The 227,082-nt window shown below is 70.4% G+C and carries 223 protein-coding genes, 4 tRNA genes and 2 pseudogenes (1 of these 229 only partly in view); 168 read left to right on the top strand and 61 right to left on the bottom strand.

The annotated features are described in order from the left end of the window. A protein-coding gene (locus tag AYO52_RS10920; protein WP_082923952.1) for a sulfite exporter TauE/SafE family protein crosses the window boundary here: on the bottom strand, positions 1–891 show its 5' portion. The gene continues 51 nt to the left of window position 1, outside the view; only the first 891 of its 942 coding nucleotides appear in the window; it begins with the start codon at positions 889–891; its stop codon lies off the left edge, out of view. Between the two features lie 250 nt (positions 892–1,141). Between AYO52_RS10920 and AYO52_RS10915 the strand changes: the two genes are divergently transcribed. Next, complete coding sequence (locus AYO52_RS10915; RefSeq protein ID WP_067716955.1) at positions 1,142–1,357, top strand: hypothetical protein; 216 nt, start codon at positions 1,142–1,144, stop codon at positions 1,355–1,357. Positions 1,358–1,400: 43 nt separating this feature from the next. Then, the gene (locus tag AYO52_RS10910; RefSeq protein WP_067716952.1) at positions 1,401–2,228 is read left to right on the top strand and encodes a 3'(2'),5'-bisphosphate nucleotidase CysQ; all 828 of its coding nucleotides are present in this window, start codon (positions 1,401–1,403) and stop codon (positions 2,226–2,228) included. A gap of 52 nt (positions 2,229–2,280) precedes the next feature. On the opposite strand, the gene AYO52_RS10905 is transcribed toward AYO52_RS10910, so the two are convergent. Together AYO52_RS10905 and AYO52_RS10900 are read right to left on the bottom strand one after the other, a co-directional pair. Next, positions 2,281–3,405, bottom strand: coding sequence for an NAD-dependent epimerase/dehydratase family protein (locus tag AYO52_RS10905; protein ID WP_082923946.1), 1,125 nt, complete (start codon positions 3,403–3,405; stop codon positions 2,281–2,283). Between the two features lie 211 nt (positions 3,406–3,616). Next, the gene (locus tag AYO52_RS10900) at positions 3,617–4,012 is read right to left on the bottom strand and encodes a hypothetical protein (protein WP_067716950.1); all 396 of its coding nucleotides are present in this window, start codon (positions 4,010–4,012) and stop codon (positions 3,617–3,619) included. 168 nt (positions 4,013–4,180) lie between these two features. Here AYO52_RS10900 and AYO52_RS10895 point away from each other — a divergent pair, with 168 nt between their 5' ends. From AYO52_RS10895 to AYO52_RS10865, 7 genes are all read left to right on the top strand, one after another. Further along, positions 4,181–5,254 carry a YihY/virulence factor BrkB family protein gene (locus tag AYO52_RS10895; protein WP_067716947.1) on the top strand — a complete coding sequence of 358 codons (1,074 nt, stop codon included), beginning with the start codon at positions 4,181–4,183 and terminating at the stop codon, positions 5,252–5,254. Between the two features lie 78 nt (positions 5,255–5,332). Beyond that, positions 5,333–6,406, top strand: coding sequence for a YihY/virulence factor BrkB family protein (locus tag AYO52_RS10890; protein ID WP_067716944.1), 1,074 nt, complete (start codon positions 5,333–5,335; stop codon positions 6,404–6,406). A gap of 28 nt (positions 6,407–6,434) precedes the next feature. Beyond that, on the top strand, positions 6,435–7,346 hold the full coding sequence (locus tag AYO52_RS10885) for a hypothetical protein (protein WP_156523585.1): 912 nt from the start codon (positions 6,435–6,437) through the stop codon (positions 7,344–7,346). A 22-nt stretch (positions 7,347–7,368) separates the two neighbouring features. Continuing rightward, on the top strand, positions 7,369–8,421 hold the full coding sequence (gene rfbB, locus AYO52_RS10880) for a dTDP-glucose 4,6-dehydratase (protein WP_067716939.1): 1,053 nt from the start codon (positions 7,369–7,371) through the stop codon (positions 8,419–8,421). Beyond that, complete coding sequence (gene rfbA, locus AYO52_RS10875) at positions 8,418–9,299, top strand: glucose-1-phosphate thymidylyltransferase RfbA (RefSeq protein WP_067716936.1); 882 nt, start codon at positions 8,418–8,420, stop codon at positions 9,297–9,299. Before rfbB ends, rfbA begins: the two co-directional genes overlap by 4 nt. Next, complete coding sequence (gene rfbD / locus AYO52_RS10870; protein WP_172812144.1) at positions 9,296–10,282, top strand: dTDP-4-dehydrorhamnose reductase; 987 nt, start codon at positions 9,296–9,298, stop codon at positions 10,280–10,282. The genes rfbA and rfbD overlap by 4 nt, the downstream gene beginning before the upstream one ends. Then, positions 10,279–10,842, top strand: coding sequence for a YdcF family protein (locus AYO52_RS10865; RefSeq protein WP_067716934.1), 564 nt, complete (start codon positions 10,279–10,281; stop codon positions 10,840–10,842). The genes rfbD and AYO52_RS10865 overlap by 4 nt, the downstream gene beginning before the upstream one ends. Positions 10,843–10,878: 36 nt before the next feature. Here AYO52_RS10865 and AYO52_RS10860 read toward each other — a convergent pair whose 3' ends face one another. Further along, positions 10,879–11,706: an oxygenase MpaB family protein gene (locus AYO52_RS10860; RefSeq protein WP_067716932.1), complete on the bottom strand. Its 828-nt coding sequence runs from the start codon at positions 11,704–11,706 to the stop codon at positions 10,879–10,881. 247 nt (positions 11,707–11,953) lie between these two features. Between AYO52_RS10860 and AYO52_RS10855 the strand changes: the two genes are divergently transcribed. The 6 genes from AYO52_RS10855 (at position 11,954) to AYO52_RS10835 (ending at position 15,749) form a co-directional block, all read left to right on the top strand. After that, positions 11,954–12,760, top strand: a complete 807-nt coding sequence (locus AYO52_RS10855; protein ID WP_082923945.1) for an SDR family oxidoreductase — start codon at positions 11,954–11,956, stop codon at positions 12,758–12,760. Between the two features lie 20 nt (positions 12,761–12,780). Next, positions 12,781–13,332, top strand: coding sequence for an LpqN/LpqT family lipoprotein (locus tag AYO52_RS10850; RefSeq protein ID WP_067716929.1), 552 nt, complete (start codon positions 12,781–12,783; stop codon positions 13,330–13,332). A gap of 64 nt (positions 13,333–13,396) precedes the next feature. Continuing rightward, the gene (rfbC, locus tag AYO52_RS10845; RefSeq protein WP_067716927.1) at positions 13,397–14,056 is read left to right on the top strand and encodes a dTDP-4-dehydrorhamnose 3,5-epimerase; all 660 of its coding nucleotides are present in this window, start codon (positions 13,397–13,399) and stop codon (positions 14,054–14,056) included. Between the two features lie 55 nt (positions 14,057–14,111). Continuing rightward, positions 14,112–14,246, top strand: coding sequence for a hypothetical protein (locus AYO52_RS19145; RefSeq protein ID WP_256385633.1), 135 nt, complete (start codon positions 14,112–14,114; stop codon positions 14,244–14,246). A gap of 174 nt (positions 14,247–14,420) precedes the next feature. After that, positions 14,421–15,197, top strand: coding sequence for an enoyl-CoA hydratase (locus AYO52_RS10840; RefSeq protein WP_067716924.1), 777 nt, complete (start codon positions 14,421–14,423; stop codon positions 15,195–15,197). A 27-nt stretch (positions 15,198–15,224) separates the two neighbouring features. Beyond that, complete coding sequence (locus tag AYO52_RS10835) at positions 15,225–15,749, top strand: protein-tyrosine-phosphatase (protein ID WP_067716922.1); 525 nt, start codon at positions 15,225–15,227, stop codon at positions 15,747–15,749. A 72-nt stretch (positions 15,750–15,821) separates the two neighbouring features. Here the strand turns inward: AYO52_RS10835 and AYO52_RS18580 are convergent, their stop codons facing one another. Next, positions 15,822–15,983 (bottom strand): hypothetical protein, encoded by a 162-nt coding sequence (locus AYO52_RS18580; protein ID WP_167457827.1) that lies wholly within the window; start codon positions 15,981–15,983, stop codon positions 15,822–15,824. Between the two features lie 39 nt (positions 15,984–16,022). Between AYO52_RS18580 and AYO52_RS10830 the strand changes: the two genes are divergently transcribed. Next, positions 16,023–16,373, top strand: coding sequence for a DUF4229 domain-containing protein (locus tag AYO52_RS10830; protein WP_082923944.1), 351 nt, complete (start codon positions 16,023–16,025; stop codon positions 16,371–16,373). Between the two features lie 58 nt (positions 16,374–16,431). Here the strand turns inward: AYO52_RS10830 and AYO52_RS10825 are convergent, their stop codons facing one another. The 3 genes from AYO52_RS10825 to AYO52_RS10815 all read right to left on the bottom strand — a co-directional run bounded on the left by AYO52_RS10825 (position 16,432) and on the right by AYO52_RS10815 (position 20,774). Then, the gene (locus AYO52_RS10825) at positions 16,432–17,328 is read right to left on the bottom strand and encodes a hypothetical protein (RefSeq protein ID WP_067716916.1); all 897 of its coding nucleotides are present in this window, start codon (positions 17,326–17,328) and stop codon (positions 16,432–16,434) included. A 93-nt stretch (positions 17,329–17,421) separates the two neighbouring features. Next, positions 17,422–20,022 (bottom strand): ABC transporter permease, encoded by a 2,601-nt coding sequence (locus tag AYO52_RS10820; protein WP_067716913.1) that lies wholly within the window; start codon positions 20,020–20,022, stop codon positions 17,422–17,424. Continuing rightward, on the bottom strand, positions 20,019–20,774 hold the full coding sequence (locus AYO52_RS10815) for an ABC transporter ATP-binding protein (RefSeq protein ID WP_067716910.1): 756 nt from the start codon (positions 20,772–20,774) through the stop codon (positions 20,019–20,021). The genes AYO52_RS10820 and AYO52_RS10815 overlap by 4 nt, the downstream gene beginning before the upstream one ends. A 174-nt stretch (positions 20,775–20,948) precedes the next feature. Here AYO52_RS10815 and AYO52_RS10810 point away from each other — a divergent pair, with 174 nt between their 5' ends. The 4 genes from AYO52_RS10810 (at position 20,949) to AYO52_RS18715 (ending at position 25,411) form a co-directional block, all read left to right on the top strand. Continuing rightward, positions 20,949–21,995 (top strand): hypothetical protein, encoded by a 1,047-nt coding sequence (locus tag AYO52_RS10810; protein ID WP_067716907.1) that lies wholly within the window; start codon positions 20,949–20,951, stop codon positions 21,993–21,995. 135 nt (positions 21,996–22,130) lie between these two features. Next, on the top strand, positions 22,131–22,985 hold the full coding sequence (locus tag AYO52_RS10805; protein ID WP_067716905.1) for a hypothetical protein: 855 nt from the start codon (positions 22,131–22,133) through the stop codon (positions 22,983–22,985). A 287-nt stretch (positions 22,986–23,272) separates the two neighbouring features. Continuing rightward, positions 23,273–24,625, top strand: coding sequence for a hypothetical protein (locus AYO52_RS10800; RefSeq protein ID WP_067716902.1), 1,353 nt, complete (start codon positions 23,273–23,275; stop codon positions 24,623–24,625). A 150-nt stretch (positions 24,626–24,775) separates the two neighbouring features. Further along, the gene (locus AYO52_RS18715; RefSeq protein ID WP_067716899.1) at positions 24,776–25,411 is read left to right on the top strand and encodes a hypothetical protein; all 636 of its coding nucleotides are present in this window, start codon (positions 24,776–24,778) and stop codon (positions 25,409–25,411) included. Positions 25,412–25,586: 175 nt separating this feature from the next. Here the strand turns inward: AYO52_RS18715 and AYO52_RS10790 are convergent, their stop codons facing one another. After that, complete coding sequence (locus tag AYO52_RS10790; protein WP_253702082.1) at positions 25,587–26,546, bottom strand: 1,4-dihydroxy-2-naphthoate polyprenyltransferase; 960 nt, start codon at positions 26,544–26,546, stop codon at positions 25,587–25,589. After that, entirely contained in the window at positions 26,543–27,811 is a 1,269-nt protein-coding gene (locus tag AYO52_RS10785; RefSeq protein ID WP_067716896.1) for an AMP-binding protein, read from the bottom strand. Before AYO52_RS10785 ends, AYO52_RS10790 begins: the two co-directional genes overlap by 4 nt. Positions 27,812–28,263: 452 nt before the next feature. On the opposite strand from AYO52_RS10785, the gene AYO52_RS10780 reads away from it, so the two are divergent. Continuing rightward, positions 28,264–28,932 carry a RadC family protein gene (locus tag AYO52_RS10780; RefSeq protein WP_067716893.1) on the top strand — a complete coding sequence of 223 codons (669 nt, stop codon included), beginning with the start codon at positions 28,264–28,266 and terminating at the stop codon, positions 28,930–28,932. On the opposite strand, the gene AYO52_RS17755 is transcribed toward AYO52_RS10780, so the two are convergent. The 6 genes from AYO52_RS17755 to AYO52_RS10755 form a co-directional block, all read right to left on the bottom strand. After that, positions 28,916–30,070, bottom strand: coding sequence for a restriction endonuclease subunit S (locus tag AYO52_RS17755; RefSeq protein WP_082923941.1), 1,155 nt, complete (start codon positions 30,068–30,070; stop codon positions 28,916–28,918). The two genes, AYO52_RS10780 and AYO52_RS17755, sit on opposite strands and share 17 nt — an antisense overlap. After that, a complete protein-coding gene (locus AYO52_RS10775) occupies positions 30,067–31,557 on the bottom strand; it encodes an N-6 DNA methylase (RefSeq protein ID WP_067716891.1) in 1,491 nt (496 codons plus the stop codon). Before AYO52_RS10775 ends, AYO52_RS17755 begins: the two co-directional genes overlap by 4 nt. Then, positions 31,554–32,414 carry a nucleotidyl transferase AbiEii/AbiGii toxin family protein gene (locus AYO52_RS10770; protein WP_067716888.1) on the bottom strand — a complete coding sequence of 287 codons (861 nt, stop codon included), beginning with the start codon at positions 32,412–32,414 and terminating at the stop codon, positions 31,554–31,556. The genes AYO52_RS10775 and AYO52_RS10770 overlap by 4 nt, the downstream gene beginning before the upstream one ends. Then, positions 32,407–33,006, bottom strand: coding sequence for a type IV toxin-antitoxin system AbiEi family antitoxin domain-containing protein (locus tag AYO52_RS10765; RefSeq protein WP_067716886.1), 600 nt, complete (start codon positions 33,004–33,006; stop codon positions 32,407–32,409). Before AYO52_RS10765 ends, AYO52_RS10770 begins: the two co-directional genes overlap by 8 nt. An 84-nt stretch (positions 33,007–33,090) precedes the next feature. After that, positions 33,091–35,523 (bottom strand): EcoAI/FtnUII family type I restriction enzme subunit R, encoded by a 2,433-nt coding sequence (gene hsdR / locus AYO52_RS10760; protein ID WP_067716883.1) that lies wholly within the window; start codon positions 35,521–35,523, stop codon positions 33,091–33,093. Between the two features lie 36 nt (positions 35,524–35,559). Beyond that, on the bottom strand, positions 35,560–36,546 hold the full coding sequence (locus AYO52_RS10755; RefSeq protein ID WP_067716881.1) for a 1,4-dihydroxy-2-naphthoyl-CoA synthase: 987 nt from the start codon (positions 36,544–36,546) through the stop codon (positions 35,560–35,562). A gap of 23 nt (positions 36,547–36,569) precedes the next feature. Between AYO52_RS10755 and AYO52_RS10750 the strand changes: the two genes are divergently transcribed. Beyond that, positions 36,570–37,664 carry an o-succinylbenzoate synthase gene (locus AYO52_RS10750; protein ID WP_067716878.1) on the top strand — a complete coding sequence of 365 codons (1,095 nt, stop codon included), beginning with the start codon at positions 36,570–36,572 and terminating at the stop codon, positions 37,662–37,664. A gap of 339 nt (positions 37,665–38,003) precedes the next feature. Here the strand turns inward: AYO52_RS10750 and AYO52_RS10745 are convergent, their stop codons facing one another. Both AYO52_RS10745 and AYO52_RS10740 read right to left on the bottom strand, forming a co-directional pair. Then, on the bottom strand, positions 38,004–38,960 hold the full coding sequence (locus AYO52_RS10745) for a type IV toxin-antitoxin system AbiEi family antitoxin (RefSeq protein ID WP_067716876.1): 957 nt from the start codon (positions 38,958–38,960) through the stop codon (positions 38,004–38,006). A 413-nt stretch (positions 38,961–39,373) separates the two neighbouring features. Next, complete coding sequence (locus AYO52_RS10740) at positions 39,374–39,964, bottom strand: flavin reductase family protein (RefSeq protein WP_067716873.1); 591 nt, start codon at positions 39,962–39,964, stop codon at positions 39,374–39,376. Positions 39,965–40,123: 159 nt separating this feature from the next. On the opposite strand from AYO52_RS10740, the gene AYO52_RS10735 reads away from it, so the two are divergent. Then, entirely contained in the window at positions 40,124–41,614 is a 1,491-nt protein-coding gene (locus tag AYO52_RS10735; protein ID WP_253702080.1) for a WS/DGAT domain-containing protein, read from the top strand. A 101-nt stretch (positions 41,615–41,715) separates the two neighbouring features. Here the strand turns inward: AYO52_RS10735 and AYO52_RS10730 are convergent, their stop codons facing one another. Then, a complete protein-coding gene (locus AYO52_RS10730; RefSeq protein WP_067716870.1) occupies positions 41,716–42,333 on the bottom strand; it encodes a DUF664 domain-containing protein in 618 nt (205 codons plus the stop codon). 80 nt (positions 42,334–42,413) lie between these two features. Continuing rightward, complete coding sequence (locus AYO52_RS10725; protein ID WP_067717037.1) at positions 42,414–42,971, bottom strand: DinB family protein; 558 nt, start codon at positions 42,969–42,971, stop codon at positions 42,414–42,416. A gap of 107 nt (positions 42,972–43,078) precedes the next feature. Between AYO52_RS10725 and AYO52_RS10720 the strand changes: the two genes are divergently transcribed. The 5 genes from AYO52_RS10720 to AYO52_RS10700 are packed head-to-tail and all read left to right on the top strand — an operon-like array spanning position 43,079 to position 48,412. After that, positions 43,079–44,077: a YafY family protein gene (locus AYO52_RS10720; protein ID WP_067716867.1), complete on the top strand. Its 999-nt coding sequence runs from the start codon at positions 43,079–43,081 to the stop codon at positions 44,075–44,077. 11 nt (positions 44,078–44,088) lie between these two features. Further along, on the top strand, positions 44,089–45,840 hold the full coding sequence (gene menD, locus AYO52_RS10715; protein ID WP_067716864.1) for a 2-succinyl-5-enolpyruvyl-6-hydroxy-3-cyclohexene-1-carboxylic-acid synthase: 1,752 nt from the start codon (positions 44,089–44,091) through the stop codon (positions 45,838–45,840). After that, positions 45,837–46,322, top strand: coding sequence for a DUF3592 domain-containing protein (locus AYO52_RS10710; protein ID WP_082923939.1), 486 nt, complete (start codon positions 45,837–45,839; stop codon positions 46,320–46,322). Before menD ends, AYO52_RS10710 begins: the two co-directional genes overlap by 4 nt. Before the next feature lie 37 nt (positions 46,323–46,359). After that, entirely contained in the window at positions 46,360–47,685 is a 1,326-nt protein-coding gene (locus tag AYO52_RS10705; protein ID WP_082923951.1) for a glycosyltransferase family 1 protein, read from the top strand. Between the two features lie 37 nt (positions 47,686–47,722). Then, entirely contained in the window at positions 47,723–48,412 is a 690-nt protein-coding gene (locus AYO52_RS10700; protein WP_067716862.1) for a demethylmenaquinone methyltransferase, read from the top strand. A gap of 227 nt (positions 48,413–48,639) precedes the next feature. Here the strand turns inward: AYO52_RS10700 and AYO52_RS10695 are convergent, their stop codons facing one another. Then, the gene (locus AYO52_RS10695; RefSeq protein WP_067716859.1) at positions 48,640–49,959 is read right to left on the bottom strand and encodes a geranylgeranyl reductase family protein; all 1,320 of its coding nucleotides are present in this window, start codon (positions 49,957–49,959) and stop codon (positions 48,640–48,642) included. Between the two features lie 136 nt (positions 49,960–50,095). Between AYO52_RS10695 and AYO52_RS10690 the strand changes: the two genes are divergently transcribed. Continuing rightward, positions 50,096–51,142, top strand: a complete 1,047-nt coding sequence (locus tag AYO52_RS10690; RefSeq protein WP_067716856.1) for a polyprenyl synthetase family protein — start codon at positions 50,096–50,098, stop codon at positions 51,140–51,142. Positions 51,143–51,373: 231 nt separating this feature from the next. Here AYO52_RS10690 and AYO52_RS10685 read toward each other — a convergent pair whose 3' ends face one another. The 4 genes from AYO52_RS10685 to AYO52_RS10670 form a co-directional block, all read right to left on the bottom strand. Beyond that, the gene (locus AYO52_RS10685; protein ID WP_067717030.1) at positions 51,374–52,504 is read right to left on the bottom strand and encodes an ABC transporter ATP-binding protein; all 1,131 of its coding nucleotides are present in this window, start codon (positions 52,502–52,504) and stop codon (positions 51,374–51,376) included. A gap of 79 nt (positions 52,505–52,583) precedes the next feature. Further along, a complete protein-coding gene (locus AYO52_RS10680; RefSeq protein ID WP_067716854.1) occupies positions 52,584–53,378 on the bottom strand; it encodes an ABC transporter permease in 795 nt (264 codons plus the stop codon). Further along, on the bottom strand, positions 53,375–54,157 hold the full coding sequence (gene modA, locus AYO52_RS10675) for a molybdate ABC transporter substrate-binding protein (protein ID WP_253702077.1): 783 nt from the start codon (positions 54,155–54,157) through the stop codon (positions 53,375–53,377). Before modA ends, AYO52_RS10680 begins: the two co-directional genes overlap by 4 nt. Positions 54,158–54,167: 10 nt before the next feature. Further along, positions 54,168–54,662 (bottom strand): YajQ family cyclic di-GMP-binding protein, encoded by a 495-nt coding sequence (locus AYO52_RS10670; protein ID WP_067716850.1) that lies wholly within the window; start codon positions 54,660–54,662, stop codon positions 54,168–54,170. A 170-nt stretch (positions 54,663–54,832) separates the two neighbouring features. Here AYO52_RS10670 and AYO52_RS10665 point away from each other — a divergent pair. The 6 genes from AYO52_RS10665 (at position 54,833) to AYO52_RS10640 (ending at position 60,422) form a co-directional block, all read left to right on the top strand. After that, positions 54,833–54,914 (top strand) — tRNA-Tyr (locus tag AYO52_RS10665). Between the two features lie 199 nt (positions 54,915–55,113). After that, entirely contained in the window at positions 55,114–56,148 is a 1,035-nt protein-coding gene (locus tag AYO52_RS10660; RefSeq protein WP_253702075.1) for a polyprenyl synthetase family protein, read from the top strand. Continuing rightward, positions 56,145–57,005: a squalene/phytoene synthase family protein gene (locus tag AYO52_RS10655; protein ID WP_067716843.1), complete on the top strand. Its 861-nt coding sequence runs from the start codon at positions 56,145–56,147 to the stop codon at positions 57,003–57,005. Before AYO52_RS10660 ends, AYO52_RS10655 begins: the two co-directional genes overlap by 4 nt. Continuing rightward, entirely contained in the window at positions 57,002–58,675 is a 1,674-nt protein-coding gene (gene crtI / locus AYO52_RS10650; RefSeq protein ID WP_067716840.1) for a phytoene desaturase family protein, read from the top strand. Before AYO52_RS10655 ends, crtI begins: the two co-directional genes overlap by 4 nt. Beyond that, a complete protein-coding gene (locus AYO52_RS10645; RefSeq protein WP_253702072.1) occupies positions 58,672–59,124 on the top strand; it encodes a lycopene cyclase domain-containing protein in 453 nt (150 codons plus the stop codon). The genes crtI and AYO52_RS10645 overlap by 4 nt, the downstream gene beginning before the upstream one ends. Then, a complete protein-coding gene (locus tag AYO52_RS10640) occupies positions 59,121–60,422 on the top strand; it encodes a prenyltransferase (RefSeq protein WP_371517616.1) in 1,302 nt (433 codons plus the stop codon). The genes AYO52_RS10645 and AYO52_RS10640 overlap by 4 nt, the downstream gene beginning before the upstream one ends. Before the next feature lie 42 nt (positions 60,423–60,464). Here the strand turns inward: AYO52_RS10640 and AYO52_RS10635 are convergent, their stop codons facing one another. Beyond that, positions 60,465–61,199: a glycosyltransferase family 2 protein gene (locus AYO52_RS10635; RefSeq protein WP_067716838.1), complete on the bottom strand. Its 735-nt coding sequence runs from the start codon at positions 61,197–61,199 to the stop codon at positions 60,465–60,467. Positions 61,200–61,330: 131 nt separating this feature from the next. Here AYO52_RS10635 and AYO52_RS10630 point away from each other — a divergent pair. Further along, positions 61,331–61,403, top strand: a tRNA-Thr gene (locus AYO52_RS10630). 42 nt (positions 61,404–61,445) lie between these two features. Continuing rightward, positions 61,446–61,519 (top strand) — tRNA-Met (locus AYO52_RS10625). A 76-nt stretch (positions 61,520–61,595) separates the two neighbouring features. Here the strand turns inward: AYO52_RS10625 and AYO52_RS10620 are convergent. From AYO52_RS10620 to AYO52_RS10595, 6 genes are all read right to left on the bottom strand, one after another. Then, on the bottom strand, positions 61,596–63,521 hold the full coding sequence (locus tag AYO52_RS10620) for a cation-translocating P-type ATPase (RefSeq protein WP_227022234.1): 1,926 nt from the start codon (positions 63,519–63,521) through the stop codon (positions 61,596–61,598). Between the two features lie 48 nt (positions 63,522–63,569). Then, the gene (locus AYO52_RS10615; RefSeq protein ID WP_067716832.1) at positions 63,570–63,806 is read right to left on the bottom strand and encodes a heavy-metal-associated domain-containing protein; all 237 of its coding nucleotides are present in this window, start codon (positions 63,804–63,806) and stop codon (positions 63,570–63,572) included. Positions 63,807–63,942: 136 nt separating this feature from the next. Continuing rightward, on the bottom strand, positions 63,943–64,683 hold the full coding sequence (locus AYO52_RS10610; protein ID WP_082923936.1) for a Crp/Fnr family transcriptional regulator: 741 nt from the start codon (positions 64,681–64,683) through the stop codon (positions 63,943–63,945). Between the two features lie 12 nt (positions 64,684–64,695). Next, a complete protein-coding gene (locus tag AYO52_RS10605) occupies positions 64,696–64,959 on the bottom strand; it encodes a hypothetical protein (protein ID WP_067716829.1) in 264 nt (87 codons plus the stop codon). Position 64,960: 1 nt separating this feature from the next. Next, entirely contained in the window at positions 64,961–66,481 is a 1,521-nt protein-coding gene (locus AYO52_RS10600) for a molybdopterin-dependent oxidoreductase (protein WP_067716827.1), read from the bottom strand. 6 nt (positions 66,482–66,487) lie between these two features. Continuing rightward, complete coding sequence (locus AYO52_RS10595; RefSeq protein ID WP_067716824.1) at positions 66,488–68,161, bottom strand: acetolactate synthase; 1,674 nt, start codon at positions 68,159–68,161, stop codon at positions 66,488–66,490. A gap of 181 nt (positions 68,162–68,342) precedes the next feature. Between AYO52_RS10595 and hadA the strand changes: the two genes are divergently transcribed. The 9 genes from hadA to AYO52_RS10550 all read left to right on the top strand — a co-directional run bounded on the left by hadA (position 68,343) and on the right by AYO52_RS10550 (position 74,654). Further along, positions 68,343–68,741: a (3R)-hydroxyacyl-ACP dehydratase subunit HadA gene (gene hadA / locus AYO52_RS10590; protein WP_067716821.1), complete on the top strand. Its 399-nt coding sequence runs from the start codon at positions 68,343–68,345 to the stop codon at positions 68,739–68,741. Then, entirely contained in the window at positions 68,738–69,220 is a 483-nt protein-coding gene (locus tag AYO52_RS10585; RefSeq protein WP_082923935.1) for a MaoC/PaaZ C-terminal domain-containing protein, read from the top strand. Before hadA ends, AYO52_RS10585 begins: the two co-directional genes overlap by 4 nt. Positions 69,221–69,384: 164 nt before the next feature. Further along, a tRNA-Trp gene (locus AYO52_RS10580) sits at positions 69,385–69,457 on the top strand. A gap of 36 nt (positions 69,458–69,493) precedes the next feature. Further along, a complete protein-coding gene (secE, locus tag AYO52_RS10575) occupies positions 69,494–69,835 on the top strand; it encodes a preprotein translocase subunit SecE (protein ID WP_082923934.1) in 342 nt (113 codons plus the stop codon). Between the two features lie 63 nt (positions 69,836–69,898). Further along, entirely contained in the window at positions 69,899–70,885 is a 987-nt protein-coding gene (gene nusG / locus AYO52_RS10570; RefSeq protein WP_156523583.1) for a transcription termination/antitermination protein NusG, read from the top strand. 247 nt (positions 70,886–71,132) lie between these two features. Then, entirely contained in the window at positions 71,133–71,567 is a 435-nt protein-coding gene (rplK, locus tag AYO52_RS10565) for a 50S ribosomal protein L11 (protein WP_007631783.1), read from the top strand. Between the two features lie 91 nt (positions 71,568–71,658). Then, positions 71,659–72,387: a 50S ribosomal protein L1 gene (gene rplA / locus AYO52_RS10560; RefSeq protein ID WP_007631785.1), complete on the top strand. Its 729-nt coding sequence runs from the start codon at positions 71,659–71,661 to the stop codon at positions 72,385–72,387. Positions 72,388–72,852: 465 nt separating this feature from the next. Further along, positions 72,853–73,632, top strand: a complete 780-nt coding sequence (locus AYO52_RS10555; RefSeq protein ID WP_007631787.1) for an MCE family protein — start codon at positions 72,853–72,855, stop codon at positions 73,630–73,632. After that, complete coding sequence (locus AYO52_RS10550) at positions 73,629–74,654, top strand: MCE family protein (RefSeq protein ID WP_067716814.1); 1,026 nt, start codon at positions 73,629–73,631, stop codon at positions 74,652–74,654. The genes AYO52_RS10555 and AYO52_RS10550 overlap by 4 nt, the downstream gene beginning before the upstream one ends. On the opposite strand, the gene AYO52_RS18300 is transcribed toward AYO52_RS10550, so the two are convergent. Next, positions 74,625–75,182, bottom strand: coding sequence for a hypothetical protein (locus AYO52_RS18300; protein WP_063971826.1), 558 nt, complete (start codon positions 75,180–75,182; stop codon positions 74,625–74,627). The genes AYO52_RS10550 and AYO52_RS18300 overlap by 30 nt on opposite strands. Continuing rightward, positions 75,154–75,546 (bottom strand): hypothetical protein, encoded by a 393-nt coding sequence (locus AYO52_RS10540; RefSeq protein WP_132063038.1) that lies wholly within the window; start codon positions 75,544–75,546, stop codon positions 75,154–75,156. The genes AYO52_RS18300 and AYO52_RS10540 overlap by 29 nt, the downstream gene beginning before the upstream one ends. 221 nt (positions 75,547–75,767) lie before the next feature. Here AYO52_RS10540 and AYO52_RS10535 point away from each other — a divergent pair, with 221 nt between their 5' ends. Beyond that, the gene (locus AYO52_RS10535) at positions 75,768–76,127 is read left to right on the top strand and encodes a hypothetical protein (protein ID WP_132063036.1); all 360 of its coding nucleotides are present in this window, start codon (positions 75,768–75,770) and stop codon (positions 76,125–76,127) included. A 39-nt stretch (positions 76,128–76,166) separates the two neighbouring features. After that, the gene (locus AYO52_RS10530; protein ID WP_007631800.1) at positions 76,167–76,757 is read left to right on the top strand and encodes a TetR/AcrR family transcriptional regulator; all 591 of its coding nucleotides are present in this window, start codon (positions 76,167–76,169) and stop codon (positions 76,755–76,757) included. A 28-nt stretch (positions 76,758–76,785) separates the two neighbouring features. Here AYO52_RS10530 and AYO52_RS10525 read toward each other — a convergent pair whose 3' ends face one another. After that, positions 76,786–77,772, bottom strand: coding sequence for a diacylglycerol kinase family protein (locus tag AYO52_RS10525; RefSeq protein ID WP_067716811.1), 987 nt, complete (start codon positions 77,770–77,772; stop codon positions 76,786–76,788). A 345-nt stretch (positions 77,773–78,117) separates the two neighbouring features. On the opposite strand from AYO52_RS10525, the gene rplJ reads away from it, so the two are divergent. From rplJ to AYO52_RS10410, 23 genes are all read left to right on the top strand, one after another. Beyond that, positions 78,118–78,630 (top strand): 50S ribosomal protein L10, encoded by a 513-nt coding sequence (rplJ, locus tag AYO52_RS10520; RefSeq protein ID WP_007631803.1) that lies wholly within the window; start codon positions 78,118–78,120, stop codon positions 78,628–78,630. 56 nt (positions 78,631–78,686) lie between these two features. After that, positions 78,687–79,073 carry a 50S ribosomal protein L7/L12 gene (gene rplL / locus AYO52_RS10515; protein ID WP_007631805.1) on the top strand — a complete coding sequence of 129 codons (387 nt, stop codon included), beginning with the start codon at positions 78,687–78,689 and terminating at the stop codon, positions 79,071–79,073. A gap of 215 nt (positions 79,074–79,288) precedes the next feature. Beyond that, a complete protein-coding gene (locus AYO52_RS10510; RefSeq protein WP_067716808.1) occupies positions 79,289–80,389 on the top strand; it encodes an ABC transporter ATP-binding protein in 1,101 nt (366 codons plus the stop codon). A 68-nt stretch (positions 80,390–80,457) separates the two neighbouring features. Continuing rightward, positions 80,458–81,246, top strand: a complete 789-nt coding sequence (locus AYO52_RS10505; RefSeq protein WP_067716806.1) for an ABC transporter permease — start codon at positions 80,458–80,460, stop codon at positions 81,244–81,246. Further along, positions 81,246–82,103: an ABC transporter permease gene (locus tag AYO52_RS10500; RefSeq protein WP_067716803.1), complete on the top strand. Its 858-nt coding sequence runs from the start codon at positions 81,246–81,248 to the stop codon at positions 82,101–82,103. Before AYO52_RS10505 ends, AYO52_RS10500 begins: the two co-directional genes overlap by 1 nt. Further along, entirely contained in the window at positions 82,100–83,536 is a 1,437-nt protein-coding gene (locus AYO52_RS10495; protein ID WP_007631816.1) for an MCE family protein, read from the top strand. Before AYO52_RS10500 ends, AYO52_RS10495 begins: the two co-directional genes overlap by 4 nt. After that, a complete protein-coding gene (locus tag AYO52_RS10490; protein WP_007631817.1) occupies positions 83,533–84,624 on the top strand; it encodes an MCE family protein in 1,092 nt (363 codons plus the stop codon). Before AYO52_RS10495 ends, AYO52_RS10490 begins: the two co-directional genes overlap by 4 nt. Beyond that, entirely contained in the window at positions 84,621–85,643 is a 1,023-nt protein-coding gene (locus AYO52_RS10485) for an MCE family protein (RefSeq protein ID WP_007631819.1), read from the top strand. The genes AYO52_RS10490 and AYO52_RS10485 overlap by 4 nt, the downstream gene beginning before the upstream one ends. Then, positions 85,643–86,872 (top strand): MCE family protein, encoded by a 1,230-nt coding sequence (locus AYO52_RS10480; RefSeq protein ID WP_007631821.1) that lies wholly within the window; start codon positions 85,643–85,645, stop codon positions 86,870–86,872. Before AYO52_RS10485 ends, AYO52_RS10480 begins: the two co-directional genes overlap by 1 nt. Next, on the top strand, positions 86,869–88,125 hold the full coding sequence (locus AYO52_RS10475; RefSeq protein ID WP_007631823.1) for an MCE family protein: 1,257 nt from the start codon (positions 86,869–86,871) through the stop codon (positions 88,123–88,125). Before AYO52_RS10480 ends, AYO52_RS10475 begins: the two co-directional genes overlap by 4 nt. Further along, positions 88,122–89,366, top strand: coding sequence for an MCE family protein (locus AYO52_RS10470; protein WP_007631825.1), 1,245 nt, complete (start codon positions 88,122–88,124; stop codon positions 89,364–89,366). Before AYO52_RS10475 ends, AYO52_RS10470 begins: the two co-directional genes overlap by 4 nt. A gap of 53 nt (positions 89,367–89,419) precedes the next feature. Further along, on the top strand, positions 89,420–90,082 hold the full coding sequence (locus AYO52_RS10465; protein WP_100086332.1) for a hypothetical protein: 663 nt from the start codon (positions 89,420–89,422) through the stop codon (positions 90,080–90,082). A 19-nt stretch (positions 90,083–90,101) separates the two neighbouring features. Beyond that, entirely contained in the window at positions 90,102–90,746 is a 645-nt protein-coding gene (locus tag AYO52_RS10460; protein WP_067716801.1) for a hypothetical protein, read from the top strand. A 435-nt stretch (positions 90,747–91,181) separates the two neighbouring features. Next, on the top strand, positions 91,182–94,688 hold the full coding sequence (locus AYO52_RS10455) for a DNA-directed RNA polymerase subunit beta (protein ID WP_067716798.1): 3,507 nt from the start codon (positions 91,182–91,184) through the stop codon (positions 94,686–94,688). A gap of 123 nt (positions 94,689–94,811) precedes the next feature. Next, positions 94,812–98,771, top strand: coding sequence for a DNA-directed RNA polymerase subunit beta' (locus tag AYO52_RS10450; RefSeq protein WP_067716795.1), 3,960 nt, complete (start codon positions 94,812–94,814; stop codon positions 98,769–98,771). A gap of 201 nt (positions 98,772–98,972) precedes the next feature. Next, positions 98,973–100,346 carry a glycosyltransferase family 4 protein gene (locus tag AYO52_RS10445; protein WP_067716793.1) on the top strand — a complete coding sequence of 458 codons (1,374 nt, stop codon included), beginning with the start codon at positions 98,973–98,975 and terminating at the stop codon, positions 100,344–100,346. Then, complete coding sequence (locus tag AYO52_RS10440; protein WP_067716790.1) at positions 100,340–101,059, top strand: class I SAM-dependent methyltransferase; 720 nt, start codon at positions 100,340–100,342, stop codon at positions 101,057–101,059. The genes AYO52_RS10445 and AYO52_RS10440 overlap by 7 nt, the downstream gene beginning before the upstream one ends. 6 nt (positions 101,060–101,065) lie before the next feature. Beyond that, positions 101,066–102,196 (top strand): prenyltransferase, encoded by a 1,131-nt coding sequence (locus tag AYO52_RS10435; RefSeq protein WP_067716788.1) that lies wholly within the window; start codon positions 101,066–101,068, stop codon positions 102,194–102,196. Positions 102,197–102,275: 79 nt separating this feature from the next. Next, positions 102,276–103,133 (top strand): LLM class F420-dependent oxidoreductase, encoded by an 858-nt coding sequence (locus AYO52_RS10430; RefSeq protein ID WP_067716785.1) that lies wholly within the window; start codon positions 102,276–102,278, stop codon positions 103,131–103,133. 59 nt (positions 103,134–103,192) lie between these two features. Next, positions 103,193–104,086: an SDR family NAD(P)-dependent oxidoreductase gene (locus AYO52_RS10425; RefSeq protein WP_067716782.1), complete on the top strand. Its 894-nt coding sequence runs from the start codon at positions 103,193–103,195 to the stop codon at positions 104,084–104,086. Beyond that, positions 104,083–105,129 carry a pirin family protein gene (locus AYO52_RS10420; protein WP_067716780.1) on the top strand — a complete coding sequence of 349 codons (1,047 nt, stop codon included), beginning with the start codon at positions 104,083–104,085 and terminating at the stop codon, positions 105,127–105,129. Before AYO52_RS10425 ends, AYO52_RS10420 begins: the two co-directional genes overlap by 4 nt. Before the next feature lie 13 nt (positions 105,130–105,142). Next, positions 105,143–105,496: a GNAT family N-acetyltransferase gene (locus AYO52_RS10415; protein ID WP_067716777.1), complete on the top strand. Its 354-nt coding sequence runs from the start codon at positions 105,143–105,145 to the stop codon at positions 105,494–105,496. Between the two features lies 1 nt (position 105,497). Continuing rightward, positions 105,498–105,953, top strand: a complete 456-nt coding sequence (locus tag AYO52_RS10410) for a carboxymuconolactone decarboxylase family protein (protein ID WP_067716774.1) — start codon at positions 105,498–105,500, stop codon at positions 105,951–105,953. Positions 105,954–106,036: 83 nt separating this feature from the next. On the opposite strand, the pseudogene AYO52_RS10405 reads toward AYO52_RS10410, so the two are convergent. Further along, positions 106,037–106,231 (bottom strand): annotated as a pseudogene (locus tag AYO52_RS10405) (YccF domain-containing protein); the annotation flags it as partial. Between the two features lie 46 nt (positions 106,232–106,277). On the opposite strand from AYO52_RS10405, the gene AYO52_RS10400 reads away from it, so the two are divergent. Both AYO52_RS10400 and AYO52_RS10395 read left to right on the top strand, forming a co-directional pair. After that, a complete protein-coding gene (locus tag AYO52_RS10400) occupies positions 106,278–107,684 on the top strand; it encodes a sigma 54-interacting transcriptional regulator (protein WP_082923932.1) in 1,407 nt (468 codons plus the stop codon). Positions 107,685–107,728: 44 nt separating this feature from the next. Next, a complete protein-coding gene (locus AYO52_RS10395) occupies positions 107,729–109,747 on the top strand; it encodes a VWA domain-containing protein (protein ID WP_067716769.1) in 2,019 nt (672 codons plus the stop codon). A gap of 156 nt (positions 109,748–109,903) precedes the next feature. On the opposite strand, the gene AYO52_RS10390 is transcribed toward AYO52_RS10395, so the two are convergent. The 5 genes from AYO52_RS10390 to AYO52_RS10370 all read right to left on the bottom strand — a co-directional run bounded on the left by AYO52_RS10390 (position 109,904) and on the right by AYO52_RS10370 (position 114,428). Beyond that, the gene (locus AYO52_RS10390; RefSeq protein WP_067716767.1) at positions 109,904–110,563 is read right to left on the bottom strand and encodes a class I SAM-dependent methyltransferase; all 660 of its coding nucleotides are present in this window, start codon (positions 110,561–110,563) and stop codon (positions 109,904–109,906) included. Positions 110,564–110,587: 24 nt separating this feature from the next. Further along, on the bottom strand, positions 110,588–110,986 hold the full coding sequence (locus AYO52_RS10385) for a carboxymuconolactone decarboxylase family protein (RefSeq protein WP_253702067.1): 399 nt from the start codon (positions 110,984–110,986) through the stop codon (positions 110,588–110,590). Beyond that, a complete protein-coding gene (locus AYO52_RS10380) occupies positions 110,983–112,047 on the bottom strand; it encodes an NAD(P)-dependent oxidoreductase (protein WP_067716765.1) in 1,065 nt (354 codons plus the stop codon). The genes AYO52_RS10385 and AYO52_RS10380 overlap by 4 nt, the downstream gene beginning before the upstream one ends. After that, positions 112,044–112,796 carry an SDR family oxidoreductase gene (locus AYO52_RS10375; protein WP_067716762.1) on the bottom strand — a complete coding sequence of 251 codons (753 nt, stop codon included), beginning with the start codon at positions 112,794–112,796 and terminating at the stop codon, positions 112,044–112,046. Before AYO52_RS10375 ends, AYO52_RS10380 begins: the two co-directional genes overlap by 4 nt. Positions 112,797–112,952: 156 nt before the next feature. Continuing rightward, a complete protein-coding gene (locus AYO52_RS10370) occupies positions 112,953–114,428 on the bottom strand; it encodes an aldehyde dehydrogenase (protein WP_067716759.1) in 1,476 nt (491 codons plus the stop codon). 121 nt (positions 114,429–114,549) lie between these two features. Here AYO52_RS10370 and AYO52_RS10365 point away from each other — a divergent pair, with 121 nt between their 5' ends. The 6 genes from AYO52_RS10365 to AYO52_RS10340 all read left to right on the top strand — a co-directional run bounded on the left by AYO52_RS10365 (position 114,550) and on the right by AYO52_RS10340 (position 119,358). Continuing rightward, positions 114,550–115,122, top strand: a complete 573-nt coding sequence (locus AYO52_RS10365) for a TetR/AcrR family transcriptional regulator (protein ID WP_067716757.1) — start codon at positions 114,550–114,552, stop codon at positions 115,120–115,122. Positions 115,123–115,130: 8 nt separating this feature from the next. Beyond that, a complete protein-coding gene (locus AYO52_RS10360; protein WP_067717010.1) occupies positions 115,131–116,345 on the top strand; it encodes a cytochrome P450 in 1,215 nt (404 codons plus the stop codon). Continuing rightward, entirely contained in the window at positions 116,345–117,139 is a 795-nt protein-coding gene (locus AYO52_RS10355) for an SDR family oxidoreductase (protein WP_067716754.1), read from the top strand. The genes AYO52_RS10360 and AYO52_RS10355 overlap by 1 nt, the downstream gene beginning before the upstream one ends. A gap of 92 nt (positions 117,140–117,231) precedes the next feature. Further along, a complete protein-coding gene (locus tag AYO52_RS10350) occupies positions 117,232–118,530 on the top strand; it encodes a cytochrome P450 (RefSeq protein ID WP_172812147.1) in 1,299 nt (432 codons plus the stop codon). Next, complete coding sequence (locus AYO52_RS10345; protein ID WP_371517603.1) at positions 118,530–118,781, top strand: ferredoxin; 252 nt, start codon at positions 118,530–118,532, stop codon at positions 118,779–118,781. The genes AYO52_RS10350 and AYO52_RS10345 overlap by 1 nt, the downstream gene beginning before the upstream one ends. Before the next feature lies 1 nt (position 118,782). Beyond that, a complete protein-coding gene (locus tag AYO52_RS10340) occupies positions 118,783–119,358 on the top strand; it encodes a nuclear transport factor 2 family protein (RefSeq protein ID WP_067716750.1) in 576 nt (191 codons plus the stop codon). Positions 119,359–119,484: 126 nt separating this feature from the next. Here AYO52_RS10340 and AYO52_RS18905 read toward each other — a convergent pair. Beyond that, positions 119,485–119,577: pseudogene (locus tag AYO52_RS18905) on the bottom strand (IS5/IS1182 family transposase); the annotation flags it as partial. Here AYO52_RS18905 and AYO52_RS10335 point away from each other — a divergent pair. From AYO52_RS10335 to AYO52_RS10325, 3 genes are read left to right on the top strand one after another with little or no spacing between them, the layout of a single operon-like run. Further along, complete coding sequence (locus tag AYO52_RS10335) at positions 119,565–120,638, top strand: hypothetical protein (protein ID WP_240341249.1); 1,074 nt, start codon at positions 119,565–119,567, stop codon at positions 120,636–120,638. The pseudogene AYO52_RS18905 and the gene AYO52_RS10335 overlap by 13 nt on opposite strands. 58 nt (positions 120,639–120,696) lie before the next feature. Then, positions 120,697–122,337: an AMP-binding protein gene (locus AYO52_RS10330; RefSeq protein ID WP_067716745.1), complete on the top strand. Its 1,641-nt coding sequence runs from the start codon at positions 120,697–120,699 to the stop codon at positions 122,335–122,337. After that, entirely contained in the window at positions 122,334–123,209 is an 876-nt protein-coding gene (locus tag AYO52_RS10325; protein WP_067716743.1) for an SDR family NAD(P)-dependent oxidoreductase, read from the top strand. The genes AYO52_RS10330 and AYO52_RS10325 overlap by 4 nt, the downstream gene beginning before the upstream one ends. Before the next feature lie 64 nt (positions 123,210–123,273). Here the strand turns inward: AYO52_RS10325 and AYO52_RS10320 are convergent, their stop codons facing one another. Then, positions 123,274–125,010 carry an AMP-binding protein gene (locus AYO52_RS10320; protein WP_067716741.1) on the bottom strand — a complete coding sequence of 579 codons (1,737 nt, stop codon included), beginning with the start codon at positions 125,008–125,010 and terminating at the stop codon, positions 123,274–123,276. 208 nt (positions 125,011–125,218) lie between these two features. Between AYO52_RS10320 and AYO52_RS10315 the strand changes: the two genes are divergently transcribed. From AYO52_RS10315 to AYO52_RS10295, 5 genes are all read left to right on the top strand, one after another. Further along, complete coding sequence (locus tag AYO52_RS10315; protein ID WP_067716738.1) at positions 125,219–126,745, top strand: CoA-acylating methylmalonate-semialdehyde dehydrogenase; 1,527 nt, start codon at positions 125,219–125,221, stop codon at positions 126,743–126,745. 27 nt (positions 126,746–126,772) lie between these two features. Further along, complete coding sequence (locus AYO52_RS10310; RefSeq protein WP_067716735.1) at positions 126,773–127,936, top strand: acyl-CoA dehydrogenase family protein; 1,164 nt, start codon at positions 126,773–126,775, stop codon at positions 127,934–127,936. 14 nt (positions 127,937–127,950) lie between these two features. After that, positions 127,951–128,835, top strand: coding sequence for a 3-hydroxyisobutyrate dehydrogenase (gene mmsB, locus AYO52_RS10305; protein ID WP_067717005.1), 885 nt, complete (start codon positions 127,951–127,953; stop codon positions 128,833–128,835). Positions 128,836–128,860: 25 nt separating this feature from the next. Next, positions 128,861–129,724 carry a LuxR C-terminal-related transcriptional regulator gene (locus tag AYO52_RS10300; protein WP_067716732.1) on the top strand — a complete coding sequence of 288 codons (864 nt, stop codon included), beginning with the start codon at positions 128,861–128,863 and terminating at the stop codon, positions 129,722–129,724. 1,237 nt (positions 129,725–130,961) lie between these two features. Beyond that, positions 130,962–132,437 (top strand): MFS transporter, encoded by a 1,476-nt coding sequence (locus AYO52_RS10295; RefSeq protein ID WP_067716731.1) that lies wholly within the window; start codon positions 130,962–130,964, stop codon positions 132,435–132,437. A 177-nt stretch (positions 132,438–132,614) separates the two neighbouring features. Here the strand turns inward: AYO52_RS10295 and AYO52_RS10290 are convergent, their stop codons facing one another. Beyond that, on the bottom strand, positions 132,615–133,121 hold the full coding sequence (locus AYO52_RS10290; RefSeq protein ID WP_067716728.1) for a MarR family winged helix-turn-helix transcriptional regulator: 507 nt from the start codon (positions 133,119–133,121) through the stop codon (positions 132,615–132,617). 72 nt (positions 133,122–133,193) lie between these two features. On the opposite strand from AYO52_RS10290, the gene AYO52_RS10285 reads away from it, so the two are divergent. From AYO52_RS10285 to AYO52_RS10275, 3 genes are all read left to right on the top strand, one after another. Next, positions 133,194–133,625, top strand: a complete 432-nt coding sequence (locus AYO52_RS10285; RefSeq protein ID WP_067716725.1) for a hypothetical protein — start codon at positions 133,194–133,196, stop codon at positions 133,623–133,625. A gap of 152 nt (positions 133,626–133,777) precedes the next feature. Further along, a complete protein-coding gene (locus AYO52_RS10280; protein WP_067716723.1) occupies positions 133,778–135,328 on the top strand; it encodes a succinate CoA transferase in 1,551 nt (516 codons plus the stop codon). Positions 135,329–135,364: 36 nt separating this feature from the next. Further along, positions 135,365–136,774, top strand: a complete 1,410-nt coding sequence (locus AYO52_RS10275; protein ID WP_067716721.1) for an acyclic terpene utilization AtuA family protein — start codon at positions 135,365–135,367, stop codon at positions 136,772–136,774. Between the two features lie 10 nt (positions 136,775–136,784). On the opposite strand, the gene AYO52_RS10270 is transcribed toward AYO52_RS10275, so the two are convergent. Next, positions 136,785–138,392 carry a class I adenylate-forming enzyme family protein gene (locus tag AYO52_RS10270; RefSeq protein ID WP_082923931.1) on the bottom strand — a complete coding sequence of 536 codons (1,608 nt, stop codon included), beginning with the start codon at positions 138,390–138,392 and terminating at the stop codon, positions 136,785–136,787. 135 nt (positions 138,393–138,527) lie between these two features. On the opposite strand from AYO52_RS10270, the gene AYO52_RS10265 reads away from it, so the two are divergent. The 13 genes from AYO52_RS10265 (at position 138,528) to tuf (ending at position 154,605) form a co-directional block, all read left to right on the top strand. After that, on the top strand, positions 138,528–139,346 hold the full coding sequence (locus AYO52_RS10265; RefSeq protein WP_067716716.1) for a TIGR03084 family metal-binding protein: 819 nt from the start codon (positions 138,528–138,530) through the stop codon (positions 139,344–139,346). Beyond that, a complete protein-coding gene (locus AYO52_RS10260; protein WP_067716712.1) occupies positions 139,343–141,166 on the top strand; it encodes an acyclic terpene utilization AtuA family protein in 1,824 nt (607 codons plus the stop codon). Before AYO52_RS10265 ends, AYO52_RS10260 begins: the two co-directional genes overlap by 4 nt. After that, entirely contained in the window at positions 141,163–142,365 is a 1,203-nt protein-coding gene (locus AYO52_RS10255; protein ID WP_082923930.1) for an acyl-CoA dehydrogenase family protein, read from the top strand. The genes AYO52_RS10260 and AYO52_RS10255 overlap by 4 nt, the downstream gene beginning before the upstream one ends. Then, a complete protein-coding gene (locus tag AYO52_RS10250) occupies positions 142,362–143,960 on the top strand; it encodes an acyl-CoA carboxylase subunit beta (protein WP_067716709.1) in 1,599 nt (532 codons plus the stop codon). Before AYO52_RS10255 ends, AYO52_RS10250 begins: the two co-directional genes overlap by 4 nt. Positions 143,961–143,971: 11 nt before the next feature. Next, a complete protein-coding gene (locus tag AYO52_RS10245; protein WP_067716706.1) occupies positions 143,972–146,029 on the top strand; it encodes a biotin carboxylase N-terminal domain-containing protein in 2,058 nt (685 codons plus the stop codon). Between the two features lie 5 nt (positions 146,030–146,034). Then, complete coding sequence (locus AYO52_RS10240; RefSeq protein WP_067716704.1) at positions 146,035–147,216, top strand: acyl-CoA dehydrogenase family protein; 1,182 nt, start codon at positions 146,035–146,037, stop codon at positions 147,214–147,216. Positions 147,217–147,226: 10 nt separating this feature from the next. Then, complete coding sequence (locus tag AYO52_RS10235; protein ID WP_067717000.1) at positions 147,227–148,030, top strand: enoyl-CoA hydratase family protein; 804 nt, start codon at positions 147,227–147,229, stop codon at positions 148,028–148,030. A gap of 65 nt (positions 148,031–148,095) precedes the next feature. Then, positions 148,096–149,229: an NDMA-dependent alcohol dehydrogenase gene (locus tag AYO52_RS10230; RefSeq protein WP_067716701.1), complete on the top strand. Its 1,134-nt coding sequence runs from the start codon at positions 148,096–148,098 to the stop codon at positions 149,227–149,229. 11 nt (positions 149,230–149,240) lie between these two features. Then, complete coding sequence (locus AYO52_RS10225) at positions 149,241–149,891, top strand: TetR/AcrR family transcriptional regulator (RefSeq protein ID WP_067716699.1); 651 nt, start codon at positions 149,241–149,243, stop codon at positions 149,889–149,891. Between the two features lie 199 nt (positions 149,892–150,090). Then, a complete protein-coding gene (gene rpsL / locus AYO52_RS10220) occupies positions 150,091–150,462 on the top strand; it encodes a 30S ribosomal protein S12 (protein WP_010541164.1) in 372 nt (123 codons plus the stop codon). After that, positions 150,462–150,932: a 30S ribosomal protein S7 gene (gene rpsG / locus AYO52_RS10215; protein WP_067716696.1), complete on the top strand. Its 471-nt coding sequence runs from the start codon at positions 150,462–150,464 to the stop codon at positions 150,930–150,932. Before rpsL ends, rpsG begins: the two co-directional genes overlap by 1 nt. 195 nt (positions 150,933–151,127) lie before the next feature. Then, positions 151,128–153,239: an elongation factor G gene (fusA, locus tag AYO52_RS10210; RefSeq protein ID WP_067716694.1), complete on the top strand. Its 2,112-nt coding sequence runs from the start codon at positions 151,128–151,130 to the stop codon at positions 153,237–153,239. Positions 153,240–153,414: 175 nt separating this feature from the next. Continuing rightward, complete coding sequence (gene tuf, locus AYO52_RS10205) at positions 153,415–154,605, top strand: elongation factor Tu (RefSeq protein ID WP_067716691.1); 1,191 nt, start codon at positions 153,415–153,417, stop codon at positions 154,603–154,605. 179 nt (positions 154,606–154,784) lie between these two features. Here the strand turns inward: tuf and AYO52_RS10200 are convergent, their stop codons facing one another. Next, positions 154,785–155,057 carry a hypothetical protein gene (locus AYO52_RS10200; protein WP_067716688.1) on the bottom strand — a complete coding sequence of 91 codons (273 nt, stop codon included), beginning with the start codon at positions 155,055–155,057 and terminating at the stop codon, positions 154,785–154,787. Between the two features lie 552 nt (positions 155,058–155,609). Here AYO52_RS10200 and rpsJ point away from each other — a divergent pair. The 31 genes from rpsJ to rplQ all read left to right on the top strand — a co-directional run bounded on the left by rpsJ (position 155,610) and on the right by rplQ (position 175,004). Continuing rightward, positions 155,610–155,915: a 30S ribosomal protein S10 gene (gene rpsJ, locus AYO52_RS10195; RefSeq protein ID WP_003938093.1), complete on the top strand. Its 306-nt coding sequence runs from the start codon at positions 155,610–155,612 to the stop codon at positions 155,913–155,915. A 52-nt stretch (positions 155,916–155,967) separates the two neighbouring features. Next, positions 155,968–156,633, top strand: a complete 666-nt coding sequence (gene rplC / locus AYO52_RS10190; RefSeq protein ID WP_067716684.1) for a 50S ribosomal protein L3 — start codon at positions 155,968–155,970, stop codon at positions 156,631–156,633. Beyond that, positions 156,630–157,319, top strand: a complete 690-nt coding sequence (rplD, locus tag AYO52_RS10185) for a 50S ribosomal protein L4 (protein ID WP_067716681.1) — start codon at positions 156,630–156,632, stop codon at positions 157,317–157,319. The genes rplC and rplD overlap by 4 nt, the downstream gene beginning before the upstream one ends. Beyond that, positions 157,316–157,618, top strand: coding sequence for a 50S ribosomal protein L23 (rplW, locus tag AYO52_RS10180; RefSeq protein WP_067716678.1), 303 nt, complete (start codon positions 157,316–157,318; stop codon positions 157,616–157,618). Before rplD ends, rplW begins: the two co-directional genes overlap by 4 nt. 31 nt (positions 157,619–157,649) lie before the next feature. Next, complete coding sequence (gene rplB / locus AYO52_RS10175; RefSeq protein WP_067716676.1) at positions 157,650–158,486, top strand: 50S ribosomal protein L2; 837 nt, start codon at positions 157,650–157,652, stop codon at positions 158,484–158,486. A gap of 14 nt (positions 158,487–158,500) precedes the next feature. After that, entirely contained in the window at positions 158,501–158,782 is a 282-nt protein-coding gene (rpsS, locus tag AYO52_RS10170) for a 30S ribosomal protein S19 (protein WP_007628126.1), read from the top strand. Beyond that, a complete protein-coding gene (gene rplV, locus AYO52_RS10165) occupies positions 158,779–159,216 on the top strand; it encodes a 50S ribosomal protein L22 (protein ID WP_067716673.1) in 438 nt (145 codons plus the stop codon). The genes rpsS and rplV overlap by 4 nt, the downstream gene beginning before the upstream one ends. Further along, positions 159,217–160,050, top strand: coding sequence for a 30S ribosomal protein S3 (rpsC, locus tag AYO52_RS10160; RefSeq protein WP_067716670.1), 834 nt, complete (start codon positions 159,217–159,219; stop codon positions 160,048–160,050). A gap of 2 nt (positions 160,051–160,052) precedes the next feature. Beyond that, a complete protein-coding gene (rplP, locus tag AYO52_RS10155) occupies positions 160,053–160,469 on the top strand; it encodes a 50S ribosomal protein L16 (RefSeq protein WP_010541175.1) in 417 nt (138 codons plus the stop codon). Next, positions 160,469–160,699 carry a 50S ribosomal protein L29 gene (gene rpmC, locus AYO52_RS10150; RefSeq protein ID WP_017838199.1) on the top strand — a complete coding sequence of 77 codons (231 nt, stop codon included), beginning with the start codon at positions 160,469–160,471 and terminating at the stop codon, positions 160,697–160,699. Before rplP ends, rpmC begins: the two co-directional genes overlap by 1 nt. Further along, positions 160,696–160,992 (top strand): 30S ribosomal protein S17, encoded by a 297-nt coding sequence (rpsQ, locus tag AYO52_RS10145; RefSeq protein WP_172812145.1) that lies wholly within the window; start codon positions 160,696–160,698, stop codon positions 160,990–160,992. The genes rpmC and rpsQ overlap by 4 nt, the downstream gene beginning before the upstream one ends. Positions 160,993–161,518: 526 nt before the next feature. Then, entirely contained in the window at positions 161,519–162,574 is a 1,056-nt protein-coding gene (locus AYO52_RS10140) for an alpha/beta hydrolase family protein (RefSeq protein WP_253702065.1), read from the top strand. A 143-nt stretch (positions 162,575–162,717) separates the two neighbouring features. Then, on the top strand, positions 162,718–163,086 hold the full coding sequence (rplN, locus tag AYO52_RS10135; RefSeq protein WP_007628112.1) for a 50S ribosomal protein L14: 369 nt from the start codon (positions 162,718–162,720) through the stop codon (positions 163,084–163,086). 1 nt (position 163,087) lies between these two features. Then, the gene (rplX, locus tag AYO52_RS10130; protein WP_007628110.1) at positions 163,088–163,402 is read left to right on the top strand and encodes a 50S ribosomal protein L24; all 315 of its coding nucleotides are present in this window, start codon (positions 163,088–163,090) and stop codon (positions 163,400–163,402) included. Positions 163,403–163,404: 2 nt separating this feature from the next. After that, positions 163,405–163,977: a 50S ribosomal protein L5 gene (gene rplE, locus AYO52_RS10125; protein ID WP_067716660.1), complete on the top strand. Its 573-nt coding sequence runs from the start codon at positions 163,405–163,407 to the stop codon at positions 163,975–163,977. A gap of 273 nt (positions 163,978–164,250) precedes the next feature. Continuing rightward, on the top strand, positions 164,251–164,649 hold the full coding sequence (rpsH, locus tag AYO52_RS10120; RefSeq protein WP_067716657.1) for a 30S ribosomal protein S8: 399 nt from the start codon (positions 164,251–164,253) through the stop codon (positions 164,647–164,649). A 12-nt stretch (positions 164,650–164,661) separates the two neighbouring features. Beyond that, positions 164,662–165,198, top strand: coding sequence for a 50S ribosomal protein L6 (gene rplF / locus AYO52_RS10115; RefSeq protein WP_067716654.1), 537 nt, complete (start codon positions 164,662–164,664; stop codon positions 165,196–165,198). Positions 165,199–165,200: 2 nt separating this feature from the next. Next, positions 165,201–165,596: a 50S ribosomal protein L18 gene (gene rplR / locus AYO52_RS10110; RefSeq protein WP_067716997.1), complete on the top strand. Its 396-nt coding sequence runs from the start codon at positions 165,201–165,203 to the stop codon at positions 165,594–165,596. A 43-nt stretch (positions 165,597–165,639) separates the two neighbouring features. After that, positions 165,640–166,296, top strand: coding sequence for a 30S ribosomal protein S5 (rpsE, locus tag AYO52_RS10105; protein WP_067716652.1), 657 nt, complete (start codon positions 165,640–165,642; stop codon positions 166,294–166,296). Positions 166,297–166,298: 2 nt separating this feature from the next. Next, positions 166,299–166,481, top strand: coding sequence for a 50S ribosomal protein L30 (gene rpmD / locus AYO52_RS10100; RefSeq protein WP_067716649.1), 183 nt, complete (start codon positions 166,299–166,301; stop codon positions 166,479–166,481). A gap of 2 nt (positions 166,482–166,483) precedes the next feature. Next, positions 166,484–166,933, top strand: a complete 450-nt coding sequence (gene rplO / locus AYO52_RS10095; protein ID WP_067716646.1) for a 50S ribosomal protein L15 — start codon at positions 166,484–166,486, stop codon at positions 166,931–166,933. Positions 166,934–167,139: 206 nt separating this feature from the next. Then, positions 167,140–168,462 carry a preprotein translocase subunit SecY gene (gene secY / locus AYO52_RS10090; protein WP_067716644.1) on the top strand — a complete coding sequence of 441 codons (1,323 nt, stop codon included), beginning with the start codon at positions 167,140–167,142 and terminating at the stop codon, positions 168,460–168,462. Positions 168,463–168,510: 48 nt separating this feature from the next. Further along, positions 168,511–169,056 carry an adenylate kinase gene (locus AYO52_RS10085; protein WP_067716641.1) on the top strand — a complete coding sequence of 182 codons (546 nt, stop codon included), beginning with the start codon at positions 168,511–168,513 and terminating at the stop codon, positions 169,054–169,056. An 8-nt stretch (positions 169,057–169,064) separates the two neighbouring features. Further along, positions 169,065–169,868 carry a type I methionyl aminopeptidase gene (gene map, locus AYO52_RS10080; protein WP_067716639.1) on the top strand — a complete coding sequence of 268 codons (804 nt, stop codon included), beginning with the start codon at positions 169,065–169,067 and terminating at the stop codon, positions 169,866–169,868. A gap of 119 nt (positions 169,869–169,987) precedes the next feature. Further along, a complete protein-coding gene (locus tag AYO52_RS10075; protein WP_067716636.1) occupies positions 169,988–171,268 on the top strand; it encodes a lipase family protein in 1,281 nt (426 codons plus the stop codon). 171 nt (positions 171,269–171,439) lie between these two features. Next, the gene (gene infA / locus AYO52_RS10070; RefSeq protein WP_005140011.1) at positions 171,440–171,661 is read left to right on the top strand and encodes a translation initiation factor IF-1; all 222 of its coding nucleotides are present in this window, start codon (positions 171,440–171,442) and stop codon (positions 171,659–171,661) included. Positions 171,662–171,828: 167 nt separating this feature from the next. Continuing rightward, on the top strand, positions 171,829–172,197 hold the full coding sequence (gene rpsM, locus AYO52_RS10065; protein WP_067716635.1) for a 30S ribosomal protein S13: 369 nt from the start codon (positions 171,829–171,831) through the stop codon (positions 172,195–172,197). Continuing rightward, the gene (rpsK, locus tag AYO52_RS10060; protein WP_067716633.1) at positions 172,197–172,604 is read left to right on the top strand and encodes a 30S ribosomal protein S11; all 408 of its coding nucleotides are present in this window, start codon (positions 172,197–172,199) and stop codon (positions 172,602–172,604) included. Before rpsM ends, rpsK begins: the two co-directional genes overlap by 1 nt. A 22-nt stretch (positions 172,605–172,626) precedes the next feature. Beyond that, positions 172,627–173,232, top strand: coding sequence for a 30S ribosomal protein S4 (rpsD, locus tag AYO52_RS10055; RefSeq protein WP_067716630.1), 606 nt, complete (start codon positions 172,627–172,629; stop codon positions 173,230–173,232). A 106-nt stretch (positions 173,233–173,338) separates the two neighbouring features. Further along, positions 173,339–174,373, top strand: a complete 1,035-nt coding sequence (locus AYO52_RS10050) for a DNA-directed RNA polymerase subunit alpha (protein WP_067716627.1) — start codon at positions 173,339–173,341, stop codon at positions 174,371–174,373. 34 nt (positions 174,374–174,407) lie between these two features. After that, complete coding sequence (gene rplQ / locus AYO52_RS10045; protein ID WP_067716624.1) at positions 174,408–175,004, top strand: 50S ribosomal protein L17; 597 nt, start codon at positions 174,408–174,410, stop codon at positions 175,002–175,004. Between the two features lie 126 nt (positions 175,005–175,130). Here rplQ and AYO52_RS10040 read toward each other — a convergent pair whose 3' ends face one another. Then, entirely contained in the window at positions 175,131–176,063 is a 933-nt protein-coding gene (locus AYO52_RS10040) for an SGNH/GDSL hydrolase family protein (RefSeq protein ID WP_067716622.1), read from the bottom strand. Between the two features lie 77 nt (positions 176,064–176,140). On the opposite strand from AYO52_RS10040, the gene truA reads away from it, so the two are divergent. Next, a complete protein-coding gene (gene truA, locus AYO52_RS10035; RefSeq protein WP_067716619.1) occupies positions 176,141–177,079 on the top strand; it encodes a tRNA pseudouridine(38-40) synthase TruA in 939 nt (312 codons plus the stop codon). On the opposite strand, the gene AYO52_RS10030 is transcribed toward truA, so the two are convergent. Both AYO52_RS10030 and AYO52_RS10025 read right to left on the bottom strand, forming a co-directional pair. Further along, positions 177,076–177,795 carry a CPBP family intramembrane glutamic endopeptidase gene (locus AYO52_RS10030; protein ID WP_253702062.1) on the bottom strand — a complete coding sequence of 240 codons (720 nt, stop codon included), beginning with the start codon at positions 177,793–177,795 and terminating at the stop codon, positions 177,076–177,078. The genes truA and AYO52_RS10030 overlap by 4 nt on opposite strands. Beyond that, a complete protein-coding gene (locus tag AYO52_RS10025) occupies positions 177,792–178,952 on the bottom strand; it encodes an NAD(P)H-binding protein (protein WP_082923928.1) in 1,161 nt (386 codons plus the stop codon). Before AYO52_RS10025 ends, AYO52_RS10030 begins: the two co-directional genes overlap by 4 nt. Positions 178,953–179,080: 128 nt before the next feature. Here AYO52_RS10025 and AYO52_RS10020 point away from each other — a divergent pair, with 128 nt between their 5' ends. Beyond that, a complete protein-coding gene (locus tag AYO52_RS10020; protein ID WP_253702059.1) occupies positions 179,081–180,202 on the top strand; it encodes a DUF695 domain-containing protein in 1,122 nt (373 codons plus the stop codon). Here the strand turns inward: AYO52_RS10020 and AYO52_RS10015 are convergent. Beyond that, positions 180,156–181,820 (bottom strand): type VII secretion protein EccE, encoded by a 1,665-nt coding sequence (locus tag AYO52_RS10015; RefSeq protein WP_067716612.1) that lies wholly within the window; start codon positions 181,818–181,820, stop codon positions 180,156–180,158. The genes AYO52_RS10020 and AYO52_RS10015 overlap by 47 nt on opposite strands. 148 nt (positions 181,821–181,968) lie before the next feature. Here AYO52_RS10015 and eccB point away from each other — a divergent pair, with 148 nt between their 5' ends. Then, entirely contained in the window at positions 181,969–183,411 is a 1,443-nt protein-coding gene (eccB, locus tag AYO52_RS10010; RefSeq protein ID WP_067716609.1) for a type VII secretion protein EccB, read from the top strand. 9 nt (positions 183,412–183,420) lie between these two features. On the opposite strand, the gene mycP is transcribed toward eccB, so the two are convergent. Both mycP and eccD read right to left on the bottom strand, forming a co-directional pair. Further along, positions 183,421–184,851 (bottom strand): type VII secretion-associated serine protease mycosin, encoded by a 1,431-nt coding sequence (gene mycP, locus AYO52_RS10005; RefSeq protein ID WP_082923927.1) that lies wholly within the window; start codon positions 184,849–184,851, stop codon positions 183,421–183,423. Then, a complete protein-coding gene (eccD, locus tag AYO52_RS10000; RefSeq protein WP_067716606.1) occupies positions 184,848–186,365 on the bottom strand; it encodes a type VII secretion integral membrane protein EccD in 1,518 nt (505 codons plus the stop codon). The genes mycP and eccD overlap by 4 nt, the downstream gene beginning before the upstream one ends. 187 nt (positions 186,366–186,552) lie before the next feature. On the opposite strand from eccD, the gene eccCa reads away from it, so the two are divergent. The 5 genes from eccCa (at position 186,553) to AYO52_RS09975 (ending at position 193,785) form a co-directional block, all read left to right on the top strand. Further along, positions 186,553–190,632, top strand: a complete 4,080-nt coding sequence (gene eccCa, locus AYO52_RS09995) for a type VII secretion protein EccCa (protein WP_067716989.1) — start codon at positions 186,553–186,555, stop codon at positions 190,630–190,632. Then, a complete protein-coding gene (locus AYO52_RS09990) occupies positions 190,629–191,450 on the top strand; it encodes a hypothetical protein (protein ID WP_067716604.1) in 822 nt (273 codons plus the stop codon). The genes eccCa and AYO52_RS09990 overlap by 4 nt, the downstream gene beginning before the upstream one ends. A gap of 153 nt (positions 191,451–191,603) precedes the next feature. Continuing rightward, entirely contained in the window at positions 191,604–191,924 is a 321-nt protein-coding gene (locus AYO52_RS09985) for a WXG100 family type VII secretion target (RefSeq protein WP_067716986.1), read from the top strand. A 43-nt stretch (positions 191,925–191,967) separates the two neighbouring features. Next, complete coding sequence (locus tag AYO52_RS09980) at positions 191,968–192,261, top strand: WXG100 family type VII secretion target (protein WP_067716601.1); 294 nt, start codon at positions 191,968–191,970, stop codon at positions 192,259–192,261. A gap of 165 nt (positions 192,262–192,426) precedes the next feature. Beyond that, a complete protein-coding gene (locus AYO52_RS09975) occupies positions 192,427–193,785 on the top strand; it encodes an NAD-dependent succinate-semialdehyde dehydrogenase (protein ID WP_067716599.1) in 1,359 nt (452 codons plus the stop codon). Between the two features lie 84 nt (positions 193,786–193,869). On the opposite strand, the gene AYO52_RS09970 is transcribed toward AYO52_RS09975, so the two are convergent. After that, positions 193,870–194,691, bottom strand: coding sequence for a CoA ester lyase (locus AYO52_RS09970; protein WP_082923926.1), 822 nt, complete (start codon positions 194,689–194,691; stop codon positions 193,870–193,872). Between the two features lie 109 nt (positions 194,692–194,800). Continuing rightward, entirely contained in the window at positions 194,801–195,196 is a 396-nt protein-coding gene (locus AYO52_RS09965; protein WP_067716593.1) for a VOC family protein, read from the bottom strand. 133 nt (positions 195,197–195,329) lie between these two features. On the opposite strand from AYO52_RS09965, the gene AYO52_RS09960 reads away from it, so the two are divergent. Both AYO52_RS09960 and AYO52_RS09955 read left to right on the top strand, forming a co-directional pair. After that, positions 195,330–196,322 carry an ATP-binding cassette domain-containing protein gene (locus tag AYO52_RS09960; RefSeq protein ID WP_067716591.1) on the top strand — a complete coding sequence of 331 codons (993 nt, stop codon included), beginning with the start codon at positions 195,330–195,332 and terminating at the stop codon, positions 196,320–196,322. Beyond that, positions 196,319–197,185, top strand: coding sequence for an ABC transporter permease (locus AYO52_RS09955; RefSeq protein WP_067716588.1), 867 nt, complete (start codon positions 196,319–196,321; stop codon positions 197,183–197,185). The genes AYO52_RS09960 and AYO52_RS09955 overlap by 4 nt, the downstream gene beginning before the upstream one ends. Positions 197,186–197,236: 51 nt before the next feature. On the opposite strand, the gene AYO52_RS09950 is transcribed toward AYO52_RS09955, so the two are convergent. Together AYO52_RS09950 and mftR are read right to left on the bottom strand one after the other, a co-directional pair. Beyond that, on the bottom strand, positions 197,237–197,749 hold the full coding sequence (locus AYO52_RS09950) for a hotdog fold domain-containing protein (RefSeq protein ID WP_067716585.1): 513 nt from the start codon (positions 197,747–197,749) through the stop codon (positions 197,237–197,239). A 26-nt stretch (positions 197,750–197,775) separates the two neighbouring features. Beyond that, the gene (mftR, locus tag AYO52_RS09945; RefSeq protein WP_067716583.1) at positions 197,776–198,414 is read right to left on the bottom strand and encodes a mycofactocin system transcriptional regulator; all 639 of its coding nucleotides are present in this window, start codon (positions 198,412–198,414) and stop codon (positions 197,776–197,778) included. Between the two features lie 113 nt (positions 198,415–198,527). On the opposite strand from mftR, the gene mftA reads away from it, so the two are divergent. The 14 genes from mftA to AYO52_RS09875 all read left to right on the top strand — a co-directional run bounded on the left by mftA (position 198,528) and on the right by AYO52_RS09875 (position 210,218). After that, a complete protein-coding gene (mftA, locus tag AYO52_RS18295; protein ID WP_067716580.1) occupies positions 198,528–198,614 on the top strand; it encodes a mycofactocin precursor MftA in 87 nt (28 codons plus the stop codon). Between the two features lies 1 nt (position 198,615). Continuing rightward, on the top strand, positions 198,616–198,942 hold the full coding sequence (gene mftB / locus AYO52_RS09935) for a mycofactocin biosynthesis chaperone MftB (RefSeq protein ID WP_067716578.1): 327 nt from the start codon (positions 198,616–198,618) through the stop codon (positions 198,940–198,942). Beyond that, positions 198,939–200,168 (top strand): mycofactocin radical SAM maturase, encoded by a 1,230-nt coding sequence (gene mftC, locus AYO52_RS09930; RefSeq protein ID WP_067716575.1) that lies wholly within the window; start codon positions 198,939–198,941, stop codon positions 200,166–200,168. The genes mftB and mftC overlap by 4 nt, the downstream gene beginning before the upstream one ends. An 83-nt stretch (positions 200,169–200,251) precedes the next feature. Continuing rightward, positions 200,252–201,475, top strand: a complete 1,224-nt coding sequence (mftD, locus tag AYO52_RS09925; RefSeq protein WP_067716572.1) for a pre-mycofactocin synthase MftD — start codon at positions 200,252–200,254, stop codon at positions 201,473–201,475. 34 nt (positions 201,476–201,509) lie between these two features. Continuing rightward, positions 201,510–202,325: a mycofactocin-coupled SDR family oxidoreductase gene (locus AYO52_RS09920; RefSeq protein WP_067716570.1), complete on the top strand. Its 816-nt coding sequence runs from the start codon at positions 201,510–201,512 to the stop codon at positions 202,323–202,325. 6 nt (positions 202,326–202,331) lie between these two features. Next, positions 202,332–203,021: a mycofactocin biosynthesis peptidyl-dipeptidase MftE gene (gene mftE / locus AYO52_RS09915; RefSeq protein ID WP_007633256.1), complete on the top strand. Its 690-nt coding sequence runs from the start codon at positions 202,332–202,334 to the stop codon at positions 203,019–203,021. After that, positions 203,018–204,505 carry a mycofactocin biosynthesis glycosyltransferase MftF gene (gene mftF, locus AYO52_RS09910; protein ID WP_067716567.1) on the top strand — a complete coding sequence of 496 codons (1,488 nt, stop codon included), beginning with the start codon at positions 203,018–203,020 and terminating at the stop codon, positions 204,503–204,505. Before mftE ends, mftF begins: the two co-directional genes overlap by 4 nt. Continuing rightward, positions 204,502–205,788, top strand: coding sequence for a mycofactocin system GMC family oxidoreductase MftG (gene mftG / locus AYO52_RS09905; RefSeq protein ID WP_245847280.1), 1,287 nt, complete (start codon positions 204,502–204,504; stop codon positions 205,786–205,788). Before mftF ends, mftG begins: the two co-directional genes overlap by 4 nt. Before the next feature lie 57 nt (positions 205,789–205,845). After that, a complete protein-coding gene (locus AYO52_RS09900) occupies positions 205,846–206,775 on the top strand; it encodes an alpha/beta fold hydrolase (RefSeq protein WP_050797185.1) in 930 nt (309 codons plus the stop codon). A 181-nt stretch (positions 206,776–206,956) separates the two neighbouring features. After that, a complete protein-coding gene (gene trxA, locus AYO52_RS09895) occupies positions 206,957–207,340 on the top strand; it encodes a thioredoxin (protein ID WP_007631129.1) in 384 nt (127 codons plus the stop codon). Between the two features lie 159 nt (positions 207,341–207,499). Continuing rightward, positions 207,500–208,621, top strand: coding sequence for an NDMA-dependent alcohol dehydrogenase (locus tag AYO52_RS09890; protein ID WP_007631130.1), 1,122 nt, complete (start codon positions 207,500–207,502; stop codon positions 208,619–208,621). A gap of 143 nt (positions 208,622–208,764) precedes the next feature. Beyond that, entirely contained in the window at positions 208,765–209,091 is a 327-nt protein-coding gene (locus tag AYO52_RS09885) for a metal-sensitive transcriptional regulator (RefSeq protein ID WP_235027768.1), read from the top strand. A gap of 88 nt (positions 209,092–209,179) precedes the next feature. Then, positions 209,180–209,566, top strand: a complete 387-nt coding sequence (locus AYO52_RS09880) for a DUF302 domain-containing protein (RefSeq protein WP_007631133.1) — start codon at positions 209,180–209,182, stop codon at positions 209,564–209,566. Positions 209,567–209,579: 13 nt separating this feature from the next. After that, entirely contained in the window at positions 209,580–210,218 is a 639-nt protein-coding gene (locus tag AYO52_RS09875) for a DUF1707 domain-containing protein (RefSeq protein ID WP_067716564.1), read from the top strand. Here the strand turns inward: AYO52_RS09875 and AYO52_RS09870 are convergent. The 3 genes from AYO52_RS09870 to AYO52_RS09860 are packed head-to-tail and all read right to left on the bottom strand — an operon-like array spanning position 210,215 to position 212,326. Then, positions 210,215–210,730, bottom strand: coding sequence for a dihydrofolate reductase (locus tag AYO52_RS09870; protein ID WP_007631135.1), 516 nt, complete (start codon positions 210,728–210,730; stop codon positions 210,215–210,217). The genes AYO52_RS09875 and AYO52_RS09870 overlap by 4 nt on opposite strands. A gap of 17 nt (positions 210,731–210,747) precedes the next feature. Then, a complete protein-coding gene (locus tag AYO52_RS09865) occupies positions 210,748–211,548 on the bottom strand; it encodes a thymidylate synthase (RefSeq protein WP_067716561.1) in 801 nt (266 codons plus the stop codon). 28 nt (positions 211,549–211,576) lie between these two features. After that, on the bottom strand, positions 211,577–212,326 hold the full coding sequence (locus AYO52_RS09860; protein ID WP_007631142.1) for a 3'(2'),5'-bisphosphate nucleotidase CysQ: 750 nt from the start codon (positions 212,324–212,326) through the stop codon (positions 211,577–211,579). Between the two features lie 66 nt (positions 212,327–212,392). Between AYO52_RS09860 and AYO52_RS09855 the strand changes: the two genes are divergently transcribed. From AYO52_RS09855 to AYO52_RS09840, 4 genes are all read left to right on the top strand, one after another. Next, positions 212,393–217,177 (top strand): ATP-dependent helicase, encoded by a 4,785-nt coding sequence (locus tag AYO52_RS09855; RefSeq protein ID WP_067716981.1) that lies wholly within the window; start codon positions 212,393–212,395, stop codon positions 217,175–217,177. Between the two features lie 106 nt (positions 217,178–217,283). Next, a complete protein-coding gene (locus AYO52_RS09850; RefSeq protein ID WP_067716558.1) occupies positions 217,284–218,195 on the top strand; it encodes a cation diffusion facilitator family transporter in 912 nt (303 codons plus the stop codon). A 3-nt stretch (positions 218,196–218,198) separates the two neighbouring features. Then, positions 218,199–219,074, top strand: coding sequence for a DNA-formamidopyrimidine glycosylase family protein (locus AYO52_RS09845; RefSeq protein WP_043566437.1), 876 nt, complete (start codon positions 218,199–218,201; stop codon positions 219,072–219,074). Then, entirely contained in the window at positions 219,071–219,826 is a 756-nt protein-coding gene (locus AYO52_RS09840; RefSeq protein WP_007627562.1) for an SDR family oxidoreductase, read from the top strand. Before AYO52_RS09845 ends, AYO52_RS09840 begins: the two co-directional genes overlap by 4 nt. 143 nt (positions 219,827–219,969) lie before the next feature. Here the strand turns inward: AYO52_RS09840 and AYO52_RS09835 are convergent, their stop codons facing one another. Next, positions 219,970–220,311, bottom strand: a complete 342-nt coding sequence (locus AYO52_RS09835; protein ID WP_007627564.1) for a DUF4873 domain-containing protein — start codon at positions 220,309–220,311, stop codon at positions 219,970–219,972. A 133-nt stretch (positions 220,312–220,444) separates the two neighbouring features. Between AYO52_RS09835 and AYO52_RS09830 the strand changes: the two genes are divergently transcribed. From AYO52_RS09830 to AYO52_RS09805, 6 genes are all read left to right on the top strand, one after another. Beyond that, positions 220,445–221,413 (top strand): diiron oxygenase, encoded by a 969-nt coding sequence (locus tag AYO52_RS09830; RefSeq protein ID WP_067716556.1) that lies wholly within the window; start codon positions 220,445–220,447, stop codon positions 221,411–221,413. Between the two features lie 161 nt (positions 221,414–221,574). Beyond that, the gene (locus AYO52_RS09825; protein WP_067716553.1) at positions 221,575–223,113 is read left to right on the top strand and encodes an NAD(P)/FAD-dependent oxidoreductase; all 1,539 of its coding nucleotides are present in this window, start codon (positions 221,575–221,577) and stop codon (positions 223,111–223,113) included. Positions 223,114–223,153: 40 nt separating this feature from the next. Continuing rightward, positions 223,154–224,023 (top strand): SDR family oxidoreductase, encoded by an 870-nt coding sequence (locus AYO52_RS09820; protein ID WP_067716550.1) that lies wholly within the window; start codon positions 223,154–223,156, stop codon positions 224,021–224,023. Continuing rightward, on the top strand, positions 224,020–225,090 hold the full coding sequence (locus tag AYO52_RS09815) for a ferredoxin--NADP reductase (protein WP_007627570.1): 1,071 nt from the start codon (positions 224,020–224,022) through the stop codon (positions 225,088–225,090). The genes AYO52_RS09820 and AYO52_RS09815 overlap by 4 nt, the downstream gene beginning before the upstream one ends. After that, positions 225,080–225,997: an alpha/beta fold hydrolase gene (locus AYO52_RS09810; RefSeq protein WP_007627572.1), complete on the top strand. Its 918-nt coding sequence runs from the start codon at positions 225,080–225,082 to the stop codon at positions 225,995–225,997. Before AYO52_RS09815 ends, AYO52_RS09810 begins: the two co-directional genes overlap by 11 nt. An 84-nt stretch (positions 225,998–226,081) precedes the next feature. After that, positions 226,082–226,834, top strand: coding sequence for a TetR/AcrR family transcriptional regulator (locus AYO52_RS09805; protein ID WP_043566441.1), 753 nt, complete (start codon positions 226,082–226,084; stop codon positions 226,832–226,834). On the opposite strand, the gene AYO52_RS19275 is transcribed toward AYO52_RS09805, so the two are convergent. Further along, a partial coding sequence (locus tag AYO52_RS19275; protein WP_371517574.1) for a transposase occupies positions 226,778–227,082 on the bottom strand: 305 nt, incomplete at its 5' end. The two genes, AYO52_RS09805 and AYO52_RS19275, sit on opposite strands and share 57 nt — an antisense overlap.

Below are 227,082 nucleotides of genomic sequence, written 5' to 3'. Positions count from 1 at the left end.
CGGGTCGATGCCGGCCTCGTCGTCGTCGCCGCCGGAGGCCCTCCGCTCGGCGAGCGCGGCCCACGTGACCAGGCCGATCCACACGGTGACCAGGGACAGCAGGATCGGGGTGGTCGCCGACGCGGGAACCTCGGCCCACACCAGCAGGGTGCGGGAGTTGGTGACGACGATCAGGCCGCCGGCCGCCGTGCCGAGCACCCGGGCGGGCAGGTGCTTGACGAGCCACGCCGCGAGCGGTGCGACGAGCACACCTCCCACCAGCAGCGCCAGCGCGTAACCCCAGTTGATGCCGGCGGCGCCCAGGCCCACGAGGAAGCCGAGCGATCCGCCGACGGCCACGACGAACTCGGAGGTGTCGATGGAGCCCACGACCTTGCGCGGCTCGACCCGGCCCGAGGACAGCAGCGAGGTGGTGCCGACCGGGCCCCAGCCACCGCCGCCGAGGGAGTCGAGGGTGCCGCCGACCAGTCCGAGCGGGACGAGGAACCCGGTGCGGACCCGCCCGCGGAACTCGGGGCGACGGCCGCCGAGTGCGAGGAACCGGTACAGGACGTACAGGCCCAGGCTGAGCAGGATCGCCCCCACGACGGGCTTGGCGACGTCGGCGGGGAGGCTGGACAGCAGGGTGGCACCGGCGAACGCCCCGATCGCGCCCGGCACCGCGAGGATGCGCACGATCCGCCAGTCGACGTTGCCGAGTCGGTGGTGGGAGACGCCGGAGGCGAGGGTGGTGCCGATCTCCGCGAAGTGCACGGACGCCGATGCGGCGGCGGGCGCGATACCGGCCGCGACCAGCAGCGTCGTGGACGTGACGCCGTAGGCCATGCCCAGAGACCCGTCGATGAGTTGGGCGATGGCGCCGACGACGCCGAGCACGATGAGTGTCTTCACGAGCATCCCTAGAATAGTGAATCGATTAAGTCGATCAGTACAGTAGACATAAGGAAGGGGCACTGTCTAGACCGACCTGTCCAGTGAGGGCCGGGTGCGATTCGATCGCCCGTCCAGGACGGGATCGGGCATCGCTGAGGTGGGGCGCCGGGCGCAGTGATGTTTTCGTTGTCCAGTAGTAAAAATTTATGACACAATAGCGATCTATGTGCCGGCGGGAGGTTGGCGCAGTTTCTCCCGGGGGGGAACGATGAACGAGGTCGGACAGCGGCAGTGCTACGTCGAGGAGACGGCCGACGGCGCGGTCTGGGGCTGTCACCGCTGCGACGCCCGCAGCGGTGTCCTGCCGTCCCGGGGCGCGGCCCGGGTCGCGGCCGACGCGCACCGGTGTCCGGACGAGCCCGCCCGCGTCGTCCGCCAGTACGGGAGTGGCCGGCGCCGGGGGCTGCGGTCGCGCCGTCGGTAGGCGTCCCGCGCCGCGCCCGGAGTGCGCCTCCTAGGCTGGGGGCATGACCGCCGCCACACGTACCCCGGACCAGCAACTCGCCGTCGACCTCGCCATCGAGGCCGGGAGACTGCTGGTGGACCTGCGCTCCTCCGGCCCCACCGGACGGGAGCTCGGCGACATCGGCGACCGCCGCGCCAACACGCTGCTCCTCGAACGGCTCGCCGCCGCGCGCCCGGACGACGCGGTCCTGTCGGAGGAGTCCTCCGACGATCTCGCCCGGGTGGACGCCGACCGCGTGTGGATCATCGACCCCGTCGACGGCACCCGCGAGTACGGCCTCGGCGACCGGCCGGACTGGGCCGTCCACGTCGCCCTGTGGGAGCGCGCGGGGGACCCGGCGTTGTCGCGACTCACCGCCGCGGCGGTCGGGCTCCCGGCGCTCGGAGTGGTGTCGGGGGTCGACGACGACGAGGTCTACGCCGCACCCGTGGGCAACGGCGGGGTCGACGGGGGTGGCCTTCTTCCCCCGCGAACGGGCTCCCGACCGCGGATCGTCCTCTCGGCCTCCCGTCCGCCTCGATTCGCGGATGCGGTCGCCGAGGCGGTGGGCGGGGATCTCGTGCCGCTGGGGTCGGCCGGGGCCAAGACGGCGGCCGTCGTCCGCGGTGAGGCGGACGCCTACATCCACGCCGGCGGGCAATACCAGTGGGACTCCGCGGCGCCGGCCGGGGTGGCGTTGGCCCGTGGGTTCGTCGCGGTGCGGATCGACGGCACCCCGCTGGAGTACAACGTGTCCGACACCTACCTGCCGGACCTCGTCGTGTGCCGCGCCGACCTGGCGGACGCGATCCTCGGTGCGATCGCGGACGAGGGCGCCGCGAACCGCTAGTCACGACGCGGCGGGCCTGTGCTGACGGTCGTCAACGGCGGGCCCGCGTCTGTCAGGGGAGGTGCCTGACGTCGACGGGGCCGCCGCGGCGCAGTGAGGCCAGCGCATCCCGCAGGGTCCGCGGGCGCAGGGGCGGGGACGTCCCGGCCCGTCCGGCGGCGATGGCGTCGACGATCTCGCGCAGGGCCTCGTCGGCCGCGACCGTGGGGTGCCAGCCGAGCTCCGCGCGGGCCCGGGTGGTGTGCATGAGTGGGACGCCGAACGCGAGGTCCACCCAGCCGATGCTGAGCGGCTGGAGGTGGAGCAGCCAGCTGACGTGCACCAACCTCCGCAGGATCCCGAACGGGAGCCCGACCGGAACGGCCCCGAGCTCGCGGGCGATCATGTCGCGCGTGACGGGCGGTTCGGCCGCGATGTTGAACGCGCCCTGCGCGCCGGTCGTGGCCGCGGCGGCGAGTGCCGAGGCCATGTCGTCGCCGTGGACCAGGGGGACGGTGAGGCGACGGTCCACGGGCAGGACCGGCAGGGCCCGGATCAGCCGGGCCGGTGCGAAGGCGGGGCTGAAGTAGCGCACCAGGCCCGAGGCGGCCTCGCCGTGCACGATGAACGCGGCCCGCATGCGGGCGATCGTCGGGGTTCCCGGATGTTCGCGCTCATGCTGGTCGAGCAGGTGCTCGGCGGCGGTCCTGTGGTGGTTGTAGGCGGCGGTCGGAACGCCACCCAGCTCGGCGCCCTCACTGACGCGGGTGTCCACGGACACCCCGGGGCCGCCGTCGGACACCGGGGCGTAGGCGCCCACGGAGGACTGGTGCACGAGATGCGGCACTCCCGCCAGACGGCAGGCGGTGACGACCGCGGCGGTCCCCCCGACGCCCAGTCGGCGGTGGTGGTCGACGTCGCGGGTCGGTTGGAAGCCCCAGGCCAGGTGGATCACCGCGTCCGCGCCGCGGAAGACCTCCACCAGGTCCTCCGCGCGGGCGTACGACAGGTCCACCCGATGCCACCGCGCGCCGTCGTAGGGCGGCGTGGCCGGGGGGATCCGGCGGCACAGTCCCACCACGTCGTGCCCGTCGGAGAGCAGACGCCGCACGAGCGGGGTGCCGACGTTGCCGCTGGCACCGGTGACGACTACCCGCATCCGGCGGGCCGGGGTATCGGATTCCGGGTTCTGCGTCATCGCACCATGGTCGGCGACCCGCGTGGGCCGCGCATCCGGTCCGGGGTGTGTGGCAGGTGTCCGCGCGTGTGCCGGGAACGCGCGTGTGTCGGGAACGCGAGCGGCCCGGCCCCGCGTGCTGCGGGACCGGGCCGTCGCGCCGGCAGGGCCGGGTGCCGTAGCGCCGGCAGGGCCGGGCGCCGTGGGGGCTCGTGCCCGCCGGCGGGGGAGGCTACCGGTCGGTGACCAGTGCGCCGGCGATGGCGGCCATGAACGCGTCCTTGGCCAGGGACATGCCCTCCTGGCTGGGGCGGATGCCGTCGGCCTCGGTCATGGTGGGGTTGCGGAAGTACATCGCGAGCAGGCCGGCGGAGAAGACGCCGAGGGCGGCGCCGGCGATCTGGCGGGGCACGACCGGGGTGAGGAGGGCGGCGCCGATGCCGATCTCGGAGTAGGCGACGAACTTGCCGAAGGAATCGGGATCCAGGTTGTTCACGGCGGGCACTCCCGTCGCGGCGAAGCCCTGTAGACCCTGGGCGGCCTCGGTCGGCATGCCGCGCTTGCTCAGGCCGGAGTTGAGGACGAAGGCCCCGGTGACTCCACGGAGGATGGCGTTGGACAGACTCACTGTGTTTCTCCCTCTGGTGCGGTGACGGTCGACGAAAACGAAGTTGTTGATACGACACTTTGGTGACGTGACATCAAAGAGGGTAACGCACAGAGCGGCGTCCGTAATCCCGCGGGGGGACGGCCGGGCCGGATGCGGGGGAGGCCCGGTGGTGGAAAGGTGCTTGGTATGAGTACGAGCAGCCGCGACATCACCGACAAGCCCCACACAGATGCCGACCCCGACACCGGCAAGCCCGAGTCGCCCACCAAGCTCACCGGCGGAGCCTGGAAAGTCGGCCTCAAACGCGCCGCAGGGGAGTTCTCCAAGGACAACTGCACCGACCTCGCGGCGTCGCTCACCTACTTCGCCGTTCTCTCGTTGTTCCCGGCGCTTCTCGCCGTGGTCTCGCTGCTCGGTGTGTTCGGCCAGGGGCAGGCCACGGTCGACGCAGTGATGGGCCTCGTCGAGGGTTCGGTACCGGAGCAGACCCTCAACGAACTCCGCGGGCCGATCGAGGGACTGGTCAACACTCCGGCCGCCGGGATCGCCCTGATCACCGGTATTCTCGGCGCGCTCTGGACGGCCTCCGGATACGTGGGCGCCTTCGGTCGCGCCATGAACCGCATCTACGAGGTCGAGGAGGGGCGCCCCTTCTGGAAGCTCAAGCCGCTGATGATCCTTCTCACCGCCGTGCTGCTGATCCTGGTCGCCCTGGCCGGCGTGATGTTGGTCGTCAGCGGGCCGATCGCCGAGTGGGTGGGGGATCTCATCGGTCTCGGCTCGACGGCGGTCACCGTCTGGGGCATCGCCAAGTGGCCGGCGCTGGTCCTCGTCGTCGTCGTCATCCTGGCGGTCCTCTACGGGTTCGCCCCCAACGTGAAGCAGCCCAAGTTCCGCTGGATCTCGCTCGGCGCGGTGGTCGCGCTGGTGGTGTGGGGCCTCGCGACCGTCGGCTTCTTCTTTTACGTGACCAACTTCGGCAGCTACAACGCGACCTACGGTTCGCTGGCCGGCGTCATCGTCTTTCTGCTCTGGCTGTGGATCACCAACAACGCCTTCCTGTTCGGTGCCGAGGTGGACGCCGAGATGGAGCGCGCCCGTGAGCTCCAGGCGGGCATGCACGCCGAGGAGACCATCCAGCTCCCGCCGCGCGACACCACCGCCAGCGACAAGGCGGCCGAGAAGCAGCAGAAGGCCATCGACGAGGCTGCAGACGTCCGACGCGAGGCCCAGGTCGACCAGGCCCGCCACCGCGACTGACCCCCGCCCGGCCCCGACGGATCAGCCAGTGGGCGCGGCGTCCGCCCCATGCCCCGCCCGGGAGGTCACAATCAGTGCATGAGCACTTCTGGCGGGCCCGTCGCGATTGGTCGCAGACGGTTGCGCACCGTCGGGATGGTATTCACGCGGTCGGTGTCGGAGTTCCTGCGTGATCGGGGACCCGACCTCGCCGGGTCGCTGACCTTCTACGGGGTGCTCTCGCTGTTCCCGGCGATCCTGGTCGTGGTCTCACTTCTGGGCGTGTTCGGTCAGGGTGACCGGACTGTCGACGCGGTCATGGGCATGCTCTCGGACGTCGCCCCGCCGGAGATCCTGGACCCGGTGCGCGGACCGATAGAGACGCTGGTGACCACGCCTGCCGCCGGGACCGCGCTGATCGTCGGCACGGTGGTGGCGTTGGCGTCGGCCTCGCGGTACGTCTGGGCGCTCGGTCGCGCGATCAACGCGGTCTTCGGGGTGGAGGAGGGGCGTCCGCTGTGGCGGCTGTTGCCCGCCGGGGTCCTGCTGACCGCCCTGCTCATCCTCCTGGTGGCGGTCGGCGGGCTGGCGCTGGTGTTCACCGGGCCGGTGGCGGAGACGGTAGGCGGCTGGATCGGACTGGGGGACACGGCGCTGGCGGCGTGGGAGATCGCCAAATGGCCGGCGGGGCTGGTCTCGGCGATCCTCGCATTGGCGATTCTCTACCGGTTCGCACCGAACGTCACGGGACGCAAGATCCACTGGGTGTCGCTCGGGGCGGTGGCGGCCCTGGCGATCATCGGAGGGGCCACGGCGGGGTTCGGCTATTTCGTCTCCCGGTTCGGCAACTTCAATGAGGTGTACGGGCCGCTCGCCGGGGTGATCGTGTTCCTGCTGTGGTTGTGGCTGGTCAACATGGCGGTGGTGTACGGCGCCCGCCTGGACGCGGAGGTACTGCGGGTGCGGCAGTTGCGCGCCGGGATCCCCGCGGAGGAGGCGGTCCGGGTGACCCCGCGCGACAACTCGGCCTTTGAGGCGCACAACCGACGCCGCGCCAAGATGCTCGCCGCGTACCGCGAGCTGCGGCGTGAGGACACCGACTCCCGAACCGTAGACGCCGAGCCCGCCGACACCGAGCCCGCCGACACCGAGCCCGCCGACGCGCAGAAGTAGCGCGCGGGAGGGAGGTAGGGTGCCGGCAGTGTCTGATCGAGACAGAGACCCCGGACCGAGACCCGCAGAGGGCGTGCCGGAGGGCCCCGCCTCCGGCACGCGACCGGAGATCTGGCGGCTGGACCACCCGCAGTACGGCAGGCTCGAGTTCGCTGTCGGCCGACCCGACGACGTGCACGCGGTCGACCCCGGTTACCCCCTCCGGCGCAAACCCGAGGGGGAGACGGCAGGGCCCTCGCCACTGCAGAGCCCTGCCTGCGCGCTCCTGAGGGACGGGGCGACCGTGGCCAGGGCGCGGCAGATCAGTGACACGAAGCTCTCGCTCGATGCGGACCCGCCCGAGCCGGGCGAGCACAGCACCGCGATCCCGACCCGGACGGGTCCGCGGGTGCAGGTACGGACCAGCATCATGGACACCGCCGTGCGGCAGGTGGTCTTCCGCGAGGGCAGGGACGTCGTCCACTTCGATCCGCCGCCGGGGTCGGCGGCCGAGGCGAGGCAGGACGCGATCGCGGCCTCGCCGTGGAAGCGCGTGGCTTATCCCGTCGCGGCCGGGCTGGGCAGATCCGGGTGGGCGATCGCCGTGCTCGTGCTGCTTCCGCTGATCGGCCGGGTCCTCGAACCGGTCGTCGAGTGGATCCTCGAGCGGCTCCCGGACATCGACATCCCGTGGCCGGACATCTCCCTGCCGAGCATTCCGTGGCCCGACATCTCCCTGCCGTCGATCTCGTTGCCCGAGGTCACGGTGCCGGGGTGGGTCGAGTTCATGCTTGAGTACAGCAAGGTGTGGGTGCCGCTCGTGGCGGGCGTCGTGATCGCGGTGCTGGCGGTGAGGCACTCGCGGCGGTCGAGGGCGATCAAGCGACGGTGGGAGGCGGGCAGGCACGAGGACCCGGCAGGCGACGACCCGGCAAGCTACGAGCCCTCGGGCGACGACTGAGCCGGGCGGTAGGGTTGAACCCATGCGCCTCGTCGTCACCGGGGGAGCCGGGTTCATCGGCGCCAACTTCGTCCACACCGCGGTCCGCGAGTACCCGGACGCCCACGTCACGGTGCTGGATTCCATGACGTACGCCGCCAACCGCGCCAACCTGAAGGGGTTGCCCGACGAGCGGGTGGAGTTGGTCGAGGCGGACTGCGCGGACCCGGCGGTCACCGACCGGCTGGTCGCCGAGCTGACGGGGCCGGACGACGCCGTCCTGCACTTCGCCGCGGAGAGCCACAACGACAATTCGCTGGCCACCCCCTGGCCCTTCCTGCACTCCAACATCGTCGGCACCTACGCCGTACTCGAGGCGTGCCGGCGGCACGACGCGCGCCTGCATCACGTGTCGACGGACGAGGTGTACGGTGACCTGCAGCTCGATGATCCGGCCAAGTTCACCCCGGACACGGCGTACAACCCGTCGAGCCCGTACTCGGCCACCAAGGCCGGGGCCGACATGCTCGTGCGCGCGTGGGTCCGCAGTTTCGGGGTGCGGGCCACCATCAGCAACTGCTCGAACAACTACGGGCCGTTCCAACACGTCGAGAAATTCATCCCGCGTCAGATCACCAACATCCTGGACGGTCGCCGGCCCCGCCTCTACGGCAGTGGGGCCAATGTGAGGGATTGGATCCATGTCGACGACCACAACGCGGCGGTCCTGCGCATCCTGGCCGCGGGCGAGCCGGGCCGGACGTACCTCATCGGCGCGGACGGCGAACATTCGAACCTGCAGGTGATGCAGATGATCTGCGACCTCATGGGGGTCGCCGGCAGCGACGGGGGAAACGGGGCCGGCACCGGGGGGGATCCCGGTTTCGATCACGTCACCGACCGGCCGGGCCACGACCTGCGGTATGCCATCGACGCCACCGCCACCCGCGAGGAACTGGGCTGGGAGCCGCGGCACACCGACCTGCGCGAGGGCCTGCAGCAGACGATCGAGTGGTACGCCGCCCACCGCGACTGGTGGGAGCCGGTCAAGGAGCGCGTCGAGGCGAAGTACGCGCGGACGGAGACGGTGCTGTGAAGGGCATCGTCCTGGCCGGCGGCAGCGGCACCCGGTTGAGCCCGCTCACCCTGGCGACGAGCAAGCAGTTGATGCCAGTCTACGACAAGCCGATGATCTACTACCCGCTGTCCACGCTCATGCTGGCGGGGATCCGGGAGATCCTCGTCATCACGACCCCCCAGGACGCTCCGCAGTTCCGCCGGCTGCTGGGCGACGGCAGCCAGTTCGGCATCGCCCTGAGCTATGTGGAGCAGGCGGCGCCGGAGGGGCTGGCGCAGGCGTTCGTGCTGGGTGCCGAGCACATCGGCGACGAGTCGGTGGCGTTGATCCTGGGCGACAACATTTTCTACGGACCGGGCATGGGCACGCAGCTGCGGCGCTTCGTCGAGCCCGAGGGTGGCGCCGTGTTCGCCTACCGCGTCTCCAATCCGAGCGAGTACGGGGTGATCGACTTCGACGCCGACGGCCGCGCGATCAGCCTGGAGGAGAAGCCAGAGGACCCGTCCTCCGATTTCGCCGTCCCCGGCCTCTACTTCTATAGCGCCGACGTGGTGGACGTGGCGCGCGGGCTCGGCAGGTCCGCGCGCGGCGAGTACGAAATCACCGACATCAACCGGCACTACCTGCGCGAGGGCCGACTGCAGGTGGAGGTGCTGCCACGGGGCACGGCGTGGCTGGACACGGGTACGCACGCCTCCTTACTCGACGCGGGCAACTACGTCCGCACGATCGAGGACCGGCAGGGCCTGAAGATCGGCTGCCCGGAGGAGGTGGCATGGCGGATGGGATATATCGACGACGACGAGCTCACCGTCCACGCCCACGACCTGCGCAAATCGGGGTACGGCCTGTACCTTCTGGACATTCTGCGCCGCGAGAAGGGGCGCAGCCTGTGACCGCCGGCCGGTGGCCGCGGATCCTCGCGACGGGCGGTCGCGGACAGCTCGGGCACTACCTGGACAGGCAATCGAGGCGTCAGCTCGGCGGTGGCGCGGTCGCGGTGGGCCGCGACGAGCTCGACCTCACCGACCCGGCCTCGATCGCCTCCGCCCTGGACCGTCACGCACCGGAGGTCGTGATCAACGCGGCCGCGTACACCGACGTCGATGGCGCGGAGGCCGACGAGGTCACCGCGCACGCGGTCAACGCCGACGGCGTGGAATCGCTGGCCGTGGCGTGCCGCGACCGCGGGATCCGGCTGGTCCACATCAGCACCGACTACGTCTTCTCGGGCGAGGTCCCCGGCGGGGGAGACCCGGCCACCGCTCCGGCGCTCGAGCCGCACGACCCGACCGCGCCGGTGACCGCGTACGGGCGCACCAAACTCGCGGGGGAACGGGCGGCGCTGGCGGTGTACCCCGAGACGACGATCGTCCGCACCGCGTGGGTGTACACCGGCCCCGTGCGCCACGGGCAGGGGCTGCGCGGCTCGGACTTCGTCGACACCATGGTCCGCCTCGAGCGCGAGCGGGACACCCTCTCGGTGGTGGACGACCAGTGGGGTTCGCCCACCTACACGGCGCCGCTGGCCGATCAACTGCTCGGCCTCGTCGGCGGGGAGGCCTGGGGCGAGTTCGACGCGCGGGGCCTGACCCTGCACCTGGCAGGGGGAGGCCGCGCGACGTGGTTCGACCTCGCCCGGGCGGTGTTCACGTGGTTCGGCGCGGATCCCGAACGGGTGCGACCCTGCACCACCGAGGAGTACCCACGCCCGGCCCCGAGGCCGGCCTTCTCCGTGCTCTCCGATGCCTCGTGGCGTGCCGTCGGGCTGGAGCCGATGGACGACTGGACGCAGGATCTCGTCCGCGCGATCGCCCACGAGGGCTGGATCGCCCAGCGACAGCGGGAGCGGGGCAGCCTCCCCGGGCCCGGGTCGTGAACCGGACCCGCCGCACAGTGCTCGCGGCCGGGAGCGCCGCGGTGGCGGCCGCCGCCGTCGCCGCGCTCGCCCTCACCGCGTGGGGCGCGTTCCTGCTGCAGCCGCGCGCCGACGAGCCCGTCCGCGCCGACGCCGTGGTGATGCTCGCCGGCGCCGACGACGGTCGCCACCTGTACGCCCGGGACCTCGTGGAGGCCGGGTACGCCGACACGCTGCTCGTGAGCAACCCCGGCGGCAACTCCGAGACGGTGGCCCGGCGACTGTGCACCGGAATCGCGCGACCCTCGGGCGCAGAAGTTGTGTGCTTCTCGCCCGACCCGCGCACCACCTGGGGCGAGGCGCAGGCGGTCGCCTCGATCGCGCGGGCGCGCGGGTGGGACCGGATCCTGGTGGTGACCAACCGGCCCCACACCCTCCGGGCGGGGACATGGATGCGCAGCGCCACCGGGCTGGACGTGCGGATGGTGCCCGTCGAGCGGCTCGACCGCGGGATGCTGCCGGTTCATCTGGTGTGGGAGGCCGCCGGATGGATCAAGGGCCGCGTCAACGGCCACTGGTGACCCCGGGCGGCCGGGGTGTTCCGCGCGAGGCGGGGCTCAGGCGGTCCGGGCCCGCATCGCCGACGGGGCCGCGATGGGCGCCCGGGTCGTGAGCCGCGGCGAGGACAGGCCCTGGTGCGCTCTGGTGATCCTCCCGAACACGGCCGCGCGGTCCATCGGACGGTGCGGGAGATCCAGCGCGCGGCGCACCTCCGACGGCACCAGGCTCGCCGCGGCGTCCACGACCGTCGTGCACGACCGGTGCGCGATCACCGAATTCTCCGTGACCCCGGGGCAGGCGCGGGCGTCCTCCCTGAGCTTCCTCGCGGCGCGGCGACCGGCATCGGTGGGCCGGGCGCGGCCGCGGGACCTGCGCAGGAGCTGCTCGAGTTCGCGGACGGTCGAGGGGAAACTGCGGGCACCGTGGAGCCGCGCGAGGCCCGCCCACTGGTAGACGTACCGGTCGGATTCGGCGGGGGACAGGGGACGCCCCGAGAAGCGCTGGAAGGCGACGAGCAGGGCCCACGTCATGGCGGCCTGCGACCACTCGATCAGCCCGGGGTCGGAGCCGTAGAAGTAGTCGCCGTACTCGGTGGTGCCGGAGAACGAATTGTGGTCACGGCGGGCGTGCTCGATGGTCACCATGGCGTCGTCGACCGTGCCGAACGTCGAGATCTCCACGAGGTCGTGCAGGTAGTCGTCCATCGTCCACGGCTCGGCGTCCGCACCGCACGCGACCATCACGGCGGAGTAGGCGGGGTCGGCGGCGAGCATGAGCAGACCGGTCGTGATGCCGATCGGGGTGGACACGTCGCCGTGGACCCGCCAGATGGGATCGCTCGCCGTGAACCACCGCGGGCCCGGGATATCGAGGATCGAGCACACGGGTGAGTCCGCGCCAGCGCGTGGAATTAGTGGTGACATGCACACCCCGGGGTAGTGGAGCCGCCCGAGGGGGCGGCCGGATGGGACCTGTGACGAACTCTAGCGCCCGGCGGCGCCGTAGTGAAGGAAAGCCGGAGGGTCCGCTGAGGAGATGCCGTGAGGCCCCGGCGCGGCCTGGCACACCGACATGGCCTCTAGGCTGGGCGACGCACGCCAGACGCATTCCGACACTCGCAAGGAGACGGCTGTGACCGCTACCCCCCTGCCCGCCCCCCGGACCGGCCCCGTCGTCCCGGACCGCTTCGCCGGCCGCACCGCGCTCGTCACCGGCGCGAGCCGCGGGATCGGCCTGGGCATCGCCCGTCGCCTGCTCGCGGAAGGCGCGTCGGTGGTCATCACGGCGCGCGGCCAGGAGGGGCTCGACGACGCCGTCGCCGATCTCGGCACACCGGAGCGGGTGCTGGCGGTGGCGGGCAAGAGCGACGACGAGGACCACCAGCGTGAGGTCGTGGCCCGGGCCGAAGAGTCGTTCGGGCCCATCGACCTGCTGGTCAACAACACCGGGATCAACCCGGCATTCGGCCGCACGGTGGACATCGACCTCGCCGCGGCCCGCAAGATCACTGAGGTCAACGCCCTCGGCACCCTGTCCTGGACGCAGAAGGTCTACCACTCGGGCCTCGGCGAGCGCGGCGGCGCTGTCGTCAACATCGCCTCCATCGCCGGCCTGGCACCGTCGCCGGGGATCGGCTGGTACGGCGCCACCAAGGCGTTGGTCATGCGGCTGACCCAGGAGCTCGCCGTAGAGGTCGGACCCGCCGTGCGCGTCAACGCCGTCGCCCCGGGCGTGGTCAAGACCAGGTTCGCCGAGGCGCTGTATTCCGGCCGCGAGGAGGCCATGTCCGCGGCGCTGCCGGCCGGGCGACTGGGGGTGCCCGACGACATCGCCGGTCCCGTGGCTTTCCTGCTGTCCGATGACGCGCACTGGATGACCGGGCAGACCCTCGTCGTCGACGGTGGCGCGCACATCGTCGGCGCGGGACTACAGGGCTGACGGGGCGCGGGGACCCGGACATGACCTCTATCCAGGAGTACTGCGCGTCGACCGGTCGCATTCTCGAGGCGAGCCCACCGATGGCCGTGGCCGCACAGCCGCTGACCTGGGTGGACAGCCCGCCGTGGCAGCGCATCGAATCGCCCGAGCCGTCCGCGGTGATCTACGTGGACCCGGGTGCGCACCGTGACGGGTTCTCACCCAACGCGGTGGCCACCTGCGCCCGTGTCGCGCCCGCGATGGACACCGAGCAGGCGGTCGAGATGATCGTCGCCACCGCCGACGCACTGCCCGACTGGACACTGCTCGAGCAGGTCGCCGGTGAAGGGGACGAGTCCGCCGGCGCCGTCCGCAGCGTCTACCGCTACCTGCGGGGCATGTACACGGCCGAGCCGGGCCGGATGGCGACCTCGAGTCTGATCGTGGGATGGAGCGACGATGAGGCCACCTACATCTTCCAGTTCGTCGTCACCGGCTGGGACGAGGACGCCTCCGTCCACGACGACGCCATGGGCTGCCTGCTGATCGGCGAGTGGACGGCAGCGCAGATCGTGGACGCCATGCGCGGCTAGGGTGGTCGTCACCCGGGCGCCGGGGGCGACCGGGATCGATAGACAACGGGAAGGCGGGACCGGAGTGCAGCTACGCGAGCTCAGCGTGTCGGGGGCGTGGGAGATCACCCCCCGGCAGATCTCTGACGACCGCGGGGTGTTCCACGAGGCGTTCACCCACGAGACCTTCCGTCGGATGACCGGCCACCGTTTCGATCTCGCGCAGGTCAACGTGTCGGTCTCGGGGGAGGGGGTCCTGCGCGGCCTGCACTTCGCCGAGGTCCCGCCCGGTCAGGCCAAGTACGTGCTGTGCCCGTCCGGCACGGTGTTCGACGTGGTCGTGGACGTCCGCGTGGGCTCGCCGACCTTCGGTGAGTGGGCCGGGGTCATCCTGGACTCCGTTGAGCAGCGGGCGATCTACATCCCCGAGGGCGTGGCGCACGGCTTCCTGACCCTCGAGCCGCAATCCACGGTGATGTACTTCTGTTCGGAGGGCTGGCGGCCCGGGGCCGAGCACGTCATCGACGCCTTCGATCCCAAGATCGCGATCGACTGGCCCGGATCGGCCCTCGACGGCACCTCGATCGAGCACGTCATGAGCGAGCGCGACCGCGACGCCCCGAGCCTGCTCGACGTCGCCGCCGCGGGCCGGCTCCCGCAGTGGGAGGAGTGCCGGGCCCACGTCGAACGACTGCGTGAGGCCACACCCAGGGTCGACGCCGAGTGGCGGCCGGACGAGAACTGACATACCCTTACGGGTATACCCCCTAGGGTATGACGTCGGATCTGAGGAGATTCTTATGTGTTACCCGGTCACCTGCCCCGTCTGCGGCAAGACCACGTGGGACGGCTGCGGTCAGCATGTCGACCAGGTCAAGGACACCGTCCCCGCCGAGCAGTGGTGCGACGGCACGCACGAGGCCGCCGCGAACTGACCCGGTCCGGTCCGGTCCGAGCCGGGCCCGGCCCGGGGCCCGGGGTGACCAGAGGGGAGCGCCACGCCCCTCGCCACGCCCCGGTGGGGGCGCCCCGGCCCCGTCCCGGCCCGTCGACCGGCGCCGCGGGGTAGAACCAGGGGAGGCTAGCCCCTCATCCCCTCCGGAGGCCCCATGAGCACCCCCTTCGTCCTCGTCGAGCGCAGCGGCCCGATCGCCCGCGTCACACTCGATCGGCCCGAGCGTCGCAACCCGCTCTCCCTGCAGATGATGCGGGAGGCGACGGCGGCGATCCGCGACCTCGGTGACGATCCGGACTGTGGGGTCGTCGTGCTCACCGGGTCCGGCCCCGCGCTGTCCGCCGGGCACGAGATCAGTGAAATGGTCGACCGCACCCTCACGCAGGAGCGCGAGGTCTTCACCACGTGCGTGCAGCTCATGGAGACCATCCAGGCGATCCGGCAGCCGGTCATCGCCGAGGTGCAGGGCCACGCGATCGCCGCCGGCTGCCAACTCGTCGCCACCTGCGATCTGGCCGTGGCGGTCGACACCGCGCGTTTCGGCACCCCGGGCGTGAAGATCGGCCTGTTCTGCTCGACCCCCATGGTGGCGGTCTCCCGTTCCATCGGACGCAAGCGGGCCATGCAGATGCTGCTGACCGGCGAGACGATCGACGCGGCCACCGCGGTGGACTGGGGTCTGATCAACGAGGCGGTGCCCGCCGATCACCTGCGTTCCCGCGTGGACGAGCTGGCACTGCAGATCGCCGACGCGAGCCCCCTGACCCTGGAGATCGGCAAGCAGGCCTTCTACCGGCAGATCGATCTGCCCCAGGACGAGGCGTACCGCGAGATGGCCGAGACGATGGCCACCAACGCCGTCACCTGCGACGCCCAGGAGGGCATGTCCGCATTCCTCGAGAAGCGCGCCCCGCAGTGGCGCGGGGAGTGAGGCGTAGCGCGCACTAGGATCGTCGCCATGGCGATCTCGGTGATGACGGTCTGTACGGGCAACATGTGTCGGTCGCCGCTGGCCGAGCGTCTGTTGGCCGCGCGCGCCGCGGCGGCCGGACTCGACGTGGCGGTCGACTCCGCGGGGACGCGGGCGGCCAATGGCGTGGAGATCCATCGCGAGAGCCTGCGGGTGCTGCGGGGGTACGGGGGGGACGGGGCCGGTTTCGCGTCGCGACTGCTCACCGCACGTCTGCTGACCGGACGCGACCTCGTCCTCACCGCGACCCGGTCACACCGGGATGCCGTACAGGAACTGGCGCCGTTGCTGTGGAAGAAGACCTACACGATCCTGGAGGCCGCCCGGCTCGCCGACTCCGACGAGTCCGTCACTCTCGCGGGCCTGTCGCGGGCGAGGTTGGGCATCGACACCGACGATCCCGCGCTCGACGTGGAGGACCCGATCGGACGGGAGCCCGAGGTGTTCGACCGCACGGGGGCGCAGATCAGCGACGCCGTGGACTCCATCGTCCGCCTGCTGTCACGCAGCTGACCCGGCCGGCGATACCTGGCAGGGCAGAGCTGCATCGGGCAGGGCTGCGCTCGGACCCGTGCGCAGCCGACGTCAGGGGTCCAGCGGTTTGCGACGGTCCAGATCCCGTAGGAAATCAGGGTCGTCGTCCGGGGCGATCACCCGTGGGGGAGCCGGCCGTGACCCGGGCCCGAAGGCCCGCCACAGCAGGATCGCCACGGTCACCACTCCGATGAGTGCGAACAGCCAGATCACTCGAACCTCCTTCCCACCACGATACGTATCCTGGGGACCATGAGCGAGCGAGACGAGACAACACACCCCGCGGAGGGGACGGCCAGCCCGGCGGCCACACCGGAGGGGTCCGCGCCCGGAGCGCGACTGGCCCGCAACATGGTCGTCTACACCGTCGTCCGACTCCTGCTGGTGGTGGCGTTGACGCTGCTCATCATCGGGATCGGCAGCCTGGCCGGTGTGCAGGTCCCGGTGCTCGTCGCCGCGATCATCTCCGTGTTGATCGCGTTGCCCCTGTCGATGGTGCTGTTCAGTCGGATGCGCGCGCAGATCAACTCCGATATCGCGGCGGTCGACGCCAGACGTCGGGAGAAGCGCGAGGACCTACGCCGTCGGATGAACGAGGCCTGACTTCCGGCACCCGGCCGGGCGTCACGTCCGTCCGGTCGGGTAACTCGCCTCTGCGGGGTCAGCTCTGCGGGCCGCCAGGCCAGAACGAGCCGGGCCAGCGGAACGCGGGAACCCCCACTGACGTCCCCGACTCGGCGGGGGTCTCCGATCCCGACGGGCCGACTGAACCCGACGGGCCGACCGAACCTGACGGGGCGGCGGACATCACGGATGTGAGCGGGCCCGGCTGCGGTTCCGGCGGTGCCTCGGTGACGGTGGGCACCGTCGTCGGCTCGGACGACCCGGTCCGGGTGGGGGTGGTGTCGCCGGGCTCCGAGGTTCCGGGAGTGCTGGTTCCGGGAGTGCTGGTTCCGGGCGTGGTCGGATCCGTCGCGCCCGGCTCGGTGCTGCCCGGCTCGGTCGTCGGTGGCGTCGTGGGCGAGGTGGGCGAGGTCCCGTCGGTGGGGGTCGCCGGTGTGTCGGGATCGTCAGTGTCGGGATCCTCGGTGCCCGGCTCATCCGAATTCGTGGTCGTCTCCTCGTCGCCGAGGAGCTCCTGATCATCCTCGAATCCGATATCGGTCCGTGGCTGGGCGGGCGTCCATTGTTCACCCGTCGTCTCGACGGGCGCGGTCTCGCTGGGAGGCGCGTAGGTCCCGGCCTCCTCGTCGGGGACGTACAGCGCCCCGGGGGCGGGCTGGACCCCGATGTAGTACCGGCTCAGGCAGTGATCGGTGACGTTCTGCGACCCGTCGGTGAAGATGGTCAGGCCGGGTGTCCCGCCGTCGGCCTCGGTCGCACAGCGCGCGATGAACTTCCCGGGCTGCTCGTCGCGCTCGGTGGTGGTGGTCGGCGATGCGACCTCCGTAGCGGACGCGGAGCGCGGCGCCTCGGAGAGCACCTGTGGCTCCGGCTGCGCGCAGGACGCGGCCACCAGCGCTGTTGCGCCGGCGACGAGGAGCACCCGAGTTCTCATAACGATAGTGTCTCAGTTCTGTCAAAGGATGGCTACCGGACGGACGGGGTGGATTCTTTCTCACCCTGAAGGGCGGGCGGGAAGCGCGAGAATCTAGCCCGTCCCGACCCGGGATCGGACCGCCCCGACGGAGGCGACGCCGGCGGCGAGGACAGCCGCGAGGACGCCCCCGAACCCCACCTTCACCAGATCGGCCACGGGTACACCATCGTTACCGACCCCACCGAGGTCACTGAAGATGCCTCCCGCGCCGGAACCGGTCCCCGTGAGCGCGGCCGCCCCGGCCATGCCGAAGGCCGCCCCCAGCAGCACGCCGAGGGCTGCGGCGCAGGCGGCCACCAACGCGGTCTCGAGGACAAGCATGAGCCACACGCCGAGGCGGGTGACCCCGACACCTCTGAGCAGGGTGATCTCCCGGGTCCGTTCCCGGACCGCCAGCGTGAGCGTGTTGACGACCCCCACCAGGGCCAGTGCGACCGCCACCGCCAGCAACAACGAGCTGGAGGTGAGGACGGTCCGGACAGAGGTGGCGATCTGCTCGCGGGAGGCGAAGCTCTCGGTGACGGCCGCATCGGGCGCGGCGTCCACGACGGCGGAACGCACGCCCTGCAGTGCCGACTCGAGTTGCTGACCGGCCAGGGAGTCATCCATGCGCAGCCAGACCTCGGTGCGTGGGACGAACTGGGTGGGCACCTCCACGCCCTCCGGCCACGGGGACCCGTCGGGCAACTGCGCCACGGGCCAGGCGGGCACGCTCCCGGGCGCGGCCAGGGCCCACTGATCGCTCGTCCGACGCACGACCAGGTCGCGACCGTCGTCGTCGGAGAAGAAGGTGAACCGGACGGTCTCGCCGTCGCGGGCACCGGCGGCCACGGGGGAGGACTCCGGGAGCACGATCTCCCCGGGCCCGGGCAATACGACGTCGCGGCGCATCACGTCGCCGACCCGCTCCGGGTCGGCGACCCTGAGGACCGTGCGCTTTCCCCCGGGGCCCTCCGCGTACATGTCGGTCACGACCAGGGACTCGTCCACGCCCGGGAGCTCCGCCAGCGTCCCCGGCAGCGCCTCGGGCAGGGTCTCACCGCCCGGTGCGGTGATGGCGATGTCCAGCGGGACGCGGTCGACGAGTCTGGCCTGGATCGCCGGTCCGAGCAGGGCGATGCCGGTCACCATCGTCGCGGTGAGCGTCACGCCCACCAGAACGGCCGCGGAAGTCGCGGCGGTGCGGCGCGGACTGCGGGCGATGTTCCGTGCGCCGAGCAGACCCACCGGGCCGAGCAGCACTCCCACCACGCTGCCGAGCGCCCCGAGCAGGGTGGGCAGGGCACCGGCGACCACGGCCAGGATCCCCAGGAACGCGAGAACGCCCCACGCGCCGGCCTCGACGACGGCCCCCGCCTCGACGGCCGCCGACATCGAGTGCCAGCCGAAGGCGCCCACCACGGCACCCACCGCGACCATAGCCAGCCGCCGCCACCACGGGTCGGGCCGTACATCGGCCGGGCGCAGCGCCTCCAGCGGGCTGCCGGAGGTGGCGCGCCACAGGGGCGGGAGAGCGGTGACGAGGGTGACGCCCACGCCCACCGCGGCGGCGAGCAGATAGGCGGATCCGGGGACGCTGACCTCCTGCAGGGGAATCGTCACGCCGAGTCGGGGGGCCTCCCGGGCCGCGAGTGAGACCGCGAACCGACCCAACGCCAACCCCGCGGCGGTCGCCACGGCGCCGACGACCAGGGCTTCGGCCATCCCGGACAGTCGCAACTGCAGCCGCGAGGCACCCAGGCAGCGCAGCAGCGCGGTCTCCCGGACGCGCGCGGCGAACACCACCGCGAAGGTCGTGCCGATGACCAGGGCGGCCACCGCGACGGCCAGCACGGTGAAGGCCAGCAGGGCGCGCGTGTAGACGTCTCGACTGCCGATGAAGGATTCCGCGAGGGCGTTTGCCTCGGCCGCGCCGGTGGACACCTCGACGCCGGACGTGCCCGGGATCGGGTCCAGTCGCTGCTCGATCTCCGCCGCCAGCGCCGCGTCTGGCACCGTGCCGTCGCCGGCCACGCGGACATCGCCGCCGGCCCCGTTCGGCGCCCACTGTTGTACCTGGGCGTCGACGGTGTAGAGCGGGAACGCCGAGTTCATGTCCGGTTGCCCTGACAGGTCGAACAACCCGACCACCGTGACGACGGCGGGATCGCCGTCGGCTCTCGGCAGCACCTCGAACGTGGCGCCGAGAGGAAGGTCCGCGTCACTGCGGATCGCGACTTCTCCGGGCACCTCAGGGAGCCGCCCGTCGGCCAGCGGTTGCCAGCGCAGACCGTCGTCGGTGGCGAGTGCCGTCGTCGTCGTCACCTGTTGGGCGCGTCCCTCGACGCGGACCCGCACGTAGGTCCGCGCGTCCACGGTGACGGCCCGTACCCCCGGGGTGGTGGCGATGGCCTCCAGACCGAGCCGCTGGGCCTCCGCCACCTCCTCGCGCGCGGCATCGGTGCCGGCGGAGGTGCGGTCACCGAGGTTCTGCACGAGCACGGCGGTGTCCGCGTACCGCATCCCGAAGGTCGCGTCGGCGCTGGCGGTCATCGTGCGCAGCACGCCCACGGATGCCAGGACGAAGCCGACGGCCACGGCGATCGCCAGGATGGTGCCCAGGTAGCGGCCCGCGTGCGCGCGGAGCTGACCCAGGACCAGGTGGGGGCTCACGCGGTGGCCGGCCGGCTGCCGGTGAGTGCGCGCATGGCGGTGTGGACCGCCTCGGGGGTGGGGGAGGGGACCTCGTCGGCGATCCGGCCGTCCGCCAGCACCACCACGGTGTCGGTGTGGGCGGCGGCGTGCGCGTCGTGGGTGACCATGACGACGGTCTGGCCGGCCTCGCGGACACACGCGCCGAGCAGTCCCAGCACCGACTCGCCGGACTCGGAGTCGAGGTTGCCGGTCGGCTCGTCGGCGAACACCACGTCCGGGCGCGGCAAGAGGGCGCGGGCGATGGCCACCCGCTGCTGCTGGCCGCCGGACAGCTCGTGCGGACGTCGCTTCAGGAGGTCGCCGATCCCGAGCTCGCCGACCAGCGAGTCGAGGCGCGACCGGTCCGGGCGGCGGAACGCCATGCGTACGGGGAGCGCGATGTTCTCGCGCACCGAGAGCGCCGGTACGAGGTTGAAGGACTGGAACACGAAGCCCACCCGGGTGCGGCGCAGCCGGGTGCGTCCCGCGTCACCCAGTCGGGTGATCTCCGTCGACCCGATCGACACCGTGCCGTGGTCGGGCGTGTCCAGGCCGGCCAGGCAATGCATGAGGGTGGACTTGCCGCTGCCGGACGGGCCCATGACCGCGGTCCAGCGCCCCTTGTCGATCGCCACGTCCACGCCGTCCAGTGCGCGTACCTTCACCCGCCCGTGGGAATAGGTCTTGCGCAGGCCGTGGGCCCGGATCGCGATCTCGGGGGGTGGGGTCACGTGGGTCCTTCCGTCGCGGCGTGGCGTCCGGAGGTGAGTGTAGGGACCCCGGTTGTGGAGACCCGGTCGGACACGGCGCCGCACCTGTGGCCCATGTGACTGATGTGACGTATGGTACCTGTGTGACTGGGCCGGACCCGGTCGTGCCCAGCTCCCGGACGACAAGGTGACCTCATGTTCCAGCGACGCTCGCACCGCACCGCCCCCCGTTCCCGTTCCCTCGCCCTCGGTGGCGCCCTCGCCGCGCTCGCCGTGGTCGGCGGTGGCACCGTCGCGGCGATGGGAGCGCCCACCGCCGTCGACGCCGACGACATCCAGCTGACCCAGAACGCGACCGGCCAGGCCGGTGCGCAGGAGCTCCCGCTCGGTACGGCCGTCCATCTCGACCTCGAGCCCGTCGTCGCCCAGGCCGCCGGCGGCGCCATCCCGCCCGGGACGACGGTGCAGGTCACCGGCCTGCCCGACGGCCTGACGCAGAACGGCTGGGTCATCTCCGGAACGCCGACCCGCGCGGGCGAGTACGAGGTGCTCGTCACCGTCTCCAACTCGGGGATCTCGCAGTCGGAGAAGGTCGCCATCACCGTCACCGACGGCGCGGCTGCCCCGTCGGAGGATGAGGAGACGACCACGGGCCCGGCCACCACGAGCCCGGCGGCCACCACGGCGACCACCACAGACGAGACCACGACGACCGCCAGGCAGTCCGACCCCACGCTCTCGGCGGTCCCCGGTGATCCGACCGCCGAGGACGACACCCTCGCCGGCGATGAGGGTGACGGAACGGGCGCCGGCGACGGTGAGACGACCGGCGACGACGACGAGGTCGGCGCCACCCCGGATCTGTGCGCGGTCGTCGGGGACGGGCAGATGGACGGTGCCTCGCTGGCCCAGCTGGTGCCGCTGGTGACCGGTGGCGACGATGCCGAATCGGCCGGACTCGTGATGGTTCTGCTCAACACGGTCGTCAACCTGCTCCCGTCCGTGCTCGGCGAGGGCGGCTCGGTCGAGAGCCTCGGCTCGGTGGGTCAGATCCTCTGCTCGATCTCCCCGTCGCTGCTCGGCGGCCTGACCGGTGGAGAGACCGCCACGGGCGGGGCGACGACCACTGCGGGCGGCGATGCCACCACGGGCGGGGCGACGACCGGTGCGGCTGTTCCGGGCGACGGCCCCGCCGCGCTGCTGGGTCTGCTCACGACCGGCGCGGGCAGCCTCGGGCAGTGACCTTCCCCGCGCCCCCGGGCAATGTCCCCACGGGGCGCGGGTCGGGGCGATAGAGTCCCCCTGTCGACCTCAGGCGGCCCGGTGGGGCGCAGTGGCTCGATTACCTCCGTCGCCGTCGAAGAGGGTCCATCACACATGTTCACCCGCAAGGTCGTCACCGCCTCCGCCGCCGCACTCACGCTGGTCGCCCTGTCCGTCCCCGTCGTCAACGCGCAGGACGATGACGCCCTCCCCGGTGAGGCCGCGTCCGGCAGCATCTCGCTCGGCAGCCTCGAGGGGGGCGACCCCGACGCGGCCAGCCTCGCCGGAGGGTCCGGGGGCGCCTCGGGCGACGCCTCCGGCGAGGACGGAACCGACGGCGAGGGTGCCGACGCGGGCTCACTCGGCGGCGGTTCGCTGGGCAGCCTCGAGTCCGGCAGCCTCGAGTCCGGCAGCCTCGACTCCGGCAGCCTCGACTCCGGCAGCGGGGACGACACGAGCGTCGGCGACCTGGTGCCCGAGACCGACGCGGCCTGCGAGCTGCCCGCCCTGGGCGGTTCGGTCGCCAAGTTCTCCCCGCTGCTGGGGATCGACGGCGTCCCCACCGGCGTCATGGATCTGATCACCTCGGCGCTGGATTCCTTCCCGAACCTGCTCGACGTGGTCGCGGGGGAGGGGCGCGGGTCGGCGCTGGTCGGCGAGGCCGGCTCGCTCAGCGAGGGCCTGTGCACGCTGGTCTTCGGCGGCGAGATGGTCCCGCCGCCGGTCACGGTGATCGTCGACGGTGACGGCAATCCTGTCAGCACGGTCACCGGCACGGCCACCGCCAGCTCCACCACGTCCTCCCCGGCCACCACCACGACCTCCGCCGACGAGGCCGGAACCGGAACTTCGATCGCCGCCTCCGACGACGCGAGCACCGACGGTGCGAACCGGGACGGTGTCGACTCGGACGACGCGGATGCCGGTGAGGCGGCGCTCGCGACCTCCGTCCCGGTCCCCGGCTCCTGACCCCGCCTCTCGGTCTCCTGCGGCCCGGCCCCGACACGGGGGCCGGGCCGCCGTGATTTTCCCGCGGCCGTCTCCCTGCGGCGCTGCGCATGCCGAAGCGGTGAGCGCGGATCCGCGCGCGCGAATATACCCAGGGGGTGTGTTACTGGTGTGACTTACGAGAACCGAGTGAATTATGTGACAGAAGTAGACAGTCGGTGTGCATGTGGTTAGAGTGGCACTCGTAATGGTCTGCCCTCCCGTTCCGCGGAGTGAGCGATCTGAACCCCTCCGGAAGGAACCAGCCGATGCGTGCTCGCCTCGCCCGTCCTCGTCGTATCGTCCGGGGTCGCCTTGCCGCCCCCGTCGCAGCCGCAGCAGCGGTCGCGCTCGTGGGCGGAATGGTCATCGCCGCTCCCGATGCGCCCACCGTCCGTGACGACATCCAGACCGTCGCCGTGGCCGCCCCCTCGTTCGACGCCGGGGCGGAGTTCTCCTTCAACGCAGGAGCGCTCGTCCAGGCCACTCAGTCGGCCGGGTTCGTCGTCGAGGACGTCACCGGACTTCCGGAAGGGCTGGAGTATGACGGCAACGGCCGCATCTCGGGCGCGGTGACCACTCCGGGCGTGTACACCATTCAGGTGACCGGTCGGGGCATGGGCGGACTAGTCACGATTCCCGTCACCCTGACGATCAACAACGCCAATGGTTCCGCGCCGGCCGGCGCCTCGGGCGAGGGGACGGCCGCAGTCGAGGGCAGCCTGGGCGGCGAGGCGCAGGCCGGTGGCCAGATCACCACGGGCTCCGACGGCACGGACGCGATCCTCGGCGCCGTGGCGGGCATCGTCTCCTCCCTCGGCGGCGACGCCGGTTCCGTTGCCGAGCTCGCCGCAGGCTCGACGGGTCAGGGCGGAGTCACCCCCGAGAACCCGGACGCCCCGGATGCGCCGACCGGCCCGCTCGGCAGCGCGGCCAACGGTGGGCTCGGCCTCGGCAGCCTGTCGAACGGCGCACCGGAGACCCCGGACGTGCCGGACGCCGACGGTCCCGGAACCGACGCCCCGGCCAACGGCTCGCTCGGCACCCCGGGCTCCACCGCCACCGGGGAGGCGACCGGCGATGCCACCGGCGGCCTGGACACCCAGAGCCTGGGCCCGCTGGCCCCGCTCGGTTCCCTGATCGACTCGGGCGCCCAGACCGGCTCGACCACCGACGGCGACACCGAGACGACCGGCTCGACGATCCCCGGTTCCACCACCACCGGCGGAACCCAGACCGGCGCCGAGATCGTCACCGGTGGGGACCTGACCGGCGGCGGCGAGATCACCGTCCCGGGTTCGTCCTTCCCCGCGGACACCGGTTCCCTCGGGGCGCTGGCCCCCGGGCTGGCGCTGACGGGCGCCGCCCTCCTCGGCATCGCCGGCCTCAGCCTCGCGCTGGGCGGCGGCTCCTCGATCCCGGGCTCCACCGCGATCCTGCCTGCCCTGCCGGGTTCGACCACCACGGGCGGCACCACCACCGGCGGATCGAGCGACACCGGCAACGGTGGCTCCTCCGGGTCGGTCGCCCCGACCGTGGCCGCTGGTGCGCCGACTGTCGCCGCCGGCGCCCCGAACAGGGTCCAGGCCCCCGGGCCGACGGTCGCCAACGGTCGCGGCTGATCTACAGGCTCCCGGCGGCCGGGTAGGTCGCCGGTGACCACCTCCACCCCGGGGTCGTCTCACTTCGTGAGATGGCCCCGGGGTGTGGTGCATTCCTGGGTTACCGTGGGGCGGTCGTGATCTCGCGGCGGTAACCACCGAAAGGCGTGTATGCATATCTCCCGTCCTGTCGTCGCCTCCTCCCTCGCACTCGCCGCCATGGCCGCGGTCGGGGTCGCGTCCGGCCAGGCGGAGGCGCCCGACCACGCGCCCCTGGTCGTCGAGGCCACCGACGTGGCACCCGCGGCCCTGCCGTCCCTGACGCTGCGCGTCGGCGAGTACATGGAGCGGCGGGTCAGCGACTACGTCACTCCGCCCCCCGGCGCCTCGATCCAGTTCCGAGGCCTGCCGCCCGGGCTGTCCTACGATCCGGCCACCACCGCGATCAGGGGCACCCCCACCGTCGCGGGCGTGTACGAGCCCGTGGCGACCGCCTTCATCTTCGGCGTCCCGGTACGCACCGAGACGACCACGGTCACCGTCACCGGCGGTGCGGGCGGGACCACCGGCGGTACCGGTGGCGGCGGCGCCCCGGCACCGCGTCCCGCGCAGGCCCCGGCCCCGGCTCCGGCACCCGTGGCCGCGCCGGTGGCCCCTCCGGCGCCCGGCACGATCACCATCGCCGACATCGACACGCTGCCGGTGCCCGAGCAGGTCAAGGACGCCCTCCGCGGTGCCGCCCTGGCCCTCAACAACGGGATCCAGTCCGCCTGGAACGCCGTGCCCGAGGGCTCACTCGGCAAGTAGCCACCCGGCGCTCAGCACATTCGGCACTCAGTACATCCGGCAGGTAGTCCGCACGTACATCGACGGCGGCCGGTCCCCGAGGTGGGGGCCGGCCGCCGTCGTCTGTACCGCGCCGGGCGCGGGGGGCTCGTCGCCGGGCCTCCGCGGACCGCCGGGGTGAACGCGCACCGCCGTGTCACAGCGAGGCGATCACGAACCCGGCGCTGACCAGCACGCTCCACGCGAGCATTGCCATCCCGGCCATCGTCAGCGCGGGGATGAGTCCGGCACCCGTCGCCCGTGCGCGCACCGGCGCGTTGGCCTTCCACGCCACCGGCAACGACAGCAGCCCCAGCAGCGCCCAGGGCGTCGCCGGGATCAGTGCGAGCGTCGCCAAGAGCGGCACCAGCAGTTCCAGGACCGCGTGCAGGCCGCGGGTCCGCGAGTCGCCCAGGCGCACGGCCAGCGTGATCTTGCCGGACTCGGTGTCCGAGGGGATGTCCCGCAGGTTGTTGGTGAGGTTCACCGCGCAGGAGAAGCTCCCCACCGCCACGGCCGCCACCACCGCGTACCAGGTGACCGACCCGAGCTGCGTGAACTGCGTACCGATCACGGCGACCAGGCCGAAGAACACGAACACCGCGACCTCGCCGAAACCGCGGTAGCCGTACGGGGACCTGCCGCCCGTGTAGAACCAGGCCGCCAGGATGCAGGCCACCCCGACCAGGATCAGCCACGGTGCCGACGTCGCACTGAGCACCAGCCCGGCGAGTCCGCCCAGTCCGAGGAACCCGAACGCGGCGCGCTTGACCGTCGTCGGCCGGGCCAGTCCCGAGCCCACCAGTCGCAGCGGGCCCACGCGGTCGTCGTCGGTGCCGCGGATGCCGTCCGAGTAGTCGTTGGCGTAGTTGACGCCCACGATGAACGACCACGCCACCACGAGCGCCAGGATCGCCTGCCACCACACCAACCCGCCCGCGAGCGCCGCGGCCGCCGAGCCGACGAGCACTGGGGCGAACGCGTTGGGCCAGGTGCGGGGGCGGGCGCCCTCGAGCCAGTGGGAGAACGTGGCGCCCCCGGGCTCGGTGGTGGCGGCGTCGGCGTCGCTGGCGGGAGGGGTCTCGCGGTGGATGACGGGATCGGTCTCGCGGCTCATGCCCCGATTGTCCCATCGAGGAAGCCCGCGGCGACGCCGCGTCGGTCCACCTTGCCGCCCGGCAGCATGGGCAACGCGTCCAGCACGGCGACGATCGCAGGGGCCGAGTGCGCCCCCAGAGACGCGGCCACGTGTGCGCGCAGGTCGTCCGGCGACGCGGAGGAGCGGAGCGTGACCGCCGCGACGGGCCTGGTCCCGAGCCGTTCGTCCGGGATCCCGACGACGACGACGTCGACCACCGCAGGATGCGTGCGGAGTGCATCCTCCACGGTCTGCGGGAGGAGCGTGAGCCCACCGACGCTCAACGCCTCGTCGACCCTGCCGAGGATCCGGAGCCCGCCCCCGGGGTCGAGCGTCCCGGCATCGTCGGTGCGGAACCATCCCGCCCGGGCGAACGCGGGGTGATCCGGTGCGTTCCTGTACCCCGACGCGAGCTGCGGGCCGGCCAGCCAGACGCGGCCCTCGTCGTCGTCGACCTCCACCGTCACCCCCGGGAGCGGGGCGCCGTCGTAGACACATCCGCCCGCGGTCTCGCTCATGCCGTAGGTCCGGACTACCCGGATGCCGGCGTCCGCGGCGCGGGCGAGCAGCTCCGGTGCGGCCGCGGCCCCGCCGAGCAGGACCGCGTCGAGCTCGGCGAGCGCGGCCACGGCGTCGGGCGGGCCGTCGTCGAGGACCTTGGCCAGCTGACCCGGGACGAGCGAGGTGTACGCGCGCGGGCTGCCGCCCCCGGTCGCGGGCCCTCCGGTCCCGCCCCCGGTCGCGGGCCCTCCGGTCCCGGTCCCGGCCCCCGCCCGGCACGCGGCCACAGCGTCGGGCAGGGACGCGGGGTCGAACCCGCGGGTCACGTCCATCACGACCGGCTCGTGCCCGGCGCGCAGCGACCGCAGGATCACCTGCAACCCGGCGATGTGGTGCGCGGGCAGCGCGAGCAGCCACCGGCCGGGCCCGCCGAGCACGGTGTCGGTCGATTCGGCGGAGGCGGCGAGCGCGGCGGCGGAGAGCATCGCGCCCTTGGGTGTTCCGGTCGACCCGGAGGTGCTCACCACCAGGGCGGTGCGGTCGTCGATCGGGTCGCCGGGGCGCTGGCTGTCGACGAGGATCCGGGAGCGCACCGGGTCGTCGGCCGGCACCGGCAGCAGCGCCGGCCCGCGGTCGGCGAGCATCCGCGCGAGTGCCGGGAACACCTCGGCGACCGCCGGGCCGCCGGGGACGGGCAGGGTGCGCAGTTCGCGGCAGGCGCGCGTGTCGCGGGGTTTGGCCATGGTCTGCAGACCCTATCCGCAGCTGTGCCCCTCCGAGCCACTCCGTCGCGAGCCGCGCCACTACGCCGTTGCGCCGCGTAGCCCGGACTGACTGTCGAGCGCCCGCAGATGCCCATCGCGATGTCCACGCCTGAGCCGATGCTGTGGCATTTGGGCCCTACATAGGGTGCTCGCGAGCCGGGACTCGCGTCTGGCCCCGCCGCCGTCCGCTGCGCCGATGACCCCGGTCGCGGCCAGCCCCCGCGGTCCGGTGGGAAGGGCGCCGTATGGCCGCCGCGCTCGGCGACAACCCCAGACTTGCGCTCCGGATGCGCGACGACCCGCCGGGCGTCTTAGTGCCCGCACAGTCGGGTCGGAGTCATAGTCATAGTCCTGTGGATGGTTGTCGACCTTTTCCACAGAGCGCTTCAAGGGGTGGACGCTTCGGTGGCCGGCTACCTACGGTCGGTGCCATGGCCACCCCGTTCAGGGATCTCCCCGCCCACGACCTCCCTCGTGAGCGGCTTGTGCGATTCGGCCCGTCGGCTCTCAGCGACACCGAACTGATCGCCATCCATGTCGGCTCTGGTGTAGCGGGGCAGAACGCCGTCGCCCTGGCCACGCGGCTCGTGGCAGAGTTCGGCTCGCTCGCCGGACTGGCCCGGGCCACCGCGGCGGACCTCGGCCGGTTGCCCGGGATTGGCCCGGCCAAGGCATGCAGGATCGTGGCCGCGTTCGCACTCGCCGGCCGCGTCCAGGGCCCGGCCGAGGGGCGAATCCTCGGCTCGTCGGCTGATATTGCTACCGTCGCCATCCCCTTGATCGGCTCTGCCACGCGCGAGGAGGTCCTGGTGGTGGTGGCCGACGGCCGCAACCGGGTGACGCGTGTGGAGTCCGTGGCGCGGGGAGGGTCGACGACGACGAGCCTGCCAATCCGTGAAGTGTTGGCCGTCGCGTTGCGTCACGATGGGGCCGCCTTGGCGCTCGCGCACAATCACCCGGCGGGGGATCCCACTCCGAGTGCCGCCGACCGCGCCGCCACCGACCGGATCCGGTCCGCCGCGGAGGAGGTGGGACTTCGGTTCCTTGACCACGTGGTGGTGGCCGGCGAGGCGTGGCGGAGCGTCAGTGCATCGCGGTGAAGATCTCGTTCCGGGCGGCGGGCAGGACGGCGACGGCGAGCTCGTTGCGCTTGCCGTGGAGACTTGCCGACGTGAGGCGAAGCTCCTGGATGGTGCGAATCCGTTCGATTGCGCCCGCGAGCTCATCGTCGCCCGGCAGAGGAAAGGCAACAGTCTTCACAAAATCGGCGGGAACGCGCTGTTGTCCGGCGGTACCAGTGAAGGCCCTTCTTGCCTGCGATGTAAACCACTCAGTTCTGAGGACGCGCCACACCCACTCTGCAAATTCCGGTGAAGAAGCGCGGAGGACAAAGAACTCGGAAGACCCGTATCCGGTGCGACCCAGCTCGTCTACGTATATCGCACAGTTGCCGTTCTGCATGCACGGTGTGATCCGGGCGAATATCACATCACCAGGAATGAACTGCCTGTAGCCGGTTCCGACTTCGCCGCGAGACTTCACCTCAACATTGGTGATAGTTCCTGTAATAGGGTCGACTGCTGCCATAGGTACGAACTGCACTTCATCGGCACTGTCGACCTTTCTTGGCTTTGGAGCGAACTCAATCAGCTCGCCAAGTGGTGCCGCAGGAAGCTGGCCCAACCACGCGGACAAGGTCGAGTCGAGTGCGACTCTCGAGGGATCTTGGCGAGTGGTGCTCTTGTGTTCGCGTCCGATTTGTCTCAGGTGCTCGGCGATTCGGGTCTGTTCGGCGAGCGAGGGGAGGGGAACTCTCAGGCGCTCGAGGTTCTTGATCGACAGTGTCTTATTGCGTCCGGCGGAGCCCGGAGATGCCTTCCTAAGTTCCGCGAGCCCGCGATCGGAGAGGAAATAGTCACGGAGAAACTCTGCGCTCGCCCTCTCTGGGGTGCATTCCCACGTCATGAAACGGTGCGAGCCAACTAGATCCTCGTGTCGCTCGTCGGAAACTGCGACCGCGCCCTCCCATGCGAAGACATTGCTGAATAACAGATCGCCGGACTTGATCTGAAAAATCTTCTTGTCGCCGATCTCGGTGCCGGATACCGGCTCCTTGATGAAGCAACCCTTGCCGAAGGACCGAATCCCGATCTCGCGATAGGAAGCTGTCGGGTCGACGTCGACAGGAGATCGGCGGAGGGAGGCAACCTCCCCAAGCGGCACCCAATCGACCTTCACAGCTCGAACTCCGCGATGGCCGCCTGCATTTCCTCATAGACCGCCAGGAGTTCCTTCTCCGTTTGGATCAAATCGGCAATCAGCTCGGCGGGAGGCCGCTGGTCCAGCGCGTCGGGGCGGTGGGGGTTGTGTAGGTCGAGGTTGAATCCGCCGGCCTCGATATCTGCGTAATCGACCTTCCACGCCTGTTCGTTCTCGACTCTGCCCTCGCGGCTCGCGCCGCCCCACCACCGCTGGCAGGTCTCGAACTCCTCGTAGCGCATGGGCTTGGTCTTGGTGTAGTTCTTGCGCCCCTCCGGCGGCGGCACCTCGTAGAACCACACGGGGCCCTGCCCGCCCTTCTCGAAGAACAGGATGTTCGAGGGGATGAGGGTATACGGAGCAAAGACGCCGTTGGGGAGGCGGACCACGGTGTGCAGGTTGAACCGCGTCATAAGGTCCTTCTTGATTCGCCCACCCACGCCGGTGTCGAAGAGCACCGAGTTGGGCACGACGATCCCGCATCGCCCGCGCGGGCTCTTCTCGATGCGAGCCATGACGGACTGCAAGAAGAGCCACACCGTCTCGGCCGTGCGGAAGGTGGTGGGGAAGTTCTCGAGAATCAGCCGCTCCTCCTCGCCACCGAACGGTGGGTTGGTCACCACCACGTCCACGCCGTCCCGCTTGACCTCAGAAAGCGGGTGGATGAGAGCGTTGCCCTCGGTGACGTTGGGCCGATCCACGCCGTGGAGCAGGAGGTTCATCTGGCACAGCAGGTAGGGCAAGCCTTTCTTCTCGATCCCGCGCAACCCGGCGGAGACCTTCTCGTGATCGGCGGCCGAGACGTCCCCGGCGGTCATGTGCCGGTAGGCCTCGGAGAGAAACCCGCCCGTCCCGCACGCTGGGTCGAGGACCTTCTCGCCGGGCCTCGGGTCGACCTGGTCCACCACGAACCTGATCACCGGACGCGGGGTGTAGAACTCGCCGGAGTCACCGGCGGCGTCCCGCATCTCCTTGAGCATGGTCTCGTAGAACATGGCCATGGTGTGCACCTCGTCACGGGAGGTGAAGCTGATCTTGTCCACCTGGTCGACCAGCTGCCGGAGAAGGTGCCCGGACTGCATCCGGTTCCGAACGTCGGCGAAGACGTGCCCCAGCGTGTCGTGGGGGTCCCCTGGCCGACCCGATCCGTGGACGGTGCGCAGGTGTGGAATCAACCGCTCGTTTATGAAGGCGATCAGGGGGTCGCCGGTGACGGACTTCTCGTGCGCCCAGGTGGACCAGCGGAGCGCCTGGGGGAGTGCGGGCTCGTAGGCCTCGTTGACCAGCGCGCGCTCCTCTTCGAGGTCGTCGAAGGCTTTGAGGAACAACAGCCACGCCAGCTGGGGCAGGCGGTCCAACTCGCCGTTCAGCCCCGCGTCTTTGCGCATGATCTGCCGGGAGGTCTTGATGACCGACTGGAGCCGGGCCTGGGTGGTGGGTTCCTTCGCGGTGACGCGGGCGCTCATGGGAGGTCTTTCTCGGTCGGGGGCATGCGGGACAGTGCGGTCAGGTACGTCTCGCGGACGGCGCGGAACGCGGAGGCGTGGTCGGGGTGGGTGAGCCCGAGATCAGCCGCCATCGCGGCGAACGGCTCGGCCCACGACCCGGGCGGTGGTTCGAGGTCGGCCGGCGGCGCTTCGCCGTCACGATCGGTGAAGACCGCGGTGAGTCGCACACCCAACCGCGTCGGATCGACGAGGCCACGGTCTAGGAGCAATGCGAGGTCGACGAGGTCTTTGACTCGGGACGACGGGCGGTTGTGCGCGTAGATCCGCGAGTAGGCATGCAGCTTCTCGGCTGCGTGCCGGTCTACGTCCACGGCGGGAACGGTGAACGGCTCGCCCAGCAGGAGCGGTTCGACGAGCAGGTGCTCCACCTCGTCGTCGTCAAGGTGGTCGGCGGTGACGACGTCGAGAGTGACGACCCCAAACTCGGTCGAACCGAGATAGGCCTCGATCACCACCCGCCACGTGGTGGGAAGCTCGTCCTCCGCGCGGACGGGCCGGGGCGCCCGCGCGACTAGACGGAAGCCGTCTCCCGGATCGTGGTCCAATGCCTCGTCGAGGAGGTCGTGCAGCTCGTCGGCGTCGGGAGATCCGGCGCTGAGTCGAGCCAGGTCGAGGTCCTTGGTGCTGCGGGCGTCAAGCCAGAGACGGGTCTCCAAGGCGAATCCGCCCTTGAGGACCCAGCGACGGTCGGCCGCGAGACGCCGCAGGACGAGCTGGAAGAGCACGCGGTTGCGTAGGCGGAGCGGATCAACTCGGTGCTCGGCGGCGAGGTTGCGCAGCCGGTGATTGACGCTCCGGGCGCGGGCGTCAGTCACGGGCCACGGTTCCCAACGCGCGCTCGAGACGGAGTGCGGCGACGGCGGGCAGGTCGTGCGCGAGGCGGCGGAGTCGGCGCTCCGTGGTGTTCCCGCCGGCGAGGGCGCCACGGACCGCGTCGTCGACGATTTCCTGCGAAACTGATTCGGTCCCCGCGACGTCGGCGAGAGTGCGTGGGATCGAGGTGACCGACCACCCGTGGTAATCGATTCGGTCGGCTGGATCGAGCTCACCGATGTGGGTGACCACGAAATCGTCCTGGGCGCGGAACCCCGGGGGCACCGTCAAGTGCAGGCGCGCCGGGTTGGCGTCTGAGAGGCTGTGGGCGCGAAGAGCCGACTCGTGCGAGACAACTCCGCGACCCCGGCTCCACAGGGTCCACCGGACATACTCGTCCTCGGGACTAGGCGGCCAGTCGGGGAGTCGGAAGATGCCACGGTCGACCCTGGTCCAGTTCCCGGCGTCCACGTGGTACTTCTGCGCCTGGTGCGAGTACCCGGCCTCTACGGCCTGGGCGGACGAGAAATAGCCCGCCTGACCGAACGCGACCGCGTGTAGGCGGCGGCGTAGGTCGAGCGAGGAGGCGGTCATGCAATGAGCCTACCATCAGCGCGAAATCAAAGAACCATATAGTTATACCATGCACTTATGCGCAAAACTAAAGTTACTATGTAGCTAGGCGCCATATAGCCAGTCGGGAACCTGGCGAACTGCCTCGCGCAGGGCGTCTGGGCCGCCCATCGCACTGGCGATCTCGGTAATGCTCCCCGCGTTAGAGATCGGCCGGAGCCGGACGGTGCGCATCGAGATGTCGTCGATGCCGAATTCCTCGTACCGCTGGAGGAGCCCGACGAGAACGGCTCGGCCGGCCTCGCTCTGGGCGCGGATCTCCTCGGCGTGCGATTCCCGTGCACGGCGGGCCCGCTCGGCCCGGGTCCGGACCGGCGTCTGGAACGCCATCGAGAGCAGCACGTCGAACAAGTCGGAACCCGACTCGTCTGCAAGTGCCCTGAGTCCGTCAAGGTCGATTCCCCGCCCCGCCAGGGACTCGAGGATCTCATGGCGGGTGGACTCGTCCGCCCACAGCGTGCCGAGCGAGGCGGCGTCCCCGTAACCGGACATGGTGCCCTCGACCACAGTCCGTACCTCGACCATCCGTGGCTCGCCGGTCGACCTGTCGATCACCATCGCCGCCTCCGAGGTCACCGTCACGACGCCGTCGACCACGACGTAAGTAGTTCGGGGCTCTCTGGTCCCGCCGGGGTTGTCGACGTCGTCAGGGTCCTCGGTCCGAAACTCGGGTTCGGGCTCGTTCAGCGTCGGGTCGGCGGGCGCGGGGGCGGGGGCGCCGGTTCCGGTCGAGTCGCTACCGGGCTCGGAAATCGATTCGACGACGTCGCCACTGCCGTCCGTCGTCTCTATCGTGATGTCGGGGGGCGTGCCGTCGAAGTCCGGGTCACTGAAATGCTGAGAGGCACCGACGTAGTCGACCACCTCGAATACCGATTTTCCGCCCTCGGGGAAGAGCCTGGTGCCTCGGCCGACGATCTGCTTGAACTCGATGGACGAGCCCACCGGTCGGAAGATCACGACGTACCGCAGGTCGGGAACGTCAACGCCGGTGGACAGGAGCCGGGAGGTGGTGGCGACGACGGGCGACGCCGACTCCGTGTCGCAGAACGCCTCGAGTAGACGCGCCTTCTCCTCCTCCACGCCGACGATCCGGACGACCCATTCAGGATCCGCGCGGACGAGGTCCGGGTTCTCGACGACGAGTGCGGACCGAACGTCGTCGGCATGCTGCGTGCTCACACAGAAGACGATCGCCTTGTGCTCAGGGTTCTGCCGAAGTAGCCCGGACAGGTGGTGGGCCATGGCCTTGGTGCGAGGCAGGAGTGAGAGGGCGCGCTCGTAGTCGCGAGTGGTGTACACCCCCGCAGGTATCTCGCGTCCGTAGAGATCCCGCTGCCCGGGGTCGGGCGTCCAGCCCTCTGCGTCGGCGTCGAGGATCACCCGCCGAATTCGGTAGGGGGCGAGGTAGCCGTCCTCGATCCCGTCGCGGAGGGAGTAGCGATAGACCGGGTTGCCGAAATACTCGTAGCTGTGGACCGTGTCGTCGCGCGGAGTGGCAGTGAGTCCGAGGTGGATCGCTGAGGCGAAGTGGTCGAGGGTGCCGCGCCATCGGGAGTTGGCGGTGGCACTTCCGCGATGGCACTCGTCGACAATGACGAGGTCGAAGAAGTCTCGGGGAAACTGCTCGAGGAGTTCCTCACCGGCAGCCCCCTGGTGCAGCGCCTGGTAGCTCGCGAAGTACAGCTCCCCGCTCTGGTCGGCGCCCAGCCGGACACGTTGCAGCCGCTCGTTGCCGAAGGCCGGACCGAAGTCGTTACGCATCGGCTGAGTGAGGAGCACGTCCCGGTCGGCCAGGTAGAGCACCCTGTAGTTTTCCTCGGGCCGCACTTTCTCCTGGTATCCGAGAATTTTGGCGACGATCTGCATGGCGGTGAACGTCTTGCCCGTGCCAGTGGCCATGAGGAGCAGGATCCGCTGATCACCTCGGGCGATCGCCCGGAGGACCGCGCTGATCGCCAGCGCCTGGTAGTAGCGGGGTTCGTGGATCGTTCCGTCAGTCGAGACCTTCCTCCTACTGAGTGGCTCGAGGAGGAGGTCGGCCTCCGGCCCTTCGAGCTTCATGAATGTGCGGTAGGAGTCCCACGCCTCGACAGGCGTGGGGAATCCGTCCACCTTCCGTTCAGTCCCGGCCGAGCGGTCATGGACGATGATCTCGGACCCGTTCGTCGCGATGGCGAGGGGGACCTCGAGCTTCTTGGCGTAATCGAGTGCCTGTTGGAGCCCATCTCGAGCCGAGCGGTACGCACGCTTGGCTTCGACGACTGCGACCGGCTGACCCGGGGCGATCTCGAGAACATAATCCACGCGCCGACCGGGGAGCGCCTGGACCGTGCCATCCGGCCCTGTTCGCATCGTCTGAGCGAGCGCATACTCCGGCGTGATCGCCTCTGCCGCCCAGCCAGCCGTGCGGAGGGCGGGCACCACGAGGTCGCGACATGTGTCGCGCTCCAGTGGACCGCGCTGTTTACTCGTCATGTGAGCACTGTATCCGCGGCTCGCGTCGCCGCCTGCTCAGTAGTAGTACGGGTAGTCGTCCCAGTTGGGCTCGCGCTTCTCGAGGAACGCGTCGCGGCCCTCCACCGCCTCGTCGGTCATGTACGCCAGCCGCGTGGCCTCACCGGCGAACACCTGCTGGCCCATGAGTCCGTCGTCGGTGAGGTTGAACGCGAACTTGAGCATCCGCTGCGCGGTGGGCGACTTGCCGTTGATCTGCCGCGCCCACTCGATGGCGGTGTTCTCCAACTCGGCGTGGTCCACCACCCGGTTGACGGCACCCATGTGGAACATCTCCTCGGCCGTGTACGCCTGGCCGAGGAAGAAGATCTCGCGCGCGAACTTCTGGCCCACCTGCTTGGCCAGGTAGGCGCTGCCGTAGCCGGCGTCGAAGGAGCCCACGTCGGCGTCGGTCTGCTTGAACCGGGCGTGCTCGCGGGAGGCCAGGGTCAGGTCGCTCACCACGTGCAGCGAGTGCCCACCGCCGGCCGCCCACCCGTTGACCAGGCAGATCACGACCTTCGGCATGGTGCGGATGAGCCGCTGAACCTCGAGGATGTGCAGCCGCCCGCCCTCGGCCTTGACGCGCGCCTCGTCGACTTTGTCGGCCGTGGCGCCGGCGACGTCCGAGTCGTGCTCGGTCGAGTACTGGTATCCGGACCGGCCACGGATCCGTTGGTCGCCACCCGAGCAGAACGCCCACCCGCCGTCGCGAGTGCTGGGCCCGTTGCCGGTGAACAGGATGGTGCCGACGTCGGGGGAGCGGCGCGCGTGGTCGAAGACGCGGTACAGCTCGTCCACGGTGTGCGGGCGGAACGCGTTGCGCACGTCGGGGCGGTCGAACGCGATCCGCACGATCCCGTTGACACGGCCCTCGCCCACGTGGCGGTGGTAGGTCAGGTCGGTCAGGTCCTCCCCGTTCCGGAAGCCCTCGACCTCCCGCCACTGCGACGGGTCGAGCGGGTTTCCGGTGGCCTGGTCCTGCGGTGCGCTGCTCTCGGTCATGGGTTCGACGTTAGCGTGGAGCCATGACATCCGTACCGGGCCCCGAGTCGATCGACGATCTGCTCGCCCGCGTGCACGTGGTGGCCCTGCCGATGAGGGTGCGGTTCCGCGGCGTCACCGAACGTGAGGTCGCGCTGATCGATGGCCCCGCCGGGTGGGGCGAATTCGGTCCGTTCGGAGAGTACGACGATCTCGAGTCCACCCACTGGCTGGCCTCCGCGCTGGAGATGGCGTGGCAGGGCCCGCCGCCGGCGCTGCGTTCCCGGGTCCCGGTCAACGCCACGGTCCCGGCGGTCGCGGCCGGGGACGTCGCGGCGATCCTCGACCGCTTCCCGGGCTGTATGACGGTCAAGGTCAAGGTGGCCGAGTCCGGGCAGCAGCTCGTCGACGACGTCGCCCGCGTCGCCGCCGTCCTCCAGGCCCGCCCCGGCGCGCGCGTGCGGGTGGACGCCAACGGGGCGTGGTCGGTCGCCGAGGCGGCCCACGCGATCCGGGTGCTGGACCAGGCGGTGCGTGCGGACGACGTCGCGCGTGGCCCCGGCACCGGCCCGGTCTCACTGGATGGGCCGGGCCTGGAGTACGCCGAACAGCCCTGCGCGACGGTGGAGGAGCTGGTCGCGCTGCGGGAGCGCCTGGCCGCCGACGGGGTGCACGTGGACGTCGCCGCCGACGAGTCCATCCGCCGCGCCTCCGACCCCCTGCGCGTCGTGCGGGCGGGCGGCGCCGACCGGGCGGTGGTCAAGGTCGCGCCGCTGGGCGGGCCGCGTTGCCTGCTCGCGGTGGCCGCAGAGCTCGGGGTGCCGGTCACCGTGTCCAGCGCCCTCGACTCGGCGGTGGGCGTCGCCGCGGGGGTCGCCGCGGCAGCCGCGATGCCCGGTGGTGCGGGGCGTGGCCGTCCCGGACCCGACGACGACAACGCGATTCCCGCCGCAGGTCTGGGCACCGGCGGGTTCTTCGTCGAGGACGTGGTCGAACCGGGCACGTTCGCCCTCGAGGACGGCTGTCTCCCGGTCCGCCCGGTGGCGCCGGACCCGGCGAGGCTGGAGGGCCTGCGTGTGAGCGGTGAGGTCCGCGACTGGTGGCTGGACCGGATCCGCCGGTGCTACGACCTGCTCTGAGCCGCCGGCCCAATCCCTGCCGGTTGTCGCAGTTCTGCCCGCCGCCCCGCCACAGCCGCGCCCCGCCGCAGCTGCCCCGCCGCTCCGCCGCAGCTGCCCCGCCGCAGCCGCGCCTGGCCATGGCGTCTCGCACGCACCGCGGGGAGGGCGAGACGCCATGGCCAGGCGCGGGGACGCCCATCGCGGACAACGGCAGGAGCACGACGCCAGATCCAGGAGCGGCTGGCGGGGGATTTCGACGCCGCGCCGGGCGCGAGACGCCAGGTCCGGAAGCGAGACGCCTTGCCCGGGAGCGAGACGCCATCGGTGGGGGCGGGGGCGCCGGGCGCTGGCCCGAGGTCACGCTGCGCGGCCCGGGCCCCGTCCGAGGGAATTCTGGATCCTCATCGCCTCGCGGATGATGGGCACGATCCTGCCGCGCAGATAGTCCTCCCACTGCCAACGCCGGAAGATGTTGCCCAGTGCTTCGATGTTGTTCTGCCGCTTCTTCTCGTCGCGCAGCTTCTGGCGGACGGACCCCTCGCCGTCGTCGATCCCGTACTTCCCCGACCCGTCGGCCTCGCCGACGAGCCCCCATTCTTCCCAGTACATGTCTACGAAGGTCGAGGTCCCGTCCGGGAAGACGAACTCCCGCTGGAGTTGCGGCATCGGCAGACCGGCGCGGCTGATGGTGACCCTGCTGACCGATTCGAGGACAGACTGGGCGCCCGGGTCGGCGAACGCCACCACCGCCCGGGCCCTCGCGATGCCGACCCTGCCGGCAGCTGCCTCGAGCTCTGACGCCAGGTCGCCCGAGCTGCACAGATTGCGACGCAACGCCTCGTCCGCCGCACACACCGCGCCGGTGAAGGGACTCGACCGCGCGACGTCGACGATCGTCCGCGCCGGGGTCGTCACCGGGATCCCGTCCACCTCGGTCACGACGTCGGCGAGATCGAGATTGTGGCAGATCGTGTTCTTCCTGCGCCTGCTCCCGCTCCCGGGGCGGTGCCTGGTGGTGGTGACCCGCAGGGTATCCATTCCGTGGACGGGGAGGCCGTGCAACACGAGGGCCGACGTGTGGGACATCGCAGTCCCCGGGCTGATGCTCCCCGCCGCGGCCCGCGAGCGCATCTCGAGTATGGCCTCGGCCTGGTCGGGGCCGGTGGGGACGTCCGATGCGAGCGCGTAGACGCCGTGGCGAACGCGGTAGAGCTGACCCGTTCGTTCGGCGTGTTCTCGTGCTCGGCGGCTGTACCCGCGCGCGAGGAGTTCGGCTGCGGACATGACGACTGGGCGGGAGTGATCGGTGCTCATGTCCAGGCAGTATTGCGCTGGGGGAGGCGGGGATCGCCGCAGCGGGGGCCGCTTCCGGCTCGGCCTGTGGAGATGGCCGGGGTTGTGGATTCCGGGGCGCGGGCGGTCGTGTGCAGGCGCGTCGGAAAGAGCTCGACGGACTGTCGTCTACTTGACGGACTGCCGGCTACTTGACCGGCTATGCACCGCCCGCGCCCCAGCCGCGCGGCCCAGCCGCGTGTCACCATGGCGTCCCGCCCACACCGCGGTGCACGCGAGACGCCATGGTCAGGGGCGGCTGCAACAGGGGCAGCTGCGGCAGAGCTACTGCGACAGGGCTAGTGCGACTGGGGCGGGCGCCGCAAGGGCGGCCGACGCACGGGCTGCTGCTGGAGGCGCGGCCGGACGCGGGACCGGTCACCTCCGGGACCCACTCACCTCCTCGGCCGGGGCAGTTCGCGCGTGCGCGGGGCGTACCCCCACTGGTGGCGGCCCAACCGCGACGGCGGCAGCAGGGATCCGAAGTCGGGCAGACCGTCGTCGGCGAGCATCTCGTCATCGATCGTCACGCTCACCACGCGTCCGAGCAGCATCGCGCTGGTGCCCAGGTCGATCACGTCATGGCGCACGCACTCGAACGCGATCGGCGCCTCGGCGACCCGCGGCGGCGCGACGACGTCCGAGAGGTCGGCGGTCAGCCCCTGCATCTCGAACTCGTCGACCTCTGGGCCGACGGGCGCCGAGGTGGCGTTCATAACCTCCATCAGCGACTCGGTGCCGATGTTCACCACGAACTCGCCCGTGTCCACGACATTGCGGTAGGTGTCCTTTCGTCCGATCGAGGTCACGGACAGGATCGCCGGGTCGGCGCAGGCGACGGTGAAGAAAGAATACGGCGCGAGGTTGGGCACCCCGTCGGCCGAGATCGTCGACACCCACGCGATCGGGCGCGGTGTGATCGACGCGGTGAGCAGGGCGTACATGCCCTTGGCCGGGGGATCATCCGGGGTGTGAACGATGCGCATCCGCCCATTGTGCCGCCGTCTGCGTTGCCGCTTCGGTCATAGCCCGGTGGGGCATGTCGACGCTGCTCTAGCGTGGGGACGAATCGACGGGTGCAAGAGTGAGCGGTCGGCGGTGAGCGGTCGGCGTTGACTGGTCGGCGAGCGAGAGGAGCCGGGGCTATGGCGGCGAACGACGGGATCCGGATCCCCCTGCGCGACCAGCTGTGGCTGCTCATGGACCGCCCGGACAACCTCATGTACATCAACTGTCTGGTGTGGTTCGCTGAGATCCCCGACTGGGACGAGGTCACCCGGGCCATCCAGACGCGGATGGTCGAGGCGCACCCGGTGTTCCACCGCATCCCGGTCCGCCGGGGCCGCCGCTGGTACTGGGTCGACGACCCCGACTACGACATCTCGAACCACCTCGTGCGCAGCCGGCTTCCCGAGCCGGGCGGTCGCGCCGAGGCCGAGGCCTACATCGCCGAGCAGATGGCGGTGCAGTTGCCGAAGGGGCAACCGTTGTGGCGGGCCGAGTTCATCGAGGGCTACCACGGGCACGAGGGCGAGCAGGAGGGGGCGCTGATCCTGTTCCGCGTCCAGCACGGCGTCGTCGACGGGATCCGGCTCACCCAGCTCGTGCTGGGTCTGTGCGAACACGAGGACGACTCGTCCCTGCCCAGCGTCGGCCGGGATTTCGCGCCCTCCGGCGGCGGCATCCTCGGGGCGGTCACCGGCGCGGGTGCCGGACTGGCCAAGGACTCGTGGGGGATCGCCCGGGGCGTGACCGGCGCCACACTCCGGTTCCCGCTGACGCTGGCCCGCCTGGCGCGGGACGTCGCGGCACCCGGTCGGACGCTGACGCGGGTCCCGACGCGCGTCGTGGAGTCGTTGACGGACAACATCAACGCGGAGAACCGGACCGCCAACACCTACCGGGGCGTCTTCCGGCTGCTGTTCGAGCCGCGATCCCCCGAACTGTCCTGGAGCGGAAAGGCGCACGCGGAGAAGAAGGTCTCCTGGATCGCGGGGCTCGACCTGGCGGCGGTCAAGCGGGTGGCGAAGGTGCACGACACGACCGTCACCACCGTGATGCTGGCCGCCGTGTCCAAGGCGCTCACCGAGTACCTCGACACCCAGGGCGACCGGCGGGTCTCCGACATCAATCTCATGGTGCCGATGGCGGTCTCCCCGGTCGGTGACGAGTTGCCGGAGGAACTGGGTAACCACATCACGCTCATCCTCATGAGACTCCCGTTGTGGGTCGACGACACCGACGAGCTCATCGAGGCGATCACCACGTCGATGACGCGGGTGCGCTATTCCCTCGAGCCGCACGTCAACTTCGCCACCATGCTCACCGTGGCCGTCACGCCCGGCCCGGTGGCGCACGCGGTGATCGACCTGTTCGCCAACAAGACCGTCGGCCAGCTGACCTCGGTGCCCGGGCCCGTCTCCACCGTCTCGCTGGCCGGCACGCCGGTGTCGGGGATGCTCGGGTGGGTGCCGATGAGCGGCGACCAGGCGTTGGGGATCTGCATCTTCAGCTACGACGGCACGGTCTCCGTGGGCATCGCCACCGACGCCGAACTCATCCCCGAACCGGGAGCGGTCGCCGGGATGATCGAGGGCCAGTTCACCACGTTCGACGGCTGGTACGACGAGGACTGAGCCCGCCGCCGGCCACCGAGGGCCGGCCACCCCGCCGCCGGCCACCACTTCGCCGTTCACCACTGCGTCGGTCACCACTGCGTCGGTCACCACTGCGCCGGTCACCACTGCGGGGCCGGCACCTCCGGGTGCGCGGCGAACCAGGCTCCGATGTAGGACATGTCGATGCCCTGGTCCTCGGCGATCAGCTCGTACATCGTCCGGCTGTCGATCGCCTCGCGCAGGATGTCGGCGTGTCCGGAGTGGCGGGCGATCTCGTTCAGCGCGTGCATCGCCGCCCAGCGTCCGTTGAACGGCGGCTGGCCGGGCGGGAACCACGGCATCTCGGCGGGTACCGGCACCGGGGCGTCGAGGTCGCACGTCCGGAGGTTGTCGAGGGCGGCGGAGTGCCGCCGGTCGAATTCGGCGAGGATCTCCTCGGCGGTGGCGTCGGGGTCGACCCGGTTGACGGTCTCGGCCCAGGCGAACGCCTCCGGCAGCGACCGCCCGGTCGCGGGCGCGTCGGGCGCGGCGGCGGCGCGGGCCGTCCAGCTCTCGCCGACCTCGCCGATGTGCAGGATGAGCCAGCCCAGCGTCAGTTCGCTGGTGGGCAGGGGGCAGGCGCGCAGCTGGTCGCCGGTGAGGCCGTGGACGATCGACCGGGCGTTGACGAGCGCGGCGTCGATCCATTCGAGCAGGTTCTCTCGCTCGGTGTCGCGGGTGGCGGGGAACAGGGGCATGACGACTCCTCGTGTGTCGGGTGTTCGTGGCGGGCAGCAGGACGACGGCGTCGGTCGGGGACGACGGCGGCGCCGCCGTGTCAGCGGGTGTGGGCGTACACGTCGCGGAGCAGGCACATCTCGGCGCCATGGTGGATGACCTCACGGTTGATGTGCAGGACCAGGGCGGCCATGGAGTACTCGGCCCACGGGCCCTCGGCCTCGCCCACGGGGGCGGCCAGGGCCTCGGCGTCGAGCGCCCGCACGCCCTCCATCCAGCCCGCGTAGGTGCGATCGAGTTGGGCGAGTCCGCCCGCGGCGTCGCCGGCGTAGGTGTGGGTCATGTAGTCGTGGGGCGGTCCGCCGAAGTGGGAGTGCCACCGGGCGCCGAGGACGCCGACGACGACGTGGCCGATCCGCCACGCGATGGTCGTCAGCGGGGCGGGAACCGGCTCCGGGAACTCGAAGTCGATGGTGTACTCGCCCTCGCCGCCCTGCATGGGCGCGGTGCCGGTCCCACGGGGTCGGACGTCCCAGGTGCGCTCGTCGGCGGCGGGGAAGAAGTGGTATTCGTCGTCGGTCATGCCCCCCAGGCGAGGCCGCAGTTGGCCGTTCCAGTGGAAGTCGAGTTGGTCGACGAGCTGGGCTGTCCAGTCGATGGGGCGGGTCGTGGGGGTCACGGTGGTCTCCTGACGGTGGTGGTGTCCGCCCAGCGTGTCAGCCCATCCGGACAGGATCGGTCAGCTGAGGGTGGGACACTGCTGGCATGACCGAGGACAGGATGCCCACCACCCAGCGCGTGCTGGGCCTGCTCGACCTGCTGCAGCGGCGATCGGTGTGGACGGGCGACGAGCTGGCGGCCGAGCTGGGGGTGACCACACGCTCGATCCGCCGTGACGTCGACCGGCTCCGTGACCTGGGGTATCCGGTGGAATCGGAGCGCGGCGCGGGTGGCGGGTACAGGTTGGGCTCGGGCCGACGACTGCCGCCGCTGTTGCTCGACGACCGCGAGGCCGTGGCGGTGGCGATCGCCCTGCGGCTGGCCGCGGGCGGCGCCGTGGCGGGCGTCGGCGAACACGCGCTGCGCGCCCTGACCAAACTGGACCAGGTCATGCCCGGCCGGTTGCGCGAGCGGGTCGCCGACGTCACCGAGTCGATGGTCGCGGTCCCCGGCTCGGACACCCCGGTGGAGCCGGAGCTGCTCATCGACCTGGGCCACGCGGTCCGGGGCACCGAGCAGGTGCGACTGGAGTACCGCGACCGCGCGGGCCGCGACACCGAGCGTCGGGTGGAGCCGTACCGGATCGTCGTGCTGGGCCGGCGCTGGTACCTGCTGTCCTACGACCTGGACCGCGCGGACTGGCGCACCTTCCGGCTCGATCGCATCCGGGCCGTCCACCGCAGCCGCTGGCGCTTCACCCCCCGCCCCGACGTGCCCGATCCGGCCGCGCACGTGCAGCACGCGGTGACCGCGGCGCCGTACCAACACCTGGCGCGGGTGGTGGTGTTCGCACCCGCGGCGGAGGTGGTCGAGCAGTTCCCGCCCACCTACGGGACGGTCACCGAGCTGCGCGCCGAGGACCATCCGGACGGCCCGGCCTGCCGGCTGGAGACCGGGGCCGCCGACCTCGACGTGCTGGCCTGGTACCTCGCGCGGTTACCGGGCCCGTTCGCCGTGGAGTCGCCGGACGGGCTGCGGGAGCGGCTGGCGGGGTTGGCCGGGCGGCTCGCGCAAGCGGCCGACCCGGGCACCTCCCCCGACTAGGCTGGGGGGCGATGAACCCCACCGTGAGCAACCCGAGCACCGCGCAGGCCCGTGTCCTCGTCGACGAGTTGATCCGCCACGGGATCACCGACGTGGTCCTGTGCCCGGGATCGCGCAGCGCCCCGTTGGCCCTGGCGTTGGCCGCCGCCGAGCGGTCCGGCCGGCTCGCCCTGCACGTGCGGATCGACGAGCGCGGCGCCGGGTTCACCGCGCTGGGGCTCGCGCTGGGCTCGAGGCGGCCGGTCCCCGTCGTCGTCACCTCCGGCACCGCGGTGGCCAACCTCCACCCGGCGATGGTGGAGGCGGCCCACTCGGGCGTACCGATCCTCGCGCTCACGGCCAACCGGCCGCCCGAGCTGCGCGGTACCGGCGCCAATCAGACCATCGACCAGGTGGGATTGTTCGGCCCGCACGCGCGCGCGGTCGTCGAGCTCGGCGCGGCCGGGGACCCCGAGTCCGAGCACCGGCACTGGCGCAGCGCGATCGGCCGGGCCATCCTCACCGCCACCGCGGCGGCCGACCCGGGTCCGGTGCAGGTCGACATCGCGTTCCGCGAGCCGCTCGTGCCGGGCGAGGGTGACGAGGATTTCGCCCTCGGGGGAGACTCACCGGAGTACGACGACGACGAGGTCGGCGGCGGCCCGGAGGCATGTCGTCTGCCGGAGGGGCGTGCGGACGGTCGTCCGTGGGTGCAGCGGGCGGGGGCGGGGGTCGACTCGGCGCCCGCCGATTCGGCCGTGGCGGTGGATCTCACGCGCCCCACGTTGGTCGTCTCGGGGGTCGGGGCGGCACCGGTGTCGGGGCTGGTGGCGGTGCCGACGGTGGCCGAGCCCGGCGCCCCCGTCCCGCTGCACCCGGTGCACCCGCTGGCGATCCCGGCGCTGCGGCCCGAGCAGGTGGTGGTCACCGGGCGGCCGACGCTGCACCGCGCCGTCACGCGCCTGCTGGCGGACCCGGACGTCGACCTCGTGATCCTCGACGCCGGCCCGCGCTCGCCCAACCCGACCGGTAGCGCCGCCGAGCTCGCCGACTCCGTCCTCACCGGGTGGGGCGTGGACCCCGAGTGGACCGAGACCACGGCCCGCGCCGACGCCCGTGCCCGCGCCGCCGTGGACCGGCTGCTGGACCGGCATCTCGAGACCGGTGCGCCGACGGGACTGCACGTGGCGCGTGCCGTGGCCCGCGGCGTCCGGGCCGGGGACAACCTCGTGGTGGGCGCCTCCAATGCCGTGCGGGACCTGTCGTTCGTGGGCCCGCTCGATCCGGATGTGGCGATGTACGCCAACCGCGGGGCGTCGGGGATCGACGGCACGGTCTCCACCGCGATCGGGGTCGCGTTGTCGGCGCCGGGGCGGACCGTCGCGCTGCTGGGGGACCTGACCTTCCTGCACGACGTGTCCGGCCTGCTGCTCGGCCCGCGGGAGCGGCACCCCGACGACCTGACGATCGTCGTGGCCGACGACGACGGTGGTGGCATCTTCTCCCTGCTCGAACAGGGGGACCCCCGCCTGGCCGCCGACTTCGAGCGCGTCTTCGGCACCCCGCACGGCGCCGACCTGGGCGCCCTGTGTGCGGGCGCCGGGGTGCCCTTCACCGACATCGACCCGGCCGGACTCGAGGCCCTGCTCGCGCAGCCCGCGTTCCCGAACGGGCACCGCGACGTCGTGCCCGAGGGACTGCGGGTGGTGCGCGTCGCGACCGACCGGCAGGGATTACGCGACCTCCACGCGGCCCTGCGCTCGGAAGCCGTGGCGGACGGGTGACCGCGACGGCCCCGGTCTCTGCCCGGCAGATCCGTCGCGCTCGCCGTATCCGGTGGGGCGTGCGGGTGGTGGCCGTGACCGCGGGAGTGTTCTCACTGCTCACAGCCGTGCTCCTCGTGCTGGCGTGCTTCATCAACGACCAGCGGATCGACCGGGACATGGGCAGCGCCACCGCGTTCGTCACCGAGGTCACCGATCGGCGGGCCGCCGTGGAGTTCGATGCCGGTGGCGGCCGGACCGTCCGACCGGTGACCGGCGTGTTCTACCCGACCGGGCTCGTCGAGGGGCAGCGCGTGCAGGTCGAGTTCCGGCGCGCGAACCCCGATCTGGTGCGGGTCTCGGGACGCAGCTGGACCGTCGCCGTCGTGCCCGCCCTGTCCGTGCCCGCGGTGGTCGTCCCGTTGGCGGCGCTCGCCTACGCCGCCGCGTCACCGAGGGTTCACCGGGCGGCACCACGAATTCGACGCACCGTTTCTCGCTGATCACCGGCCCGTGTCCCGGCCCGGCGACAGTGGGGTCGTGCGCGTAGCCATCGTCACCGAATCGTTCCTGCCGAACGTCAACGGCGTCACCAACTCTGTCCTGCGCGTGCTGGAGTACGCGCGCCGGCACGGGCATGACTGTCTGGTGGTGGCCCCGTCCGGGCAGGTCGGCTTCTGGCAGGGCGCCGCCGGTGCCGTTCGGGCGCACCCGCTGGTCAGTGCGGTCGCGCCGCTGCTCGGCGGGCCCGGGGCGGACACCAGCGGACCCGACCACCACCTGGGGTACCCCGTCCACCGGGTCACCGCGGTGAGGGTGCCGGTGGTGTCGTCGCTGCCGGTCGGCGCACCCAGCCCGAGCGTGTTCGGCGCCCTACGCGACTTCGGCCCCGACGTGGTGCACCTGGCGTCGCCGTTCGTGCTCGGTGCCGCCGGTGCCGCCGCGGCCCGCGCCCTGGACGTGCCCTCGGTGGCCGTCTACCAGACCGACGTGGCCGGGTTCGCCGATGCCTACGGGATCGGTGTCGTCGCCGATGCGGCCTGGACCTGGACCCGGGCCATCCACGCGAGCTGCGACCGCACCCTCGCCCCGTCGACCGCCGCGATGGAGGATCTCGCGGCCCACGGGATCCCGCGCCTGTACCGGTGGGGGCGGGGCGTCGACACCGAGCGCTTCTCGCCCTCCCGACGCAGTGCGGCCCTGCACGCGCTGTGGTCCCCGCAGGGGCGGCCCGTCGTGGGGTTCGTCGGCAGGCTCGCCCCGGAGAAGCACGTCGAGCGCCTTCAGTCGCTGGCCGACCGGTCGGGCCCGGGGGGAGACCTCCACCTCGTCGTCGTCGGAGACGGCCCCGACCGCCCCGCACTCCAGGCCGCCATGCCCCACGCGATCTTCACCGGCGAACTCCACGGCGACCGGCTCGGGCAGGCCTACGCCACGATGGACGTGTTCTGCCACCCCGGTGAGTTCGAGACGTTCTGCCAGTCCATCCAGGAGGCGCAGGCGTCCGGCGTGCCCGTCGTCGGCCCGGACCAGGGCGGGCCCCGCGACCTCGTGCAGACCGGGGTCAACGGCGTCCTGCTCGACCCGCGCCGGTACGCCGCCGAGGTGTCGCCGGCCGTGGACGCGGTGCTCGCCGACCACGAGCGACTGGCCACCGGCGCCCGCGCCACCGTCCTCGGTCGGACCTGGGACGCGATCTGCGCCCAGCTCTTCGACCACTACGCGGCGGCGGGCGCCCGGTCCGATTCGGGCAGGGTCGGCGTGGGCAGGGGTGGCATGGACAGGGTCCGCGCGCGCACGATCGTGGTGGACCGGACGGACGCGCGTGGTGTGGGCACGAGCCGAGCCCCACGTGTGGTGGCCTGATCGGCCACGCGCGCCGGGGGCGGGTAGCGTCGACGGCGTGTCCCGCGCCAATCTCGACAAGCAGCCCCGTGACGTCGCGTCGATGTTCGACGGTGTCGCCAAGCGCTACGACCTGACCAACACCGTCCTCTCCGGGGGCATGGACCACGTGTGGCGGCGGCGGGCCCGCTCGTTGCTCGCGCCGCGCCCCGGGGAGCGGATCCTCGACCTGGCCGCAGGCACCGCCGTGTCGACCGTCGAGCTCGCCAAGTCCGGCGCGTGGTGCGTGGCCGCGGACTTCTCGCTGGGAATGCTGCGGGCGGGCGCCGGCCGGGACGTGCCCAAGGTCGCGGGCGACGCCATGAAGCTGCCGTTCGCCGACGACTCCTTCGACGCCGCCACCATCAGCTTCGGGCTGCGCAACGTGCAGGACACCGCTGCCGGACTGCGGGAGATGGCCCGCGTCGTCAGGCCCGGAGGGCGACTGGCCGTGGTGGAGTTCTCCACGCCCGTGTTCCCGCCCTTCCGCGCGCTGTACATGAACTACCTCATGCGGGCGCTGCCGAAGATCGCCACCAGCGTCTCGTCCAACCCGGACGCGTACGTCTACCTGGCCGAGTCCATCCGCGACTGGCCGGACCAGCAGGCACTGCTCGAGATCATCGAGGCCAGCGGCTGGGAGCGCGGCAGCGTCACCAACCTCACCGGCGGCATCGCGGCCATCCACCTGGCGCGCCGCCCCGCCTGACCCCGGCTCCGCCTGACCCCGGCGCGGCCTGACCCCGGCGCGGCCGCAGCGAACGCGGCGCCACCCCGGGCGCGCTGCGCCGTCCTCCCGGGGTGCGCGCCGTCTTTGTACGTTTTCCGGCCGCTTGCGCTGCCGCTCTGGTCCATTCCCGACGCGTAACCCGGGCGGGGCAGAGGCCCTACGCGTAATCCGGGCGGGACGGAGGCCCGGGGCGGAGGCCCGGTGGGTCAGTAGGCGAAGAGGGGCCGACGGTCCAGCCTGCGGGCGATCGACCCCGCTGCCCGCCAGCCGCGGGCCACCACATCGCGGTCCGAATCGGCGACCGTGTTGGACATGCACCGCACCGCCGCGGTCATCAGCGCCTGCGAACGCATCCCGACCGGTCCCGCCAGCGGCAGGAACTTCGGATAGGTGAGCAGACGCGCGGCGTCCCGGGCGATCGCGAACGACTCGCCGTAGGTCTCGCGGAGCACCGCGGGCCACGCATGCGTCAGGTCACCGGCAGTGGTGCGCGAGTGCGAACCGGCCGCGCCCACTCTCGAGCCCGGGCCTCCTCGGCCGACACCCGCTCCCGCCAGGATTAACTCCGCAAGCAGGCGGCCGCCCTCGAGCGCGTAGTCGATCCCCTCGCCGTTGAGCGGGTTCACGCACGCCGCGGCGTCGCCGACCGCCGCCCAGTTGGGACCGGCCACCGTCGAGACCGCCCCGCCCATCGGCAACAACGCGGACGTCACCGCCCTCGGCTCGCCGGCCAGGCCCCAGTCGCCGCGGACGCTACGGGCGTAGTGCTGCAGCAGCTCCTTGACCGCGACGTTCGCCGGCCGCGCCGAGGTCGCCAGCGCACCCACCCCGAGGTTGACCTCGCCGTCGCCGAGCGGGAACACCCAGCCGTAGCCGGGCTGGATGGCGCCCGCCTCGTCGCGGAGCTCGAGATCGGAGCCGATCCACGGATGATCATGACGCCCGGACCGGACATAGGATCGCGCGGCCACGGCATACACCGTGTCGCGATGCCAGGTCCGGCCGAGCAGACGACCCACCGGCGACCGCACGCCATCGGCCACCACGAGGGTTCGGCACTCCACGCGACCGCCCTCGGTCCGGACAGCGGTCACCTCGCCGTCGTCGCCCCTCTCCACGCCGGTCACGCGCACGCCGTCATGCACCACGGCGCCCGCCTCCACCGCCGCCTGCCGGAGCCGGTCATCGAACACCGTCCGTCGCACCGCCGACCCGGTCCCACCGTGTTCACCGGCTGGCCACGGCACCCGCCGGGAGTGGCCGAAGCCCCGCAGCTCGAGCCCGCGGATGGTGATGCGGTCCCGCGCCCACCCGCCGAGACCCAGCCGGTCGACCTCCAACATCGCCCGCGGCGTGAGCCCGTCGCCGCAGGTCTTGTCGCGCGGGAACCGCGCCGCGTCGAGCACGGTGACCTCGCGACCGGCACGCGCCAACCACGTCGCGGTCGCCGAACCGGCCGGGCCGCAGCCCACCACGAGGACGTCCGTCGACGCGGGCAGACCCATACCTGACTCCATGCGCTCCATGGTGGCAGGTCGGCGGGTGCGGCGGTCGCCGGGACCTCGGGCGGGGTGGGGTGCCACCGCCCGCGACGCGGGAACGTAGTCTGTCGGGAAGGGCGGGCCACGCCGACCCTTCACCAGGCGACGAGGACGAGTGGGGATGTCGAGCGATTCAGTGACCGGCACCGCGGAGACGGCGACCGACCACACGGTGGCGGGCGTGGACGTCGGCGACGCCGACCTCGCAGCCGACCTGCGCGAACGGCTCGACGAGGTCGAGAAGCTGCTCGTCAGCCGACTCCAGACCGGCGAGGACTTCCTCTCCGAGGTCGCCCTGCACCTCGTCACCGCCGGCGGCAAGCGGTTCCGGCCCGTCGTCACCCTGCTCTCGGGCTCGCTGGGCCCCGCGCCCGACCGCGAGCGGCTGGTCAAGGCCGCGGTGGTGTGCGAGATGATCCACCTGGCCACGCTGTACCACGACGACGTCATGGACGAGGCCGCCATGCGCCGCGGTGTCGAGTCGGCCAACAGCCGCTGGGACAACTCCACCGCGATCCTCGCCGGCGACTTCCTCTTCGCGCACTCCTCGATGCTCCTGGCCGACCTCGGACCCGAGGCCGTGCAGCTCATCGCCCAGACGTTCGCCGAACTGGTCACCGGGCAGATGCGCGAGACCGTCGGCCCGGGCGTCGGCAGTCGTGACGAGGGTGCCGCCGAGCACTACCTGCGGGTGATCTGGGAGAAGACCGGCTCGCTCATCGCCGCGGCCGCCCAGTTCGGCGGCGAGTACTCGGGGGCGACCGCCGAGCAGATCGGGAGCCTGCGCCGCCTCGGTGACGCCGTGGGGATCGCGTTCCAGATCGCCGACGACATCATCGACATCGCCTCGCCGTCCACCGAGTCGGGCAAGACGCCCGGTACGGACCTGCGCGAGGGCGTCCACACCCTGCCGATGATCTATGCCATGGAGGCGGGTTCGTCGGACAGCGCGCGGCTGCGCGACCTGCTCGCCGAGCCGCTGACCGACGACGCCGAGGTGGCGGAAGCCCTCGAGTTGCTGCGCGCGTCCGACGGTATGCGGCGCGCGCGGGCCACGCTCGAGAAGTACGTCGATGACGCCATGACCGAGCTCGACGTCCTGCCCGCCGGCCCGGCGAACGAGGCGCTGCGTCGGCTCGTGCGCTTCACCGTCGACCGCGTCGGCTGACCTTCCCCCAACGGCCCGGCAGCCGCCCCCGGGCCTGGCGTCTCGCTCCCGCACGGCCCGGCAGCCGCCCCCGGGCCTGGCGTCTCGCTCCCGCGCCTGCCAGTCCCCATCACAGCCGCTCGCTGCCATGGCGTCTGGCGTGCTCATCGGTGACGGCGAGACGCCGTCGCGAGGAGCGGCTGTGGCCGAGGGGCGGCTGTGGCCGAGGGGCGGGATTCAGTGACGCCGGGGTCAGCGGCGCGGGTACAGCGCGACCTGCGCAGCCTTGACCACGAGGATCACGGGCGAACCCGGGGCCAGCGCGAGTTCGGCGACCGAGCGGCTGGTGATCTCGGCATCGACGCGCTGACCGTCCCGTAGCTCGGCCGTCACCCGCGTCAACGCCCCCGCGGGGACGAGCGAGACCACCCGCGCGGGCCAGGAGTTCCGCGGGCTCGTCGCAGGCGCGTGCGCGGATGGCTGCGTGGGGCTCGTGGGAGCCGGAGCCGAAGTCGGGGCCTGAGTGGAGCCGGTGGGTGCGGGGTCGGTGTGGACGGCCACCGCCCGCGGGTCGACGGTCGCCACCGCCCGCGCCCCCGGCCGCCATCCCGCCGCCGCGCTCGTGCGGACCCCCGAGACGAGGTCGCCGCCGGGGGTGCGCAGGTCGTCGTCGTCGTCGACGATCCCCTCGACCAGTGAGACCCCGGCCAGGCGCGCGGCGAAGTCGGACGCGGGCCGGGCCAGGACCTCCTCGACCGTGCCGGACTGGGCGACGCGGCCGGAGGCGACGACGACGACATCGTCGGCCAACGCCCAGAGGTCCAGCGGATCATGGGTCACCAGGACCACGGCCCGTCCGGTGAGCCGATCAGCGAGGAGACGCCGGACCGCGGGGGCGACCTCCACGTCGAGGGCGGCCAGGGGCTCATCGAGCAGGACGAGCTCCGGATCCACGGCGAGGGCCCGGGCCAGGGCGACGCGCTGCGCCTGCCCGCCGGACAACTCGTGCGGCCTGCGGTCGGCGAGGTCGCCGCACCCCACGGCCTCGAGCTCGGTGCGGGCACGGTCGAGCGCGGCCCGCCTGCCGACGCCACGGGCGCGTGGGCCGTACGCGACGTTGTCCACGGCCGACAGGTGGGGCAGCAGGCCGGGACGCTGCTCGAGAGCCACCACGCGGCGGCGGTGGGCGGGCAGGTGGGTGCGGGGCGAGCCGACGACGCGGCCGTCGAGCCGGACCTCGCCCGAGTCGGGCCGCAGGTGCCCGGCGAGCAGCGACAGAGCCGTGGACTTACCCGCCCCGTTGGGCCCGACGATCGCGAGTCGGCGGCCTGCGGGGACGCTGAGGTGGAGGTCGACGTCGCGGGCGGCGACCCGGCAGGCCAGCTCGGCGGCGGGGTGCGAGGTGACGGGGTGTGATTCGGCGGGGCCGGGCGCGGGGGCGGCGTGCGACGCGGCGGGGTGGTCAGCCACGGCCCACCACCGCCCTGCGGGCGACGAGCGCGGAGACCGCCATGAGCGCGGCGGCCACCGCGATGAGCACCACGGCCAGGGCGAGGGCGGTCTCGGTGTCCGCCTCCCGGCTGAGGTAGATCTCCAGCGGCAGGGTGCGCGTGGTGCCCTGCAGGGAACCGGCGAAGGTCAGGGTGGCGCCGAACTCCCCGAGAGCGCGGGCGAACGACATGGTCGCGCCGGCGACGAGGGCCGGCAGGACCAGCGGCAACGTCACGGTCGTCAGGACCCGGGTCGGGGAGGCGCCCAGTGAGGCGGCGGTCCGCTCGAGGCCGGAGTCCACCGAGCGCAGTGCGCCCTCGAGCGCCACCACCAGGAACGGCATCGCCACGAACGTCTGCGCGATCACCACGGCCGCGGTCGTGAACCCGATCTCGATGCCCAGCACGGACAGGTGCTGTCCCACGACGCCGGTGCGCCCGAGCGTGATGAGCAGGGCCAGGCCGGCCACGACCGGGGGAAGGACCATGGGCAGCGCGGTGACCGTCCGGGCCAGTGCCGCCATCGGCCCGCTGCTGCGGGACAGCACCACCGCCAGCGGGGTGCCGAGCAGGATGCACAGGACGGTGGAGAGCGCGCACGTACGCAGGCTCAGCAGCAGGGCGTCGCGGGCGGCCTCCGAGCCGAGGAGTTCGGGAACCCGCGCCCACGGGACGCGCGCGGCCGTGCCCGCCAGGGGCAGGGCCGCCAGCAGGACGGCGAGCACTGCGGCCGCGAGCAGCCAGCGGGGGAGCGGGGGCCGGGTCATGGCGGGCCGAAACCGTGCTCGGCGAGGACCGCGCGACCCTCGGGGCCGGTGACGGCGTCGACGAACCGCCGGGCCAGCTCGGCATCCGCGGCGCGGTCGAGAACGGCCACCGGGTAGACGTTCGGCACCGCGTCGGCACCGGCGATCGGGACCCGCTCGACACGGTCGGCGACGGCGCGGGCGTCGGTCGCGTAGACGATCCCCGCGTCGGCCTCGCCGGAGGTGACCTTGCCGCGCACGTCGGTGACGGTGGACTCCTCGCTCACCGGGGCCAGGTCGATCCCCGCGGTGTCCGCCAGCGTGCGGGCCGCCGCACCACACGGCACGACGGCCGCGCACACCACGAGTCGTGCGCCGTCCAGCGAGCCGTCGAGACCGGTGATCCCCGCCGGATTGCCGGGCGGGGTGATGAGGGTGAGCACGTTGGTGGCCAGCGGTGTCGGCTCGCCGGCGACCAGGCCCTCGGCGACGGCGCGGTCCATCGTCCGGACGTCGGCGGAGGCGAACACGTCCGCCGGGGCACCGCCGGCCAGCTGGTCCACCAGGCCGGAGGAGCCGTCGAAACCCAGTCGGATCGACACACCGGGATGCGCCCCCTCGAACTCCTCGGCGATCTCGGTGAACGCCCCGCTGAGCGACGCGGCGGCGAAGACGGTCAGCTGCTGCGCGACCTCGTCGTCGTCGCCCCCGGACGCGCACCCCACCAGCGTGGACAGGCCCACGGCGGCGACCACCGAGGCGGCGCGGAGCCGACGCCCAGCGCCGATGCGGAACGGCACCGTCGGCGGGTCAGCGGTAGTTGGTGAACTGCAGCGCGACCTCGAAGTCGGCACCTTTGAGCAGCGAGATGCACTCCTGCAGGTCGTCGCGCTTCTTGGACGACACACGGATCTCCTCGCCCTGGATCTGCGCCTTGACGCCCTTGGGGCCCTCGTCGCGCAGCAGCTTGGTGATCTTCTTGGCGTTCTCCTTGTCGATGCCCTGCTTGAGCGAGCCGACCAGGCGGAACGACTTGCCCGACGGCATCGGGTCGCCCACCTCGAGCGCCTTCATGCTCAGCCCGCGGCGCACCAACTTCTCCACGAAGACGTCCTTGGCGGCCAGCACGCGGTCCTCGGAGTTCGCGACGATCTCCACCGCGTCCTCGCCCTTCCACTCGATGCTCGCGTCGGTCCCGCGGAAGTCGTAGCGGGTGCCCAGCTCCTTGGCGGCCTGGTTCAGGGCGTTGTCCACCTCCTGGCGGTCGAACTCCGAGACGATGTCGAACGAGGACTCCGAGGCCATGGACGTACTCCTGTCGTTGGGGGATGTCCCGGTCAGGCTACCCGCCACGGCCAGGGCCCGAGGCCGCCACGGGCGGGGCCGGGAGTCGCCGCCGCACCACCCCTGAGTGCCCCGATTTGGCACCAGGGGTCACAGGCGTTGTATCGTGTCGTAGCGCCCTTGAGGTGCACGCCAGATTGCCCGAGCGGCCAAAGGGAGCGGATTGTAAATCCGTCGGCTTAGCCTACGTTGGTTCGAATCCATCATCTGGCACTCGGAGACCCCCGCCACAAGCGGGGGTCTTCGTGCATTTCGGGACTCGTCGCCCGAGGATCCGTGAAAATATGACCACGCGCGGTCCCCAGAGTCACGGCCTCACGACCTGTCACGCCGCATCTCGTCGAGAAGAATCGAGGTGAGACGTATCCACGACGGCCCCGGCTCCGAACCACCGGACATGACACTCCTTTCGATGACCGCCGCACATCGGATGACGACCGGCGACCTGCCGGCCGGCCTGGGTTCCGCAGTGGAAGAATGGGCCGATGACCTGGGGCGGACCACCCGCTCCGGCAAGGGGATGCGCTCCGCGCTCTTCGACGCCGTGTACACCACCTCCGGGGGCGCCGACGAGGCCGTGCGGGCCGCCGCGGGCCGGGCTCTGGAACTGCTGCACGAGGCGTTCCTCGTCCATGACGACCTGGCGGACGGGGACGACCAGCGCCGCGGCCAGCCCAACCTGCAGGGCCGCACCACCGCGCGGGCCACCGCCGGGGGGATCGGGACCGAGGCCGCCGGGCACCTCGGACAGGTCGGCGGGCTGCTCGGCGGCGACCTGCTGCTCGTGGCCGCGATGGCCGACTTCGCCCGCCTGCCCGTGCCGGCGCCGCTGCTGCACCGTGTACTCGACGAGGTGCAGGGCGCGGTCGTCGCGTCGATCGCCGGGGAGTACGCGGACGTCCACGGCTGTGTCGAGCGCGAGCCCGCCGACCGCGAGCGGGCGCTGGCGATCGGCGCGGCCAAGACCGCCGCCTACTCCGTGTGCCTGCCCCTGGTACTGGGCGCGATGCTCGGCGGCGCGCCCGACGAGGTCATCCCCCCGCTGCGTGAGGCCGGCCGCCACCTGGGGACCGCCTACCAGGTGATCGACGACGTGCTGGGCGTGTTCGGGGATCCGGCCGTGACCGGCAAGTCCAACGAGGGCGACCTGCTCCGGCGCGCACCGACCGTCCTGCTGGCCCACGCCGCCACCACCGACGCCTGGCCGCGTATCGACGCCGCCCTTGGCCGCTCGGCCGCCGACCCCGCGACGATGAACGGCCACACGCGGGACCCCGACACCGCGCGCGAGCTACTACGCGAGTGCGGCGCCCGCGAGCACGCGGTGGGCATCGCCGAGGATCTCATCACCGCCGCCCGCGCCGCGCTGGACTCCCCGGCCGTGCCGCACGACGTCCGGGCCGCGCTCGGCCCCCACCTGGCCACCGCCCTGGAGAGGACCCGATGACCCAGCAGAGCCCCCACGCGGAGTTCACCGACGCCGCCCGCCGGTGCAGCGAGGTGATCCTGCGCCGGTACTCCACGTCGTTCGCACTGGCCTGCCGACTGCTCGCGCCCGCCACCCGCCCGCACGTCGCCGCGATCTACGCGTGGGCGCGGGTCGGGGACGAGGTCGTCGACGGGGCGATGGACGACCCGGTCGCCGCGCGCGAGCTCATCGCCGAGGCGCGCCGCCGGACACACCGCGCGATCGAGCGTGGCCTGGACCCCGATCCGGTGACGCACGCCTTCGCCGACACCGCGCGTCGGTTCGGGATCGACGCGCGTCTGGTGGATCCGTTCTACGACTCGATGGAGGCCGACATCGACGTCACCGAGCACACAGAGGAGTCTCTGCGTCGGTACATCCACGGGTCGGCGGAGGTCATCGGGGAGATGTGCCTGCGGACGTTCGCCGGTGGGGGACTGGGTGACGACGACGAGATGGCCGCCGGAGCGCGCGCACTCGGAGCGGCGTTCCAGAAGGTGAACTTCCTCCGGGACATCCGGGAAGACTTCACGGACCTCGGTCGCAACTACCTGCCGGGCCGTGACTCGCGGGCACTGACGGAGAAGGACGTACGCGAGTTGGCCGATGACGTGGACGCGGACCTGCGCATCGCGCGGGCGGCGATCAACCGGATCCCGGGCCGCGACCGCCTGGCGGTGGCCGCAGCCCACGACCTGTTCGCGGAGCTCAACGATCGCCTACGGGCGGCCGGGGCATCCGGGGTGAGCGCGGGCCGGGTGCGGGTGCCCGATCCGGTGAAGCTCGCGGTGATCGGCCGGGCTGCAGCCGGTCGTGGCCGGGCGGTGGCCCGATGAGCCGCCGGCAGGCCCCGGACGGGCCCGTCGTCGTGGTGGGCGGCGGCATCGCCGGACTGGCGACCGCTGCGTTGCTGGCCCACGAGGGGCGCGACGTCACGCTCGTCGAGGCCACCGACTCCGTCGGCGGGCGCGCGGGCAGCTGGTCGGCGGGCGGGTTCCGCTTCGACACCGGCCCCTCCTGGTACCTCATGCCGGAGGTGTTCGACCACTTCTTCCGCCTCTGTGGCACCTCCGCCGACGAGCAGCTGGACCTGGTGCGCCTGGACCCCGGGTACCGCGTGTACTTCGAGAACCGTCCCGAGTCGGTCGACATCCGCTCGGACCGCGCGGCCTCGACAGCGCTGTTCGAGTCGCTCGAACCCGGCGCCGGCCGCGTGCTGGGCAGGTACCTCGATTCGGCGCGGACCACCTACGACCTCGCGCTCAAGCGGTTCCTCTACACCAACTTCACCTCGTACCCGGCCCTGGTGCGCCCCGACGTGGTGGCCCGGGCCGGTTCCCTGGTGGCCCGCCTCGTCCAGCCGCTGCACTCGTTCGTGGCCCGCCGGTTCAGCGACCGCCGCATCCAGCAGATCCTCGGCTACCCCGCGGTGTTCCTCGGGTCCTCGCCGTACCTGGCGCCGTCGATCTACCACCTCATGAGCCACCTCGACCTCACTGACGGTGTCCTCTACCCGCGCGGAGGGTTCACCGAGGTGATCGCCGCGGTCCGCAGGGTCGCCGAGCAGCAGGGTGTGGTCATCCACGCGGGCACCGAGGCGATCGAACTTGTCACCACATCCGAGGGCGCCCGCGCGCGCGGGTCCCGCCCGTCGAAGGCGCAGCTCAGGGGCGTCCGGGTGCGCGACCGGGCCGGGACGGAGCGGACGCTGCCGGCCGGCCTCGTCGTCGGGGCCGCGGACCTCCACCACCTCGAGACCCGGTGGCTCCCCGAGCACCTCCGCACCTACCCACAGTCCTACTGGGACTCGCGTACCCCCGGGCCCGGAGCACTGCTCATGCTCCTCGGCGTCCGCGGGGAGCTCCCGCAGCTGGCCCATCACACGCTGCTGTTCACCGACCGGTGGGAGGAGGGGTTCGACGCCATCTTCGGCGAGTCGCCCCACATCCCGGACCCGGCGTCGCTCTACGTCTGTCGCCCCAGTGCCACCGATACCGACCCGGACGCGGGCATCGCCCCGGAGGGCCACGAGAACCTCTTCGTCCTGGTGCCCATCCCCGCCGACCCCTCGCTGGGCCACGGCGGCGTCGACGGTGCGGGGGACGCCACGATCGAGGCGGCCGCCGACCAGGCCATCGCCCAGATCGCCGACTGGACCGGCATCGACGACCTGGCCGAGCGGATCGTCGTGCGGCGCACCATCGCTCCCGCCGACCTCGAGGACGACCTCGGCGCGTGGCGCGGTACGGCCCTCGGGCCCGCGCACACCCTGGCGCAGAGCGCGTTCTTCCGCACCCGCAACGTCAGCACGCACGTCGACGGGTTGTACTACGCCGGCGCCTCGACCATCCCCGGGATCGGACTACCGATGTGCCTCATCAGCGCCGAGCTGATCCTCAAGCACGTGCGCGGCGACACGGGCACCGCGCCCGTGGCGGAGCCCGGCGGGGGCACGGTGTTCGATCGGGACACGGTGTTCGATCGGGGCACGGTGTTCGACCGGTGATCGGGCTGGCCTACCTGGCGGTCCAGGTCATCTCGTTCGCCGGCATCCTCGTCATCGACCACCGTTGGAAGCTCGCGGCGTTCCGCGCGCCGGCCGCGACCGCACTCGCCGTGACCGCGGCGGTCGCGTTGCTGCTCACGTGGGACGTCCTCGGGGTGCGCAGCGGGGTGTTCTTCCGCGGCCAGACCGACTTCATGACCGGCCTGCTGGTCGCGCCGGAAATCCCGCTCGAGGAGGTCGTGTTCCTCGCGTTCCTGTCGCACCTCGCGTTGGTGTGCGCGACGGGCGTGGTCACGGCCGTCGAGCATGTCTCGCGGCGGCGGGGCGCGCGGTCCGGCGGCGCACGGTCCGGCGGCGCCCAAGACAACGGGGCCCAGAACGACGGCGCGCAGAACGGCGGGGCCCAGAACGGTGGCGCCCAGAACGACGGGGCGGGGGCGCGGCCGTGAGCATCTACTCGACCATCAACGCCACCATGGCCATCCCCGTCATCGCGGCCGCCCTCATCGCGCTGTGGCGCCTGCGGGGGGCCGACCGCCGACGATGGTTGATCGGGGTCGGCGGCTCGCTCGTGGTACTGCTCGTCCTCACGGCGATCTTCGACAACATCATGATCTCCGCCGGGCTCGTGGCCTACGACGACGCGCTGACCAGCGGAATCCGCCTGGGCGTGGCCCCCATCGAGGACTTCGCCTACGCCGTCGCCGTCGCCGTGTTCATGCCCTCGGTGTGGTTCGTGCTCACCGCCCGGTCGCGGGCCGGTGCCATGGCGGGCAGCCCGACGGTGTCGGGCCGGGGGGACGCGGCCCTGGCGGGCACCCCGGAACCGGGGGAGGACGACGACGACAAGGTCCGCACCCCCGAGCGGCCCGCGACACCAGGTCTGCTCACCACCCTGTTCTGGTCGTCCCGCCCGGTCTCGTGGGTGAACACCGCCGCCCCGTTCGCGCTGGCGTACTTCCTGGCCACGGGCGGTTTCGACCTGCTGGGCGTGATCGGCACGCTCTTCTTCCTGGTGCCGTACAACCTCGCGATGTACGGGATCAACGACGTCTTCGACTACGAGTCGGACCTGCGCAACCCCCGCAAGGGCGGCGTGGAGGGGTCGGTCCTCGAGCGGTCGCGGCACACGGCGACGCTCGTGGCCTCGGCCGTGACGACGGTGCCGTTCCTGGCCTACCTCGTCGTGGTCGGGACGCTGGAGTCGTCGCTGTGGCTGGCGGCGAGTGCGTTCGCGGTGATCGCCTACAGCGCCAAGGGACTGCGGTTCAAGGAGATCCCGTTCGTGGACTCCGTCACCTCGGCGTTCCACTTCGTCTCGCCGGCGATCGTCGGGTGGACCATCGCCGGCGCGGACCTCGGCGGCGGGGTGTGGGCGTGCCTCATCGCGTTCATGCTGTGGGGCGCGGCGTCCCAGGCGTTCGGCGCCGTGCAGGACGTGCGCTTCGACCGCGAGGCCGGCCTGAAATCGGTCGCCACCGTGCTCGGTGCCCGGGCAGCCGTGTGGTTCGCGCTGGCCTGCTACGCCGCGGCGGTGCTGGTGTTGCTGATCGCCGCGCCGTGGCCGGCGTCGGGGGCGGCGTTCGCGATCCTGCCGTACCTCTCCACGGTGGCCGCCTACACGCGGGTCACCGACGCCACCGCCGAGGCGACCAACGAGGGCTGGAAGCGCTTCCTGGTGCTCAATATGCTGGCCGGCTTCTGCGTCACGCAGCTCATCCTCTGGTCGGTGCTCGTCTGGGCGTGAGCCCGCGCCGCCTCACCGGCTGATTCGGCCGACCGGGCCGGGTCAGCGCTGGACGCGCTCCAGCCACCGCCGCGACGGCGGGCTCGACCGCCAGTTGAGGAAGATCGTCCGGAATGCCCGCGAGAAGCGTCGCCGCATGGCCGCGGGGTCGTCGAAGGGTCGGGCCGAGATCCCCACGGTCAGGGAACGGTCGACCAACAGGCGGTCGTCGGCGCCGAACTGGAACGACAGGTCGATGTCGTCGTGCAGTTCCGGGTCGGTGCGGTTGACCCCGTCGCGCACCCGCTCCCAGGCGCTGCGGCGCATCGCCAGGTTCGAGCCGAACAGGACGGGGTGGGCCATGGCGGCGCCGACGGAGACGAAGAACGCGTCCATGTAGAGCAGCTTCGCGGCGCGGGCCCGCCACCCCTCCAAGCCGATGAACTCGCCTGGGCCGGAGATGGCCACGAGTTCGGGATCGGCGGTGAACGCGGCCTCGATCCGGGCGAGCCACCCGGGTCCGGGCCGGGAGTCGGCGTCGAGTCGGGCGATGATGTCGCCCGTCGCGGAGTCGTAGCCTGCCGCGGCCGCTGCGGGGATGCCCCGCACGGGCTCGACGGCCACCCGGACCCCGATCCGCGCATCCGCGGCCAATGCCACCGCGACGCTGTCGTCCGAGCACCCGTTGTCCACCACCACGACCTCGTCGGGCAGCCGCGTCTGTGTGGCGAGGGAGGCCAGGGCGCCCTCGAGTTCGCGGGCGTCGTCGAGGACGGGGATCACCACGGAGATGCGCACCCGGCCATCCTGCCAGCGGGCCCGGCGGGACAGCGCCCCACCGGGCGATTTGTGCCGCGTTCGGCCGTGTGTGTAATCTGCTAAAGGCTTACGCGCCAAGCGGTTGGGTGACCAACAGCGAAGCGCGGCCCGCCCCCTTAGCTCAGTCGGCAGAGCGTTTCCATGGTAAGGAAAAGGTCGTCGGTTCGATTCCGACAGGGGGCTCGCACTGTGCGGGGCGGCTCGATCGTCCGACTGGCAGGGCATGCCGGTGTAGCTCAGCTGGTTAGAGCGCACGACTCATAATCGTGAGGTCGGGGGATCGAGTCCCCCCACCGGTACTCTCAACACGAAGGCCGCCCGCTCGCCGCGGGCGGCCTTCGTCGTCTTCTCGACTCCTACGGCATCAGGGTCTGATCACACCCGGCTCACGTCCCGTGCTCCGGTCCCGAGGACGAGGTCCCCCGCGTGTCCCGGGATCCCGGTTCCGTCCTTCTCGAGGGTCGGCCGCAGGAGGAGCATCGCGATCGCGATCACCGCGAGAACGGACACCTCGTGGACCAGCATCCCGATCGACATGGTCACGCCCCCGAGGAACAGCCCGGCAAGAAGCGCGGCAACGGTCACCAGGGCGATGGCGATGTTGAGTCGCATGGTGCGGACGGTCCGCTTGGCCAGGGAGAGCGCGTACGGGAGCCGCGGGAGCCTGTCCGCCATCAACGCGATGTCGGCGGTTTCGATCGCGGCCGGCGAGCCGGCGGCTCCCATCGCCACCCCGATGTCGGCCAGTGCCAATGCAGGGGTGTCGTTGACCCCGTCACCGACCATGGCCACGGTGTGGCCGCGGGACTGCAGCTCGCGCACGATCTCGACCTTGTCCTCCGGCATGAGCTCGGCACGGATCTCGTCGACCCCGAGTTCGGCGCCGACATTACGGGCCACCCGCTGGGCATCGCCGGTCGCCATGACGACCCTGATCCCTGCGTCGTGCAGTGCCCTGACCGCTGCCGGGGCGTCGTCACGGATGGTGTCGGCGACGGTGACGATCCCGACCGCCCGTCCGTCGACCCCGACAAACATCGCGGTCCTGCCCTGGTCGTTGAGTTCGAGGATCCGTGCGTTGTCAGGCCGGTGGTCGAGTAGATCCGCGGAGCCCACCGCGACCACTCGGCCATCCACCTCGGCGCGGATGCCCTTGCCGGCGACGGGCTCGGCCGCTTCGACCAGGTCGATCTCCAGTCCCGCCTCCCGGGCACCCGAGATGATCGCCTCGGCGAGCGGATGCTCGGACGCGGTCTCGGCTCGGGCGGCCAGCCTCAGGACGTCCTCACGCGAATAGTCGTCGTCGAGCACGTCCACGTCGGTCAGGACCGGCCGACCGTTGGTGAGGGTGCCGGTCTTGTCGACGACGACCGCGTCGACCCGGGCCGCACTCTCGAGGTACTCGCCGCCCTTGATGAGAACACCGTCCTTGGCGGAGCGGCCGATCCCGGCGACGATCGACACGGGGATCGAGATCACCAGGGCGCCGGGGCAGCCGATCACCAGGAGGGTGAGCGCGAGCTCGATGTTGCCCATGGTGGCGACCAACGACCAGGGGATCAGGGCCACCACCAGCGCCGAGATCATCACGGCGGGGGTGTACCAGGTCGAGAACCGTTCCATGAAGGTCTGGGTGCGGGCCTTGTCGTCCTGCGCGTCCTCCACCCGGTGGACGATCCGGGCGAGGGTGGTGTCGGCACCGATGCCGACGGCCTCGATACGCAGGACTCCCGACCGTAGCCAGGTGCCGGCGAACACCTCGGAGCCCTCGGACTTCTCGGCCGGGACGGACTCGCCGGTGATGGTGGCCTCGTCCACGCCGCCGTTGCCGGAGAGCACCCGGCCGTCGACGGGGACCTGCTCCCCGTTGCGCACCAGCACGAGGTCGCCGGGTTCGAGTTCCCAGACCTCGACGGTCTCCGGCTCGCCGTCACGAAGGATGGTGGCGGTCTCGGGCGCCGAGTCGACGAGGTCGGACAGGGCCCGGCGAGTGCGGTTGAGAGTCGCCTTCTCCAGGGCCTTGCCGAGGGCGAAGAGGAAAGTGACCGCCGCAGACTCCCAGTAGTTGTCGATGAACATGGCCCCGACGGCGGCGACCACGACCAGCAGATCGATCGAGATCATCCGGATCCGAAGCGCCTGAACCGCCGAGACGGCGATCCGGTAGCCGGCCACGAGAGCGGCGATGATCATCAATCCGTCCGCCACCGCGTCGGCCGAGGTGAGTCGGCCGACGAGCCACGAGGCGACGATGAGCAGGCCGGAGGCCGCCACCACGCCCCAGGTCTTCCATGATTTCAGCATTGTCCTGTCTCCTTCGGTCGCCGTCGTGCGGTCGGTGTCGTCGCGTCAGAACGCCGACGGCTTGACCGCGTAGCCGACCTCGGCGACCGCTGCGACGAGATCACGTACCGAGACCTTCGCGGGGTCGTAGTCGACCAGTACTCGTCCGGAGGCGAACTTGACCTCCGCGGACTCGACACCGTCCAGACCGTTCAACTTGTTCTCGATCTTCGCGATGCACGACGGGCACGAGAATTCATCCGAACGCAGAACGATGCTCTTGACCTGTTCGCGGACACTCATGGTGATCCCAGCTCCTCTACGGTTGCTGTTCCTCGGGGGAACGGTGCACGTTCCTTACGTGCATCTCCGAACCTAGGAGCAACCGGAGAAGACTTCCTTGACGCCAATCAATCAACGGGAAAGCGGCGCCGACCAGTTAATCGCCCGCGATCAGCCTCTCGAGTGCGGCGCGGTCGAGGACCGAGACCCATTCGCGGCCGGAGTCGATGACGCCCGCCTTCTTCATCCGCGCCATCGCGCGCGAGGCGGATTCCACTGTGGTGCCGGCCATCCCCGCAATGTCGTCGCGGCGCAGTCGGACCTGGAGGAGACTCGAGCCGTCCCGCTGGAGGCTTCCGAGCTTGCGGTCGAGGTGCCGCAGCGTCGAGCCGACCCGCTGCTCCACCGACTGCGTGGTGTGCCCGATCTCCTGTTCCCGGGCCTGCGCGAGCCGATCCTGTTGCATTCGGATCAGGCCCAGGGCGAGGCTCGGGTGGTCGCCGACCACCTCCGCCAGCGCGTGAGCGGGCAGGAAGAGCGCACAGGTCGTCTCCATCGCCCAGGCGGACTCGGTCGCGACGGCAGCCTCCGTGTGCAACGGCCCCACGGTGTCTCCGGGGGCGGCGATGTCCACGGTGAGCTCCCGGCCATCGGCGGTGTCCCGGGTAACCCGCGCGCGGCCGGAGACGACGAGATACGAACCGGGGATTTCATCCCCGGCGAGCACCATCGGATCGCCCTCGGCCCAGGACCAGGCGGTCAGGTGCCCGTTGAGGTCGCGCCGGTCATCAGGTGAGAGCTCCCGGGTCAGTGGGGCATCGGCTAGTACCCGCAGCCGGGTCTCGTCCGAGCAGGAGTGCGGGTGTGCGCAGTTGCGCCGAACCGGGTTTCGGGACATCGGTGCAGCGATTCAGTTCGAGGAGTGCAGATGGGTAGAGACCACCCGGAAGTCTCCCGCGCGGGCGAGGGCCTTCTCGATGATCGCCGGGTCCGGGCGGACCGTGTCCGGGTGTTTGACGTACAGCTGCGCGTGTTCGGCCCCGGTGAGTTCGAAGGTCGCCTGGCCCAGTCCGTGCTCGGCGAAGATGTCGTAGAGCGCCTGGAGGGCCTTCTTGACGTCCCTGTCGTTCCGGACGCCGCTGACCTCGAAGCGGCACGAGACGATGTGGGACACGTCAGATCCTTCCGTTGAACGCCTGCAGCGCGGAATCCTCGCGGGTCCCGCCTCGGCCGTCACCGTACTCCGCGTAGTCGGCTATCCACCGGATCGAGCGCACCCACTTGACGTGCTTGTAGCCGTGGTTTGACTCCACCCGCAGGCGGGCGGGGGCGCCGAGGTGCGTCTCGAGAGGGGTTCCGTTGCGCTCGTAGGCCAGAATCGTGTCGTCCTCGTAGACCGTGTCGAGGTCGAGTACCGCGTAGAACGGCTCCCGCGGCCGGTTGTCATACATCTTCTGGGCCAGACCGTAGGAGTCGATCAGCACGTAGTGGGCTCCCTCCGGCTGGGGGCCGAGGACCTCGAGCAGATCCCGCAGTCGTACGCCGGTCCACCGGGACGTGGCGGACCAGCCCTGCATGCAGGTGTGCACCGCTACATAAGAGGTGCGCGGCAGCTCCGTGAGCTCGTCCAGGGCCAGGGTCTTCTCGGCGCCCGAGAGGTCGTCGCCGATGGTCAAGGAATAGCCGCGCCAGGCATCGTCGCGAGCCTCGACCCACTCCGGCGACTCGTCCTCGGTCGGCGGCAGGCCGTTGGTCCAGTGGAACTCGGAGATGTCGTCGTCGGTGTAGGTGTTCTGCCGCCCCATCCGCGGTCGCATCCGGTTGAGGAAGAGGCGGCGGCCGATCTCGGACACCCCGGCGGTGAACCGCTGCGCCCGGGCGCGGTCGGCCAGCGACCAGTAACTCAGGGCGATCCAGAACAGGACCACGGCCACGACGGTGGCGATCGTGATGGTGAAGGCCTGGGCGGATCGTGCCGTGTCGGTGGTGCCGAACACCATGTGCACGACGTTGTGCTCGGCGTGCACCAGGAACACCAGCCCGACATGCATGACGATGAACGCGGAGATGAGCACCATGAGGATGAAGTGCAGCGACCGGGCGCCCTGGTGGCCGCCCCAGAGCTTGACGTACCAGGGGAACCGCGAGCGCACCGCCGGCGCCATGGCCACGCCGGTGAGGATGAGCAGCGGAGCGAGGACGAAGATGACGGCGGTGTAGGCCAGCATCTGTGCGGCGTCATACGGGTCGAAGTGTTCGATCGCCGGAGCCCGGAACCCGAGGTACATCCGGATCGACTCCCACGCCTCGCCGAACACGCTCCACGAGGTGGGGATGATGCGGCGCCACAGTCCGGTCGCGAACAGCAGCACCACGTACACCAGGCCGTTGAGTACCCACAGCATCACCGAGATCCCGTGCCAGTGCCGGCCCAGCCCGATGTTCTCCCGACCCGGTAGGCCGATCAGCGGCGACAGGGATTTCTCGTCCATCAGGGAGGTGTACACGCCCTCCTCCCGTGGCAGTTTCCGGCGGGTGAAGCGCAACCACTCGGTTCCAGGCTTGCAGTCGTTGCGCCACCACAACCGCGGCATCGAGGACAAGATCTCCCAACCCGACCGCAGCAGCATGCCGATCAGGATGAAGTTGATCAGGTGGGAGGCACGGAGCCACAGCGGGAAATCGGGGTTGATCACGTCGGTTCAGACTCCAAACGTCGCTCGCGGGTACATGGCCCCTACATCAGTTATCACGTTCACCAGATACGGAACCCCGCTGGCGAACGCCCGGTCCAGCGCCGGGCCGATCCGCGCGGGATCGGTGACCATCTCGCCGGCCCCGCCGAGGGCCTTGACCACCTCGTCGTAGCGGGTCCGCGGCGCGAGGTCGGCGATCACGTCGTAGCCGTAGAGCATCTGCATGGGCCCCTTCTCCAGGCCCCACGCCCCGTTGTTGCCCATCACCATCACCACGGGCAGCCGGTGCCGCACGAGGGTGTCCACGTCGATGAGGGAGAACCCCGCGGCGCCGTCGCCGAGCAGCAGGACCACCTGGCTGGACGGTCGGGCGATGCGGGCGGCGATCGCCGCGCCCAGCCCCGCGCCGAGGCACCCGAACGGGCCGGGGTCCAGCCAGTTGCCGGGCCGGGCGGGTTCGATGAACTTGCCGGCGTAGGAGACGAAGTCGCCGCCGTCGCCGATCACCACGGCGTCCTCGGCCAGCCGCGGTAGCAGTTCGCCGTAGATCCGCGCGGGGTGGACGGGGTCGGCCGAGGCGCCCAGGAGCTGCAGGTCGGCGGCGTGGGTGGCATCGGCCTTCTCCCGCAGCGTGGCCGCCCAGGTCGACCAGTCCGGGCGCGTCGCCCCCGATCGGCGCTGTACGGCCTCGACCACCGCGTCCAGCACGAGCCCCAGGTCGCCCGCGGTGGCCACGGCCGGACCGGCGTGGTGACCGAGTTGCCCGGGGGAGTCCGCGATGTGCACCACGGTCGCCGGCGTGGCGCCCTCCTTGCCGCCGAACACGCCGTAGCCGAGCCGGAAGTCCAGGGGCGTGCCCACCACGACCACCACGTCGGCCGCGCCGAACGCCAGCCCGCGCGCCTTGGTCACCAGCAGCCGGTGCCCGGCCGGGACGATCCCGCGGCCCATGCCGTTGGGGATGACGGGCAGGCCCAGCGACTCGACGCACCGCAGCGCTGCGTCTTCGCCGCGATCTGCCCACACGTCGGAGCCCAGCACCAGCACGGGACGCTCGGCGCCGACGAGCAGGTCGGCGATCCGGTCGACGGCGTCGGTGTCGGGGGAGCGGTCCGGCGCGGCGGCGGGGGAGCCGTCGCCGGCCCGCCCCGGTCCGGGCCGGACGGAGTCGCACCGGTCGAAGAAGTGGTCCATGTGCACGTCGAGGAACGCCGGCCCGCGGTGCGCGGTGCGGGCGGCGGTGAACGCGCGGTGGGTGGCGGCGGCGATATCGGCCGTGTCGCGGGCGGTCTCGGCGGACACGGTCACCGACCGCACCACCGGGACGTGGTCGAACTCCTGCAGGCTGCCGGTGCCCCAGCGGTCGGCCGGCGCGCGCCCGCCGAGGACCACCATCGGGGCGCCGGAGAACGAGGCCTGCGCCAGCGCGGACACGCCGTTGGTCACCCCCGGACCGGCGGTGAGGACGGTCAGGCCGGGCGAGCGGGTGAGCTTGCCGGTGGCCTCGGCGGCGAATGCGGCCGTCTGCTCGTGCCGCACGTCGAGCAGTGCCACGCCGTGGTCCTCCTTCTCCGCGGCGTCGTACATGGGGAACACGTGCGCCCCGGAGAGGGTGAACATCGTCCGCACGCCGTGCGCGGCGGCGACGGCCGTGGCGTGGGATCCGCCGTGCCCCTCCACCGGTGTGGGGGCGTCTCCGCCGGGCCCGCCCGGCGATCGCCCAGCCTTCTCGTGCCCGGCCCGCGGGGCCGGCTCGTCGTGGCTCACATCGCACTCCCTGCTCGACTGCCCCCACCGTAGGAGGCGCGGACGGGTCGTATCAGCGGTTCGGCGGACTCGCCCTCGGGTAGCGTCGGCGCCTGTGAGCACAGACAACGCTGATGACCTCGTCGTCGTCGTCGGGGATCCGGTCACGGTCACCGACACGGTGGTGACGCGCTTCGCCGAGGCGGTGGGCGCGCCGACCGGCCAGGTCCCCGCCACCCTCGCGGCCGCCCTGACCGCGCCGGTCCAACGCGCGGTGATGGAGCACCCCGCCCTGCGCATCGACCTCGCGCGCACCCTCCACACCGCGCAGTCCAGCGAGCACCACCGGCCGATCCGCGTCGGCGACGTCCTCACCGCCACCGCCACGGTCACCGGGGTGCGGTCGGCGCGCGGCGGGCGGATGATCGGGATCGACACCGTGCTGCGCGACGCCGTCGGCGAGCCCGTCCAGACTCTGACCAGTGCGTTGCTCACCGCGGAGGCGGAGGCATGACCGGGCGGGAGGTGCATGGGCAGGGCACGGCCGCGCGAGGCGCGGCCGCGCAGGACGTGACGACGACGAGGACCGCGGTCGCCGGGGAGGTCCTGCCGTCGCGGACCCTGCCGATCTCGCGGGACGACCTGCGCCGCTACGCCGAGGCGTCGGGGGACCACAACCCCATCCACCTGGACGATGACGCGGCGCAGGCGCTCGGGCTGCCCGGGGTGGTGGCGCACGGGATGCTCACCTCCGCGCTGGCGATCGGGGTCGTGGCCGAGTGGGCCGGGGGCGCCGACCGCGTGCTGGCGACCTCGTTCCGGTTCGCCGGGCCCGTGGTCGTCCCGGTCGATGCGCCGGCGCGGCTCGAGGTGGGGGGGACGGTGAAGAAGGTGGCCGACGACGGGTCGACCGCCGACGTCGCCCTCGCGGTGATCTGCGACGGGGCGAAGGTGTTCGGCAAGGCGATCGTCACGGTCTCGCTCGCGGGGTGACGCCGCGCGATTTCGGGCCACCGGCCGCCTGTCGTACACTGGGACGCCCGACCGAACGCGGTCGCGGACCGCGCTGCCGCCAGGCAGTCGCCGACACTGTAGAGTCGAGGCGTTCGTGCGGCCCGCAGGCGCGGGAGGGCACGGGTGGCCGGGAGACCGGCCGAAGGGGCGTAGCTCAATTGGCAGAGCAGCGGTCTCCAAAACCGCAGGTTGCAGGTTCAAGTCCTGTCGCCCCTGCACTTACCGCACACCAGACGACCCGGAGGTAGCCGCGTGAGCCAGGATCGCGACGACGACGTCGACGTCAACGGCGTCCGCGATTCCGACGCCGCTGCCGCCGTCCCCACCGGCAAGGCGGGGCGCGGCGACACCGCCGTGGCCGGACGGGTCCGTACGGACGCGGACAAGCCGGAGGACACGCGGACCGCCCGCACGAATCCGTTCCAGTACATCGGGCAGGTCGTCGAGGAGCTGCGCAAGGTCATCTGGCCCACGCGCAACCAGATGGTCACCTACACCATCGTGGTGTTCCTGTTCCTCATCTTCATGACCGCGCTGGTCTCGGGCGTCGACTTCGGCGCGGGCAAGCTCGTCGAGCTCGTCTTCGACCGCTAGAGACCTGCCGCTGGGGTCCGGGGCGAGATCCGGACCGCCGAACTTCGAGAGGACCGCATTTCCGTGAGCGACATCGATCAGAGCCCCGAGGCCGAGGGCGCCGAGCAGGCCGCGACCGAGGCGGACGCGGTGCTCGGTGACACGGCTGCGGACCCCACCGGCACCGTCGACGCCGATACCGCCGAGGCTGATACCGCCGACGCCGAGGCTGACGCCGCCGACACCGCCGCGGCAGGTGCCGAGCTCGACCAGGACGCCGCCACCGACGCGGTCGAAACCGAACTCGACGACGACGACGAGGCCGAGATCGTCCCCGAGGGTGACGAGGACGTCGCCGAGGCCGAGCTCGACGAGTCGGCGCTGCAGACGGACGACATGGGCGACGACGCCCCCGCCGAGGAGGCGCCGGCCGAGGAGGCCGCGCCCGCGATCGACCCGGTCATCGCCTTCAAGCGTCAGCTGCGCAAGCTGCCCGGCGACTGGTTCGTCATCCACTCCTATGCCGGGTACGAGAACAAGGTGAAGGCCAACCTCGAGACCCGCGCCGTGACCCTCGGCGCCGAGGACAAGATCTTCCAGGTCGAGGTCCCGGTCGAGGAGTTCACCGAGGTCAAGAACGGCCAGAAGAAGGTCGCCAACCGCAAGGTCCTACCCGGCTACGTGCTGGTGCGGATGGAACTCGACGACGAGTCGTGGGGCGTCGTGCGCAACACCCCGGGCGTGACCGGGTTCGTCAGCGCGACCGGTGGCGCCGCCGGCAAGCCCACCCCGCTCTCGCTGAGCGACGTGGCCAAGTTCCTGGCCCCCAAGCCGGAGAAGAAGTCCGCCGCCGCGGGCACCGCCGACGACCAGGGCTTCGCCCCGCAGGCCGTCGAGGTGGAGTTCGAGGTCGGCGAGTCGGTCACCGTCATGGACGGCCCGTTCGCGACGCTGCCCGCGTCCATCTCCGAGGTCGATCCGGCCGCGCAGAAGCTCAAGGTCCTCGTGTCGATCTTCGGTCGCGAGACCCCGGTCGAGCTCGGCTTCACGCAGGTCGAGAAGATCGACTGACCCGAGAAACTCCCACGACGACCCGTTCCGCGCCCGGCGTGGGGCGGGTCGCTCGTCTGTCAGCCCGGCCGTCGTCGGCGATTAGGGTTCCGACCGGCCGCGCGCGTAGACTCTCCAAGGTTGCGCCTGTGTTCCCGCCTGCCCTTCCGGGGTCGTGTGGGGAACCGGGTGCACACGACAGTCGGCCTCCCGCGTGTACAGCGCGAGCCGAGATCCAGTCGAAGAATCAGGAAGACTGAGGAAGACGATGCCTCCGAAGAAGAAGAAGGTCTCAGGGCTCATCAAGCTCCAGATCCAGGCCGGCGCAGCCAACCCGGCCCCGCCGGTCGGTCCGGCTCTGGGTGCCCATGGTGTCAACATCATGGAGTTCTGCAAGGCCTACAACGCCGCCACCGAGAACCAGCGCGGAAACGTCGTGCCGGTCGAGATCACGGTCTACGAGGACCGGTCGTTCGACTTCAAGCTGAAGACGCCGCCGGCCGCCAAGCTCCTGCTCAAGGCCGCCGGCCTGCAGAAGGGCTCCGGCACCCCGCACTCCGCCAAGGTCGGCAAGGTCTCCATGGACCAGGTCCGCGAGATCGCGCAGACCAAGATGGAGGACCTCAACGCCAGCGACATCGACCAGGCCGCGAAGATCATCGTCGGCACCGCCCGTTCCATGGGCATCACGGTCGAGGCCTGACCTCCACCCCCCGAACATCTGTGGGAGGGCAGCTCAGGCCCGCACCACACCCGACCGTCGCGCGTGAAGACGCGGCAGGAATGGAACTGACATGAGCAAGAACAGCAAGGCCTTCAAGGCCGCAGCTGAGAAGGTCGACCGCACCAAGCTGTACTCGCCTCTGGACGCCCTGGCCTTGGCCAAGGAGACCGGCTCGACGAAGATGGATGCCACCGTCGAGGTCGCCATGCGACTTGGCGTCGACTCCCGCAAGGCGGACCAGATGGTCCGTGGCACCGTGAACCTTCCGCACGGTACCGGTAAGACCGCCCGCGTCATCGTCTTCGCCGCGGGCGAGAAGGCCACCGAGGCCGAGGCCGCCGGCGCCGACGTCGTTGGCTCCGACGACCTCATCGAGCGCATCCAGGGCGGCTGGCTCGACTTCGACGCCGCGATCGCCACCCCGGACCAGATGGCCAAGGTCGGCCGTGTGGCCCGCGTGCTCGGTCCGCGTGGCCTCATGCCCAACCCCAAGACGGGCACCGTCACGATGGACGTGACCAAGGCCGTGGGCGACATCAAGGGCGGCAAGATCACCTTCCGCACCGACAAGGCCAACAACCTGCACTTCATCGTGGGCAAGGCCTCCTTCTCCACGGAGCAGCTCACGGAGAACTACCAGGCCGCGGTCGACGAGGTCATGCGCCTCAAGCCGTCCTCCTCCAAGGGCCGCTACATGCAGAAGGTCACCATCTCCACGACGACCGGCCCCGGCATCCCGGTCGATCCGTCGGCGATCTCCAAGCTCCTCGAGGCGGGTTCCGACTCCGAAGCGAGCTGATCTGCTCGGCTGAGACGCCACCAGCTCGGCTGAAGGCCCCGCGACCGGTTATCCGGACGCGGGGCCTTCCCGCATTTCCCGGCATGCCGTGAGCGGCCGGCCGCCGGCCGACCGGTCCGCAGCCGCTCCTCCCGATGGCGTCTCGCGTGCCGGCATGCCCGCCCCCCACGCAGCCGCTCCTCGCGATGGCGTCTCGCCGTCGCTTCGGGGCGTGCGAGACGCCATGTTCGGGCGCGGCTGTGGGGGAGATGGGGCTGCGGCGAGGGCGAGACGCCATCGCAACGAGCGGCCCCGGGCACGGATTCCCTCGCGTTCGCACGCGCGGTACGGCAGCCCGGAGCACACAGTGACCTAGCTCACCCGCATGACAATGCCCTCGGGTATGGTTGGGTCACGCGGTCGCCGTCGGCACGCCCGCCCCGCTACCGGAGGGGGCCACGATCGGGGTCGACCGGATTACCCGCGGTGGCCGCCGCGGACGAGGTGCTCGACGATCGCGGTGACGACGTCCGCGACACGGTCCGTCAGCTCAGCGCGGCGCTGCAGACCGTCTCCGACGGCCGCGACGACATCTTCGCCACCGTCCGCAACCTCGAGGCCTTCACCGCCGCGATGGAGGGTTCCGGCGAGCAGATCACCACCTTCAACGAGGTGATGGCGGCGGTGACCGTCTCGGTGTCGCGCGGCCGGGGGGAGATCGGCCCGGCGCTCACCGAGCTCGACCTGGCAGTCGACGAGGTCCGCGACTTCGTCCGCGACAACCGGCAGGTGGGCATCGAGACCGTCCGGACGACCACCGACCTGCTGACGGTGCTGGCCGAGCAGCGCGACGACATCGCCCAGATCCTGCACGTCGCACCCACCGCGCTGTCGAACCTGCAGGGGATCTACCAGCCGTCGCAGAACGCGGTGATCTCGTCCCTCGCGCTGACCGACTTCGCGAACCCGATGCAGTTCATCTGCTCCGACCTGGCCGCTGCAGAGGAGACCGACGTGCACACCGCCTCCGAGGAGTGCGTGCGACTGCTCGGCCCCACGCTCACCGCGCTGGCGGTGGACTACCCGCCCGTGGCGATCAATCCCAGCCGCGGCGTCGGGGCGCTGCCGCACCAGCTCGACTACACCCACGACCACCTGCGGCCGGCTCCCGCCCTCGCGACCCCTGCCGACGCGTCCCCGACCCCCGCCGGCCCGGCGGACGGTCGCGTCGGCGTGACCGACCTGCTCACCGAGGGCGTCCGGTGACCGGGCGGCGCGCCGTGGGCGCGGCGCTGCTGGTCGTGTCGACGACGACGATGAGCGGTTGCGACTGGAAGGGGCCCAACAGTCTCCCGCTGCCCGGGACGGCCGGGGGCGGGCCGGACGGCTACTCGGTGACGGTGCAGCTCGCCGACGTCACCACCCTGGACCGCAATGCCCGTGTCCGGGTCGGCGACGTGACGGTGGGCCGCATCGCCGACATCCGCCTCGGCCCGGGGTTCGCCGAGGTGACGGTCGACCCCGACGGGGAGGTCCGCCTGCCGCGCAACGCCACGGCCCGGGTGGGGCAGAGCAGTCTCCTCGGTGCGTCCCACCTCGAGCTGTCGGCACCTCCGGGCGAACCCGCCGAGGGCACGCTGTCCGACGGCGACCTCGTCCCGGTGGAACGCAGCGGCGGGTACCCCACCACGGAGCAGACGCTGGCCACGCTCGCGGCGGCCCTCGGCGGCAGCGGCCTGGCCCAGGCGGCGGAGGTCTTCGGGGAACTCGACGTCGCGATGACCGGCCGCACCGACGAGGTCCGGGCGGTGGCGGGACGCCTCAGCGAGTTGCTCACCGGGCTCGAGGCGCAGAAGGAGGACATCGTGGTGGCGTTGGAGTCACTGGAGAGGCTCTCGACCGAACTCGCGATCCGCAGCGACGAGGTGGAGGGCGGGGTCGCCGACCTCGGGCCCGCACTCCAGGTCCTCGCGCAGCGGCGGCAGCGGCTCGTCGAGGCCACCCGCGCGGTGGACACCGTCACCGCGACCGCGGGCCGTGTCGTCGAGGCCTCCGGCGGTGACCTCCGTGCCGGTCTGGAGTCCCTCGACCCCGTCCTGCAGGGACTGGCGGATTCGGGGGCTCGCTCACCGAGTCACTGCGCTACCTGGCCACCTTCCCGTTCCCGCTGGACACCTACCGCAACGCGGTGCGCGGGGACTACGCCAACGGCACGGTCATCCTCGACCTTCGGCTGCCGGTCCTGGACACCGCGCTGCTCATCGGCACACCGTTCGAGGGGTCGCTAGCGTTGCTCGACACCATCCTGGGCGTACCCGCCCCACCCCGTTGACCAGTCCGACGTCGCCCACCGCCCCGCCTTCCCAATGGCCTTCCGGGACGATCGGGGTGGAGCGCATGGACGCCGCGCCGTCGGGGCGGACGATCTTCTCCTGCAGGACTAGCGGGATCTCGAACTCGCCGGCGGGCAGTCCCAACGGATTGTCGGGACGTCCGGTGTCGAACCGGTCGCGTGGGAGGTAGCCGCCCGCGAGACCGCCGTAGACGTTGAGGCGGGTGATGGCCATGGCGTGGTCGTGGTGCCAGAGCCCGGCCGCCTCCTGCCGGTTGTCGAAGTGGTGGAGGTGGCCCTGCCCGAGGAAGGACGACTGCTCCGGGTGGCCATCGCTGGCGGGCTCGGTGACCCCGCCGTGCAGGTGTAGCGACGTGGGTACCCGGGTACGCACCGACTCCGACAGTCCGTGCAGGCTCGTGTCGATGTCCGCGGCGTGTGGGTGGACTGAGATCTCATTGCGGTAGGTCAGCGTCGTCCGCACTCCGGCGTGCGATCACCGGACCCAGGTAACTGGCCGCGCCGTAACCCAAGGTCATCGCCGCGGGGAGGCCGCGGTGGAACCGGTGGGTGCCCGTCCGCGCGGACAGTTCCAGGGACTCTCCGGGCAGGACGTCCGGACGCGGGAGTTCGTCCACGTAGGGCTCGAGGACGGGGGAGTGGAACAACAGCGGGCTCGGACCAAGCGATCCCGGGCCGACCTGTGCGCGGGTGGCGGACGCGCCGACGAGTCCCATGCCCGCCACACCGGCCACCGTGCCGAGGAGTCTTCGCATCGTCACCACGGGCCCGCGAGCGCCGCCACCGAACCCGACCATGAGAGCTCCCGCTGCTATGACACGAGTCACAGTACCCTACGGTATGGTTCGGAGGTGGGGATCACCGAGTGACCGGGGGAGAGATGGCCCGACGGGACATGAGCCGACTCCCGAGGGTGAGAGCCGTGGGCGTGGCACTGCTTCGCGTGGGGTCACGGGGGTTGGATATCCGCGAGTGCCGAAGCGGATGCAGGCGCGGCCGTGCCCGTCCCCGGGATCGCCACCGCGCCGTCGCAGGTGCCTTGGCGGTGGTGGCCAAGGGGGTCGGCGACGTCGAGAACCCCAGCCGCGGGCTGAGGACCCACGACACGATCCTCGCGTGGGAACCCGCCTGGATGGACCCGATCTGCGAGGGGTTTCGGGAGGCCGTACGTGGCTCGGACCTGCTCGTCCGGCTCCACGCGGACGGCCTCCGGGCGCGCGGGGTGGTCTACACCGACATCGTCTCGACGGTCGACCTGCTCGTGCACCCACCGCTGGAACAGTCCCCGCCCGGCACAGAGGTGCGGGTCGTCCGGCCGTTCGCGGGCAGCCGGCCCGTGTGGCACGGCGAACCCGGGCGCGACCCGGACTCGCGCGCTCTGGTCATGGAGGCCCTCGGTCCGACGTAGGGTGACGACGATGACGACACGACACGGTGCCGCGGGCCGATGACCCGGGGGTCGACATGGTCCGCCCGGCCGAGCGGTCCGCGCACGGGGCGCCTCTCGGCGGAGGACTGGGCCCGCGCCGGGCTGGACCTGCTCATGACCGAGGGCAGGTCCGCGGTCAAGATCAGCAGACTCTGCGCCGACTTCGGCGTCACGAAGGGCAGCTTCTACTGGCATTTCGCCGACTTCGACGCGCTCATGGCCGCCATCGCCAGGCTCTACTTCTCGCAGGAGATGGACGCCGCCCGTGGTCTGGTCACCATGGAGGAGATGCCACCCGACGCACGGCTGGAGACCATGAGCGCGATGCTCGTGGAATCCCGCGCCTGGGAGGGGGAGGCCGCGATCCGCGAATGGGCCAGGGCGGACGAGACCGTCGCCGAGGCGGTTGCCGAACTGGACCAACGCATCCTGCGGGTGGTCCACGACGCGTTCGTCGAACTCGGGTTCTCCGAACGGGGGGCGAGGATCCGCGCCGGCGTCTTGGTGTACGCCGGCATCGGGTTCGTCTACGGGCGCTCAGCGCTGCCCGTGCCCACCGTGGAGGAGATCCACGACGTGCTGGCGCTGCTGGTGAAGCCCGAGACCTGACCTCCGGGGCCAGGTCGGGGAGCGCGGGTCAGACCGCCACCCGGACCGTGAGCCCCCTCCGCTTGATCCGCGCCGAGAACTCGGTCACGGTGCCGCAGTCCTCGCCGTCGATCTGGAACGCGGCCGGTTTCTCCAACACGCGGGCGGTGATCCCCACGCCCTGGCGGAAATCCAGTGGCCGGGTCCGATGCTCTTCTTTCCCGCTATCCTGGGTGGAGTTCCTCCGCAGTATCGGCTTGAGCCGGTGCTGGAACGTGTGATGGGCCAGCACCGCACCCGCCTGCGCCCACCCGAGAGGGCCCTTGGCGCGCAGAGCGAGAACGTCCAGGAGTCCGTCGTCGATGACGGCGTCGGGCAACAGCACCATCCCCGCCTGCAGCATCCCGCAGTTGGCCACCAGGAGGGTGCGCGCGCGGGTCTGGATCGGCGATCCGTCGTCGAGGGCGTACTCGACCCGGATCCGGTGGCCGCGCAACAGCGTGTTGGCGAACGCGCCGACGTACGCGAGCCAGCCCACCCGTGCCTTCAGTTTGTCGTCGGTGCCCGCGATCATGTCGGCGTCCATCCCGGCGCCGAGCATCACGAGGAACACGTCATCGTGGGACACGCCGTCGCCGTCGGTGTAGTGGACCTCGCCGAGGTCGATCGCGCGGCTCCGACCGCTCATGGCGACACGCAACGCACGGTCGACATCGTCCAACGGGACGCCGAGGTTGCGGGCGAGCAGGTTCCCGGTTCCCAGGGGGACGACTCCCATCGGCACCGAAGTGCCGAGCAGGCCCTGCGCCACCGACCGTACGGTGCCGTCGCCGCCGCACGCGATCACCAGTCCGACACCGTCGGCGGCCGCCCGTGCCGCCTGACCGGTGCCCGGGTCCTCCTCGGTGGTCTCGTAGAAGACGGGATCCGTCCACCCGTGCCTGGACGCCCGCTCCTCGGCGAGGCGGCGGACCTCGTCGATTCCGACCTTGGTGGGGTTGTAGACGACGGCGAGGCGAGACGGGGCTGGGGACACCGCACCAATGTGTCAGAAAGCCGACCGGCCCGCCATTCGTCGCCCCCGGGCGGATTTGGTATGCGACGGCGGCCGCCTATATCCTTGGGTCCGAAGTTTGAACGCCTGGGAGCTCTGCTCTCGGGCACCTGATCAAGTTTCACCGAAGACCGCAGGTCGCCGCTCCCGCCGGGGGTGGTCGAAGGGTCCGGGAGCGCCCGGACGGCCCGCGCAGGAGAACACCGGTCAGCGTCGGATGTGCCGTGGGTCCCCAGGGGCCCGTGCCAGCTCCTCCACGCCCCGTGCCACCTGCGCACGGGGCGTTCGTGTTTTCTCGGGCGAGATGATGCAGAAAGGAGGCGAAACATGGCAAAGCCCGCAAAGGTCCAGGCCGTCGAGGAGATCAAGCAGCACTTCCAGAACTCCACGACCGCCGTGGTCACCGAGTACCGCGGACTCTCCGTCCCGCAGGTCACCGAACTGCGCAAGACTCTGGGTGACGCGGCCACGTACACCGTGGCCAAGAACACCCTGGTCAAGCGTGCGGCTGAGGAAGCCGGAGTCGAGGGTCTCGATGACCTCCTGTCCGGTCCCACCGCCATCGCGTTCGTCACCGGTGAGGTCGTGGACGCCGCCAAGGCGCTCAAGAACTTCGCCAAGGACAACAAGGCGCTCGTCATCAAGGGCGGTGTCATGGACGGCTCACCGCTGTCCGCCACCGAACTCGACAAGATCGCCGATCTCGAGTCCCGCGAGGTCCTGCTCGCGAAGATGGCCGGTGCCCTCAAGGGTAACCAGACCAAGGCCGCCGGCCTGTTCAACGCGCCCGCTTCGCAGCTGGCACGTCTGTTCGCGGCGCTCGAGGACAAGAAAAACTAACCCCACATGCTTCCGGGCCGTCTGACGGCACCGGGACCAACAGAAAGGACGCCACCATGGCGAAGCTCAGCAACGACGAGCTGCTCGAGGCCTTCAAGGAGATGACTCTTCTGGAGCTCTCCGAGTTCGTGAAGCTGTTCGAAGACACCTTCGAGGTCACCGCGGCCGCTCCGGTCGCCGTCGCGGCTGCCGGCGCCCCGGCTGCCGGTGGCGAGGCCGCCGCCGAGCAGGACGAGTTCGACGTCGTCCTCGAGTCGGCCGGCGACAAGAAGATCGGCGTCATCAAGGTCGTGCGCGAGCTCGTGTCGGGCCTGGGCCTCAAGGAGGCCAAGGATCTCGTCGAGTCCGCCCCCAAGGCGATCGTCGAGAAGGTCGACAAGGAGGCCGCCGAGGCCGCCAAGACCAAGCTCGAGGAGGCCGGCGCGACGGTCACCCTCAAGTGATCTGACGCACTACCGCTTCACCAGGGACGGCCCGGCGATATCGCCGGGCCGTCCCTGTCCTATTTGCGTTCCACTCGCCCGTTTCCTCACGCCCGCCTGCCCTCTGGCCGCGAAAACGAAACACTTTTCCACGGGATGTAACAAAGCATGCCTCCAGAGCGGTAGTTTATAGTGACCGTGGCCACAGATCAGGGCCGAAGTGAGGAGTGGTTGACGTGGGTGTCGAGGTTTCCGTCGAGGGTCTGACCAAGTCCTTCGGTTCGCAGAAGATCTGGGAGGACGTCACGTTCACCCTTCCCGAGGGCGAGGTCAGTGCGCTGCTCGGTCCGTCGGGTACCGGTAAGTCGGTGTTCCTCAAGTCCCTGATCGGGCTGCTGCGCCCGGAGCGCGGCAAGATCATCATCGACGGCACTGACATCCTGCAGTGCACAGCCAAGGAGCTCTACGAGATCCGCAAGCTGTTCGGCGTCCTGTTCCAGGACGGTGCACTGTTCGGGTCCATGGACCTCTACGACAACGTCGCGTTCCCGCTGCGGGAGCACACGAAGAAGTCGGAGAGTGAGATCCGTGACATCGTCATGGAGAAGCTCGAGCTCACCGGCCTCACCGGGGCGGAGGGCAAACTGCCCGGCGAGATCTCCGGCGGTATGCGTAAGCGCGCAGGCCTGGCCCGCGCCCTGGTGCTGGACCCGGAGATCATCCTCGTCGACGAGCCCGACTCGGGCCTCGACCCGGTCCGCACCACCTACCTGGCTCAGCTGCTCATCGACATCAACGCCCAGATCGACGCGACGATCCTCATCGTCACGCACAACATCAACCTCGCCCGCACAGTGCCGGACAACCTCGGAATGCTCTACCGCAAGAAGCTCGTGATGTTCGGACCCCGCGAGGTGCTGCTCACCAGCGAGGAACCGTCCGTCCGCCAGTTCCTGCGCGGCTCCAAGCTCGGTCCCATCGGTATGTCCGAGGAGAAGGACGACGCGCAGATGCGCGAGGAGATGAAGCAGGCGGAGGAGGGGCACATCGACGGATCCCCGGGCGAGGACGAGCTCAAGGGGGTGCCGCCGCAGATGCAGCCGACCCCGGGCGCCCCCGAGCGCAAGGGTGAGATCCGGCGTGAGGAGAGGGTGGCAGAGATGCTCGACACGCTGCCGGAGGGTGCGCAGCAGGCCATCCGCGAGGAATGGGCCTCTCGCGGTCACGGCAACGGTAAGGTCGCCGCGTCGGCGCCTGCAGGGGCCACCTCGTCGCAGTCGGACGCGGGCTCCAACTCGTCCGGAGTGGACGAGCACTACGGGTCCGACGAGAACTGACGCGTCGACCGAGCCGGGGTGATTTGATGGCGGAGGGTACGGCCCAGCATCCAGAAGGACGGGCCGGCATGTCACCGGCCGATGTCGGAGGAGGCTTCCGGACCGCGGTGGGCGGGGCCGGCGAGGTATTCCGACTGTTCCTCGACGTGCTACGAGGGGTCTTCAGGCGACCGTTCCAGTTCCGTGAGTTCATAGAGCAGTCCTGGTTCATCGCCTCGGTGACGATCCTCCCGTCGGCACTGGTGGCGATCCCGTTCGGGGCCGTCGTGGCGATGCAGACCGGGTCGCTCGTCCAGCAGCTCGGCGCCGAGGCCTACACGGGGGCCACCGGCGTCCTCGCCGTCGTCCAACAGGGTGCGCCGCTGGTGACCTCACTGCTGATCGCGGGCGCCGCCGGTTCGGCGGTGGCCGCCGACCTCGGTGCCCGGACCATCCGCGAGGAGCTCGACGCGATGCGAGTCCTGGGGATCGATCCCATCCAGAGGCTCGTCGTCCCGCGGGTGCTCGGCATGATGCTCGTCGCGGTGCTCCTGAACGGACTCGTCTCCATCGTCGGGATCTCCGGCGGTTACGTGTTCAACATCATGCTGCAGGGCGGCACACCGGGCGCCTACCTGATGTCCTTCGGTGCCCTCGCACAACTGCCCGACTTCATCATGTCCTCGATCAAGGCCCTGATCTTCGGACTCATCGCCGGCGTGGTCGCCTCGTACTGCGGGATGAACCCCAAGGGCGGCCCCAAGGGGGTCGGCGACGCCGTCAACCTCGGCGTGGTCCTCACATTCCTCCTGCTGTTCTTCGCCAACCTCATCTTGACGGCGATGTACCTGCAGATCGTTCCCCCGAAGGGGTCGTAATGGCGATCCATACCGATGTCGGACCCACGAGGGCCCGGCTGAGGGCCCTCGTCCGTGGCCCGGTCAGTTCGTTCGACTCCCTGGGCGACCAGCTCGCCTTCCACCTCCGGGCGATCCGCTGGATCCCTCAGACGATCGTCCACTACCGCCACGAGGTACTGCGCCTGATCGCGGAGGTGACCTTCGGCGTCGGCACGCTGGCGGTGCTCGGCGGGACCATCGGCGTCATCGTCATGATGAGCGGGTTCACCGGGGTCGTCGTCGGCCTGCAGGGGTACGCAGCCCTCGACCAGATCGGTAGCTCGGTCCTCACCGGGTTCCTGTCCGCCTACGTCAACACCCGCGAGGTCGCCCCCATCGTGGCGTCGCTCGCCCTGTCCGCCACCGTCGGCTGCGGCTTCACGGCCCAACTCGGCGCGATGCGGATATCCGAGGAGATCGACGCCTTGGAGGTCATGGCGATTCCGAGCGTGCCGTACCTCGTCACCACTCGGGTCATCGCCGGGTTCATCGCCGTCATTCCGCTCTACGTCGTGGGTCTGCTCTCGTCATACCTCGCCACGCGGGGAGTCAACACCATGATTCAAGGACAGTCCACAGGGTCGTTCGACCACTACTTCCATCTGTTCCTGCCTCCGGAAGACGTGATCTACTCCTTCATCAAGGTGATCATCTTCGCCTTCGTGCTGGTGATGATCCACTGCTACTACGGCTACACCGCGTCCGGGGGCCCGGCCGGCGTCGGCGTGGCGGTGGGGCGCGCTGTCCGCACCACGATCGTCGTGGTGGCGATCCTGAACTTCTTCGTCGGACTGGCACTTTGGGGCACGACCACGACGGTGCGGGTGGCGGGATGAACGAGCTCTCCGTACTCTCCAAGCGGTTGCTGGCCGCCCTTTTCATCATTATCGTCCTGGCGTTCGTCGGGACCACCATCGCGATCTACAACCGCGCCTTCACCGACTCGGACAGCGTCACCCTGTACACCGATGACATGGCCTTCGCGCTCCCCAACGACGCGGACGTCAAGGCGCGCGGTGTCCTCGTGGGCCGCGTCTCCGGGGTCGAACCCGACGGGGACCGGGTGCAGGTCAACATGGAGTTCGACCCGGCGTTCATGGAACAACTGCCGGCCAACGTCAGTGGCCGCCTGCTCCCCAAGACGTTGTTCGGTGAGCGGTTCGTCGACCTGGGGTTCCCCGATCAGCCCGTGGGGACGCTCGAACCGGGAGCGACCATCGAGCAGGACACCCGCGGCAACGCTCTCGAGTTGGGGCGCGTCCTCGACGGGCTACTGCCCGTTCTCGAGGCGGTCCCGCCGCAGAAGTTGGCCGGGACGCTCGGAGCGCTGAACCAGGCGCTCGCCGGGAAGGGTGACGAGATCGGCGCCAGCCTGGTCGAGATCGGACAGGTCTTCGACGGCATCAACCAGGAGCTGCCCGCTCTGGAAGCCGGGCTGGAGGATCTGGCGACCTTCTCCCAGACCTATTCCGAGGCGCTGCCTGATCTCATCAACGCCCTCGACGCACTGCGCACCACCGGGGACACGGTGATCCAGCGCCGCCCCGACATCGCCGACGGCATGCGGCGCATCAGCGAGTCGTCCGAGGTTCTCACCGGTTTCCTCGCCGCAAACCGCAACGACCTCATCGCCCTGGCGGCGGATTCGCGCACCACCCTGGAGTACCTGGCCGAGTACTCGCCGGCACTGCCGTGCTCGGTGGAGCTCTACATGATCGCACTGGAGCGGTCTGACGCCATCCTGGGCGTGGGCACCGAGCACCCCGGCATCCGGGTGACGGTCGAGGTCGCCAGTCCCAAGGGGCGTTACATACCCAACCAGGACGAACCGCGTTTGTTCGACACCCGCGGTGCCCGCTGTTACGACCCGGCGCAGGAGCCGTTCAACTTCGGGGTGGCCCCTGGCGGGGCGGTCGCCGACGGGAGCTATCAGGTCCCCACCCGCAACCCGGGGCCCGCGTTCGTACCGACCCTGCCCAACCCGCTTCTCCAGGACGGGCCGGTTCCCGCCATCCGTAGCCGTGGCTCGGTTCCCCCGGCTCCCGGCCAGGCGGTGCCCGAGCAGCCCAACATGCCGTTCCCGTCGACCGTGACCGCGGGCCAGGGCGCCGATGTGATGGCTATGGCCTACGCCGGCTCTCCGCTGGAGACCGACACCGTCCGCACCGTGCTGGGGGTCGCTTCCTCGCGCGACGCGGAGGAGATCCCCGCCTGGATCGGCGGGATCGGCGCCCCAGCGCTGCGCGGAACGGAGGTGGGTTTTCGATGAACGCCAAACTCAAGGCGCTGTTCCGTGGCGGCCTGCTGGGGTCATTCGTCAAGCTGGCGGTCTTCATCGTGGTCACCGCGCTGCTCAGCACGGTCCTCGCAGTGACCATCCGGGGCGGCACCCGGGCGGAAGGTACGGGGTACTCTGCGATCTTCTCCGACGTGACAATGCTGGAGGAGGGCGACGACGTCCGGATAGCCGGCGTCGTGGTGGGCCAGATCACCGGGATGGAGATCCACGACCGCGACCGGGCGAAGGTGGACTTCACGCTGGCCGGCGACCGCACCCTGCCGGCCAACGTGCACCTGGCGCTGCGGTTCCGCAACATGATCGGCCAGCGGTACATGAACATCTCGCGGGAACCCGGGCCGGTCCAATCGACCCTGCAGGAAGGGACCACGATCGGTATCGAGAACACCTCGCCCGCGGTCGATCTCACGGCGCTGTTCAACGGCTTCCGGCCGCTCTTCACGACCCTGCAGCCGGAGGACGTCAACGCGCTCGCGGACTCGCTGGTTCGGGTATTGCAGGGGGAGGGCGGAACGGTGACGAGCCTGGTCCGCCAGACCGGTGAGCTGACCAACCACCTGGCCGATCGGGATCAGGTGATCGGCGAGGTCATCGACAACCTCACCCGGGTCCTCGAGACGATCAACGAGCGGGACGTGCAGTTCCAACAGCTCGTCGTGACCACCAGGCAACTCGTCGAGGGACTCGCCGACGAGCGGGACGCGATCGGTAGTTCGCTCGACTCGATGGCGGACCTGACTTCGTCAGCGGAGAACATCGTCACTGCCACGCGGCCCGCCGTCACCGAGTCGCTCGACCACCTCAAGTTGGTCACCGACGACCTCACGGCTAACCGCGACAAGCTCAGCGAGGTTCTCATCAATCTGCCGCGCAAGACCGACGGCCTCATCAGGATGGGTTCGTTCGGGTCCTGGTTCCAGTTCTATCTCTGTGGCGTCGACGTGGTGCACGGCCCGGGCACCGACGTGCCCAACCTGCTTCCGAGCGGTGGCCCCACGATCAATCATCCGGTGTACACGAACGTCGCGCCTCGGTGCCACGCAGGGGGAATCCCATGAGCAAGCGCAGGCCGGGTGAGCCCCGGTTCAGTAACGCCACCGTCGGAGCGATCGGGGTCCTGGTGATCCTCGCCCTCACCGCCGTGTCGTTCAGGCTCGACGCGCTACCGATCGTGGGGGCGGGGCCCAAATACACGGCCTACTTCTCCGAGGCCGCCGGGCTGGCGGGTGGCAGCGAGGTCCGCGTGGCCGGCGTCAAGGTGGGCGTCGTGACCGACGTGGCGCTCGAAGGCGACAAGGTGGCCGTGGGCTTCCGGGCAAAGGACGCCTGGCTGGGGGACGACACCCGGGCGAGCATCCAGCTCAAGACCGTGCTCGGCCAGAAGTACCTCGCGCTCACGCCGGCGGGAACCGGGGAACTCGAAACGGCGGAGCCGATCCCGCTCGAGCGCACGGTGGCTCCGTACGACGTGGTCACAGCATTCTCCTCCGCCGCCGAGACGCTCGGCGAGATCGATGACGCCAAACTGGCCGAGAGCCTGGTCACGCTCACCGACACCATGCAGGCGTCGCCCGAGGAGTTCCGGGGCGCGGTCGACGGTATGGCGCGTCTGTCGCAGACCGTCTCCAGCCGGGACGCTGAATTGCGGAGGCTACTCGAGGCGACGCGCACGAGCTCTCAGATCGTGGCCGACCGCAATGACGACTTCCGGCGCCTGATCATCGGCACCGGACAGCTGCTAGGTGAACTCAACGAGCGCGCCGAGAGCCTCAAGCTGGTGTTGGCCTCCACGCGCGGACTGTCGATCGAGCTCCGCCGGTTCGTCGCGGAGAACGAGGCCGAGTTCAAGCCGACCCTGGATAGTCTCGACTCCGCCCTGGCCGTGCTGACCGACCACGAGGAAGAGCTGAGGGCGTCCATCCACAACCTCGGGCCCTTCTATCGGCTGTACTCCAATATGCTGGGCACGGGCAGATGGTTCGATGGCGTGATCACCAACCTCCTCCCGCCGGGTATCCCCGAACCGCCCTTCTATCCCGGCGCCCGCGCGCCCGCAAGACAGAGTGGGATCAACTGATGCGCAAGAAGCTGCCGTACCCGCTCGTCGGGCTGTTGCTCGTCGTCGTCGTGGCCGCCGTGACCGTGGGCTACCTCGCCGTCACCAGCCTCGGACGCACTACCATCACCGCCACCTTTTCGACAGCCGTCGGAATATCCGAGGGCTCCGATGTCCGGATCCTGGGGGTGACGGTGGGTTCCGTCGACAAGGTGACCCCCATGGGGGAGACCGTCGAGGTCGAGCTCCACGTCCGCCGGGGCGTGGACGTCCCGGCGGACGCCAAGGCGATCCAGGTGACGCCCTCGGTCGTCCCGGACCGCAACGTCCAACTACTGCCCGCCTACTCGGGTGGCCCCAAGATGGAATCGGGAGCGCACATCCCCCTCGAGCGGACGGCGACACCGGTCGAGGTGGACGAGCTCTACGCCTCGGTGGAGGGCCTGACCGATGCTCTCGGTCCGGAGGGCGCCAACAAGGACGGCGCGCTCGACCGGTTCGTCACCGCGTCCGCGGATACGCTCGGAGGCAATGGTGCCGCACTCGGGCGGTCGATCGACGAGTTGTCGCAGGCCGCGACGACGTTGGCGGACTCGAGTCAGGACATCAGCGAGACCGTGGTCAATCTCCAGTCGTTCGTCACGATGCTCGCGCAGAACGACGCCCAGGTGAGGCAGTTCAACTCCCAGATGTCGAGCTTCAACCAGACCGTCGCCGGTCAGCGCGAGGACCTCCAGGGGGCCCTGGCCGAACTGAGCTATGCGCTCGCGGATGTCGCGCGCCTCGTGCGGGACAACCAGGACGTGATCCGCAGCAATGCGGACCGCTTGGTGAGGCTCAGTCAGATCACCGCCGACCAGAGGGACGACATCGAGGAGATCCTTAAGTTGGCTCCGCTGGGTCTGTCCAACCTCGTCGGCGCCTACGATTCCGAGTCTGGGACGGTGTCCTTGCGTCTCAACATCCCGGAGTTGCAGGACCCGGCCGGCGTCCTGTGCCAGCTCATGAGGCTCGGCCGCCTCAATCCCGGGGACCAGATGCTGGCCGAGCTCGACAACATCCGGCGCGCGGATATCGAGGCCTGCGAGGCTCTCGCGCCACAGCGCAACGCCGATCTACGCGCGTCCAACCCGGACCTGCCGTTGGGCATCCTCGCGGGCGAGATGAATCAGTCCATCCCGGTTCCCGGGACGGTCCAGGGCAATCGCGGGTGGCCGATGACGCCCGCCTCGGAAGGGGGCCGGGGATGATCAGGCCGACCATGCCCGTACTCGGTCGCACCGCCCGCGCGGTCGGTGCCAGCGCGCTCGTGGCCGCGCTCGCGGCGGGGTGCTCGATGAATCTGGAGGACTACACCCTGCCGGGTGGCGCGGACCTGGGGGAGAACCCCATGCACGTGGCCGTCCGCTTCGACGATGTGTTGGATCTGGTCCTGCAGTCTTCGGTCAAGGTCAATGGTCTGGACGCCGGCCGCGTGTCCGGTATCTCGCTGGCGGAGGACGGGTGGACTGCAGAGGTGGACATCGTCGTCCGCGGCGACATGGGGCTGCCCGCCAACGTCGAGGCCTCGATCCAGCAGACCAATCTCCTTGGCGAGAAGTTCGTGCAGCTCAGCCCGCCGGAGGACGAGCCGCCCACCGGAGAGCTGTCCAGCGGTGACGTCATCGCCACCTCGGACACCCGCACGGCCACCGACATCGAGCAGGTTCTCGGCGCGCTGTCGCTGTTGCTCAACGGCGGCGGCGTGGACCAGCTGCAGCCGATCGTGGCCGAACTGCGCAAGGCCACCGACGGCCGCGAAGAGGATCTCACCCGGACCCTGCGATCGGCGGACGAACTCATCGGGGGGCTCAACCGGCAGCGCGACAGCATCACGGAAGCCCTCGAGGGCGTGAACCTCATGACGTCGCGGGCCAACGACCAGCGCCAGCAGATCGAGGCGGCGCTCGACCAGCTGCCCGCCGGGGTGGCGGTGCTCGAGGAGCAGCGCTCGCAGTTCGTGGAGATGCTGCGCCGGGTCGACGCGCTGGGCCAGGTCGGCTCGGACATCCTGCTCACCAGTAGGGAGGACCTCATCGCCGACCTGCGGGCGCTGCGCCCGGTCCTGCAGTACCTCGGCGAGACCACTCCAGAACTCATCGAACTGCTCGGTTTCGTCCCCACCCTCCCCTTCCCGGACTCGTCTATCCCGGCGACCGTCGGCGGTGCGGCCAATCTGTTCCTTTCCGTGGACGCGACGATCTCTGAGACGCTCCGGAATCTGGGGGCTAACCAGGGCGAACCGGTGGTTCTCCGTCCGACCACCACGAGCGGGCCCTACGTCGTGGACCCGCAGAACCCCTGGGTCGGCGACAACGGCCCCGACCGGCGGACGACCATCGTGTTGCCGCTCCTGCCGGTCCCGCCGGTCATGGACCGGGCGGTGGTGCCCAAGCCCGCACCAGGAATTTCGGAGTTCTCCGAGAACTACCTGCCCGAACCAGGGGAGCCAGGATACCGATGACCAAGACACTCAGGAACCAGCTCATCGCCTTCTGTGTGATCGCGGCGGTCGGGATCACCTACGTTGGCGCCAACTACGTGCGCCTGCCTTCGCTGTTCGGGATCGGCCAGTACCAGGTCTATCTGGACCTGCCCGAGACCGGCGGGGTGTTCACCAACGCGGCCGTCAACTACCGCGGCACGGCGATCGGACGGGTGGGGGAGCTCTCGCTCACCGACGACGGTGTGCGTGTCGAGCTCGACCTCGACTCGAGCGCCCCCGACATCCCGGCGGACACCGAGGCCGTGGTCGCCAACCGCTCCGCCATCGGAGAGCAATACGTGGACCTGCGACCCAACAGCAACTCGGCGCCGTATCTCGAGGACGGGGACACGGTCTCCGCCGGCCGCGAAGCGCTGCCGGTACCCGTCGAGAACCTGTTGGCCTCCGTCGACGACCTTTCCCGATCGGTCCCCCTGGACGACCTTGAGGTGACCGTCGACGAACTCGGCAAGGCTTTCCAGGGCAGGGGGCCCCAGCTGGAGCGGCTCTCGGACTCCCTCATCCGGATTTCCGAGTCCGGTATCCGCACCATGCCGCAGTTGCAGACGCTGATCCGCGACGGGGCGACCGTCCTGGAGACGCAGGCCGACCAGTCCGGCGAGATCGTCAGCTTCTCCCGGGATCTGAGGACGGTCACCGAGGCCTTGCGCGACTCGGACTCCGACCTGGAACGGCTGATCACCACGGGACCGGAGTTCGCCGATGAGACCCGCTACCTGGTGGAGAACTCCGGCGACCCGCTGTCCGGAACCGTGCGGAACCTGTCGGCGACCATGAAGACGGTCGATCCACTGGCGCCGTCGTTCAAGGTGCTCCTGCAGCTGTTGCCGGCACTGGCTGCCGGCGCATTGACCGTGGCTCCGGGAGATGGAACCATCCACTTCGGTCTGTCGCTCGAGACGAATAACCCCCCACCGTGTACCCAAGGGTACGAAGGTACGTGGGAGATCATCGAGCAAATGGAGGCGCAGGACCCGTCCTTCGACTGGCAGGAACAGGACTTCCCGCCCAACTACGATGCGCAGTGCACCGTGCCGTTCGGCAGCCCCACCGGCGTCCGCAGTGCCGATCGGATGGAATATGCGCACCCGGACGTGCCGCAGCCGTGGGACACCAAGCCCAAGATCGACCCCGACAAGGCCAACCTGTCCGTGGCCGCCACGCAGCTCGCGGTGCTGCAGGGGCTGATCCCCCGGTGACCGCGCAACCGGGCGGCGACTCGGCGGACGGCGGGTCCGGTAGTGTCGCCGCCATGAGTTCGCAGGGAACGGACGGGGGCGCGCGCCGCCCCGGGGTGGTGGGGACCGTACCGAGATGGCTGGCGGTCCTCGCGGCGATCATCCTCGTGGCGGGCCTGGCGACGCTGGTGGTCTTCGGGGTGCGTTACGCCGAGGCGCGGTCGGCACAGGAGGTGGCGTCCGAGCGCGAGGCGGCCTCCGATGTCGCCGCCCAGGTGATCGTCAACGCGTTCAGCTTCGACCACCGGAACGTCGACGACTCGCTCGAGCAGCTGGCAGAGGCCTCGACCGGTGAGTTCCTCACCGAGCAGGAGCAGTATGCCGACGACGTGCGGACGCGCGTGGTGGAGCAGAAGGCGGTCACCACGGCCACGGTCTCGCACACCGCCGTGGAGACCCTGGACCTCGAGGCCGGCGACGCGGCCGTCCTGGTGGTGTTCACCGCCCACTCCGAGCGGGAGGGCCAGGATGACATCACCGGTCGGCAGGCGATGCGCGTGGATCTGACGCGAGAGGACGACACCTGGAAGGCCGACGCGGTCAACCAGGTGGGCGTGACGGTCCCGGTGGGCGAGTCCAGCCAGTCCGTGCAGGAGCTCAACGGGCCGGAGGAACAGGACGACCCGGCCACCGAGGAGGAGTCGACCCCCGCGCCGACCACCTCCGCCGGACGATGACGAAGGACGACAGTCGCTGATGCCACCGATCAAGAGGACACAGAAGCCGGTCACTCCGGCGCCCCGTAGGCGGCTGGCCGGACACGGCGGTCAGACCCGACCCGAGGGCGGCACCGGAACCGGAACCGGAACCGGGACGGATCGCGGGGAGCGGCATGCCGGCCGTCGGCCCGGCGGTCGCACGATCGCGTACTCCGCCATAGCGGTGGGGCTGGTCGCCGGGGCCGTCGGCACGTTCTTGGCGACGGAACCCGGGGTCGACGTGGACAACCGGGCGTTCGTCGACCGCGAGGCCACCGAGGAGGTCCTCTCGGCGGCGACGACCAACGTCCAGCGGCTCGTGGCGATCGACCACGAGACCCTCGACGAGTACCACGATTCCCTGGGTGAGTTCCTCACCCCGGAACTCGTGAACGAGCTCGACGAGAACTGGCCCGCGTTGCGTGACAGCTACGAGCAGTCCGCGACGAGCGTCGACGCAGAGGTCCGCGAGGCCGGTCTCGCCTACCTGCAGGGCGACAAGGCCGAGGTGTTGCTGGTCCAGGATGTGTCGATGACCAGGGACGGCGCGGCTGCGGGAAGTACCAGCGGCACCTATCTCGTCGGTCTGGACAAGATCGACGGCGTGTGGAAACTGTCGAGGATCCCGGATCTGCCCTCCTGACGAGGACTGGTCGGGAACCGATCCGGCAACCGACCGTGCCAGATCCTTGACGAAAGTGCTTTCACCCGTCACCCTTTAGGGGCATCGGGCGAGTGCCGTAGAGGTTGAGTGCGACACGGTCCGGGTGCGACGTCCCGACCGGGGGCCGATGAGGCGAGAGCCACGAGGGCAACCAGCGCAGAGACGGACGCCGCACCACGCACGTGACCAGCCTCCGGGGGACACTCCGTTGAAGGCTGGACTTTGTCGCCGCCTTCCGCTAGATTAGGTCGTTGCGCTGGCTGCTATTTGCCCTCCCGTCCGTCCGTGACGGCTCACTCCCGGTTCCACCGGGTGCTTTCCGAGCCCTCGATATCGCGGCGGACCTGGGCGGATACCCGTCGGCGGACCGCTCGCAGATACATCTGTGGTCACCGCCCGTGGTGATCACGTGAGGTGCTGGAAGGACCCATCTTGGCAGTCTCCCGCCAGACCACGTCAGTCTCCACCGTTCCCGGTGCGCCCCGGAGGGTTTCGTTCGCGAAACTCTCCGAGCCGTTGCCGGTCCCGGGGCTGCTCGACCTCCAGACGGAGTCGTTCGAGTGGTTCATCGGCTCGGAGGAGTGGCAAGAGAGGGCCGCCTCGCGCGGTACCACGAACCTCGAGGGAGGCCTGGAGTCCATCCTCAAGGAGATCTCCCCGATCGAGGACTTCTCCGGATCAATGTCGCTCTCGTTCTCGGAGCCCTACTTCGAAGAGGTCAAGGCGTCCCTCGAGGACTGCCGCGAAAAGGATCGCACCTACGAGGCGCCCCTGTTCGTCACGGCCGAGTTCGAGAACACCGAGACCGGTGAGATCAAGTCCCAGACGGTCTTCATGGGTGATTTCCCCATGATGACCGACAAGGGCACGTTCATCATCAACGGCACCGAGCGGGTCGTCGTCTCCCAGCTCGTCCGGTCGCCGGGCGTGTACTTCGATCGCTCGCGTGACAAGTCCACGGAGAGGGACGTCCACTCCGTCAAGGTCATCCCGTCGCGTGGCGCGTGGCTCGAGTTCGACGTCGACAAGCGCGACACCGTCGGCGTCCGCATCGACCGCAAGCGTCGCCAGTCGGTCACCGTCCTGCTCAAGGCCCTCGGGTGGACGACCACCGAGATCAAGGAGCGTTACGGCTTCTCGGAGATCATGATGTCCACGCTCGAGAAGGACACGGTCGAGGACACCGACCAGGCCCTGCTCGAGATCTACCGCAAGCTGCGCCCGGGCGAGCCGCCGACCCGCGAGTCCGCGGAGGCGCTCCTGGAGAACCTGTTCTTTAAGGAGAAGCGCTACGACCTGGCCCGCGTCGGTCGTTACAAGGTCAACCGCAAGCTCGGTCTGCCCGACCCCGAGGGTGACGCCACCACGACGCTCACCCGCGAGGACATCGCCGCCACCATCGAGTACCTCGTGCGCCTCCACGCGGGCGAGGAGTCGATGCAGGTGGCCGGTGGCCGCGAGGTGCCGGTCGAGGTCGACGACATCGACCACTTCGGCAACCGTCGTCTGCGTACCGTCGGCGAGCTCATCCAGAACCAGGTCCGCGTCGGCCTGTCCCGCATGGAGCGTGTCGTCCGCGAGCGCATGACCACACAGGACTCCGAGGCGATCACCCCGCAGTCGCTGATCAACATCCGGCCCATCACGGCGGCGCTCAAGGAGTTCTTCGGAACCTCCCAGATGTCGCAGTTCATGGACCAGAACAACCCGCTGTCGGGTCTGACCCACAAGCGTCGTCTGTCCGCGTTGGGCCCCGGTGGTCTGTCGCGTGAGCGCGCCGGGCTCGAGGTCCGCGACGTGCACGCCTCGCACTACGGCCGCATGTGCCCGATCGAGACCCCCGAGGGTCCGAACATCGGTCTGATCGGTTCGCTCTCGGTGTACGCGCGGGTCAACCCGTTCGGTTTCATCGAGACCCCGTACCGCCGCGTCTACGAGGGCGTCGTCACCGATCAGGTGGACTACCTCACCGCCGACGAGGAGGACCGCTACGTCGTCGCGCAGGCCAACTCGGAGATCGACGCCGACGGCCGCTTCGTCGAGGACCGCATCCTCGTGCGCAAGAAGCACGGTGATGTCGAGATGGTCGAGCCGGGCGATGTCGACTACATGGACGTCTCGCCGCGACAGATGGTCTCCGTGGCCACCGCGATGATCCCGTTCCTCGAGCACGATGACGCCAACCGTGCCCTGATGGGCGCGAACATGCAGCGGCAGTCCGTGCCGCTCGTGCGTTCCGAGGCGCCGCTCGTCGGCACCGGCATGGAGCTGCGCGCGGCCGTGGACGCCGGCGACGTGGTCGTCAACACCGCCCCGGGCATGGTGGAGGAGGTCTCGGCCGACTTCATCACCGTGATGGACGACGACGGCGGGCGTCAGACCTACCGCCTGTCGAAGTTCGCGCGCTCGAACCAGGGCACCTGCTCCAACCAGCGTCCGATCGTCGACGAGGGTGACCGCGTCGAGGTCGGCCAGGTCCTGGCCGACGGCCCCTGCACCGAGAACGGCGAGATGGCGCTGGGCAAGAACCTGCTCGTCGCGATCATGCCGTGGGAGGGCCACAACTACGAGGACGCGATCATCCTCTCGCAGCGCCTGGTGGAGGAGGACGTGCTCACGTCCATCCACATCGAGGAGCACGAGATCGACGCCCGCGACACCAAGCTGGGCGCCGAGGAGATCACCAGGGACATCCCCAACGTCTCCGACGAGGTCCTGGCGGACCTCGACGACCGCGGCATCGTGCGCATCGGCGCCGAGGTCCGTGACGGCGACGTCCTCGTCGGCAAGGTCACCCCGAAGGGTGAGACCGAGCTGACCCCGGAAGAGCGCCTGCTGCGCGCCATCTTCGGGGAGAAGGCGCGCGAGGTGCGCGACACCTCGCTCAAGGTGCCCCACGGTGAGTCCGGCAAGGTCATCGGCGTCCGCGTCTTCTCTCGGGACGACGACGACGACCTGCCCCCCGGCGTCAACGAGCTGGTGCGCGTGTACGTCGCGCAGAAGCGCAAGATCCAGGACGGCGACAAGCTCGCCGGTCGACACGGCAACAAGGGCGTCATCGGCAAGATCCTCCCCGCCGAGGACATGCCGTTCATGCCCGACGGCACGCCGGTGGACATCATCCTCAACACGCACGGCGTCCCGCGTCGTATGAACATCGGTCAGATCATGGAGACCCACCTCGGCTGGCTGGCCAAGGCCGGCTGGGAGGTCCCGCGTGAGGCGGACGGCTCCCTGCCCGACTGGGCGACCAAGCTGCCGGAGGAGATCCACAGCGTCGAGGCCGGCACCAACACGGCCACGCCCGTCTTCGACGGCGCGGCGGACACGGAGATCACCGGTCTGCTCGGCTGCACCCTGCCGAACCGTGACGGCGAGCGCATGGTGCAGGCCGACGGCAAGGCGACCCTCTTCGACGGTCGCTCCGGCGAGCCCTTCCCGTACCCGGTGTCCGTGGGCTACATGTACATCCTCAAGTTGCACCACCTCGTGGATGACAAGATCCACGCGCGTTCGACCGGTCCGTACTCGATGATCACCCAGCAGCCGCTCGGCGGTAAGGCCCAGTTCGGTGGCCAGCGATTCGGTGAGATGGAGTGCTGGGCGATGCAGGCCTACGGCGCGGCGTACACGCTGCAGGAGCTGCTGACGATCAAGTCCGACGACGTCGTGGGCCGCGTGAAGGTCTACGAGGCGATCGTCAAGGGCGAGAACATCCCGGAGCCGGGTATCCCGGAGTCCTTCAAGGTGCTTCTCAAGGAGCTGCAGTCGCTGTGCCTCAACGTGGAGGTGCTCTCCAGCGACGGCCAGGCCGTCTCCCTGGGTGAGGGCGACGACGACGATCTCGACCGCACCGCCGCGAACCTGGGGATCAACCTCTCGCGCGACGAGTCCTCGGCGGCCGACGAGCTGGCGCAGTAAGTAGGCGGGCGGGCGGCAGCCCTGTCGCCCGCCCCGCACCCGAAGAATTCAGTTCCACCACGGCGGGCCCCCGGCCCCACCCCGCGAGGCCCGCCATCATCCCACCCGGGAAAGGACGCCTACGTGCAGGACGTCAACTACTTCGACGAGCTGGTCATCAGCCTCGCGACGGCCGAGGACATCCGTAACTGGTCCTACGGCGAGGTCAAGAAGCCGGAGACCATCAACTACCGCACCCTCAAGCCGGAGAAGGAGGGCCTGTTCTGCGAGAAGATCTTCGGCCCCACCCGGGACTGGGAGTGCTACTGCGGCAAGTACAAGCGCGTGCGCTTCAAGGGGATCATCTGTGAGCGCTGCGGCGTCGAGGTGACCCGTGCCAAGGTCCGCCGCGAGCGCATGGGCCACATCGAGCTGGCCGCGCCCGTCACCCACATCTGGTACTTCAAGGGCGTCCCGTCGCGCCTGGGTTACCTGCTGGACCTGGCGCCCAAGGACCTCGACAAGATCATCTACTTCGCCGCCTACGTCATCACCGGCGTCGACACCGAGCTGCGTCACAACGAGCTCAGCACCCTCGAGGCCCAGGTCCTCGAGGAGCGCAAGATCATCGAGGACGAGCGGGACTCCGACATCGAGGCCCGCGCGCGGAAGCTCGAAGCCGATCTCGCCGAGCTCGAGGCCGAGGGTGCCAAGGCCGACCAGCGCCGCAAGGTGAAGGACGGCGGCGAGAAGGAGATGAAGAAGATCCGCGAGTCGGCCCAGCGCGAGCTGGACCGTCTCGACGAGATCTGGACCACCTTCACCAAGCTCGACGTCAACCAGATCATCGTCGACGAGGGCATCTACCGCGAGCTCGAGGACCGCTTCGGCGAGTACTTCGAGGGCGGCATGGGCGCCGAGGCGATCCAGGCGCTGCTGCTGAACTTCGACCTGGCCGCCGAGGCCGAGTCGCTGCGGGAGATCATCCGCAACGGCAAGGGTCAGAAGAAGATCCGCGCCCTGAAGCGCCTCAAGGTCGTCTCCGCGTTCCTGCAGTCGGGCAACCACCCGGCCGCGATGGTCCTCGGGGCCGTCCCGGTGATCCCACCGGAGCTGCGTCCGATGGTCCAGCTCGACGGTGGCCGCTTCGCCACCTCGGACCTCAACGACCTCTACCGTCGGGTGATCAACCGCAACAACCGCCTCAAGCGGCTGATGGATCTCGGCGCCCCCGAGATCATCGTCAACAACGAGAAGCGGATGCTGCAGGAGTCCGTCGACGCGCTGTTCGACAACGGCCGGCGTGGCCGGCCCGTCACGGGCCCGGGCAACCGCCCGCTCAAGTCGCTCTCGGATCTGCTCAAGGGCAAGCAGGGCCGGTTCCGTCAGAACCTGCTCGGCAAGCGCGTCGACTACTCCGGTCGTTCCGTGATCGTCGTGGGCCCACAGCTGCAGCTGCACCAGTGTGGTCTGCCCAAGCTGATGGCGCTCGAGCTGTTGAAGCCCTTCGTCATGAAGCGTCTGGTGGACCTCAACCACGCGCAGAACATCAAGTCCGCCAAGCGCATGGTCGAGCGTCAGCGCGACCAGGTGTGGGACGTGCTCGAAGAGGTCATCGCCGAACACCCGGTGATGCTCAACCGTGCGCCCACGCTGCACCGCCTCGGCATCCAGGCGTTCGAGCCGCAGCTCGTCGAGGGCAAGGCCATCCAGCTGCACCCGCTCGTGTGTGAGGCCTTCAACGCCGACTTCGACGGTGACCAGATGGCCGTGCACCTCCCGCTGTCCGCGGAGGCGCAGGCCGAGGCGCGCATCCTCATGCTCGCCTCGAACAACATCCTGTCGCCGGCGTCGGGTCGTCCGCTCGCCATGCCGCGTCTGGACATGGTGACCGGCCTGTACTACCTCACCCGTCTGGACGAGGGTGCGACCGGCTCGTACGTCCCGGCCTCCGAGGACACCCCCGCCGTGGGCGTGTACTCGACGCCGTCGGAGGCCATCATGGCCGTCGACCTCGGCGTGCTGGACATCCACGCCCCGATCCAGGTCCGACTGACGCACCAGCGTCCGTCGACCGACGTCGAGGCCGAGCAGTTCCCCGAGGGCTGGACGCAGGGCCAGGAGTGGCTGACCGTGACCACCCTCGGTCGCGTGATGTTCAACGAACTGCTCCCGGCGGACTACCCGTTCGTCAACGAGCAGATGCCCAAGAAGCGTCAGGCCGTCATCATCAACGACCTGGCCGAGCGCTACCCGATGATCGTCGTGGCGCAGACGGTGGACAAGCTCAAGGACACCGGTTTCTACTGGGCCACCCGCTCGGGTGTCACCATCGCCATGTCCGACGTGCTGGTCCCGCCGGCCAAAAAGGAGATCCTCGCCTCGTACGACGCGAAGGCCGCGCGCCTGGAGTCGCAGTACGACCTCGGCAAGATCACCGACGAGGAGCGCAAGTCGGACCTGGTCAAGCTCTGGCAGGAGGCCACCGACGAGATCGGTCAGGCCATGGAGGAGAACTACCCGGACTCCAACCCGATCCCGACGATCGTGAAGTCGGGCGCGGCGGGCAACATGACCCAGATCCGCTCGCTCGCGGGCATGAAGGGTCTGGTGACGCGTCCGAACGGCGAGTTCATCCCGCAGCCGATCAAGTCCTCGTTCCGCGAGGGCCTGACCGTGCTCGAGTACTTCATGAACACGCACGGCGCCCGTAAGGGTCTGGCCGACACCGCCCTGCGTACCGCCGACTCGGGTTACCTCACCCGTCGTCTCGTCGACGTCTCGCAGGACGTCATCGTGCGCGAGACCGACTGTGGGACGTCGAAGGGTGTCGAGACGACCATCGCCCGCCCGGTGATGGACGTCCACGGCAGCCCGACCGGGTCCCTCGAGCGCGACGAGCACGTCGAGACCTCGACGTTCGCCCGGACGCTCGCGGAGGACGCGCTCGACGCCGACGGCAACGTGATCGTCGCCGCGGGCACCGACCTCGGTGACCCGAACATCGAGGCGCTGATCGTCGCCGGTATCGAGAAGGTCAAGGTCCGGTCGGTCCTCACCTGCACCACCGGTACCGGCGTCTGTGCGACCTGCTACGGCCGCTCGATGGCCACCGGTCTCCTGGTGGACATCGGCGAGGCCGTCGGCATCGTCGCCGCCCAGTCGATCGGTGAGCCGGGCACCCAGCTGACGATGCGTACCTTCCACCAGGGTGGCGTCGGTGACGACATCACCGGCGGTCTCCCGCGCGTGCAGGAGCTCTTCGAGGCTCGTGTTCCGAAGGGCAAGGCGCCGATCGCCGAGGAGGCGGGCCGGATCCGTCTCGAGGAGGAGGAGCGCTTCTACACGATCACGATCGTGCCGGACAACGGTGCGGACGAGATCGTCTACGAGAAGCTGTCGAAGCGCCAAGGCCTGGCCCATATCGAGCTGGAGGACGGCTCCTCCCGCCCGATCGCGGACGGCGATCACCTCGAGCGCGGGCAGGCCCTCCTCGAGGGCCCGGCCGATCCGCACGAGGTGCTGGCCATCCTCGGCCCCAACGGTGTCCAGAAGTTCCTCGTCGACGAGGTGCAGAAGGTCTACCGTGCGCAGGGTGTGTCGATCCACGACAAGCACCTCGAGGTCATCGTCCGTCAGATGATGCGTCGAGTCGCGATCAACGACTCGAACAGCACCGAGTTCCTGCCCGGTGCGCTCGTGGAGCGTGCCGAGCTCACGGCGGAGAACCGCCGCGTGCTCACCGAGGGCGGCTCGCCGGCCTCGGCGCGTCCGGTCCTCATGGGCATCACCAAGGCCTCGCTGGCCACGGACTCGTGGCTCTCGGCTGCCTCCTTCCAGGAGACCACCCGCGTGCTCACCGACGCCGCCATCAACAAGCGGTCGGACAAGCTCGTGGGCCTCAAGGAGAACGTCATCATCGGTAAGCTCATCCCGGCGGGTACCGGCATCAACCGCTACCGGAACTCGACGGTCGAGCCCACCGAGGAGGCCCGCGCCGCCGCGTACTCCATCCCGGACTACGGCGATGGTTTCTACGGTCCCGAGGACGGGTTCGGGGACGCCACCGGCGCCTCGGTCCGCCTGGACGACCTGGGCTACTGAGCAGACCCCACGGCGACGAACCGACCGTGGAGTGACACCGACACCGGACCCCCGAGCGCCTCTCGCGCCGGGGGTCCGGTGCGTTCGTCCGGCCGTGTGTGGGACCGGGGCGAACGTGTTCTAGACTTTCCCGATGTGCCCGTCGCGGCCCGCGACACTCGCCGACGGCGGGCCGACGACCATGAAGGAGGCGATCGAGAAGTGCGGATCGCGCTGCTCTCGTACCGGAGCAAGCCACACGGCGGGGGCCAGGGCGTCTACGTCCGTCACCTCAGCCGCGAGTTGGCGGCACTCGGACACACGGTCGAGGTGTTCTCCGGTCAGCCCTACCCGGAACTCGACCCGGGCCCCACGCTCACCGAGGTCCCGAGTCTGGACCTGTACAACGACGCGAACCCGTTCCGTACCCCGCACCCGCGGGAGATCCGCGACCTCATCGACGTGCTCGAGGTGGTCACCATGTGGACCGCCGGGTTCCCGGAGCCGCGGACGTTCAGCATGCGGGCCGCGCGCACACTCCGGGAGCGTCTGGACGACTTCGACGTGGTGCACGACAACCAGTGCCTGGGATCCGGCCTGCTGGACCTGGAGAAGGCGGGTTTCCCCGTCGTGGCCACGGTGCACCACCCCATCACGCGGGATCGCGCGCTGGCCATGAAGGAGGCCCCGCTGCGCAAGAAGATCACCACGTGGCGCTGGTTCGGGTTCCTGGGCATGCAGATGCGGGTCTCCCGCAAGCTGCAGGAGATCATCACGGTCTCCAGCAACTCCGCCGATGACATCGCCACCGACTTCGGCGTGGACCCGGACCGCATCGTCACGATCCCGCTGGGCGTGGACACCGACCGGTTCCACCATCGTCGCGTGCGCGAGCCCGGCCGCCTGGTCTGCGTGGCCAGTGCCGATCAGCCGCTCAAGGGGGTGCCGGTCCTGTTGCGCGCGCTGGCCAGGGTCCGCGAAGAGCACCCGGGCGTGCGCCTGACGCTGGTGTCCAAGCTCAAGCGCAAGGGTGAGGCCGCGAGGCTGCTCGACAAGCTGGGCCTGCGGGACGCGGTGGACCTGGTGTCCGGGGTCGACGACGACGAGCTCGCCGATCTCGTCGGGTCGGCCGAGATCGCGGTCGTTCCGAGCATGTACGAGGGTTTCTCCCTGCCGGCGGTGGAGGCCATGTCCAGCGGCTGCGCTCTCGTCGCGACGCGTGCCGGCGCGCTGCCGGAGGTCGTCGGCACGGACGACTCGGCGGCCCGACTGGTCGAGCCGGGCGACGTCGACGCGCTGGCCCGTGAGATCAGCGCGCTGCTGTCCGACCCGGCCGAGCGGCAACGCCTCTCTCAGGGCGGCCGTGCACGGGTCATGGAGCGTTACAGCTGGGCCGCCGTCGCCCGCCGGACCGTCGAGGTCTACGAGGCGGCGATCGCCCGGGTCCGCGGCGACGCGCTGCCGGACCTGACGGCCGGGCCGGTCCTCGGGCCGGATCAGACCGAGATCGACGAGCACGTCACCGATGACGTGCCCGAGGTGCTCCCGGAGTCCGGTGAGTACACCATCCGTGAGCAGGAGGACGCCGCATGCTGACCGCTGATTTCGACCGTCTCGGGGTCACCCCCGGTATGCGAGCCATCGACGTGGGGGCCGGCCTCGGTCGTCACACCTTCGAGCTCTACCGGCGTGGCGCGGACGTCACGGCGTTCGACCAGAACGCCGACGAGATGCAGCAGGTCTCCGACATGCTCGCCGCCATGGAGGCCGAGGGCGAGGGGCTGCCCACCTCGAAGGGGGAGGCCGTCACCGGGGACGCGCTCAACATGCCGTACGAGGACGGGACCTTCGATCTGGTGCTCATCTCCGAGGTGCTCGAGCACGTCCCGGAGGACACCAAGGCCATCGCCGAACTGGTGCGGATCCTCAAGCCGGGCGGCGTCGCCGCGGTGACAGTGCCGCGTGAGTGGCCGGAGAAGCTCTGCTGGAAGCTGTCCGACGCCTACCACTCCAACCCGGGTGGGCACTGCCGGATCTACACCGCCGAGGAGTTGGGGTTCAAGCTCCGCGCGGCGGGCCTGGAGGTCACCGGCACCGGGTTCGCCCACGCGCTGCACGCCCCGTACTGGTGGCTCAAGTGCGCGGTGGGCACGGAGAACGACGACCACCCGTTGCCGAAGGCGTACCACAAGCTGCTCGTCTGGGACCTGATGAAGGGGCCCTGGATCACCCGCACCGCCGAGAAGGTGCTCAACCCGGTGATGGGCAAGTCCATCGTGTTCTACCTGCGTAAGCCCGTGGAGGCCTGATCGTCCGTGCAGACGCCCAACACCGGAGTCACCAGCCAACGTCCGGTCCCCGCCGTGCCCGGGGTCCTCGACGCCGACGCGGTCCGCGCCACCGGCGAGTGGCTCGCCTCCGTCCAGAAACCCAACGGTGAGATCCCGTGGTTCACCGGCGGTCACACCGACCCCTGGGATCACGTGGAATCGGCGATGGGCCTGTCCGTCGCGGGTCAGTGGGAGGCCGCCGAGAGGGCGTACGGGTTCCTCCGGGACACCCAGCGGGGCGACGGGTCGTGGCCGATGAAGTGGCAGGACGACCACGTCGCCGACGGTGACATCGACTCCAACTTCTGCGCGTACGTCGCGGTGGGCGTGTGGCACCACCACCTGGTGAGCGGCAGGCCCGGCTTCCTCGAGTCGATGTGGCCGACGGTGCGCCGGGCACTCGACCTGGTGCTGACCTTCCAGGGTCCCGAGGGGCAGATGTGGTGGGGCGCCGGACCCGAGGGCTTCTGCGAGGAGGCGCTGGTCACCGGCTCGTCCAGCATCCACCACGCGCTGCGCTGCGGCGTCGCGATCGCCGAGGAACTCGGCGGGAGCGCGCCGGACTGGGACGCCGCCGCCGACCGGCTGGGCCATGCGCTGCGCGCCCACCCCGAGCTCTTCACACCCAAGGACGAGTTCTCCATGGACTGGTACTACCCGGTCCTGGCCGGTGTGATGGTGGGGGACCAGGCACAGGCGCGGCTCGACTCCCGGTGGGACGACTTCGTGGTGGACGGCCTGGGCATCCGCTGCGTCGACCACCGGCCGTGGGTCACCGGGGCCGAGACGTGCGAGCTGGTGCTCGCCCTGGAGGCGGCCGGGCGACACGAGCAGGCGCTCGCGCAGTTCACCAACATGCAGCACCTGCGGGACACCGACGGCTCCTACTGGACCGGACTCGTCTTCGCCGACGGCAAGCGGTGGCCGGTCGAGCTGAGCACATGGACCGCGGCCGTCATGTTGCTGGCGGCGGACGCCCTCTCGCGCACCACCCCGGGCAACGAGATCTTCCGCTACGTCTCGCACCACACCATGCAGCGTCTGCAGTCCCAGCCGGGGGATCCGGCCGACTGCGTGGCGGGCGAGGTCTGCCCACCCGCCGCCGTCGTGCGCTAGTCTGTGGCGACACCGCCGCTGGACACCTGTCTGATCAGGTGTCGGGCGGCGGGTCGACGCAGCGCACGAGGGAGAACGCATGGAATTCGGACTGACCCTGTTCACCAGTGACCGGGGCATCCGGCCGACCACGGCCGCCGTGGCCGCCGAGCGCGCCGGGTTCTCCGCGTTCTACGTTCCCGAGCACACGCACATCCCGGTGCGGCGCGAGGCCGCGCACCCGGGTACCGGCGGCGCCGAACTCCCCGACGAGCGGTACAGCCGCACCCTGGACCCGTGGGTCGCCCTCGGCGCCGCCGCGGCGGTCACGTCGACCATCCGTCTCGGCACCGCCGTGTCCATCCCGGTGGAGAGCGACCCCCTCACGCTGGCCAAGACCATCGCGTCGGTCGACCACCTCTCCGACGGGCGCACCGTGCTCGGTGTGGGGTACGGCTGGAATCTGGACGAGATGGCCGACCACAACGTGCCGCCGCAGCGTCGGCGCACCATGCTCCGCGAGTACCTCGAGGCCATGCGGGAGCTGTGGACGCACGACGAGGCCGAGTACCACGGAGAGTTCGTCGACTTCGGTCCCAGCTGGGCCTGGCCCAAGACCGCCCGCACGCCCGGCCCGCTCACCCTCGTGGGAGCGGCCGGCACGGAGAAGAACCTCAAGTGGATCTGCCGCAGCGCCGACGGCTGGATGACCACCCCGATCTCCCAGGACATCGCCGGCAGCGTACGGACGCTGCGGGAACTGTGGGCCGAGGCCGGCCGGGAGGGCGAGCCCTACATCGTCGTCCTCGACGGGAAACCGGATCACGAGAAGATCGACGCCTACCGCGAGCTCGGCGTCCACGAACTCGTCTACGGCACCCCGGACCGGACCGAGGACGAGGTCCTGGCCTACATCGACCGCCTCGCCGGCAAGCTCGGACTCGACGCCCTGGTCTGAGGCGGGCGGGGCTCCCGGGAGCGCCCCACCGGGACTCCGCACGCCGGTACCGTCAGGGTATGGACACCAGCGCGCCCGCCGCCCCCGTCGTCGTCGTCACCGGAGCCGGGGGCGGCCTCGGGGCCGCCACCACCGCGCTCTACGCCTCCCGGGGCTGGCACGTCGTGGCCGTCGACCTCCAGGCGCCGCCCGGCGGTGACCGAATCACGCCCCTCGCCGCCGACGTCACCGACTCCGCCTCGCTCACCGCCCTGGCCGACCGGGTCCGACGCGAGCACGGCCGCCTCGACGCGCTCGTCACGTTCGCGGGCGTCCTCGGGATCGGGCCGCTGGCCGAGACCGATCCGGACCGGGTGCAGCAGGTCCTGGACGTCAACGTCATGGGCACCGTGCGCACCGTCCACGCCCTGTGGGACCTGCTCCGGGAGACCCGCGGGAGGGTGGTGCTCATCAGCTCCGAGACCGGCCCCCAGCACGGCATGCCGATGAACGGCGCCTACGCCATGAGCAAGCACGCGATCGAGGCCTACGGTGACGCGCTGCGGCGCGAGCTGATGTTCCTCGGCCTGGACGTCGTGCTCGTCCAACCGGGTCCGTTCCGCACCGGGATGACCGCCTCGATCCGGCGGCGCTTCCAGGAATCGACCGCCCCCGGTTCGCCGTTCGCCGCGATGGCCGCGGTGATGGGGGAGATGGCCGCCGGTGAGGACGACAAGGCCACCGACCCGTCCGTGCTCGCGGAGGCCGTGTGGACCGCCGGTACCACCGCGCGCCCCCGCCGCCGCTACGCCGTGCGATGGGACCTCGGCCGGCGTCTCCTGGACCACCTGCCGGTGGCGGTCGTGGACAAGGCGCTCGTCCTGGCGCTGGGCGGGAAGATCAACGCCAAGAAGCTGGAGCTGCGCCGCGAGGCCGTCGACGCCCGGGCCGAGATGAGCGAGGTCGTCGAATGAGCAACCTCGACCCCGACCCGCCCGAGATCGAGTGCGAGGCCGGCGGTGCGCCGGGCGGGCCCCGTTCGGCAGAAGCGCAGCCCGGCGGGGCCGTCGTGGAGATCATCACCTCCCGCGAGGTGCCCCTGGGCGGGCCGCGGGCGATGACGGTCCGCCGGACGCTGCCGCAGCGCCAGCGTTCGCTCATCGGCGCCTTCTGCTTCGTCGACCACTACGGACCGGATGACGTCTCGGCCACCGGCGGCATGGACGTGCCCTCGCACCCGCACACCGGCCTGCAGACCGTGAGCTGGCTCTTCGAGGGCAGCGTCACCCATCACGACTCCGGGGACAACCATGCGGTGGTGCGCCCGGGGGAGGTCAACCTCATGACCTCCGGCTCCGGCATCTGCCACACCGAGGTCTCGACCCAGGACACCACCGTCCTGCACGGCGTGCAGCTGTGGACCGTGCTACCCGAGGAACACCGCGAGAGCAGCGGCCGCAGGTTCGACCACCACGTGCCCGACCCCGTCGGATTCGCCGGCGGATCGGCGCGGGTCTTCATGGGGTCCCTGCTGGGCTCGTCGTCGTCGGTCACCACCTACACCCCCCTCGTCGCCGCGGAGCTCCGGCTCGACCCCGGCGGCGAACTGCGACTGGACGTCGACCCGGCCTTCGAGCACGGGCTGCTCGTCGACTCCGGTGATCTCACCCTCGAGGGCGTCGACGTCGAGGTCAGCCACCTCGCGTACACCGGCGTCGGCGAGACCACCCTGACGATCCGCAACACCGGCACCACCGCCGGGCGGGCGGTCCTCATCGGTGGCACCCCGTTCGAGGAGGACATCATCATGTGGTGGAACTTCATCGGCCGGACCCACGACGAGATCGCGGGCTACCGCGAGCAGTGGGAGGCCGGATCGGAGCGCTTCGGACGCGTGGACGGCTACATCGGCCACGACCCGCGGGGGCTGACCCGGCTGCCCGCGCCCACCCTGCCCACCACCACCCTCAGACCGCGGGTCAACCCGGACCCGCGCGCGCAGTCGACCCCGATGTGAGAGGACACCGCAGATGACCGAGTACACCGACAAGACCGGCGCGACCGTGACCGTGGACCGAGCCGACTCCACCGAGGCGTTCGAGGTCCGGGACGCCTCCGGCGAGGTCGCCGGCCACGCCGACTTCCGCGACCACGCCGGCGAGCGCGTCTTCCACCACACCGTGGTCGACGAGCAGTTCGGTGGCCGGGGCATCGGCACCGCACTCGTGCGCGGCGCGGTGGAGGCCACGCGCGACGAGGGGATCACCATCGTGCCGGTGTGCTCGATGGTGGAGGGTTTCCTCGGCAAGAACGCGGACGAGTTCGCCGGCGCGTACCGGGAGGCCACGGACGCCGACCGGGCGCGATTCGGCGGGGAGGGCTGACATGGGGGTTCCGCAGTTGGACCGCACCCAGCGCGAGGTCTACAAGCGGTTCGTCCGCACCGCCGTCGCCTCGCGGGAGGCCTCCGGCGAGGCCGGGCTGGAGGAGTCGCTGCTCGAACTGGTCAACGTGCGCGTCTCGCAGCTCAACGGCTGCGCGGCCTGCCTGGCCACCCACGTGCCGGCGGCCCGCAAGGCCGGGGTCTCCCAGGACCGGCTCGACCTGCTGCCCGCGTGGCGGGAGATCGACGCCTTCGGTGACCCGGAGAGGGCGGCACTACGACTGGCCGAGACGCTGACCCGGCTGGACGACGCCGAGGAACGTGCCGCCGCGATCGCAGCCGCCGCCGACCACTTCTCCGACGAGCAGCTCTCGGCGCTCGAGTGGACGATCGTGCTGATCAACGCCTTCAACCGGGTGTCGATCGCCAGCCACCACCAGCCGACGCTCGAGGACTGACCCGGCCCGGCCGCGGTGCGGGGGTGCGCGGTCAGCTGGTGGCGACCGGGCGGTCAGCGGGTGGCGACCGGCACCATCGCCGCCCGGTCGGAGCGGACGATCTCCTTGCCGAACGGCCACAGCACGTAGGCGGCGATCCGGAAACTCGCGACCCCGAACGGGATCGTGATGATGAGGATGCAGGCGAGGATCCCGGCCAGCACGTAGCCGAGGAACAGCCAGATGCCCGCGGTCAGCAGCCAGATGATGTTGAGGACGAGGGTCAGCACTGCACGCATGGTGCCCACCCTATGCCGGAAGCGGAAGTGGCATCGCAGGGCTACGGTGGGCGGTGTGAGCGATAAGCCGAACGTCAAGACTCTCGGCGAGCTGCGCGCCGCCGGATACACCAGCCGCACCCTCCGGGAGGAGCTGCGCGAGAACCTGCTCGCGGCCCTGGCCGCCGGACGCGATCCGTGGCCCGGCATGCACGGCTTCGACACGACGGTGATCCCTCAGGTCGAGCGGGCGATCATCGCCGGCCACGACATCGTCCTCCTCGGCGAACGGGGGCAGGGCAAGACCCGTCTGCTTCGCACGCTCGTCGGGTTGCTGGACGAGTGGTCGCCCGTCGTGGCCGGGTCCGAGCTGGGCGAGGACCCGCTCGCGCCGATCACCGGACCCACGCGCGAGCGGATCGCCCGTGAGGGCGATGCGCTGCCCGTGCAGTGGCGCCACCGTGACGAGCGCTACGTGGAGAAGCTGTCCACCCCGGACACCTCCGTCGCCGACATGATCGGCGACGTGGATCCCATGAGGGTGGCCGAGGGCCGCCGACTGGGTGACCCGGAGACCATCCACTACGGGTTGGTGCCGCGCGCGAACCGCGGGATCGTGGCCCTCAACGAGCTGCCCGACCTGGCCGAGCGGATCCAGGTGGCGCTGCTCAACGTCATGGAGGAGCGGGACGTCCAGATCCGCGGCTACGTCCTGCGCCTCCCTCTGGACGTGCTGGTGGTGGCCTCGGCCAACCCGGAGGACTACACCAACCGCGGTCGGATCATCACTCCGCTCAAGGACCGGTTCGGCGCCGAGATCCGGACCCACTACCCGCTCGACCTGGCCGACGAGATCGAGGTCGTGCGGCAGGAAGCCGAGCTGACCGCCGAGGTGCCGGACCCGCTGATGGAACTGCTCGCCCGGTTCACGCGCGAGCTGCGCACCTCCGACTCGATCAACCAGGCCTCCGGCGTCTCCGCCCGCTTCGCCATCGCCGGCGCGGAGACCGTCGCGGCGGCGGCCCGACGGCGGGCGGCCGTGCGGGGTGCCGACGACCCGGGTGAGTCCGTGGCACGGCTCGTCGACGTGGACGCCGCCGTCGAGGTCCTGCGCGGCAAGATCGAGTTCGAGCCCGGCGAGGAGGGGCGCGAGACCGAGATCCTGCGGTACCTGCTGCGCATCGCCACGGTGGACGTCGTCCGCGGACTGTTCCGGGGGATCGACATGACCCCGCTGGTCGACGCGTTCGACGGGTCGGTGACCCTCACGACCGGCGCGAGCGTCACCGCCGCCGAATTCCTCGCAGCCCTGCCCGAGCTGTCCGAACCGGGGCTCTACGACGAGATCGCCGACAGGGTCGGGGCGTCCAACGTCGGCCAGCGGGCCGGCGGGATCGAACTCGCGCTGGAGGGGCTCTACCTCTCACGGCGTCTGTCCAAGGAGACCGGGGACGGCGCCGCCGTCTACGGCTGACATCATCTGCGGCGGCCTGGTGCCGCCGGAGCAGGAGGTGCGCGATGTCGCGACCAGAGCCCCGCGCCCGCTACGGGCGATACATCGGCGGGCCGGACCCGCTCGCGCCCCCGCTCGACCTGTCCGAGGCGCTCGACGCGGTCTCCGAGGGCGTCATGGCCGGGTACTCCCCGGAGCAGTCCATGCGGGAGTTCCTCCGCACCGGCGGCCGCGACCAGACAGGCCTCGACGAGCTGGCCGGACGCATCCAGCGTCGACGCCGCGAACTGCTGCAACGGAACCACCTGGGCGGCACCCTCGAGGAGGTCTCCCGGCTGCTCGACGAGGCGCTGCTCGCCGAGCGGGGACAGCTCGCCCGCGACACCGCCATGGATCCGATGGACCGCACCCTGCGGGAGATGACCATCGAGAACCTGCCGGACTCGCCGGCCGCCGCGGTCGGGGAACTCAAGGACTACGACTGGGCCTCGTCCGACGCCCGCGAGGCGTACCGCCGCATCCAGGACCTCATGGGCGCCGAGGTGCTCGACGCCCGATTCGCCGGGATGAAACAGGCGCTGGAGAACGCGACCGACGCCGACCGGGCGGCGGTCTCGGAGATGTTGTCGGACCTGACCGAACTGCTCGACAAGCACGCCCGCGGAGAGGACACCCCCGAGGACTTCCGTGAGTTCATGGACAAGCACTCCGACGCGTTCCCGGAGCAGCCGAAGGACGTCGAGGAGTTGATCGACACCCTCGCCGCGCGGGCGGCCGCGGCCCAGCGGATGATGCGCTCGATGACGCCGGAGCAGCGGGAGGAGCTCATGGCCCTGTCGCAGCAGGCGTTCGGTTCGCCCGAGTTGATGGAGCAGCTGGGCCGGTTGGACGGGCTGCTGCAGTCCCTGCGTCCGGGCGAGGACTGGGACGGCTCGGAGGACTTCGAGGGCTCCGAGGGGCTGGGGATGTCCGAGGGGACCGCGGCCATGGCCGAACTCGGGGACCTCGACCGGCTGGCCGAACAGCTCTCCCGGAGCGACAGGTCCCCGCTGTCCGAACTCGATCTGGAGGCGGTGGCCCGCCATCTCGGGCGCGAGGCGGCGGTGTCCGTGCAGACGCTGTCGCGGCTCGAACAACAGATGCGCGAGTCCGGGTACCTCAGTCGCCGACCGGACGGGGACCTCCGACTCTCCCCGGCCGCGCTGCGCAAACTCGGGAGATCACTGCTCCGCGACGCCGCGCAGCGGTTGTCCGGCCGGACCGGTGCGCGCGAGACCAGGCTGTCGGGGGCCGCGGGGGAGCAGACGGGGTCGAGCCGGGCCTGGGAGTTCGGTGACGTCGAGTCCTGGGACGTGCCGAGGACCGTGGGCAATGCGATCTCCCGGATCGCCGCGGAGGGGGGCGAGACGGGTGCGGGGATCCGGCTCCTGCCCGAGGACATCGAGGTCAGGGAGACCGAGGCGCGGACCCAGGCCGCCGTGGCGCTGCTGGTGGACACGTCGTTCTCCATGGCCATGGAGGGGCGGTGGGTCCCGATGAAGCGTACGGCCCTGGCCCTCCACCACCTGGTGAGTACCCGCTTCCGGCAGGACCGGCTGCAGCTCATCTCGTTCGGCCGCTTCGCCCAGACCCGGACAGTGGAGGACCTGCTCTCCCTGGACGCGCAGTACGAGGCCGGCACGAACCTGCATCATGCGCTCCTGCTCGCCGGGCGGTACTTCCGTGAGCACCCGACGATGCAGCCGGTGCTGCTCATCGTCACCGACGGCGAACCCACCGCTCACCTGCTCAGCGGCGGGGAGCCGTGGTTCGCCTACCCGCCGGACCCCGAGACCATCCGGATCACCGTCGACGAGTTGGACCGGGTCGCCCGCACCGGGGCTCAGACGACCTTCTTCCGGCTGGGCGACGACCCGGGTCTGTCCCGATTCCTGGACGCGCTCGCCCGGAGGGTCGACGGCACGGTGGTGGCGCCGGACGTCGACGACCTGGGCGCAGCCGTGGTGGGGCGGTTCCTGCACTCGCGGCGCGGTCGGCCCTCACCCGGCGACCCGTGGAGCGCCGGCGGTCGCTGGGCGGTGTGACCCACCCCGCCGCTGCCCCGCCGCTGCCCCGCCCCGGCTCTCCGCGAACCACGAAATCCGCTACTCCGAATCGGGATCCGCTACTCGTATCGGAATAGCGGATCCGAATTCCGGGTAGCGGATCCTTGGAGGTGCGGGTCAAGGGGCGTGCGGGGCTCAGGGCATCGGCGCGCCGACCTCGCCGGAGTCGCGGCGCAGCACGCGCAGCGAGTCCACGGCCCGGACCTCGGTGAACTGGCCCGACTCGAGCGCGCGGCAGTAGATCTCGTACGGGGGACGGCCGCCGTCCTCCGGGTTCGGGAACACGTCGTGGATGAGCAGCGCCCCGCCGATCTCCACCCACGGGGCCCAGCCCTCGTAGTCGGCCTGCGCCGCCTCGGAGGAGTGGCCTCCGTCGATGAAGACGAACGACGCGGGCCTGCCCCAGACGCGGGCCACCTGGGTCGACGTCCCCACCGCCGCGGTCACCACGTCGTCGAGCCGGGCGTCCCACATGGTGTGGCGGAACGAGCCCAGGGTCTCCAGGCGGCCGGTGTGGGGGTCCACCAGCGAGGTGTCGTGGTACTCCCAGCCGGGCTGGTGCTCCTCGGAACCGCGGTGGTGGTCCACGGTGACGATGCTGCCGCCGGTCACGCGGGCGGCCGCGCCGAGGAACACGGTGGAGCGGCCGCAGTAGGTGCCGATCTCCACGCCCACACCGTCGCCCAGGAACTCGCAGGCGATGTCGTACAAGGTGATGCCCTCCTCCAGCGGCATGAAGCCGGGGGCGGCGAGCGCTACGGCGAGCAGCGCGGGTTCGATCTCGGGTGCGGTCATGGGTTTCAACCTAGCGCCCGCCCCTCAGCCCTCGGCGCGGCGGGCGGCCTTGCGGGCACGCGCCACGTGCGGGCCCACGACGTTGCCGAGTTTGGTCCCGTTGGGCCAGCCCGCGTAGTAGCAGAGGAACACCACGATCTCCTCCAGTTCCTCGGGCGTCAGCTCGTCGTTGCCGAGCGCCGCCCCCACCTGGATGTCCGCGATGTCGGTGTTGCCCTGGGCCGTCAGCGCCCCCAGGAGCAGCAACCGGCGATCGCGGTGACTCAGGCCCGGGCGGGACCAGATCCTGCCGAACAGGTGGTCCGCGGTCTCGGCGAAGTAATCACCCGGCCCGTCGGACATCTCGAAGCCGTACACCTCGGTCATCATGGCCAGACCGTGCTCGCGCTCCGGGCTCATCCCGGCGTCCGCGGCGTCGCTCATCGGTTCTCCTCGTCGTCGTCGTGGTCGTCGTCGTGGTCTCGTCCGGTCCCGCCCGCATCGCCGGACACGCCGTCGGACGCGCGGACGTCCGCGCGGCGGGCCAGGTCACCCGGCCCGACACCGAACCCGGTGCCCAGGTCGCGCAGCGCGATGGTGCCCAGGGGCAGGTCCACGCCCAGCCGGTCGGCCAGGCCCAGGGCGAGGGACAGGTCCTTCTCGCCCAGGCCACGGACGTGGGTGAACACGCCGTGCCAGAAGTCGTCGGCCGCGATCGGCGCGGTGGTGTCCCGCAGCATCACGGCCCCGGCGCCGCCGGTGATGGCGTCGGTGTGGCGGACCACCCGGCCCAGCTTGGTGATATCGATTCCCGCGGCCTCGGCCAGCCGGGAGGCCTCGGCGGTGGCGGTGAACGAGATGAAGTGCAGGAGGTTGCGGGCCAGTTTCATCCGCGTGCCCGCACCCACTTCCCCGGCGTGCACGGGCATGCCCGCCCACAGCGCGAACACCGGCTTGCACGCCTCGTAGACCTCGCGCGGTGCGCCGACCATCACGGCGAGCTGACCCGATTCCGCCCCCTGCGCGCCACCCGACACCGGCGCGTCCACCAGGTGGACCCCGGCCGCCGCACACACCTCGGCCAGCTCAACAGCCGTCGAGTCGGCGATGGTGGAGTGGACCGCGATCACGGTCCCCGGTGCGGCGGTGCGCAGGATCCCCTCGGGTCCGTCGACGACGTCACGCACCTGGGCGTCGTCCAGCACCGTCACCGACACCAGGCGCGCCGTGCGGGCGACCTCGGCGCCGGTGGCGGCGGCGGTGGCGCCCTCGGCGACGAACGGCTCGGTCGTCTCCGGGCGCACGTCGCACACCACGAGCCCGCCCGGCCAGGCCAGGAGGCGATTCGCGATCGGCGCACCCATGTTGCCCAGGCCGATGAACCCGACCGGCGCGGGGGAGTCGCCGGGACCGCCGGGGCCGATCCCGGGTGCGGGGTCCCGTTCGGGGGCCGGGGCCGGGTCGGGGGTCGAGGCAGGGTCGGCCTCGGCGTGGTGCCCGCTCATGACCGGATGATCTGTCCGCCGTCGACGTTGAAGATCTGCCCGGTGATCCACGACGCCTCGTCCGACAGCAGGAACAGCAGCATCCCCACCAGGTCCTCCGGCTGACCCATGCGCTTGATGGGCAGCTTGTCGACCATCTCCTTGACGATCGACTGCGGGGTCGAGGAGCGGTTGGCCTCGGTGTCGATCGGCCCGGGAGCGATGGCGTTGATGCGGATGTTCGAGCCGCCCAGCTCGGTGGCGAGCTGCTGGGTGAGGCCGTTGACGCCCACCTTGGCCAGCCCGTAGAAGCCCGAGTACAGCCACGCCGCGGTGGAGGACTGGTTGACGATGGCGCCACCGCCGGCGGCGGTCATCTTCTCCCAGCAGGCGCGGACCATGAGCAGCTGACCGTTGAGGTTCACCGACATGAACTTCTCGTAGTAGTCCCACGGCACGGTGATGAGGAAGTCGAGCTTCATGCCGCCGAAGATCGCGGCGTTGTTGACCAGGATGTCCAGGCGGCCGAACTCCTCGACCGCGGCCTCGGCACAGGCGTTGGCCGAGTCGGGGTCGGAGACGTCCGTGTGCTGGAAGACCGCCCGGCCGCCTGCGGCGACGATGTCCGCGGCGACGCGCTCCCCGTTCTCGGTCGACACGTCGGCGACCACCACGTTCGCGCCCTCGGCCGCGAGGGCCTTGGCGTACTCCTCGCCGATGCCGCCGGCGGCTCCGGTCACGATGGCGGTCCTACCGTCGAAACGTCCCATGTCGTGTGTCTCTTCCTGTCGGCGTGGTGATGCTGGATGGGGTGGTGCTGGTGAGTGGTGCTGGTGAGTGGTGTGGGGCCAGGTGCCGGGCCAGGTGCCGGGCCAGTGGTGCCGGGTGCCCGGGCTCTCCGGTGCTGTCCCGGGTTGTCCGGGGCCTCAGGCCGGGGTGGCGACGGACTTGATCTCGAGGTACTCCTCGAAGCCCTCGCGGCCCATCTCGCGGCCGATGCCGGACTGCTTGTACCCGCCGAACGGCACGTCGGCGCCGTACCACTGGCCGCCGTTGACGCCGAGGGTGCCGGTGCGGATGCCGGCCACGACCTTCTCGATCCGCTCGGGGTCGGTGCCCCACACGGCTCCGGACAGCCCGTACGGGGAGTCGTTGGCGATGCGGATCGCGTCGTCGTCGCCATCGTGGGGGATGACCACCAGGACGGGGCCGAAGATCTCCTCCTGCGCCACGCGTGCCGAGTTGTCGAGACCGGAGATGAGGGTCGGCTCCACCCAGAACCCGCGCTCCATGCCCTCGCCGGTGGGGCGGCCGCCACCGATCTCGATGGTCCCGCCCTCCTGGCGCGCCAGGGCGATGTAGCCCTCGATGCGCTCGCGCTGGACGGCGGAGATGACCGGGCCGCAGAAGGCGCCCGGGTCGTTGGGGTCCTTCGGCGCGAACGCCGCCATGGCGCCCTTGGCCGCCTCGACCGCCTCGTCGTACCTCTCGCGGGGCACGACGAGGCGGGTGGTCAATGCGCAGCCCTGTCCGGCGTGCGTACACGCGTTGAGGGCGGTCATGAAGCACGCCGAGTTCAGGTCGGCGTCGTCCAGCACGACCGCGGCGGACTTGCCGCCGAGCTCGAGGAAGACCTTCTTCAGCGTCTCGGCGGCGGCGGCCATGATCTTCTTGCCGGTCGCGGTGGATCCAGTGAAGGAGACCAGGTCGACGCGAGGATCGGTGGTCAGCTGTTCGCCGAGGCCGTGGTCGGACGACGACACCACGTTGAGTACGCCGGCGGGGATGTCCGTCTCCTCGGCGGCGATCCGGGCCACGGCCGCGGCGATGAGCGGGGTGTCGGGGGCGGGCTTGAGCACCACTGTGCAGCCGGCGGCCAGCGCGGGGCCGATCTTGGCGAAGTTGATCTGGTTGGGGAAGTTCCACGGGGTGATGGCCCCGACGACGCCGATCGCCTCGCGCCGGGTCGAGCGGTTGGAGCGCACGCCCATGATCTCGGACTCCCCGAGCTCGGTGACCCACTCGTAGGCCTCCACCAGGTCGGCGAGCCAGCCCAGGTCCGCGACGGGCCCCTCCAGCTGGGGGCCGGTCGTGAACATGTGGGGCGCGCCGACCTCGGCGATGGTCAGTGCCCGCAGCTCCTCGATGTGTCCCTGCAGTGCGTCGCGGAGCTGGCGCAGGCACCGCGCACGGAACGCGTGGTCGGAGGACCAGTCGGTGGTGTCGAACGCGGTGCGCGCGGCGGCGATGGCCGCGTCCATGTCCTCGCGCCCGGCGTCGGCGGCCCGGCCGATGACCTCCTCGGTGGCGGGGTTGAGGACGTCGAACGTGGCGCCCCCGGTCGCGGGTCGCAGCTCACCGCCGATCAGCAGGGGGGCGGTGTCGGTGATGCTCGTCGTCACTTCGGAGCCTTCCGTCGTGGTGGGTCGATTCAGGGGTGGATCGATACAGAGGTGGATCGATCCAGAGTGGGTGGACAGCTGTCTAGACGATAGTCCGGACGGTGGTGTACTGTCCAGACACATGTCCAGTGATCTTCGGTTCGAATCGACGCGGCGCAGGCTCAACGGCCAGCAGGCCGAGACCGTCGACCGCCTGACCAGCGCGGCGGTCGAGGTACTGCGGGAGAAGGGTCCGGGAGGCCTGGCCGTCCGTGCCGTGGCCGCCAGGGCCGGCGTCGCACCGGCGACCGCCTACACGTACTTCTCCTCCAAGGGCCACCTCATCGCGGAGGTGTTCTGGCGGCGTCTGGACGACCACGTGACCGAGGCCGCCGACGGTGGCTCCACCGCCGACCGGGTGGTCGCCGTGTTGCGCGACGTCGCGCTCCTCCTCGCCGACGAGCCCGAACTGTCGTCGGCCGTCACCGCCGCCCTGTTGGGTGACGACCCCGAGGTATCCCACCTCCGGGTCCGGATCGGCGCCGACATCCGACGTCGCCTCGTGGCGGCGTTGGGGGAGCGGAACGACGACGAGGTGGTCCAGGCGCTGGAGATGGTCTACGCCGGGGCACTCGTCCGGGCGGGCATGGGCTACGGCTCCTACTCGGACATGGCAGACGCGATCGAATCCGCGGCACGACTGATCCTGAGGTGACACCCGAGATGACCACCGCGACGCCCGCTCCGCTCGTGTTCAGCCCGTACGACTACGCGGTGCACGAGGATCCCTACCCGTTCTACGCCCGTCTCCGCGCGGAGGCGCCCGTCTACCACAACCCGGACCTCGACTTCTGGGCGCTGAGCAGGCACGCGGACGTCCGCGAGGCGTTCCGCGCGCCGGACGTGTTCTCCAACGCCATGGGGGTCTCGCTGGACCCCGCCGCGTACGGTCCGCACGCCTACAAGACGATGTCCTTCCTCGCGATGGACGATCCCCGCCACGCCCGCCTGCGCAAGCTGGTGAGCAAGGGGTTCACCTCCAGGCGCGTGGACGCCCTGTCCGAGGGGATCTCGAGGATCTCGCGGCAGTACTGGGACGAGTGCCTGGCCCGGTCCCGCGACGGGGAGACCGTCGACTTCGTCGACGACTACGCGGGCAAGCTGCCCATGGACGTCATCTCGGATCTCATGGGCGTACCGGAGGTCGACCGGGCCGAACTGCGTCGGCTGGCCGACCTCGTCATGCACCGCGAGGAGGGCGTGCAGGACGTGCCGGAGGACTCCATGGTGGCCGCGCTCGACCTCATCACCTACTACCAGGGGATGGTCGCCGAGCGTCGCACCGCCCGGACCGGGGACCTCACCTCCGCACTACTCGACGCCGAGATCGACGGTGAGAAGCTGGACGACGACGAGATCCTGTCCTTCCTGTTCCTCATGGTGGTGGCCGGCAACGAGACCACGACCAAGCTGCTGGCCAACGCCCTGTTCTGGGGCCACGAGTACCCCGGGCAGTCGCGGGCCGTGCTCGACGATCCCGCCCTGGCGCCGGCATGGGTGGAGGAGACGCTGCGTTTCGACACCTCCAGCCAGATGGTCCTGCGCACCACCACGCAGGCCGCCACGGTCCGGGGCGTCACCATCCCCGCCGACCAGAAGGTCCTGTTGCTCATCGGGTCCGCGAACCGCGACGCGGAGGTCTTCGACAACGGGGACACGTTCGATCTCGCGCGGGACACCACGGCGAGCCTGAGTTTCGGTCAGGGACCCCACTTCTGCCTCGGCGCGCACCTCGCCCGGCTCGAGGGCCGCATCGCGCTGGACATGATCGCCCGCACGATCACCGGCTACGAACTGCTCCCCGGGGCCGAGCGCGTCCATTCCTCCAACGTCCGCGGCTTCGCCCATCTGCCCATGCGGGTCGAGGTGGCGCGCTGATGAGCCTGCGGTTCCCGTCCCACCCGGACGCCTCCGAACGTCCCGCCCTGGTCACCGGCGCCTCCTCGGGCATCGGCCGCGCGAGTGCCGAGTCGCTCGCGGCACTCGGGCACCCGGTCGTCGTGGGCGCGCGCCGCGCGGATCGGCTCGACGACCTGGTGCGCACCATCCGCGAGTCCGGAGGCGAGGCCACGGCCCGGGCGGTCGACGTCACCGACGCCGACTCCGTCGCCGGGTTCGTCGCCGCGGCCGCCGATGCATACGGCCCCGCAGAGGTGCTCATCTCCAGCGCGGGGAGCCTGAAGATGGCGCGGGTCTGGGAAATGGACCCGGACGACTTCGCCGCCCAGCTCGACATCCACCTGCTCGCCGTCCACCGCCTGTTGCACGCGGTTCTGCCCGGCATGATCGACCGCCGCCGCGGGGACGTCGTGCTCATCGGCTCCGACGTGGCCTACACGGCCCGGCCGCGCTCTGGCGCGTACGTGGCGGCCAAGGCCGGACTGGAGACCATGGCCAAGCAGGCCCGCCGGGAGCTCGAGGGCACAGGAGTGCGGCTCGGCGTGGTCCGGCCCGGTCCGGTGATGACCGAGATGGGTACGGACTTCGACCAGGACACGGCCGAGGCCGTCATCAACGAATGGGTCAGGCACGGATTCGGTCGTCATCCCCGGATGTGCAAACCTGCCGACCTCGCGCGCGGGGTCACCGCCATGGTGTCCATGCCCCGCGGCGCCCAGATCACCGAGCTGGAGATCCAGCCGGAGGCCCCCATCGAGGAGGACTACTCGTGACCAGCATCGACAGTTCCACCGACGAGCCCACCGACTTCTCGGGGCTAAACGAGCCGCAGTGCGTGTCCGGCGGAGAGGGCGGACTCGGCCACATGGACGAGTTGCGCACCGACCCGATCAGCCTGTTCTGGCGGGTCCGGGAGGAGTGCGGCGACCTGGGCGTGTTCCGGATCGCCGACCGCGACATCTGCCTGGCCTCGGGTGCCGCCGCGAACGAGGCGTTCTTCCGGGCCCCCGACGAGGCGCTGGACCAGGCGGCCGCCTACCCCTTCATGACCCCGGTGTTCGGTGAGGGCGTCGTCTTCGACGCCAGCCCCGAGCGCCGCTCGGAGATGCTCCACAACACCGCCCTGCGCGGTGACCACATGCGCCAGCACGCCGTCACCATCCCGCACGAGGTCCAGCGCATGGTGGCCGAGTGGGGCGACGAGGGCGAGATCGACCTGCTCGAGTGGTTCTCCGAACTCACCATCTACACCTCGTCGGCGTGCCTCATCGGCCCCAAGTTCCGCGAGCAGCTCGATTCCCGGTTCGCCCACCTGTACCACGACCTGGAACAGGGGACCGACCCCCACGCCTACATCGACGCCTACGCCGACATCCCCGCGTTCCGCAAGCGTGACGCGGCCCGCGCCGGGCTGGTCGAACTCGTCTCGGCGATCATGGACGACCGCGTCGCCAACCCGCCCGCCGACAAGGAGGACCGGGACCTTCTCGACGTGCTGGTCTCGGTGAAGAACGACGACGGCACGCACCGGTTCACCCCGGACGAGGTCACCGGCATCTTCATCTCGATGATGTTCGCCGGGCACCACACGACCTCGGGGACGAGCGCCTGGCTGCTCATCGAACTGCTCAATCATCCCGAGTACCTCTCGCAGGTCGTGGCGGAACTCGACGAGGTCTACGCGGACAGTGCCGAGTACAGCTTCGGCGCGCTGCGGCAGATGCCCAAGGTGGAGAACGCCCTCAAGGAGACGCTGCGGCTCCACCCGCCGCTCATCATCCTCATGCGCGTCGCCCAGGAGGACGTGCGGATCGGGGACTACGTCGTCCACGCCGGCCAGACCGTCGCCGCCTCGCCGGCGGTGTCCAACCGGCTGCCGGTGGACTTCCCCGACGCGGATGCGTTCGACCCGGACCGCTACGCGGAACCGCGGCAGGAGGACATCGTCAACCGCTGGACCTGGATCCCCTTTGGTGCCGGCCGGCACCGCTGCGTGGGGGCGGCATTCGCCCAGCTGCAGATCAAGGCCATCTTCTCGGTCCTGTTGCGGGAGTTCGAGTTCGAGCTCGCCCAGCCGGCGGAGAGCTACCACAACGACCACTCGAAGATGGTCGTCCAGCTGGCCCAGCCGTGCACCGTCCGCTACCGGAGGAGGCGTCGCTGATGGGCGGGGAGTCGCCGATGCGGGTCGAGGTCGACTTCGACCTGTGCCAGGCCCACGCCGAGTGCCAGGCCGAGGCGCCCGAGTGGTTCACGGTGCCCAAGGGGCCCGAGGCGAAGGTACGGGCCAAGCGGGGCCGGATACCCGCCAGCCAACTCGAGGCCGTCAAGGCCGCCGTCAAGTACTGCCCGACACAGGCGCTGCGCCTGGTCGACACCCCAGCCCCGACGCAGGAAAGCCCCAGGAGCGAGTGACGTGACCCGATACGACCGCGCCGAGATCGCCGAGTTCGTGGAGCGCTGGATCGAGGCCAACGCGGTGTGCGAGCGCAACAAGGACTGGACGCCGCTGGCCGACTTCTACGCCGAGGACGCCACCTACGGGTGGAACTACGGCACCAAGGACGACTTCATGGCGGTCGGCCGCGACGAGATCCGCGACATCGCGCTCGGGCAGGAGATGGCCGGTCTCGACGGCTGGGAGTACCCGTACGTCCGCACGATCATCGACCCGGAGACCGGGGACGTGTTGTGCCTGTGGAAGCAGATCGCCCGCGACACCGTCGACCCCAGGACGGGCGAGCCGTACGAGGTCCACGGGTTCGGCGGATCCTGGTTCCTCTACAACGGCAACCAGCAGTGGGCGTGGCACCGCGACTTCTTCGACTTCGGCAACGTCGTCGACCTGTTCATGCGCATGTACGAGGCGGACGTCCTGACCGACTCCATGAAGCAGCGGTTCGAGGCGGCCGGAGACAAGCCGGCGGGCTGGTACCGCATCGAGGACGGCCCGGCACCGCTGTGGCCCGTCTCCTCCCCGGACGAGGTCTGAGTCCCGTGAGCAACTCCTCGCCACGCGATCCCCTCGAGGCCCTCGACCACGCCACGCTCGCCCGGCTCCTGCCCGACCTGCTGCTCGTCGGCCAGCTCATCGATCGGGCCGGCATGCCCGCCCTGCTCGGCGAGTTCGGCGTCGACGGCATGAGGGACGTGGCGATCGAGGAATGGCAGGCCGCCAGTCCCCACTACGCCCGCCGCATGAAGGACGCACTGTCGATCACCGGCGACGGGGTCGCCGAGATCTTCAAGGGCTTCCAACTGGACGTCGGCGCCCCGCCGGAGTTCATGGACTTCCGGTACTCGGTGACCGACCACGACAACGGTGAGTTCTGGCTGGACCACTGCGGCGCCCTCATGGACGTCGAGCCGATGGGGGACCGGCTGGTCACCACCATGTGCCACGACATCGAGGACCCCACCTTTCCCGCCACCGCGCTGGCCACCAACCCGCTCGCGGTCGTCGAACCCATCCACCGCCCGCTCCGCGCCCCGGAGGGCCGCACCCCGCACTGCCACTGGCGGGTGCGGATCGACCCGGACGGCGAGCCGTTCCCGGTGCCCGGACCCGCGCTCGAGTCCGCGTCCAGCCGGATCATCGGCTTCCGGTTCGACCCCCCGGCGCCCCGGGACACCGCCGGCGAGGGCCCGCGCGACGACTATGCGGGACCGCTGCTGACGGACCTGGTCTTCTCCGAGTTCACCTCTGCCGCACTCATCCGGATCACCCGCGAGGTCTATCTCCAGATGCACCTGCTCGCAGTGGGCTTCCACCAGTCGGTGCGGCGTCGGTCGGACACCGAGACCGCCGACCGGCTCCTCGCCTATCAGGCCACCGGCATCGCCGGTGTCGCGGCGGGACGGATCCGCGAGGTCCTGGGCGTGGGCCCCGACACGCTCGGCCTCGCCACCGTGCTCGACCTGCACCCGATGGCCGGGCCGACCGCCTACACCGGCTTCTCGTCGGAGGTGTCCGCAGACGGCACCGAGCTGACGGTCCGCTGGGACACCGCGGCCGACGGGTTCGCCGACGACACCTGGCTTCCGCTGCTCGCCCGGGACGGCCTTCGGCCCCTCGCCGCCGCCGCGCAGGCCGTCGACCCGCACTGGACAGTGGAGCGAGTCCCGACGGACGGCTCGCACGTGGAGGCGGTCCTGCGGTTGGGCGACGAGCCGGCCACGGAGGGCGAGGAGGCCGCCGTCACCCGCATCAGCACCGGCGCGGCGTTCACCTTCGGGCCCACCCGCACCCCGCTCCCCATCACGCCCGTCTGAGCCGACCCCACCCGACGAGTCCGCTCCACCCGAGTAGCCCGCCCCGGAGGACCCCGTAATGGCACACACCCTGGCAGATCTCTTCGAGCAGGCGGTCGACGCGTACGGACGCGACCGGCTCGCGGTGGTGGAGGACGACCGCCGGCTCACGTACGCGGACCTGGAGGCCGAGGCCAACCGGTGGGCGGACGGGCTGGCCTCCCGGGGGGTGGGTCCCGGCGATCACGTGGCGATCCACCTGCGCAACGGGGTGGACTGCATCGCGCTGTTCCTCGGCGTCCTCAAACTCCGCGCCGTGCCCGTCAGCATCAACTACCGCTACGCGGGATCCGAGCTGGGGTACCTGTACGACTACTCCGACTCCTGCGCCCTGGTCTTCCATCGCGAGTTCACCCCGGCGGTGGCGGGTGCGGTCGGGGACGCGGAGCGGCTGCGTCACCTCATCGTGGTCGAGGACGGATCCGGGGCGGGGGAGCTGCCGTCCGGCACGCTCGACGCCCGGGAGCTCCTCGCCGCGGCCTCGCCGGACCGGGCACCGGTGGAACGCAGTGCGGACGACCTGTTCCTCGTCTTCACGGGCGGTACCACCGGCAAGCCGAAGGGCGTGATGTGGCGGCAGGAGGACCTGTGGCGCAGCCTCGGCGGCGGCAGTGATTACTACACCGGGGAGCCGGTGCCCGACGAGTACCACCAGTCCCGTGCCGGACTGGGCGGGGACCCCGCACGCTATCTCGTGCTGCTCCCGCTCATCCACACCTCCGGGCTCATGCCCTCGTTCACCGCGCTGTTCTCCGGGGGCACGTGCCACTACCTGCCGCACTTCCGGGCGCCCGACGTGCTCGAGGAGATCGAGAGCGAGAAGATCCAGATCGTCGTCCTCGCCGGCGACGCCATGGTGCGGCCGATGCTCGAACGGATGCGCAACACCGGTGCCGACACCTCGAGCGTGTTCATGGTCAGCTCCGGTGCGGCCTTGTTCTCGCCGTCGGTCAAGGCCGAACTCTTCGAGCTACGCCCCGATCTCATGATCATGGACGCGTTCGGGTCGTCCGAGAGCGGCTTCGGCGGCCTGGGAGTCGTGACGAGGGCGAACGTCGACGACGGGTCCCTGTTCGCAGACCACGGCCCCCGCATCCCCCGGGGCAGCGGCCTGCAACTGGTGGACGACTTCGACGAGCCGCTGCCCGACGACTCCACCGAGATCGGCTGGATCGTCAAGGCCGGCTACCAGCCCAGTGGCTACTACAAGGACGCCGCCAAGTCGGCGGAGACGTTCCGCGAGATCGCCGGGACCCGGCGGGTCTTCACCGGCGATCGCGGCAGGTACGACGGCCCGGACACGATCATCATGCTCGGCCGGGGCAGCCAGGTGATCAACTCCGGTGGCGAGAAGATCTTCGCCGAGGAGGTCGAGTCGGCGCTCAAGGCCGCCGAGGGCGTGCAGGACGCCGTGGCGCTGGGCGTGCCCGACGAGCGGTTCGGCCACCGGGTCGGGGCGGTGCTCCAGTGGGATGACGGCCACACCGGGGATTTCGCAGCCCTGGAGGAGGCGCTGCGCGCGACCCTGGCAGGGTTCAAGATCCCGGTCGCGTTCTGGGTCGTCGACAAGGTGGAGCGGCACCCCAGCAGCAAGACGGACTACGGGTGGGCCAAGCGGACCCTCGCCGCCCGTGGACCAGACCACGACCGCCGGCAGTGACCGCGCTCCACCTGGGCGGGCGGGCGTACGCCGTCACCGGATCCTCTCGCGGGATCGGGGCCGCGGTGGCCGAGGACCTGGCGGCCCGCGGCGCCGACGTCGTGCTCAACGGCCGGGATCCACGGGCGCTGGCCGAGCACGTCGACGACCTCGCGGCACGGTCGACCGGCCGGATCCGCGGCGTCGCCGGGTCGGCGCACGAGCCCGCCGTCGCCGAGGAGCTGCTCGCCCGGGCGAGGGAGGGGGACTCGGTCGTGGGCGGGCTCATCACGTGCGCCGGGGTGCCCGAACCGGCGGGGTCGTCGATGCTCACGGTGTCCCACGCCGACTTCGCCGACCTCATCGACGCCCACCTGGGCACTGTGTTCGCCCCGTGTCGCGTCTTCGCGCCACACCTGGTGGAGGCGGGAACGGGTGCGATCGTCACCACGTCGTCGTTCGCCTGGAAGGGCGACTACGGCGGGACCGGCTACCCGGCCGGCAAGGGCGCCGTCACCTCACTCACCATGGCGATCGCGGCGGAACTGGCCGAGCACGGGGTCCGGGCGAACGTCGTGTGCCCCGGCGCGCGCACCCGTCTGTCCAGTGGTGAGGCCTACGAGGAGCAGATCCGGGACCTGGGGCGCCGGGGAATGCTCGACGAGCTGAGTGTGGCCGGGGCACTGGACCCGGCGGGCCCGGAGTACGTCGCACCCCTCTACACCTATCTCGTCTCCGACCTCTCCGCGGGGATCACCGGGGGCGTCTTCGCCGGATCGGGCGGCTTCGTCGGACGATTCCCCACGCCGGAGGCGCAGATCCTGGCGTACCGCGATTTCCACTCGCATGCGCCGTGGACGCCCGAGGAGATCGACGGCCTCCTCCGGACGTGAGCCGCCTCGGGACCCGCGTCGCGTGGCGGCCGCCCGCGGACCGCGCACCGGACGGCGTCCACCGTCAGCGCAGTGCGTCCTCGCGGAACTCACCGGGGAAGTCCACCGACGGGCCGTTGTCGACCTCGCCGCGGCGTAGCTCCACCCGCCTGATCTTGCCCGAGATGGTCTTGGGCAGGTCGGTGAACTGCAGGCGCCGGACCCGCTTGTAACCGGCCAGGTGCGTGCGCGAGTACTCGAAGATCTCGCGCGCCGTGGCCTCGGTGGGCTCCCAGCCGCCGGCCAGGACGACGAAGGCCTTGGGCACGCTCAGCCGCACCGGGTCGGGGGAGGGGACGACGGCGGCCTCGGCGACGGCCGGGTGCTCGAGCAGCACCGATTCCAGCTCGAACGGCGAGATCCGGTAGTCGGAGGACTTGAACACGTCGTCGGTGCGCCCGACGTAGGTGATGTAACCCTCCGCGTCCCGGGACCCCACGTCACCGGTGTGGTAGAAGCCGTCCGCGTAGGCGGCGTCGGTGCGCTCGGCATCACCGTGGTAACCGACCATCAGTCCCAGCGGGCGGGGATCGAGGCGCAGGCAGATCTCGCCCTCCGCGCCGTCGCCGGCGACCTCCTGCCCGGTGGCCGGGTCGACCAGCACCACGTCGAAGCCGGGGCACGGCCGGCCCATCGAGCCGTCCTTGATGGGCTGGCCCGGGGTGTTGGCGATCTGCACGGTGGTCTCGGTCTGGCCGAACCCGTCGCGGATCGTCACCCCCCACGCGTCCCGGACCCGACCGATGACCTCGGGGTTCAGCGGCTCGCCCGCGCCCACCGCCAGGCGGGGCGGGACCTGCAGCTGGGTCAGATCGGCCTGGATGAGCATCCGCCACACGGTCGGGGGGCAGCACAGGCTCGTCACGCCGCAGCGGTCCATCTCGCGCATCATCGCCGCGGCGTCGAAGCGCGAGTAGTTGTAGATGAACACGCACGACCCGGCGATCCACGGGGTGAAGACGTTCGACCAGGCGTGCTTGGCCCAGCCGGGGGAGGAGACGTTGAGGTGGACGTCGCCGGGCTGGAGGCCGATCCAGTACATGGTCGACAGGTGGCCCGCCGGGTAGGAGGCGTGCGTGTGCTCGACGAGCTTGGGCTTGCTGGTGGTGCCGGAGGTGAAGTACAGCAGCAGGGTGTCGTCGGCGTGGGTGGTGTGGGTCGGTTCGAAGTCGGGGGAGGCGTCCATCGCTCCGGCCAGGTCAGTCCAGCCCGCCGGCGTGCCGCCCCGCTCGTCCCCGCCGACCGAGATGCGCTGGTAGTCGCCGGAGATGTCGGCGAACCGTTCGGCCAGCTCGCCGCGCGCGATGACGTGCTTGATGCCGCCGCGCGCAATGCGGTCCCGCAGGTCGCCCTCGGCGAGCAGCGTGGTGGCGGGGATGACCACGGCACCGAGCTTGATCACCGCCAGCATGACGTCCCACAGCTCCACCTGGTTGGCCAGCATGAGCAGGATGCGGTCGCCGGGCTCGACGCCCCGCTCTCGCAGCCAGTTGGCCGTCCGGTCGGACCGGACCCGCATCTCCTCGAACGAGTACTTGGCCTCGGTCGGGGCGCCGCCGCCGTCGTTCTCCTCGACGATCCACAGGGCGGGGTCGTCGTTCCCCTCGGCCTGGACGTCGAACCAGTTCAGTGCCCAGTTCCACTCGTCGAGCTCGGGCCAGGCGAAGCCGTCCCGCGCGGCGTCGTAGTCCAGCGCGTGTGCCTGGAGGAAGTCGCGGGCGGCGCGGAACCGGACGGTGGCCTCGGTGGGCAGCGGGGGCATGGATGCTCCTGTCGACGGAACGTGTGAGTGAGTCAGCTCACAGTAGGTCTGCGGCGGGGCGCGGCGGTACACCCGAAAGGGGAGGGTCCGGGGTCGATCGGGCCCCGGCTATGGATTACTAGGAGTTGCAAGTATATGGTGATGGGCATCACGGGACAGGGGTGAGCGGGCGAGAACAGCGCGCCGCCCCACTGAGGAAGGGACGTCCATGTCGGATCTCAGGCAGGTCGAGCACTACATCAACGGCGCGCGGGTCGCGGCCACCGGGGGGCGGAGCCAGGAAGTGCTCAACCCCAGCACGGGCAAGGCGCAGGCGGTCGTACCACTGGCCACCACGGCCGAGGTCGACGACGTCATCGCCAAGGCAGCCGCCGCGCAGAAGGCGTGGGCCGCGCAGAACCCGCAGAAGCGCGCCCGCGTGCTCATGCGGTTCGTGGACCTGGTCAACCAGAACATGGACGAGCTCGCCGAGCTGCTCGCGATCGAGCACGGCAAGACCACGCCGGACGCCAAGGGCGACATTCAGCGCGGCCTCGAGGTCGTCGAGTTCGCGATCGGCATCCCGCACCTGCTCAAGGGCGAGTTCACCGAGAACGCGGGCACCGGCGTGGACGTCTACTCCATGCGCCAGCCGCTGGGCGTCGTCGCCGGCATCACCCCGTTCAACTTCCCGGCCATGATCCCGCTGTGGAAGGCCGGCCCGGCCATCGCCTGTGGCAACGCGTTCGTCCTCAAGCCCTCCGAGCGGGATCCCTCCGTGCCGGTGCGCCTGGCCGAGCTGTTCACCGAGGCGGGCCTGCCGGACGGCATCTTCCAGGTCGTGCACGGCGACAAGGAGGCCGTGGACGCGATCCTCGACAACGACACGATCCAGGCGGTCGGCTTCGTCGGCTCCACCCCGATCGCGCAGTACATCTACTCCAGCGCCGCCCGCACCGGCAAGCGCGCCCAGTGCTTCGGCGGCGCCAAGAACCACGCGATCATCATGCCGGACGCCGACATGGACCAGGTCGCGGACGCCCTGGTCGGCGCCGGTTTCGGTTCGGCCGGCGAGCGCTGCATGGCCATCTCCGTGGCCGTCCCCGTCGGCGAGGGCACGGCCGAGGCGCTCCTCGAGAAGCTGCTGCCCAAGGTCAAGGACCTCAAGGTCGGCCACAGCCACGATCCGCAGTCCGACTACGGCCCGCTGGTGACCCCCGAGTCCAAGGCCCGGGTCCTCGACTACATCGATCAGGGCGAGAAGGCCGGCGCCGAGCTCCTCGTCGACGGTCGCGGTGTGGGTGCCTACACCGGCGAGTTCAACGGTGAGGACATCTCCGAGGGCTACTACGTCGGCCCGACGCTCATGGACAAGGTCACCCCGGACATGAGCGTCTACACCGACGAGATCTTCGGCCCCGTCCTCGTGGTGGTCCACGCCAAGGACTTCGAGGAGGCCCTGAGCCTGCCCAACGACCACGAGTACGGCAACGGCGTGGCCATCTTCACCCGCGACGGCGACGCCGCCCGCGAGTTCGTCTCCCGCGTCGAGGTCGGCATGGTCGGCGTCAACGTGCCGATCCCGGTCCCGATCGCGTACCACACCTTCGGTGGCTGGAAGAAGTCCGGTTTCGGCGACCTCAACCAGCACGGCCCGGAGTCGATCAAGTTCTACTCCAAGGTCAAGACCGTCACGCAGCGCTGGCCGTCGGGCATCAAGGACGGGGCCGACTTCAACATCCCCACGATGGACTGACCGGCTCGCCCCAGGAGAGGAACACCCATGTTCACCCTTGATGACGACGACAAGGTCATCGTCGACGCCGCACGCGACTTCTCGGACAAGCGGATCGGTCCCAGGGCGCAGGAGTGGGACGAGACCCACCACTTCCCCAAGGACGTCCTCCGCGAGGCTGCCGGGATGGGCATGGGCGCGATCTATGTCTCCGAGGAGGTCGGGGGCAGCGGGATGCGTCGACTGGACGGCGTGCGGATCTTCGAGCAGCTCGCCCGCGGGTGCCCGTCGGTGGCGGCGTACCTGTCCATCCACAACATGTGCGTGTGGATGGTCGACGAGTTCGGCACCGACGAGCAGCGCCGGCAGTGGATCCCCGAGCTGGCCTCGCTCGAGAAGTTCGCCAGCTACTGCCTCACCGAGCCGGGCGCCGGGTCGGACGCGGCGGCGCTGCGCACCAAGGCGGTCCGCGATGGTGATCACTACGTGCTCACCGGGACCAAGCAGTTCATCTCCGGGGGCGGCCAGTCGGACGTCTACCTGGTGATGGCCAGGACCGGGGACGCGGGCCCCAAGGGCATCTCCGCGTTCCTGGTCCCGGCCGACTCGGACGGGCTGAGCTTCGGCCCCGACGAGCAGAAGATGGGCTGGAACGCCCAGCCGACGGCGCAGGTGATCATGGAGGGCGTCCGGGTTCCGGCCGCCAACCTCATCGGCGGCGCGGACACCGGCGGAGAGGGGCTCGGCTTCACCATCGCGATGCGCGGACTCAACGGCGGGCGCATCAACATCGCCGCCTGCTCGCTGGGCGGGGCCCAGGAGGCGTACTCGCGGGCCGTGGCACACGTGCGGGACCGCGAGGCGTTCGGCGGCGCGCTCATCGACGAGCCGACCATCCGGTTCACCCTCGCCGAGATGGCCACCGAACTGGAGGCGAGTCGGCTCATGCTGTGGCGCGCCGCCGCGGCGCTGGACGCCAAGGAACCCGACCACGTGGAGCTGTGCGCCATGGCGAAACTCTTCGTCACCGACCGGTGCTTCGACATCGCGGACCGGTCGCTGCAGTTGTTCGGCGGCTACGGGTATCTATCCGAATACGGAATCGAGAAGATCGTGCGGGATCTGCGGGTGCACCGCATCCTTGAGGGCACGAACGAGATCATGCGCGTCGTCGTCGGCAGGGCCGTCGCCGCGCGCGGACTGGGAGCGTAGGAATGACCAACGAACTGCCGACCGTCGCTTTCCTCGGACTGGGCAACATGGGCGGTCCCATGGCGGCCAACCTCGTCGGTGCCGGCCACGAGGTCCGCGGTTTCGACCCGGTCTCCGCCGCGCAGGAGGCCGCGCGTTCGGCCGGCGTCACCGTGTGCGAGACGCCGGCCGAGGCGGTCCGCGGGGCCGGCGTCGTCATCACGATGCTCCCCAACGGCGCGCTGGTCACCTCCACCTACGACGACGTCCTGGGCGAGGCGGAGGCAGGCACGCTGTTCATCGACTCGTCCACCATCTCGGTCGACGACGCCCGGGCGGTGCACGCCAAGGCCGTCGAGGCGGGGATGCTCCAGGTGGACGCCCCCGTCTCCGGCGGTGTCAAGGGCGCGACCGCGGGGACGCTGGCGTTCATGGTGGGCGGTGAGGACGAGGCGTTCGCCGCGGCGCAGCCGGTCCTCGAGCCCATGGCCGGCAAGGTCATCCACTGCGGCGCCGCGGGGGCCGGCCAGGCCGCCAAGGTCTGCAACAACATGGTCCTGGCCGTCCACCAGATCGCGATCGGCGAGGCGTTCGTGCTCGCGGAGCGGCTGGGGCTCGAGCACCAGGCCCTGTACGACGTCGTCACCGGGGCCACCGGCAACAGCTGGGCGCTGCACACCAACTGCCCCGTGCCCGGCCCGGTGCCCACCTCCCCGGCGAACAACGACTTCACGCCCGGCTTCGCCACGGCCCTGATGAACAAGGACCTGGGACTGGCCCTGGCCGCGCTGGAGAGCACCGGAACGGTCGCGCCGCTCGGTGCGGCGGCCGCGGCGCTGTACGACGAGTTCGCGCAGGACAACGGTGGCAAGGACTTCAGCGCCATCATCACCAGCATCCGCGATTCCGCGCGGAGCTGACCGTCTCCACTCTCGGGAGCTGACCATGACCACCCTTCGACCCAGTGATTCGGACGCGGTCCTCGGCGCCCTGCGACGCGCGCGGCAGGAGTCCGGTCTGCCGATCGTGTTCGCAGGGCAGGCCGACGGCGAGACGGCGAAGCTCAGCCGCTTCATCGGCGTCCGCACGAACTCCATGCAGGGTCTGGCCGTGGCGAAGGGCCGGGGGCTCGGTGGGCACGTCATGGCGTCGGGGCGTCCCGCGACGGTCCGCGACTACGAGGACTGCTCCAGCATCACGCGCGACTACGCCGATGCGGTGGAGCAGGAGGGCCTCCGGGCCATCATCTCGGTGCCGGTGATGGTCTCCGGCGTCGCGCGGACGATCCTCTACGGGTCGGCGCGCGTGGCCACCCAGCTCGGCGACCACGTCGCCAGGACGTTCAACTCGGTCGCCTCGGACCTCGCCGCGGAGTTCCAGGTCAGGGACGAGGTCGACCGCCGGCTGCGGATGGCGGACCTCGCCGCCGCGGAGCACTCCGTCGGCTTCGAGGCCGCGGACCGCGAGCAGCTGCGGGTCCTCCACGGAGAGCTACGGGCGATCGCCGCTGAGCTGGGCGACCCGGCACTGCGCGACCGTCTCCTGGCCGCCGGGTCCGCACTCGCCGGCGTGGGACGGGCGCCCGACGCCGGTGACATCCCGGTTCCCGCCAAGTCGGTGCTCTCGCCGCGCGAGATCGACGTGCTGGCCCAGGTGGCGCTCGGCTGCTCGAACGCCGAGGTGGGGGCGCGGCTCTCGCTGTCCCCGGAGACCATCAAGGCGTACCTGCGCAACATCGGCACCAAGCTCGGCACGCGGTCGCGGATGGAGTCCGTGGCGCGCGCCCGGCTCCTCGGCGTCCTGCCCTGAGCCGCGCCGACCGGCCGGCGGCCCGGAACGGTGGTGCGTGTTGGCAGGTCGCCCTGTCCCGGACCCCCGGACCCCCGGTCCGGCCGCGTCACCCGGACCCCGGTCGCGGGAAGGCGACGTCCCCCGGCCCCCTGTCGCCGCACGGCGACCGCGAGCATCTCGCCGGGACAGTGGCCCCGGTGCGGACACTCGCCCCGCTCTGCGGAACGAACGCCTCGCGCTGCCCGGCGTCGTCCACCCCATGAATCGGGCGGGGTCGACCGTCGTGGCGTCGTCCCGGTGATCGGGGTCCGTGTCGGCGCCGGGGCGATCCAGCCGGACCCGTTCGCTGCGTGCCCGGGGCACCCATGTATCTCGAAGTCCCGGGATTCTCCGTGAGCGCGACCGCCGCGGACGCGGCGAACCGCGCTACCGGCACAGTCGGGCGGGCGAGGGTCTGCAGCTCCACGGTGCTGTCCGGTCATCGACTGCAGCGCCGTCGGAGCCCCGCAGGTCGGCCGTCGCCGCCAGGGCCGAGTCGGGTTCCTCGAATGGTCCGCCAGCCCGCACCGCGCGGATCAGGCCGGTGGCCACACGGTCCAGTCGGACGCGCTCGACCGAACGTCGTGGAGGTGTCGCCGTATACCGTGCCGACACCCCTGCGCGCCCAGTCGCTGGGCAACCCCTTGAGCTCATCGGCGACCAGCTCCGCGAATCGTGCGGCGCCCTCGTCCAATCCGTGGACAGCGCCCGGACCGACAACGGGGAACCGGATGAACCCGGGCATGGCGCCGTCGCGCTCGACCTTGTAGCCGTTGTAGAAGCTCGAGAGCCCTCCACACCCCGCAGCAGGTCCGCGGCGTCCCACGAGCCGCAGTCGGACCGGGGCCTACGAACCGGGGGAGACCCCGCTCGCTGTCGTACCCGCGAGGCGGAGAGCTATACGGACTGGTGGGAAGTCGAGGGCTGGTCGCTGAGCACTCGTGGGGGGAGGGAGGCCGAGGCATCGGGCGCGCTTCTTCGGGCTGGTTGTCGGCGTCTCGCTCGTCTTCCGAGGGACATTCGCGGCGGTGCGCTTCCGGTCCCGCGGTGCCTGGGTCGCCCGGCCACTACGTGATCCGGATCACCGACCATCCACTTTCGGGTGTATCGGGTGTGGCCCCAGTCACATACCTTTTCCTCAATCGACGTTCACTCGTCGGGGAACACGTCCCGCGCCAGGGCCCCCACCCGGCGCCCCACGAGACTTGGAGTTGTCTTGACAGCCACGAACCTCCCCGCCGGGGGTACGGCGCCACAGTCGCCGAACCCGTCAGCGGAGCCCAAGAAGACCTCGCTCACGAAGGTGGCGGCGGCCTCCTCGATCGGAACGACGATCGAGTGGTACGACTTCTTCATCTACGGCACCGCCGCGGCGCTGGTCTTCCCCACTCTGTTCTTCCCAGGCCAGGATGCGGCGGCGGCGACGCTCTCGTCGTTCGCGACCTTCGCGGTCGCCTTCTTCGCGCGCCCGGTCGGCGCCGCGCTCTTCGGCCACTTCGGCGACCGCATCGGTCGTAAGCGCACGCTGGTGTGGACGCTGATGATCATGGGCGTCGCCACCGTATTCATCGGGCTGCTGCCCGGGTACGGCACCGGCGCGTTCGGAATGTTCGAGGGCGGTATCGGCATCTGGGCCCCGACCCTCCTCGTGGTCTGCCGGTTCTTCCAGGGCTTCGCGGTCGGCGGCGAGTGGGCGGGCGCGACGTTGCTCACCGCGGAGTACGCACCCCAGGGCAAGCGCGGGATGATGGGCATGTGGCCCCAGCTCGGTGTGGCCTTCGCGTTCTTCCTCTCTTCGGGGACGTTCCTCCTCTTCTCCCTGATCGCCGGCGACGGCGCCGACGTCGACAGCCCGTTCATGCAGTACGGCTGGCGCATCCCGTTCCTGCTCTCCGCCGTCCTCGTCCTGATCGGGCTGTGGATCCGCATCTCGATCGAGGAGACCCCGGTCTTCCGTCAGACGCAGGAGCGTCAGGCCAGGGAGGCCGCCGCGACCGAGGCCGCCGACAAGGCCGCGAACCGGGCCCCGGCCCCCAAGACGCTGCCGTTCGCCGACGCGATCCGCCACCAGTGGAAGGAGATCCTCATCGCCGGTGGCGCGCTCACCTCGCTGTTCTCCCTCTTCTACATGGGCACCTCGTTCCTCACGAACTACGCCACCAAGAACCTCGAGCACACGCGGCCCTTCGTCCTCGGCATGGGCATGCTCGCCGCCCTGATCTTCGGTGCCGCCATCGCACTGTCCGCCATGTACTCGGACCGGATCGGCCGCAAGAAGGTCATCGGCACCTCGGTGGCGCTGGCCGTGGTCTGGACGCTGTTCGTCTTCCCCATCCTCGACACCGGGTCGCCGATCGCGTTCGCAGTGGTCCTCTTCGTCACGCTGATCATCTTCGGTATCGCCTACGGTCCGGCCGGCGCGCTCCTGCCCGAGTTGTTCCAGGCCCGCTACCGCTACACCGGTGCCGGCCTCGGGTACAACCTCGCCGGCATCCTCGGTGGCGCACTGCCCCCGCTGGCTGCCGCCGCCATGGTCGCCGCGGGCAACACGCTCGGTGTCGGAATCATGCTCTCGCTGCTGTCCGCCATGTCCATGCTCTGCGTGGTGGCCATGACCGAGTCCAGCAAGAACGAGATGCACGCGGACTCCGAGATCACCGAGGACCGCGTCCTCGCCACCGAGGTGCCCTGACCCGCACCTGACGGGACCGGGGGCTCACAGCCCCGAGCGGATCCGTCCCACGAACAGCCGCGCCCGGCCCCACCCGAGAGGGGGCCGGGCGCGGTGTCGTGTCAGGGGTCCGGCGATCGCCACGGTAACACCGACCGGCGGTGGCGGGGAGCGGCCCTCCCGGCCGGGCCGGGTGGGTCAGAAGTCGCCGGCGGACCGGCGAAGCGCGGCGATGGCCTCGATGAGCGCCACCTGATCGTCCTCGTCCATCCCCGGGTCGGCGAACACGCCGGAGTTCAGTGCCGCGGTCGCCTCGGCCACCACCTGCCTGCCCTCGGCCGTGATCTCCACGAGGGTCGTCCGCCCGTCCGTCGGATGCGGCCGTCGCTCCACGAGTCCCGCGTCGAGGAGTCGCTTCATGGCGCTGGTGACGCTGGTGACGTGTACCTGGAGGCGCTCCGAGGCCTTGGTGATGGGCAGCGCTCCGGAGCGGGAGAAGGCCAGCAGCCGGAGGAGTTCGTAGCGGGGGAACGACAGGTTCCACGGCCGCAGGGTGTCCTCGACCCGGGCCAGGAGGATCTGGTGAGCCCGCATCACGGAGGTCACCACCGTCATCCCCTGCGCGGCGTCCGTCCAGCCCTCTCGCTCCCAGTTGGCGCGGGCCTGGTCGATGCGATCGGGGATCGGGGCGGTCCTGGGGGGCAAGGCTCACTCCTGTCGGACGCGGCGGTGGGATGATGGGCAGTCTATCCACACCAACCAGGAGGTTCAGGCGCCGTGGCCGATTCCGATGCGCAATCCCCGCCGGTGGCGACGACGGCCGGGGCGCCCCGGGTCCACGACCGCGCGGCGCAGGTGATCGCGGCCGCCGGCGGCCGGGTGCCGGACGCCCGTGGGGGAGCGGTGTTGGCGGTGGCCGGGGGCGACGACCAGGGCGGCCCGCCCACTGTGGAGCGGGTCGCCGGAGGGTGCGGGGGCGGGCGCCGGGTGCTGCTCGAGGGCAGGGCCGTGGTCCGCTCCGACGGCGTTCGCCCCACGCATCTCCTCGTGTGGGCATCCGGCCCCGACGGCGGGGAGGTGCTGGTCCTGGTGGAGCGGGGGGACCGGGGCGTCTCGCCCTGGCCCGCGGAGGGCACCACGGCAGGGGAGATCGGGTTCGAGGCGGTCCGGCTGGACGCCGATCGGGTCGTGTCCGGCACCCTGAGCTGAGCGTCCGCGGGCGACGCGGTGAGGGGCGGGCCGTGATGTGTCCCGTCTCCGCCGTCGGCGAGGTGGCCCGCAGGGCGCCCGCCCACTCCGGCCGGGGGTGGGGCCCGGATCGCGAGTCGGGGTCCCGGACGACCCGGCGATAGGCTCCGCGTATGAGCACCTCCGTCCAGCAGCGGGGCACCGCGTACGACCCCTCACGCATCCGCCATCCCCACTTCCGGGGACTGGTCACCGACGCTGCCTCCGCTGTGGATCAGATCGCCGATGGTGACACGGTGGCGATCAGCGGGTTCGCCAGCGCGGGCACGCCCAAGGCCTTCGCGCCGGCCCTGGCCGAGCGCATCCGTTCGGTCCGGGCGGCAGGTGGCAGACTCGCCGTCAACCTGCTCACCGGGGCGTCCGTGGCGACCGAGGCCGAGGCGATGCTCGCCGAGGTCGACGGCATCGCGCTGCGGATGCCGTATCAGAGCGAGCCCACGGCCCGCGGCAAGATCAACTCGGGCGAGATGGACTACGTGGACGTCCATCTGTCGCACGTGGCACAGCAGGTGTGGCAGGGCCACTACGGTGACGTGGACGTCGCGGTGGTGGAGGTCGCCGCGATCACCGAGGACGGCAAACTCGTCCCCGCGATGTCGGTGGGCAACAGCAAGACCTGGCTCGACGTGGCGGACAAGGTGATCCTCGAGGTGAACTCGTGGATCCCGGACGGCGTCGAGGGCATGCACGACATCTACTACGGCACGGCGCTCCCGCCGCAGCGCAGGCCGATCATGCTGTCGCGGGCCGACGACCGGATCGGCCAGCCCCTGCTCGAGGTGGACCCGGCCAAGGTCGTCGCCGTGGTGCCCACCGACCAGAGGGACTCCGCCAGCGCCCTGACCAAGCCGGACGCGGTGAGCGACGCCATCGCGGGCCACGTGCTCGAGTTCTTCCACCACGAGGTCGCCGGCGGCCGGATGCCGGCGGGCAGTCTCCTCCCGCTGCAGGCGGGGATCGGCAACGTGGCCAACGCGGTCCTCGCCGGACTGGCGGCCGGCTCGTTCTCCGACCTGACCTGCTACTCGGAGGTCATCCAGGACTCGATGCTCCAGCTCATCCGGGAGGGCACGGTCGCCCACGCCTCGGCCACCGCGCTGGCGTTGTCCGCGGACGGACTGACGGAACTGGTGGACAACTTCGACCTCTACCGCGACCACATCACGTTGCGCCCGCAGGAGATCAGCAACCACCCGGAGATCGTCCGGCGGCTGGGGATCGTCGGCATGAACGGCATGCTCGAGGCGGACGTCTACGGCAACGTCAACTCCACCCACGTGGGCGGGACCCGCATCATGAACGGCATCGGCGGGTCCGGTGACTTCACGCGTAACGGATACGTGTCGATGTTCCTCAGCCCGTCAACGGCCAAGGACGGGGCGGTCTCGGCGATCGTGCCGATGGTCCCGCACGTCGACCACACCGAGCACGACGTCCAGGTGATCGTCACCGAGCACGGCCTCGCCGACCTGCGCGCATTGAGCCCACGCAAGAGGTCGCGTCTCATCGTGGACCGGTGCGCGGACCCCGTCTTCCGACCACTTCTGCACGACTACCTCGATCGGGCCGAGGCCCGTCCGGGTGCCGGCAACACGCCACATATCCTCGAGGACGCCTTCTCGTTCCACACGCGCCTCGCTGCCACGGGGAGCATGCTGGGGTAGGCGTCCGCCCCAGATCGACTAGGAGTCCGAGGATCGATGACGAGCACCCAGAGCCCCCTGCGCATAGGTAACGTCTCGGCGTCGCGGGCAGACCGTGCCACGGCGACGGCCGAGTTCCTCGCGGCCGCGGCGCTGGACGTGCTCGCGCTCGACATGCTCTCCGACGAGGCGATGCTCGATCTGGCCGAGCAGCGGTCCGCGGGCGGACCGGGTTACGAACGGGCGGCGCTGGTCCAGATCGGCGAGTGTCTCGGGCAGCTCGGCGCCGGGGGCGTGCGGATCGTCACCAACGCGGGCGCACTGGACCCCGAGGGCCTCGCCGCCGAATTGCGGTCCGTCGCCCGGGACGCGGGTCTGGACCTGGCAGTGGCCTGCGTCGATGCCGGTGACGTGACGGACCGGACGACCGAACTCGGTCTCGGTGGGGCCGATGTCGCGACGGTGCGTCACGGGGCGTTCGGCATCTCCCGGGCGTTGGCGGCCGGCGCCGTCGTCGTCGTCACCGGGCGCGTCAGTCGCGAGGCCCTCGTCGCCGGCGCCGCGGCGGCCCACCACGGCTGGACGCCGTCCGCCCTGGACTCCCTCGCCGGATCGGTCGCGGTGGGGCACGTGCTCTCCGGTGGCCCCGGCGCGACGGGGGTCGTCGACTCCACGACCGATGTCACCCGCACCACCGATCCGGTCACCGGGGGTTACCCCATCGCGGAGATCGCCGACGACGGGTGCGCGGTCGTCACGCGCCATCCCTCGGCCTTCGGGTCGGTCACCGTCGGGACCGTCACCGATCAGCTCCTCGACGGCGTCGCCGGGGCGCGGTACGCGGCGCCCGACGTGGTGCTGCGGCTCGACTCCCTCAGGCTTGCGCAGGAGGGCACCGACCGGGTCCGGATCAGCGGTGCCCGTGGTGAACCGGCCCCGCCGGTCGTGGCGGTGGTCGCCATGACACGGGGTACCGGTGGCGACCGGCGTCCCGTGCGGGTCGCCCGCCCCCTGGCGCAGGGGGAGACGGGGCACTCCGTGGTCATGCCCGACGGCGCCCGCGTCACGGTCCCGGTGCCGGTCGAGACCGCGCCCATCGGGCCGGGGGAGTTACCGACCCCGTGGACTCCGGGCGCCGTCCCGGGCGGGGAGCCCGTCACCGCCGTCCTGGGCTCGGTCGCGAGTGTGCGACGCGGGGTGGTCGGCCGCGGGGTCAACATCGCGGTGTGGACATGGGACGACTCGGCGTTCGCCTGGTTGGCCGGGGAGCTCACCGTCGAGCGGATCCGTGAACTCATCCCGGGTCTCGACGGTATGGACATCCGGCGCTACCTGCTGCCCAATCTCCGGGCGGTCAATCTCGTGGCCCGCCCGCCACGGGGCGAGGTGCTGCGGCCCGGGCTCGGAGCCGACCTCACGGCGGCCCGCCTGGAGATCCCCGGCGAGCTCCTCGAGGTCGGCCCCTGACCCCGCCCTGTCATTGCGCCGCCCGCAGCTCGGCCTTTCGGATCTTCCCGGTCGCCGTGCGGGGGATGGAGTCGACCACCACGACGTCGCGCGGCCGGTGCGAGGGGGAGAGCCGCTCCGCGCCGAACTCCATGACCGAGCCCTTGAGATCGTCCTCGGCCGGTGCGCCCTCGGCGGGCACCACGACTGCGACCACGAGCTCGCCCCACTTGGGGTCCGGGCGCCCGACGCAGGCGACCTCGGCGACGTGCGGGTGGTCCATGAGGACCCGCTCCACGTGCATCGAGGAGACGTTCTCGCCGCCGGACTTGACGATGTCCTTGACGCGGTCGGCGAACCACACGACCCCCTCCCGGTCGATACGCCCCAGATCGCCGGAGTGCAGGCGGCCGCCCACGAACGCCGCGGCGTTGGCCTCGGGGTTGTTCCAGTAGCCCTCCATCACCGTCGGTCCGCGGTAGACGATCTCGCCTTCCTGGCCGACGGGCATGAGCTCGGCACCGCCCGGTTCGCTGATCCGGTTCTCCGCGATCGGGGTGGGGTAACCCCAGGAGTCGGACTTGTCCGGATTGAGCTCGGGCCACTGCATCACGGTGGCCGGGGTGCACTCGCTCATCCCCGAGGCCAGCGCCATCCTGGCGTCCGGGAGCGCGGACTCCAGGCGTCTGCGCATCTCCTCGGACATCGGGGCCATGGCGTAGAGCAGGAACCGGATCGAGGACAGGTCGAGGCCGCGGTCCCTGCCGTCGGCGAGGGCCTCCAGCATGAGAGGCAGGCCGACCAGGTGGGTGGCGTGGACCCGGGCGACCGTGTCGGCGTATTGGACCGGGTCGAAGCCCGGCAGGAGGTGGACGGTCGCGCCCATGGTGACGGCGGACAACAGGACCCCGTTGAGGCCGGCGGTGTGGAAGAGGGGGAGCGGGCAGACCGTGACCGAGGCCTCGGCTCCCCAGTTGAGGCCGAAGACGGCCCCGTTGCCGAGCGCGGCCATGGTCACCGCGAGGTGCGAGGTGAGGACGCCCTTGGGGCGTGAGGTGGTCCCGGAAGAGTAGAGGCACTGCACGACCTGGCGGTCGCCGATCACCGTGTCGGGATTGGTGTCGTCGTCGGCCAGGAGGTCGTCCCACCCGATCAGCGCGGGACCGTCGGCGGGGGCCTCCAGGCCGTCGGGCACGCCTCCGACGACGACGACGGTGCGGATCGCGGGAATGGCGGCGACCGCTCCCATCACCAATTCCGCGAGTGAACCGTGGACCACGAGGATGCGGGTCCCCGAGTCGGTCAGGGCGTGCTCGATGTTGTCCAACCCGGACAGGAGGTTGATGGGCAGCGAGACCATCCCCGCCTTGGCCGTCCCGAAGTAGGTGGCGACGAACTCGCGGCAGTTCATCGACAGGAGCGCGACCGGTTCCTCCGCCTCGATCCCGTGCGCGGTCAACCCGTGGGCGAACCGGTTGGACACGGCCTCGAGCTCGAGATACGTCCACGATCCCGCGTCGTCCGTGAGGGCGGTCCGGCCCGCGAACGTGGCCGCCGCCCGGGTGGGGAGGGCACCCACCGAGCAGCGGCGGGCCAGGGCGTGGTCGACGGGGTCGATCCCGGTCAGATCTAGTCGCACGGTGTCTCCGTAAGGGGTCGGGGCCTCCCGCATCAGAAGTGACGGGGATCACCACGGCAAAGACTTCCAGGGGTGGCGGACAAAAGCAAGCAAGCACGCTTGCTTTATTCGTGGGGAGGTGGGATCGTTCTCGCCATGACCAAGCCCCAGCCCTCCGAGACGGAGGATCCGCACGCGGCCCTCGCCGCACTCAACGCCCGGGTGGACGAGCTCGTCGAGACCGTCGGGGCCGATCGCTGGAACACCGATACCCCGGCCGAGGGCTGGGACGTCGCGATGCAGATCGCCCACCTGGCCTGGACCGACGAGGTCTCCGTCACCGCCATCCGCGACGCGGAAGCCTTCCAGGCCGTGGTGGACAAGGCCTCGTCAGACCCCACAGGCTTCGTCGACGCCGGCGCGGCCGAGATCGCCGCCACCGGTCGCGACGAGGTCCTCGCGCGCTGGCGCCTCGCCCGGGGCGAACTCGCCGACGCGCTCAAGGCCGCCGACCCGGGGGAGAAGATCCCGTGGTTCGGCCCGCCCATGCGGTCCAAGTCCATGACCACCGCCCGGATCATGGAGACCTGGGCGCACGGCGTGGACGTCGCGGACGCCCTGGGCGTGGGCGTCGACACCGACCCGGCTTTCCTCGGCGCCCTCCCGCACGTCGCCCGTCTGGGCTGGAAGACCCGCGCGTTCGCCTACATGATGAACGGGCTGGAGGCACCCGCCTCCGAGGTCCACGTCGCCCTCACACAGGCCGACGGCACCGTCCTCGAGTTCGGCCCCGCCGACGCCGAGCAGCGGGTCACGGGCCCGATCCTCGACTTCTGTCTGCTGGTCACCCAGCGTGTGCACCTCGACGACACCGCTCTGGAGGCGGACGGCGAGGACGCGCTGGGATGGCTCCGCATCGCCCAGGCGTTCGCCGGACTCCCCGGCAGCGGCCGTGAGAAGGGAGCACGAGCATGACCTCGTCCACGTCCACGCCGTCCACCCCCGGACCGTCCACCCCCGCGCCACTGCGCGTCGGCAACATGTCCGGGTTCTACGGCGACCGCATCTCCGCGATGCGCGAGATGCTCTCCGGCGGCGAACTCGACGTCCTCACCGGTGACTACCTGGCCGAGCTGACCATGCTCATCCTCGGCCGCGACCGGATGAAGAGCGCCGAGCTCGGTTACGCCAAGACCTTCCTGCGCCAGCTCGAGGACTGCCTCGCTCTGGCACTCGAGAAGAACGTCAAGATCGTGGCCAACGCGGGTGGGGTCAACCCGGCCGCGCTGGCCGACGCCATCCGCCAACTCGCGGATCGGCAGGGGCTGCCGGCGAAGGTCGCCCACGTCGAGGGCGACGACCTCATCGCCCGGATCGGGGAGCTCGACGTCCCAGAGGACGCCGGGTTCCCGGTCACGGCCAACGCCTACCTGGGCGCCTTCGGCATCGCACGGTGCCTCGACGCGGGGGCCGACATCGTGGTCACCGGCCGCGTCACGGACGCGTCCGTGATCGTCGGCCCGGCGATCAGTCACTTCGGTTGGGGACGCGACGACCTGGACGCACTCGCCGGCGCCACCGCCGCGGGCCACGTCATCGAGTGCGGCACGCAGGCCACCGGCGGAAACTACGCCTTCTTCAACCGCGGCGAGATCGCCGACCCGGTGAAGCCCGGCTTCCCGATCGCCGAGATCGCCGCCGACGGCACCTCCGTCATCACCAAGCATGCGGGAACCGGGGGCGCGGTCACCGTCGGCACCGTCACCTCGCAGCTGCTCTACGAGGTCACCGGCGCGCGCTACGGCGGACCCGACGTCGTCACCCGACTCGACACCGCCGTGCTCGAGCAGGAGGGTGCCGACCGCGTCCGGATCTCCGGCGTCGTGGGCGAGACGGCACCGCCCACCACCAAGGTGTCCGTCACCTGCCTCGGCGGCTTCCGCAACGAGATCACGTTCCTGCTCACGGGCTTGGACATCGAGGACAAGGCGGCCCTGGTCGAGCGCCAGCTCCTGGCCGGGCTCGAGCGCGAGCCGGCGCAGCTGGACTTCCGCCTGCACCGCACCGACCACCCCGACGCCGACACCCAGGCCGCCGCGACCGCGCTGATGACCATCGTCGCCTGGGACCCGGACTCCGACGTGGTCGGTCGAGCGTTCTCCGATGCCGCGGTCGCCATGACCTTGTCCAGCTATCCGGGCGCCACCCCCAGCGCGCCGCCCGGCCGCGGGGGACCGTACGGCGTGTACATCCCCGCCTACCTGGACCAAAACGAGGTGCCGCACATCGCGGTCCTGCCCGACGGGACCCGGGTCGACATCGACCCCCCCGCCAGGACGGAGGAGATGGGCGACGGCCACGCCTCCGACGGACTGGACGCCGACGGCAACCCGCTCGTTTCCGCAGTGCCGGTGACGGGGTCGACCCGCCGGCGCCCGCTGGGCGACGTCCTCGGGGCCCGCTCCGGCGACAAGGGCGGCACCGCCAACATCGGACTGTGGGCCGGTGACGCCGAGGCCTACGCCTGGATGCGAGACACCCTCACCGTCGACGAGCTGAGACGCCTCCTGCCCGAGGCCGCGGAGTTGCCGATCGAGCGCTATGAGCTGCCGAAGCTGGGCGCGGTCAACTTCGTCATCGACGGACTGCTCGGCAAGGGCGTGGCGCACGGTTACCGCTGGGACCCGCAGGCCAAGGGCCTGGCGGAGTGGCTCCGCTCCCGGGTCGTCGACATCCCCGACCACATCAACGCCCCCGTGACCGCCGCACCGGCCCAAGCGAAGGAGAACGAGTGACCATCCCACGCCGTACCGTCCCCGCCGTCCCACCCCATGTGCCAGGCGACCCCTGGTACTCCGAGGAGCGTCTCGCGCTGCGCGAGGCCACGACCCGCTTCGCCGAGCGGGAGATCCTGCCCCACCTCGACGAGTGGGAGGCCGCGGGCTCGATCCCGCGCGAGCTCCACCGCAAGGCAGGCGAGCTGGGACTGCTCGGGGTCTCGTTCCCCGAGGAGGTCGGCGGCGGTGGCGGCGACGCGATCGATTCGATGATCGTGTGCGAGGCGCTGCACGAGGCCGGAGTGTCCGGCGGCGTGTTCGCGTCACTCTTCACCTGCGGCATCGCGATCCCGCACCTGGCCCAGTCCGGCACCCCGGAACAGATCGAGCGCTGGGTCAAGCCCACCCTCGCCGGCGAGATGATCGGCTCCCTGGCCATCACCGAACCCGGTGGCGGATCGGACGTCGGCCACCTCACCACCACGGCCCGGCGGGACGGCGATCACTACGTCGTCAACGGTGCCAAGACGTACATCACCTCCGCGACGCGCGCCGACTTCGTCGTCGCCGCCGTCCGTACCGGCGGCGAGGAGCTCAAGGGCGCCGCCGGTGTGAGCCTGCTCGTCATCCCCACGGACACCCCGGGCTTCCACATCTCGGCGCCGCTCGACAAGCTCGGCTGGCGCGCCTCCGACACCGCCGAGCTGACGTTCACCGACTGTCGGGTGCCGGTGGAGAACCTCGTCGGCGCGGAGAACGACGGCTTCGCGCAGATCGGGATCGGCTTCGTCGGCGAGCGCGCCGCGCTGGCCGCCCAGGGATACTCCCAGGCACAGCGCTGCCTCGATCTCACGCTGGACTGGGTCCGCGAGCGGGAGACCTTCGGACGCCCGCTGCTGTCCCGGCAGGGCGTGCAGAACACGGTCACCGAGATGGCCCGTCGGATCGATCTCGCCCGCACCTACACGCACCACTGTGTGAACCTGGCGGTGTCGGGGCAGGACGCCATCGCCGAGGTCTGCTTCGCCAAGAACACCGCCGTCGAGTGCGCCGAATGGGTCGCCAACCAGGCGGTGCAGCTGTTCGGAGGACTCGGCTTCATGTCGGAGTCCGAGGTCAGCCGCCAGTACCGCGATGTCCGGCTCCTGGGCATCGGGGGCGGCACGACCGAGATCCTGACCACCCTCGCCGGACGACGTTTGGGGTTCACGGCATGACAATCCTCCGTTCCACACTGGACACCACCAGCGCCGAGTTCGGTGCCGCGAGGCAGGCCATGGAGGGCAAGCTCGACCAGCTCGCCACGGATCTCGAGCCGGCACTGTCCGGCGGTGGCGAGCGCAAGGTCGCCCGCCACCGCGAGCGCGGCAAGTTCACCGCCCGCGAGCGGATCGACATGATCCTCGACCCGGAGTCCCCGTTCCTGGAGTTGTGCGCGCTCGCCGCGTGGGGCTCCGACTTCCAGACCGGTGCCTCCGTGGTGGCCGGGATCGGTGTGGTCGAGGGCGTCGAGTGCCTGCTCATCGCCAACGATCCGACGGTCAAGGGCGGCACCTCCAACCCGTGGACGCTGCGCAAGGTCCTCCGTCTCAACGACGTGGCCATGAAGAACCGGATCCCGGTCATCAGCCTCGTGGAGTCCGGTGGCGCCGACCTGCCCACGCAGAAGGAGGTGTTCGTCCCCGGCGGCGCGCTCTTCCGCGACCTGACCCGCCTGTCCAAGGCCGGCATCCCCACCATCGCCGTGGTCTACGGAAACTCCACCGCCGGTGGCGCGTACGTGCCCGGCATGAGCGATCACGTCGTCATGATCGAGGAACGTTCCAAGGTCTTCCTCGCCGGCCCGCCGCTGGTCAAGGCCGCCACCGGTGAGATCGCCGACGAGGAGACCCTCGGTGGCGCCGACATGCACGCCCGAGTCTCCGGCCTGGCCGACCACCTGGCGGTGGACGAGGCCGACGCTGCCCGCTTGACCCGGGGTATCGTCCGCCGTCTCAACTGGACCAAGGCCGGGCGCGCCCCGCGTGCCCAGGTCGCGGAGCCGCTGTACGGCACCGACGAGCTGCTCGGGATCGTCCCGGAGGACCTCAGGATCCCGTTCGACCCGCGCGAGATCATCGCCCGGATCGTCGACGGCTCGGTCTTCGACGAGTTCAAGCCGCTGTACGGCGCGAGTCTCGTCACCGGTTGGGCCGAGCTCCACGGTTACCCGGTCGGGATCATCGCCAACGCGCGCGGCGTGCTGTTCAGCGAGGAGGCCCAGAAGGCAACCCAGTTCATCGAGCTGGCCAATCGATACGACACACCCCTGCTGTTCATGCACAACACCACCGGCTACATGGTCGGGTCGGAGTACGAGCGCGGCGGCATCATCAAGCACGGCGCGATGATGATCAACGCGGTCTCCAACTCCGAGGTCCCGCACCTGTCGCTCATCACGGCCGCCTCCTACGGTGCCGGCCACTACGGCATGTGTGGCCGCGCGTTCGACCCCCGGTTCCTCTACACCTGGCCCAGCGCCAAGTCCGCCGTCATGGGTGGGCAGCAGCTCGCCGACGTGGTCACCTCCGTCGCCGCGGCCGCCAGCGCCGCCCGCGGTCAGGAGATGGACCAGGAGACCATCGACGGACTCAAGACCGCGATCGCCGACCAGATCGAGAAGGAGTCCCTGCCCGCCTTCCTGTCGGGGATGCTCTACGACGACGGCGTCATCGACCCCCGCGACACCCGGACGGTGCTGGGCCTCAGCCTGTCCGCGATCCACTCCGGAGAAGTCGCCGGAACCGACCGCTTCGGCGTCTTCCGGATGTGAGGAACGAAATCATGGAGAATTCATCAATCCCGACTCCGATCACTTCAGTCCTGGTGGCCAACCGCGGCGAGATCGCCCGACGCGTCCACCACACCGCGCGGTTACTCGGCATGACCACTGTCGCCGTGTTCTCCGACGCCGATGCCGAGGCGCCCCACACCCGCGAGGCCGACGCCGCCGTCCGCCTGCCCGGCAACACCCCCGCCGAGACCTACCTGCGCGGTGATCTGGTCATCGCCGCGGCCGAGGCGGCCGGCGCCGACGCCATCCACCCCGGATACGGGTTCCTGTCTGAGAACGCCGGGTTCGCCCGCGACGTGATCGACGCGGGCCTGACCTGGGTCGGCCCGCCGGTCGCGGCCATCGAGGCCATGGGCTCCAAGATCGAGGCCAAGAAGATTATGGGCGAGGCCGGCGTGCCGATGCTCACCGACCTCGAGCCCGCCGACCTCACCGAGGACATGCTCCCGGTGCTCGTCAAGGCGTCCGCCGGTGGCGGAGGTCGCGGCATGCGGATCGTCCGCACCCTCGACTCGCTGCACGACGAGATCGAAGGCGCGCAGCGCGAGGCGAAGTCCGCCTTCGGCGACGACGCGGTGTTCTGCGAGCGCTACCTCGAGCGTGGACGTCACATCGAGGTCCAGATCATGGCCGACTCGCACGGCACCGTCTGGGCGGTGGGGGAGCGCGAGTGTTCCATCCAGCGCCGCCACCAGAAGGTCATCGAGGAGGCCCCCAGTCCCCTCGTCGAGCGGACTCCGGGAATGCGGGAGGCGCTCTACAAGGCAGCCCGCGACGCCGCCTCCGCGATCGGGTACACCGGCGCCGGCACGGTCGAGTTCCTGGCCACCGACGACGGCGAGTTCTTCTTCCTCGAGATGAACACCCGCCTCCAGGTGGAGCACCCGGTCACCGAGGCCACCACCGGACTCGATCTGGTCGCCCTGCAGTTCGACGTGGCGGCGGGCCTGCCGCTGCCGTCCGCGGAGCCACCGGCCACCCACGGCTGGTCACTGGAGGCCCGCCTGTACGCCGAGGACCCGGCGAACGACTACACGCCGGGGTCGGGAACTCTCTGGGCGCTCGACGTCCCCGGGGTCTCCTCGAGCTTCGAAGGGCCCCACCGCCCGGGCATCCGGGTGGACAGCGGTGTCGAGCCGGGCCCCGACGGCGCCCTCATCGGCGTCCACTACGACCCGATGCTCGCCAAGGTCATCTCTTACGGCCGCACCCGCGCGGAGGCCTGCGCCTCCCTCGCCGGCGCCCTGGCCCGGGCACAGGTCCACGGGCTGACCACCAACCGGGCCCAGCTCGTCCGCGTGCTGCGGCACCCGGAGTTCATCGCCGGGAACCTGTCGACGGCGTTCCTCGACGACCACGGTGCCGACTCGCTCGCCGCGCCGCTCGCGGACGACGAGGCCGTCGCCATCTCGGCGCTGGCCTCGGCAGTGGTCTCCGGCACCGCCGACCACCTCGCCGGACCGGTGGCACTGGCCCAGGCCGGGTTCCGCAACGTCGGCCGCACCCTGCAGAAGCGGACGTTCCGTCACGGCGAGGACGAGCTCGAGGTGGCCTACATTCGCGAGCGCTCCGGCGCCCGCCCCGACGGGGACCTGGCCGATGTCGTCACCGTCGAGGAGGTGGGCCCCGACTCCGCCGTGCTCGAGGTCAGGGGAGTGCGCCGCGTCTTCACCGTGGCCCGCTACGAGACCCCGGGCGCGGACACCGTGGTCGAGGTCGACTCGCCGCTCGGCCCCGTCTCGCTCATCGAGCCGCCCCGCTACACGGATCCCGCCGCAGAGGTCGCCGCCGGCTCGCTGCTCGCGCCCATGCCCGGTGCGGTCATCCGCGTCGCGGTCTCCGTCGGTGACACCGTCACCGCCGGCCAGCCGCTGCTGTGGATGGAGGCCATGAAGATGGAACACACCATCTCGGCCGCCGTCGACGGCATCGTCACCGAGCTCCCCGTGGAGGTCGGCACACAGGTCGAGTCGGGGACGATCCTCGCCGTCGTCTCCGATTCCGACACCGACACCGACAGCACCGACACCACCAGCGTCCAGGAGTGACCACGATGACCGACATCTCACAGATCCCCAACCCCGTCATCGACACGGAGGAGCAGACGGCGCTGCGCAAGGTCGCGTTCGACCTGGGCTCGCGCTACGGCATCGAGTACATGCGGTCCAAGTCCGACGCCGGGGAGACCACCGACGAGCTGTGGAAGGAAGCGGGCCAGCTGGGACTGCTGGGCGTGAACCTGCCCGAGGAGTACGGCGGCGGCGGGGCCGGGATGACCGAGCTCGCGATCGTGGAGGAGGAACTCTCCGCCGCGGGCGCCGGCCTGCTCATGATGGTCGTCTCGCCGGCCATCAACGGCACGATCATCTCGCGATTCGGCACCGAGGAGCAGAAGAAGCGGTGGCTGCCGGGCATCGCCTCCGGTGAGACCATCACCTCCTTCGCGATCACCGAGCCCGACGCCGGGTCCAACTCGCACGCCATCACCACCACGGCGCGGCGCGACGGCTCCGACTTCCTGCTCAGTGGGCAGAAGACGTACATCTCCGGTGTCGACCAGGCCGATGCGATCCTCGTCGTCGCACGTCTCGAGGGCGCCACCAGCGGCAAGCTCCAGCCGGCCCTGTTCATGGTCCCCACCGACGCCCCGGGCCTCGCCAAGACGCACATCCCCACCGAGGTGCGGACCCCCGAGCGGCAGTTCCAGTTGTACTTCGACGACGTCCGGCTGCCTGCCGAGGCGCTCATCGGCGACGGCGACACGGCGCTGCTCATGCTGTTCGCCGGCCTCAACCCCGAGCGCATCATGGCCTCGGGCATGGCCGTGGGCACCGCCCGCTTCGCCATGGACCGGGCGACCAAGTACGCCAACGAGCGGCAGGTGTGGAAGACCCCGATCGGCGCCCACCAGGGCGTGTCACACCCGCTGGCGCAATGCAAGATCGAACTCGAGCTGGCGCGGTTGATGATGCGCAAGGCCGCGGCCCTGGTGGACGCCGGCAGGGACGACCTGGCCGGCGAGGCCGCCAACATGGCGAAGTACGCCTCCGGTGAGGTCTCGGCCCGCACAGTGGACCAGGCCATCCAGACGCTCGGTGGCAACGGGCTGTCGGTCGAGTACGGACTGGCCGGAATGCTCGCCGCGTCGCGTCTGCCCCGCATCGCCCCGGTCAGCCGGGAGATGATCCTCAACTACGTGGCCCAGCACTCGCTCGGGCTGCCGAAGAGCTACTGAGGTGGCCGCGGTGAGTGATCAGACGGCAGGCGACCAGACCCTGGTGCACTACGAGGTCCGCAGAGGTGCCGCGCACCTCACCCTGGACTCGCAGCACAACCGCAACGCCATCTCGACCGCCCTGGTCGAGCAGCTCCACCGGGCTCTCAACCGCGCCGCCGGGGACGACGCCGCCCGCGTCGTCGTCCTCGGGCACGCCGGCGGCACGTTCTGCGCCGGGGCGGATCTGTCGGAGGCCTCCGCCACCCAGGGGAGCCCCGAGGAGCAGGCCGCCGAGCGGACCCGGATCTTCCTGGGCCTGCTCCGGGCGATCCTCTCCCACCCGAAGCCGGTGATCGCCGCGGTCGACGGCCATGTGCGCGCGGGCGGAATGGGCCTGGTGTCGGCGTGCGATTTCGCGATCGCCGGCCCGGCCTCGTCCTTCGCGCTGACCGAGGTGCGCCTCGGGCTGGCGGCGGCGATGATCTCCGTGCCGCTGGCCGCGCGCGTGGGTTCGAGGGACCTCGCGCGAGCCCTGCTGACGGGGGAAAGGTTCGACTCCGCGCACGCGCTGCGGATCGGGCTGCTCTCCGAGGCGGTCGAGGACGTCCAGGGCGCGGTCGACGAGCTCGTGGCCGCGTTCCGGCCCTGCTCACCCCAGGGACTCAGGGAGAACAAGGCGCTGCTCGCAGCGCCTGTGCTCGCCGAACTCGACGCGCGCGGAGAGGAGCTGGCGGGAGTCACCGCCCGCCTGTTCACCACCCCCGAGGTCGCCGAGGGGATGACCGCGTTCCTGGAACGCAGACAGCCCTCCTGGGCGACCGCCACCGAGTAGCGTGTGATGTGGCACTGGTCACGTGACCAGTGCCACATCACCCCCTTCGCACGAGGAGCACACGCATGCGCACCAAGGCCGCCATCATCAGGGAGCCCAAGCAGGACGGCTGGGAGGTCGTCGAGGTCGATCTGGGCGATCCCCGGGTCGGTGAGGTCCAGGTCAAGCTGGCCGCGTCCGGCCTCTGCCACTCGGACGAGCACCTGCTCACCGGTGACCTGCAGTTCGAGACCTACCCCATCATCGGCGGGCACGAGGGTGCCGGTGTCGTCACCAAGGTCGGGGAGGGCGTCACCGGAATCGAGGAGGGTGACCACGTCGTCCTGGCGTTCATCCCCGCCTGCGGCACCTGCCCGCCCTGCGCGGAGGGACTCCAGAACCTCTGTGACAATGGTGCCGGCCTGCTGACCGGCCGCGCGATCAGCGACGACACCTACCGGGTCCACACCGCCGCGGGTGAGCCGGTCGCCTCGATGTGTGTCCTCGGGACGTTCTCGCCGTACGTGACCGTCCACCAGTCCTCCGTCGTCAAGATCGAGAAGGACATCCCGCTCGACAAGGCGGCCCTGCTGGGCTGCGGCGTCGCCACGGGCTGGGGATCGGCGACCGAGATCGGCGGCGCCAAGGAGGGCGACGTCGTCGTCGTCGTGGGCATCGGCGGGATCGGTATCAACTCGGTCCAGGGCGCCGCAGCCGCAGGAGCGCGCGCGATCGTCGCCGTCGACCCGGTCGAGTTCAAGCGCGAGAAGGCCATGGAGTTCGGTGCCACCCACACCTGCGCCTCCATGGACGAGGCGATGGCACTGGTCGGGGAGATCAGCTGGGGTCGGATGGCCGATCTGGTCATCCTCACCATGGGCGTCGTCAACGGTAACGATCTCCTGCCCGGTCTCACCTTGACGGGCAAGGGGCGACGGTGTGTGGTCGTGGGGCTCGGGGACATGATGGCCGTCGACGCCCAGATCTCCATCCTCGACCTGGCGATGCAGCAGAAGACCCTCCAGGGCGCCATCTTCGGGGGCACCGGCCCGCGCAAGCAGATCCCGCACCTGCTGCACCAGTACCGCGCCGGGAACCTCAAACTGGACGAGCTCGTCACCAAGACGTACCGGCTCGAGGAGATCAACCAGGGGTACCAGGACATGCGCGACGGCAACAACATCCGCGGTGTGATCATCTACGACGAGCAGGACTGGTAACAGGAGGACACATGACGGCACCCGAGCAGCGCGCCCCCAAGCAGGACAGGAGCCGTATCACGCGGGAGCGTCTGCTCGGTGCCTCGATCGACCTCCTCGCGACGCAGGGCTGGGCGGCGACCACCGTGGGTGCGGTGGCCGCCGCCGCCGGCGTCTCACGGGGCGCCGCCCAGCACCACTTCCCGACGCGCGAGGACCTCATCACCGCCGCGCTCGGGCACATGATCGAACAGCGACTCGAGGACGTCCGGACCGTGGGCCTCGACCTTCCCGAGCCCGGACCCGAGCGAACGGTCGCGGTGGTCCGGCTCATAGTCGGGCACTACACGTCCGACCTGTTCAAGGCCGCGCTCCACGTCTGGACCGCGGCGGCCTCAGACCCGGCCCTCAGGGACCGCGTGCTCCCGCTCGAGAACCACATGTCCCGTGAGGTCCTGTCCATCGCCGCGGCCGCCCTGGGTCGCGATCCGGGTGACGCGCGAATCCGGCGCGCACTCCAGACCACCCTGGACCTCGCTAGGGGGCTGGGGCTCGCGGACGTCCTGTCCGACGACTCGGCGCGACGTGACAAGATCGTGCGATTCTGGGCCCATACCCTGGACACGGTCCTCGATGCGGCCGGAGCCCCGCCCGCGGGAGATGCCGCGACCGGCCCATTTTGACCGCTGCATCCCCCGGCGGTTAGGCTTCACCATCGTGCTCGCAGTGCGCGAGCTGGACGATCGTGCCCGGTAGGCCAGCGAGAGCGGCTGACATGGTCGGCCGTGCGCGGCGACAGGCGCGCGAGAGTCCGGATACGAGCAACGTCCCAGTGACCGGTGGTCGCCCCCGTGGAGGCCGCCAGCTAGAGAAAGTCGGTTCATGCCAACCATCAACCAGCTGGTCCGCAAGGGCCGCCAGGACAAGAAGTCGGCGACGTCGACGGCTGCCCTCAAGGGTTCGCCTCAGCGTCGTGGCGTGTGCACCCGTGTGTACACCACGACCCCCAAGAAGCCGAACTCCGCGCTCCGTAAGGTCGCCCGTGTGCGCCTGACCACCGGTATCGAGGTCTCCGCCTACATCCCCGGTGAGGGCCACAACCTGCAGGAGCACTCCATGGTGCTCGTGCGTGGCGGGCGTGTGAAGGACCTCCCGGGTGTGCGCTACAAGATCATCCGCGGCTCGCTCGACACCCAGGGTGTGAAGGACCGCAAGCAGGCCCGCTCCCGCTACGGCGCCAAGAAGGAGAAGTAATGCCTCGTAAGGGTCCCGCCCCCAAGCGCCAGCTGATCAACGACCCGGTCTACGGGTCGCCGCTGGTCACCCAGCTCGTGAACAAGATCCTCCTCGACGGCAAGAAGACGACCGCCGAGCGCATCGTCTACTCCGCGCTGGAGATCTGCCGCGAGAAGACCGGAACCGATCCGGTCATCACCCTCAAGAAGGCGCTCGACAACGTCAAGCCGGCTCTCGAGGTCCGCTCCCGTCGTGTCGGCGGCGCCACCTACCAGGTGCCCGTCGAGGTCCGCCCCGGTCGTTCGACGACCCTGGCGATGCGCTGGCTGGTGACGTTCTCCCGGCAGCGTCGTGAGAACACGATGGTCGAGCGTCTGGCCAACGAGATCCTGGACGCCTCCAACGGTCTGGGTGCCGCGGTCAAGCGCCGCGAGGACACCCACAAGATGGCCGAGGCAAACCGGGCGTTCGCTCACTACCGCTGGTGACGCGTCGGGACCCGGGCCGGGGCGTGGGTATCCACGTCCCCCCGGCCAGGGTCCCGTTGTCACCCGCCGGGTGGCATCATTGATCAAGGCCCGTACCTCACGCCCCGCGTGCAGGTACCGGCAGCACTACCGACCCGGTTCGGACGGTCGACAGCGACCGCACGGGCCACCGACGACTCACATTCGGGAGAATCCGTGGCACAGGACGTGCTGACCGACCTCAACAAGGTCCGCAACATCGGCATCATGGCGCACATCGACGCCGGTAAGACCACCGTCACCGAGCGCATCCTGTTCTACACGGGTGTCAACCGCAAGGCAGGCGAGACGCACGACGGTGCGTCGACCACCGACTGGATGGAGCAGGAGAAAGAGCGCGGCATCACGATCACGTCCGCCGCCGTCACCTGTTTCTGGTCCAACAACCAGATCAACATCATCGACACCCCGGGCCACGTCGACTTCACCGTCGAGGTGGAGCGGTCCCTGCGCGTCCTGGACGGCGCCGTCGCCGTCTTCGACGGCAAGGAGGGCGTCGAGCCCCAGTCCGAGCAGGTCTGGCGTCAGGCCGAGAAGTACGACGTGCCCCGCATCTGCTTCGTCAACAAGATGGACAAGATGGGCGCGGACTTCTTCTACACGGTCCAGACCATCGTCGACCGTCTCGGCGCGAAGCCGCTGGTCCTGCAGCTCCCGATCGGCGCCGAGGACGAGTTCGACGGTGTCGTCGACCTCGTCGAGATGAAGGCGCTCGTCTGGCCCGGCAAGACCGACATCGGCACCGAGGCGCAGGTGCAGGACATCCCGGCCGACCTGCAGGAGAAGGCCGAGGAGTACCGCGAGAAGCTCCTCGAGACCGTCGCCGAGAGCGACGAAGCGCTGATGGAGAAGTATTTCGGTGGCGAGGAGCTGACGAAGGACGAGATCCAGGCGGCGATCCGCAAGATGGTCGTCAACGCCGAGATCTACCCGGTGCTGTGTGGTTCGGCGTACAAGAACAAGGGCATCCAGCCGCTGCTCGACGCCGTCATCGCCTACCTCCCCAACCCGCTGGACGTCGGCGAGGTCCACGGCCACAAGGTCGGGGACGAGGAGACGGAGATCCTCCGCAAGCCGTCCAAGGACGAGCCGTTCGCGGCGCTCGCGTTCAAGATCGCCGTGCACCCGTTCTTCGGAGAGCTGACCTTCGTCCGTGTCTACTCGGGCCGCATCGACCCGAGCACCCAGGTGCAGAACGCGACCAAGGGGAAGAAGGAGCGCGTCGGCAAGCTCTTCCAGATGCACGCCAACAAGGAGATGCCCGTGGAGGAGGCCGTCGCCGGCCACATCTACGCGTTCATCGGGCTGAAGGACACCACGACGGGTGACACACTGTGTGACCTGAACAACCAGGTCATCCTCGAGTCCATGACCTTCCCGGACCCGGTCATCGACGTCTCCATCGAGCCCAAGACCAAGGCCGACCAGGAGAAGCTCGGCACGGCCATCCAGAAGCTGGCCCGTGAGGATCCGACGTTCTCCGTGCGGCTGGACGAGGAGACCGGGCAGACCGTCATCGGCGGAATGGGCGAGCTCCACCTGGACGTGCTCGTCGACCGGATGAAGCGCGAGTTCAAGGTCGAGGCCAACGTCGGCAAGCCGCAGGTCGCGTACCGCGAGACCATCAAGGGCTCGATCGACAAGTTCGACTACACCCACAAGAAGCAGACCGGTGGTTCCGGTCAGTTCGCGAAGGTGCAGATCGCGCTCGGCCCGCTGGACCAGGAGGCCGTCGAAGCCGGCGAGACCTACGAGTTCAGCGACAAGGTCACCGGTGGCCGCGTGCCCAAGGAGTACATCCCCTCCGTGGACGCCGGCATCAAGGACGCCATGCAGTACGGCATCCTCGCCGGCTACCCGATGGTCAACGTCAAGGCGACGCTCGTCGACGGCGCGTACCACGAGGTCGACTCGTCCGAGATGGCGTTCAAGGTCGCGGGCTCCATGGCCTTCAAGGAGGCCGCCCGTAAGTGCCAGCCCGTGATCCTGGAGCCGCTGATGGCCGTGGAGGTCGTCACGCCCGAGGACTACATGGGTGACGTCATCGGCGACATCAACTCCCGCCGCGGCCAGATCCAGGCGATGGAGGAGCGCTCCGGCGCCCGCGTCGTCAAGGCCCACGTGCCGCTCTCCGAGATGTTCGGTTACGTCGGCGACCTCCGGTCGAAGACGCAGGGCCGGGCCAACTACTCGATGGTCTTCTCCCACTACGCCGAGGTTCCGGCGGGCGTGGCCAAGGAGATCATCGCCAAGGCGACCGGCGAGTAACCGGTACTGGTCCCGCCCCGCCGTCAGGCGGGGTGGGTCCGATGCCGGCGGCGCACGGTCGAACCTCCGGGTGGCCGCCGGTTCGTGCTCAACACGGCACGATGAGTAAGATCAGATCCCACACAAAGCAGTGCCCACCTCCAGGTGGGGACAGACCAGTCCAGGAGGACACCAAGTGGCGAAGGCGAAGTTCGAGCGGACCAAACCGCACGTAAACATCGGCACCATCGGTCACGTCGACCACGGCAAGACCACCACCACCGCGGCCATCACCAAGGTTCTGGCGGACACCTACCCCGACCTCAACGACGCGTTCGCGTTCGACGAGATCGACAAGGCGCCGGAGGAGAAGGCTCGTGGTATCACGATCAACATCTCCCACGTCGAGTACCAGACCGAGAAGCGCCACTACGCGCACGTCGACGCCCCCGGTCACGCCGACTACATCAAGAACATGATCACCGGTGCCGCCCAGATGGACGGCGCGATCCTCGTCGTGGCGGCCACCGACGGCCCCATGCCGCAGACCCGTGAGCACGTGCTGCTCGCCCGTCAGGTCGGTGTGCCCTACATCCTCGTCGCCCTGAACAAGTGCGACATGGTCGACGACGAGGAGATCCTCGAGCTCGTCGAGATGGAGGTCCGCGAGCTGCTGGCGTCGCAGGACTTCGACGAGGACGCTCCGGTCGTCCACATCTCGGCGCTCAAGGCGCTCGAGGGTGACCCGAAGTGGGTCCAGGCCATCGTCGACCTCATGCAGGCCTGCGACGACTCCGTCCCGGATCCCGAGCGTGAGACCGACAAGCCGTTCCTCATGCCCGTCGAGGATGTCTTCACGATCACCGGTCGTGGCACCGTCGTCACCGGTCGTATCGAGCGTGGCCAGATCAACGTGAACGAGGATGTCGAGCTCATCGGCATCAAGGAGAAGGCCACCAAGACCACCATCACGGGCATCGAGATGTTCCGTAAGCTGCTCGACTACGGCGAGGCCGGCGACAACGTCGGTCTGCTCGTCCGTGGTCTCAAGCGCGAGGACGTCGAGCGTGGCCAGGTCGTCATCAAGCCGGGCGCCTACACCCCGCACACCACGTTCGAGGGCCAGGCGTACATCCTGTCCAAGGACGAGGGCGGCCGTCACACGCCGTTCTTCAACAACTACCGCCCGCAGTTCTACTTCCGTACCACGGACGTGACCGGCGTCGTGACCCTCCCCGAGGGCACCGAGATGGTCATGCCGGGCGACAACACCGAGATGAGCGTCGAGCTCATCCAGCCGGTCGCCATGGATGAGGGCCTGCGCTTCGCGATCCGCGAGGGTGGCCGCACCGTCGGCGCCGGACAGGTCACCAAGATCATCAAGTGATCCACTGACCGCTCGGTCCGGGTGAATCCCCGGGTCGATCGAGGAAGGGCGCCCCACCGTCAGGTGGGGCGCCCTTCCCGCATTTCGCGGTGGTTCACGCGTGCCCGGGGGAGTGGACGACCGGTTTATCTGAGGCGACCGAGTTTCGTGCGACGAGCGAGCTACCTGCGGCGACCGAACTACCTGCGACGACCGAGGATGGTCATCGCGATCGACAACCCCACCGCGGCGACCCCGGCGAGCGCGGCCGCGGCGACGGCGGCGACCTGTTCGGCACTCGCGCCGTGCGCGTCGTACCCGGGACCGGATACCCCGTGCCGGCGGTCGACTTCCGCGAGTGCCCGGAAGAGTTCATCGGGATCGCCGCCCGCGTCCGGATGGTGGCGCAGGACCGCCTGCCGCCTGTCCCGTTTGTAGGCGGCGGGGTCCCGCGGCTCGTGTCTGCTGTTCACGATGTGGTCTCCTCCGAGCGTGGACTCTGGTCTTCCCGACGCTACCGAAGTACCCGGTCGTCGTGCCGGGGTCCGTGACGCACCCGAGGACGCCGGGACGTCCGGGATTTTGCCCTTCCGGCCGATGTACTGCATACTGGTCAAGTTGCCCGGACAAGGCGGCGATCCCGTATGGGCCCGATGGGCCCCGGGGAGAGTCGGGTTGGTCGGGCGAGCACGACCGGGGCGGGTGAGTGATCACCCGCCGGAAAAGCGGGAGGGCGACACGCCCGACCGCGTGGACGCGTCGTGACACGTCAACAGCGGCAGCGGATCGGTCCGCCGTCATCCTCGCCTCGCGCGAGCGATGTGGCACTCCGTCCTCTGGAGGTCTCGTAGTCGTGTCATGCCCGTGGGCGCGCGGCGGGGTCCTCCACGATGGAGCACCGATGCACGGGACCGGGTGGTAGACGGTCTGACGGTGTCACACATGACAAGCGAACACACAGTGTCCCCGCGCAGCGAGGGCGCTTACGACAGCCGCCCTCACGGGCGGGAGGAGAAGAGGACGAAGTGGCGGGACAAAAGATCCGCATCCGGCTCAAGGCCTACGACCATGAAGCTATCGACGCCTCGGCCCGCAAGATCGTCGAGACGGTGACCCGTACGGGTGCTCGTGTCGTCGGTCCCGTGCCGCTGCCCACCGAGAAGAACGTCTACTGCGTCATCCGCTCGCCGCACAAGTACAAGGATTCGCGTGAGCACTTCGAGATGCGTACCCACAAGCGGTTGATCGACATTCTCGACCCCACGCCGAAGACCGTGGACGCTCTCATGCGTATCGACCTGCCTGCCAGCGTCGACGTCAACATCCAGTGACCTCCGACCGCGTAGCGGTCAGCAAGCAACGTGCAGCGGAGACAGTGAACAGATGACTAACACCGAGATCAAGGGAATCCTGGGCGCCAAGCTCGGCATGACCCAGGTCTTCGACGAGAACAACCGGGTGGTTCCGGTTACCGTCGTCAAGGCCGGGCCGTGCGTCGTGACCGGGATCCGTACCCAAGAGACCGACGGCTACGACGCCGTCCAGATCGCGTTCGGCGCGATCGACCCCCGCAAGGTCACCAAGCCGGTGGCCGGCCAGTTCGATAAGGCCGGGGTCACCCCCCGTCGTCACCTCGCCGAGATCCGACTCGACAACGCCGAGCAGGCCGCCGGGTTCGAGATCGGCCAGGAGATCGGCGCCGACGTGTTCGAGGACGGCGCGTTCGTCGACGTCACCGGCACCTCCAAGGGCAAGGGCTTCGCCGGTACCATGAAGCGCTACGGCTTCGCCGGCCAGGGTGCCTCGCACGGTACGCAGGCCGTACACCGCAAGCCGGGTTCCATCGGCGGGGCATCGACCCCGGGCCGCGTCTTCAAGGGCAAGTCGATGGCCGGCCGCATGGGCAACGATCGCGTGACCACCATGAACCTCAAGGTCCACAAGGTGGACGCCGAGGCCGGCGTCCTCCTCATCAAGGGAGCCATCCCGGGTCGTAACGGCGGCCTTGTGATGGTCCGTTCCGCAGTGAAGGGCGGTGCGCGCGCATGACCACCACGGAGAACACCGTGAACCTCAAGCTGGACGTCCGTACCCCGGCGGGCAAGACCGACGGTTCGGTCGAGCTCCCCGCCGAGATCTTCGGCGTCGAGCCCAACCTGCCCCTGATGCACCAGGTCGTGGTGGCTCAGCTCGCCGCGGCGCGTCAGGGCACGCACTCGACCAAGACCCGTGGCGAGGTCCGCGGCGGCGGCCGCAAGCCGTTCCGCCAGAAGGGCACCGGCCGCGCCCGTCAGGGTTCGACCCGCGCCCCCGCCTACACCGGCGGCGGCACCGTCCACGGCCCGAAGCCGCGTGACTACTCGCAGCGCACCCCCAAGAAGATGAAGGCCGCCGCGCTCCGCGGTGCCCTCTCCGACCGGGTCTCGGCCGATCGCCTCCACGTGGTGACCGAGTTCGTCGAGGGACAGAAGCCGTCGACGGCCGGTGTCCGCGACTTCCTGGGCACCCTGTCCGACCGCAAGAAGATCCTGATCGTCGTCGGTCGTGAGGACGTCGCCGCATGGCGTTCCGTGGCCAACCTCGATCACGTCCATCCGATCGCTCCGGATCAGCTCAACACCTACGACGTGCTCCACGCTGACGACGTCGTGTTCTCGGTCGAGGCTCTGGACGCGTTCGTCACGCAGGCGAGCCGTGCGTTCGCCGGCAAGGCAGCGAAGGAGGCCGACAAGTGAGCACCGTCGCCGATCCCCGGGACGTGATCCTCGCCCCGGTCGTCTCCGAGAAGGCCTACGGCCTGCTCGAGCAGGGCGTGTACACGTTCCAGGTCGCCCCGGGCGCCAACAAGACGCAGATCAAGATCGCCATCCAGGAGATCTTCGGCGTCACCGTTGAGTCCGTGAACACCGCCAACCGTCAGGGCAAGCGCAAGCGCACCCGCACCGGGTACGGACAGCGCAAGAGCACCAAGCGCGCCATCGTGACCCTCGCGGCCGACAGCAAGCCCATCGAGATCCCGGGTCTGACCGCCTGACGGCGGGAAGAGTTAAGGACGAGAGAACCTCATGGCTATCCGCAAGTACAAGCCCACGACCCCCGGTCGTCGCGGCTCGAGCGTCTCGGACTTCGCCGAGATCACCCGCTCGACGCCCGAGAAGTCGCTGCTGCGCCCGCTGAGCAAGACCGGCGGCCGCAACGGTCACGGCCGTATCACCAGCCGCCACAAGGGCGGTGGCCACAAGCGCCAGTACCGCGTCATCGACTTCCGTCGTAATGACAAGGACGGCGTGCTCGCCACCGTCGCGCACATCGAGTACGACCCGAACAGGACCGCCAACATCGCCCTCCTGCACTACGCGGACGGTGAGAAGCGGTACATCCTCGCCCCGCGCAACCTGAAGCAGGGCATGAAGGTCGAGTCGGGTGCAGGCGCCGACATCAAGACCGGCAACAACCTCCCGCTCCGGAACATCCCCGCAGGCACCGTGGTGCACGCGGTGGAGCTCCGTCCGGGCGGCGGCGCCAAGATGGCCCGCGCCGCCGGCGCCGGCATCCAGCTGCTCGGTAAGGAGGGGACCTACGCCTCCCTCCGCATGCCCTCCGGTGAGATCCGCCGGGTCGACGTGCGGTGCCGCGCCACGATCGGCGAGGTCGGCAACGCCGAGCAGGCCAACATCAACTGGGGTAAGGCCGGCCGCATGCGGTGGAAGGGCGTTCGCCCGACCGTCCGTGGCGTGGTCATGAACCCCGTCGACCACCCGCATGGTGGTGGCGAGGGTAAGACGTCCGGTGGACGTCACCCCGTCAGCCCGTGGGGCCAGCCCGAGGGCCGGACCCGCAAGCCCAACAAGGCGAGTGACAGCATGATCGTCCGTCGCCGTCGCACCGGTAAGAAGCGTTAAGGAGGGAAACTAGGATGCCTCGTAGTCTCAAGAAGGGTCCGTTCGTCGACGAACACCTCCTCGCGAAGGTGGACGTGCAGAACGACAAGGGCACGCATCAGGTCATCAAGACCTGGTCGCGGCGCTCGACGATCCTGCCCGATTTCATCGGCCACACGTTCGCCGTCCATGACGGCCGCAAGCATGTGCCCGTGTTCGTGTCCGACTCGATGGTGGGTCACAAGCTCGGCGAGTTCGCGCCGACGCGCACGTTCAAGGGGCACATCAAGGACGATCGGAAGAGTAAGCGTCGATGAGCACTGATACGAAGAAGACCGACGACGGCACGGCGACGGCCGAGCAGCAGCTCTCCGCGCGTGCCACCGCCAAGTTCGTCCGCGTCACGCCCATGAAGGCGCGTCGTGTGATCGACCTCATCCGCGGCAAGGACGCCGCCGACGCGCTGAACACGCTGCGGTTCGCCCCGCAGGCCGCCAGCGAGCCGGTCGCCAAGGTCCTCGCCTCCGCGATGGCCAACGCCGAGAACAACCTCGACCTGGACCCCCGGACCCTCGTGGTCACGGCGGCCTACGCCGACGAGGGGCCGACCCTCAAGCGTTTCCGCCCGCGTGCCCAGGGTCGTGCGTTCCGCGTGCGTAAGCGTACGAGCCACATCACCATCGAGGTGACCAGCGTGCCCGAGAAGACCGGCTCCGGTCGGGCACGTCGCAACCAGGGAGGTGCCCGCTAAATGGGACAGAAGATCCAGCCGCACGGCTTCCGTCTCGGCATCACCTCGGACTGGACGTCCAAGTGGTTCGCCGACAAGCAGTACGCCGACTACGTCGCCGAGGACATCAAGATCCGTCAGCTCCTGTCCAAGGGCATGGAGCGGGCCGGTATCTCCGGGGTCGACATCTCGCGGACCCGTGACCGGGTCCACGTGGACATCCACACGGCCCGCCCGGGCATCGTGATCGGCCGTCGGGGCGCCGAGGCGGACCGTCTTCGCGGGGAGCTCGAGAAGCTCACCGCCAAGCAGGTCCACCTCAACATCCTCGAGATCAAGAACACCGAGGCCGACGCCCAGCTCGTCGCCCAGGGGATCGCCGAGCAGCTCTCGAATCGTGTGGCGTTCCGTCGCGCGATGCGCAAGGGCATCCAGTCGGCCATGCGTCAGCCCCAGGTCAAGGGCATCAAGGTGGTCTGTTCGGGTCGTCTCGGCGGTGCCGAGATGTCCCGTTCGGAGCGCTACCACGAGGGGCGCGTCCCCCTGCACACCCTGCGTGCCGAGATCGACTACGGCACCTACGAGGCCAAGACGACCTTCGGTCGTATCGGTGTCAAGGTGTGGATCTACAAGGGTGACGTGGTCGGCGGCCGTCGCGAGTCCGACCAGTACGCCCAGTCCAGCAACCGTGGCGGTGCCGACCGCGGTCCCCGCCGCGAGCGTGGCGCCGGTCGTCCGCGTCGCTCCGGGGCCCAGGGCACCACTGCGACCAGCACCGAGACCGGCCGCGCCGGTTCCGGCTCGGCCGCCGAGGCTCCTGCCGAGGCACCGCAGAACCAGACCAGGGAGGCGTGACAGTGCTTATCCCCAAGCGCGTCAAGCACCGCAAGCAGCACCACCCCGGCCGTAAGGGCGGGGCAAAGGGTGGCACCAAGGTGACCTTCGGTGACTACGGCATCCAGGCTCTCGAGCCGGCCTACGTCACCAACCGTCAGATCGAGTCCGCACGTATCGCCATCAACCGCCACATCAAGCGTGGTGGCAAGGTGTGGATCAACATCTATCCGGATCGTCCCCTGACCAAGAAGCCCGCCGAGGTGCGGATGGGTTCCGGTAAGGGCTCGGTCGAGTGGTGGGTGGCCAATGTCAAGCCGGGCCGCATCCTGTTCGAGATGTCGTACCCGAACGAGGAGACCGCTCGCGAGGCCCTTCGCCGCGCGCAGCACAAGCTCCCGTGCAAGACCCGCATCGTGACCCGGGAGGAGCAGTTCTGATGGCTAGTGGAACCACCGCCCCCGAGCTGCGTGAGCTCGATGCGGATGCGCTGACCGCGCGTCTGCGTGAGGCCAAGGAAGAGCTGTTCAACCTGCGCTTCCAGATGGCCACCGGTCAGCTGACCAACAACCGTCGCCTGCGTGTCGTCCGCCACGACATCGCTCGCATCTACACCGTCATTCGCGAGCGCGAGCTCGGTCTGTCGGCGGCGCCGGGTGATGCCAAGTGAGTGACAAGGAAGCAGTTGTGACTGAGTCCAACGAGAACACCGAGCGCAACAGCCGCAAGGTGCGCATCGGGTACGTCGTGTCCGACAAGATGGAGAAGACCATCATCGTCGAGCTCGAGGACCGCGTGAAGCACCCGCTGTACGGCAAGATCATGCGCCGTACCGAGCGGGTCAAGGCCCACGACGAGACCAACACCGCCGGAGTCGGCGACCGCGTGCGGATCATGGAGACCCGCCCGCTGTCCGCCTCCAAGCGGTATCGCCTCGTCGAGGTGCTCGAGCGGGCCAAGTAAGCCCCCACTCGACATATGCGAGCGGCCCGGCCCCGGGACTCCGGGGCCGGGCCGTTTCGCGTTGCGGGGGCGCGCGGGACGGCCGAATGTAACGGATCACCGTGGTGTAACGAATTTTGAGTAGTGTGTCAGCGTCCGACGCTGGCCGAGAGGACAGAATCGTCATATGGGGAACGAACCACATTTCGGCCGACGGGGGAGTGGGCGGGGCGATCGCCGTCGTGGTCTGAGTGCGCTCGCGATCGGCGCGGTCGTGATCACGACGACGGCCACGGGGCTTCCCGTCGCCGGCGCCCAGAGCACGGGCCCGGGGTCAGTCGATCCGGGATCCCTCGTTCCCAGCGTGGCGCCCGGGAGCCTGTTGGGCGCACCATCGCTCAGTATCGCCGCGTCGACCCAGCTCGGTGCCCCGATCCCGGTCACGTCCGTCCTCGGATCCGTCGGCGCCATCGGTTCCAGCGATTTCCCCCGTCCGGGAAGCTCCCAACCCCCGGCCGGGCCCCGCGCGACACGGGACGGGTCCATCGTGTCCTCCACCGTGCAGCGGATCGAGCCTCTCTTCCCGGCGTCGACGGAGGCGGTCGATCGTCGCGCCGAGGTGTGGGCCGTGACGTCTGAATCCATGCAACGGACGGTCCGCGTCGAGGTCTACCGCGCCCCGGCGGGCGTCGACGCGCCCAACGTGTACTTCCTCGACGGCGTCGGTTCCGAGGTCCCGTCCGGGTGGAGCACGGGTATGGGCTGGGGCGATCCCGCGCTGCGCGACCGCGCGGTGAACGTGATCGTTCCGACGGGCGGCCCGGCGTCGATGTGGTCCGACTGGCAGGCGGACGATCCCGTCCTGGGCCCCAACAACTGGGAGACGTTCCTCACCGAGGAGTTGCCGCCGCTGCTCGAGGCCGGTTTACCCGGGGCCGCGGGGCCGCTCGCCCACAACGGGAGCTGGGGGGTCATGGGCGTGTCGATGGGGGCGTCCGCGGCGCTTCATCTGGCCAACAGGAACGAGATGTTCGGAGGCGCCGCCGGTATCAGCGGCGCCTATTCGACCACCGACGAGCTCGGCTACCAGTACGCGCGACTCACCGTGGCCGCTCGCCACGGGGACGTCACCAACATGTGGGGGCCGCGCGGGTCCCGGGAGTGGGTGGAGCACGACACCGTGGCGGACCCCTCCGGGCTCGAGGGCAAGGCGGTCTACCTCAGCGCCGCGACCGGGCTGGTGGGCTCCAGCGAGCTCGGCCGCTTCGGCAGCAACGAACTCGTGCTCATCGACGGACATGTCCTCGAGAAGGGCTCCTACGAGAGCACCCGTGCACTCGAGGCCGCGCTCGCCTCGGTTCCCGGGGTCGACCTGAGGATGAACTACATGCCCTCCGGGATCCACAACTGGCCGGTCTTCGTCACCGAGATGCGGCCGGGGATGGATCACGTCCTCTCCGGACTGCCCGACGCCGCGCCCAACGGGCGGAGGACGACCGGGGGAGTGGCGGACTCCGGGGCTAGCGCTGCCGGCTCATCGGGATCGAGCGGTTCGACGGGTTCCCTGCGTGGATCCGGATCGGCCGGTTCGAGCGGTAGCTGACCGGGATTTGGGTCCCGGTGCATGCGCACCCTACACTGGACCAGTTGCCCGACCTGGCACGTCTCGACGTGTCGACGGGTGGCATGACCGCGTGTGTCGGGTCGGTATCCGGCACACATTGAACAGACCTGGTCAGGAGAACCATGATCCAGCAGGAGTCGCGGCTGAAGGTCGCCGACAACACGGGTGCCAAGGAGATTCTCTGCATCCGCGTTCTCGGCGGTTCCAAGCGCCGCTACGCAGGCGTGGGCGACATCATCGTCGCCACCGTCAAGGACGCCATCCCCGGTGGCAACGTCAAGAAGGGTGAGGTCGTCAAGGCCGTCATCGTGCGCACCGCCAAGGAGCGCCGTCGCCCGGACGGCTCGTACATCAAGTTCGACGAGAACGCCGCCGTCATCATCAAGAACGACAACGATCCGCGCGGAACGCGCATCTTCGGGCCCGTCGGCCGCGAACTGCGCGACAAGAAGTTCATGCGGATCGTCTCGCTGGCTCCGGAGGTGCTCTGACATGAAGGTTCACAAGGGCGACACGGTGCTGGTCATCTCCGGTAAGGACAAGGGCGCCAAGGGCAAGGTCATCCAGGCTTTCCCGGCTCAGGAGAAGGTCCTCGTCGAGGGCGTCAACCGCATCAAGAAGCACACCTCCAACTCGGCTGCCGAGCGCGGCGCCTCCTCGGGCGGCATCGTCACCCAGGAGGCCCCGATCCACGTGTCCAACGTGATGGTCGTGGACGCCGACGGCACCCCGACCCGGGTCGGAATCCGCACCGACGAGAACGGCAAGCGCGTCCGTGTCTCGCGCAAGACCGGGAAGGACCTGTGACCATGACTGAGACCGCTCTTCCCTCCGGGTACACCCCTCGCCTCAAGGACAAGTACCGCAGCGAGATCCGGCCGGCACTCAACGAGACGTTCGAGTACGCCAACGTCATGCAGATCCCGGGCGTCGCGAAGGTCGTCGTCAACATGGGTGTCGGTGACGCCGCCCGCGACGCCAAGCTCATCAACGGCGCCATCAACGACCTCACGCTGATCACCGGCCAGAAGCCGGAGGTCCGTCGGGCCCGCAAGTCCATCGCACAGTTCAAGCTGCGTGAGGGCATGCCGATCGGTGCGCGCGTCACCCTGCGCGGCGACCGCATGTGGGAGTTCCTCGATCGCCTGACGACCGTCGCGCTCCCGCGTATCCGTGACTTCCGCGGACTCTCGGGCAAGCAGTTCGACGGCCACGGCAACTACACGTTCGGCCTCAACGAGCAGACGATGTTCTACGAGATCGATGTCGACAAGGTCGACCGCCCCCGGGGCATGGACATCACGGTCGTCACGACCGCAACGAACGACGAAGAGGGCCGGGCACTGCTCAAGCAGCTCGGATTCCCCTTCAAGGAGGACTGACCTCCTCCACCGGCCGGACCGGCCGTCCCCGCCGGGGCACCGCATCGCGGTTCCCCGGCGGCGGGCAGACGGCCCAGTCGTCTGGTCGCGCCCCGGTGAGAAGAGCACCGGCCGCGGCGGGAACACCGGGATGCCCCGAGGGGCGCCGGATCCCATACAAGAGAACATTCGCACTCTTCGTGATAGGCCCACGACGTCACGTGGGCGGCCCACAGGTCGCCGTACGGGACGTGTTGCATGGGAACCGTTACGAGAAAGGAACATGGTCCATCCATGTCGATGACCGATCCCATCGCGGACATGCTGACGCGTGTGCGTAACGCCAATTCGGCGTACCACGACACCGTGTCGATGCCGCATTCGAAGCTCAAGGGCAACATCGCTGCCATCCTCCAGCAGGAGGGTTACATCGCGGGCTACAACGTCGAGGACGCAGAGGTGGGCAAGAAGCTCACCATCGACCTCAAGTACGGCCCCTCGCGCCAGCGCAGCATCCAGGGCATCAAGCGCATCTCGAAGCCGGGTCTGCGCGTGTACGCCAAGTCCACCGAACTGCCCAAGGTCCTCGGTGGCCTGGGCGTCGCGATCATCTCGACGTCCCAGGGTCTGCTCACGGACCGCCAGGCGAACAACAAGAAGGTGGGCGGGGAAGTCCTCGCCCACGTCTGGTAAGGGGGGCGAGAAATGTCACGTATCGGCAAGGCTCCGATCACCGTCCCGTCCGGTGTCGACATCAGGGTCGACGGCCAGACCGTCACCGTCAAGGGTCCCAAGGGCGAGCTCTCGCAGGTTCTGCCCGGGGCGATCTCGGTCTCGATCGAGGACGGCACCGTCACGGTGAACCGTCCCGACGACCACCGCGACAACCGGTCACTGCACGGCCTGTCCCGCTCGCTGGTCAACAACATGATCGTCGGCGTCACCGAGGGCTACAAGCAGGACATGGAGATCTTCGGCGTCGGTTACCGCGTCGTGGCCAAGGGCCAGGATCTCGAATTCGCCCTGGGCTACTCGCATCCGGTTCCGGTCACCGCTCCCGACGGCATCACGTTCGCCGTCGACGGTGCGACCAAGTTCTCGATCTCCGGGATCGACAAGCAGCAGGTGGGCCAGATCGCCGCCAACATCAAGCGACTGCGGAAGCACGACCCGTACAAGGGCAAGGGCATCCGCTACGCCGGCGAACAGGTCCGTCGCAAGGTCGGAAAGACGGGTAAGTGATCATGAGCAGCACCAAGAAGCGTTCACCGCTGGGCACCGATGTCTCCACCGCACGTCGCGAGGGTCGCGCCCGGCGCCATTACCGACTCCGCAAGAAGGTCTCCGGTACGCCGGAGCGTCCGCGGTTGGTCGTCAACCGGTCCTCGCGTCACATCCACGCCCAGATCATCGACGATCTGGCCGGCCACACGCTGGCCGCAGCCTCCACCATCGAGGCGGATGTGCGCTCCCTCGAGGGCGACAAGAAGGCCCGCAGCGCGAAGGTCGGCCAGCTCTTGGCCGAGCGCGCCAAGGCCGCCGGCATCGACGCCGTCGTGTTCGACCGTGGTGGCAACAAGTACCACGGCCGGATCGCGTCCCTCGCCGACGCCGCCCGCGAGGGTGGGCTGGAGTTCTGATGACCAACACCACTGCACTGTTCGCTAACGGAAGGACCGTCTGATGCCGGGACGTCAGCGTCGTGACGGCGGAAGCAACGGCCCCGCCGCAGACAACAAGACCACCACCGACAACGCCCAGGGCCGCGGCGGAGACCGCGGTCGTGGCCGGGGTCGCGACGATCGTCGCGGCCGCGACGAGGAGAAGTCGCAGTACATCGAGCGCGTCGTCACCATCAACCGTGTCTCCAAGGTCGTCAAGGGTGGTCGGCGCTTCAGCTTCACCGCCCTGGTGATCCTGGGTGACGGCAACGGCATGGTCGGCGTCGGGTACGGCAAGGCCAAGGAGGTGCCGGCGGCGATCCAGAAGGGATCGGAGGAGGCACGGAAGAACTTCTTCCGCGTTCCGCTCATCGCCTCCACCATCCCCCACCCGATCCAGGGTGAGGCTGCTGCCGGCGTCGTCATGCTCCGCCCCGCCTCGCCGGGTACCGGTGTCATCGCCGGTGGCGCCGCTCGCGCGGTGCTCGAGTGTGCCGGAGTCAACGACATCCTGTGCAAGTCTCTGGGGTCGGACAACGCCATCAACGTGGTCCACGCGACCGTGGCGGCGCTCAAGGGTCTGCATCGTCCCGAGGAGGTCGCGGCTCGTCGCGGCCTGCCGATCGAGGACGTCGCGCCCGCGGGCATGCTCCGTGCGCGTGCCGGACAGGGGGCCTGATCATGGCTAGCCTCAAGATCACCCAGGTCCGCGGGACCGTGGGGACCAAGAAGAACCAGCGGGACTCCCTGCGTACGCTCGGCCTCAAGGGCATCCGGAAGACGGTCGTGCGTGAGGACAACGCGCAGACCCGGGGTCTCATCAACGTCGTGAACCACCTCGTCGTGGTCGAAGAGACGGAGTGAGAATGACTATCAAGTTGCATCACCTGCGCCCGGCTCCCGGGTCGCACGCCGAGAAGATCCGTGTGGGTCGCGGCGAGGGCGGCAAGCGCGGCAAGACCGCCGGCCGCGGTACCAAGGGCACCAAGGCGCGTAAGAACGTCCCCGCGGCGTTCGAGGGCGGCCAGATGCCGATCCACATGCGGCTCCCGAAGCTCAAGGGCTTCAAGAACCGCAACAAGGTCGTCTTCCAGGTCGTCAACGTGTCCGACATCCAGCGGCTGTTCCCGCAGGGTGGCGAGGTCGGCGTGTCCGAGCTCGTGGCCGCGGGCGCGGTCCGGAAGAACCAGCCGGTCAAGGTGCTGGGCGACGGGGACATCTCCGTGGCCGTCACCGTGACCGCCGACAAGGTCTCCGCCTCGGCCAAGAGCAAGATCGAGGCCGCCGGCGGAAGCGTGTCGGAGGCCGGGGCCTGATACCCCGCCCGGCCCGTTCACGGGTCGATGACGGGTGCAGGGGTCGGGTCCGAGAGTCTCGGATCCGACCCCTGCGCTCGTCTTGATAGAGTTTTCCCGTTGTGCGTTTCGGGGTCGGCGCCCGCCGGAAGGTCGGCCCGACTTCCCCCGGCGCATCTGCTTTCGACGACCGGCGGCCCGACGGCCGACCACGACCAGGAGGACATGTGCTCTCCGCACTCGCGTCCGCGATCAAGGACCGGGACCTGAGGAAGAAGATCTTCTTCACCCTGGGGATCATCATCCTCTACCGGATCGGCGCGCAGATCCCGTCGCCCGGCGTCGACTACCCCAAGCTCCGGGGTCTGCTCGACACGGCGATGACCGGGGACAACGCACAGTTGTTCTCCCTGGTGAACCTCTTCTCCGGTGGCGCCCTGCTGCAGTTGTCGGTCTTCGCGATCGGCATCATGCCCTTCATCACCGCGAGCATCATCGTCCAGCTGCTCACGGTGGTGATCCCGTACTTCGAGCAGTTGAAGAAGGAGGGGCAGTCCGGCCAGGCGAAGATGACGCAGTACACGCGTTATCTCACCATCGCGCTTGCCGTCCTGCAGTCCGCCGGCATCGTCGCGCTGGCCGACCGGGGGCAGCTCCTCGGCAACGGCCAGTCCGTCCTGATGGACGACAACATCCTCACGCTGCTCACCATCGTCATCGTCATGACCGCGGGCGCCGCACTCGTCATGTGGTTCGGCGAACTGATCACCGACCGTGGCGTCGGTAACGGGATGTCGCTGCTCATCTTCGCCGGCATCGCGTCCCGCATCCCGGCCGAGGGCGTGAACATCTACCAGAACTCGTCGACCATGAAGTTCGCGGCCGTCATGTTCGCGGTCGTCCTCATCGTCGTCGCCGTCGTCTTCGTCGAGCAGGGTCAGCGCCGGATCCCCGTCCAGTACGCCAAGCGCATGGTCGGCCGTCGCCAGTACGGCGGCACCTCCACCTACCTGCCGCTCAAGGTCAACCAGGCCGGCGTCATCCCGGTGATCTTCGCGTCGTCGCTGATGTACGTGCCGATCCTCATCACCCAGCTGATCCAGGGGCCCGAGCCGTCGAGCGACGGGTTCTGGCAGCGGTACGTCATGCAGTACCTGCAGAACCCCTCCAGCTGGGGCTACATCCTCCTGTACTTCGCCCTCATCATCTTCTTCGCGTACTTCTACGTGGCCATCCAGTTCGACCCGATGGAGCAGGCCGAGAACATGAAGAAGTACGGCGGGTTCATCCCGGGCATCCGCCCGGGCCGCCCGACGGCCGAATACCTGGGCTATGTCCTCAACCGGATCCTGCTGTTCGGTTCGCTGTACCTCGGTCTGATCGCGGTACTGCCCAACGTCTTCCTCGACATGGGCAGCGGGGGTGGAGATCTGCAGAACATGCCGTTCGGCGGCACCGCTGTGCTCATCATGGTCTCCGTGGGCCTCGATACCGTGAAGCAGGTCGAGGCGCAGCTGATGCAGCGCAACTACGAGGGCTTCCTCAAGTAGGCGCGGCCTCGTCCGAGCACACCAACTGTAGAAAGGCTGGTCCCCACCATGCGTCTCGTCCTCCTCGGCCCTCCCGGAGCCGGCAAGGGCACCCAGGCTGCTCTGCTCTCGGAGAAGCTCGGCGTCCCACACATCTCGACCGGTGATCTGTTCCGCGCCAACATCTCCCAGGGCACCGACCTCGGGAAGGAGGCCAAGAGCTACATCGACGCCGGCAACCTCGTCCCCGCCGAGGTGACGAACCGCATGGTCGCCGCGCGCATCGCCGAGCCCGACGCCACCGAGGGCTTCCTCCTAGACGGGTACCCCCGCAGTGCAGCGCAGGCGGACGCGCTCAAGGAGATGCTCGGCGAGGCCGGCCACACCCTCGACGCGGTCCTGGAGTTCAAGGTCGACGACGACACCGTGGTCGCGCGCATGCTCGCCCGTGGGCGCGAGGACGACACCGAGGACGTCATCCGGAACCGCATGTCGGTCTACCGGTCGGAGACGGCCCCGCTGCTCGAGTACTACGCCGGTGAGGTCAAGAGCATCGACGCCGTCGGTGAGGTCGACGAGATCAACGCACGCGCGCTCGCCGCGCTGGGTCGCTGACGCCCGCCGTGTTCGGACGGTCCCGCAAGGGCGTGGTCACCGCGCGTACCCCGGGTGAGTTGGACGCCATGGAGGCGGCCGGTCGTATCGTCGGACGGGCGTTGATCGCCGCCCGTGAGGCCGCTGTCCCGGGTGCCACCACCGGTGACCTCGACGAGGTCGTCGAGCAACTGATCCGGGACGCCGGGGCCGTTCCGTCCTTCAAGGGGTACGAGGGGTTCCCGGGATCGATCTGCTCCTCGGTCAACGACGTCGTGGTGCACGGGATCCCCGGGCCCGACACCGTCCTGGGGGAGGGGGACCTCGTCTCCGTCGACTGCGGCGCCATCCTCGACGGGTGGCACGGGGACTCCGCGTGGTCATTCGGGGTGGGGACTCTCGCCCCGGAGGTCGCGACCCTCAACGACGCCACGCGGGAGGTTCTCGAGGAGGGCATCCTGGCGATGCTGCCCGGGAACAAGCTCACCGACGTCTCGCACGCCCTCGAGGTGGCGACGCGGAGGGCGGAGGAGCGTCACGGCGTCAGCCTGGGCATCGTCGACGGTTTCGGGGGCCACGGGATCGGCCGCGAGATGCACGAATGGCCGTTCCTCGCCAACGAGGGCAAGCCCGGACGCGGCCCCCGGCTGCAGGAGGGTTCGGTCCTGGCGGTCGAGCCGATGCTCGTGCTGGGCGGTGAGACCGATACCCGGACCCTGTCCGATGACTGGACGGTCGTCACCGTCGACGGGTCGCCGGCGGCGCACTGGGAACACACGGTCGCCGTGACGGCGGACGGCCCCCGGATCCTCACGCCCCGCCCGCGCAGCTGAGGACGCACCGCGACCGGGGTCGCCACTCCGGGGGATCGGAGCGGGTCGACCGCTGACGGTCGCCCACACCGGGTTACAGTGTGTGCCGGTAGTGAACATATGCTTCGAAAGGTCCCGGCATGCTCGCTGAGCAGGAGTCCGTCGCGCGTCGATCAGTCGTACGGGGAGCCGTCGCGCTGGTCGTGGCGTTCGCTGTCGCCCTCGTCCACATCTCGGGCCCGGGCGTCGCCCCCTCCACCGCCCAGTCGGTGATGGAGGGGGGCGCGGGGTCGATCGAGGCGGATCCCCAGCCGGGGCCGTTCTACCACGCGGATCCGCAACACCTCGCGGACGCCCCTCTCGGTGAGGTGATCAACTCCCGGGACGTGACCATGCCGGCGTTCCTCGGATACCGGGTCACCGAGATCGCCTACCGGTCGACCGACTCCCGCGATCGGCCGCTACTGGCCACCGCGACGGTCGTCCGGCCGCACCACGCCCGCCCCGACGGTCCGGTGTTGAGCTACCAGCACTACCTCAATGCGCTCGGACAGCGATGCGCGCCCACCGAGACCCTCGTCCACCCGACGCTGGAGACCGTGCAGGACAACGCGATGGTGTTCCTGCGGACGCGTCTGGACCAGGGATGGACGGTCATCATCCCGGACCACCTCGGTCCGAAGGTCGCCTATCCCGGCGGCCAGTTGTCGGGCCGGATCGTGTTGGACGGGATGCGTGCGGTGCGGGACGACCCCCGCTTCGATTCCAGGCACAGCCGGTTCGGTGCCCTCGGCTACTCCGGGGGCGGCATCGCGAGCGCGTGGGTGTCGCTCCTGCACGACGACTACGCCCCGGACGTGAATCTGGTCGGGGTGGCGCAGGGCGGTGTCCCGACCGACATGACCACGATGGCGCGGATGGTCGGCAACTGGCCGCACCCGGCGTTCGGCCTGGCGTTCGCCGCGGCTGTCGGCATGGCGCGGGAGTACCCGGAGGCGATCCGGCTCGAGGAGAAGCTCACGCCGGACGGGTGGGCGCTCTACAGCCAGCTGAAGGGGCGCTGCACCGCGACCCTGTTGACGGTCGGGGCGTTCCGGTCCGTCCCGATGGTCCTCCGGGGAGGCGACCTCCTGGCAGAGGAGGGGCTGATGCGGGCGTTCGCGGAGAACAGCATCCGTCAGAGCCCGGACGTGCCCCGGGTCCCGGTGTTCATGTGGCATTCCGGGACCGACCCGCTCGTGCCGTTCTGGGACGCGGAGGAGACCGCCAAGCGGTACTGCCGAGAGGGCGCGCCGCTGACGTGGGAGCCGGGACTCGCGCCGGAGCACCTCATGGGCGCGGTGGAGAAGCTGCCCGCGGCGATGAACTGGCTCCAGCAGCGCTTCGACGGGGTGCCCGCGGGGCGGGCCTGCTACGTCTGACCGTCGGTCACCGGGACCGCCGAGGGGACGCCGAGCGCGCGGCGAGGGCCCTGTCGATGCCCGATTGGCGCAGATCCATCACCTGACGTAGGCTTATACGTCGGTGTGCCCACCAGTGCACCGACAATCCGGTAGACGTCACCCGGGGAATCGTGGAGGACCGTAACCAGCATGGCAAAGAAAGACGGAGCCATCGAGGTCGAGGGCCGTGTCGTTGAGCCGTTGCCGAACGCAATGTTCCGCATCGAACTCGAGAACGGGCACAAGGTCCTCGCACACATCAGTGGGAAGATGCGGCAGCACTACATCCGCATCCTCCCCGAGGACCGCGTGGTCGTGGAGCTCTCGCCCTACGACCTGACCCGCGGCCGGATCGTCTACCGGTACAAGTAAGACGCTCAACTCCCCGCACCAGCCGCCGAGCCCCCACAGGGGCCGGCGGGATCACACCCTCGGAAGCGGAGGCCGGGGCCCCGGACGGTTGCTCATCGTGAGATGACCATCCGACAACGGGGACGGTCGGGGAGCAGACCTACCGCACGACGAAAGAGAAACGCCACATGGCACGTCTAGCCGGCGTTGATCTCCCGCGCGACAAGCGCATGGAGATCGCGCTCACCTACATTTTCGGCATCGGTCGCACCCGGTCGCTGGAGATCCTGGGGCGTACGGGCATCAGCCCGGATCTGCGCACCAAGGACCTCACCGACGAGCAGTTGACCGTCCTTCGTGACGACATCGAGGGCAACTACAAGGTAGAGGGTGACCTCCGCCGCGAGGTCCAGGGCGACATCCGCCGGAAGATCGAGATCGGTAGCTACCAGGGCCTGCGCCACCGCCGTGGCCTGCCGGTCCGTGGACAGCGCACCAAGACCAACGCCCGTACCCGTAAGGGTCCGAAGAAGACCGTCGCCGGAAAGAAGAAGTAATGCCCCCCAAGTCACGCGCTGCGGGCCCCAAGAAGACGGGCCGTCGCAAGGAAAAGAAGAACGTGCCCCTGGGCCAGGCCCACATCAAGAGCACGTTCAACAACACGATCGTCTCGATCACCGACCCGTCCGGTGGCGTCCTCGCATGGGCGTCCTCCGGCCACGTCGGCTTCAAGGGCTCGCGCAAGTCGACGCCCTTCGCCGCCCAGCTCGCCGCCGAGAACGCGGCCCGCAAGGCGCAGGAGCACGGCGTCAAGAAGGTCGACGTGTTCGTCAAGGGCCCCGGCTCGGGACGTGAGACCGCGATCCGCTCGCTCCAGGCCGCCGGCCTCGAGGTGGGCACGATCTCCGATGTCACCCCCCAGCCCCACAACGGCTGTCGTCCGCCCAAGCGGCGTCGAGTCTGAGCCGGAAGGAACGCACTAAATCATGGCACGTTACACCGGCCCCGTCACCCGCAAGTCCCGCCGTCTGGGCGTGGACCTCGTGGGTGGAGACACCGCATTCGAGCGTCGGCCCTTCCCGCCCGGTCACCACGGCCGCGCGCGGATCAAGGAGTCCGAGTACCGCACCCAGCTGCAGGAGAAGCAGAAGGCCCGCTTCACCTACGGCGTGATGGAGAAGCAGTTCCGTCGTTACTACGAGGAGGCGAACCGCCGCGCCGGCAAGACCGGTGAGAACCTCCTGCAGATCCTCGAGTCGCGACTGGACAACGTCGTGTACCGCGCGGGTCTCGCGCGGACGCGTCGCCAGGCCCGTCAGCTCGTGGCCCACGGTCACTTCCTGGTCAACGACCAGAAGGTCACCATCCCGAGCTACCGGGTCTCGCAGTACGACATCGTCGACGTCCGTCCCAAGTCCACCAAGATGGACTGGTTCGAGATCGCCCAGGAGACCCTCGGCGAGCGTCCCGTCCCGGCGTGGCTGCAGGTCGTCCCGACGACCCTGCGGGTCCTCGTCCACCAGCTCCCCGAGCGCGCGCAGATCGATGTGCCGCTGCAGGAGCAGTTGATCGTCGAGCTCTACTCGAAGTGATCTGTCCCCCCTCGTCGCCGGGCGGGCCGCACACCGCGGCCCGCCCGGCGACGGTGGGTTCCCACGGCGTCAAATAGCGGGCGTCGAGAATCGAAAGAGGTAGCACATGCTCATCTCCCAGCGGCCCACCCTCACCGAGGAGGTCGTCTCCGAGAACCGCTCGCGGTTCGTGCTCGAGCCCCTCGAGCCCGGTTTCGGCTACACCATCGGCAACTCGCTGCGGCGCACGCTGCTGTCGTCCATCCCGGGCGCGGCCGTGACCAGCATCCGCATCGAGGGCGTCCTGCACGAGTTCACCACCGTGCCTGGCGTGAAGGAGGATGTCACCGACATCATCCTCAACCTCAAGGGCCTGGTCGTCTCGTCCGTCGAGGACGAGCCGGTCACCATGTACCTCAAGAAGCAGGGTCCGGGAGCCGTCACCGCCGGTGACATCGTCCCGCCCTCCGGCGTCGAGGTGCACAACCCGGACCTGCACATCGCCACCCTCAACGAGAAGGGTCGGCTGGAGATCGAGCTGGTCGTCGAGCGTGGCCGCGGCTACGTTCCCGCCGGGCTCAACAAGGACGCGGGCCACGAGATCGGCCGGATCCCGGTCGACTCGATCTACTCGCCCGTGCTCAAGGTGACCTACAAGGTCGAGGCCACCCGTGTGCACCAGCGCACCGACTTCGACCGTCTGGTCCTGGACGTCGAGACCAAGAACTCGATGACCGCCCGGGACGCCCTGGCGTCCGCCGGCAAGACCCTCGTCGAGCTCTTCGGCCTCGCCCGTGAGCTCAACGACGAGGCGGAGGGCATCGAGATCGGGCCGAGCCCGGCCGAGGCCGACCACATCGCCGCCTACGGTATGCCGATCGACGACCTGGACCTGTCGGTCCGGTCCTACAACTGCCTCAAGCGCGAGGGCGTCCACACCGTGGGCGAGCTCGTGGCCCGCAGTGAGTCGGACCTGCTCGACATCCGGAACTTCGGACAGAAGTCGATCGACGAGGTCAAGGTCAAGCTCGTGGAGCTCGGCCTGTCCCTCAAGGACGCGCCCCCCGGATTCGATCCCGCCTCGGTCGCCGGCTACGACGCCGAGACCGGCACGTGGACCGACGAGGGCGGCGAGGATTACGCCGAGACCGAGCAGCTCTGACGAGCGCCCGGAACACCATTCCTAGGAGAATCTGATGCCCAAGCCCAAGAAGGGCGCCCGCCTCGGCGGATCCGCCGCCCACCAGCGGCTCATCCTCTCGAACCTGGCCACCCAGCTGTTCGAGCACGACGCGATCCGCACCACGGAGACCAAGGCGAAGCTGCTGCGCCCCTACGCGGAGAAGCTCATCACCAAGGCGCGTCGTGGCACGCTGGCCGACCGTCGTGAGGCCGCCAAGGTCATCCGCGACAAGGACGTCCTGCACAAGCTGTTCGCCGAGATCGGCCCCCGGGTCGCGAACCGCGACGGTGGCTACACCCGGATCGTCAAGCTCGAGAACCGCAAGGGCGACAACGCGCCCATGGCGATGATCGCGCTCGTCACCGAGGAGCTCGCCTCCGCCGAGGCCTCGCGCGCCACCCGCGCCGCGGCGTCCAAGGCGGCCACCGCGCCGGCCGCGGCCCCCGCGGAGTCCACCGACGACGTCACGGCCGAGGCCGAGGCCAACAGCCCGATCGCCGATCAGGTCGAGGCCGCCGACGACGCACAGGTCGACGCCGCGGAAGAGACCGCCGAGGCCGTGTCCGAGGACACCACGCACGCCGAGGGCGAGGACGCCGACAAGGCCTGATCGCCAGCATCGGATCACGCCGTCAGGGCCCCGCCACCGCATCACGCGGTGGCGGGGCCCTCGTCGTCGATCCGGGGTGGCCGTGTGGGAGCGACGCGTGGGAGCGGGAGTGCAGGCGCGGTGGGGTCAGAGTCTGTCGGCCACCGCCGCGGCCATCGCGCGCTGGCCGGCCGCGGTCGGGTGCATCGGATGCGAGCCGGTCTCCGCACCGGTGAAGTCGGTGTACCGCTCGTCCGCCGGGGCGCAGGCGTGGCGTTCCCCGGCGTCGTCGGGGACGACGATCTCGGCGCCGGCCCGGACGGCCGCGTCGGTCACCGCGCTGTTGACCCGGTCGGTGACGTCCCGCGTCCAGGCGACGTCGCCTGGGCTGACGCGGTCCAGGAAGTCGCAGCCTCCGTCCGGCGGCACGAGTGGCATGTACGCGGTCACCACGACGCGGGCCGCGGGGGACCGCTCCCGGATCCCGGCGTGGACCGCGTCGAGACGGGCCCCGAGCCCCTCGAGTGACGACGAGACCCCCGCGGACAACCGTTCGCGGCAGGGGGCCCCGTCTGTAGCCCTGGGCGTCTGCACCACGCACCCGGCGATCGCGCCGAACCCGATGTCGTTGCCGCCGATGGAGAGCGTCACCAGGTCGGTGTCCGCCGTGAGGGCGCCGAACTGCGGCGGTGTCTGCGCGATCTGGGGCGCCGTCATGTCCACGGTCCTCGCGCCGCCACACGTGACGTCCACGAACTCGGCGACGTCCAGCTGCCCGGCGAGCACCGACGGGTAGTTGAGCGACGATCGCAGGCACCCCGCCGGCCCGCTCGTGGGGGCTCCGGTCGGGCCCAGGGCGGCGAACGAGTCGCCCAGCGCCACGTATCGCCGGATCGCCGGCCCGGCCTCGCTGGCGGTGTCGGTGGAGGTGGTTCCGGTGGTGGTGCCGGTGGCGGCGGCACCGGCCGCGGCGGGCGGGGCCTCGTCGTCGTCGCCGGGGGCACAGGAGGACAGGGCGAGGGCGACGGCCGCACCGACGGCGAGGAGCGCGGCGCGGTAAGGGGACGGGGACGTGGACATGGTCCCCATCGTGCCGGAACGGCCCGCGGCGGGCGGTGTGGCGGGCACGCGCGGCGGTGGTCTAGCGTCTGTAGGCCGTGAGCACCCGCCGGATCCGCCTCGACGTCGCCTACGACGGCACCGACTTCTCCGGCTGGGCGCGCCAGCCCGGACTGAGGACCGTGTGCGGGGTGCTCGAGGCCGAACTCGCGAAGATCCTGCGCAATCCCGTCGTCCTCACGGTCGCCGGTCGCACCGACGCCGGGGTGCATGCGCGCGCGCAGGTGTGCCATCTCGACGTGGACCCGCAGTGGTTGGACCAGCGCTCGCTGGAGGGACGCCCTGAGGCGCTCGTGCGTCGGCTCGCGCGGCTGTTACCGGCGGACATCGCGGTGATGGACGCCCGGTGGGTCCCGGAGGCGTTCGACGCCCGGTTCTCGGCGCTGCGCCGGCACTACGAGTACCGCCTCACCACGGCGCCGTGGGGACCCGAGCCGACCCGCGCCCGCGACACCGCCGCCTGGCAGCGGGGCGCCGACCTCGACGCGGTGCGCGACGCGTCCGATCGGCTGCTGGGGCTCCACGACTTCGCCGCGTTCTGCCGTCGCCGGGAGGGCGCCACCACGATCCGTGAGCTGCAGCGCTTCGACTGGCGTGCCGAGCCGGACCCGCGCGGCGAGGACGCGCCGGGGGCCGCCGAGGTGTGGACGGCGTCGGTGAGTGCGGACGCGTTCTGCTGGTCGATGGTGCGCAGCCTGGTGGGCGCCGTGATGGCCGTGGGGGAGGGCCGGCGCAGCCCCGACTGGATCAGCGGGCTGCTCACCGAGACCGAGCGGTCGTCGGCGGTTCCGGTCGCGCCGGCGTGCGGACTCGCCCTGGTGGGGGTGGACTACCCGGCCGATGCCGACCTGGCGGCGCGCAACCTCGTCACCCGCGAGGTGCGGCCGGGGCCGGGCGGGGCGGTGGGCACCGATGACGGAGGCGGGCCGGGCGCGGCGTCCGAGACGGGGTCCGGCGCGGGCTGCTGTGGGGACTAGACCGGCGCCGCGTCGAGGATCGGGCCCAGGGCGAACAGCATGACCATCGACCACGCCACGTGGGTGATCGCCGGGCCCAGCACTCCGCCGGTGGCCCGCCGCTGGACGGCGGTGACCAGTCCCAGGATGACGGCCGCGAGGACGAGAAGTGGGATCCCCGCGGTGGCGGTGACGGTCGCGTAGATCACCGTCGTCGTGAGGATCGGCCGCAGGTTGGCGACGGCCGAGTACACGGCACCGCGGTGGAAGCACTCCTCGGCGACGCCGTTGACCGCGGTGAGGAGCGCCACCAGGACGAGGTTGCCCACGGTGGCGTGGTCGAGCAGGGCGTCGACGGGGTCGCGCAGCGGCTCGATCCTCGCCACCACGAGCCCGCCGAGGCAGAACACCACGGCGAGCGCGGCGGCGGTGAGCACCGACGACAGGACGGGCCGGCGGGGCCGGTACGGTTCGCAGCCCACCCGGATCGGCCCGGAGGCGAACGCCCCGCCCAGCCACACCGCGGCCAGCAGTGCGGTGGCGGGGTAGAACATGGCGTCGCCGGCGGGTATCCGTAGCGCCCACGCGTTCACCGCCGCGCCGACGACGAGGGTGATGACGACGACGAGGACACGCCGCCGGCCCGGCCGCGAGGGCGCGGTGTCCATCTCGCCCGATCGCAGCGCCCGCAGGTACCGGTGGGTGGGCGAGGCGGGCGCCTCTCGCTGGTCGCTCATCGCCCGCCGCGCACACGCCCGATGGTGGGCGGGCGGACCCCGGCCCAGTCGGCGTCCGAGGGCAGCAGGCGCGCGGGATCGTCCAGCGGGTCGGCCCCGTCCCACAGTGGCGGTCGAGCCGGGCCGTGGGGGACCCGCAGGGCCTCGCGCAGCGCATCCCGGTAGCTGGTCCGTCCGCCGGGCGGGGGGCCGAGCACCTCGTCGGCGTCGTCGACCAGTACCACGGCCTCGCAGCGCAGTGATTCCACCAGGGGCTTGGCCAGGCCGGGTTCGAGCGGGGTGACCAGTCCCATCCACAGGGAGGACAGCTTGGGCGTGAGGACGGGGACAGGGACCATGAGGCGGCGACGCAGGCCGGCCTCCTCGGCGTAGATCTGCATCATCTGGCCGTACGTCAGCACGTCCGGGCCGCCCACGTCGATGGCCCGTCCGTGGGCGAGGTCGCCCTCGAGGGGGCACGTGGTGGCCGCGGCGAGGTAGTGCACCACGTCGCGCACGGCGATGGGTTGGATCCGGTTGCTGACCCACTTGGGCGTGACCATCCCCGGCAGGCGGGTGGTGAGGTGGCGGATCATCTCGAACGAGGCGGAGCCCGATCCGATCACCACCCCGGCCTGGATCACGAGCGCGGGAACGGTGGACTCCAGCATGATCCGGGCGACGTCGGCTCGGGAGCGCAGGTGCGGGGAGAGGTCCGTCTCGTCCTCGGGGTGGAGGCCGGACAGGTGGACGATGCGCTCGATGCCCGCCTCCTCGGCGGCCCGGACGAACGCCTCGGTGGTCTCGCGCTCCTCCCGCTCGAAGTCCTTGGAGTCACCCATCGAGTGCACGAGGTGACAGGCGACGTCGACGTCGCGCAGGGCGGAGCGCAGCGCGTCGGCGTCCCCGAGGCCGCCGGAGTGGATGGTCACCTCGTCGCGCCACGGCACGTCGTCGAGGCGCTTTGGCGTCCGGGCCAGCACGGACACCTCGGCGCCGTCGGCCAGTAGTCGGGGGACGAGCCGCGACCCGATGTAGCCGGTCGCGCCGATCACGAGCACCCGCGGGCCGCTCCGGCCGTCGTGGCCGGGGCGGGGCTGCGGGCCGGGCCGCCGCGTCGGCTCCGTGTCCTCGGCAGTACCGGAGGAGAGCCGGGCCAGATCATGTGGGGAGGTCATACCCACGACACTGCCAGCGTGGGCGCGCAGGCGCACCCGCTTCAGGCCCCGGGAGTGCCCGCTCGGGACCTGGCGGGTGTGTCGGCGCGGGCACGATCGTCGGGTTATCCGGATACTGGGGTGGAGACATGTTCACGAGGACCGCGGTGACGGGAGGAGAACAGATGGCGATCCGTGCGGTGCGACCCCGGCAGCTCTCGCGATCGCTGGACTTCTCCGGCGTCCGCGTGGAGACGGCCCGACTGCGGTCGGACAGGGCCGTGACCACCTTCTGGCGATGGTGGGCGGAGGGCGGCAGGCGCCGCGCGACGGCAGCGCTCGACTCGGGTGACGCCCGCCGGGTGGTTCCGGAGATCACCTCGCTCATCGAGGCCATCGACCCGCGACTGTCGTGGGAGTTCGTCCCGGCTCGTGAGGGCGGACCGCACCGCCTCACCGTCACCGCGGCCGGGGTCCCCGAGCTGCGTGGTGCCGCACGCCGGTGGCTGGCGGCGGCGCCGGACGCCGATGAGTCGTGGTCCTTCGCCGACCTGCGCGAGCCCGTGCGGGGCTGCGCGATGTACTTCCGGGACCACCGGCTGGATTTCGACCAGGCGGAGGTGGTGGTGGACCTGGGCCTGTCCCGCGCCGACGTCACCGTGCACCACCCGGCGTTCACCGGGCTGTCCGGCGCGGACCTGGGGATCGCCGCATACCTGCTGCTGGACGCGCTGTGCGGGGAGGAGCAGGTGGAGACCTGGGTCGGACTGATCCGGGCCAACGCCACCGCGCCCGGCATCGAGGCGGTCCCGCTCTGGGAACTGCCGGAGATCCTCTGCGAGCTCGCGGCGGACAACACCGATGAGCTGGGCGACCCGGCGTGGCAGATCCTCCACGGGGAGACGGGCCGCGGACCGCTCGTGGCCGTGGTCCGGGTCCCGCTGGTCGCGCTGTCGGCGCCGGAGTTCGACCGCCACGTCGCGGTCCACGTCCCGTATACGGATGTAGAGGACGGCGGGTTGCCCGGGTCCCTGTCCCTGCCGGGCCTACGGGACCTGGAGGACCACCTGGTCGAGCGCCTCGAGGGTAACGGGGAATGCGTCGGAGCGGAGAGCTGCGACGGCCGTCGCCTCCTGCACTTCTACGTGGACTCCACGACCCCCGCGCACGAGCAGCTGCGGGTGGCCGCGTCCGGGTGGGATCAGGGCGAGGTGACGGTCACCGTCACCGATGATCCGGGGTGGCGGAAGGTGCAGCACCTGAGGGTGTGAGACCGTCCGTCGCGAGACCGTCCGGTGACGCGAGCGGCCCGACGAACGGGTCCTCGCCCGGCCCCGCCACGACCGAGACGCGACGGGGTTCGCCGGCCCGTGGTTCCACTGAGATCCACCCGTCGATCCGGCCGTCCAGGACGAGGTCGGGTGGCGCGGCGATCGAGGACAGGCGGCTGGTGCCGCGCAGCTCCCAGTCGGCGTCCACCCGGATGACGGTGGGCGGGGTGACATCCGGGCCGCCCGGCCCGGCGAGCGCGTCGATCCTGCCCTCCGTCAGCGGGCCGTCGACGTCCCACATCACGGCGTCGACAGGGGCACCCACGTCGGAGGAATCGGGGTCGACGATCCGGTAGCGGGTCTCGTCACCGATCGCGGTCAGCGGGCTCCACCGGTCGGGGACATCGGTCACCACGGCCACCCGGTACCCGGCCGCGACCGCGCGGAACGCGACCTGCCGGCAGACGGCGGGCCGGGCGGCGAGCAGCACCGACCGCAGGTGGGGGCCGGCGAGCTGGATGGCGGCTGCGGCGCCGGTGCGGGTCGCGCCGAGGATCTGGCCGCAGCCGTGGGCGGGCGGAGCGAGGTCGGAGAGATCGTCGACCGCCCGCCGGGCGAGGGATCCGGCGATCGCATCGGGCAGGGTCTCGCCGGGTACGGGCGACACCCGCCCCGACGGGAGCGGGTGGCAGGCGGCGGTGGTGGTCGGCGGGATCCCACCCGCCACCCCCCGCTCCGACACCCCGGCCAGGCCCACCGTGGTGATCATGTCCACCACGTCGTCGCGCCCCTCCACCCGTCGCAACCGGACGACCTCGGTGAGGCGGGCCGCCCGGACGGCGGTGAGCCCGTCGATCACGGCCCGTGGATCCGCCGACGGCCGGACCACCAGCCCCGTCCCGGGCCCCGGGTCGGCTTCGGCGTCGAGATAGACCTCGGCGAGCTCGGCGGCGTCGAGGACGCGGCACGGCACCCCGTGGTGGACCAGTGCGCGCCGCAGCCGCTCCGTGGCCACCGCGACCACCTGCTCCAGCGAGGCGCCCGCTCCCGCGGTCCACGAGGCAGAACCCGTCCCCGTCGCCAGCCGGGCCAGATCGAACCGCACCAGGAGGTGCACGCGCCGGTGCGAGATCAGAGCCAGCGGCCCGACCAGGGAGTCGTAGACCTCGCCGTCGTCGCCGTCCGCCGCACGGCGACCGTCGACCACCACGTCGATCCCCTCCAGGACCACCCCACCCTGGTCGAGTTGTCGCGCCACGACGGCCAGGGGCAGGCGGACGCCGCGGTGGTCGGCCGGGTCGTCGTGCCCCACCTCGGTGGCCACGAGCGCGCCAGCCGAGATCTCGACGGCCGTGGTGACGACCCGGTCACCCTCGACGCACCCAACGGTCGATCGGTCGGGGGCGACGAGGTCCACCACGTCCACGGACCGCCGCCGCGGGGCCCGCTCGCGCGCCACCAGTGGCCGCCCAGCGCGCCGCGCGGTGATCACGGCGGCCACCAGCGCGGCCACGAGGAACTGCACCCATGGTTGCCAGGACGGCGGACACACCACGGTGAGCACGAGTGTCGTGAGGAGGACGGCCGACAGTCCCGCGAAGGTCGGAACCGCCGTCATATCCCCGCCCCTCCGCGACGCCCGCGACACCCCGGCCGCGCCCGGTCGGCGGCCTCGGAAGACCGGCCACGGGGGCCGGATCGTGGCGTACCCTACCCCCGGTGCCCCCGGTCGCGGTGGTGTCACATCAGGGGAGGGAGCCGGGGCCGTGCCGCTCAAGCCGACGACAAGGGCGCAGGTGGACGGGCATCGTTTCCTCACCCGCCGGGCCCGACACGCCGTGGTCGCCCGCGATGTCCGGATGCTGCACGACCCCCTCAAACGCCAGACCACCGGGCTGACGGTGGGTGTGGTCGGCGCCGTGATCGGGGTCGCCGGGGCCGCCGTTCTGGCGCTGCTCGACCCCGCCCCGGACGTCGACGCCACGACGATCATGGTGGGGCGGGACTCCGGGCAGATGTACGTCCGCGCCGGCGAGACCGTCCACCCCGTCCACAACCTCGCGTCGGCGCGGCTCGTGCTGGGTGAGCCCGCCGAGCCCCGCACCGTGCGCGACGCCGACGTCGCGGGAACGCAGCGGGGCGGACTGCTCGGCATCCCCGGGGCACCGTCCGCGTTGCCCGCCCACCGCGACGCCGGTGCGGCGGCCGCCGTGTCGTGGACGGTGTGTGACGAGGTGGCCGACGCCGAGCGTGGGCGCCCGCGCGTCTCTGCCACGAGCATCGTCGCCCGCGAGGATGCCGGGCCGGGCCGGGACACGGGCGCCGACGAGGTCGTGTTGGCCGATCAGGACGGGACCGGCTGGCTGTTGCGCGACGGCACCCGCGCGCGGATCGATCTGGAGGACGGGGACCTGCTGTCGATCCTCGGCCTGGCCGGGGTCGACCCGCGCCCGGTCACGGCGGCGCTGGTGGATCCGCTGCCCGAGGTCGTCCCGGTGCGTCGCCCGGTGATCGACATGGCCGGTGAGCCGGTGGACTACGGCCTGGACGGGCTCCGGATCGGGCAGGTGTTCACCGTCGACACGGCCACCGGCACGCGCACCCACGTGGCTCTGGCGGACGGGGTACAGGAGGTGGGGCCCGTGCTGGCGGACGTCATCCGGTCGACGTCGACGGTCGGGTCGGTCGTCAGGGTGCCGCCGGACCGAATGGGTGTGCCGAGGTCGGTCGCGCTGGACACCGAGGCGTTCCCGGGCCGGCGCCCGACGGTGTTGGACACCGCCGGCTCACCGGTGCTGTGCGTCCGCGACGGGGGCAGCAGGGACTCCGCCACGCGTCGCGTCACGCTCGTGGCGGGGGCGACCGCCCCGGGCCTGGGCGACGTGCGGGAGGTGGCCGGGGCCGACGGGGGCGGGCCCGCGGTGGACGCGGTGGGAATCCCGGGTGGCGGGCTACTGGTGGCGGCGACGGGCCGCGGCACGACCACACGCAGTGCCGTGACGACCATCGTCTCCGACACCGGCGTGAGGTTCGACGTCCCCGACGCCCCGACCGCCGCCATGCTGGGACTGGGCGGGACGCCGGTGCCGGTGGACGGGGGTGTCCTCGACCGGCTCCCGGCCGGGCCGCGCCTGGATCGCGGGGCGGCGCTGGTCGCTCGCGACGGTGTCGACGCGGAGGTCGTGGGACAGGCCACCGCGGCCGGGTGACCCGCGGGGTCAGGCCCGGGTGTCCCGGTCGTCGCGGGGCCGGAGTAGGACGACGACGAGGGCGATCGTTCCCAGAGCGAGAGAACCCGCCGCCACGGCCGCGCCGACGCCGGCACCCGGAGGGCCCGGCTCGGCCGGGGGTGCGGCGATCGCGGTGGTCGCGGGCGCGGGGCGTCCGATCCTGCGAACCCCCGTCACCGCCGCCACGGGGTCGACCACTCCGTGCCCCACCGCGAAGTCGTGCCCGCCGGCGGCGGGGATCGCGGTGTTCTCGATCCGCGCGATCACCTGGCGTGCCGTGAGCCCGGGGTGGGCCTGCCGGACCAACGCGGCGGTGCCGGCGACGAACGGCGCGGCGAAGCTGGTCCCGGTGACGGGCGTGCGCGACCCGTCCCCGGCCACCACGACGTCGGACACCCCGGCCCCGTCCGCACCGACGGACCGCAGGCCCACTGCCGGCGCGGCGACGTCCACCCACGGGCCGCGCAGGGAGAAGTCGGCGGGGGCGCCGTCGGCGTCGACGCCGGCGACGGTGAGGACGTGCTCGTCGTACCAGGCGGGGGAGGCGACGGTGACCACGTCGCCCCAGCCGTCGTCGCCCGGAACCGAGGGGTCGGCGGCACCGGGGTTCTGGTCCCCGCACGCGTCGCCGACGTTGCCGGCGGCGGCGACCAGCACCACGTCGTGGTCCACGGCGGCATAGCGGATCGCGCCGCCGAGGGTCGCGTCGGCGAGCACCGTGCCGGCCGGCACGCACGCCACCTCGGAGATGTTGATGACGTCCGCGCCCGCATCGACGGCGGCCCGGATCGCGCGGGCCAGGGAGGACAGCGTGCCGACCCCGGCACCGACGGTCGGGCCGTCCGGTCCGCGGCTCCGGTCACGGGCCTCGGGGCGCAGAACGCTGCTGGACTGGCGGATGGAGACGATCTCGACCCCGGGCGCGACCCCCGAGTGTCCGGTCTCGTCCTCGGTGGCGGCGAGCACTCCCGCCACCAGGGTGCCGTGTGCGTCGCAGTCCTCGGTGCCGTCGCGACCGGGGACCACGTCGCCGGCGCCCCGTACCCGGGGCAGGCGTGGACCGGGGTTGACGCCGGTGTCGATCACGGCCACGACCTGCCCCTCGCCGCGGCCGTGGATCCAGGCCCCGCCCAGCTCGGCCGCCGTGGCGGACGGGGGCGACACCCCGGGATCGAGGAAGGCCGCGGTGGTCCGGCAGGGGCCGTCCAGGCGCAGGGGGCCGGCGTCGAGCCCGGTGGCCGCCGGGACCGGTCCATCGATCGCCGGGGGCTCCAGTGCGGCCGCGACGGGCGCCCCGGAGAGCTGCCCGGCGAGGACGGCGACCAGCAGTACGGCGGCGGCCCCGGGCGCGGCTGCACTGTGCGCGGCGCGGGACCCGGGCCCGCCCCCGCTCGTGTCGGAGGTGCGTCGGATCCTCATCGCTGCCGGACGAGCGAGTAGACCTCCATCGCGCCCACGGCGAGGGGGACGACCACGCAGATCCCGATCGCCTCGATCACGCCCACGGCCCGCAGGGCGGCGGGCGAGAGGTCGACGTGGGGTACCACCGAGGCGGCCACCACGACCGCCGCCGCCACCGCGACGGCCGCCGGCACCACCACGCCCACCGGGGACGCGACGGTGATCCCCGCGCCCACCAGTACCCCGGCGGTGAGGACGAGCGCGGACGCGAGCAGCACGGCGGTGTGTACGCGGTCCGCGTAGCCGAGGCCGCGCAGCACCAGGACGACGATGAGGACCAATGCGAGCGGTGCCGCCCAGCGGGTCGCACCGGCGTTCCCGGTCAGGGACGTGAGCGACCCGATGGTGCAGACCGCCCCCGCCGCCGCCAGCAGGCCGGTGAGCCATGAGCGCGAGGTGTGGAACCGGTGCCGCAGCACGTCCGGGGTCGGCAGGGGCCCGCCGGCCCGGCCCCGCACGTCGTGGTCGATCTCCTCGAGGTCCCCGGCCTCGACGTCCTCGCCGGGGGCGGGCACGGGCGGGATGGGGATCCGGGCGGCCCAGACCGCGATCCGCGGCGCGGCGGTGAGCAACACGAGCGCGACGAGGACGGCCCCGGCTCCCGCCGCCGCGGCCGGGACGCGGGTCGTGGCGACCACCGTCGAGCCGACCGCCCCGGCCGCCAGTGAGACGGCCGCGGCCAGGTAACCGGCGCCCGTGGCGTACGTGTGCGGACCCGGGCGGAACACGGTCCACCGGAGGACGCCCGCGAGGACCGCTCCGGCGGTCAGCCCGCCCACGAGGTGGCCGGCCCCGCCGGGCGGGCCCCCGACGGTGGCGCCGGCCAGCACGGTGAACCCGACCGCGCACGCCCCCGCGACCGCGTGGGCCGCGCCGGGCGCCGGGGTGCGGCGCAGAGCCACCACGGCCGCCAGGCCGAGCAGGGCGGCCAGGAGCGCGACCAGGGGGACCGCGGGCCCGCCTCCGGTCGTCCACTGGCGCACCAACGCCACCGTGGCCGCCGCCGCCGCCACCGCCGCCGTCGCGGTCGCGGTGGTGACCGCGTCGCGCCGGTCCCAGGTGGGGGAGCGAGCCACGTCCGGTTCGGTGAGACCCTGCAGGACGTCGTCGAAGAGCGGCGCCGGCGTGGGGACGGGGCGGTGGTCGAGGACGAGGATCTCCCCGTCGTGCACCCGCTGCTGCGCGAGCGTCTCCGAGACCGCCAGGGGCCCGCCGGCGAGTCGGGAGAGCTGCCAGGACCCGCCGGTGTCACCGCCCATCCGGGCGTCGACATCGACGCCGGAGGCCGGACCGGCGACCGCGCGGATGTGCTCCCGGATCAGGTCCACGACCTCCGGGATCACCGCGACCAATGCGAGGTGGGCGGGCAGACTCAGGTCCACCCGGGTGGAACGGCACACGATCGACACCCGACGCTGGTCCAGGGGATCGACGCCCGCCGCGACCTCCCGGATCCCACTACGTTGCGACACTCCAGATCCTCCCGATCCCGCCCGGATGGTGTCCCCGCCAGGACGTGTACTGCCCTAACATCGCCTTCCGATACGCCGATATTGTCGGGTCGGACGGGCGCTCGTGGGGACGCCATCTCCCGGCGGCGGGGTCACACCCGGCGGGAGCGAAGGGATCGATCACTGGTGACGTGCACGGGTGACGTTCATGGGTGATGTGGTGTTCACCCGCGCGGAGAAGCTCGACGCGCCGCCGATGCCCGGTGGGGAGCTGGCGCTGCAGGCACCGCCCGCCCTGCCCCGGCCCACGCCCCGGCCCCTCGTCCAGATCATCCTGCCGATCGTGCTGGTGGTGGCCGTGGGCGGGATGGTCGTGGTGGTGATGCGGACCGGCATGATGCGCAATCCCATGTTCATGCTCTTCCCGGTGATGATGGCGGTCTCCGCCGTCGGCATGCTCGCGGGGACTCTGAGCGGCGGTAACAAGACCGCCGAGACCGACGAACTGCGGAAGGACTACCTGCGCTATCTCGGCCAGACCCGCGACACCGTGCGCGCGACCGCATCCGCCCAGCGCGCCGCCGCCCTGTGGCGTCACCCGGATCCGGTGGAGCTGCCCGCGTTGGTGGGCACGCCCCGGATGTGGGAACGCGACGAGTCGGATCCCGAGGACCTCACCATCCGGGTGGGCCCGGGCCGTCAGGCACTGGCGACCCGGGTGGACGCGCCCGACACCGGCCCGGTCGACGACCTGGAGCCGGTCTCGGTGGTGAGCATGCGCCGCTTCGTCCGCGTGCACTCGGTGGTCGACGACCTGCCCGTGGCGCTGGAGCTGCGCGCGTTCGCCGCGCTGTCGCTCGACGGTGAGGTGGAGGTGGTGCGTTCCGCGGTACGCGCGATGATCGCCGGGCTCGTCGTGGCCCACGGGCCCGACAGGGTCCGGGTCGCGGTGGCCGCGAGCGAGGGCGACGCCCGTCAGGCCTGGGAGTGGCTCAAATGGCTCCCGCACCACGAACACCCCGACTACACCGACGGCGGTGGTCGGGTCCGGCTCACCGAGTTCTCTCTCGCCGGGGCGGAGTCGATGCTGGGAACGGGCATCTCCGACCGTTCGGCGTTCTCACCGAGTGCCCCGGTCGTGCCGGGACGGGCGCACCTCGTCGTCGTCGTCGACGGTGTGGGCGTCACCGGCGCGGAACGTCTCCTGGCGGAGGACGGACTGGACGGGGTCACGGTGCTCGAGGTCTCCGGCAGCCGCGCGGGGCAACTGCGCGACCTCGCGCTGCGCCGCGGCCTGTGCATCCGGGTCGACGACGACCGCGTGGCCCGCGTGCGCAGCGAGGCCGGGGACGAGGACATCGCCCGGGTCGACGCGATGAGCCCGCCGGAGGCCGAGCGGTTGGCCATGGCCCTGTCCCGGTACCGACCCGCCGACACGGTGACCCACGCCGACGGCTCCACCACGACCCGCCGCGCGCCCGGGCTTCCGGACCTGCTGGGCATCGGCGTGGCCACTCAGGTCGATCCCGCGGTGGCGTGGCGGCGGCGCGGCGAACGCGACCGGCTGCGCGTGCCGGTGGGGGTCAGCCCGGACGGTGCCCCCGTCGAGTTGGACCTCAAGGAGGCCGCGCACGGAGGCATGGGACCGCACGGTCTGTGCATCGGCGCGACGGGTTCGGGGAAGTCCGAGTTCCTGCGCACCCTCGTGCTGGGCCTGGTCGCCACCCACGACCCGGACTCGCTCAACCTCGTCCTGGTGGACTTCAAGGGCGGTGCCACGTTCCTCGGGCTGGAGTCGCTGGCGCACGTCGCCGCCGTCATCACCAACCTCCAGGCCGAGATCACCATGGTCGACCGGATGCGCGACGCGCTCGAGGGCGAGCTCACCCGCCGCCAGGAGGTGCTGCGTGCCGCGGGCAACTACGGAGGCGTCGGCCAGTACGAGGCCGCCCGTGCCAAAGGAGCCCCGCTCGAACCGCTCCCGGCGCTGGTGATCGTGGTCGACGAGTTCTCGGAACTCCTGTCGTCCAAACCCGAGTTCGCGGAACTGTTCCTCACCATCGGTCGCCTGGGCCGCAGCCTGCACATCCACCTGCTTCTCGCGTCGCAGCGGCTCGAGGAGGGGCGGCTGCGCGGGTTGGACAGCCACCTGTCCTACCGGATCGCGCTCAAGACGTTCTCCGCCACCGAGTCGCGCACGGTTCTCGGGGTCACCGATGCCTACCACCTCCCCGCCACCCCGGGCGCCGGGTACCTCAAAGTGGACGCCGGCGACCCGGTGCGCTTCGACGCCGCCTACGTCTCCGGGCCGTACCGGAAGGACCGTCGACTCGACGGGTCGTCGGTGGCCGCACCGGTCGCCCGCGCGGCGGTCCGCCCGTTCACGTCCTGGTACATGCCCGTGCCGGCCCCTACTCCGGCGGCGTCCGGGGTCGACGACGACGAGGCCCGCCCGTCCTCCGGCGCCGCGGACGAGGGGCCCGCCGACGGGTCCGCGAGCCTCCTCGAGGTCCTGGTGGGGCGACTCGCCGGGCACGGCAGGCCCGCGCACGAGGTGTGGCTGGCGCCGCTCGGGGAGGGGGCGCCGCTCGACGCCGCGGTAGGTACCGAACCGACGGACGAGCGCGCCGGGGCCGGACCCGAGGGCTCCGGAGCGACCCCGACGGCCGGTCGGCCGGCCCGCCTGAGGTTCCCGCTGGCCGAGGTGGACCTGCCGTTCGAACAGCGCCGCGCCATCTGGCACGCGGACCTCTCCGGGGCGGACGGCAACGTCGCCGTGGTGGGCGGGACGCGATCCGGCAAGTCGACCACGCTGTGCACGCTCGTGCTGTCCGCGGCGGCCACGAACGACCCCGGCCGCCTGTCGGTGTACGTCGTGGACCTGGGTGGCGGGGCGCTGCAGTCGGTCGCGGACCTGCCCCACGTCGGCGGGGTCGCCCGTCGTGGTGAGGACGAGAAGATCCGCCGCACGATCGCCGAGGTGGACGCCGAGCGCCGTCGCCGCGAGACCGCGTCCCGCGAGGACGGCGTGGCCTCCGTCGACCAGGCGCGGCGCCGGGTGGTCGACCGGGACGGCCGCCCTGTGGCGGAGTACCCCGACGTGCTCCTGGTGATCGACGGCTGGCAGGCCCTGCGCACCGAGTTCGAGGATCTCGAGCAGACCGTGCTGGGGCTGGCCGCGGACGGGCTGTCCTACGGGATCCACGTGGTGCTGTCCGCGTCCCGGTGGGCGGACCTCCGACCGGCGTTGCGTGACGCCCTCGGCACCCGGGTCGAACTGCGACTGGGGGATCCCACCGACTCGATGATCGATCGGCGGGCCGCGATGACCGTGCCCGCCGCCCCGGGCCGCGGGCTCACGCCGGACCGTCACCACATGCTCGTCCACCAGCCCCGCCTCGACGGGCGGGTCGACGCGGACGGCATGGCCGACGCGACCGCCGAGGCGTCCCGCCATCTCGCGCGCAGGTGGCGGGCGCGGGTGGGCGACGTCGCCGCGGCGCCGGTCCGGATGCTGCCGGAGGTGCTCCCGTACTCGCAGCTGGCGAGTCTGTCGCGCCCCGGCCCGGACGGACGCCGCACCCGGGTCCCGCTCGGGGTGGACGAGGCCGACCTCACGGCGGTCTACGCCGACCTCGAGGGCGACCCGCTGATGCTGGTACTCGGTGACTCCGAATGCGGCAAGACCTCGCTGCTGCGCTCGCTGGCTCGCGGACTGGTAGCCGGAAACGGCCCCGAGCACGCCAGACTCATCGTGGTCGACTACCGACGCACCATGCTCGGCGAGATCAAGGGAGACCACCTCGCGGGGTACGCGCCCACCGAGACCGCCCTGGCCCCGATGGTCGAGCACCTCGTCCGCGTCCTCGACGAGCGCATGCCGGGCGCCGACGTCACCCCGGAGGAACTGCGGGCGCGGTCGTGGTGGAGCGGCCCGCGGATCCACCTGCTCGTCGACGACCTCGATCTGGTCATCACCGGCGGGGGCAACCCGCTGCAACCGCTCACCCGGTTCCTGCCCCACGCCCGCGACATCGGTCTGACGGTGGTCCTGGCACGGCGCAGCGCCGGGGCGTCGCGGGCGATGTTCGACCCGTTCGTCGCCCGCATCCGGGATCTCGGCGGGGCCGGGTTCCTCATGTCCGGCAGTCGGGAGGAGGGCCCACTGCTCGGCGGTATCCGGCCGGGGCCGCTGCCGGCGGGCCGGGGCCGACTCATCACCCGCGACGGCGGCGTCCGGCTGGTGCAGACCGCCCTGTCCGAGCCGGGACAGGGCGGCGAGGTGTGACCGACACGCGGGCGGCGACCCTGGCCGTCGACCTGTCCTGCTCGGGGCTGACGGTGGCGGCGGCGTCCGCCTCCGCGGTGCTGTCCCCGGTGGTCGCTCCGGCATCGGTGCTCGCCGGGTTGGACGGCTCGGCGCTCCCGCCGGGGGGCGATCGCCTCGAGTGCTCCGCCCGCGTGGAGGTCGCCGCCGGCCGCTTCCCGGACCGCTGCCTGGCCGATCCGGTCGCGCACGCCCACCGTGACCGCGTCGAGGTCGCGGGCCTGTCGGTCCCGGTCTCAGAACTCCTCGGTGCCCCCGTGACCCGGGCACTGCGGTGGGGAGGGGCCCGCGAGGGCGACGCCGTGGTGCTGGTCGTACCCACCGACTGGGGGACCAGCCGCACCACGCGGCTCGTCGGCGCCGCCCACGGCGCGGGGGTCACCGCCCACGTGGTCAGGTCCGCGCTGGTCACCGCCGAGGCCCTGCCGTCGTCCTCCGCACGGTGGGCGCTCTGCGTGGAGTCCTGCCACACGCGGACCACCGTGGGACTCGTCGAGCGGACCCGTGGCGGACTCGTACTCGTCGACCGGGCCGTGGTGCACCGGCGGGACCCCTGTCGCGACACCGCGGTCGACGATGAGGTGCCGCGGGTCCTCGACGCCGTCGCCGAGGTGCGCCGTCGCCGGCGTGAGGCGGGCACCGGGTCGACCGAGGTGCTGGTGCGCGGTCGCCTCGCCGAGCGCGTCGTGGACGCCTGCGACCGGGCCCGACTGCTGTCCTTCGTGGTCCCCGCGATCTCACCGGTCGAGGCGGCGTGGCGCCTGTACGCGACCGCGTGACCGGGTCGCGTGACCGGACCGCGCGGGCGGCCCGGACACGAGCGGGACGGACGAGTTTTTACCGATCCTGCGGAACCGAACCGCCCCACGGGCGCGTCGAACACTGTGACGGACCCAGAAGGGGATTCCGCACCGACCACAGTGGAGGACGAGATGACCGGGTTCAACACCCACATCGGGACCATGGACACCGCGGCCAGGAGGGTCGACGACGTGAACCTGGAGATCGACCGCCTGCTCGGCACCGTGCGGGACTCGGTGTCCCAACTCGGCGGCTCGGTGTGGAGGGGCGCCGCGCAGGCCCGCTTCACCCAGATCATGACCGAATGGCAGCAGCAGAGCACCAAGCTCAACACCGCGCTGGCGGGGATCTCGGAGACGATGCGCACCAACAGCACATCGTTCGACGCAGCGGACCAGGATTCGGCCGCGCTCATCAACCGCGCCGGCGCCGCCGGGCCTCTCAACCTCTGACCACCAGCACCGCCAGCACCGCCAGCACCGGAAGGGTACCCCCATGACCTCAGGACAGATCACCTACAACCACGGCCCGATCGAGGCACTCGTCGGCCAGGTCACGCAGGCCTCGGTCAACCTGCGCACCACTCTCGACGATCTCAAGGCCTACCTCGCACCGCTGGTCGCCGAGTGGGAGGGCGACGCCGCCGTCGCCTACCAGGCGCACCAGAACGACTGGGATCAGGCCGCGGCCGCGCTCCAGTCGATGCTCGCCGAGATCTCCCGCGCCGCCGGCCAGGGCAATCAGGGTATGGCCGACGCCGATCGTCGCGCCGCCCAGGGCTGGGGCTGAACCGGCTCGACGGGCACCCCGACCCCGCCGACGTCCCGCGACGACGGCGGGGTCGTGGCGTGTCGACCGGATGCGTCCGGCCCGCGGGCGTCCTACCGTCGCGGCACGACCCGGGAACGATCCCGGTGAACGCCACGTGGAGAACGCCACACGAAGGGGGACCGCATGTACGTCACGCACGATCCGTCGACCGGCCGGACCGACCGCGAGTACGAGCAGACCGAGGACGTCGACGCCATCCTGAGCACCGTCACCGAGGGGTTCACCGCCTGGCGCGCGACGGAGGTGTCCGAGCGGGCACGGATCCTCCTGGCGATCGCCGACGCCTTCGAGGAGCACCAAGAGGAGCTCGGCAAGGCGATCACCACCGAGATGGGCAAGCTCCCCGCGCAGGCCCGCGGCGAGGTGGCCCTCGCGGCGTCGATCTACCGCTGGTACGGCGAGCACGGTCCCGCGCTGCTCGAGTCCGACACCCTCGATGTGCCGGACGCCCGCCTCAACCGGGTGACCTACGAGCCGGTCGGCCCGCTGGTCGGCATCATGCCGTGGAACTACCCCTACTACCAGGTGGCCCGGTTCGCGGCGCCCAACCTGCTGCTGGGCAACACCATCGTGCTCAAGCACGCGAGCATCTGCGCCCGCTCGTCGGCGGCGATCGAGAAGGTCCAGCGCGGAGCCGGCCTCCCCGAGGACGCCTACGTCAACGTGTACGCCTCCAGTGACACGGTGGCCGAGATGATCGCCGACCCCAGGATCAAGGGCGTCTCCCTCACCGGCAGCGAGGGCGCCGGCGCCGCGGTGGCCACCGTCGCCGCGAAGAACCTCAAGCCCAGCGTCCTGGAGCTCGGCGGCTCGGACCCGCTCGTCGTCCTGGACGCCGACGACCTCGACGAACTGGTCGAGACCGTGGGCCGGGCGCGGCTGTCGAACTGCGGGCAGGCCTGCAACTCGCCCAAGCGGATCTTCGTGCCCGCGCAGATGAAGGACGACTTCGTCGGGCGGCTGAAGAACCTCTACGAGGAACTGGCCGTCGGGCCCGCCGCCGACGAGGGCACCGAGCTGGGCCCGCTGTCCTCCGAGGACGCGCGCGACGGCGTGGTCGAGCAGGTCCAGCGCGCCGCGGAGCAGGGGGCGACGCTCGTCACGGGCGGCGCGGCGATCGATCGCCCCGGCGCATTCATGCAGCCCGCCGTCCTCACCGACATCACCCCGGAGATGGACGCCTACCGCGAGGAGATCTTCGGCCCCGTCGCCATGGTGTACGGCTACGACTCCGTCGACGAGGCCGTGCGGATCGCCAACGACACCCCGTTCGGTCTGTCCGGCTCGGTGTGGGGAACCGACGTCGACCGCGCCTCCGAGGTGGCCGAGCGGCTCGAGGTGGGGATGGCCTACGTCAACGAACACGGCACGACGATGCCCGGCCTGCCGTTCGGCGGCGTCAAGCGTTCGGGCTACGGCCGCGAGCTCGGCCGCTGGGGACTGACCGAGTTCGCCAACGTCCGGCTCCAGCGGGTGCACTGACCCGGCAACACGCCCACCCCGCGAACGACGACAGGGCCCCGGCTGCACAACGCAGCCGGGGCCCTGTTCGCGCGCGAGGTCGCGTCAGCGAGCCCCGGCGTACGCCTGCGCGAGTCGCGCGATCTTCTGGGCCCGGGCCAGGCGCGGCAGGTCGGCGCCGTCGCGGGCGCGCTCACCGCCGGGACCGAGCTCATCGATCACGGACTCGGCCCACGAGACGTCGGCCGCGGAGGGGGAGAGAACCTCGTTGATGTAGGGCGCCTGGTCCACGCGGAGGCACAGCTTGCCGGTCATGCCCATCTCGACCGCGTGCTCGGCGGCGTCCTTGAGGACCTGCGTGTCATTGGAGATGGTCGGCCCGTCGATGGGCGGGGCCACGCGCGCGATCCGGCTGGCCACCACGAACTGCGAGCGCGTGTACGCCAGTGCGATCTGCGACGACCCGATGCCCGTGTCGCGACGGAAGTCACCGACGCCGAACGCCAGCCGCACCACCTGCTCGGACTTGGCGATCTCGGCGGCCTGGGCGAGACCGTCGGCCGACTCCACCAGCGCGACGATCGGGGTGTTCTCGGCCAGACGCGCGGCAGTGAGGGAGACGTGCTCGGCGTTCTCGGTCTTGGCCAGCATCACGCCGTCCAGCCCGGGGCAGTGCCCGAGCGCCATGAGGTCCTTCTCCCATTCGGGGGACCGGACGTCGTTGATGCGGATCCACGCGTGGTTCCCGGCCTCGAGCCACTGACGGACCTCACGACGGGCCCGTTCCTTCTCGGACTGCCGACACCCGTCTTCCACGTCGAGGACCACCACGTCCATCTCCGAGTTGACGGCGGCGTCGAAGCGCTCGGACTTGTCCGCGGGCAGCAGCAGCCACGAACGGGCGATGGTCGGTGGGATGGTCGACATGGGGCTCATGGGTTCCGGTCATCCTTTGGTCGTGAGGCGGCGACGATCGCGCTGGCAACCTCCCCACGATACGCCGGGCGCCCCCGGCGGGCGCATGCGGGAACGACTCTCACATCGCGGGTGCGGTGACCAGCTGGATCAGGTTGCCGCAGGTGTCGTCGAGGACCAGTGCCCACACCGGGCCCATCTCGGTGGGGGGTTGCACGATCCGGGCGCCCCGCTCCTTCAGTTCGTCGTGCACCCGGTGGATGTCGTCCACCTCGAACTGCGCGGCCGGGATGCCGTCGGCGTGCAGGGCGGTGGCGTACGCGCGCGCCGCGGGGTGCTGGTCGGGCTCGAGCAGCAGCTGCGTGCCACCCGGGTCGCCCGGGTCCACCACCGTGAGCCAGCGGAAGTCCCCGGCCGGGAGATCGTGCTTGATCACGAAGCCCAGGACCTCGGTGTAGAAGGCCAGTGCGCGGGTCTGGTCATCGACGTGGACGGAGGTCACTGTGATGCGCGGCATACTCTCCACGGTAGGTCGGTGGGCGTCCGTCGGCATCCGCTCCGCGGCCGCCGGAGCCCATTGCTGACAGGAACTGTCCGCAAAGCGAGCGGTGAGTGTTGACTGGGACGCGGGCGGGGGACACCCTTTCTAGGTGAGCACCCGATCCTCTTCCGCGCCGGCGATAGAAGCAGAACACCTCGTGAAGCGCTTCGGTGATTTCACCGCCGTGGACGACATCTCGTTCGCGGTCCCCACCGGAACCGTCCTCGGGCTGCTCGGCCCCAACGGCTCCGGCAAGACGACCACCATCCGGATGATGACCACGCTGAGCCCGCCGACCTCGGGAACCGCCCGGGTCGCCGGGCACGATGTGCTGCGTGAGCCGGCACAGGTCCGCAAGGCGATGGGCCTGACGGCCCAGTCGGCAACGGTGGACGAGTTGCTCACCGGGCGCGAGAACCTCCGCCTCATCGGCGACCTCTACGGCCTGCCCAAGAGGGCGGTCAAGGCGCGCGCGGACGAACTGCTCGAGAAGTTCTCCCTGACCGATGCCGCCACCAGGGTCGCGAAGAGCTACTCCGGCGGAATGCGGCGTCGGCTCGACCTCGCGGCGAGCCTCGTCGCCGCCCCGCCCGTGTTGTTCCTGGACGAGCCGACCACGGGGCTCGACCCGCGGTCGCGCAATGAACTGTGGGACGTCCTACGGGGTCTGGTGCGGGACGGCACGACGTTGCTGCTGACCACGCAGTACCTCGACGAGGCCGACCAGCTGGCCGACCGGGTGATCGTCATCGACCACGGCAGCGTCATCGCCGACGGGACGCCGTTGCAGCTCAAGGACCGTTCGGGCGCGGCGAGCCTGGTGGTCACGGTGTCCCGACCGGACGACGTGGACGAGGCCGCCCGCGTCCTGGCGGGGCGCATCGAGGATCTGCACGTCGACCGGGACGCGCGCCGTCTCACCGCGCCGTCGGAGGGGGTCTCGGCCCTGTCCGCGATCGCGGCGGACTTCACCGAGGCGGGTATCGAACTCGACGACATCGGCCTGCAACGGCCGAGTCTCGACGACGTCTTCCTCTCTCTCACGGGCCGCAAGGCGGAGGACCCGCAGACCGACACGACCGATCAGGAGTCCCGGGTATGAGCACTGTCGCCGACCCTGCCACCACGTCCCCGGAGCGGGAACGCTTCTCCGTGCCGGTCCGTCCCGACGGGCCCTCGTTCGGCCGGCAGATCTCTGCCCTGGTGCGCCGCAACCTCTTCCACATCCGGCGCCAGCCGGAGAACCTCGCCGACGTCACCATCCAGCCGGTGATGTTCGTCCTGCTGTTCGCGTTCGTCTTCGGCGGTGCGATCGCCGTGGCGGGCAGCGGGGACTACCGGGAGTGGCTGCTGCCGGGGATCATGGCGCAGACCATGGCGTTCTCGTCGTTCGTCGTGGCCTCCGGGCTGTGCAACGACCTCAACAAGGGGATCATCGACCGCTTCCGGACGCTGCCCATCCAGCGATCGTCGATCCTCATCGCGCGCAGTGCGTCCAGCCTCATCCACTCCTCGATCGGCGTGGTCGTCATGTCGCTGACGGGCCTCATCGTGGGGTGGAGGATCCGCAGCGGGCTCCTCGACGCGCTGCTGGGGTACCTCATCCTGCTGGGCTTCGGCTTCGTCATGATCTGGATCGGCATCGTCGTGGGCTCGAGGCTCAAGACGATCGAGGCGGTGAACGGCGTCATGTTCACCACGACGTTCCCCATCACGTTCGTCGCCAACACCTTCGCCCCGCCGGAGTCGATGCCCGTGTGGTTGCGGGCGATCGCGGAGTGGAACCCGCTCTCCTCGGTCGTGCAGGCGATGCGTGAGCTCTGGGGGAACGCTCCGGCGGTCGGTCCGGACGCCGCCCTGCCGTTGCAGCACCCGGTGCTGGCGTCACTGTTGTGGATCGTCGGCCTGACGGTGGTGATCGCCCCGATAGCGATCAAGGCCTTCGACGCCCGCACCCGCGATTAGCGCGCCGGTCAGCCCGCCGACGAGCCCGCCGACGGGAGAGCCGGTACCGTCTCAGCGCTTCTTCCCGGGCGAGACGCGGATGGTGATCGAGCCGGTGATGGGCTCGACCCCGGCGTCGTCGACGAACGTCAGCGGGACCTCGACGTCCTGTCCGCTGGTGAAAGTCGAGAAGTCCGGCATGTCCGTCCACTCGGCGGTGACGGTCATGCCGCCGGTCGACATGGCGGGGTAGCGCACGTTCATCCCGACGGGGATCCATCGGTGGGTGGTGGGAACCGTGGCCTCGGCGAGCATGCCCACGGCCATCTCGGCGAGGTTGCACGCCGCGATCACGTGGAAGGTGCCGATGTGGTTGCGGTTGCCCCACCAGCCGGGTCCGCGGACGACGCAGCGGCCCGGTCGGAGTTCGACGACGTGCGGGTACGCCGTGCGGAAGTACGGGGCCTTGAGGCTCACCGCCGCGCTGAACAGGCGGGAGCCGAACGGGAGCCGGGTGGCGGTCTTCCACAGCCGGTAGGTGGAGGTGTCGGCGTGGTGGGTGGGGGAGGTGTCGGAGTCGGTCACGACGACGAGGTTACCCGCCGGTAAGTTCAGCGCGGTCGCCCACTGGGCTCGAACGCGTCCTCTCGGGCGAGGATCTGTGTCCCGTGACGCAGGAGCTCGTGGAGGCGATCCTGGTCGGCTCCGGGCTCGGCCACCCACAGGCGGTAGGCCGACAGCCCGATCCCCAGCGCGGCGTGCGCGGTCGCGGCGGGCACGAGATCGTCCACCGCCTGGCCGAGCCTGGCGGCGACGAACCCGGCCACGGCCCGGCGCCAGTCGGCGTACACGAGGGTCGAGTGCGCCTGCAGTTCGTCCACGCCGAGCAGGAGGCGCATCCGTAGTCGGTGCGCCTCCGTCTGCTCGCGGGGGAACGTGTTGAACGCGATGAGTGCGTCGGCGAGGGCGTCGCGCAGTGGCGTCTGCTCGGGCACGTCGGCGAGGTACTCCAGCATGAGGTCGATCTGCTCGTCGAACTCGCCCCAGGCGATGGCGGCCTTGCCGGGGAAATAGCGGAACAGCGTGCGGCGGGAGATGTGCGCGGCCTCGGCGATCTGGTCGACGCTGGTCGCGTCGTAGCCCTGCCGGGCGAACAGGTCGAGGGCCACGTCGACGATGGAGGCGCGCGTGGTCGACGGCCGACGTCCCGGGGGCCGTGTCCCGGTTCCGGGCAGTTCCGGCATTCCCATGACACGAGAGCCTAGATGAGTGACCCTTGCCACTGGCACTAAGTGCCAATATGATGCAGATCTCACCGGAAACCGGTGGGATGTCGCCGGAGTGCCAGACGAGAGGACACGTCATGGAGAACACGCAGAACACCGAGGTCGTGCTGGAGGAGGCCCTCATCGAGGAGGTCTCCATCGACGGCATGTGTGGGGTCTACTGAGATGACCTCCGCAGCAGCGCCGGCCGACGCCGAGCAGTCAGCCGCCCCGGCGGAATTCGACCTCGACGCCGGCTGGCGCCTGCACCCCGGGGTGGCGCTCCGGCCCGAGCCGTTCGGGGCACTGCTCTACCACTTCCACACCCGCAAGCTCAGCTTCCTCAAGTCGCCGACCATCGTCGAGGTGGTCCGCACCCTCGCCGACCACCCCACTGCGCGCGCCGCCTGTGCCGCCGCCGGGGTGTCGATCGATGATCCGGCGACAGCGCGGCTGTACCTGCACGCGCTCGGCCAGCTCGCCGCCTCGCGCATGATCGAGGAGACCTCATGACCAGCATGCTCGACCGTCCCGTCCCGGCGCCCGTCGGCCGCCTCGTCGACCAGTTCGAGCGCGGGCTCGACGCGCCGATCTGCCTGACCTGGGAACTCACCTACGCCTGCAACCTCGCCTGCGTGCACTGCCTGAGCTCCTCCGGTCGCCGTGACCCGCGCGAGCTCAGCACCGAGCAGTGCAAGGCGATCATCGACGAGTTGCAGAAGATGCAGGTCTTCTACGTCAACATCGGCGGAGGCGAGCCCACGGTCCGCTCCGATTTCTGGGAGCTGGTCGACTACGCCACCAGCCACCAGGTGGGCGTGAAGTTCTCCACCAACGGTGTCCGTATCGACGAGAAGGTCGCCAGGCGCCTGGCCGCGAGCGACTACGTGGACGTCCAGATCTCCATCGACGGTGCGACCGCGGAGGTCAACGACGCGGTCCGCGGCCCGGGGTCCTTCGACATGGCCTGCCGTGCGCTGCAGAACCTCAAGGACGCCGGCTTCACCGACGCCAAGATCTCGGTGGTGGTGACGCGCGAGAACGTCACCCAGCTGGACGAGTTCAAGGCGCTGGCCGACAAGTACGACGCGACCCTGCGCATCACCCGCCTGCGCCCGTCGGGCCGCGGCGCCGACGTGTGGGACGACCTGCACCCGCTGCCCGAGCAGCAGAGGGACCTGTACGACTGGCTGGTCGCGAACGGCTCCGACGTGCTCACGGGTGACAGCTTCTTCCACCTGTCGGCGTTCGGTGAAGGCCAGGGCTCGCTTCCCGGGCTCAACCTGTGCGGTGCCGGCCGTGTGGTGTGCCTGATCGACCCGATCGGCGACGTCTACGCCTGTCCGTTCGCCATCCACGAGGAGTTCCTCGCCGGCAACGTCGTCGCCGACGGCGGGTTCGAGACGGTGTGGCAGACCTCGGAGTTGTTCCGTGAGCTGCGCGAGCCGCAGTCGGCCGGGGCGTGTGCGTCCTGCGACTTCTATGACAGTTGCCGGGGTGGCTGCATGGCGGCCAAGTTCTTCACCGGGCTGCCGATGGACGGCCCGGACCCCGAGTGCGTCCAGGGGTACGGAGAGGGACTGCTCGCGGCTGAGCGCAGCATCCCCGACCCGTCGCAGGACCACACCCGGCCCATGGGACTCGCGGCGCGTAAGCAGCCCACCGGCCCGGTGCCGCTGACCCTCGTCACGACACCACCGCGCCGGCCCACCAGCCTGTGCGACGAGTCCCCGATCTGAAACCGGCCCGCCCGGACGAACCCCGCTGGCCCGGACCAACCCCGCAAGACCGGACGAACCCCCTAGAAGGAGCACCCACCACCGTGTCCCGCCTGTCGAAGATCGCCGAGGCCAACCCCTGGCGCCAGAACCCGTGGTTCGAGTCGGTCGCGGAGGCCCAGCGCCGCGCGAAGAAGAAGCTGCCCAAGAGCGTGTACATGGCGCTCGTCGGCGGAAGCGAAGCGGGGGTGACCATCCGCGACAACATGGACGCCTTCACCGAGCTCGAGCCCAAGCCCCACGTGATCGGCGCCAAGCAGGACCGCGAGATGGCCACCACGGTGATGGGCCAGCCCATCAGCCTGCCGGTGATGATCTCGCCGACCGGCGTCCAGGCCGTCACGCCGGACGGCGAGGTGGACGTGGCCCGCGCCGCGGCCGCCCGCGGCACGGCGATGGGACTGAGCTCGTTCGCGTCCAAGCCGATTGAGGAGGTCATCGCGGCCAACCCGCAGACCTTCTTCCAGGTGTACTGGCTCGGCGGCAAGGAGAAGGTGCTGGAGCGGCTGGAGCGCGCCAAGGCCGCCGGGGCGGCGGGCGTCATCCTCACCACCGACTGGTCGTTCTCGATGGGCCGTGACTGGGGCAGCCCGGCCATCCCGGAGAAGCTCGACGCCAGGGCCATGATCACCCTCGCCCCGCAGATCGCCGTGCGTCCCCGCTGGGCCGCCGAATGGGCCCGCGACGTGGTGGTCAACAAGCGGTTCCCCGATCTGACGACCCCCAACCTGGTGGGCAAGGGCGAGATGGGCCCGACGTTCTTCGGTGCCTACGGCGAGTGGATGGGCACCCCGCCGGCCACGTGGGAGGACATCGCCTGGGTCGTGGAGAACTACGACGGACCGGTCATGCTCAAGGGCATCACCCGGGTCGACGACGCCAAGCGGGCCGTCGACGCCGGGGTCACCGCGATCTCCGTCTCCAACCACGGCGGCAACAACCTCGACGCCACCCCGGCGTCCATCCGGTGCCTCGCGCCGATCGCCGACGAGGTGGGCGATCAGGTAGAGGTCCTGCTCGACGGCGGCATCCGTCGCGGTTCGGACGTGGCCAAGGCACTCGCGCTCGGTGCCCGGGCCGTGATGATCGGTCGCGCGTACCTGTGGGGGCTCGGGGCCAACGGCCAGGCGGGAGTGGAGAACGTCCTCGACATCATGCGTTCCGGACTCGACTCGAGCCTCATCGGGCTGAGCAAGTCCTCGATCTCCGAGCTGAACCGCGACGACTACGTCATCCCCGACGACTTCATGCGCCGTCTCGGCGTCTGACCCACCACCACGGAAGAGAAGGACACCCCCTGTAGTGGGAGATTTCGACGGCAAGGTCGTCTACATCACCGGTGTGGCCCGCGGCCAGGGCCGCAAGCACGCGATCCGCTTCGCGCGCGAGGGCGCCAGGATCATCGGCCTGGACCTGTGTGACTCGCCGTCCGAGTACGTGAAGTACCGGGCCGCCACCGAGGACGACCTGGCCACCACCATCGAGCGCGTGGAGGCCGAGGGAGGGGAGATCCTCGCCGAGGTCGGTGACGTCCGCGACCTGGCGTTCCAGCAGGCCCTCGTGGCCCGCGGCGTGGAGCGCTTCGGTGGCCGCCTGGACGTGGTGATCGCCAACGCGGGCATCTGCAACTGGGGCAAGGTCTGGGAGCTCGACGAGCAGCAGTGGCAGGACACCCTCGACATCAACCTCACGGGGTACTGGAAGACGCTGCGTGCGGCGATCCCGCACATGCTCTCCGCCGGTAACGGCGGGTCGATCATCCTGGTGAGCTCGGTGGCCGGTCTCAAGGCCATGCCGGTGCAGTCGCCCTACTCGGCGTCCAAGTACGGCGTGGTGGGCCTGGCCCAGACCGCGGCGAAGGAGCTCGGCGAGCACGGTATCCGGGTCAACACGATCCACCCCTACGGTGTCCAGACGCCGATGGGCGCGGAGGACCCCGACGCGCTCGAGGTGTTCAACACCATGCCGCAGTTCCTGCCGCACTTCACGCCGATCCTGGGGATGGGCATGGCCACCACCGACGACATCTCGGACTCGGTGATGTTCCTCGCCTCGGACGCCTCGCGGACCATCACCGCCTCGACCTTCACCGTCGACATGGGCGCGATCAAGGTCTGACCCGACGTGACGGGCGCGATCGGCGCGACCGGCCGGGCCGGTGCGGGAGTGCTTGCGGTGCTGCCCCTCGGGGCGACCGAGCAACACGGCCCGCACCTGCCGCCGGAGACGGACACCCTCCTGGCCACCGCGACCGCCCGCGCCCTCGCCCCCGGTGACGTCCGTGTGCTCCCCGGCCTCGCCTACGGTGCGAGCGGGGAGCACCAGGCGTTCGACGGGACCGTGTCGATCGGCACCGAGGCCCTCGCCGGGACGATCATCGAGCTCGGCCGGTCGGTGAGCGCCTGGGCGGACCGGCTCGTCGTGGTCAACGGGCACGGCGGCAACGTCGACGCACTGCGCCTCGCGGTACCCCGACTCCGCTACGAGGGCCGCGACGCCGCCTGGCTGCCCTGCCGCACGAGCGAGGACCCCACGGACACCCACGCCGGTCACGCCGAGACCTCGCTCCTGCTGCATCTGCACCCCGACCTCGTGCGGGTCGACCTCGCCGCGCCCGGATGTGTCGAACCGTTGCCGCGGATCCTGCCCGCCCTCCGCGAGGGTGGCGTCGCGGCGGTGAGCCCGAACGGGGTGCTGGGCGACCCCACCACCGCCTCCGCCGACGAGGGCCGGCGCCTGTGGGAGGCGCTGCTCGACGACGCCCGCGGCCGCCTCGGACGCTGGCGGCCGGGGGAGGACGGGATGCTGCGATGAGCGAGGTCCCCCACGTTCTGCTCGACCGTCGTACCCGGGTATTGCGCCGTGGCGACGTCGTGCGGGTGCTGGGTGGCGACCCGGTCACCCTGATCACGCCGTCGCCGGCCGTGTCGGCTCTCCTGGACGGCGGCGAGACGGTCGCCACCGACACCCCCGCGGGTGCGGCCCTCGCGCGTGCCCTCACGGACCGGGGGATGGCCCACCCCGCCGGCACCGCGACGGGCACCCGTCCGCTGGCGGCCGTCGCGGTGGTGGTCCCCGTCCGTGACGACGCCGCCGGGGTCGCCGCGCTCTCGAAGGCGCTCGCGCCGGAACTCGCCCGCGGACTGCACCTCGTCGTCGTCGACGACGGCTCCACGCCGCCCCTGACCACCTCCGCCTCCCTGACCACCCCCGCCACCCCGGCCACCTCCGTCACCCCGGCCGCCACCACAATCCTGCGCCACGACGAGTCGAGGGGACCCGCCGCCGCCCGCAACGCGGGCACCGCCGCGGCCGTCGGGGCCGGGGCGCAGGTGGTGGTCTACCTCGACGCCGATGTGATCCCGCTGCCCGGGTGGCTCGACGTCCTGCTCGCCCGCCTCGACGACCCCCGGGTCGCCGCGGTCGCGCCCCGCATCGTGGCCGCCGAACCGGGGCGGTTCTGGGTACGCGGGTACGAGACGGCCCGCTCCGCGTTGGACATGGGGCCCGAGCCTGCGAGGGTCCGACCCCGCACACGGGTGGCGTACGTCCCCAGCGCGGCGCTCGCGGTACGACCCGACCGGTTGCCGCCCCCTCCCGAGGGCGGGGGAATCGGCCCGTTCGACGAACGCATGCGCGTCGCCGAGGACGTGGACCTGTGCTGGCGCACCGATGCCGCGGGGAGCCATCTGCGCTACGAGCCGGCCGCCAGGGTGGCGCACCGGCATCGTACCTCGCTCGGCGCGGTGTTGGCGCGGCGCGCGTTCTACGGGCGTGGAGCGGCACCGCTCGCCGACCGCCACGGGGCCGCCGTGGCGTCCGCGGTGGCCGCGCCGTGGTCTCTCGCCGTGGCGATCGGGGTGTGGAGCGCTACGCCGGTGGGGTCGCTGGTCGCGGCCGGTGCGATCGGGAGAGCGTGGTGGCGGACCCGCGGCCTCACCGGGGACGGTCGCGCGGCCGCCGGGTTGGTCACCCGGGGAGCCGGGGCGTCGGTCCGTCAGCTACCGCAGGCACTACTACGCCCGTATTGGCCGGTCACGGCGGGCGCGCTCGCCGCCACCGCCCGGTCCCGTTCCCACGCGGCTCGCGGCCTGCGCCAGCGTCTCCTCGCCGCGGCGGTGGCCGAGGGTCTGTGGCACTGGTGGACCGCCCGGGAACCCGGACGGCTGCCGATCGACGAACCCCTCGGGCACGTCCTTCTCCACCGTCTCGACGACCTGGCCTACGGGGTCGGTGTGTGGCGCTCGGCGTGGGCCGCGCGCTCGCTCGACGCACTGCGACCGGACGTCACGCGGTGAGCGGCGGAGAGGGATCCCGTGCCGCGAGGGCCGACGTGGTGGTGGTCGGCGCGGGCCCGGCCGGCTGCGTGATGGGCCGCCGCCTCGCCGAGGCCGGTGCCGACGTCCTCCTGGTGGAGTCCGGCACCGCGAGCGCCTCGCCGCGCGCGGGCCTGCTCGACGTGGGTCCGGGGTCGCAGGTCGTCGCCCGTCATCGCGCCACACTCGGCGAGGCGAGACTCGACCTGCCCCGCGGCCGCACCCTCGGCGGGTCCGGAGCGGTCAACGGCGGGTACTGCACCCCGGCCCGGCCGGCGGACCTCGCGGAGTGGGGTCCGGACTGGCCGCGGCGGTACGCGGTGGGACTGGCCCGGGCCGCCGAGCGCCTCCGACCCGGCCTGGCGCCGATGGGGCCGGTCGCCGCGCAGGTGGCCGCCGCGTTCCCCGGCCGCGTGTCCGCGATCGGTCAGGCGCGCCGGGGCCCGCGGCGCGTCACCGCGTTCGACGCCTGGGACCCGTCCGGCGCGGGGGCCCGGGTGCGCACCGGGGCGCAGGTCCGGTCGCTCCGGTGGGAGGGCGGGCGCGTCGCCGGACGGTGTGACGGCGTGGTGCTCGACGACGACGAGGAGATCGGTGCCGGACAGGTGGTGCTGTGTGCGGGGGCGATCGGGACGGCCGCCCTGCTGATGGGGTCCGGGATCGGACCGTCCACTGGACACCCGGTGGGCCACGGGGTGCAGGAGCATCCGGAGCTGCTGTTGGACCTTCCCGCGGACGTCCTGTCGGGCCGGGACCCGTACCCGCGTCCCGGCCCGGACGCGCCCGGGGGGCTGCCACCCCTGCTCTCCCATGTCGTCCGGCTGCAGCTGTCCGCGGCGGCCGAGGTCGAGATCCGTCCCTATGCCGTCCCCCTGCACCACGTCATCCCCGGCCTGGTGCCGGCGCCGCGCCGGATCGGGGTCGCCCTGATGACCCCGGTCGGTCGTGGCCGGATCGGTGACGACGGGACCGTGCACCTGGCCGACGATCCGCACGACGCGGCCGTCCTCGCCGAGGCCGCCGCGAGGGTGGCGGAGCGGATGGGCCTGGACGGGGACGTCACGGTCTCGACCTCGCAGCACCTGTCCGGCACCGCGCGGATCGGGGAGGTGCTCGACGACTCCGGACGTGTCCTGGGGGTGCCGGGACTGCGGGTCGCCGATGCGTCGGCGCTGCCCTCGCTGCCGCGGTGCGGCCCCTACTACACGGTCCTCGCGGTGGCCGAGGACCTCGCTACGCGGGTGATCGCCGAGCGGGCGTGGTAGAACGGCACGAGAACACGTTCCACCGATGGGGTGGGCGGCATCCCGGGAGGCCCGTACATGTCGAGTACCGAGACGATCTGCGAACCGCGGCAGTTCACGGTGGAACGCGACGGCGGTGTCACGCTGGTCGGCGAGGTGTGGGATCCGGTGGATCCGGCGGGCGACTCGCTCGACCCGGTCGAGGAGATCCTCATGCTGCACGGGGGTGCCCAGACCCGCCACGCGTGGAGCCGCGCCGCCCGCCGGCTGTCGGGGGAGGGGTACAGGGTCACCGCGATGGACGCCCGTGGTCACGGGGACAGCGACTGGGATCCGGAGGGTGACTACGACATCCACCGGCTGGCCGCGGACCTCGAGGCGATCGTCGCCGAGCGGTTCCCCTCCCGGCGTCCGGTGATCGTCGGCGCGTCCCTCGGCGGGATGACCGCGATGCTCTCGCTGGGCACCGGCAAGGACGTCGCCCGTGCGCTCGTCCTGGTGGACGTCACCCCGAAGCTTGAGGCAAAGGGTGTCGAGCGGGTCGGGGAGTTCATGCGCTCCGGGTTTAACGGGTTCGCCAGTCTCGAGGAGGCCGCCGACGCGATCGCCGCCTACCAGCCGCAGCGCAAGCGACCGCCTAATCCCGAGGGCCTGCGCAAGAACCTCCGGCTGCGCGAGGACGGACGGTGGCACTGGCACTGGGACCCCCGCTTCGCCGGTTGCGCCTCGGCCGACAACGCGGAACTCGGCAACGCCTTTTTCGAGGAGCTCGTCCCGCACATCACGCAACCGACCCTGCTCATCCGGGGCTCGGCGTCGGACATCGTCAGTGACGAGTCGGTGCGGCACCTGCGGGGGCTGCTCCCGCACGCGTACACGATGGAGGTGCCCGACGCCGGGCACATGGTCGCGGGCGACGACAACGCGGTCTTCCTCGACCAGCTCGAGAAGTTCCTCGCCGAGGTCCTCGACTCGCCGCCCCGCCGGGAGACGTCCCGGGAGGCGTGAGGCCAGGGGGGAGCTGGGAATAACCCGCCTCCGGCGACGTTGTCACTGACTACGCGCGGCATTCATACCCCCAGAGGTATGGATTGTCGCGGAAGGTCGTCGCCGGCGCGGGCTGTCCGTAGGCTGGCGGCGTAACGAGACGGGACGAGAGCCGCCCCGTCCGCGCTAGGAGGGCATTCGTATGAGCACCGTCGACATCACGACCGCCGAGTTCGAGAAGACCGTCACCGAGAACGACATCGTCCTGGTGGACTTCTGGGCCGAGTGGTGTGGCCCGTGCAAGGCGTTCGGTCCGGTCTACGAGAAGGTCTCGGGCAAGAACCCCGAGCTGACCTTCGCCAAGGTGGATACCGACGCCGAGCAGCAGCTCGGAGCGATGCTGCAGATCCAGTCCATCCCGACGCTCATGGCGTTCCGCGAGGGCATCGCGGTGTTCCGCCACTCGGGTGCCATCCCGGAGCAGGCTCTGGACGACCTGGTCGAGCAGATCAAGGGGCTCGACATGGACGAGGTCCGCAAGGCCGTCGAGGAGGCGCAGGCGCAGCAGGGTGACGCGCAGCCCTGATCGGCGGGTCGATCCACTCTCCTGACGGGACGACGGCGGCGGCGGGGTCCCGCCGGAACACGTTCCGGTAACCACCCCACAGGGTTCACCTATGGGGCTAACGTTGCTAGAACACGTTCCAGTGACGGGCTTCGCCCCGTCGCGCCCGGAGGGAGTTCAATGAAGACCAAGGCCGCCATCGTCCGAGAGCTCGGCAAGCCGTTCGAGATCGTCGAGGCCGAGCTCGACGGACCCAACTTCGGCGAGGTGCTCGTCAAGTGGAAGGTCGCCGGCCTCTGCCACTCGGACCTGCACATCACCAGCGGCGACCTGCCGGGTCGCCTGCCGATCGTCGGCGGTCACGAGGGTGCGGGCGTCGTCGAGGCGGTCGGTGACGGCGTCACCCACGTTCAGCCCGGCGACCACGTGGTGGGGTCGTTCATCCCTGCCTGTGGCAAGTGTTCGGCCTGCGCGCGCGGGATGACCAACCTCTGCGACGGTGGCCTCAACGGCACCATCGGTGAGATGGCCGACGGCCGCTACCCGTTCGCACTGGACAACGGCGAGACCGCCGGTGCCATGTGCACCCTGGGTACGTTCTCGCAGTACACCGTGGCCAACATGAACTCGGTGGTCAAGGTCCAGGACTGGATACCCTTCGAGGTCGCGGCCCTGGTGGGTTGTGGCGTCACCACCGGCTGGGGTTCCGCCGTCTACTCCGCCGACGTCCGGGCCGGCGACACCGTCGTAGTGTTCGGCATCGGTGGCATCGGCATCAACGCCATCCAGGGCGCCAAGCACGCGGGCGCCCGGTTCATCCTCGCCATCGACACCGACGAGTCGAAGCTGGCCAAGGCCAAGGAGTTCGGCGCCACCCACGTCTACACGGACGTCGACGAGGCCAAGGCCGAGCTGCCGGGCCTGACCTGGGGCACGATGGCGGAGAAGGCCATCATCACCATCGGCGTGGCCGACGCGAAGGTCACCGCCGACGCGACCGACATGGTCGGTAAGCGCGGCGTCGTCGTGCTCACCTCGATGGGCGGCCTCGACAACCAGTCGATCTCCCTGCCCGGCCTGTTCGTCTCGCAGTACGAGAAGGTCATCAAGGGCTCGCTCTTCGGCTCCGCCAACGCCTTCCACGACATCCCCAACATCCTGCGTCTGTGGGACGAGAAGCAGCTCAAGCTGGACGAGCTCATCACGCACCGCTTCACCCTCGACCAGGTCAACGAGGGCTACGAGATCATGGAGCGCGGCGGCGAGGGCATGGTCCGCGGGATCATCGTCCACGACGACTGACCGTCAGCTGGGCCGACAGTAACCGGCACTCGCGGAAATATACCCCCGCGGGTACACTGGAGTCATCCGGTGGACCCACGGGGGTCTCGCGTCAGTCCACCTTCACCGTCCGAGACCATCAGTGACCCACGAGAGGCACGACGATGTCAGAAACCGAGCGGGCAGTGTCCGACAAAGCAGTGTCCGACAAAGCAGTGTCCGCAAAAGCTGTGTCCGAGCCCAGGCAGCAGGTCCTCAACAGGTTGCGCCGCGCGCGCGGCCAGCTCAACGCGGTGATCGACATGGTCGAGCAGGAACGCTCGTGCAAGGAGATCGTCACCCAACTCGCGGCGGTGTCCAAGGCGCTGGACCGTGCGGGGTTCAAGATCATCAGCGAGAACATCCAGGAGTGCATCACCCGCGACGGCGAACCCGGCGCGGACGGGGTGGACCTGCCCGAGCTCGAGAAGCTGTTCCTCTCGCTCGCCTGACCACCGCCCGGCGCCGTGGCAGGCTGGGGGACGACACCGGAGACCAGAACCGACAAGACCAGCACCGACGACACCGGAGGTAGTCGACATGGACATCGGAATCGGCACGTTCACCGAGATGGAGTTCGACGAGGCGGTGGAGGCGACCCGTGCTGCGCTCGCCGACCGCGGGTTCGGGATCCTCCACGAGATCGACCTCACGGCCACCCTGAAGAACAAGATCGACAAAGACATCGAGCGTGTCCTCATCCTCGGCGCCTGCAATCCCGGGTTCGCGGGGAAGGCGTTCGACGTGAGCAAGGACGTCGCCCTGATGATCCCGTGCAATGTGGTGATCCGCGAGTCCGGCGGCGGCTGCGTGATCGAGGCCCAGAACCCGGATCTCCTCTCGCAGGTCATCTCCGGTGGCCTGCAGGACCTCGCCGACGAACTGACCACCGACATGCGCTCGATGATGAAGGACCTCACGCGCTGAGTAACCTGGGGGCATGAACCCGGAGCAGGACAACGACCCACGGACCCTGGCCCAGCGGCGCCTCGAGGCGATGGTGGGGCGAGGTGAGTTGTCGCTCGCCGAGTTCTCGGACCGAGCGGCCAAGATCTGGGCCGCGACCTGCCCCGCGGAACTCGAGGTGGCGCTGAGCGGTCTCCCCGCCGACCGGCCCGGCCCGGCACAGCACGCCCGACCGGCGCCGGTCGGCCCGGTGCATTCCGCGCCGCCGGCCACCCGTCCCGGCAGCGCGATCACCGTGGACGAGAGCCAGAAGAGGACCTCCGTCTTCGACACCCTCAAGCGCGAGGGCCGCTGGATGCTGCCGGACGACTACCGACTGACGTCGTGGCTGGGTGAGATCTACCTCGACGCCCGAGAGGCCGTCGTCGACCGCCCGCGCACCCACCTCCAACTGGATCTGTGGGGCGCCAACGCCAAGATCCTTCTCCCGCCCGGGGTCTCGGTGTCGATCACCGGCAACCGGACCATGAGCGAGCTGAGGATCGACGAGGGGCGCTACGACGTCCACGGCGGTCCCCACCTGGACATCGAGATCAACGGGTTCATGGCGGGCGCGAAGATCAAGATCCTCGCCGCGGGGGAGAAGATCCCCAAGACCTGGAAGTGGTTCTAGGAGATTCTCCGGCGACGCCACACGGTGTGCCGGTGCCGCACCTCGTCGTCGTACCCCTCGACCCGACTCCGTGGGTCGGTGATCCATTCGCCGACCTCGACCAGTTCCCAGGCGTCGTCCAGTTCGGGCGCCAGCACAACGCCCGGCGCCTCGGCGTCGATCTCGGTCACCAGACACTCGTCCGCGGCGGACAGCGCCGCGGCGTAGATCTGGCCGCCGCCCATCACCGCGGCCTCCGGGCCTGCGAGTTCCAGGGCGCGCTCCACGGACCCGGCGCGTTCGGCGCCGTCGGCCGACCAGTCGGCGTCCCGCGTGCACACGACGTTGCGACGGCCGGGCAGGGGGCGGAACCGCTCCGGGATCGAGTCCCACGTCGCGCGGCCCATCACCACGGGACGCCCGACGGTGGCCTGCTTGAAGAACGCGAGGTCCTCGGGGATGTGCCACGGCATGTCTCGGCCGTCACCGATCACCCCGCCGCGGGCCTGCGCCCACACCATCCGCACGGTCACCGCAGCCGTCCGCCGGATCAGACCGCGACCGGGGCCTTGATGCCCGGGTGGTGCTCGTAGCCGACGACCTCGAAATCCTCGAAGGTGTAGTCGAAGATCGACGGGGCGCGGTTCAGCCGCAGCTCGGGGTAGGGGTACGGCTCCCGCGAGAGCTGTGTGCGGACCTGCTCGACGTGGTTGTCGTAGATGTGACAGTCGCCGCCGGTCCAGATGAACTCACCCACTTCGAGACCCACCTGCTGCGCCATCATGTGGGTGAGCAGGGAATAGGAGGCGATGTTGAACGGCACGCCCAGGAAGAGGTCGGCGCTGCGCTGGTACAGCTGGCAGCTGAGCTTGCCGTCGGCCACGTAGAACTGGAACAGCAGGTGGCAGGGCGGCAGGGCCATCTCCGACAACTCGCTGACGTTCCACGCGGAGACGATGTTGCGCCGCGAGTCCGGGTCGGTCCTCAGCAACTCGACGGCCGCGGCGATCTGGTCGATGTGGGCACCGTCGGGGGTCGGCCACGAGCGCCACTGCACCCCGTACACGGGCCCCAGTTCACCGTCGGCGTCCGCCCACTCGTCCCAGATCGTCACACCGTTCTCGCGCAACCACCCGACGTTGGAGTCGCCACGCAGGAACCACAGCAGCTCGTACGCCACGGACTTGAAGTGCACGCGCTTGGTGGTGATCAGCGGAAACCCCTGCGCCAGGTCGTAGCGCAGCTGGTGGCCGAACAGGCTCCGCGTGCCCGTGCCGGTGCGGTCCGCCTTGGGGGCGCCCTGCTCCAGGACCAACCGCAGCAGGTCCTCGTACGGGGTGGGGACGGTCATGGCGCTCAAGTCTACTCAGGCGGTCCGGTCACGCGGTCCAGACCGGGTGCCCCGCCGTCACGGCGAGCACCTTCTCGGTGAGATCGGGGCGGCACACGAGGATGTCCGGGGAGTACGTGTCGGACTTGTTGAACTCGAGAGGCGACCCGTCGATCCGGGAGGCGTGCAGACCGGCGGCGAGCGCCACGCCGACGGGCGCCGCTTGGTCCCATTCGTTCTGTCCGCCGGCGTGAAGGTAGACGTCGGCGTCGCCGAGCAGGACGGAGAGCATCTTGGCGCCGGCCGACCCCATTGGCCGCACGTGCAGCCCGAGCTCGTCGGCGGCCCCGTGGATCCCGGCGGGCGGGTTGTTGCGACTGATCACCATGGCCCCCGAACTCGGGCCGTCGACGTGATCGACCTGGTCCGACCGGAACACCCGGCCCGCGTCGGGGAGTCCGACGGCGGCGACGGTGGGCCGGCCGTCGACGACGAGCGCGACGTGGACCGACCAGTCCGACCGGCCGGTGGAGAACTCCTTGGTGCCGTCGATCACGTCGATGATCCACACCCGTGACTTGGCGAGGCGGCTGCGATCGTCGGCGACCCCCTCCGAGAGGATCCCGTCGTCCGGTCGGTGCACGGCGAGTACCTCGCCGGTCCAGTCCTCGGCGACGTCGTTCGCCACACGCGCGAGCGAACGTCCGTGCAGCAGGCCGCCCGCGCGGGTGCCCCGGACGATGTCCCCGATGCCGGTGGCGAGGTGGGAAGCCAGGTCGTGGTCGTCGAGATCGCGCATGGGCACACTCTACGGAGCCACGTCCGTGTCTCGGCGTGTGTCGTAGCCGTACGACATCATGTGTTCATGTCCGTCGCCCTGGACCGGTTCCACCCGGCCACCGCCTCCTGGTTCCGTGGTGCGTTCGGCGCGCCCACCGCCGCGCAGTCCGGTGCGTGGGCGGCCCTCGCCGGGGGCGCCCACACCCTGGTCGTCGCACCGACGGGCTCGGGCAAGACGCTGTCGGCGTTCCTCGCCGCGCTCGACGGACTGCTCCTGGGCCCGGCCGAACCCGACCCGGGCAGTGCGGCCGGGAGTGCCCGCGCGTCCGGCCCCGGCACCCGTGTCCTCTACATCTCCCCCCTCAAGGCGCTGGCCGTGGACGTCGAGCGTAACCTCCGGGCTCCGCTGGCGGGGATCGCCCGGGAGGCCGCGGCGCTGGGCACGGAGACGCCGGAGGTGACCGTGGGGATCCGGACCGGTGACACCCCGCCGGACGAGCGACGCCGCCAGCGGGCCAGGCCACCGCACATCCTGGTCACCACGCCCGAGTCATTGTTCCTGCTGCTGACCTCGGCCGCCCGCGAGACCCTGACGGACGTGGACACGGTCATCATCGACGAGATCCACGCGGTCGCCGGCAGCAAGCGCGGCGCGCACCTCGCGCTGAGCCTCGAGCGTCTGGACGAGCTGCTCGACGCGCCCGCGCAGCGGGTGGGGTTGTCGGCGACGGTCCGGCCGCACTCCGAGGTGGCCCGCTTCCTGGCGGGTGAGCGCCCGGTCACCGTGGTGGCACCGCGGTCGGACAAGAGCTTCGAGCTGTCCGTCCGGGTCCCGGTGGAGGACATGACCGACCTGTCCTCGGCCGCCCCGGATGTGTCCGCACCAGCGGGCACGCCGGGGCAGGGGTCGATCTGGCCGCACGTCGAGCGGCAGGTGGTGGACCTGGTCACCGCGCACCGCTCGACGATCGTCTTCGTCAACTCCCGTCGCCTGGCCGAACGGCTCACCGCCCGCCTCAACGAGATCTACGCCGAGGACACCGACCCCGGGTCGCTGCCCGAGCCCCCGGCCCGGCCGCCAGCGCAGGTGATGGTGCCCTCGGAGGTCACGCGGGGCGCACCGCCGGAGTTGGCGATGGCGCACCACGGGTCGGTGTCCAAGGAGCGCCGGGCGCTCATCGAGGACGCGTTGAAGTCGGGCCGGCTCCGGGCGGTGGTGGCCACCTCGTCCCTCGAGTTGGGCATCGACATGGGGTCGGTGGACCTGGTGGTGCAGGTCGAGTCGCCGCCGTCGGTGGCGTCGGGGCTGCAGCGCGTCGGCCGTGCCGGTCACCAGGTCGGTGAGGTCTCCCGGGCGGTGGTGTTCCCCAAGCACCGTGCGGACCTGGTCCACAGCGCGGTGACCGTGGAGCGGATGCTCGCCGGTGCGATCGAGGAGTTGTCGGTTGTCGCCAACCCCCTCGACGTCCTGGCCCAGCAGACGGTGGCGGCGTGTGCGCTGGAGCCGATCGACGTGGAGGAGTGGTTCTCGGCCGTCCGGCGCACGGCCCCGTACCAGGGGCTGCCGCGGTCGGCGTTCGAGGCCACGCTCGACATGCTCGCCGGTAAGTACCCGTCGGCGGACTTCGCGGAATTGCGGCCGCGGTTGGTCTGGGACCGCGACGCGGGGACGCTCACCGGCCGCCCCGGCGCCCAGCGGCTGGCCGTCACCTCGGGCGGCACGATCCCGGACCGCGGACTGTTCGGCGTGTTCATGGTGGGGGAGAAGGCCACCCGTGTCGGGGAGCTGGACGAGGAGATGGTCTACGAGTCCCGCGTCGGTGACGTGTTCGCGCTCGGGGCCTCGAGCTGGCGCGTCGAGGAGATCACCCATGACCGGGTGCTGGTCACCCCCGCGCCCGGCGGCACCGGTCGGCTGCCGTTCTGGCTCGGTGACGACCAGGGTCGGCCCGCCGAGCTCGGCCGCGCGCTGGGCGGCTTCCTGCGGGAGGTCGCGGGCGGCACGGACGCGGAGGCCACCGCCCGGCTGGACGCCGCCGGCCTCGATGCCAACGCCGCCACCAATCTCCGGCGCTTCCTGTCCGAACAGCGCGAGGCCACCGGTCATGTACCCAGCGACACCACCCTCGTCGTGGAGCGTTTCCGCGACGAGGTCGGCGACTGGCGGGTCGTGTTGCACTCGCCGTTCGGTGCGCGGGTGCACTGGCCGTGGGCGGAGGCGGTGCGCGCCCGGCTGGCCGCCGTGCACGGGTTCGACGCGGTGCCGGTGGTGTCCGACGACGGCATCATCCTCCGGGTCCCGGATATGGGCGACGACGGCGAGGTGAGCGCCCGCCCGGGAGCCGAGACGTTCGCGATCAGTGCCGAGGAGGCGGTGGACCTGGTCACCCGGCACGTGGGCGGCTCCGCGCTGTTCGCCTCCCGCTTCCGCGAGTGCTCGGCGCGCGCGCTGCTGTTCCCCCGGCTCGATCCCGGCCGGCGGGCGCCGTTGTGGCAGCAGCGGCAGAAGTCGGCGCAGCTACTGGACGTCGCGCGCCGCTACCCGGATTTCCCCATGATCCTCGAGGCCGTGCGCGAGTGCCTGCAGGACGTATACGACGTGCCCGCGCTGGAGCGGCTGTTGGGCGAGATCGAGTCGCGCTCCGTGCGGATCGTGGAGGTGGACACCCCGAGCGCCTCGCCCTTCGCGCAGTCGCTGCTATTCGACTACGTCGGGGCCTTCCTCTACGAGGGCGACTCCCCGCTGGCCGAGAAGCGGGCCGCCGCGCTCGCGATCGACCCGTCGCTGCTCGGGCAGCTCCTCGGCCGTGTCGAGTTGCGCGAGTTGCTCGACACCGAGGTCCTGGACGCGATCGAACAGCGGCTGCAGCACCTCGAGCCCGAGCACGCCGCCCGCGACGCCGAGGCGGTGGCGGACCTCCTGCGGCTCCTCGGCCCGCTCACCGCCGAGGAGATCGCCGCCCGTTCCGCCGACCCCTATGCGGTGCCCGACTGGCTCGACACGTTGGCAGGGGCGTGGCGTGTCGTCACCGTCGAGAACTCCGGACGCACCTGGTGGGCCGGCGTCGAGGACGTGGCCAGACTCCGGGACGGTCTGGGGGTGCCGCCGCCGCCCGGGGTGCCCTCGGCGTTCCTCGGCGATGTCGAGGACCCGCTCGGCGAGCTCATCCGTCGGTACGCGCGCACGCACGGTCCGTTCACCGCCGACGCCGTCGCCGGGCGTTTCGGACTGGGGGTGGCCGTCGCGCGCGGTGTGCTCGACCGGCTCACCTCCTCCGGTGTGCTGCTGGCCGGGGAGTTCCGCCCGGGCGCGACCGGGCCCGAGTGGTGCGATGCCGAGGTCCTACACCACATCCGCCGCCGCTCCCTCGCCGCACTGCGCTCCCAGATCGAACCCGTGTCACACTCCGCACTTGGCCGCTTCCTGCCCGGCTGGCAGAGCCTCGGCACCGGGGCCGGCTCCGGCGCCGGTGGTTCCGCCACCGGCTCCCACGCGGGCGCAGAGTCCGGCGTGGACGGGGTGCTCGCGGTGATCGAGCAACTCGACGGCCTCGCTCTGCCGGCATCGGCTCTCGAACCACTGATTCTGGCGCCGCGCGTGCGGGACTACTCCCCGGCGATGCTCGACGAACTCCTCGCCGGGGGAGAGGTGGTCTGGAGCGGGCGTGGACGTGCGGGGTCCCGCGACGGCTGGGTCTCGCTGCATCCGGCGGATTCGGCCGGCGCCACCCTGCCCCTCGAGCGACCGCAGCCGGAGGGGCCGGTCCATCTCGCCGTCGTCGACTCCCTGCGCGGCGGAGCCCTGTTCTTCCGCGACATCGTGGCCAGGGTGAAGGAGGCCGCCGCGCCCATCGACGCCGCACCCGCCGACGCCGCGCCCACCGACGCCGCGCCGGTCATCACCGAGGCCGCGGTCCGCGACGCCCTGTGGGACCTGGTGTGGGACGGTGTGGTCACCAACGACACCCTCGCCCCGCTGCGCGCCGTACTGGCCGGCGGCGGGTCGTCGGGGTCGGGCACCGCGCACCGCTCGGCCCGATCCTCCGCCCGTCCACGCCGTGCCCGCCTGGGCAGGACCACGATGGCCCAACTCAACGGCGCGGTGGCCGCCGGGACGAGGACGCCGCCCGTGCTCGCCGGCCGCTGGTCGCTCGTGCCGGAGCCGGTCACCGACGTGACGCTGCGCGCTCACGCCTGGGCCGAGACCCTCCTGCTGCGTCACGGCGTGGTGACCCGGGGCGCGGTGGAGGCCGAGGAGATCCCCGGCGGGTTCGCAGCCGTGTACAAGGTACTGGCACAGATGGAGGACTCCGGCCGCTGCCGCCGCGGCTACTTCGTCGACGGCCTCGGCGCCGCCCAGTTCGCCGCCGGAAACACCATCGACCGGCTGCGGACGTTCGACGACACCGCCGACGACGCGCACTGGCCCTCCGGTGCCGACGAGCCTACGGTCCGGGTGCTCGCCGCGACCGACCCTGCGAACCCCTACGGCGCGGCCCTGCCCTGGCCGGCCGGCAGGATGACCGGCGACGGGGTCGGCGCAGAGGCCGTCGCAGGGGCTGGCGCAGGGGCCGGGACCGCGTCCGGACACCGTCCCGGCCGCAAGGCGGGCGCCCTGGTGGTGCTGGTCGACGGCGTGTGCGTGCTGTTCGTCGAGCGCGGAGGGCGGACCATCCTGGTTCTCGACGACAGAGTCGACGCCGTCCCCCTCGCCGCCGCCGCGCTCGCCGGCACTGTGAGATCGGGCGCGGTCGGCACGCTCACGGTCACGACCCTCGGCGGCGAGGCCGTCCACACCTCACCCCACGCCGCCGCCTTCGAGAGCGCCGGGTTCGGTATCACCCCCCAGGGTCTGCGCATCCGAGGCTAGGCGACGCCGACCGGGCGGCCGACCCGTGAGACGATTTCTTGAGACCGCCCCGACGAGTAGTTAGAATATGCGCATTAGTGCATATGTTGGGAAGGGGGGATGTCACATGGGTGCGGGTCATGCTCACGGTCGACCCTCCGGCCATGCCGGTGCCCGCTACCGGGCGCGGCTCGCTACTGCTTTCGTCCTGACGGCGGCATTCTTCGTCGTCGAACTGGTCGCGGGACTGGTCTCCGGTTCCCTCGCCCTGCTGTCCGACGCCGGGCACATGGGCGCGGACGTGGTGGCGCTCGGTGCGGCCCTGCTGGCGACGATCATCGCCGCCCGGCCCGACGGGACAGGCCGCCGGACGTTCGGCCGCTACCGCGGGGCGATCTTCGCCTCCGGCCTGGCCGTGCTCATCATGCTCAGCATGGGCGGGTACGTGCTGGTCGAAGCCGTCAGCCGGCTCGGTTCCGACGCTCCCGTCGCCACCGGGACGATGCTGCTCGTCGGCGTGCTGGGGCTCGTCATCAACGTGGTCTCCCTGCTGCTGCTGCGCAGTGGCTCCACCGAGAGTCTGGCGGTCCGCGGCGCGTACCTCGAGGTGCTCGCCGACGCGGCCGGTTCGGTCGGGGTGATCGCGGCCGCGCTGCTCATGCGGGTCACCGGTTCGACGGTGTGGGACCTGGTGGTGGCGGTGGCTATCGCCGTATTCGTCGTGATCCGGGCGGTGGCGCTCGGTCGACAGGTGCTCGCCGTCCTCGCCCAGCACGCTCCGGCCGACGTCGATCCCGGGGCGGTGGAGGCGCAGCTCGGGGAGTTGCGGGGTGTCGAGGAGGTCCACGACCTGCACTTGTGGACCCTGACTTCCGGCATGGACGTGGGGACTGTGCACCTGGTGGTCGACCCGGGTGCCGACCACGCCGAGGTGCTCGGCGACGCCCGGCGCGTTCTGCTGGAGGGACACGGAGTCGAGCACGTGACCGTGCAGATCGAGACCGCCCGTACCGGCGGGTGTCACGAACTGGGATGGTGAGCAGTGCCCGAAGGCGACACGGTCCACAGAGCCGCGGCGCGGGTCCGCGCTGCGCTCGCCGGGCGGACCATGGACAGGACCGAGCTCCGGGTGCCGAGGTTCGCCGCGGTCGACCTCCGCGGCAGGACCGTTGAGGCAGCCCGGTCCCGGGGAAAGCACCTCCTCGTCGTCGTCGGCCCCGATGGCCAGGGGCGCGATCCGGTCACCCTCCACATCCACCTCAAGATGGAGGGCCGCATCCATGTGTTGCGCGCGGGGGAGCGGTGGCGGTTCCCCGCGCACACCGTCCGGCTGGTCCTCCGCGCGGGCGACACCGAGGTGGTGGGCACCGAACTCGGACTGCTGCGCGCACTGACACCCGCCGAGGCCGACGGCGCCGTCGAGCATCTCGGTCCCGACCTGTTGGACGCGGACTGGGATCCGGTCGCGAGTACCGCCGAGGCCGTGCGGCGTATCCGGGAGCGGCCGGGGCGCACGATCGGCGAGGCCCTGCTCGACCAACGCAATCTGGCCGGGATAGGCACCATCTACCGCGCCGAACTGTGTTTTCTGCGTGGGGTGGATCCGCGGGATCCCGTCGAGGTCGGGCCGGATCTCGGCGCCACGGTCACGCTCGCGCGCAAGATGCTGGTCGCCAACGCCAACCGCGTTGTGCGCGTGACCACCGGCGAGACCCGGCGTGGGCGCGAGTTATGGGTGTACGGCCGTGACGGTAGGCCGTGCCGCAGGTGCGGGACCCGGGTGGAGACGTTCCGCCTCGGTGGCCTCGCGGACCCGCACGAGCCGAGTGATTCGCCCGATCGCATCGCGTACCGCTGCCCGTCCTGCCAGCCGCGCCGTGCCACACTGAGCGCATCGCCAACGGAGGAGAACTCGTGACTGACCGCAAGACGATCCTGATCACCGGTGCCAGCTCTGGTCTCGGCGAGGGCATGGCCCGCCGCTGGGCCGCCCAGGGCAGGAACCTGGCACTGTGTGCACGGCGTCTCGACCGCCTGGAAGAGCTGCGTTCCGAGCTGCTGGCGGCCCACCCGTCGATCACGGTCGCGGTTCGCGAGCTCGACGTGGCCGACGCCGACGCGGTCGAGCGGGTGTTCGGCGAGCTGGATGCCGAACTCGGCGGGATCGACCGGTTCGTGCTCAACGCCGGCCTGGGCAAGGGCGCCTCGATTGGCACGGGCAAGGCGCACGCCAATCGCGAGACCGCGATGGTGAACGTGGTCGGCACGCTCAACCAGGCCGAAGCCGCGATGGAGCTGCTCTTCACTCGAAGCGTGGGGCACCTGGTGTTCATCTCGTCGGTGAGCTCGCTGCGGGGCATGCCGAAGGCGCAGAACACCTACGGCGCCACGAAGGCGTTCGTCTCCGCTCTGGCTCAGGGGCTGTACGCCGAACTCGACAGTGCGGGCAGCCGGATCAAGGTGACCGACATCCTGCCGGGTTACATCCGCACGGACATCAACCGGTCGGTCAAGACCGCGCTGATGACCGAGTTCGACGAGGGTGTCGACGCGCTGGTCAAGACGATCGACGCAGAGCCCACCCGCGCGCTCGTTCCCGCGAAGCCGTGGAAGGCCATCGGCCCGCTGTTGACGCTGTTGCCGGAGAAGGTCAGCCGCCGCTTCGTGTGAGCTGTGCGCGCTCGGCCTAGAACGGTGGTGGGTCGATGAGTTCGTCGAACCCCGTAACCCCCGAATTCTGCGGAACGCCGGCCTGACCCACGCTCCTAGGACTGGACGTGGGGGGAACGCCCCCAGGCGGCTGCGCGGGTCGGTCAGCTGTGGTGTTCACTCTCTGCTATCGCCTCCACTTCTTCGAGCGTGGTGGGGATGTGGTACGGCGGCCTGCTCGTGCCCGAGATGCGGTAGCGGTCCCAGAAATCAGGATCGCCCACGAGGCACTCGGCGCGTCCCTCTGGTGTTATGAAGACGGCCACTGTGCGCCTGCCCGCGAGGAGGGCGTCGAGCGCATCATTCTTGTCGATCCTGCCGTACCAGGTGTAAAAGCCGTTGAGGGGCTGGAAATAGCCTTTGATCTTCACCTCGACAGCAATCTCCTTGCCACGGCACACCAGGGTGCCCTCGCCGGAGTAGTCGAGCTCGTGGTCGTCAGACACGCAGGGCTCCCTTTCTTCACATCAAACGTTGACAAAAGAACTCACTGGCGGAGATACTAGCAGTATCGGGTACCCAGAGTATGGGCTATGGAGTCGGGACTCGGCTCGGCCCGGAACACAACGGAGGTGTCACATGACTGTTCAAAATGTGGAGAACAAGTCCGGCCTCTCGACGGAAGGCGTTGCGCGTGTCAGCGCCCGCAAGCCCGTCGACATGCAGAGATCTGCCGGCCGACTGCTGCGGGCGGCGGCCGAAAAATTTTATGACGCGGAGATCGACATCGATTGGGATTCGCCCTGGGAGGAAGGAAAGTACTTCCTGCCAGAGCATCGGGTCTCGCTCTACGGCACCAAGCTGTGGGAGAGGATGAGCGATGAGCAGAAGGTGGAACTCGGGCGCCACGAGATCGTCAGTATTCTCAGCTTCGGGATCTACGCCGAGAATCTGCTCAGTTCGGCGCTGCTCCGAACGTCTGCCAAAGGCGCCCTGACAGATCAAAGGTCCCTCTACGCCCTTAACGAGATCGGCGATGAGGCACGTCACTCGACGATGTTCGCCCAGCTGATCAACAAGACGGGCGTGGCGCCGTACAAGTTGCCGAGGGGGTTCTTGGGCTTCGCGAAGATCTTGCACTTTGTGCCTCTCGGCCCGTCTGTGTCCGGCGCGACACTGCTCATCGAGGAGATCCTCGACCGCGCTCAGCGTGAGGCGATGAATGACCCGAAGATGCAGCCGCATCTGCGCCAGCTCATGAAGATCCACGTTCTCGAAGAGGCCCGCCACATCACGTTCGCGCGGCTGGACATGGTGGAGGGCATGCAGCGTCGCGGACGCATCTCGCGCGCTTGGCATCGAGGCACGTTGGCGGTCATTGCGAACTTTGCGTACCCGTTGCTCATCAATCCGAAGGTGTACCCCGCTGTCGGAATCGGCCGTCTGCGCGGCCTGTGGGCGCAGCAGACGAGCCCGAATTATCGTGTCAACTTGCAGTTCATGTCCGAGCCGATGATCCGGTTCTTCCACGAGGCCGGGATGGTGGAGGGGAAGTTCACGATGGCGATGTGGCGCGCAACGCGCAGCCTGCCCGACGATCTGCGCTGACCCGCCCGGACCGGTCCGGGCGCCCGCCGGCCCATCCGCCCGACACCACGTCCGGATCTCTCCGTTCGGGGGCTCGGGCGGATGACATTCCCCACACCTGTCACGCGTCCCCGCGCCGTGCAGGTCCGTTTGCTGTACTTTGATCAGGAGATTGTAACTTAATGCCGTCCTCCAACACCAAGCGCGCATCGCGCGCCGTCACGGCGACAGACCCGGGAACGACCGACCCGGGAACGACCGAACCGATCACTACCAAGGTCCTCATCGTCGGCAGCGGTTTCTCCGGCCTCGGTATGGCCGTGCAGCTCCGCCGACGCGGGTACAACGATTTCATCGTGCTAGAGAAGGCCGACTCCGTCGGTGGGACGTGGCGCGACAACACCTATCCGGGATGCGCGTGCGATGTACCGTCGCTGATGTACTCCTACTCGTTCGAGAGCCGCGGTAGCTGGTCGAAGGTGTGGTCCTCGCAGCCCGAGATCGAGCAGTACCTGAAGGGTATATCCGACAAGCGTGGTATCACCCAGAAGATCCACTTCGGGCAGAAGCTGGTCTCCGGATATTGGAGTGAGTCTGAATCCCGGTGGCACCTGCGTACCGAGTCGGGCCGGGAGTACGTCGCGCAGTACGTCGTGTCCGGTGTTGGCGCTCTGCACGTCCCGAATTTTCCGAACATCCCCGGAATCGACGGGTTCGCCGGTCAGGCGTTCCATTCGGCGAGGTGGGACCACACGGTGGATCTCCAGGGCAAGCGGGTGGCCGTCATTGGCACCGGTGCCAGCGCGATTCAGTTCGTGCCGTTCGTGCAGAAGGAGGCTGGCACGCTCACGGTCTTCCAGCGAACCCCGGCTTGGGTACTTCCGCGCAAGAACTTCGCGGTGCCGGGGGCACTTCGTACCCTGCTCAGCACGGTCCCGATTACTCGCCGCCTCGCTCGGTGGTCGGTCTACTGGGGCGCAGAGAGCCTGGCCTTCGGGCTCAACGGCCATTCCAACCTTATGCGGCCAATCGAGAAGGTGGCGAAGTGGAACATCGAACGTTCCATCACCGACCCTGAGTTGCGCCGGAAGTTGATGCCGTCGTACCGCATCGGATGTAAGCGCATCCTGGGATCGAACGACTATTATCCTGCGCTGGCTGCGCCCAACACGACAGTGATCAGCGATCGGATCGAGAAGGTTACCGCGGATTCGATCGTCACCGCTGACGGCGTGTCGCATCCTGTGGATGTGATCATCTATGCCACAGGGTTCCATGTCACGGACGGGTTCGATCAACTCGCGCTCAAGGGCGCGGGGGGCGAGGACCTGCCGTCGCACTGGCACGAAACGGGCATCAACACCCATCTCGGCATCACCACCGAGGGTTTCCCGAACCTGTTCTTCCTGCTCGGACCTAACACGGGTCTTGGGCACAACTCTGTCGTATTCATGATCGAGCAGCAGATCAAGTACATCATCAAGGCCATCGACGCCGTCGATAGTCGGGGTGCGCAGCGCGTTGATGTGCGGCCCGAGGTTCAAGAACACTTCAACAAGGACATCCAGCACAAGCTCGCCAAGGGCGTGTGGACCAACGGCGGATGTACGAGCTGGTATCTGGACTCGCAGGGTGTCAACCGTACGGTGTGGCCCGGGTTCACCTGGCAGTACTGGCGAGCGACGAAAGACTTCGAGTCCGCCGAGTACGAGATTGCCTGACAGTCCAGCCGTAGGTCATCGGAGAAGTGGGTACGCGACAGTGAGTAGTTCGACAGCAGGCCGTTACGCGACCCAGGTCGCGGTCGTCACGGGAGCCGCCTCAGGGATCGGCCGGTCCCTTGCCCTGCAATTGGCCGGACACGGGGCCAGCCTTGCCTTGTCCGACGTCGACGAGGTGCATCTCAAGGAGACGGCGGACATGTGCCGTGCCGCGCATGGGGTGACGGTTGAGACCGCCGTGTTGGACGTGGCAGATCGTGCTGCGTTCCAGGATTACGCAGATAGCGTCCAGTCGTTTTTCGGGCGCGTCAACATGGTGTTCAACAATGCCGGCGTCGCCCTCGGCACCGACGTCGTCGATATGTCCTGGGAGGACTTCGACTGGCTGATGGGTATCAACTTCGGTGGTGTCGTCAACGGGACGAAGGCGTTCCTGCCTTATCTGATCGCCTCGGGTGATGGTCATCTGGTGAACACCTCCAGTGTCTTCGGTCTGGTCGGGATCCCTAGTCAGAGTGCCTACAACGCCGCGAAGTTCGGTGTGCGTGGCTTCACCGAAGCGCTTCGCCAAGAGATGAAAATCAGCCGGTATCCGGTCACGGTGACATGCGTTCACCCCGGTGGCGTCAAGACCAATATCGTCAACAACGCTCGGGGTGTATCCGATATGGGGGCAGATACCGCCACCATTGCCTCGATGTTCAACAACATCGCCAGGACCACTCCGGAGAAAGCGGCGTCCACCATCCTCAAGGGAATGGACAAGAAGAAGCCCCGCGTGTTGATCGGCGCAGACGCACGGGGTTTCGACTTTGTCGCACGCGTTGTGGGTCCGCGCTACCAGGACATCTCTGCGCCTGTCACACGCGCGGGCTACGCCTTGGCCCGCAAGCGGGGGATCATCACATGACCGTTGAGCAGGAGAGTCGGCCGGGCACCACCGCGCGGTCGCGGACGCTGACCGTGTCGGAGGTCGTGCAAGAGACCAAGGACTCCGTGAGCATCGCCTTCGAAGTGCCTGACGAGATCGTCGACGATTTCAAGCACCTTCCCGGGCAGTTCATCACGCTGAAGATCCCGTCCGACCAGACGGGCCACGTCGCACGATGCTATTCGCTGAGCAGTTCACCTCATGTCGATGACTTCCGCCTCGAGATCGGGGTGAAGCGCACCGCCGGGGGATATGCGTCGAACTGGTTGTGCGACAACGTCTGCGTCGGCATGGAGGTGACCGTACTCACGCCGTCGGGAAAGTTTACCGCTAAGAGCCTCGACGTCGACATGCTTTTCTTCGCCGGCGGAAGCGGCATCACGCCGGTCCTGTCGCTGGTGAAGTCGGCACTGGTGTCGGGCAGTGGGGAAGTCGTCCTGTTCTACGCGAACCGTGACGCCGATTCGATCATGTACGAGCGCCAGCTTCAGCAGATCAGATCCGAATTCGCCGAGCGGTTCACTTTGGTTGACTGGCTTGAGTCGGAGAACGGGATCCCCACATCCGAGGCTGTCGAGAAGATTATTCGTGATCACAAGGGATCGGCGATCTTCACGTGCGGCCCTTCCCCCTTCATGGATCTGGTGGAAAGGTCTGCCGCCGCGTGTGGAGTGGACCATTCGGATGTACATCGGGAGGTGTTCCAGTCCCTGGCGGGTGACCCGTTCGACACCGCCACACTGCGTCGACTCAGTGACGACGAGGGTGTAGCTACGGCCACGGTCTACCTCAACGGAGAGTGCATCACCACGGAGTGGCCGCGTAACACGCCGCTGCTCGATGTGCTGCTCTCCCGAGGGCACAACGCCCCGTACTCGTGCCGAGAGGGCGCATGCAGTGCGTGTGTGTGCAAGCTCATCGAGGGCGATGTCGACATGGTGCAAAACAACATCCTCGTCGACGACGACATTGAGGACGGTGAGCGACTCGCGTGCCAGTCACTTCCGCTCACCGACGCTGTGACGGTGAGCTTCGATGACCTCTGACTCTTCGGGAGCCGGCCTACAGTCGCGGCGGTCGCGGGAGGTTCTCTCCAGTGACGGCACGAGGCTGTTCGTCGAGGAGTACGGGCTGGGTGATGATGCGCCGCTGTTGGTGTTCAGCCACGGGTGGGCTTGCCACGGTCGGTTCTGGAGACCTCAGATCGAACACTTCGCCAACACGCACCGTGTGGTGGTGTATGACCAACGAGGGCACGGCTGGAGCGACCGGGGTCACACCCCCTTCTCTTCGTCGTTGCTCGGCGACGATCTCGAGGCTGTCTTGCGCGCGGTCGTCACGTCGAGTCGTAAGGCATTGGTGACCGGTCACAGTATGGGCGGGATGTCCATCATGGGTTGGGCTGCCGAGCACCCGGAGTCGGTGCCCCTCCTATCCCGCGGTGCCGTCTTGGCGAGCACCGGCTCCTCCCAGTTGGTGAGTAGATCGACGTTAATTGGGTCGCCACGTCGATTCCGCGCCTCATTGGAGCGGGCCTTCGCAGCCGGGCTCGCCATCGCGGGACCGGAGATGCCTGACACTCGTTTCAACCGACGTTTGGTGAAATACGGGACGCTGGGTCCGCACGCGCCGGCCGACGTTGTAGCTGAGTGTTCCGACATAGTACTGCAGTGCCCCCCTGTGGTGCGCGGGATGTGGGGCAAGGTCCTGGCCACCATCGACGTCAGCAAAGGAGTCGACTCACTGGCGGTTCCGACGACAGTGATCGTGGGCTCTGCCGACAAGTTGACACCCGAGGTTCATTCCATCGATCTCGCCGAACGACTGCAGCAGCGCGGTCGGTTGCACGATTTCGTGACGTTGCCGCAGATCGGTCACATGACCAACATGGAGGCACCGAACGATTTCAACGAAGCGACGGCGCGACTGGACGCAGTCACGGTAGAAAGTTGACTCTCGAACCGTCGATACCTATGACCGAACGCACATGAGCTGATGAACGCTTGGGGAGGGACTTCCGGTATGGTTACTCCCAGAATGTCAGTCGTCCGCCGAGTTTCCTCCGCACCATCTCAGGTGCAGCGTCGGGTGAGGGATGCCCGCAGCACCCGTTGGGATGAGCATCGGGTCGCGGTACGCGCACAGCTGGTCGACGCGGCCATACGGACCATCGAACGCTATGGCGCAAGCGTCAGCATGGACGACATCGCTGCGGAGGCCGGTGTATCTAAACCGAAGCTGTACCGCTACTTCGGCGACAAAGCGGGCTTGAACGGGGCGGTGGCGGCGAAACTCGGTGCGTTGATGTGGGAGTCGGCGCAAGTCACAATTCTCGCCGAGCAAGATCATGCTCCGGTCGACGACCTGGTTCGCTCGGCCGTCCAGAGCTACGTCGCGCTCGTCGGGCAATATCCCGCGGTCGTCAGATACCTTATGGCGAATCACTTGTTTCAATACTCCGGATCGGGAAACGGCGGAGTTGCTGACCAACTGAGATCGGTGATGGAGGTCGTCGCCGATCGGTTCACTGAAAGTCTGCAGCGTGTCCACGCAAATACGTCAGTCATTCCCTTAGCCGTCGCGTCCATTCTGGGTTTTGGTCTATCTGCGACTCAGTGGTGGATCGACAGCGGTCGTGAGCAAGGGGTGGACGACAAGTTTTTCACCGCACACCTATCAGAGACGACGTGGGGAATCATCAACGGCGCGGCCGCAACCGTAGACGTCGCCTTCTCACGTGGTCTGCCATTCAGCGATCCCGGTTTCGCGTCCCGCCTCGAAGCGGACTGACCCGCCATTCGCCGAACCACTTATTTTGCCAGTGGCGGCGCGATTCGATCGGTTCTTTGCGTTGCCGTCGGGAATTAGTGCGTGCCGGGCGCCCTTGGGCACCAGTTGCGAGACGAACGAGCCCTGACGATCGCGCGGCTGGTCGATCTCGACCGGGCCGACCTCGGTCGCCACCGTCTTCCGGCTCGAGCCATTGCAATGGTTTCCGTCCCCGCCGCGGGCGTGAGTCTGGCGGCCCGGGTGCCCGG

It is taken from the genome of Dietzia sp. 111N12-1, assembly GCF_001658045.1.
GTDB lineage: Bacteria > Actinomycetota > Actinomycetes > Mycobacteriales > Mycobacteriaceae > Dietzia > Dietzia kunjamensis.
Note: the sequence above shows the minus strand (reverse complement) of the source record. Positions and strands in the feature narration are given on the sequence as shown.

What these genes read in the sequence shown, in the direction of transcription:
- AYO52_RS10490 (WP_007631817.1), top strand. Translation starts at nt 83,533, where the DNA reads ATGAACGCCAAACTCAAGGCGCTGTTCCGTGGCGGCCTGCTGGGGTCA.
- AYO52_RS10390 (WP_067716767.1), bottom strand. Translation starts at nt 110,563, where the DNA reads ATGACCGCACCCGAGATCGAACCCGCGCTGCTCGCCGTAGCGCTCGCC.
- rplE (WP_067716660.1), top strand. Translation starts at nt 163,405, where the DNA reads ATGACTGAGACCGCTCTTCCCTCCGGGTACACCCCTCGCCTCAAGGAC.
- AYO52_RS10015 (WP_067716612.1), bottom strand. Translation starts at nt 181,820, where the DNA reads ATGACGGCGGTTCCGACCTTCGCGGGACTGTCGGCCGTCCTCCTCACG.
- trxA (WP_007631129.1), top strand. Translation starts at nt 206,957, where the DNA reads ATGAGCACCGTCGACATCACGACCGCCGAGTTCGAGAAGACCGTCACC.
- rplJ (WP_007631803.1), top strand. Translation starts at nt 78,118, where the DNA reads ATGGCAAAGCCCGCAAAGGTCCAGGCCGTCGAGGAGATCAAGCAGCAC.
- AYO52_RS10415 (WP_067716777.1), top strand. Translation starts at nt 105,143, where the DNA reads ATGACCGAGTACACCGACAAGACCGGCGCGACCGTGACCGTGGACCGA.
- mftR (WP_067716583.1), bottom strand. Translation starts at nt 198,414, where the DNA reads ATGGGAATGCCGGAACTGCCCGGAACCGGGACACGGCCCCCGGGACGT.
- AYO52_RS10655 (WP_067716843.1), top strand. Translation starts at nt 56,145, where the DNA reads ATGACCCAGCAGAGCCCCCACGCGGAGTTCACCGACGCCGCCCGCCGG.
- AYO52_RS10505 (WP_067716806.1), top strand. Translation starts at nt 80,458, where the DNA reads ATGTCACCGGCCGATGTCGGAGGAGGCTTCCGGACCGCGGTGGGCGGG.
- AYO52_RS10775 (WP_067716891.1), bottom strand. Translation starts at nt 31,557, where the DNA reads ATGAGCGCCCGCGTCACCGCGAAGGAACCCACCACCCAGGCCCGGCTC.
- rpsG (WP_067716696.1), top strand. Translation starts at nt 150,462, where the DNA reads ATGCCTCGTAAGGGTCCCGCCCCCAAGCGCCAGCTGATCAACGACCCG.
- AYO52_RS10750 (WP_067716878.1), top strand. Translation starts at nt 36,570, where the DNA reads ATGACATCCGTACCGGGCCCCGAGTCGATCGACGATCTGCTCGCCCGC.
- AYO52_RS10670 (WP_067716850.1), bottom strand. Translation starts at nt 54,662, where the DNA reads ATGGCCTCGGAGTCCTCGTTCGACATCGTCTCGGAGTTCGACCGCCAG.
- AYO52_RS10660 (WP_253702075.1), top strand. Translation starts at nt 55,114, where the DNA reads ATGACCGCCGCACATCGGATGACGACCGGCGACCTGCCGGCCGGCCTG.
- mycP (WP_082923927.1), bottom strand. Translation starts at nt 184,851, where the DNA reads ATGAGGATCCGACGCACCTCCGACACGAGCGGGGGCGGGCCCGGGTCC.
- mftA (WP_067716580.1), top strand. Translation starts at nt 198,528, where the DNA reads ATGGAGAACACGCAGAACACCGAGGTCGTGCTGGAGGAGGCCCTCATC.
- AYO52_RS10265 (WP_067716716.1), top strand. Translation starts at nt 138,528, where the DNA reads ATGACCAAGCCCCAGCCCTCCGAGACGGAGGATCCGCACGCGGCCCTC.
- AYO52_RS10755 (WP_067716881.1), bottom strand. Translation starts at nt 36,546, where the DNA reads ATGACCGAGAGCAGCGCACCGCAGGACCAGGCCACCGGAAACCCGCTC.
- AYO52_RS10720 (WP_067716867.1), top strand. Translation starts at nt 43,079, where the DNA reads ATGACCGAGGACAGGATGCCCACCACCCAGCGCGTGCTGGGCCTGCTC.
- rplL (WP_007631805.1), top strand. Translation starts at nt 78,687, where the DNA reads ATGGCGAAGCTCAGCAACGACGAGCTGCTCGAGGCCTTCAAGGAGATG.
- AYO52_RS10330 (WP_067716745.1), top strand. Translation starts at nt 120,697, where the DNA reads ATGGCACACACCCTGGCAGATCTCTTCGAGCAGGCGGTCGACGCGTAC.
- rplQ (WP_067716624.1), top strand. Translation starts at nt 174,408, where the DNA reads ATGCCCAAGCCCAAGAAGGGCGCCCGCCTCGGCGGATCCGCCGCCCAC.
- AYO52_RS09975 (WP_067716599.1), top strand. Translation starts at nt 192,427, where the DNA reads ATGTACGTCACGCACGATCCGTCGACCGGCCGGACCGACCGCGAGTAC.
- rplD (WP_067716681.1), top strand. Translation starts at nt 156,630, where the DNA reads ATGACCACCACGGAGAACACCGTGAACCTCAAGCTGGACGTCCGTACC.
- AYO52_RS10420 (WP_067716780.1), top strand. Translation starts at nt 104,083, where the DNA reads ATGAGCAACCTCGACCCCGACCCGCCCGAGATCGAGTGCGAGGCCGGC.
- AYO52_RS10835 (WP_067716922.1), top strand. Translation starts at nt 15,225, where the DNA reads ATGGCGATCTCGGTGATGACGGTCTGTACGGGCAACATGTGTCGGTCG.
- eccCa (WP_067716989.1), top strand. Translation starts at nt 186,553, where the DNA reads ATGGGTGATGTGGTGTTCACCCGCGCGGAGAAGCTCGACGCGCCGCCG.
- rplC (WP_067716684.1), top strand. Translation starts at nt 155,968, where the DNA reads ATGACTAACACCGAGATCAAGGGAATCCTGGGCGCCAAGCTCGGCATG.
- AYO52_RS10345 (WP_371517603.1), top strand. Translation starts at nt 118,530, where the DNA reads ATGGGCGGGGAGTCGCCGATGCGGGTCGAGGTCGACTTCGACCTGTGC.
- AYO52_RS09890 (WP_007631130.1), top strand. Translation starts at nt 207,500, where the DNA reads ATGAAGACCAAGGCCGCCATCGTCCGAGAGCTCGGCAAGCCGTTCGAG.
- AYO52_RS10315 (WP_067716738.1), top strand. Translation starts at nt 125,219, where the DNA reads ATGTCGGATCTCAGGCAGGTCGAGCACTACATCAACGGCGCGCGGGTC.
- mftF (WP_067716567.1), top strand. Translation starts at nt 203,018, where the DNA reads ATGAGCGAGGTCCCCCACGTTCTGCTCGACCGTCGTACCCGGGTATTG.
- AYO52_RS10380 (WP_067716765.1), bottom strand. Translation starts at nt 112,047, where the DNA reads ATGAGCGGGCACCACGCCGAGGCCGACCCTGCCTCGACCCCCGACCCG.
- rplO (WP_067716646.1), top strand. Translation starts at nt 166,484, where the DNA reads ATGACTATCAAGTTGCATCACCTGCGCCCGGCTCCCGGGTCGCACGCC.
- AYO52_RS19145 (WP_256385633.1), top strand. Translation starts at nt 14,112, where the DNA reads ATGTGTTACCCGGTCACCTGCCCCGTCTGCGGCAAGACCACGTGGGAC.
- AYO52_RS10730 (WP_067716870.1), bottom strand. Translation starts at nt 42,333, where the DNA reads ATGCCCCTGTTCCCCGCCACCCGCGACACCGAGCGAGAGAACCTGCTC.
- AYO52_RS10230 (WP_067716701.1), top strand. Translation starts at nt 148,096, where the DNA reads ATGCGCACCAAGGCCGCCATCATCAGGGAGCCCAAGCAGGACGGCTGG.
- rplN (WP_007628112.1), top strand. Translation starts at nt 162,718, where the DNA reads ATGATCCAGCAGGAGTCGCGGCTGAAGGTCGCCGACAACACGGGTGCC.
- menD (WP_067716864.1), top strand. Translation starts at nt 44,089, where the DNA reads ATGAACCCCACCGTGAGCAACCCGAGCACCGCGCAGGCCCGTGTCCTC.
- AYO52_RS09900 (WP_050797185.1), top strand. Translation starts at nt 205,846, where the DNA reads ATGTCGAGTACCGAGACGATCTGCGAACCGCGGCAGTTCACGGTGGAA.
- AYO52_RS10485 (WP_007631819.1), top strand. Translation starts at nt 84,621, where the DNA reads ATGAGCAAGCGCAGGCCGGGTGAGCCCCGGTTCAGTAACGCCACCGTC.
- AYO52_RS10495 (WP_007631816.1), top strand. Translation starts at nt 82,100, where the DNA reads ATGAACGAGCTCTCCGTACTCTCCAAGCGGTTGCTGGCCGCCCTTTTC.
- AYO52_RS10225 (WP_067716699.1), top strand. Translation starts at nt 149,241, where the DNA reads ATGACGGCACCCGAGCAGCGCGCCCCCAAGCAGGACAGGAGCCGTATC.
- AYO52_RS10280 (WP_067716723.1), top strand. Translation starts at nt 133,778, where the DNA reads ATGAGCACCTCCGTCCAGCAGCGGGGCACCGCGTACGACCCCTCACGC.
- AYO52_RS18715 (WP_067716899.1), top strand. Translation starts at nt 24,776, where the DNA reads ATGCATATCTCCCGTCCTGTCGTCGCCTCCTCCCTCGCACTCGCCGCC.
- AYO52_RS10695 (WP_067716859.1), bottom strand. Translation starts at nt 49,959, where the DNA reads ATGGAGCGCATGGAGTCAGGTATGGGTCTGCCCGCGTCGACGGACGTC.
- AYO52_RS09830 (WP_067716556.1), top strand. Translation starts at nt 220,445, where the DNA reads ATGACTGTTCAAAATGTGGAGAACAAGTCCGGCCTCTCGACGGAAGGC.
- AYO52_RS10690 (WP_067716856.1), top strand. Translation starts at nt 50,096, where the DNA reads ATGTCGAGCGATTCAGTGACCGGCACCGCGGAGACGGCGACCGACCAC.
- AYO52_RS10895 (WP_067716947.1), top strand. Translation starts at nt 4,181, where the DNA reads ATGAGTACGAGCAGCCGCGACATCACCGACAAGCCCCACACAGATGCC.
- rpsM (WP_067716635.1), top strand. Translation starts at nt 171,829, where the DNA reads ATGGCACGTCTAGCCGGCGTTGATCTCCCGCGCGACAAGCGCATGGAG.
- AYO52_RS10780 (WP_067716893.1), top strand. Translation starts at nt 28,264, where the DNA reads ATGGCCACCCCGTTCAGGGATCTCCCCGCCCACGACCTCCCTCGTGAG.
- AYO52_RS10245 (WP_067716706.1), top strand. Translation starts at nt 143,972, where the DNA reads ATGGAGAATTCATCAATCCCGACTCCGATCACTTCAGTCCTGGTGGCC.
- AYO52_RS10020 (WP_253702059.1), top strand. Translation starts at nt 179,081, where the DNA reads ATGTTCACGAGGACCGCGGTGACGGGAGGAGAACAGATGGCGATCCGT.
- AYO52_RS10500 (WP_067716803.1), top strand. Translation starts at nt 81,246, where the DNA reads ATGGCGATCCATACCGATGTCGGACCCACGAGGGCCCGGCTGAGGGCC.
- AYO52_RS10850 (WP_067716929.1), top strand. Translation starts at nt 12,781, where the DNA reads ATGACCTCTATCCAGGAGTACTGCGCGTCGACCGGTCGCATTCTCGAG.
- rplR (WP_067716997.1), top strand. Translation starts at nt 165,201, where the DNA reads ATGAGCAGCACCAAGAAGCGTTCACCGCTGGGCACCGATGTCTCCACC.
- hsdR (WP_067716883.1), bottom strand. Translation starts at nt 35,523, where the DNA reads ATGACGAGTAAACAGCGCGGTCCACTGGAGCGCGACACATGTCGCGAC.
- AYO52_RS09980 (WP_067716601.1), top strand. Translation starts at nt 191,968, where the DNA reads ATGACCTCAGGACAGATCACCTACAACCACGGCCCGATCGAGGCACTC.
- mftB (WP_067716578.1), top strand. Translation starts at nt 198,616, where the DNA reads ATGACCTCCGCAGCAGCGCCGGCCGACGCCGAGCAGTCAGCCGCCCCG.
- AYO52_RS10890 (WP_067716944.1), top strand. Translation starts at nt 5,333, where the DNA reads ATGAGCACTTCTGGCGGGCCCGTCGCGATTGGTCGCAGACGGTTGCGC.
- rpsD (WP_067716630.1), top strand. Translation starts at nt 172,627, where the DNA reads ATGGCACGTTACACCGGCCCCGTCACCCGCAAGTCCCGCCGTCTGGGC.
- AYO52_RS10050 (WP_067716627.1), top strand. Translation starts at nt 173,339, where the DNA reads ATGCTCATCTCCCAGCGGCCCACCCTCACCGAGGAGGTCGTCTCCGAG.
- rpsE (WP_067716652.1), top strand. Translation starts at nt 165,640, where the DNA reads ATGCCGGGACGTCAGCGTCGTGACGGCGGAAGCAACGGCCCCGCCGCA.
- AYO52_RS10365 (WP_067716757.1), top strand. Translation starts at nt 114,550, where the DNA reads ATGTCCAGTGATCTTCGGTTCGAATCGACGCGGCGCAGGCTCAACGGC.
- AYO52_RS09865 (WP_067716561.1), bottom strand. Translation starts at nt 211,548, where the DNA reads ATGACCGTCCCCACCCCGTACGAGGACCTGCTGCGGTTGGTCCTGGAG.
- AYO52_RS10530 (WP_007631800.1), top strand. Translation starts at nt 76,167, where the DNA reads ATGACCCGGGGGTCGACATGGTCCGCCCGGCCGAGCGGTCCGCGCACG.
- crtI (WP_067716840.1), top strand. Translation starts at nt 57,002, where the DNA reads ATGAGCCGCCGGCAGGCCCCGGACGGGCCCGTCGTCGTGGTGGGCGGC.
- AYO52_RS10825 (WP_067716916.1), bottom strand. Translation starts at nt 17,328, where the DNA reads ATGAGAACTCGGGTGCTCCTCGTCGCCGGCGCAACAGCGCTGGTGGCC.
- AYO52_RS10615 (WP_067716832.1), bottom strand. Translation starts at nt 63,806, where the DNA reads ATGAGTGTCCGCGAACAGGTCAAGAGCATCGTTCTGCGTTCGGATGAA.
- AYO52_RS10840 (WP_067716924.1), top strand. Translation starts at nt 14,421, where the DNA reads ATGAGCACCCCCTTCGTCCTCGTCGAGCGCAGCGGCCCGATCGCCCGC.
- AYO52_RS10790 (WP_253702082.1), bottom strand. Translation starts at nt 26,546, where the DNA reads ATGAGCCGCGAGACCGATCCCGTCATCCACCGCGAGACCCCTCCCGCC.
- AYO52_RS10260 (WP_067716712.1), top strand. Translation starts at nt 139,343, where the DNA reads ATGACCTCGTCCACGTCCACGCCGTCCACCCCCGGACCGTCCACCCCC.
- AYO52_RS10470 (WP_007631825.1), top strand. Translation starts at nt 88,122, where the DNA reads ATGACCAAGACACTCAGGAACCAGCTCATCGCCTTCTGTGTGATCGCG.
- AYO52_RS10250 (WP_067716709.1), top strand. Translation starts at nt 142,362, where the DNA reads ATGACAATCCTCCGTTCCACACTGGACACCACCAGCGCCGAGTTCGGT.
- AYO52_RS10475 (WP_007631823.1), top strand. Translation starts at nt 86,869, where the DNA reads ATGATCAGGCCGACCATGCCCGTACTCGGTCGCACCGCCCGCGCGGTC.
- AYO52_RS09965 (WP_067716593.1), bottom strand. Translation starts at nt 195,196, where the DNA reads ATGCCGCGCATCACAGTGACCTCCGTCCACGTCGATGACCAGACCCGC.
- rplV (WP_067716673.1), top strand. Translation starts at nt 158,779, where the DNA reads ATGAGCACTGATACGAAGAAGACCGACGACGGCACGGCGACGGCCGAG.
- AYO52_RS10430 (WP_067716785.1), top strand. Translation starts at nt 102,276, where the DNA reads ATGGAATTCGGACTGACCCTGTTCACCAGTGACCGGGGCATCCGGCCG.
- AYO52_RS09850 (WP_067716558.1), top strand. Translation starts at nt 217,284, where the DNA reads ATGGGTGCGGGTCATGCTCACGGTCGACCCTCCGGCCATGCCGGTGCC.
- AYO52_RS10385 (WP_253702067.1), bottom strand. Translation starts at nt 110,986, where the DNA reads ATGAGCGACGCCGCGGACGCCGGGATGAGCCCGGAGCGCGAGCACGGT.
- AYO52_RS10735 (WP_253702080.1), top strand. Translation starts at nt 40,124, where the DNA reads ATGGCGGCGAACGACGGGATCCGGATCCCCCTGCGCGACCAGCTGTGG.
- AYO52_RS10465 (WP_100086332.1), top strand. Translation starts at nt 89,420, where the DNA reads ATGAGTTCGCAGGGAACGGACGGGGGCGCGCGCCGCCCCGGGGTGGTG.
- rpmD (WP_067716649.1), top strand. Translation starts at nt 166,299, where the DNA reads ATGGCTAGCCTCAAGATCACCCAGGTCCGCGGGACCGTGGGGACCAAG.
- AYO52_RS09810 (WP_007627572.1), top strand. Translation starts at nt 225,080, where the DNA reads ATGACCTCTGACTCTTCGGGAGCCGGCCTACAGTCGCGGCGGTCGCGG.
- AYO52_RS10460 (WP_067716801.1), top strand. Translation starts at nt 90,102, where the DNA reads ATGCCACCGATCAAGAGGACACAGAAGCCGGTCACTCCGGCGCCCCGT.
- AYO52_RS10240 (WP_067716704.1), top strand. Translation starts at nt 146,035, where the DNA reads ATGACCGACATCTCACAGATCCCCAACCCCGTCATCGACACGGAGGAG.
- AYO52_RS10395 (WP_067716769.1), top strand. Translation starts at nt 107,729, where the DNA reads ATGTCGCGACCAGAGCCCCGCGCCCGCTACGGGCGATACATCGGCGGG.
- rpsL (WP_010541164.1), top strand. Translation starts at nt 150,091, where the DNA reads ATGCCAACCATCAACCAGCTGGTCCGCAAGGGCCGCCAGGACAAGAAG.
- AYO52_RS09805 (WP_043566441.1), top strand. Translation starts at nt 226,082, where the DNA reads ATGTCAGTCGTCCGCCGAGTTTCCTCCGCACCATCTCAGGTGCAGCGT.
- rpsC (WP_067716670.1), top strand. Translation starts at nt 159,217, where the DNA reads ATGGGACAGAAGATCCAGCCGCACGGCTTCCGTCTCGGCATCACCTCG.
- AYO52_RS10480 (WP_007631821.1), top strand. Translation starts at nt 85,643, where the DNA reads ATGCGCAAGAAGCTGCCGTACCCGCTCGTCGGGCTGTTGCTCGTCGTC.
- AYO52_RS10440 (WP_067716790.1), top strand. Translation starts at nt 100,340, where the DNA reads ATGCTGACCGCTGATTTCGACCGTCTCGGGGTCACCCCCGGTATGCGA.
- AYO52_RS10355 (WP_067716754.1), top strand. Translation starts at nt 116,345, where the DNA reads ATGAGCCTGCGGTTCCCGTCCCACCCGGACGCCTCCGAACGTCCCGCC.
- rplX (WP_007628110.1), top strand. Translation starts at nt 163,088, where the DNA reads ATGAAGGTTCACAAGGGCGACACGGTGCTGGTCATCTCCGGTAAGGAC.
- rfbB (WP_067716939.1), top strand. Translation starts at nt 7,369, where the DNA reads ATGCGCCTCGTCGTCACCGGGGGAGCCGGGTTCATCGGCGCCAACTTC.
- AYO52_RS09815 (WP_007627570.1), top strand. Translation starts at nt 224,020, where the DNA reads ATGACCGTTGAGCAGGAGAGTCGGCCGGGCACCACCGCGCGGTCGCGG.
- AYO52_RS09825 (WP_067716553.1), top strand. Translation starts at nt 221,575, where the DNA reads ATGCCGTCCTCCAACACCAAGCGCGCATCGCGCGCCGTCACGGCGACA.
- AYO52_RS10915 (WP_067716955.1), top strand. Translation starts at nt 1,142, where the DNA reads ATGAACGAGGTCGGACAGCGGCAGTGCTACGTCGAGGAGACGGCCGAC.
- AYO52_RS10300 (WP_067716732.1), top strand. Translation starts at nt 128,861, where the DNA reads ATGACCACCCTTCGACCCAGTGATTCGGACGCGGTCCTCGGCGCCCTG.
- rplA (WP_007631785.1), top strand. Translation starts at nt 71,659, where the DNA reads ATGAGCAAGAACAGCAAGGCCTTCAAGGCCGCAGCTGAGAAGGTCGAC.
- AYO52_RS10030 (WP_253702062.1), bottom strand. Translation starts at nt 177,795, where the DNA reads ATGAGCGACCAGCGAGAGGCGCCCGCCTCGCCCACCCACCGGTACCTG.
- AYO52_RS10745 (WP_067716876.1), bottom strand. Translation starts at nt 38,960, where the DNA reads ATGAGCACCGATCACTCCCGCCCAGTCGTCATGTCCGCAGCCGAACTC.
- AYO52_RS10275 (WP_067716721.1), top strand. Translation starts at nt 135,365, where the DNA reads ATGACGAGCACCCAGAGCCCCCTGCGCATAGGTAACGTCTCGGCGTCG.
- rpsS (WP_007628126.1), top strand. Translation starts at nt 158,501, where the DNA reads ATGCCTCGTAGTCTCAAGAAGGGTCCGTTCGTCGACGAACACCTCCTC.
- AYO52_RS09875 (WP_067716564.1), top strand. Translation starts at nt 209,580, where the DNA reads ATGAACCCGGAGCAGGACAACGACCCACGGACCCTGGCCCAGCGGCGC.
- AYO52_RS10320 (WP_067716741.1), bottom strand. Translation starts at nt 125,010, where the DNA reads ATGCCCCCGCTGCCCACCGAGGCCACCGTCCGGTTCCGCGCCGCCCGC.
- AYO52_RS10350 (WP_172812147.1), top strand. Translation starts at nt 117,232, where the DNA reads ATGGACGAGTTGCGCACCGACCCGATCAGCCTGTTCTGGCGGGTCCGG.
- AYO52_RS10310 (WP_067716735.1), top strand. Translation starts at nt 126,773, where the DNA reads ATGTTCACCCTTGATGACGACGACAAGGTCATCGTCGACGCCGCACGC.
- AYO52_RS10910 (WP_067716952.1), top strand. Translation starts at nt 1,401, where the DNA reads ATGACCGCCGCCACACGTACCCCGGACCAGCAACTCGCCGTCGACCTC.
- AYO52_RS10810 (WP_067716907.1), top strand. Translation starts at nt 20,949, where the DNA reads ATGTTCCAGCGACGCTCGCACCGCACCGCCCCCCGTTCCCGTTCCCTC.
- AYO52_RS10085 (WP_067716641.1), top strand. Translation starts at nt 168,511, where the DNA reads ATGCGTCTCGTCCTCCTCGGCCCTCCCGGAGCCGGCAAGGGCACCCAG.
- AYO52_RS10800 (WP_067716902.1), top strand. Translation starts at nt 23,273, where the DNA reads ATGCGTGCTCGCCTCGCCCGTCCTCGTCGTATCGTCCGGGGTCGCCTT.
- AYO52_RS10610 (WP_082923936.1), bottom strand. Translation starts at nt 64,683, where the DNA reads ATGTCCCGAAACCCGGTTCGGCGCAACTGCGCACACCCGCACTCCTGC.
- AYO52_RS09985 (WP_067716986.1), top strand. Translation starts at nt 191,604, where the DNA reads ATGACCGGGTTCAACACCCACATCGGGACCATGGACACCGCGGCCAGG.
- AYO52_RS10360 (WP_067717010.1), top strand. Translation starts at nt 115,131, where the DNA reads ATGACCACCGCGACGCCCGCTCCGCTCGTGTTCAGCCCGTACGACTAC.
- AYO52_RS10765 (WP_067716886.1), bottom strand. Translation starts at nt 33,006, where the DNA reads ATGACCGCCTCCTCGCTCGACCTACGCCGCCGCCTACACGCGGTCGCG.
- AYO52_RS09860 (WP_007631142.1), bottom strand. Translation starts at nt 212,326, where the DNA reads ATGCGCGATCTCGACGACCACGACCTGGCTTCCCACCTCGCCACCGGC.
- AYO52_RS10680 (WP_067716854.1), bottom strand. Translation starts at nt 53,378, where the DNA reads ATGACCCGGCCCCCGCTCCCCCGCTGGCTGCTCGCGGCCGCAGTGCTC.
- AYO52_RS10805 (WP_067716905.1), top strand. Translation starts at nt 22,131, where the DNA reads ATGTTCACCCGCAAGGTCGTCACCGCCTCCGCCGCCGCACTCACGCTG.
- rpmC (WP_017838199.1), top strand. Translation starts at nt 160,469, where the DNA reads ATGGCTAGTGGAACCACCGCCCCCGAGCTGCGTGAGCTCGATGCGGAT.
- AYO52_RS10075 (WP_067716636.1), top strand. Translation starts at nt 169,988, where the DNA reads ATGCTCGCTGAGCAGGAGTCCGTCGCGCGTCGATCAGTCGTACGGGGA.
- rplF (WP_067716654.1), top strand. Translation starts at nt 164,662, where the DNA reads ATGTCACGTATCGGCAAGGCTCCGATCACCGTCCCGTCCGGTGTCGAC.
- AYO52_RS10410 (WP_067716774.1), top strand. Translation starts at nt 105,498, where the DNA reads ATGGGGGTTCCGCAGTTGGACCGCACCCAGCGCGAGGTCTACAAGCGG.
- mftC (WP_067716575.1), top strand. Translation starts at nt 198,939, where the DNA reads ATGACCAGCATGCTCGACCGTCCCGTCCCGGCGCCCGTCGGCCGCCTC.
- AYO52_RS09880 (WP_007631133.1), top strand. Translation starts at nt 209,180, where the DNA reads ATGGACATCGGAATCGGCACGTTCACCGAGATGGAGTTCGACGAGGCG.
- AYO52_RS10425 (WP_067716782.1), top strand. Translation starts at nt 103,193, where the DNA reads ATGGACACCAGCGCGCCCGCCGCCCCCGTCGTCGTCGTCACCGGAGCC.
- AYO52_RS09970 (WP_082923926.1), bottom strand. Translation starts at nt 194,691, where the DNA reads ATGTCGACCATCCCACCGACCATCGCCCGTTCGTGGCTGCTGCTGCCC.
- AYO52_RS10375 (WP_067716762.1), bottom strand. Translation starts at nt 112,796, where the DNA reads ATGGGACGTTTCGACGGTAGGACCGCCATCGTGACCGGAGCCGCCGGC.
- AYO52_RS10025 (WP_082923928.1), bottom strand. Translation starts at nt 178,952, where the DNA reads ATGACCTCCCCACATGATCTGGCCCGGCTCTCCTCCGGTACTGCCGAG.
- AYO52_RS09955 (WP_067716588.1), top strand. Translation starts at nt 196,319, where the DNA reads ATGAGCACTGTCGCCGACCCTGCCACCACGTCCCCGGAGCGGGAACGC.
- AYO52_RS09855 (WP_067716981.1), top strand. Translation starts at nt 212,393, where the DNA reads ATGTCCGTCGCCCTGGACCGGTTCCACCCGGCCACCGCCTCCTGGTTC.
- rplK (WP_007631783.1), top strand. Translation starts at nt 71,133, where the DNA reads ATGCCTCCGAAGAAGAAGAAGGTCTCAGGGCTCATCAAGCTCCAGATC.
- AYO52_RS10585 (WP_082923935.1), top strand. Translation starts at nt 68,738, where the DNA reads ATGACCGGGCGGGAGGTGCATGGGCAGGGCACGGCCGCGCGAGGCGCG.
- AYO52_RS10335 (WP_240341249.1), top strand. Translation starts at nt 119,565, where the DNA reads ATGAAGGACGCACTGTCGATCACCGGCGACGGGGTCGCCGAGATCTTC.
- AYO52_RS10785 (WP_067716896.1), bottom strand. Translation starts at nt 27,811, where the DNA reads ATGGCCAAACCCCGCGACACGCGCGCCTGCCGCGAACTGCGCACCCTG.
- rpsH (WP_067716657.1), top strand. Translation starts at nt 164,251, where the DNA reads ATGTCGATGACCGATCCCATCGCGGACATGCTGACGCGTGTGCGTAAC.
- AYO52_RS09885 (WP_235027768.1), top strand. Translation starts at nt 208,765, where the DNA reads ATGTCAGAAACCGAGCGGGCAGTGTCCGACAAAGCAGTGTCCGACAAA.
- AYO52_RS10740 (WP_067716873.1), bottom strand. Translation starts at nt 39,964, where the DNA reads ATGCGCATCGTTCACACCCCGGATGATCCCCCGGCCAAGGGCATGTAC.
- AYO52_RS10830 (WP_082923944.1), top strand. Translation starts at nt 16,023, where the DNA reads ATGAGCGAGCGAGACGAGACAACACACCCCGCGGAGGGGACGGCCAGC.
- AYO52_RS10040 (WP_067716622.1), bottom strand. Translation starts at nt 176,063, where the DNA reads ATGTCCACGTCCCCGTCCCCTTACCGCGCCGCGCTCCTCGCCGTCGGT.
- infA (WP_005140011.1), top strand. Translation starts at nt 171,440, where the DNA reads ATGGCAAAGAAAGACGGAGCCATCGAGGTCGAGGGCCGTGTCGTTGAG.
- rplB (WP_067716676.1), top strand. Translation starts at nt 157,650, where the DNA reads ATGGCTATCCGCAAGTACAAGCCCACGACCCCCGGTCGTCGCGGCTCG.
- AYO52_RS10905 (WP_082923946.1), bottom strand. Translation starts at nt 3,405, where the DNA reads ATGACGCAGAACCCGGAATCCGATACCCCGGCCCGCCGGATGCGGGTA.
- rpsK (WP_067716633.1), top strand. Translation starts at nt 172,197, where the DNA reads ATGCCCCCCAAGTCACGCGCTGCGGGCCCCAAGAAGACGGGCCGTCGC.